Origin of the sequence: Sphingopyxis macrogoltabida, assembly GCF_001307295.1 — a bacterium.
Lineage (GTDB): Bacteria > Pseudomonadota > Alphaproteobacteria > Sphingomonadales > Sphingomonadaceae > Sphingopyxis > Sphingopyxis macrogoltabida_B.
Genome location: NZ_CP012700.1, coordinates 2725974 through 2954680, shown reverse-complemented (window position 1 = coordinate 2954680; position 228707 = coordinate 2725974). Strand labels below are relative to the sequence as shown.

Here is a 228707-nt window from a genome sequence, read left to right as displayed (position 1 = left end):
TCGTCGCGCTCTTTTTCACCGCGTGGTGGCCGCTGTTCATCGGGATATTCCCGCTGGCGTCGAAATTCGGCCTGTTCGCGGTCCACATCGCGGCGGTGCATTTCATCGGGCAATCCCGGCTGCGCCGCCGCGCGGGCGGCGAGCTGCAACCGCTGGCCGCCGAATAGCCTAGTCGGCGTCGAGCCCGTAGGCGGTGTGGAGGACGCGCACCGCGAGTTCGGTTTCGTCTTCGTCGATCAGCACGCTGACCTTGATCTCGCTGGTCGAGATCGCCTGGATGTTGATGCCGCGATCGGCCAGCGCGCGGAACATCGTGCTTGCGACCCCGGCGTGGCTCTTCATGCCGACACCGACGACGCTGATCTTCGCCACCTTGTCGTCGCTGATGATGCGGTTGAAACCGATCTTGTCCTTTGCGCCTTCGAGCAGGTCGATCGAGCGGAGGAGGTCGGTGCCGGGAACGGTGAAGGTCACGTCGGTCTCGCCCTTTTCGCGGCCGACGTTCTGGATGATCATGTCGACGTTGATCCCCGCGGCGGCGAGCGGGCCGAAGATGTTCGCGACCGCGCCCGGCTTGTCGGGGACGCGCGTGACGATGATCTTTGCTTCATTCTTGTCGTGGGCGATGCCGGTGATCAGCTGCCGTTCCATCTGATGTTCCTCTATTTCCTCGTCGCTGACGATCATCGTGCCTTTTGCGGGTGCCTCGTCGCCCTCGACGAAGCTCGAGAGGACCTGCACGCGCACGCCCATCTTCATCGCGAGCCCGACCGAGCGCGTCTGGAGCACCTTGGCGCCGACGCTCGCGAGTTCGAGCATTTCCTCATAGGTCACATAGTCGAGCTTGCGCGCGCGCGCGACGATGCGCGGGTCGGTGGTGTAGACGCCGTCGACGTCGGTGTAGATGTCGCAGCGGTCGGCCTTGACCGCGGCGGCAACGGCAACCGCGCTGGTGTCCGACCCGCCGCGGCCGAGCGTCGAGACGCGGCCATCGTCCATCATGCCCTGGAAGCCGGGAATAACCGCGACCTCGCCCTTGGCCATGGCGGTGGTCAGCGCGCCGGTATCGACGTCGATGATGCGCGCGCGGGCGTGGGCTTCCTCGGTGCGGATCGGCAGCTGCCAGCCGAGCCAGCTGCGCGCGGGAACGCCCATCGCTTGCAGGGTGAGCGCGAGCAGGCCCGACGTTACCTGTTCGCCGGCGGCGACGACGACATCATATTCGGCGGGGTCGTAGCGCGGGTTCGCTTCGCGGCAAAAATTGACGAGCCGGTCGGTCTCGCCCGCCATCGCCGAGACGACGACCGCGACCTCGTTGCCATTGGCAACCTCGCGCGCGACGAGCTTCGCCACGGTGCGAATCCGCTCGGTGCCCGCCATCGACGTGCCCCCGAATTTCATCACGATCCGCGCCATGTCGCCCCGCTTTCCTGTTCTGGTTCCGGCCGCGACTTTTCCATGATTTCCGCAGCGCTCGCGCTGTTAGGCAAGGGGCGCGCCGATGGCAAGCGCGGCGGCGCCCGCACGCGGATAGATTTTCTTGCACGGGCGAAGTCATAGTGCCACATCGCGGGCATGACCGCCGCGACGATCAACCCGCACGAAGCCGCCCATTTCGGGGCGCTCGCCGCCGACTGGTGGGACCCGCACGGCTCGTCGGCGATGCTGCACAAGCTCAACCCCGTGCGCCTGTCGTACATCCGTGACCGGATCGACGCGCATTGGCATGTCGACGCACGCGAGCGCTATCCGCTGGCCGCGCGCACCGCGATCGACGTCGGCTGCGGCGCCGGACTGCTCGCCGAAACGCTCGCCCGGATGGGCGCAAAGGTCACGGGCGTCGATGCGGCGCCCGAAAATATCGCGGCGGCGCGAGAGCATGCGGCGGGGCAGGGGCTGTCGATCAGCTATTTTGCTGGTGAACTAGCCAATCTGGAATCCCTAATTCCGTTCGCATCGAGCGAAGTCGAGATGCCCATCGGTCAGGCACGAACGAGGGGTGTCTCGACTTCGCTCGACACGAACGGGAAGAGAGTGAAACGTCGGTTCGATCTCGTAACCTCGATGGAAGTCGTCGAGCATGTCACCGATCCCGCGGCCTTCATCTGCGAACTGGCGGCGCGGCTCGCGCCCGGCGGATTGATGATCCTGTCGACGCCGAACCGCACGATGCTGTCGAAGCTGCTGCTCGTCGAGGCGGCCGAGCGCGTCGGCGCTGTGCCGCGCGGGACGCACGACTGGGACCAGTTCCTGAAGCCCGAGGAGCTGACCGAGCTGCTCGAAAGTGCGGGGCTGGAGGTTATCGACCGCACCGGCCTGTCGCCGTCGCCGGCCAAAGGCTTCAAGCTCGGCGGTAGCGAGGCGCTCAACTATCTTGTCGCGGCGAGGCACGCGGGGTGAGCCGCGACCCGCGCGTCGACGAATATATCGCGAAGCGGCAAGCTTTCGCACAGCCGATCCTGAACCACCTTCGCGAACTGGTGCACAAGCACGCGCCGGGCGCCGAAGAGACGCTGAAATGGGGCGTGCCGCATTTCGTGCTGAATGGGCAGAATCTGGCCGGTATGGCGGCATTCAAGGAACATGCGACCTTCGGCTTCTGGCGCGACGAAGAGGTAACGGGATCGCCGCGCGATACCGGCGCGATGGGCAGCATGGGGCGGCTGGCGTCGCTCGCCGATCTGCCCGGCGACAAGGTGATGGCGGCGTGGATCGGGAAAGCCGCGGCGCTCTGCGCCGGGGGCAAGCCCAAGCGGCCGGCGCCGAAGCCGAAAGCCGCGCTCGACCTGCCGGAAGATCTGGGCACGGCATTAAAGGCCGATGCCGCGGCGCAAGGGCATTGGGACGCTTTTTCGCCCGGCAAGCGCCGCGACTATATCGAGTGGGTGCTCGAGGCGAAGCGCGAGGAAACGCGCGTCAAACGCATCGAGACGATCGTCGCGCAGGTTGCGGAGGGCAAGGATCGGAACTGGAAATACAAGGGCTGTTGAGTCCGTGTTCCCCGGCGAAAGCCGGGGCCCAGACTGCGCAGCGCTACATGGCATGGACTCCGGCTTTCGCCGGGGAACACCGACTTCCTCGCCGCGTCAAAAATCCACGTCCTCGTAATATTTCGGCGGCGTCACGATCTCCATCCGCTCGGCGAGCAGCGGCCGAAAGCTCGGTCGCGATTTCAGTCCCGAATACCAGCCCTTCGTCTGTTCGTGCCCGGTCCAGTCGATGCCGCCCAGATAGTCGGCGACCGAAATATGCGCCGCCGCGGTCAGGTCGGCGAGCGTCATCGTCGCGCCGGCGAGCCAGGTGCGGTGGTCGATCAGATAGTCGACATAGTCGAGATGGTTGTTCGCCGCCTTCATCGCCTCGCGCAGCGCACCGCCGTCGGGGGGCTGGCGGTGGACGATGCGCTTTTGCATCCGCTCGAACAGCAGCGGGCCGGTGACTTCATAGAAGAAATCCTGGTCGAACCAGGCGACGAGGCGGCGGATCTCGGCACGCTGCGCCGCGGTGCCGTTGATCATCGCCTTGCCTTCGACGGTTTCCTCGAAATATTCGGCGATCGCATTGCTGTCGATCAGCACCTGCCCGCGCCCGCCATCGACCATCACCGGGGTCCGCCCTGCCGGGTTCAGGTCGATGAACTCGTCGCGCCGTTCCCACGGCGATTCGCGCACCAGTTCATAACCGACGCCCTTTTCGCCGAGCAGCAGGCGAACCTTGCGCGAAAAGGGACAGAGCGGGAATTGATAGAGTTGCCACATAAGCTTGGCATAGCGGCAGCGACGCGTTCCGCGCAACGGCTATACGAACAACTCCGTCATCCCGGCGAAGGCCGGGATCTCGCTGGTGCGTTGTTGCGATCGGTCGAGACCCCGGCCTTCGCCGGGGTGACGGAAAATGAATGAAGTTACCGCCGCGCGGCGTCGCGTTCGCGTTCCCACTGCGCTGCCATGTCGCGCGCCATGCTCTTGAGAACGGGCGCATAGGCCGCGAGCGCCGAGGCGGCGTGGCCCGCCATGCGCGTCGTGGCGCGGACATCGTCGCCGAGGCGTTCGGCATAATAGGGATCGTCCTGCCCGGCGACTTCGCCGAGTGTCGCGTCGGGCGGGAGATAGGCCGCATCCGAGGTCGGATCGACGCGCGCGACGGCCTCGGCCAGCGGGCCGACGTTGAGCTTCATCAGCGCGCCGACCAGCGCGGTGACGGTATCGGCCATGCGATCCTGCGCGACCGGGTCGTTCAGCGTCGCGACGGTATCGTTCATCTGTCCGGCGGCGGCCGGCATCGGCGCCGCAAGCGCGAGCAGGGGAAGGGCGGCAAGGGCGATACGAAACGTCGAGCGGGTCATCGGCTTCATCCTTTCGAAGGACGCAGGTTCGAGCAATGCCGCGCCTTCTAGAGACCCGACGCTTTCGCTGCGCTGAACGTTAATCGGCCGTGCGACGAAATGCGGCAAGGCTGCGACAGGCTCCTTCGCAGGGAAGCGGCCGGCCTATTCGGCCGCGACGACCTTTACCTCTTCTTCGTTCAGCGAATGGGTCAGGCGGCTGATCATTTCCTTCGGGCAAACCTGCCAGAAACGACCCTTCCAGCGATCCCAGTCGGCAAGGATCTCGTCCGACCATTTACTGCCGGTGGCCTTGGCATGATCTTCGACCAGCGCCTTGAGCTCACTTTCCCAATGGCTGCTCGCGAGCCGCTGCCAGACGATCGATTCGCCGTTCGCATGCCGCTCGAAGCTGTCGTCGCTGTCGAGCACGAAGGCCATGCCGCCGGTCATTCCGGCGCCGAAGTTCGACCCGACAGGGCCGAGGATCACCGCGGTGCCACCGGTCATATATTCGCAGCCATTGGCGCCGCAGCCCTCGACCACGACGCGCGCGCCCGAGTTGCGCACCGCGAAGCGTTCGCCCGCCTGACCTGCCGCGAGCAGGGTGCCCGCGGTCGCGCCGTACAGCACCGTGTTGCCGACGATGCTGTTGTGCTGGCTGACCAGCGGGCTCGACACGGTCGGGCGCACGACGATGCGGCCGCCTGACAGGCCCTTGCCGACATAGTCGTTGGCATCGCCGAACACCTCGAGCGTGATGCCCTGGCAGAGGAAGGCGCCGAGCGACTGGCCCGCGGTACCGCGCAGGCGGACCTGCACATGGTTGTCGGCAAGCCCCTTCATCCCGAAGCGTGCGGTGACCTCGGCCGACAGGCGGGTGCCGACCGCACGGTGCGTGTTGCGGACATTATAGGTGAGTTGCATGCGCTCGCCGCGCTCGAACAGCGGCTTCGCGTCGTTCAATATCTGCGCGTCGAGGCTGTCGGGCACCGGGTTGCGGAAGCTCGGCCCCTGCGAGCGGCGTTCCTCGTCGGGGGCGTCGACCTTGGCGAGGATCGGGTTCAAATCGAGGTCGTCGAGATGTTCGGCGCCGCGGCTGACCTGACGCAGCAATTCGGTGCGGCCGATCACCTCGTCGAGGCTGCGGCAGCCGAGCTTGGCGAGGATTTCACGCACTTCCTCGGCGATGAAGGTCATCAGGTTGATCACCTTCTCGGGCGAGCCGGTGAACTTCTGGCGCAGCTTTTCGTCCTGCGTGCAGACGCCGACCGGGCAGGTGTTGCTGTGGCACTGGCGCACCATGATGCAGCCCATCGCGACAAGGCTGAGCGTCCCGATGCCATATTCCTCGGCGCCCAAAATGGCCGCGATCACGATGTCGCGCCCAGTCTTGAGCCCGCCGTCGGTGCGCAGCCGGATGCGGTGGCGGAGGCCATTGAGCGTCAGCACCTGATTGACTTCGCTGAGCCCCATTTCCCAAGGCGTGCCGGCATATTTGACGCTCGTTTGCGGCGAAGCGCCGGTGCCGCCGGTGTTGCCCGCGACGAGGATGACGTCGGCGTGCGCTTTGGCGACGCCGGCCGCGACGGTGCCGATGCCTGCGCTGGAAACCAGCTTCACGCAAACGCGCGCTTTCGGGTTGATCTGCTTGAGATCGTAGATGAGCTGTGCGAGATCTTCGATCGAATAGATGTCATGGTGCGGCGGCGGCGAGATCAGCGTCACGCCGGGCGTCGCATGGCGCAGCCGGGCGATGAACTCGGTGACCTTGAAGCCCGGAAGCTGGCCGCCTTCGCCGGGCTTGGCGCCTTGCGCGACCTTGATCTCGATCTCGTCGCACGCGCCGAGATATTCGGCAGTGACGCCGAAGCGGCCGCTTGCGATCTGCTTGATGTTGCTGTTGGCATTGTCGCCATTGGCATAGGGTTGATAGCGCTCGCTCGCTTCCCCGCCTTCGCCCGACACCGCCTTGGCGCCGATGCGGTTCATCGCGATCGCCAGCGTCTCGTGCGCTTCGGGCGATAGCGCGCCCAGCGACATGCCTGGCGTGACGAAACGCTTGCGGATTTCGGTGATCGCCTCGACGCTGTCGAGCGCGACTCCTTGGGTGGGATAGTTGAATTCCACCAGGTCGCGCAGATAGATCGGCGGCAGGTCGGCGACCCCGCGCGAGAATTGCAGATAGGTCGAGTAGCTGTCGGTCGCGACCGCGGTCTGGAGCAGGTGCATCAACTGCGCCGAATAGGCATGCGCCTCCCCGCCGGCGCGCTGGCGGTAGAAACCGCCGATGGGCAGGGTGGTGACGCGCGCATCGAACGCCGCCTCATGCTTCTCGACTGCGTTGATGAACAGCGACTGATAGCCTTCGCCGGAGATTTTCGCCGGCATGCCGGGGAACAGGTCGTTGACCAGCGCGCGCGACAGGCCGACCGCCTCGAAATTATAACCGCCGCGATAGCTGGAGATCACCGCGATCCCCATCTTGGCGAGGATCTTGAGCAGGCCGTCGTCGATCGCCTTGCGGAACCGCAGGAGGCAATCGCCCAGCGACAGTTCGCGGCCGAACAGGCCGCGCGCATGGCGGTCGGCGATCGCCGCTTCGGTCAGATAGGCGTGGACGGTCGTCGCGCCGACGCCGATCAGGACGGCAAAGGCATGGGTGTCGAGCACCTCGGCCGAGCGGACGTTGATCGAGGCATAGCTGCGCAGCCCCTTGCGGACGAGGTGCGTGTGGACCGCGGCGGCGGCGAGTACCATCGCCATGCCGACGCGCTTTTCGCCGATATTCTGGTCGGTCAGGAACAATTCGCTGCGTCCCGCGCGCACCGCATCCTCGGCCTCGCGGCGGACGCGGGCGATCGCTTCGCGGAGCGTCGAGGCGTCGCCGCCGGCCGCGAAAGTACAGTCGATATCGGCGACCGCATCGCCGAAATAGGCACGCAGCCGGTCCCAGTCGTCGCCGACGAGCACCGGCGAATCGATCGCGAGGACGTGATCGCTCTGTCCCTTTTCGTCGAGGATGTTGGCGAGGTTCGCGAAGCGCGTCTTCAGGCTCATCACATGCCGTTCGCGCAGACTGTCGATCGGCGGGTTGGTGACCTGGCTGAAATTCTGGCGGAAGAATTGCGCGACGTGGCGCGGCTTGTCCGAAATGACCGCGAGCGGCGTATCGTCACCCATCGATCCGACGGCTTCCTTGGCATCCTCGACCATGGGCGAGAGGATGAGTTCCATATCTTCCATCGTCAGCCCGGCGGCGACCTGGCGGCGGAGCAGTTCGGCGCGGTCGAAGATGGGCAGGCTCGACTTGCCGCCCTTCGGCAGGTCGGCCATGGTGCGGAAACCCTTGACGCGTGCAGGATAATCCTGCGCGTCGGCGATCAGATCCTTGATCGCGCGGTCTTCGTAAAGTGCGCCGTCGTCGAGGTCGACGGCGATCATCTGGCCGGGGCCAAGGCGGCCCTTCTTGCGGATGCTCGCTTCGGGCAGCAGCACCATCCCGCTTTCGGAGCCGACGACGAGCAGATTGTCGGCGGTCAACGTGTAGCGCAGCGGACGCAGCGCATTGCGGTCCATGCCCGCGACCGCCCAGCGGCCGTCGGTCATCGCGAGCGCGGCGGGGCCGTCCCACGGTTCCATCACGCTGGCGAGATAGGAGTACATCGCGCGGTGGTTGTCGGGGACGTCGCACTCGTTGGTCCACGCCTCGGGGACGAGGATCAGCTTTGCGGTCGGTGCGTCGCGGCCGGCGCGGCACAGCGCCTCGAACACCGCGTCGAGTGCGGCGGTGTCCGACGCGCCCGCCGGGATCACCGGCTTGATGTCTTCCGAGTGCTCGCCGAACGCAAGGCTCGCCATCTTGATCTCGTGGCTCTTCATCCAGTTCTTATTGCCGCGGATCGTGTTGATCTCGCCATTATGGGCGAGGCAGCGGAACGGCTGGGCCAGCCACCATTGCGGGAAGGTGTTGGTCGAATAGCGCTGGTGAAAGATCGCCACCCGGCTCTCGAACAGCTTGTTCATCAGGTCGGGATAGAAATCGCCCAGACTCTCGGCGAGGAACAGGCCCTTGTAGATGATCGAGCGCGCCGACAGGCTGCAGATATAGAAGTCGGCGATTTGCGCCGCGATCACCTTTTTCTCGATCCGGCGGCGGACGAGGTAAAGCTGCTTTTCGAACTCGGCGACCGACTGTTCGTCGGGCAGGGGGCCGGCGATCATGATCTGCTCGATCTCGGGGCGCGTGCGCTGCGCTTTGTCGCCGATCACCGATACGTCGACGGGTACCTGACGCCAGCCATAGATGGTGAAACCCGCGTCGATGATCTCGGCCTCGACGATCGTCCGGCATTCTTCCTGCGCGCCAAGGTCGGTGCGCGGCAGGAACACCATGCCGACGGCGAGGCGGTTCGGACGCACCTTGTGCCCCGACGCCGCGATGGCGTCATCGAAGAAACGCACCGGCAGGTCGACATGGATGCCCGCTCCGTCCCCCGTCTTGCCGTCGGCATCGACCGCGCCGCGGTGCCAGACCGCGCGCAGCGCCTCGATCGCCGCCTCGACGACGCGGCGCGAGGCCTTGCCATCGGTCGCCGCAACGAGTCCGACGCCGCAGGCATCGGATTCCATGTCGGGGCGATACATGCCGGTCTCGGCAAGGCGCGCATGGTCGGGGGTGGGGTAATGGGTCATGTTGCAGTCCTGATTTCGTTCTTACCGTCATCCCGGCGTGCGCCGGATGACGGCAGCGATGCTATTTCTTTTTCTTGCGGGCGTTTTCGACCGCTTCGTCGGCGGCTTGCTGCACCGCGACCGAGGCATTTTCATACGCGGTTTCGAGATCCTCGACGCGCTTCAGGTCGGCCGCCGACCAGTTGCTGCGGTCATAGGCGGGGTCTTCGACCGCGGCGTCAGCCGCCGCTGCGGCTGCGGTCGCCGCATCCGATGCCGCATCCACGGCATAATCGTCCGCGGCGGCGTCGGCGGCCGCATCGACGGCATAATCGTCTGCCGCGACCGCGTCTGTGGCCTCCATCGTGTCGGTCTTCCACATGTCGCGCTGCTCTTCCAGCGTCTTGACGTCGACCTTCATCAGCTTGGCCAGCTTCGACAATTCGGCATCGCTCAGGTCGGCGAGCTGCTTTTCCTTGGGCAGCTCCTTCATGTCCTTTTCGATCTGCGGCGCGCGATCGATGAACTTGCTGATCAGCGGCGGCATCGCCTTGATCACCGCCAGCATCACTTCGGGATCGGCCTGCAGCGCCATCCAGTCATTGCCGTAAGCGGTGCCGGTCGGGGTCGCGAGGAAGGCGTTGAGTTCGGTGAGCTGCGCCGCCGAGAATTTGCGCGCATAGGCCTTGGCCATGCCGGCGCGCATCGGCGGCTCCATGTCGGCGAGGACTTCGCTGATCAGCGGCTTGATCACCTTGTTGATCTGGTCTTCGCGTTCCTGGCGGTTCGGGTCGAAGACGTCGGCGATCTTGCCCTTGGTCGCTTCGTCGAGTGCGGCGATTTTCTCGCTCTCGACCCCGGTCTTGATCGAGATCATCAGGTCGGACTCGCCGCCCATCTCGCCCATGATGGTCTTGAACATCTTGCCGTAGAGATTGTCCATCATCCGCTCGAGACTGCCCGAAGGGATCAGCGCGCCCATCGTCGTCTGCGCGAGCGTCAGGCGTGCGGGTTCGACCGGCGGCAGGTCGCTGGTGTCGAACATTTTTTCGACGATTGCGATCGCCGCGTCCATCTCGCGTTCCATCTTCGCCTTGGATTCGGCGGCATAGGCTTCGCTATCGACGTCAGCGCTGTCCTGGCTTGCATCGACGACCACCTCGGCGGCGGGCGCTTCCTCGGGCGCGGCCTGCACGGCCGTACCCAGCGGCAGCAGCGCGATCGTGCCGGCGAGCAGCATCGTCTTGAACTTCGGCATCATGAATTTCCTTCCCTGTTGGTCATGCTGCCTTCTTTTCGCTTTTCGCTTTCGCTTTCAACCATTTCGACATCTGTTCGCTGACGTCGCGGCCGTCGCGGATGCCCCAGACGACCAGGCTGGCGCCGCGCACGATGTCGCCTGCCGCAAAAACGCCGGGCAGGCTGGTCATCATCGTCTGGTGATCGACGCGCAGCGTGCCCCAGCGGGTGACCGACAGGTCGGGCGAACCGAACAGCTGCGGCAGCTCCTCGGGATCGAAACCCAGCGCCTTGATCACCATGTCGGCGGGCAGGTCGAACTTGCGGCCCGGGTCGACCTCGGGGCTGCGGCGGCCGCTCGCATCGGGCGCGCCGAGGCGCATCCCGGCAACCGCGACTTCCTTGACCTGCTTGTCGGCGGTGAAGCTTTCGGGGGCGGAGAGCCAGACGAACTCGACGCCCTCCTCCTCGGCGTTCGACACTTCGCGCTGCGATCCCGGCATATTCTCGCGGTCGCGGCGATAGAGGCATTTGACCGACCTGGCGCCCTGGCGGACGGCGGTGCGGACACAGTCCATCGCGGTGTCGCCGCCGCCGATGACGACGACATGCTTGCCCTTGGCATCGAGGCTGCCGTCGTCGAACGCCGGCACCGCATCGCCGAAGCCCTTGCGGTTCGAGGCGACGAGATAGTCGAGCGCGGCGATCACGCCGTCGGCGCCATTGCCTGCGACATTGATCTCGCGCGCCTTGTAAACGCCGGTCGCGACGAGGATCGCGTCATGCTTCTGGCGCAGTGCGTCGAGCGTCGCGTCGCTGCCGACGTCGAAGCCGAGGTGGAAGTGGATACCGCCCTGTTCGAGCCGCTCGATGCGGCGCATCACCACGTCCTTCTCCAGCTTGAAGCCGGGGATGCCATAGGTCAGCAGCCCGCCGGCGCGGTCGTGCCGGTCATAGACATGCACTTCGTGCCCTTCGGCGCGCAGATATTCGGCGGCGGTCAGCCCGGCGGGGCCGGCGCCGATGATCCCGACCGACTGGCCGGTCGCGGCGCGGACATGCAGCGGCTCGACCCAGCCTTCGGCCCAGGCGGTGTCGGTGATATATTTCTCGACGCTGCCGATCGTCACCGCGCCATGGCCCGAGAACTCGATGACGCAATTGCCTTCGCAAAGCCGGTCCTGCGGGCAGATGCGGCCGCAGATCTCGGGCATCGTCGAGGTTGCGTTGCTGAGCTCATAGGCTTCGCGCAGCCGGCCTTCTGCGGTCAGGCGCAGCCAGTCGGGGATATGGTTGTGCAGCGGGCAGTGGACCGAGCAATAGGGCACGCCGCACTGCGAGCAGCGCGCCGCCTGCGCGTCGGCGTCGGGCGCGGCATAGCGTTCGGCGATCTCGCGAAAGTCTTGCGCGCGGTCTTCGGCGGAGCGCTTGTCCGGATAGGATTGTTCACGCTCCACAAACCGGAGCATGCGATCGGCAGCCATGCAGTTTCCCCTTCGTTGCGGGGCAAATGCATGGCCGGACCGGGGCTGTCACGATATTTATGCCGATTAGGGCAGTATTACTGACATTAATTCAGGGCTGGGGGAGAGAATTTTGTTCCCCACGCAACTATCTTTCGCAAATAGTAAAATATCGGCCCTATCTCATGGTGAGCCACACCAGCGCGGCGGCCCCGACAATGATTCGATACCAGGCAAAGGGCGCAAAGCCATAGCGGGTCACCACCGCGAGGAAGGCCTTGATCACCACCCACGCGACGACGAACGAGACGAAGGCGCCGAGCCCGATCAGTCCGAGGTCGTTCGAGGTGATCGCATCGCGGTGCCTGAAAAGCTGCAACGCCGTGGCACCGCTCAGCGTCGGCAGCGCGAGGAAAAAGCTGAACTCGGCGGCGGTCTTGCGGTCCACCCCGAACGACATCGCGCCGAGGATCGTTGCGCCCGACCGGCTGACCCCCGGGATCATCGCGATGCACTGGACAAGGCCGACCAGAATCGATTGCCGGGTCGTCACATTGGCCACCCCGCCGACATCCTTCGTCTTGGCAAAGCGCTCGACGAGCAGGATCGCGAAGCCGCCGATGATCAGCGCCCAGGCGACCACCACAGCGTTTTCGAGGAGCAGCTCGATATAGTCGCCGAACGCCAGCCCGAGGATGACGGCCGGGAAAAAGGCGAGGAGCAGGTTGCGGACAAACGCGATGGCGACGGGGTCGCGGCGGAAAAAGCCGGTGAACATGTCCCAGAACAGCTTCCGGTACAGCACGACGATCGCCAGGATCGCGCCCGGCTGGATCGCGATGTTGAAGATCGCCCAGCGCGATGCGTCATAGCCGAGCAATTCGGTGGCGAGGATCAGATGGCCCGTCGACGAGACGGGAAGGAATTCGGTCAGCCCTTCGACGATGCCGAGGATGATCGCGGTCAGCCAGATGCTCATCGTGCGTCACCCCGCAGTTCATGGCGCGCGGCCGGGGCGGGGTGGGGAAGCAGATGGGTGCGGGTCATGGGAATCCTGCGATGGCGATGGTCGGTCATATGCGAAAGGGCGTCCGGCCGATGCCGGGCGCCCTGTCCTGCATCGAGTACGCAGGAGAGGCCGACTTTTCCAGCCGCTATTTTGGGTGGGGGCGAACTTGGTTGGGGAAGCGCACGACGAATAATGGCTGGAAATGGCCGTAACTGGCGTGTGCCCCGGCGAAGGCCGGGGTCCAGGGCGCAAGTGCGCGGCGCCGGCTTTCCAACGCTCTGGACCCCGGCCTTCACCGGGGTACACAAAACGGGCAAACGTCCGCTCCCACCCCAAATCCGACAATGACATCAGACCCGCAATGTCGCTCATTTTCCGGGTCAGTTGACGCCGCGGTGACGCAGCCGCCAGTTGGCGAGATGCGCACCAGCAAGGCCGAGCGCGCCGAATGAGGTGAGCAGCCGGTCGGCTGCCGCGGGATCGGCGACCGCGATCCATCCCTCGTGCGCCGCGAGCCCGGCCGCGAGCAGGCCGAGCCCCATCGCGGCCGCGAGGCCCGGGGCGATGCGCCGGTGCCGTTTCCAGCCGTCGTGCATCGCGACCAGCGCCGCAGGGACGGCGAGCAGCAATATCGCGGCATGCACCCCTTCGGGCAGCGCGATCCAGCGGCTGAGCGCCGGGGCCAGCAGGATGATCAGCGGCAGCGCGAGACAGTGGATCAGGCAGGTCAGCGACAGGAGGATTCCCGTCAGGTCGGCAAAACGCGGGCGCGCGGCGGGGAAGCACATGGGATGTCTTTCGCGGGAGGGGTTCGTGCGCGAGATAATGATACAAAGTATCATTGCAAGGGCGATTGTGAATCCGCCCCCTTGCCGCCCATATCGCATGCTGGCAAAGGGGCGCAGTTTTGGCGCCTTTTCACCGGTGCCGTCCAACCGCCAGAAAGGCCGATTTTTCGATGTCCCAGATGATCCGTGTCACCCTTCCCGATGGCTCTGCCCGAGAAGTCGTGCGCGGGACTACCCCGGCGCAGATTGCGGCGGACATCGGCCCCGGCCTCGCCAAGGCGGCGCTCGCCGCAAAGATCGACGGCGAACTGCGCGATATCATGCGCCCGCTCGAAGAAGATACGAACCTTGCGCTGGTGACGAGCCGCGACGAGGCCGACGCGCTTGAACTCGTGCGCCACGACTATGCGCATGTGTTGGCGGAGGCGGTGCAGAACCTGTTTCCGGGCACGCAGATTACCTTCGGCCCCTCAACGGGCGACGGCTTCTATTACGACTTCGCACCGACTGCCGACCATGGCGCTTTCCGCGACGACGAATTGCCGCTGATCGAGGAGGAGATGCGCCGCATCATCGCCGCCGATCTTCCCTTGACGCGCGAAGTTTGGGAACGCGACGACCTGATCGCCAAATGGCAGGCCGAGGGCGAGAGTTTCAAGGCCGAATGGGCCGCCGAACTGCCGCAGGGCGAGGAACTGACCGTCTATCGTTCGGGTGACGGCTGGATGGACATGTGCCGCGGGCCTCACTTGGCGTCGACGGGCAAGCTCGACCCCGCGGCGTTCAAGCTGACGCGCGTGTCGGGCGCCTATTGGCGCGGCGACCAGAAAAATGCCCAGCTCAGCCGTATCTATGGCACCGGCTGGCTCAACAAGAAGCAGCTCGCCGAGCATCTCGTCCGGCTCGAAGAGGCCGCGAAACGCGACCATCGCAAGATCGGCCGCGAAATGGACCTCTTCCATCTGCAGGAAGAGGCGCACGGCAGCATCTTCTGGCACCCCAAGGGCTATCGCATCTACCGCGAGCTCGAGGCGTTCATGCGCCGCGCGATCGACGGCGGCGGCTATGTCGAAGTCAAGACGCCGCAGGTGATGGACGCGCGCCAGTGGGAGCAGTCGGGTCACTGGGGGAAATATCGCGAGAATATGTTCGTCATCCCCGACGAAATCCCGAACACCGAGGATGACGGTCCGATCATCTCCGACGATGCCGAGTGGATGGCGCTGAAGCCGATGAACTGCCCAGCGCACGTCCTGATCTTCCGCCAGGGGATCAAGTCGTACCGCGACCTGCCGCTGCGCATGGCCGAAATGGGCTGCTGCCACCGCAACGAGCCGCATGGCGCGCTGCACGGCATCCTGCGCGTCCGTCAGTTCACGCAGGACGACGGCCATATCTTCTGCCGCGAGGACCAGATCGTCGAGGAGGTGCGGACCTTCTGCGAACTGCTCGACCGCGTTTACCGCGATCTCGGCTTCGAGAAATATGCGGTGAAGCTGGCGCTGCGGCCCGAAAAGCGCTTCGGCACCGAAGAGATGTGGGACAAGGCCGAGGCCGAACTTCGCGAGGCCGTCGCGCGCGCCGGGATGGCGAACGACGATTATGGCTGGGAAGAACTGCCGGGCGAGGGCGCCTTTTATGCGCCGAAGCTCGAATTCCACCTGACCGACGCAATCGGCCGGACGTGGCAATGCGGGACGATCCAGTCGGACCGCGTGATGCCCGAACGCCTCGACGCCTCTTATGTGGGCGAGGATGGCGAACGCCATCGCCCGGTGATGCTCCACCGCGCGATCCTCGGCACCTATGAGCGCTTCATCGGCATCCTGATCGAGCATTTCGCCGGCCGCTTCCCGACCTGGCTGGCGCCGGTGCAGGCGGTGGTCGCGACGATCGTCAGCGATGCCGACGATTATGCGACGGATGCCGCCGAACAGCTCGCCGCCGCCGGCATCCGCGTCGAAACCGACCTGCGCAACGAGAAGATCAATTACAAGGTGCGCGAGCACAGCCTGCAAAAGGTTCCGTACCTGCTCGTCGTCGGCAAGCGCGAGGCCGAAGAGGGAACGGTCGCAATCCGCACCCTGGGGCAGGACGCCCAGCGGATCATGCCGCTCGCCGAGGCGGTCGCGCTGCTGAAGGGCGAAGCGACCCCGCCCGACCTCAGGGGCTGATGGCCGAGCCGCGCCGGCGCTGGTGGCGCTGGGCAGTGCTGCTCGCACTGCTTGGCGTGGCCTTGCTCGCCAAGGGCTATTGGAACGCGACGCGCGACCCGATCGTCCGCCACGCGACAGTCGCGGTGGGCGATTGGCCCGCCGGGCAGCCACCGCTAAGGCTGCTGCTGCTGTCCGATATTCACGTCGCGGGCCCCGACATGCCGCCCGAACGGCTGGAACGGATCGTCGGCGAACTCAACCGGCTGAAGCCCGACCTCGTGCTGATCGCGGGCGATCTCGTCAGCGAAAAACGTACCGCGACCCATATCTATACGGCGGCCGAAGTCGTCGCGCCGCTCGCCGGCCTGCGCGCGCCGCTCGGCGTCGTCGTCGCGCCGGGCAATCACGATCACTGGTTCAAGCCCGACGCGCTGCGCAGCGAGATGGAGAAGCTTGGGCTTCGCGTGCTCCAGAACGAAGCGATCAGGCGCGGCCCGCTGATCGTCGGCGGGGTCGACGACGATTTTTCGGGGCACGACGATATTGCCGCGACCTTTGCCGCGATGGACCGGCTCGGGCCCGGCGTGCCGTTGCTGCTGACCCACAGCCCCGACATCGTTCCCGACTTGCCGCGGCCGGTCGCCGCCGTCTTCGCCGGGCATACCCACTGCGGCCAGATTCGCTTTCCCGTCGTCGGCGCGATCAGCTATGTCTCGCGCTACGGCGACCGCTTCGCCTGCGGCGACATGGTCGACGGAAAACAGCGCGTCTTCGTCGGCGCGGGGCTGGGAACGAGCATTGTCCCGCTTCGTTATCTGTCTCCGCCCGACATATGGCTCGTCACCTTGGGTCCGGGCGGAAAGGAATGAGCGCTTTGCCCCAACTCGCCGAAATCGCCCGGCATGGGGCGCGGGAACGCCTGCCGCGCCATCGCCACGCCCATGCTTATGTAGCGCTGGTGCTGGGCGGCGGCTATGAGGAAGCCGGCGATCAGGGGCGGGTTGCCGCTGCTGCGGGAACGGTGGTCATCCATGGCGACTGGACCGCGCATCGCGACCTGTTCGGCCTTCGCGGGGCGCGGGTGCTCAACCTGCCGATCGCCCCCGATATGGTCCCGGGCGCCGGGCATATCGACGATCCCGACGCGGCCGCGCGCCTTGCCGAACGCGATGCCGCCGCGGCCGCCGATTATGTGCGCGATCATTTCCGCCCCGGTGCCGCTCTGCATTGCGACTGGCCCGACCTGCTCGCCGCTGCGCTCGCGGACGATCCCGATATCGCGCTTGCGGACTGGGCGGACGGGGTGGGGCTCGACCCGGCGTCGGTCAGCCGCGGCTTCATGCGCGCCTATGGCGTCACGCCGAAGCGTTTCCGGCTCGAGGCGCGGACCCGGCGCGCGCTGCTGGCGCTTACCGGTTGGCGCGGCAGTCTCGCCGCGCTCGCTGCCGACCAGGGCTTCGCCGATCAGGCGCATCTCGCGCGGTCGGTGGCCGCGATGACCGGTATGCCGCCGGTTCGGTTCCGGGCAAAGTCCGTTCAAGCCTAGGTCGCTGCCCTCGGGGTAGGTGGGGGCATGGATCGCCGTCTCTTCCTCGCCGCCGCGCTTGCCGGCCTCGCCGCACCCCCTCTTGCTCCCATTCGCGCCAATGCCGAGAGCCCGCCCTCGCGGACGCGATGGAAGGTCCGCGCCTCGGAAGGCTTCGATGCGCTTGCCTTTCTTGGCCCGCTTGCCGGAGGCGAGCTGTATCTGCGCTATTATGAGGCCGACGCCGATGCCTTTGCGCCGCGCCTGCCTGCGGCGATCCGCGCCGATATCGCGGCGCTGTGGCAGGAGGCAGAGACGGCCGGCTTCGGCCTTTTGGGACCGGTGCTGTCGGTGCTTTATTCGGGCGGCGACGACAGCAGTCTCGCGTCGCTGATCGCGGCATCGGCCGACCCCGAAACGCTGCTGCTGCCGGCCTATCGTGCCAGCAACAATTGGGACGAGAAGGATTGGCGCTGGTTCCTGTCGGCCGCCCCGCGGCTGAAGGCAGTGTTCGAGGCGATGGCGGACGCGGGTTTCGCGGCTTTCCGGGCCGAACGCACCGCCGGCCTCGACGCGCGTATCGCCGAACTCGGCCGCGATCTCGCCGCCTATGACGTGATCAGCTTGCACGAAAAGCTGACCGGCCGCAGCTTCGACCCGCAGATCGAGGTCGTGCTGCTGCAATTCTGCAAACCGCACGGCATCAAGGTGCAGGGCCAGACCTTCCTGCAGGCGGCCGACTGGAACACCGCGATCACCGTGCGCAACGCGGCGCACGAGATGCTCCACCCGCCGGTGCCGATGGATGGCGCGGCCGCCAAGGCTGCGCTCGCGCTGCTCGAAAAGGATGCGCTCGTCATGCGCGTCGTGCGCGAGCATGATCCGAAATGGGGCTACACCACGCTCGACGGCCTGCTCAACGAGGATCTGGCGCAGGCGCTCGACCAGCTTATCGGCGAGGCGCTGGGCGTCGGGCGCAATCCCGCCGATCGTTGGCGGCAATCGGACGACGGCATCCATGTGCTCGCGGGCGCCTTCTACGGCATGCTGCGCGACGATAAATGGATCGAGACCGGGGGTTCGATCGAAAACTGGCTCGCGCGGGCGGTCGACAGCGGCCGGCTGGCACCGGCGCGCCTGCACGCGATTGCGGCGCGCGTCCTCGAACGGCCCGCCGATCGTCTCTGGCCATTGATCGCGCCCTGACGCTCGGCTACGGCCACCCGCTGCAACTGGCGGGGACGAAAAATCGGCGCGATTGCTCTACAAAACCTGATCGGGTTACCTCCGCTGACGATTGCGGGTGCCGCGGCGATGACCTTTGGTGCGGCCTATGTCCGCGGGCTTACCGGCTTCGGCATGGCGATCATCCTCGTGCCGCTGCTCGGCCTGATCATCCCGCCGGGCGAAGCGGTGGTGATGGGCATCCTGCTGCAATTGCTGATCGGGCCGGTGGGGATCGGGCATATCGTCGCCGACGCCGACCGCTCGACCGCCGTGCCGATCGGGCTGGCCGCGATGGCGACGACCCCGGTCGGCATGTTCGTGCTCGACATGACGCCTGCCGACATCGCGCGGCTGCTGATCACCGCAGCGGCGGTTGTCGCCTTTATCGCGGTGCTGCTGCCGAAAAAGCCCGAAGGGCACCGCCCGGGCCGGCTGGCCGTCGCCGGAACCGGGATCGCGTCGGGCATTCTCACCGGCTTTGCCGCGATGCCGGGGCCGCCGGTCGTACCGTTCTATCTCCGCCGCCGCGTCGATCCGAAGGTCGCGCGCGCGTCGATGCTGATGATCTTTTTCATGACCGCCATCGCCGGCACCCTCGCCGCGCTGTGGGTCGGCATCGCGACCTGGCGGCTGTTCCTGCTGTCGGTCATCCTCTTTCCGCCGATGTGGCTCGGCAATTATGTCGGCGCGCGCCATTTCGGTCGCGTGCCGCCGCATGTCTGGCAGGCGATGGTTGCAGTCGTCCTCGGCATCGCCGCGGTGTCGGCAGTGGTGCGCCTGCTGAACTAGAGACTGCGCAGCGCCTGCGCGGGCTTGGCCGAGAGCAGCGGCCAGCTTCCCGCGATCCCGATCAGGAACGACAGCCCCGCGCCGCCGATCAGCGTCGCACCGACGATCAGCGGGTCGGGCGCGAAGCTGAAATCGAAGAGCTGCGTCACGACATACCACGCCCCCGCCAACCCCAGCCCGAGCGCGAGCAGCGCGAGGATCGACGCGAGCACCGCATATTCGAGGCCCTGCGCTCCCAGTATCTGGCCCCTCGTAGCGCCAAGCAGCTTCAGGATGACGCTGTCATAGACGCGCCGCTCGCGGCTCGCGGCGATCGCGCCGATCAGCACCGCAATGCCGGCAAGGATCGCGATGCTCGCCGCCGCGGCGATCGCCTGGCTCATCTGGGTAAGCAGCGTGGTCACCTGCGACACGACATCGCGCACCTGGATCAGCGAGGCTGACGGGAAGGCGCGCGGGATGCTGCGCGCGAGGTCGGTCTCGGCCTGCGGTCCGACCGCGACGGTCGCGACCATATTGTGCGGCGCCGCGTCGAAAGTGCCGGGCGAGAAGACGAGTACATAGTTCAGCCCGAAATTGTCCCATTCGACGGTGCGGAAGGACGCAACTTTGGCTTGCACCTCGACCCCCAGCACATTGACCGACAGCGTGTCGCCGAGCTTGAGGCCGAGCGAGGTTGCGACCTCCTGCTCGACGCTGACCAGCGGCGGGCCCTTGTAATCCTGCGGCCACCATTGTCCGCCGACCAGTTCGCTGCCGTTGGGCAGCGCCGGGCTGTAGGTCAGCCCGCGGTCGCCGCGCAGTACCCACGCGCCTTCGGGCAGCTCGGCGAGTTCATCGACGCGCTGGCCGCGAAATTCGGTGACGCTGCCGCGCAGCGCCGGGATCATGTTGATCTGCGCTTGCCGGTCGGCTCCGGTCACCAGCGAACGAAAACGCTCGACGCCGTCGCGCGGCACATCGAGCACGAAGAAACTCGGCGCGCGCTGCGGCACCGTACGGGCGATTTCGGCGGTGATGCTCGTCTGGATCGCGGCAAGCGTCACGAACAGGGTCAGCCCGAGCCCGAGCGCGACGACGAGCGCGCCGGTCGCAGCGCCAGGCCGATGGAGGTTGGCGAGCGCGAGGCGGAGCAAGGGGCGGCGCGGACGCGGCACGCGGCTCGCGGTGCGGCGGACGAGCCAGCCGAGCCCGACGAGGACGATCAGCAGGCCGACCGCCGCGGCGATGAAGCCCAAGGCGAACAGCGGCTCGCGCGCCGTCGCCACTGCCAGCGTCACGATCGCAGCAAAGGCCGCAGCCACCGCCACCAAAGTCCGCCGGTCGATCCGCCCGGCGCTGTCGACCGTCGCGCGGTAGAGCCCCGCGGCGGGCACATGGCGGGTTGCCGACAGCGGCGGCAGCGCAAAGGCGACGGCGATCAGCAGGCCGTACGCTGCGCTCACCGCCAGCGGCAGCGGATAGAGCGCAAAGCCCGGCCGCACCGGCAGGACATCGCCCGCGATCCAGCCGATCGCCGACGGCATCAGCGCGCCGACCGCCAGCCCGAGGACGATCGATATCGCCGCAACGGCAAGGATTTGCAGGCCATAGATGCGCGCGACGGTGCCGCTGTCGGCGCCGAGCACCTTCAGCGTTGCGAGCCCCGGGCGCTTGCCCGCAAGATAGCTCGCGACGCCGTTGCCGACGCCGATCCCGGCGATGACCAGCGCGGCGAGCCCGACGAGCGACAGGAACTGCCCCATGCGTTCGATGAAGCGCCGCGTGCCAGGCGCGCCGTTGCTGCGATCGGTGACGTCCCAGCCCGCATCGGGAAATTCGGCGGTCAACGCCTTGCCGACCGCTTCGGGATTGGCATCGCCGGCGAGGCGGACGCGATATTTGCTTTCGTAGAGGCTGCCGGGCTGGATGAGCTGGGTCGCCGGCAGATCGGCCAGCCCGATGATCGCCACCGGGCCGAGCGTGAAGCCTTCGCCGAGCCGGTCGGGTTCCTCGGCGATCACGCTGTCGATCAGGAACGCTTTTTCGCCGAACTTCACCCGGTCGCCGACCTTGAGGTCGAGGCGCGAGGAAAGGTCTTTGCCGATCCAGATGCCGCCCGGCGGCGGCGGCCCGCGCCGCGCGCCGCTGTCGAGGCGCATCGTGCCGTAGAGCGGATAGGCGCCGTCGACCGCCTTCAATTCGGACAGCAGCGCGTCGCCGTCGGGATCGTTCGCCATCGCGCGCAGCCGTACCGTCGCCGAAGCGGCGCCGGCGCGGCGGAAGGCCGCCATCTCGGCTTCGGTGGCTTGCCGCTGCGGCAGGCTTAACTCGATGTCACCGCCGAGGATCGTCTGGCCGCGCACCTCGAGTTCGGAGGTGATGCCGCGCGTCAGGCTGCCGATCGCCGCGAGCGTCGCGACGCCGAGGAACAGGCAGACGGCAAGCAGGCGCAGGCCGCGGATGCGCGCCGCAAGGTCGCGCCGGGCGATGCGCCAGAGGGTGGCGAGGGGCAGCACCTAGGCGGCCCGCTCTTCGATCCGCCCGTCGTGCATCACGACGACGCGGTCGCAATGTTCGGCGAGCTCGGGATCGTGGGTGATGATCAGCAGCGTTGCGCCGAGCGCGGCCCGCCGTGCGAAGATCAGGTCGATGATCGCATGGCCTGTCGCGGTGTCGAGATTGCCGGTCGGTTCGTCGGCAAAGATGATCGCGGGCGAACTCGCCATCGCGCGAGCGATGGCTACGCGCTGCTGCTCGCCGCCCGAAAGCTGGGCGGGATAATGCGTCAGCCGGTGGCCGAGACCGACCGCCTCGAGTTCGGCCGCGGCGCGCCCGAACGGATCGGCGATGCCTGCGAGTTCGAGCGGCACCGCGACATTTTCGAGCGCGGTCATCGTCGGCAGCAGGTGAAAGGCCTGCAGCACGATGCCGATCCGCCCGCGCCGCGCGCGCGCCAGATCGTCCTCGTCCATCGTCGCGAAATCGAGCTCCGCGACCCTGACCGTGCCGCCCCCGGCGCGTTCGAGCCCGGCGAGCACTGCCATCAGCGAGCTTTTGCCCGATCCCGAAGGGCCGAGCAGCGCCACCGAGGTGCCGGCGGTGACTTCGAGGTCGACCCCGCGCAAAATTTCGACAGGGGCCTTGTCGCTCCCCAAAGTCAGCGTCACATTATGGGCGGCGATCGCCAGATCAGGCGAAGGTCGGGTGTCGGGCAAGAAAAGGACCCTTTGGAAATGCGAACGGCCGGATGGCGCTCTTACACTCTATATGGTTGCGCGATTTTGCTTTGCCAACCACTCGCCGCATGCGGATCGGCGGAAAAGCCGGCGGCTTCGACGAACGAAGCGGCCGCGGCGAAGGCCACGCCGGCGATCCCCGCCGACGCGCCGCTGGTCATCGCCTTCGGCGACAGCCTCTATGCGGGTTACCAGCTCGGCCCCAGGGAAGGGCTGGCGCCGCAACTGCAAGCGGCGCTCGCCGAGGACGGCGTGGTGGTGCGGGTGCAGAATGCCGGCGTTTCGGGCGATACCACCGCAGCGGGGCGGCAGCGGCTGACCTATGTGCTGGGCAATGCGAAGACGAAACCGGCGCTGGTCCTACTAGGGCTCGGCGGCAACGACATGCTGCGCGGTATCGGTCCCGACCAGACGCGCGCCAATCTCGATGCGATGCTTGCCGAACTTAAGAAGCGCGAGATTCCTGTCCTGCTCACCGGCATGGTTGCCGCGCCCAATCTCGGCAGCGATTATGCGGCGAAGTTCAATCCCATCTATCCCGAACTTGCCGCGAAATATGACGCGAGCTTCTATCCCTTCATTCTCGACAATGTCGTGGGCAAGAAGGAGTTGATGCTCGGCGACAATATCCATCCGAACGCAAAGGGCGTGACGGTCGTCGTCGATGGCCTTGCGCCGCTGGTCGAGGATGCGCTGCCCGACGCGAAATAACCGACGTGCCCGCGGGAGCGTTAACCTGCGTCGTCTCGTTTGCGCTGCCGGTCAACCGAGCAGCTTCGCCGCCCGCGCGCGCCAGGTGGTCGCCAGCACCTCCATCGCGGCGAGCAGGCGGAGCGCCTCGGGCTCGCGCTTTCCGCCACCGCCGATCAGCAGCGCGAACACGCGCTCGACGCTCCACCCGGGCAGCGGCCGCTCGACCAGTGCCAGCGCGTCGCCCGCCGCGACCGCGCCTTCTTCGATCACCCGGTAATACCAGCCGCTCCGCCGCGTTATGACCACCGTCGCGGGCACCGTTGCCACGCCGAAGCGATGGCCCAGCTTCCAGCACGGTTGCCGGCCCTGGCTGATTTCGACCAGCGCGCTACCCAGCCGGTAGCGGTCGCCGATACACGCCTCGGTTTCGATCAGGCCTGCGGTCGAAATATTCTCGCCGAACGCGCCCGGCGCGGCGAGCAGGGCATGGTCGCCAAGTTCGCCCGACCACCAGCCGTAATGATCGCGCGGATAATGGTGGATCGCCTTGTCGACGCCGCCATGCACCGTCAGGTCGGCCTGTTCGTCGCCGTCGATCCCGAGCAAGCCGACGTGCAGGGCGCCGTCGACCGGGCGCTTGGCGATCGCGCTCGCTTCGTCGCCGCGAAAGGCACGCGCCTTGCCGGTCAGCACCGCATCGATCGCATAGCTCATGCCGCGGCACCCCGCGGCCCGAACAGGATGATCGCCGCGCCGCCGAGGCAGATGACGGCACCGATCAGGTCCCATCGATCAGGCTTTGTACCCTCGACCGCCCACAGCCAGAGGAGCGCGGAGACGATATAGACACCGCCATAGGCGGCATAGGTGCGCCCCGCACGGTCGGAATCGACGAGCGTCAGCAGCCACGCGAACAGCGCCAGCGAGGCCATGCCCGGTACGATCCACCACACCGATTTGTCGAGCCGCAGCCACGCCCAGAAGGCGAAGCAACCGGCGATTTCGGCAAGCGCCGCTCCGATATAGGCCAATGCGGTCATGCGGGCACCGTGGCGGCGGCGGGGCGGAAAGAAAAGCGGATTATGCATGATCCGCCGTTCTCGTCCGGAATGAGGGAATGTCTTGAAGCGGCCGGGAGCGGACACGTCCCTCTTCGTCACCCCGGGCTTGACCCGGGGCCTGCCTTTTCTTTGATCCGGCGTCGAAAGAAGGAAGGCGGGTCCCGGGTCAAGCCCGGGATGACGACTTAACAAGCGGCAACTCACCGCCCCAAAAGCCGACAATCGCCGATGGCGATTTACTCCAGGATTACCGACAACAAAAAAGGGCGGCGCCGATGGCTGCCGCCCTTTTCCTTCGGGAAAGCCTCGCGGCGCTCAGACGGCGCAGCCGCCCTGTTCGCGCGAGCGGCGCGGTGCGGCCGCGCTGCGCTTCCACGGTGCGGCGTACTGGATCGCCACCGCGGCGGCGGATGCTTCGGTAACGGCGGTCCAGGCCCGGCCAAGCCAATTGCTTTCGTGATGATGGTTCATGTTTTTTCTCCTGCCGTCCGGGCCGCAGGGGAGGGAGAGAGGCAGCCCGGACGCGGTCCTTTTACGCCGCCCGGAACGGCTATTGGCGCCAAAATTCATCGTGCGGGCGACCAAATTTAGCGCTAAATACGAAATCATGCGAAAAATGATCGATCTCGACCGATTCGACCGGCGTTTGCTGGAAGAGGTGCGGCGCGACAATCTCCAGCCTGCCCGCATTCTTGCCGACAAGGTCGGCCTGTCGGTTTCGGCGGTGCTTCGCCGGCTCCGGCGCCTGCGCGAGGAAAAGGTGATCGTTGCCGACATCGCGGTGGTCAACCCGGCGCTGACCGGATCGGCGCTGACCATGCATGTGCTCGTCCAGATGCAGCAGGCGGGGCCGCAGACGATGGACGGCTTCGCGCGCGAGATCGTCCATCATCCCGAAGTGACCGGCGCGTGGGATGTCACCGGCGACGATGATTTCCTGCTCCGGGTGCAGGTCGGGGCGATGGAGGAATATGACGCGTTCACCCGCCGCGCGCTCGGCGAGGACAAGGGCGTCCATTCGTTCACGACGCTCATCACGATCCGCAACATCATCGAAAACGACGTGGCGCGCCGCCCGCTGCGCGACCGCTGAAGATTCAGGCCCGGATTGCTGCCGCGATCGCTTGCGCGCGCGTATCCAGTTCGGCGACCATCGCCCGGATGTCGTCGGCGGTCGCATCCGGACTGATCGTGCACGCGCGGAGGACGACGGCATCGTCGAGCCGCGTCGTCAGCGGCGCCGCGACATTGTCGTCGATCATGCGCCGCGCGATCGCCGTGTTGAGCGCGTCGAGTTCGCTGCCATCATATCCCGGCGGCTCGTACCGGAAGGTGACGATGCCGAGCTGCGCAGGCGAAACGATCCGCCAGTGCGGGCGCTCCCCCAGCGCTTCCGCCAGCGTCTCGGCGAGCATGAAACCATGGTCGATCGCTTCGCCGACCGCACGCTCGCCCATGACCTGCAGCGTGAACCACAGCTTCATCGCGCGCGCGGGTCGGGTGAGTTCGACGCCATAGTCCCAGAAGTTTGGCGTCTCGTCGCCCGCCGCCGCATCCTGCAGATATTCGGCGCTGGTGGCGAAGCTTTCGAGCAGATGGCGCCGGTCGCGGACCAGCACCATGCCGCAGCAATAGGTCTGGAACAGCCATTTGTGCGCGTCCCAAGACAGGCTGTCGGCGCGGGCGAGCCCGTCGACCAGCGCCCGGTGGCGGCCCGACAATACCACCGATGCACCATAAGCGCCGTCGACATGCAGCCATAGCCGCTCGCGCGCCGCAAGGTCGGCGATGGCGTGCAGATCGTCAATGCTACCGGTGTTCGTCGTGCCGCAGCTTGCCACGACCGCGAACGGCGCCCGGCCGGCCGCGCGATCCGTCGCGATGGCCTCGCCGAGCGCCGCGATGTCGAGCCGCCGCTCGGCATCGACCGCCACCTTGCGGATCTGCTCTGGCAGGAAACCCAGCACGCGCAGCCCCTTCGCCACCGACGAATGCGTCTGCGTCGAGACATAGGCGACGCCGCGATGGCGCTCTTCGGGAGGCAGCATGCGATCGCGCGCCAGCATCAACCCCGTGAGGTTCGCCATCGATCCGCCCGAAACGAACAGTCCGCCCGCGCTGTCCGGCAAGCCGGCGCGTTCGGCCAGCCAGGCGATCAGGCCCTGTTCGATGGCGGCAGGCCCCGAGCTCTGCATCCAGCTTCCGGCATGGGCATTGTAACCGCTGGCAAGGAGTTCGCCGACCAGCGACAGCGGCGAAGCGGGCGAGGGGATAAAGCCGTAGAAGCGCGGATGGTCCATGCGAACGCGGTGCGCAAAGATCCGTTCGGCGTCGCCCACCACTTCGGCAATCGCCCGTCCGGCCCCCGGCGCCGCCAGCGCGCGGAAGGCGGCAGCTTCTTCGGGCGAGGCGATCGACACGATCGTTTCGCGCCGCGCGCGATCGGCCGCGATCCGGTCCAGCGCTCCGCGCGCGGCGCCCCAAATATCGTCGTTCATCATCGAAAACCCTGTATCGTATCCATACACAAGTGTCTGTTACCGCGATATCGGGCTTTCGCGCCACCCCGAAATGAAGCAGGCGTAAAAAAAAGGGGCGGCCCGCAGGCCGCCCCTTCCGTTTCGTATCGCTGTTCCGAAAGATCAGAAAGCGAAGCCGATGCCCGCGGCAAAGCTGTCGAAGTCGCTGAAGTTGCCGATGAACTGGTGGCGATATTCGACCTTGCCGTACAGGTTGGTGCCGAACTTGTGCTGGTAACCGGCACCGATGTACGGATCGTCGATGTCGCTGAAGGTGTAACCGCCGGTGGCATAGAGCTTGCCGGCATCGCCAAGCTTGGCGCCCAGACGGCCGCCAGCCGAGAACTGGACGTCGAAGCCGTCCTTCAGCACCTTGTCGCCAGCGACTTCCGCACCGGCGAAAGCGGTCGAACCCAGGTCGAAGTCATAACCGGCGGCAACGCCGAGCGTGGCGTCGTCGAGGCCGCTGCCGGTCACATAACCGCCGCGCACTTCGACGCGAGCTTCGCCGCCTTCGGCGGCCATGGCGGGAACGGAGACGGCGGCCGAGAGGAGAGCGGCGGCAACTGCGAATTTCTTCATTTTGTTTTCCTTTACTCTGGACTGGACCGCGCCTTTTGGCTCGCGGCCCGCGCCCTAAATGGCGCTCGCGGCTGTCCCGTCAATGAACAGCTCATTCAGAATATGACAATTTTCTTACCTGTGTTATTTTTACAACACGGTACAGAAAGATTGGGGCTGAGGCTTAGCCCAGCGCAGCCTGTTTTTCCTCGGCGATGCGGTCGAGTTCGGCGCGGGTCGGCCTGGTCGCGGCGCTCTTCAATTGCCCACACGCGGCCATGATGTCGCGTCCGCGCGGCGTGCGCACCGGTGCCGAAATCCCCGCCTTGAAGATGAGGTTGCTGAACGCCTTGACCCGTTCGGGCGTCGAGCATTCATAGGGCGCGCCGGGCCAGGGATTGAACGGGATCAGGTTCACCTTCGCGGGCAGTTTGTACTGCTTGATCAGCCGGACGAGTTCGCGCGCGTCGTCGTCGCTGTCGTTCTTGTCCTTCAGCATGACATATTCGAAGGTGATGCGCCGCGCATTGTTCGCGCCGGGATAGTCGGCGCACGCCTGCAGCAGTTCCTCGATGCCATATTTGCGGTTCAGCGGCACGATCTCGTCGCGTACTTCCTTGTTCACCGCGTGGAGCGACACTGCGAGGTTGACGCCGATCTCGTCGCCCGCGCGCGCCATCATCGGCACGACACCGCTCGTCGAAAGGGTGATGCGGCGCTTCGACAGAGCGAGCCCGTCGCCGTCCATGACGATCTTGAGCGCGCCCTTGACCTCGTCAAAATTATAGAGCGGCTCGCCCATGCCCATCATCACGATGTTGGTGAGCATGCGGCCGTCGGCGGTATAGTGGCCGGCGGCATCCTCGTCGGCATCCTCGTCCTCGGGGTCGGCGCCGAAGCCCGCCATCGTCCCCTTCGGCCATTCGCCGAGCGCGTCGCGCGCCAGCAGCACCTGTCCGACGATCTCGCCCGCGCCGAGGTTGCGGACGAGGCGCATCGTTCCCGTGTGACAGAAGCGGCAGTTGAGCGTGCAACCGACCTGGCTCGATACGCACAGGGTTCCCCGATCGGCGTCGGGGATGAACACCATTTCATATTCCTGGCCGTCGGCGGCGGCGAGCAGCCATTTGCGCGTGCCGTCGTTCGACACCTGCGCCTCGCGGACGGTGGGCCGGCCGATGATGAACCGGTCGGTCAGCCAGGGGCGCATCGTCTTGGCGATGTCGGTCATCGCCTCGAAATCGGTGACGCCGCGGTGATAGATCCAGTGCCAAATCTGCTTGGCGCGCAGCTTCGCCGCCTTCGCATCGAGCCCGGCCTCGACCAGCACGCCGCCGATCGCGTCGCGGGTCAGCCCGACGAGGTCGATGCGGTTGCCGCCGCGCAGCGGAACGGTGCCCGTCGTGACGGGGTCGATATGGCCGGGAATCTGCATGATGGCGCGCGATATAGTCGCGATGGTCCGCGAGCGCAATCAGGCGCCGCTGCGGCCCGCCATGATGCGCCGGTCAGGCGCCGTTATAGCCGACGAGCGAATCCTCGAACTGGTCGAGCGGCCCGACGGGCTCCTTGGGCGGCGCACCGTCGACCTGCGGAAAGATCGCGTCGAGCCGCCGCCGCAACGTGTCGTCGAACGTCGTCCGGTTGCCGACCCGGGCATTGCAGACGGTCAGTTCCGAACGGATCGCGCCCTTGATCCGTTCGAGCCCATCGGGGGTCAATATGCCGGCGTTCAGCAATTCCTCGCAGAGCTGGATCAGCCCGACGGTCGTTGCATGCGCGCGCAAGCCGATAAAATCGAGCGTCCGGTGCCGTTCGCGCGCCGCCGCATCGCACTGAGTAATGGCATTCATGCCGGTAAGTCTCCTCTCCCACCAAATATCGGACGGTGCGCCTCTGCGGGCACCCGATAGATCGTCCGAATCCGATCATGCGCCGACGGGCGCGCATGGGCAAGGGCCGATGTAATATTATGTCGGATTTGGTGGGCAGGAGGGATGCAACGTTGCCGGGTCCGGCGGCCGCGCGGCCTATAGCGTTTTCAGCATGGCGAGCACTTGCGGCACATTGCCGTTCGCTTCGGCGTGGCGTAGCGGCAGGACATTCTGGACGAGGATTTCGGCCGGTGTCGGCTGCTGTGCGAACAGCGCCATCACCTCGTCGGCGAAGGCATCGAGCGGCATATAGGTCTCGCGCGTCGCCTGCCCGGGGGTCAGGTCGGTGCGCACTGCCGGCGGCGCCAGTTCGATCACTTCGATCTGGCCTTCGAGCTGGGCGCGTAGCGCGACCGAATAGCTGTGCATCGCCGCCTTGGTCGCCGAATAGGTCGGCGCCTTGGGCAGCGGCACAAAGGCAAGGCCCGAGGTGACGTTGACGATCGCGGCATCGTCCTGCGCCGCCAGATGGTCGACGAGCGCGTCGATCAGCCGGATTGGCCCGAGGATGTTGGTGACCACCGTCGTTTCGGCATCGGCGAGGTCGCGTTTCGCGGTCGCGGCTTCGTACATCATGACCCCGGCGTTGTTCACGACCACGTTGAGCGCCGGAAATTTCGCGGCGATTTCGGCGCCGAAAGCGGCGATCGCCGCCGCATCGGTCATGTCGAGCGCTATCGCGTGCATGCCGGGGCGTCCGGCGATCGCGGCTTCCAGCTTCGCGGCGTTGCGCCCAGTGACGACGACGCTGTTGCCGGCATCGTGCCAGCGCTGCGCCAGTGCCAGCCCGATGCCCGAGCCGCCGCCGGTAACGAGGATGGTGTTGCCCGTGGTCTTCATCGCTTTTTCCTTTCGGGGGGGGGTGATGCACCGGAGATAGCGCTATACTCTCCAAAAGAAAGAAGGCACCTGAAAGTGCCATAGTTACCGAAAAGAAAGAAATGGGTTTTCAGCTTTGGATGCGCCGAAAAAAATCGCCTACGACCCCAACGCGCCGGTCGATCCGCGCGTCGAAACGCTCGTCAACGAACTGATCGGCCGGGTCGCCGACAAATGGACCCTCCTAGTCCTCGAGGAATTGGAGGCTCACGGAACCTGCCGTTTCACCGAATTGTCGCGGCGCGTTCCCGGCATCAGCCAGAAGATGCTGACGCAGACGTTGCGCCAGATGGAACGCGACGGCCTGCTCGTGCGGACGGTCTACCCGGTCGTGCCGCCCAAGGTCGAATATTGCCTGACCGAGCTTGGACATAGCCTCGGCGAAGCCTTTTGCGGCGTCTGGGTCTGGGCCGAGGCGAATCTGGAGAAGGTCGCACGGGCGCGGATGGCATTCGACGCGCGAGGGTAGGGCGGGGAGCGGTGGTGTTTGTTGTCGAGGTCGGGTTTCGGCCGAAGGCCGCCTTTCGTTTCATCGTCACCCCGGACTTGATCCGGGGTCCCTGACTTCGGTGCCGCAGTGGATCCCGGATAAAGTCCGGGATGACGAAAGTGTGCGAAGCAACGGCAGCGCACCACTCCGAAGACGCCATACTTAAAAAAGACGGGGCCGCGTCGTGCCCTGATCGCGGCCCCGGTTCTGGCAAGCCCCGCACCGGCGCGGGCCGTCATTTCTGGATCGAACTGACCTGGATTGCCCGGTCGCGCGCCGCGCCCGCGATCACCAGTTCGGCCTGTGCTGAGGCCAGCACCCGCGTATCCTTGCGGCACTGCCGCACGTCGTTCTTGCCTTCGATATCGAAGTCGGACGCGGTGCCGCAGACGGTCGCGACGGCGTGCCGGATGCGGTGCTGGAGCGTGCGGGCGCCGGCCTCGGTCCGCAGGTCGAGGTCGCTATGCTGAACGACCACCGTCGGGTTCGCGGGCGCGGGCCGAGCGAGGGCGGGCTGGCCGAACGAGGCGGCGGCCAGCGTGGCGAGGATCAGAAGCTTTTTCATCTCATGTCTCCATCGGCCGGCTGAAAAGGAGGGGGAGGAGCCGGTGGAAGACAAATAATCTCTATGAAGCGGCGAAAGGAGCAACGATGTTGCGCGACCATTCTGCAAAATTGCAGAATGAGGCGAAGGCGATTATGGCGCACAAGACGCCATGTACGACTGGAACGATCTCAAGGCGTTTCTCGCGGTCGTGGAGACGGGCAGCACCCTGTCCGCCGCACAGGCGCTGCGTGTCAGCCAGACCACCGTCGCCCGGCGCATCGCCGCGCTCGAGGAAGCGACGGGGCTCAGCCTGTTCGAACGGCGTCAGGCCGGCTACGCGCTGACGCCGGTGGGCGAGGCGATGCTGGCGAGTGCGCTGGCTGTCAAGGAAGCCGCCGAACGCTTCGGCGAAGCGGCGGGCGCGCGTTCGCGCGATGCGGGCGGGACGGTCAGCGTGACGACGATGGAGATTTTCGCGGTAACCGTGCTGCCGCCAATTCTGCGCGACCTGCGAGCTGCGCATCCCGAAATCCACATCCATCTCGACACGGCGGACGAGCCGCGGGACCTTGCCGCCGGCGCCGCCGATATTGCGATCCGCAGCAGCAAGCAACCCGCCGGTGCGGGGCTCGTCGGGCGGCGCATCGCCGACAATCCGTGGACGCTCTATTGCAGCCGCGACTATGCCGACCGTCACGGCATCCCGCACACCCGCGCCGAACTCGCCACCCACCCGTTCATCGGCGGCGGCGGCGGGGTCTGGGAACCCTATCAGGCGTGGCTGCGGCAATATGGGCTCGAGGCATCGGTGGTGATGCAATATGACAGCGGCACCGGCCTGCTCGCCGGGGTCCGCTCGGGGATGGGGCTCACCATCCTGCCGGCCTTCCTCGCCGACCGCGAACCCGACCTCATCCGCTGCCTGCCGCCGAAGGCAGAGGACACCACTGGACTCTGGTTGTTGACCCACGAACGTCTGCGCCATGTTCCGCGGGTGCGCACGGTGCTCGACTTTCTCGCCGCCGAATTGACGAAACTGGCGCGCGGCTAGGGTCTGGTCTCTAGCCGCGTCCGGCAGCATGGCCTCACCGCAGCCGCGCGCACCCAAGCGCCGCCGCGTCGATCGCGGTCGCGGCGCCGCGGAGACGATAGGTATCGGCGATCGCGCGTCCGTTCGGCGTGTCGCTTTCGACGCTCATGCTCGGCGCCGACCGCATCGCGGCGATGATCGCGGCGTCCATCCGTGCGTCGCTCGCCCAGCCGTGCGCGCCGTTGCCGGTCAGGATGAAACGGCGGTTGCCGACCGTCAGCCGCAGTTCGCGTTGCGGGCTGCGGGCTTTCGACAGGCGGACATAGAATTGTCCGCGGATGCGCGATTTCGGCCAGTAACCGATGCTCGCATAGGCTTTGACCTCGGGCCGGCCGATCGTCGCGGCGGGCGCGGCGATCGCATAGCATCGCGGCGCCGCAGGATCGCGGAAGGCCCCCCAGCCGTCGAATATGCCGAGCGCGGTGCGGGCGGCCGCGGGGACCGCCGCCCCGATACCGAAAAGCAGGGGTGCAAAGAGAAAGAGCGCGCGCCGCATCGGCCCTCGTTTGCGCGAAAGTGGATGCTTTGCAAGCATGGCTTGCCTCGCGCCGCGCGTGCGTTAAGGAAGGTGGACATTTTCAGGGGCCGGGAATCGGGGCTGCGAATCGCCTCCGATGCTTGTCCCCTCGGGAAATCTCCCGCGAAACAAGGGATGGCGGAGTTAGAATGAAAGCGACGATCGAACGCGCAGTGTTGTTGAAGAGCCTTGGCCACGTCCAGTCGGTGGTCGAACGGCGCAATACCATCCCCATCCTCTCGAACGTCCTCATCGAAGCCGATGCGTCGGGACAGCTCAAACTGATGGCGACCGACCTCGACCTGCAGGTCGTCGAAACCATCGCGGCGAAGGTCGAAACCCCGGGCACCACGACGGTGTCGGCGCACACATTGTTCGAAATCGCCCGCAAACTGCCCGAAGGCACCGAGGTCAGCCTCGCCGCCGCCGAAGGCAAGATGCAGGTTAAGGCCGGCCGGTCGAACTTCAACCTGCCGACGCTGCCGCGCGACGATTTCCCGGTGATCGCCGAAGGCGACCTGCCGACCAATTTCGAACTGCCGGTCGCCGAGCTGATCCAGATCATCGACAAGACGCGCTTCGCCATCTCGACCGAGGAAACGCGCTACTATCTCAACGGCATCTTCCTGCACGTCGCAGAGGATGCATCGGGTCCGGTGCTGAAGGCCGCGGCGACCGACGGCCACCGTCTCGCCCGCTATACGGTGACGCGCCCCGACGGCGCCTCGTCGATGCCCGACGTCATCGTGCCGCGTAAATGCGTCGGCGAGATCCGCAAGCTGCTCGACGAGGCCGAGGGCAATGTCGAGATCAGCCTGTCGGCGACGAAGATTCGCTTCCAACTCGGCAACGCGGTGCTTACCTCGAAGCTGATCGACGGCACCTTCCCCGATTACAGCCGCGTCATACCGACCGCGAACGACAAGCTCTTGAAGGTCGATCCGAAGAGCCTGTTCCAGGGCGTCGACCGCGTCTCGACGATCGCCAGCGAAAAGACCCGCGCGGTCAAGGTCGGGCTCGACAAGGATCGCATCACGCTCAGCGTCACCAGCCCCGAAAACGGCACCGCGGCCGAAGAACTTGCGGCGGCTTACGACAGCGACGCGATGGAGATCGGTTTCAACGCCCGTTATCTCAGCGACATCCTGGGGCAGGTCGATGGCGACAATGTCGAACTTCACCTCGCCGACGCCAACGCCCCGACGTTGATCCGCGAGAGCGAGAAGAGCCCGGCGCTTTATGTGCTGATGCCGATGCGGGTTTGATGATCGCCTGATCCAAATCGTCGCCCCCGCCTTCGCGGGGGCGACGATTTGTTTATCCGGCCTTCGCCACCCGCCAGATCACATTGCCGGTATCGTCGGCGACCAGCGCGCTGCCGTCCTTGGCGACCTTCACATCGGCGGGGCGGCCGCGCGTCGTCTTGCCGTCCTTGGCGAGGAACTGGTCGAGCAGCGTGACGGGGAGCGCATTGACCGGCTTGCCGTTGGCGCCGAACTTGACGAACACGACGTCATAGCCCGCAACGGGCTCGCGGTTCCACGATCCGTGCCGGGCGATCAGCGCACCGTTCGTCCAGCGATCGCCAAGATCGAGGCCTTGGGTGAAGGTAAAGCCGAGCGGCGCGGTGTGGGCGCCGAGGCCATAGTCGGGACGCTTGACATATTGCCGGCGATCCTCGGCTTCGGGCTCGACGCGCGGATCGATGAAACCGCCCCAATAATACCAGGGCCAGCCATAGAAATCGCCCTCGGTGACGTCGGTCAGATAGTCGGGAACGAGGTCGCTGCCCAGCATGTCGCGTTCGTTGACGACGGTCCACAGCCGGTCGGTGCCGGGGTAGAAGGCGACGCCGACGGGGTTACGGATGCCCGCGGCGAAGGTGCGCATATATTTGTTTTCGGGGCGCACCTCGAGGATGCTGGCGCGGCGGAACTCGCGGTTCATCCCCGCTTCGCCGATATTGCTGTCGGCGCCGACGCCAATATAGAGCCAGCCGTTCGGGGCAGCGGCAAGGCTTTTGGTCCAGTGGCGATTGGTGCCCTTGGCGGGCAGGTCGACCAGCTTCTCTCCCTTGCCGCTCATCTTCGTCTCGCCCTCGACATAGGGGAAGGCAAGCAGCGCGTCGGTGTTGGCGACATAGAGCGTCTTGCCGACCAGCGCCATGCCGTACGGCGAGTTGAGCCCCGTGATATAGGCGGTCTTTATTTCAGCCTTGCCGTCGCCGTCGGCGTCGCGGAGCAAGGTGATGCGATTCGCCGATTGGCCGCCTGCACCGGCCTTGCCCATCAGCGCACCCATGATCTTGCCCTCGACCCCCGAGGTGTCGCGCGGCGGGCTCTGCGATTCCGCGACGAGCACGTCGCCGTTGGGCAGCACGAGCATGTTGCGCGGATGGTCGAGCCCTTCGGCGAAGCGCGCCACCGTCAGCCCCGCCGCGGCGCGCGGCGCCTGCCCGGCGGGCCAGCTTGTCGCATCGGGCACGTTCATCGTCGGGAAGCTCTCGGTCTTCTGCGATGCCATCACCGGCACCCGGCCGCTGAGTTCGGCGGTCGAGAAGCGCGCAACATCGGGGCGCGACATGATGTACAGGGTGATCCCGCCGACGATCACAAGGATGAGCAGGGCGAGGGCGGCATATTTCAGGATCTTGCGCATGGCCCATGTCTACACGGGCGAAGCGCGGCGGCAAAGGTCGAAACGCGGTTCGTCTGCACGGTGCAAAGGTTAACGCCGCGGCCGCCATGATTAACCTTACCTACTTGTTCATCACGGTTGGGAACGGGGCAGTGATCGCCCGGCGCTACGAGAAAGGCGTGACGCAAACGACCGGGAACCCGATGCAACTGCCAGCCCCATTTCTTGCCGATCGCGCCGCGGTCGACGATGCCCATGCGCTGATCGCCCAGCATGGCGAGGAAGCGGGCTATGCGGCCGCGGCGCGCGCCGAGCAATATCGCGTGCTCGGCAACCACATCTATTTCGCGCGCTGGCGCCAGATCGAACGGCTGATCACCTATTTGTCGGTCGAGGATGTGCTCGACACGGTACACTAGGTCCTAGGGTCAGGACCCATTGATTTGCCGTTCGAGGCGTCGAAATGGCGAAGATATCGGGTGCGGGCGGATGCAGCGGGTAGCGTCGCTACCCGCAAGGCCGCGCGGGCCTGAGATCGAAGCCATTTCGGCGTCCCTTCGGGATTTGACCGATTTTGTCCATGGCGTCGTCGAAAAGCCTTGAAATATATCCATATTCCTACGCCTTTTCTCCTCGCCCTGAACAAAATCGCTTCAAACTCGAACGGCAAATTAATGGGTCTTGACCCTAGAGCCGCAGGCCCGCCGTTTCGGGCAACCCCGCCATGATGTTGAGGTTCTGGACGCAGGCGCCGCTGGCGCCCTTGCCGAGATTGTCGAGCCGCGCGACGAGGCGCGCCTGGCTGCCGCCCGAATTGCCGAACACGAACAATTCGATGCGGTCGTCGCCCGCCTGCGACCCGCGAAGCAGCATTTCGCCGTCGGCCGGGGTTTCGCCCATCACCGCGACCGGGCTGCCCGCGTAAAATTCCGCCAGCGCCCTGCGTAACGCGTCGGGCGTTGCGGCGCCGGGCATTGCGGCAAGCGGCAACGGCACTTCGACGACCATGCCGCGATGCGCCGCGATCACGGCGGGCGAAAAGAGCGGCGCGATCGACAGGCCGCAGTTCGACTGCATTTCGGGCAGATGTTTGTGGCCGAGAGCGAGGGCATAGCCGCGCCAGGCGATATCGGTGTCCTGCTCGAAGCGTTCGATCAGCGCCTTGCCGCCGCCCGAATAGCCGCTGACCGCGTTGCAGCTATAGGGCCAGTCGGCGGGAAGCAGGCCGGCGCGGACCAGCGGTGCGACCAGCGCGACGAAGCCGGTCGAATAGCAGCCGGGATTGCTGACACGCGCCGCTGCGGCGACGGCCTTGTGACCGCTGACTTCGGGAAAGCCATAGACCCAGCCGGGCGCGACGCGGTGCGCGGTCGACGCGTCGATCACCCGCGTCGTATCGTTTTCGATCATCGCGACGGATTCGCGCGCGGCATCGTCGGGCAGGCAGAGGATGACGAAATCGGCATCGTTCAAGGCTTCGCGCCGCGCCGATGCATCCTTGCGGCGCGCGTCGTCGAGCGTGACGAGCGTGAATTCGTTCCGCCCGGCCAGCCGCTCGGCGATTTCCAGGCCCGTCGTTCCCGCCGCGCCGTCGATGAAGACCGTCTGTGTCATGATTTTACCGCAATCGTTTATAGCCGGAGACCGGCACATCATTCCCTTTCGCCGCCGAACGCGCGATGACGTCGGCCAGCGGTTCGCTGTTCACCGCCATCCATCGTCGGCTGGCGTGGATGATGTTGGCGTCGTCGGCCATGATCCCGACATGGCCGGGAAAGAAGACGAGGTCGCCGCGCGCCAGCGCCGCGGGGTCGACATCCTTGTCCGCACCCAGCGATGCGAGTTGCAGGTCGCTGTCGCGCGGCAACTGGACACCCGCCATGCTCCATGCGAGCTGGACGAGCCCCGAGCAGTCGATGCCCTTTGCGGTGCGGCCGCCCCAGACATAAGGGGTGCCGGTGAGCGCTTCGGCGATCGCCGCCGGGTCATCGTCGCGGGCATCGACGTCGACCAGCGCCGCCAGCGGCAGGAAGCCGTGCGAGGTCGCGAGCCATTCGCCCTCGGCTTCGCCCATGACGAGCGCGCCGCGCGGCAGGATCGCCGAGCCGCCGGCCGCGGCGTCGGGGGCGCTATGCAGGATCGCCTCGGCGGCATGGACGCGGTGCGTCGGCGCGATCGGCACGCCGAGCGCATCGGCGGCAAGATAACCGACATAATGGTCGGCGAGGCTGTAGCCCCATGCCCAGCCGCCGGTCAGGTCGAGCAGCGCGAAACCCTCGCCGAACAGCAGCTCGCTCGTCTGTTCGGCATCGAGCGAGGGTGCGGCGCGCATCGTCGCGGCGGGTAGCGCCCCGCTGCGCATCATCGGCGCGGCATAATGCGGCGCGAAATGCTGGCCGGCGACGGCGATATCGGCCAGATCGGGACGGATTGCGACGACGCGCGGGTCGAACGTCTGCGACGTGCCGGTCAGGCCGAAGCGGTCACGCCCGGCGCCGACGACGCCGGGGCGTCCCATGCGCACGCGGTTCGCCGCTATACTGTCGCCATTCTTCGCTGTCACATGCCGTCCTGTTGAAGTCGCCGCCCGCCCGCGGCGGACAATCGCGGCGCATTAGACCAGCAGGCCCGCCTTTATCAAGACGCTTCGCCCGCCGGGCTACGCTGGCTCCGGCGGTCGTAGCGCGCCTGCAACATCGCCCATGCGGCGCGCAGTCCGAGCGCGGCACCGCCCTTCGGCCGGCCGGGTTTCGCCGCGGGGCGCCAGGCGAAGGTGTCGAAATGCGCCCAGGCGGTGTTGTCGGGGATGAAGCGTTTGAGAAACAGCGCGGCGGTGATGGTCCCGGCGAAAGCCGAACTCCCGGCATTGCCGATATCCGCGATGTCGGTTTCGAGGAGGTCGGCATAACCGTCCCACAGCGGCATCCGCCACAGCGGATCTTCGCGTTCGCTGCCGCCTTTCAGCAAATCGTCGGCGAGGCTGTCGTCGTTCGCGAACAGGGCCGGCAGGTCGGGACCCAGCGCGACGCGCGCGGCGCCGGTCAGCGTTGCGAAATCGAGGATCAGTTCGGGCTTGTCTTCGCCCGCCCTGGCGAGCGCGTCGCCGAGCACGAGCCGCCCCTCGGCATCGGTGTTACCGATCTCGACCGTCAGCCCGAGCCGGCTCTTGAGCACGTCGCCGGGGCGAAAAGCGTCGGCGGAAATCGCGTTCTCCGCTGCGGCGACGAGGCAGTGCAGGCGTACCGGCAGCCCCGCTGCCATCACCAGTTCGGCGAGCGCCAGCACATGCGCGGCGCCGCCCATATCCTTCTTCATCAGCCGCATGCCCGCCGACGGCTTGATGTCGAGCCCGCCGCTGTCGAAGCTGATGCCCTTGCCGACCAGCGCGACGCGCGGATGATCTTCCTTGCCCCAGACGATCTCGATCAGCCGCGGCGCGTGATGTTTCGCCGCCGCGCGCCCGACCGCGTGGATCATCGGATAGCCCTGTTCGAGCGCTTCGCCCTTGGTGACGCTGAGCTTGCCGCCGTGCGCCTTGGCGATACGCTCGGCCGCCTTCTCGATGCTCGCGGGCCCCATGTCGGCGGCGGGCGTGTTGACGAGGTCGCGGACGAGCGCGGTTGCGCGCGCCTCGGCCACCATCGGCGCGATCGCGCCGACATCGCTGGTCAGCAGCACGCGCGCGCCCTTGGTCTCGACCTTCTTGCGATAGGCATCGAAGCGATATTGCGCGCTCATCCAGCCGAACAGCGCCTTGCCCGGCTGCCGCCCTTCGACGCGATAGCGGCCCTCGGGCAATATCTGCCCCAGCTTGGCGAGGCACCAGGCCGAGAGGTTTTCGACGTCGGCGACGGTCGTCACCACGCCCCAGCGTTCGGGGTCGTCGCCGGGCAGGATCGCGTGGACGAAGGCATCGGGCTTGAACCCGACGGCGGCGAGGTGCGCACGCTCGCGCGCGCTGCGCTCCTTCAGCCAGCCGTCATAGCTTTTCTTGTCGACGAGGTGGATGGCGCGGGCGTCCTGCCCCTGGTCGGGCTGGATCATGTCGGAATAGTCGATCATGCCAGCGTGCTAGGCCCGCAAGGAAACTTTGTCGATTCCCGGCGTTGTTCGGGGATGACGAACCTTCGATACCGTTCCGCCGTCGCGCTGCTCCTGTCGGGCGCGCTCATCCTGACCGCCTGTTCGGAGAAGCCCGATACGCCCGCCGAAAAGGCGGCGGCCGCCGCCGTCCCCGGCGCGCCGCCGGGCGGGCCGGCCGATGTCGCGGCGAAAAATGCGCCGGCATCCGACGTCAAGGAGAAGAACGATCTCGTCGAGTTTGCTTATAGCTATCCCGCCGAAGCGGCCCAGATTCCCGGGCTTGCGGCATGGCTCGACAACGACCGGGCAACGCAGCGTGATGCGCTGGTAAGCGCCGCGCGCCGCGATCAGGAGGCCGCGAAAAAGGAAGGCTTTCCCTATTATGCGCACAGCCACCTCCAGAAATGGCAGCGGATAACCAATACGCCGCGATTCCTCAGCCTGTCGGCGGAGATCGAAACCTATATGGGCGGCGCGCATGGCATGCAGACCTTCGACACGCTGGTCTGGGACCGCAATCGCGCGAAGCGGCTGAAACCCCTCGACATGTTCGCCAGTGGCGAAGCATTCGACAAGGCGGTGAACGACGACCTGTGCGCGGCAATCGAACGCGCGAAGGCGGCGCGCGGCGTCGAATGGGTCCGCGATGGCAGCCCCTTCGGCAAATGCCCGTCCGCCGCGGCGCAGACGATATGGCTCGGCTCGTCCGACGGCCGCTATCTCGACCGGCTGACGATCGCGATCGCCCCTTATGAAATCGGCGCCTATGCGGAGGGCAGCTACAAGATCAACCTGCCGATGTCGCAGGCGATCGTGCACGCGGTGAAGCCCGAATATGCCCGCGATTTCCTGCCGATGAAGTGAAGGAGGCGTAGCAATGGCGAAGCAGCCCAAGGCCGGCAAGGTCGGCGAGACGCCCAAGGAGAAGAAGGGCAAGGTTCGGGCCGCCGCGAAGCTGCGCAAGGCGGTGGGACCCGCCAAATCGATCGCGAAGCCGCCGTCGGACCGTGAGGCCGACCTCGACCGCGCGCCGAAATGGCAGCCGCGCTTTCCGGGATCGGGCCGGCTCGACGGCAAGGTTGCGATCGTCACGGGCGGCGACAGCGGCATCGGCCGTGCGGTGTGCGCCCTGTTCGCGCGCGAGGGTGCCGACATCGCGCTCGTCTATCACAGCAACAAGGACGACGCTGCCGATACGGTGGCGATCGTCAAGGCCGAAGGGCGCCGTGCGATCGCGATCAAGGCCGACATCGGGAAGCCCGATGCCGGCGAACGGATCGTCGCACGCACCATCGAAAAGCTCGGCCAGCTCGATATCGTCGTCAACAACGCCGGCGAGCAGCATCCCGCCGCCGATATCCGCGACATCAGCGCCGAGCAGTTGCACCGCACCTTCGCCACCAACATCTTCGGCATGTTCTATCTGGTGCAGGCGGCGCTGCCGCACCTCGGCAAGGGCGCGGCGATCGTCAATTGCACCAGCGTCACCATGTATCAGGGGTCGGAAGGACTGCTCGATTACAGCGCCACCAAGGGCGCGATCACTGCCTTCACCCGCTCGCTGAGCGAAAATCTGGTGGGCAAGGGCATTCGCGTCAACGCGGTCGCACCGGGACCGATCTGGACCCCGCTCAATCCGCGCGGCGGCGCGCCGGCGAAAAAGGTCGAGCATTTCGGCGAAAGTACGCCGATGAAGCGTCCCGGCGAACCCAATGAGGTTGCGCCCGCCTTCCTGTTCCTCGCCTGCGACGACAGCAGCTATATGTCGGGTCAGGTGCTGCATCCCAACGGCGGCACGATCGTTAATGGGTAGAGGGCGTTAACGGATTGCGGGGGCGGAGAGGAGCATTGTCATGCCAGCCAAATCGAAAGCGCAGCAGAAGGCGGCCGGCGCTGCGCTAAGTGCGAAACGCGGGGATACGCCCAAATCGAAACTCAAGGGCGCGTCGAAGCAGATGGTCGACAGTATGACCGAAAAGCAGCTCGAGGATTTTGCCAAGGGATCGACCAAAGGCAAGCCCGAACACCTCGATTAGCGCAGGGCTGGATTAGCTCCGCAAAATCGGTCATCTCTCCTGCTGGCCATCAGCAGGGGACGGGTGATGGGTTATTTCCGGCACAGCGGTTTCGTGATTTTTGCGACGGCGGCGTTGGGCGGCTGCAGCTTCCAGGCGGCGCTCGACAAGCTGGTGACGCCCGAGCGGCAGAAGGAACTCGTCGCGATCGCCGAGGGCTTCTGCACCGATCCCCCCGGCGCGCGATCGCTGCTGCATCCCGAGATTGCCAATTCGACGATCGAGGCCGCACCGGCGCTGCCGCGCGAATGCCCCGAGGGCAAGGCGACGTGGCAGCTTGCGTCCTACGATTGGAAAACCAACGCCACGCCGGGGCTCAAGGAGCGACAGGAAGAGGTGGTGGTGGTCGGTACCAGCGCCGGCAAATGGACGACCGTTTCACTGCGCTTCTACGCCCAGAATGACGGGCCGATGCAGGTCACCGAATGGAATGTGCTCGGCAGCAAGACCAAGCCGCCCGCGCTCGAATTCATCGACCAATATGAAACAGGGGCGCGGACGATGCGGATCGCCTTGCCCGTCCTGCTCCTGATCGTCGGCGGGCTTGTTTTCTGGCTGGTCCGGCGGCACCGCGCCAAGAAGCGCGGCGCCTGAACGTCATTCCGCCGCTTCGAGGGCCGGCACTGCGGCGCTGGGCGCCACCTCGCCCGCCCGGCTGAACGCGAGCACGCCGTCGGCGATCGCGCCGCTGCGCATGTCGACGCGATCCTGCACATAATTCTGGCTGAGCCGCCACGGCAGTTTGTCTGCATTCTTCGGCATGATGTGCAGCGAGCGCTGGATATAACCCGACGAGAAGTCGAAGATATTCTCCTCGTTCAGCGTCGATGGGTCGGCGAGTACCGGTGTCGCGGCGTCGGTGCCGGTCGCCTGCATATGATTGAGCACGCGGCAGACATATTCGGCGACGATATCGGCACGCAGGGTCCATGAAGCGTTGAGATAGCCGAACACCGCCGAAAAATTCGGGACGTTCGAGAACATGCACGCCTTGTAATAGAAATGCTCGCTCCAATCGACGGGATCGCCGTCGACGCGGACGGGGATCTTGCCCGCGACGGCGAGCTTGAGCCCTGTCGCGGTGACGATGATGTCGGCATCGAGATGCTTGCCCGATTTGAGCTGGACGCCGGTGGCGTCAAAGCGTTCGATATGGTCGGTGACCACCGACGCCTTGTCCGCCTTCATCGCCTCGAAGAAATCGGCGTCGGGGACGAGGCACAGCCGCTGTTCCCACGGGTTATAGGGCGGGGTGAAGGCAGTCGCGTCGTAACGGTCGCCCAGCGCGGCCTTCAGCTTCTTGGTCAGGAAATCCTTGACCTTCTGGGGCTTTTCACGGGCGCGGCGGAAGCTGATGTCCTGCAGCTTCACATTCTTGAAGCGCGTAATCTTGTAGGCGAGTTCCTCGGGCAGCACCTTGCGCAGGAAGTTTGCGAACCCATCCTTTGCGGGACGGATGAAGTACCAGGTCGGCGTGCGCTGGAGCATCGTCACATGCGCCGCCTTGTCGGTCATCGCGGGAACGATCGTCACCGCCGTCGCGCCCGATCCGATCACGACGATCTTCTTGCCGGCGTAGTCGAGATCCTTCGGCCAGAATTGCGGATGCAATATCTGCCCCTGGAAGTCCTCGCGCCCAGTGAACCCGGCGTCGAACGGCTCGTCATAGTCATAATAGCCCGAGCCGAGATAGAGCCAGCGCGCGGTTGTCGTGGTCACCGCGCCTTTGTCGTCCTCCATCGTCACCGTCCAGCGCGCCGCGGCGCTGTCCCAGTCGGCACCGACGACCTTTTTGTTGAAGCGGATGCGTTCGCGGATATGGCGTTCGTCGACGATGCGGTTCAGATATTCGAGGATCGCGGGGCCGTCGGCGATCGTCTTTTCATGCTTCCACGGTTCGAAGACGAAACCCAGCGTGTGCATGTCGCTATCCGACCGGATGCCCGGATAGCGGAACAGGTCCCAGGTGCCGCCAAGGTCGGCGCGGCGCTCGACGAGCGCGAAGCTGCGGTCGGGGCTATGCTGCTGCAGATGCACCGCCATGCCGATGCCCGAAATTCCCGCTCCGACGATCAGCACGTCCTGATCGACCGGTGCAGCCTTCGTCCCCGCGGGACGTTCCATCGTCGCCGTGCCTGCCATCATCCTGTCTCCCGACTATGTTTGAAGGGGAGATTACGCGCCGCGTTTCATTTTGCAATCGAATTGACAGGGGTGAAAGTAGGGGGGTGGGGGGTGTGAAGCATCCTTGTCGCTGTCACATTATTGTCATAGGGGCGTAACGCTTTTGTCACCTGCGCGTCCCGCGCCTTGAATCTTCGCCCGAATCTTTGGAAAGGATCGAGCATATGCGCCAGATTGCCGTCCTTCCCTATCGATTCGGCGGTCCTGCGCAGGACGGGCCGACCGAGATTCTGCTGATCACATCGCGCGAGACAAAGCGCTGGGTGGTGCCGAAGGGCAATCCGCTGACCGGAATGGAACGCCATGCCGCCGCGGCGATCGAGGCCGAGGAGGAAGCGGGCGTGATCGGCGCCGTCTGTCCGACGCCGATCGGCAGTTATGAATATCGCAAGCGCCGGGCGAATGGCGCATCGATCATGTACAACGTCGAAGTTTTTCCGCTCGCCGTGACCAACGAGCTCGACGACTGGAAGGAAATGGACGAACGCGACCGCAAATGGTTCTCGTTCCGCGATGCCGCGTCGGCGGTCGAGGAACCCGATTTGCAGGCGCTGATCCGCTCGTTCGGCGACGGCGGTTTTCGTGCTGTCGCCCAGCCGCGCGGGGTCGTCCAGAATGTAGCCGACAAAACAGGGGTAAGCTGGATGTTCGCTTGGTTTCAGCGTTTGCTGCCGCGACAGGGAAATTTCTTCGAATTGTTCGAAAGCCACGCCGCGACGCTGGTCGCCGGGGCGAACGCCTTGTCGCGGATGCTGCAGGGCGGCGAGGGCATGGCCGACCATGTGCAGGAGATCATCGAGCGCGAGCATGACGCCGACGCGATCACCCGCGAAGTGCTCCAGACGGTCCGCCGCACCTTCCTGACCCCGTTCGACCGCAGCGCGATCACCGACCTGATCGCCTCGATGGACGATGCGATCGACGAGATGCAGAAGACCGCGGGCGCCGTCGACCTGTACGATGTCACCGAATTCGAGCCTGAAATGCGCGACATCGGCGGGATCATCGTCGACGCCGCGCGCCTGACTGCCGAGGCGCTGCCGCTGCTGCGCAACATTTCGGCCAACGCCGTGCGGCTTCACGAGCTGACTGAGCGGCTGGTCCGGATGGAAGGTCACGCCGACGAAATCCACGCCGCGGGCCTCAAGCGCCTGTTCAAGGAACATGGGCAGTCGAACAGCGTCCGCTTCCTGATCGGGCGCGAACTCTACCGTCATCTCGAGCGCGTCACCGACAGTTTCGAGGATGTCGCGAACGAGATCGACGGTCTGGTTATCGACCACGCATAAGCGGGGGCGTCCACCATGCACGAACTCGCTTTCCCGCTCCTCGTCGGCCTTGTCATTCTGGCGTTGGCGTTCGACTTTCTGAACGGGCTGCACGATGCCGCGAACAGCATCGCGACCGTCGTCGCGACGCGCCTGCTGCGGCCCGTGCAGGCAGTGCTGTTCGCCGCCTTCTTCAATTTTGCCGCCTATTTCCTGTCGATCATCTTCCCTGAGCTGCACAAGGTGGCCGAAACGATCGGCAAGGGGATCATCGACAAGGATCTGGTGACCCCGGCGGTGGTGTTCGGGGCGCTCGTCGGCGCGATGTTCTGGAACGTCGTCACCTGGCTCAAGGGCATCCCCTCGTCGTCGAGCCACGCGCTCGTCGGCGGCATCGTCGGCGCCGGCGTCGCGCACGCCGGGTTCGAAGGGATCGAGTGGACGGGGCTCAACAAGACGGTCGTCGCGATTTTCCTGTCGCCCTTGCTCGGCATGCTGCTCGCGATGCTGGTGATGCTGGTCAGTAGCTGGGCGCTGCGCCGCGCGACCGCCAGCTTTGCCGAGAAGACCTTCCGCCATCTCCACCTGCTGTCGTCGGCCGCCTATTCGATCAGCCACGGCCTCAACGATGCGCAGAAGACGATGGGGATCATCACCGTCCTCCTCTATTCGACCGGCTATCTCGGCGGCGAGTTCCACGTCCCGCACTGGGTCGCGTTCAGTTGCTATATCGCGATCGCGCTCGGCACGCTGTCGGGCGGGTGGAAGATCATCGAGACGATGGGCGGCCGGATCACCAAGCTGTCGCACCATCAGGGCTTCGCTGCCTCGACCGGCGGGTCGATCATGGTGTTCACCGCGAGCCTGCTCGGCATCCCCGTGTCGACGACGCACACGATCACCGGCAGCATCATCGGCGCCGGCGTCGCGCGTAGGGCCAGTGCGGTGCGCTGGGGCGTTGCGGGCAATGTCGTCGCGGCGTGGTTCATCACCATTCCGGCAAGCGCGATCGTCGCCGCGATCTTCTACGCGATCACCCGCCTGTTCTGAGCGCAAGGGGATTGCGCCAAAAAGGGGCGGAAAACGGCCTAACTTCACGCGCAATTTGCCGTTCGTTATACCCGTTCCCGTCACCCCGGACTTGATCCGGGGTCCCGCTCATCAACGGTGATATGCGGGACCCCGGATCAAGTCCGGGGTGACGAAATGGGCGAAGCGAGGCTTTCTCCGAAACGGCTAAATACTGCGCGACTTTACACTGAAATCGTCTTTCTGACCAAGCTGCGCGGCCGGTGTAACGATGCGGTGCGGCAGGGCGGGGGGAGCGCGGTCGGGCATCATTCCAAGACGGTAGATCCTCCGGATATTGTAGGACAGGGTGCCGAAGCGCACTCGATCCTATTTTGCCGGCCGATAATCGACGCTCGCGCCCCCGACCATCCGCACCGGCAGATAGAGGCCGTTGCCATAAGCGGTGATTTCGCCCGTCTCGAAGCTGTCGATGCGGGTGCGGATGACGAAGGCGCCCTCGCGCCGCTGGTCGATTGCGCGCCGGATCTTGCCCTGTAATTCCGCGAGGTCGCGGGTGAAATTCTGCGTCAGCGCGTCGGCGATCAGCGGCGCGAAACCCTCGCTCTCGGCGATGCCGAGCAACAGATCGCCCTTCAGGCCGTTGGTGTCGCCATCGACTTTCAGGTCGATGAAGCTCACCTTGGCCGAGCCGGGTGCGTTCACCGGGCGCGCGGTGACCCAGACGCGGCCGCGCGTCGGTTCGCGCTTTGCCCCCTGGACCAGCGCCTCGAGCTCGATCCCGACCGCAATCCGGTTGTCGGGCGCGCCATAGGCGGTCACCTTGCCGAACTTGGCCATCACCGGCCCGATCGCGGGCAGGACGAAGGGGCGGGCCGAGCGTTTGACCAGCGCGCGGTGGATCACCGGCTCGAGCTGGGCATAATCGGCGAGCACCGGCACCCGGACGTCGAAATGCGGCTTGGGCGTTTCGCGCACCAGCCGGGGCAGCGGGGTCGGCACGGGGTCGCGCGGCCGGCCCGACACAAAGGTTTCAGTGATCGCTTCCAGCCCCAGATTGAGGCGCATCTGCTGGCCGTCGAGGCGGTAGCCGCCATAGAGGATGCGCTGCGGCGTTACGCGCATCCACACCGGCGGGTTTTCGCGGTTGAGTTCGAGCGTGGTGAAGCTTTGCCGCCAGACTTCGGCCGCCTGTTTGCGGATATAGATCTTCGCGATCTCGCGGTTCACCTCGCGCTCGACGTCGCGGACGACGGGTTTCAGCTTGGCGTCGGCTTCGTCGGTGAAGGTGATCCGCCGCCCGAGGAAATCGATCCCCGGCGCGTTGGTCCAGCCATAGCTGATCCGCGCCTTGCCCTGCGTGCGCCATTCGGGGGTCAGTTCGATCCGCACCCGAGCATGTGCCATCGCGGCGCCCGTCGCGGTCTCGCCCTTCAATACGCCGCCGACATCGCGGGCGCTGATCGTGGCATGGATCGGCACATCGACGACGATCTCGCTGCCTTCGCCGCGCAGGCGCAGCGGCCCGCGCGTCACCTGACCGACGATCGTACAGGCGATCGGCGGGGTGATCTTGACCTTCTTGCCGAAGACCTTGACCCGCTGCGGTTTCACGCATGCGCGTTCGCGCTGGTTGATCGTCCACAATGTCTTCGGCACCGCGCGTTCGAGCGCGGTTTTCAGCGACGCGGTGCTGGCGTTGATCGGCACCGCGATGAGCGATGTCTGGGTAGGCGAGGGCGCCTTGTCGGTCGCGCGCGGCGGCGGCTCGACCTCGGTCTTGCGTTCGCAGGCGGTGAGCAGCAAGGTGGCGGTCGTCAGTAGGATTAGACGCATATGGTGCCCCTGATGCGGTCTGTATCTCCTATAACAGGAAAGGTGCAAAGCTGTTCCATCGGTGTGGAAGAGGGAAATGATTACTTTCGGCCGGTTGCGGAGCTTTCCCATTCGTCATCCCGGATTTGATCCGGGATCCATGACGACGGTGCAGCTACGGATCCCGGATCAAGTCCGGGATGACGAAAGCGGGGAGATGCAACGACAGCTTTCCACCCCAAAACCGCCATTCGCCCCTCAGGTTTGCAGGCCCTGCTTTACAGCGCCGCTTTACGCGACGACCCCGAACAGATCGTGCTCGTCGGCATCCTCGATCTCTACATCGACGATGTCTCCGGCCTTCAGCGTCGCAGAGACGTCGCGGAGGTAGACGTGGCCGTCGATTTCGGGGGCGTCGGCCTGGCTGCGGCCCGTTGCGCCGATGCTGCCTTCTTCATCCGCCTCGCCGACCTCGTCGATGATCACGGGGAGCGTGCGACCGATCTTGGCCTCCAGCTTGGCGGCGCTGATCGCGGCGGTCTTGGCCATGATGCGCTGGTAGCGCTCTTCCTTGACCTCTTCGGGGACCGGATTGTCGAGCGCGTTGGCCTGCGCCCCCGCGACGGGTTCGAAGCGGAAGGCGCCGACGCGGTCGAGCTGCGCTTCGTCGAGCCAGTCGAGCAGATACTGGAAATCCGCCTCGGTCTCGCCGGGGAAGCCGACGACGAAGCTCGATCGGATCGAAATGTCGGGCGCGATTTCGCGCCAGCTCTTCAGCCGTTCGAGCACTTTCGCTTCGTTCGCGGGGCGCTTCATGCGCTTGAGCACGGCGGGCGCCGCGTGCTGGAAGGGGATGTCGAGATAGGGCGTCAGCAGCCCCTCGGCCATCAGCGGGATGACCGCGTCGACGTGGGGGTAGGGGTAGACATAGTGGAGGCGCACCCACGGGGCGCGGCCTTCGCCGGTCCGGAGCTGGCCGAGTTCGCGCGCGAGGTCGGTCATATGCGCGCGCACCTCGCGGCCGTGCCATTGGCGCGGGTCGTGCCGGATATCGACGCCGTAAGCCGACGTGTCCTGGCTGATCACCAGTAACTCCTTGGTGCCCGCCGCGACGAGCTTTTCCGCCTCGCGCAGCACCGCGTCGATGCGGCGGCTGACCAGTTTGCCGCGCAGATCGGGGATGATGCAGAAGGAGCAGCTGTGATTGCAGCCTTCGCTGATTTTCAGATAGCTGTAGTGGCGCGGCGTCAGCTTGAGCCCACCCTCGGGGACAAGATCGATGAAGGGGCCCTGTGTTGGCGGCGCGGCGTCGTGGACAGCGTCGACGACCTGCTCATACTGATGTGCACCGGTGACCGCGAGGACGTTCGGGAAGCGCGCGCGGATGACCTCGGCTTCATTGCCCATGCAGCCGGTGACGATGACGCGGCCGTTCTCTGCCATCGCCTCGCCGATCGCCTCGAGGCTTTCTTCCTTCGCCGAATCGAGGAAGCCGCAGGTGTTGACGAGCACGACATCGGCGCCCGCATAATCGGGCGACAGGCCATAGCCGTCGGCGCGCAGCTTGGTCAGAATCCGTTCGCTGTCGACGAGCGCCTTCGGGCAGCCGAGCGACACCATGCCGACTTTCGGCTGGGCGGGAAGAGTCTTGGTTGTCATGATTGGCCGCGCCTTTAATCGATTTTGCGGCACTTGTCACGCCCGGCGCGCGGCGGCATGGGTGAGGTCTGGCAGACGAAGAATGGACGCAGGATGATCGGCCTATTTGCAGCAGTTTCGGCGGCGCTTGCCGTTGCGGCCGGGGCGTTCGGCGCGCATGGCGCGGCGGGGCAGCAGGAGGCCGAATGGCTGCGCACCGGCGGGCTGTACCAGTTGATCCACGCGGTCGGCGCGCTCTCGATCATGGGTTTTGCGCGCGGGCCGGCGATCATGCTGCTCGTCGGCGGCGCGATCTTTGCCATCACTCTCTATGCGATGGCGCTCGGCGGACCGCGCTGGCTGGGCGCCGTGACCCCGATCGGCGGCAGCCTGCTGATCATCGGCTGGCTGTGGGCGGGCTGGCTGTTCTGGCGCGGCTAACCGCCCGGAACGCTCGCTTCGCATTCCTCGCAGTTGATCACCTCGACGATCAGGTCGCCGGGTTCGAGGCGCTTCGTTTCCGCTTCCCAAAAGCCATAGGGCTTGCCGCCGCGATAGATGCGCAGGCCGCGGCCGCCGCTGGCGAGCTGGTCGATGCTGCGCCCGATTTCCTCGCCGCTGACGGGGCGTTCGCGGAGCTGGACGCGGCCGCCGACGCTGGCGAGGTCGGCCATATAGTCGGCGACATGCGCGCCCTGCGCCGACCCGGCTAGCAGCAGGCCGGTGAAGCTGACCGGGTTGATGACATTGTTCGCGCCCGCCTGCCGCGCGAGCAGTTCGTTGTCCTGAGCGCGAACGACGACGCTGATCGGGACCTTGGGCGCAAGGTGGCGGACGGTCAGGACCATCAGGATCGACGCGTCGTCGCGCCCCGCCGAGACAAGAACCGACTGTGCCTTTGCGATCTGGACGTCGATCAACGTGTCGTCGTTCGATGCATCGCCCTGTAATACGTTGCAGCCGGCGGCTTCGGCCTCGGCAATCCGCGATCCCGACTGGTCGATCACGACGATGCAGGCGGGATCGGTGCCGCGCGCGATCAGTTCCCTGACCGCTTCGCTGCCGCTGATGCCGTAGCCGAGCACGACGATGTGGTTGGTGAGCTTTGCCTGGATGCGGGCCATACGCCATTTTTCCCATGTGCGCTTGAGGACGAAATTATAGGCGGTGCCGACGAAGATGAAGAGTACCATGATGCGGATCGGCGTCACGATGACCGCTTCGATCAGCCGCGAGCGGTCGGACACCGGCGCGATGTCGCCAAAGCCCGTCGTGGTCACAGAGATCATCGTGAAATAGACGACGTCGAGGAAGCTGATCTGGCCGTCGTGGCTGTCCTTCAATCCCGCGCGGTCGATCCAGTGGACGAGCACGACGAAAGCGATCAGCAGGAAGGCGACGCCAAGCCGCGTGACGACGTCGGCCCAGATCGGCCATTTGCTCATGCGTCGCAGCGGGTTGAACCGGTGCTCGAAAGGAGTGCGGCGGGGCTTTGCCATCGCCCTTATCTTGGCGGCAATTGCTTCAGCGGGTCAATCGGAATGCGATTCTTGCGGAGCTGGAAATGGAGCTGCGGCGACTGGACCTGGCCGCTCGCCCCGGCGCGGCCGATGATGTCGCCGGCCTTGACCGCCTGACCGCGCTGGACGTCGATCCGCCCCGCATGGCCATAGGCGCTGACCCAGCCGCCGCCATGGTTGATCAGGATCAGCCCGCCATAGACGCCGATCTGGTCGCCGGCATAGGCGACGACGCCCGGCGCGGCGGCGTGAATCGGGGTACCGGTCGCGGCGGCGATGTTGATCCCGTCGTTGACCTTGCCCGGCGCGAGCGGACCGAATTTCGCGATGATCTTTCCGGTGAGCGGCCACTGGAACCGCCCCGCGAAGCTGGCGGGCGCGGCGATCGCGGTGGTGACGGGTTTCGTCGGTGCCGCGCTGGCGGCGGTCGGCCGCGCGCTTTCGGCCAGCGCGGGCTGGCTGCCGGTCGCGATATCGTCGATGTCGAGGTTGAAGGCAGCGGCGCGCGCGGCGACGTCGACCGCCTTCGGCGGCAGCGCCTTCGCGTGCGAGGGCAGACGCAGGCGCTGGCCGATGCGCAATATATAGGGCTCGGCGAGTGCGTTGATCGTGATGACCTCGCCCCAGTCGACGCCATAGGCGGCGGCGATGCCGATCCCCGTCTCACCGGTCGCGACGCGGTGGTACAGGCCTGCCGGAACGCGCAGCTGTTGTCCAGGTAACAGCGTGTAGGGCGGCGCGAGATCATTTTCCATCGCCAGCGCTTCGGAGCCGACGCCCGTCATCTCGCCGATCGCGCGCAACGTGTCGCCGCGGCGCACAATATAAAGGTTACCCCCGACCCATCGCGCGTTGGTCGCGACCGGTTTCAGCGTCCAGGTCGGCCGGGCGTCGCCGCCCATGACGTCCTGCCGCACATAGCTGTCGGGTTCGGGTTCGGGACTTGCGCTCGCTGGCGGCGGAGCGGGGCGGCTCGGCGCACTGGCCGCAGGAATACAGCCGGCGAGCAACAGCACGCCCGGCAGCCATAGCGCATTACGGTGTGTGACACCCCCCATGCACCCTCTTTGCCAAAGCCGGGGCGCGATGGCTAGGCTTCTGTTCCGCTATGGCACAGATAATGCGAAAGGATCAGGCGGCGTAGGCGCTTCGCAGCGCGGCGAGCGAGGCGTCGTGGGTCAGGTCGAGCTGGAGCGGGGTGACCGAGATATATTTATCGTCGATCGCCTCGAGGTCGCTGTCGTGGCCGAGGCTATGCTCGATGCCGTGCAGGCCGAACCAGAAATAGGGATAGCCGCGCGGGTCGGTACCCTCGACGATCGAACCGCGGCCATAGTCGTGGAAGCCCTGCCGCGTTACCCGGATGCCCTGCACCTCGGCAGCGGGGATCGCGGGGAAGTTGATGTTGATCAGCGTGCGCGGTGCCATCTCCATGTCGAGCAGCGGGCGCAGCACCCTGGCGCCCCACGCTTCGGCTGCCTCGAACGGCACGCTGTCGCCCATGCCTTCGCGGGCATAGACCTGGCTGAGCGCGATCGAACGGATTCCCGCAAGCGCGCCCTCGATCGCGGCGGAGACCGTACCCGAATAGGTGACGTCGTCGCCGAGGTTGGCGCCGCGGTTGACCCCCGACAGGATCAGGTCGGGCTTTTCGGGCATCAGCTTGCCGATTGCCATCATCACCGAATCGGTCGGGGTGCCGCTGCACGACCAGCGCCGTTCGCCGTGCCGGCGGATACGCACCGGACGCGACAGGGTGAGCGAATGGCCGGCGCCCGACTGTTCCTCCGACGGTGCGCAAACCCAGATGTCGTCCGAAAGCTGGCATGCGATCGCCTCCAGCACCGCCATGCCGGGCGCGTGATAGCCATCGTCGTTGGTGAGGAGGATGCGCACGTTTCGGTCTCTCTTTCTTCGTCATCCCGGACTTGATCCGGGATCCATTCAGCGACGGCGTCGTGGATCCAGGATCAAGTCCGGGATGACGATAGGGGTCAGGCGGCGGGCGTCAGCTTGGTGATCCCGCCCATATAGGGCAGCAGCACCTCAGGAATATCGACGCTGCCGTCGGCCTGCTGGTAATTTTCGAGGATCGCCACCAGCGTCCGCCCGACCGCAAGACCCGATCCGTTCAGCGTATGGACGAACTCGTTACCCTTTGCGCCATCGCGGCGGAAGCGCGTGTTCATGCGGCGCGCCTGGAAATCGCCGCAGTTCGAACAGCTCGAAATCTCGCGATAAGCGTTCTGCCCGGGCAGCCAGACTTCGAGGTCGTAGGTCTTGCGCGCCGAGAAGCCCATGTCGCCGGCGCACAGCAGCATCCGGCGATACGGCAGTTCGAGCGCTTCGAGGATCGCCTCGGCGGCGCGCGTCTTGCGTTCGAGTTCGGCGTCGCTGTCCTCGGGGCGGGTGATCGAGACGAGCTCGACCTTCCAGAACTGGTGCTGGCGGATATAGCCGCGCGTGTCGCGCCCCGCCGACCCGGCCTCGGACCGGAAGCAGGGGGTGAGCGCGGTCATGCGGACCGGCAGCTCGGCTTCGGGAAGGATTTCCTCGCGCACCGCATTGGTCAGGCTCATCTCCGACGTCGAGATCAGCCAGCGGCCGTCGGTGGTCTGGAACAAATCCTCGCGGAACTTGGGGAGCTGGGCGGTGCCATAGGCCGCCTCGTCGCGGACCATCAGCGGGCTCGCGCATTCGGTATAGCCGGCCTCGATCGTCTGGCGGTCGATCATATATTGGCCGAGCGCGCGTTCGAGCCGCGCCATCTGGCCTTTCAGGAAGGCGAAGCGCGCGCCCGACATCTTTGCCGCGGTTTCGAAATCGAGCCCGAGCGCGGGCGCGAAATCGGCATGTTCCTGCGGCGCGAAGTCGAAGCTGCGCGGGGTGCCCCAGCGCGAAATCTCGACATTGCCCTCTTCGTCCTCGCCCTCGGGGACGTCGGCGGCGGGCAGGTTGGGGAGCGCGGCAAGCCTGTCGTGCAGCGCGGCGAGCTGCTCGCGCTCGGCCTCTTCCTTGGCGGGAAGCGCGGTCTTGAGGTCGGCGACCTCGGCCTTCAATGCCTCGGCGCCGTCCTTGTCGCCCTTCGCCATTGCCTGGCCGATCAGCTTCGAGGCTTCGTTGCGGCGCGCGAGCGACGACTGGATATCGGTCTGCAGCGCGCGCAGCGATGCGTCGGCGGCGAGGATTTCGGCAGACAAAGGTTCGAGACCGCGGCGTGCGAGACCGGCGTCGAAAGCTTGCGGGTTATCCCGGATCAGGCGGATATCGTGCATGCGCCGCGCTATGGCGGCGCGGCGCGGGCGGTGCAAGCCCGCTTTATCGCTCGGTCAGCTCTGCCAGTTGGGCGATCGCCGTGCCCCAGCCCTCGTGGAAGCCGAGCTCGAGATGCTTGCTGCTGTCGCCTGGATTCTTGTGGAGGACGCGTGCGGCGTAGAGCGTGCCGCCGTCCTGCGGTTCGAAGGTCAGGATCGCGGTCAGCGCGAGCCATGGATCGGCGGGTTGCCAGCCTTCGGTCAGCACGGTGGTGAAAACGATTTTCTGCTCCGGCACCACGTCGAGAAAGCAGCCATCGACATGCGGCTGGAAATCGGCGGCACCCTCCTCGCGCATGCGCGTGACGAAGCCGCCCCCGGGGCGCAGGTCGAGCGTATCGACCCGGCACTCGATCGGCGCGGGAATCCACCATTTTTCCAGGTTTTCGGGCATGCTCCACGCGTTCCATACAACGGCGGGCGGGGCGGCGATCAGGCGCGATATGGTGAGTTCGCTCGGGTTGGTCATGCTGCTTGCTCCGCTGTCATTTCGTGGGGGGATTTTGCGATTCGACGAAGGCGGCGAGGCGGTTGGTGCGCCCCTGCCAGATCGCCCGCTGTTCCGAGAGCCAGTCCTCGGCCGCGGCCAGCCGGTCCGCGTTGAGGTGGCAGGTCCGGACGCGGCCCGCCTTTTCCGAGCGGATCAGCCCCGATGTTTCGAGCACCGACAAATGCTTCATGAACGCAGGCAGGCCCATCGCAAAGGGCTCGGCCAGCCGCTTCACCGGCGCCGCGCCGCCGAGCAGGCGGCCGATCACCGCGCGCCGGGTCGGGTCGGCAAGCGCGTGGAAGACAGTGTCGAGCGAGGTTTGTTGGTTCGCCATGTGGTGAACTATAAGGATGGTTTTCCGAATGGCAAACTGTTTTGCGGGCGCGTACACCTGCGGTGCCCGCCGTCGACGGATGGCAGCATTGGGTGGGGAGCGGACGTTCGCCCGTCTTTTGCACCCCGGCGAAAGCCGGGGCCCAGAGCGATGGAAAGCCGGCCTTGCGTGAATACGCCCTGGGCCCCGGCTTTCGCCGGGGTGCACGCCGATTATGTCCGCCACCGACCGAAACCGCCCGAAACCATCCGGCCGGGCCACCGCGCACAAAAAAGGGCCGCCCCGCAGGGCGGCCCGAATTTGGTTGCCGATATGCCGGCCGCCAGTGGATGGCTTATGCCGCGTCCTGATCCTCGGCGTTGCGATTCGCCGCGCGGCGGCGCGCGACGAGCGCGGCGGCGGCGGCACCGAACAGGAGCATCATCGGCGGCGCCGGGACGGGGGTCGGGTCGCCCGACGAACCGCCATGGCTGCTGCTGCCGCCTGAGCTCGACGACGAGCTGGACGAGGAGCTGCTGCTCGACGAGGAAGACGACGAACTGCTCGTTGCGCCGAAGCTGCTGCTGCCGCCGGTCGCGCCCGACGAGGTCGCACCGCTCGACGTGCTGCTGCTCGACGACGAGGAGGACGAGGAAGAGCTCGACGAGGAACTGCTCGAACCACCCTTCGACGAGCTGCCCCAGCCCGAGCTGCCGTGCGACGAACCGTGCGAACTGCCGCCCTTCGACGAGCCGCCCGACGAGGACGAGCTCGACGAGGACGAAGAGGACGACGACGAAGACGAGCTCGACGACGAGCTGCTGCTCGACGAGGTCGAAACATTGCCCGAGGATGTACTGACATTCCCCGAGGACGTCGAAACATTGCCCGACGAGGTCGAGACGCCGCCGGTCGAGGTGCTGACGCCGCCCGTCGACGTCGACACGCCGCCGGTCGAGGTGCTGACACCGCCGGTTGAGGTCGAAACACCCGACGAGGTGCTGGTGGTCGAGCTGAGGCCGCCGGTGGTGGTCGAGGTGATGACGACGCTGCCGCTGCTGCCGCCTCCGCTCGAACCGCCGAAGAAACCGCCGAAGAAGCCGCCACCGAAACCGCCGCCAAAGCCGCCGCCGATCACAGTCACGCCGCTGCCGCCGCCGCCGCCTTCAAAACCGCCGCGCTGCGGGAAGGGGGCATAGGGGATCGGGGGGAGCGGGATGGTTTGCGTCACCACCTGCGTTTGCGGGGTCGCGGTGCGGATCACCTTCCTGGTCGTTACGACGCGGCGCACGCGCTTGACCGGCTTGCGTGCCGCATGACGCTTGCGGACGACCTTCTTGGCCGGTCCCGCGCAGGGCGAACAGGACTGGGCTGCACGTGCCTTCGGAACGTCGGCGATCTGCATCGCGCCGGTTCCGATGATCGCGCCGCCGCAGGTGCAGGCGCAAAGCTTGGCGAGGGCCATTCGGACAGACATAGGTTTCTCTCTTCTTTCCCGTTGCAGGTGCGTTGGCGCCTCCGCCCACACCCCCATGCACCTTCTACTGAAGCCAAAAGGCCAAAGCTTTATGAACGCCGCAATTGCGTTAACCGCGTTTGTCTGTCCGCCATCGGGAATTGAGGGGCAGAATCAACCAAAATGACGACTTATGTCCCAAAAAAGTACAAAATATGCGGCAATTCTATGCAGATAGTTAACTTCCGGCCCTATTCGGGCGAGTTCGGGCGCGCAGGAGGGGGCGTCCAGAATCGCCCTTGCCGGCACTGGTTCAGCCGCGCTTCACCGGACGCGGAGCATGGCCATGCTTCGGCGCTTGTGTCGTAACCGGTGGCTGGTTATAGGCGCGGCGCAATCCCTGGATCGTCATCCTCGGCGACCAGGCGACAGGAAAGGACGCGGAAGGCCCTTATGCCAACCCAGATTGCCGACGTTGGTGCCGACGCGCTCCGCGAAGCCAAATCGAACCTCGATTCGGACTATATTCCCCGCGACGACGAAGAGTTCATGAATGAGCGGCAGCAGGAATATTTCCGCGGCCTATTGCTCGCATGGAAGAAGTCGATCCTGACCGAGGCGGAATCGACCCTCGCCCATCTGCAGGACGGCCCGCTCCGCGAACCCGATCTGGCGGATCGCGCGTCGAGCGAGACCGACTGGGCGATCGAGCTCCGCACCCGCGACCGCCAGCGCAAGCTGATCGCCAAGATCGATTCGGCGATCCGCCGCATCGATGAGGGCGAATATGGCTATTGCGCGGTGACCGGCGAACCGATCTCGCTTGCTCGCCTCCAGGCGCGCCCGATCGCGACGATGACGCTCGAGGCGCAGGAACGTCACGAGCGGAACGAGCGGATTTCGCGCGAGGATTGACGCGCGGCTGCGCACTGCCGGATTTCGGTCCGGCGTTTTCCGCACCGTCCCTTTACGTTTCGGCAAGGGCTCCATTTTAGATTCGTCGCCTCACGCTAGCGAGGAACGGGTTGCAGATGGATTCGCGCGGACCAGTCTCTTTGGATGAAGAAGTCGCTGCATTGTCGCGCGGCGCCGATCGCGACAGCCTGTTCATGCAGGCGGCGCTGGCGATTCCGGGACATGCCGGACCGATCCTTGTCCGCGTTCGTAACCTGTCGGCTGGCGGCATGCTGGCCGAAAGCCCGGCGCGGGTCGCCGAGGGCACAACGATCGAAGTCGAACTGCGCAACGTCGGCGCGGTGCCGGGGCGCATCGTCTGGGTCGGTGAAGGCAAGTTCGGCGTTGCGTTCGACCGGGCGGTCAATCCGCAAGCGGTACGTCGTCAGGTGGTTCAGAAACAGGATTTGCCGCCGCATCTTTCCCGGCTCGGCAAGCCTGACAAGGCCATCTACCGCCGACGCTGATCGTGACCAGCGGGCGGTAGCGGCCGGACGATCGATCAGGCGATCGTCACCATCTCTTCCTTGATTCTCAATTTCTGCTTTTTCATCTGCGCCAGCACGGCCATGTCGGGGGCGGGTCGGCGCTCTTCATTCGCAATTTTCTCGTCGAGGTCCGCGTGACGGGACTTCAGGGCGGAAAGGTGCGAGCTGCTCATTGGCCATTCTCCTTTTCGACTCGATTGGCAGGGCCGAGTAAATCACGAATCGCGCCGAATGTCGTGGCGATTCGCCGAGCCGGTCCCCGTTGCGGACGGGCCGTGTTCATGGCAGGAGGGCGGGCGTGAACCCCGAAGAAATCACCCAGCGCCTCGAACTGCTTCGCATCGAACATCGGGACCTCGATGCCGCGATCATCGCGCTCGGCGATGCGACTGTTCCCGATCAACTGCAACTCGCGCGGCTCAAGAAGCGCAAACTGCGCCTGCGCGACGAAATCGCATGGTGCGAGGATCAACTGCTTCCCGACATCATCGCCTGAGGCGGAACCCCGACGGCGGTGATCGAGCGTTCCCGACCGGTTGCGGACATTTCCTTCTTCGTCACCCCGGCCTTGATCCGGGGTCCATGACTTCGACGCCGCAGTGGATCCCGGATCAAGTCCGGGATGACGAAGGTAAGATAGGCAACGTCCGCTCACCGCCGCCAAAGCCGCCATCCGCATGACCATTATGGCACGCCTGCCGGTTAAAGATGGTTAGCGCCATTGCCCCGGGCGGGCGCGGCATGGCATCTCCTGTTCGGCAAGTCGGGGACAAGGGAAGATGATGGCGTTCGGTCTGCCGGTACAGCGTGCCCAGGTTGAAAATCTCTATGTCGAAGCGATGCTGCTCGCCGACGAGGCCCACGCGGCATTCGCGGTGCAGCGCGATCTTGGCCGGATCGAAGGGGGGCAGATCGCGGGCGGACGCGACAGCCTGCACCTCGTCGGCCTTGCGTGCGAATCGCTGAAGACGACGACGCGGTTGATGCACATCATCGCATGGCTGCTCCACCGCCGCGCGATGATCGCGGGCGATCCGGGCGCCGGCCCGAATGACAGCGCGGCGCGGATCGGCGAGCCTGTTGCCGCCGACTGGAGCGTGTGCCTCGGCTTCGACTCCGCGATCCGGCGCATCATCGCGGCGAGCGAGCGGCTGTTCGAGCGCGTCGCGGCGCTGGAGGCGGGGTGGGACACGCCGCAGGCGGTCACCCCGGTGCAGGAACTGCTCGCGCAGCTCGAAGCCCGGCTCTAACCGGCGATAAACCCGCGCCGGGCCAGCCAGGCCGTTAGCACTGCGATATATTCGGGCGAGTCCGCCTGCTCGGTCCCGTCATATTTCGGGTCGAGCGAAATTTTCTCGTCGGCCGAGACCTGCATCGCATGGTCGGCGGCGGCGACGACATGGACCGCCATTTCGGGCATCCGTCCGGCGACGGACCTCAGCCGTTCGACCGACTCGGCGACCGGCACCACCGCATCGTTCGCGCCATAGAGGACGAGCGTCGGCACGGTGACGGCGGTCAAATTGGTCAGCGGATCGTTCTCGATCTCCTTGCGCCAGCCCGAAACCGCGCGGTCGCGAACCGTTTCGCCCATGTAGAGATATTTGAACCATGGCTTTGTCTTCGCGGCGTCGACCCGGCGCTGCGCCGCCTCCCGGCTCGCGGTGCCGCGCATATAGTCGTCGACCGCCTGGCGCGTCGCGACCATCTGGTCGATGTCCGCCTGCGGATAGCCGTTGGCGCGCAGATGATTGGTCGAGGAGAAGATCATCTGGACGTCGGCGGTGACGACGGGAGCCGACACCGAAATTACGAACGCGATATCGCCGCTGCGCGACGCCGCCAACGGGGAGATCCAGCCGCCCTGGCTCAGTCCCCATGTCCCGATCCGTTTGGCGTCGATGCGCGGATCGCTTTTCAGGCTCTGCACCGCAGCGATCGCATCGTCGGCAAGTGTGGTGAAATTGCCGCCCGCATCCTGGGTCCCCGACTGTCCCGAGCCGCGCCGGTCATAGGTGAAGACGGCGATGCCGAGCGCGGGCAGCATTGCTTTCAGATGATCGTAGAGCGATGCATTGCCGAGCGGCGACGAGGCGCTGTGGGTGACGACGATCGCGGCCACGGGCTTGTCGCTGCGCGGTAGATAGAGCGTTCCCGCCAGTTCAGCGTCGCCGCTGGTGAAACGGCGATCCTCGGTTACGACCTGTGTGGTCGCAGCCGCGCTCCACGGTACGTCGGGCGCAGCCTCGGCCGCCGCGACCGGCCGGGCGAGGCAAAGGGCGGCAGCAAGGACAGACAAGCCGGCAACAACACGCATCGGATGACCTCCAGTGCAAGGAGGCGATACCCTATGCGCCGCGAATGGCGCCCGTCAAATTTCCAGCGAACCAATGGCTTGCGGTGCCGAACCGGTTCTCACGGCTTCGCCAGCCACTCGATCCACGCGCCATGCGGATGGGCATGACCCAGCATCTGCGGCGTATCGCCGCCGGGCCAATAACGCAGGATCAGTTCGTGGCGGTGCAGCGTCCGGTTCGCCTCGAGCGCGATCCAGGCGAGCGGCCGGTCCGGGGTGGCGGCGCTGCCGGCCGCCTCCATCGCGGCGGTTACCCGCGCCTGCTGGTCGGCGGGAACATATTGCCAGACGATCGAATGCATCAGCACGCGCGTCGTCCCCGCCGCCTGCGGCTTCGCCAGCTCGGCCTCGACGAAGTCGGCGGCGTTCATGTGGACGAGATCGGGCTTCTTCGCGCGCGCCGCGGCGACCGCGGCCTCCATGCGCGCGAACCGGACGTCATGCTCGGGCCAGATATAGGCCTTGAGCCGTAGCGCCTGCGCCGGATCGGTCAGGTCGACGGGCGCGACGTCGCAGCCCTTGAGGCTCTCGAACGCGATCTTGTGCTGCGGCGGATGCATGCCGCGCCATTCGGGGGTGAAGGCCATCACGCCCGGTTGCGGCCCGACCTGCACCCCGGCAAGATCGTAGTGATAGCGGTCCAGCATCAGGTTGATCCCGGCGCTCGACCCGATCTCCAGACATTGAAAGCGCGGCGGCAGGCCCTGCTCGACCAGCCAGAGCATCGCCGCGACAAAGTTCGACGAGCGCCCCGCCTCGTTGGTCTGCGGCGGGCCGTCGAGCCAGGGCAGCAACGCCGCTTCGTGCCGCCGCACGACCCCCGCGACGATCGCGGCGTCGTTGATGTCTTCGGCATTGGCATAGATTGGTGCGAGCTCGCTCGCCGTGCCCGACAGGTGCAGGGCGTGGATGCCGCCGGCGGCACGCAGCGGCAGCGCGTCGGCGAGCGGCATGCCGTCCCAGTCGGCGATCCGCCGCGCGAAATCGGTCGCAGGCTTGTCGAGCAGCGCGGCGAGCGCCGCGACGACGCGCGCGGTCACCGGGGCGTCGTTGGCGCGGCAATAGGCGACCTGATTGGCAAGGGCGGTGCGCACCGCCGCAGGCCCGGTCTCAGCCATGTCCACCAATTGATAGCGCTCGCTCATTGCCCTTTCTCCCGCCGCCGCTTATGGGCTGGCGCGCTTATGCCCGAACCGATCATCTTTGCCATCCCGAAAGGGAGGATTCTCGACGAGGCGCTGCCGCTGCTGGCAGCGGTCGGCATCGAGCCTGCGGCGGATTTCTTCGACAAGAAAAGCCGCGCGCTGGTGTTCGCGACGAACCAGCCGCACATCTCGCTGATCCGGGTGCGCGCCTTCGACGTCGCGACGTTCGTGGCACATGGCGCGGCGCAGCTCGGCATCGTCGGCTCCGACGTCATCGACGAGTTCGACTATTCCGAGCTTTATGCGCCGGTCGACCTTGGTATCGGCCATTGCCGCCTGTCGCTCGCGGGACCCGAAGGCAGCGCACCGCCCGGACTCGGCGCCAGCCACATTCGCGTCGCGACCAAATATCCCGCGATCACCCGCCGCTGGTTTGAGGGGCATGGCATCCAGGCCGAATGCATAAAATTGAACGGCGCGATGGAGATCGCCCCGAAGCTCGGACTCGCATCGCACATTGTCGACCTTGTTTCGACCGGGCGCACGCTCGTCGAAAATGCGCTCGCCGAGCAGACGGTGATCAGCGAGGTGTCGGCGCGGCTGATCGTCAACCGCGCCGCCTTCAAGCTGCGTTCGACCGAAGTTCCGGCGCTGGTCGAGAAATTCCGGCAGGCGGCGGGCAATGCGGCGGCTTGACGCTTCGACGCCCGGCTTTGCGGCCGCGTTCGACGCGCTAGTGAACGACCGGCGCGAGAGCGCGTCCGACGTATCGGCCGATGTCGCGGCGATCGTCGCGCGGGTGAAGGCCGAGGGCGACGCGGCGCTTGCCGATTACACCGCGAAGTTCGATCGCTTCGATTTGGACGCGAGCGGCTGGAGCATCTCGAAAGACGAATGCGCCGCGGCCTATGATGCGCTGACGCCCGAGCTGCGCGATGCGCTGAACCTCGCTGCTGCGCGCATCCGCGCCTATCATGCCGCGCAGCTTCCCGAAAACCGCGATTATCGCGACGACAGCGGCGCGCGGCTCGGCGCGCGGTGGAACGCCGTCGATGCGGCGGGGGTCTATGTGCCGGGCGGCCGCGCCGCCTATCCCTCGTCGGTGCTGATGAACATCCTGCCCGCCAAGGTCGCGGGGGTCGGCCGTATTGTTATGATGACTCCGACCCCGCGCGGCGAGACCAATCCGGTCGTGATGGCGGCGGCGCATATCGGCGGAGTCGACGAGATATGGCGCGTCGGCGGCGCGCAGGCGGTCGCGGCGCTCGCCTATGGCACCGGCCGGATCGCGCCGGTCGACGTCGTCACCGGCCCCGGCAATGCCTGGGTCGCCGAGGCGAAACGCCAGCTTTACGGCGTCGTCGGCATCGACATGGTCGCGGGGCCGAGCGAGATCGTCGTCGTCGCCGATGCGCAGAACGACGCGCGCCGGATCGCCGCCGACCTTTTGAGTCAGGCCGAGCATGATCCGACCAGCCAGTCGATCCTGTTCACCGACGACGCGGTGTTCGCCGATGCGGTCGCCGCCGCTGTCGATGCGATCATCCCGACCCTGTCGACCGCAGCGACGATGCGCGAAAGCTGGGATGCCAACGGCGCGATCGTCGTCGTCCCGACGCTCGCCGATGCGATCCCGCTCTGCGATCGCCTCGCGCCCGAGCATCTCGAGCTTGCGGTCGACGCCGCCGAAGCCGACGCGCTGTTCGCCAGGGTCCGCCACGCGGGATCGGTCTTCCTCGGCCGCCACACGCCCGAAGCGATCGGCGATTATGTCGCGGGTCCCAACCATGTGCTGCCGACCGGTCGCCGCGCCCGTTTTTCGAGCGGGCTGTCGGTCACTGACTTCATGAAGCGCACCAGCTTCCTCGCGCTCGACGAAGCCAGTCTTGCCGCGATCGGACCGGCCGCGGTCGCGCTGGCCGGGGCCGAGGGGCTTCCCGCGCACGCGCTTTCGGTCAGCCAGCGTCTCAGCTAAGAAAAGAACGATGAATAAACGCGCCCAGTCCCGCTCCGCCGCCCGCCTCGCCGCCGTGCAGGCGCTTTACCAGCACGAGATGGAAGCGACGCCGGTCGCCAAGCTGATCCATGAATTTCACCAGCACCGGATCGGCGCGATCATCGAGGACGCCGAATATGCCGATGCCGACCTGTCCTTCTTTGACGATATCGTGAAGGGCGCGCTCGCGCGGCTGCCCGAAGTCGACGCGGCGATCACCGCCCGACTGGCCAGCGGCTGGACGATGGAGCGGCTCGACCGGACGATGAAGGCGATATTGCGCGCCGGCACCTATGAACTGATCGCGCGCGGCGATGTGCCGATCGGCGCGGTGGTCAGCGAATATGTCGACGTTGCCAAGGCGTTTTTCGACACGCGCGAGGCCGGGTTCGCGAACGGGCTGCTCGATGCGATCGGGAAGTCGGTGCGGGGAACCAGCGCATAAGATATCCGTTCGCATCGAGCGAAGTCGAGATGCCCATCGGCTTGGCGCTAGCTCGATGGGTGTCTCGACTTCGCTCGACACGAACGGACAGATAGACCCGCATCGAAACGAGAGGGTGATATGAGCGAAGCCGATTTCATCGCCCGCCTGCGCGCCATCGCGACCGACCCGGCCGCGCGTGGGCTCGCCGACGATGCGGCGGAGTGGGAGGGGCTGGTCCTCACCCACGACATGATCGTCGAGGGTATCCACTTTCTTCCCGACGACACGCCGCAGGACGTCGCATGGAAACTGGTCGCGGTGAACCTCTCCGATCTCGCCGCGAAGGGCGCGGCGCCGATCGGCGTGCTCATCGGCTACAGCCTCGGCGACGACGCGTGGGATGCGGCTTTTGTCGAGGGACTCGACAGCGTCATGCGCCGTTTCGGGATCATCCTGATCGGCGGCGACACGGTGCGGGCCCCCGCCGGAGCACCGCGCAGCTTCGGCCTCACCGCGATCGGCCGCGCGCCCGCGGGCGGCGCGCCGTCGCGCGCCGGGATGCGGCCGGGCGACCAGCTCTGGGTGACGGGGACGATCGGCAACGCCGGGCTCGGCCTCGCGATGCGGCTGGGGCAGGTCGAACCGAACGAGACCTGTCTTGCCGCCTATCGCCGCCCGCAGCCGCAACTGACCTTCGGTCAGGCGGTCGTGCCCCATGTCCATGCGATGATGGACGTGTCCGACGGCCTGCTGATCGATGCCGAACGCATGGCGGCGGCGAGCGAGTGCCAGCTCACCCTGAGACTCGAATCGCTGCCGCTGTCGGCGGCGCTGCTCGCGGTGCGGCCCGACGTGCTCGACACGCGGCTCGCTGCGGCGACCGCGGGCGACGATTATCAGCTTCTCTTTGCTGCCGACCCGGCCGCGGCAGCGAGCATTCGCGAGATCGCCGCGGCGCTCGACGTTGCCGCGACGCCGATCGGTCATGCTGGGGTGGGCGAGGGAATCATCCTGATCGACCGCGCGCAGCGGATCGCGCTGCCCGAGCGTCTCGGTTTCATGCACTGAGCGCGAAACCTCGGAAAATTGCCGAATAACCGGGGTTGCGTGTCGCATTCTTTCTTCCCATAACTCGGCGTCCAAATTTGGGGCGGTCGCATCAGGGGAGAGAGCGAACCGGCAACAATACGTCGGACGTGCTCGACTGCTAACTTCTGCGTCGCCCTTCTCATGGGGAAGGAACAGTCACGCATGAATCCGGTTTTGATCGCGATAGCGTGCGGCCTTTTGGCCGTGCTCTATGGATTCATTACCTCGCGGCAGGTGCTCAGCGCATCGGCGGGGAATGAAAAGATGCAGGAAATCGCCGGCGCCATCCAGGAAGGCGCCAAGGCCTATCTGGGCCGCCAATATCGTACCATCGCCATCGTCGGCGTCGTCGTCGCCGTGCTGGTCGGGGTCTTCCTCGGCCCGATCTCGGCGACCGGCTTCGTCATCGGTGCCGTCCTGTCGGGGGTTGCCGGCTTCGTCGGCATGAACATCTCGGTGAAGGCGAACGTCCGCACCGCGGCCGCGGCGCAGACGGGCCTGCAGGCGGGCCTGACCATGGCGTTCCGCGCCGGCGCGATCACCGGCATGCTCGTGGCGGGCCTCGCGCTCCTCGCGATCTCGGTCTTCTTCTGGTACCTCGTCGGTCCCGGCGGCTACACCGTCGGCGGTGAGGATCGCACCGTCGTCGACGCGCTCGTCGCGCTGGCGTTCGGCGCTTCGCTCATCTCGATCTTCGCGCGCCTCGGCGGCGGCATTTTCACCAAGGCCGCCGACGTCGGCGCCGACCTCGTCGGCAAGGTCGAGGCCGGAATTCCCGAGGATGATCCGCGCAACCCGGCGGTGATCGCCGATAACGTCGGCGACAATGTCGGCGACTGCGCCGGCATGGCGGCCGATCTTTTCGAAACCTATGTCGTGACCGTCGGCGCCACCATGGTGCTGATCGCGCTGCTGCTGAAGGGGGCCGGCGACATGCTCGTCCCGCTGATGACGCTGCCGCTGCTGATGGGCGGCGTGTGCATCATCACCTCGATCATCGGGACCTATTTCGTCCGTCTCGGCAGCGGGACCAACGTCATGGGCGCGATGTACAAGGGCTTCCTCGTCACCGCCGTCCTGTCGATCCCGGCGATCTGGTTCTCGACCAGCTATGCGCTCGGCGGCGACATGAGCACCAACATCACGGGCACCGAATTCAACGGCAGCGACCTTTTCTATTGCTCGCTGCTCGGGCTCGTCATCACCGGGCTGATCATCTGGATCACCGAATATTACACCGGCACCAACTATCGTCCGGTGCGCAGCATCGCCAAGGCATCGGAAACGGGCCACGGCACCAATGTGATCCAGGGCCTTGCCATCAGCCTTGAATCGACCGCGCTGCCGACACTCGTCATCTGCGTCGGCATCATCGTCGCCTATCAGACCGCCGGCATCATCGGCATCGCCTTCGCGGCCACCGCGATGCTCGCGCTTGCCGGTATGGTCGTCGCGCTCGACGCCTATGGCCCGGTCACCGACAACGCCGGCGGCATCGCCGAAATGGCGGGCCTCGACGATTCGGTTCGTGAAAAGACCGACCTGCTCGACGCAGTGGGCAACACGACCAAGGCGGTGACCAAGGGTTACGCCATCGGTTCGGCGGGCCTCGCGGCGCTGGTGCTGTTTGGCACCTACACCGCCGACATCGCCGAATATTCGGCGAAGCTCGGCATCGACGCGCCGCTGACCTTCTCGCTGTCGTCGCCCTATGTCATCGTCGGGCTGCTGCTCGGCGCGCTCCTGCCGTACCTCTTCGGTGCGATGGGCATGACCGCGGTCGGCCGTGCGGCGGGCGACGTGGTGAAGGACGTTCGCGACCAGTTCGCGAACAACAAGGGCATCATGGACGGCACCAGCCGCCCCGACTACGCCCGCACCGTCGACCTCGTCACCAAGGCGGCGATCAAGGAAATGATCGTTCCGTCGCTGCTCCCGGTGCTCGCGCCGATCGTCGTCTATTTCGTGATCCGCGCGGTTGCCGGTCCGGCTGCGGCGCTCGAAGCGCTCGGCGCGCTGCTGCTCGGCGTGATCGTCGGCGGGCTGTTCGTTGCCATCTCGATGACCTCGGGCGGCGGCGCGTGGGACAATGCGAAGAAATATATCGAAGACGGCAACCACGGCGGCAAGGGCAGCGAGGCCCATAAGGCCGCGGTCACCGGCGACACCGTCGGCGATCCGTACAAGGACACCGCGGGCCCGGCGGTCAACCCGATGATCAAGATCACCAACATCGTGGCGATCCTGCTCCTCGCGGCACTGGCGCACGGCGCGGCATAAGCCGCGCGGCCTTCGCGGGCAAAGAAAAGCCCCGCCGGAGCGATCCGGCGGGGCTTTTTCTTTTCGGCTTTGGGGTGGATTCCTGACCGTCCTCTATTTCCGTTCGTGTCGAGCGAAGTCGAGACACCCGTCGGCCTTACGCCCAGCCTGAGGGGCATCTCGACTTCGCTCGATGCGAACGGGTAAGGTTGGCCCAAACGGCAAAAACCAGCCGCAGGCCGTCCTTCACGACGCCGATGTCGCCTTCATCTGCTGCGCATAGCCCGCCTGCACCATCGCGCTCATCCGGTCGAACAGCGCGTCGGGGTCGCTGCGCCGCAGCGCGGCGGTTGCGGCTTCGGCGCCTTCGGCGACCACCAGCTCGCGTGTGCCTGCCGCGACGGCATCGAGGATCTGCTTCGCCGCGAAATCGGGCGACAGGCCGTTGTCGATCACGGCGTCGCTTTCCCCGCGCACGCTGCCGTCGGCGTTCAGCGCATTGCGGCTGACGTTGGTCGCGACCGATCCCGGCGCGACGACGAGGACCTTCAGTCCGAGGTGCTCATTCTCCGCCCGCACGCTGTCGTGATAGCCGATCAGCCCGTGCTTCGCGGCGCAATAGGCGCTGCGCAGCGGCACACCCGCGATTCCCGCGACACTCGATATCGCGACGATTTGCCCGCCGCCGGCGCCGACCATCCGCGGCAGCAGCGCCTGCGTCAGCGCGATCGGTGCGAGCAGGTCGACCGCGACGATCCGTTCATAGACCGGGAAATCGGTTTCGATCGCCAGGCTGCGCTGTGAAATGCCGGCATTGTTGACCAGCCCGTCGATGCGTCCGCACCAGTTCCACGCCTGCTCGGCAAGCGCGGGAATCGCGGCATAGTCGGTTGCCTCGAACGGCAGGATCATCGTCCCGGCGCCGCAATCCTTCGCCACCGCCTCGAGCGCGGCGACATTGCGCCCCGACAGGATCAGCTTGGCGCCGCGCGCCGCCAGCGCGCGCGCCAGCGCCGCGCCGATTCCCGACGAAGCCCCGGTAATCCACCAGATTTGATCTTTCATGACGGCTCCCTATCTCTGTTTCGTTTCAACCTGAAACGGGTGGGAACGGGCGTCAACCCATCGCCCCGACGCATTTCCGCGCAGGGGTGGCAATTTTGTTGCGAATCTGTTATAATTAATAACAACACGCCGACATTCTGCCTCTTCCCGCCACTTGGGCTGGGGCACATTCGGCGTTCCTATGGAGCCATATCCCTTGCCACTCTGACTGGCTAGCGCCGCCCGAATTGCTGATCGCCCTCAAACCGGAGGGCGGGATGCACCGGTGTTGTCGCAGTTTCCAGCCGCGGTCAAGGCAGCAGAAAGGAATTTGCATGTCGGCGAACACGCTTTTGTTCGAAGTCGGTGATTATGTCGTTTATCCCAAACATGGCGTGGGGCGCGTCATCGAGCTGCAAAAGTCCGAAATCGCGGGAATGCAGCTTGAACTTTATGTCCTCCGCTTCGAAAAGGAAAAGATGACGCTTCGCGTGCCGACGAACAAGGCGGAAGGCGTCGGGATGCGCAAGCTGTCGTCGGACAAGACGCTGAAGGAAGCGCTGCAGGTGCTGACAACCAAGCCGAAGGTCAAGCGCACTATGTGGTCGCGCCGCGCGCAGGAATATGAAGCGAAGATCAACTCGGGCGACCTCGTGTCGATTGCCGAAGTGACCCGCGACCTGTTCCGCGCCGACGACCAGCCCGAACAGAGCTATTCGGAGCGCCAGATCTTCGAAGCGGCGTCGAGCCGCCTCGCGCGCGAACTCGGCGCGATGGAGGAAAGCGACGAAAAGACGGCGCAGGCGAAGATCCTCCAGATCCTCAACGAACATGCGCCGCTTTATTACGCCGAAAAGGCGCTCTGACGCAGGCTTTCCAAAAAGGGGAAAGAGAGGGCGGTCCCGCAAGGGCCGCCCTTTTTTGTTTGCGCATTCCCTTCGTCATGCCGGACTTGATCCGGCATCCATCGCTGCGTCGGAAGTCCTGGACCCCGGATCAAGTCGAACGAGCCACGTGTCTCGTTCGAGGGTGACGAAGTATGAAGTACGGCGTTCAGGGATATTTCGCCTCGACGAAATAGAGCCCGTCGGGCGGCGCGTTCAGCCCCAGCGCGCTGCGGTCGGCGGCCTCGAGCGCGGCTTTGAGATCGCGCGCCGACCATTTTCCTTCGCCGACCATGCTGAGGCAGCCGACCATCGAGCGCACCTGATGGTGAAGGAAGCTCCGCGCCGCGGTTTCGATGATGATCTCGTCGCCGTGGCGGCTGACGCTGATCCTGTCGAGCGTCTTGACCGGGCTGTCGGCCTGGCAATGCACCGAGCGAAAGGTCGTGAAGTCATGCCGCCCGACCAGCGCCTGCGCGGCGCCGTGCATCGCTTCGGCGTCGAGCGGCCTGGCGAACTGCCACGACAGCCCCTTGTCCCAGGTCAGCGGCGCACGGCGGTTGACGATGCGATATTCATAGGCGCGCCCGATGCACGAAAAGCGCGCGTGCCAGTCGCCCGCCACCTCGGCGCAGGCGAGCACCGCGACGGGAGCCGGGCGAAGCTGCGCGTTGAGCGCCTCCATCAACCGGAACGGCTGGATCGGCTTTTCGATATCGACATGCGCGCGCATCGCGATCGCATGGACCCCGGCGTCGGTGCGGCCCGCGCCGTGGACTGCGGCCGCTTCGCCGGTGATGCGCGTGACCGCCTCTTCCAGCGCCTGCTGGACGCTCGGCCCGTGGCTCTGCCGCTGCCAGCCCATGAAGGGGCGGCCGTCGAATTCGATCGTGAGGGCAAATCTTGTCATTGCCGCCCATTAGCCGTTCGTGTCGAGCGAAGTCGAGACACCCCGCGACCTTGCTCGACGCCGATGGGCATCTCGACTTCGCTCGATGCGAACGGGATCAGGTTAGCCGCGCGCCCTTGGCAATCGCGCGGCCGCGCAGCAGTTCGGCGGTGTCCATCGCGGGCTTGCCGGCACGCTGGACGCGTGTCGCGCGGATCGCGCCGGGGTTGCAGGCGATGGTCAGATTGTCGTCCGTGGTCACGCCGGGGACGGCGCCCGCCACGGCTTCCGACGGATGCACGACCTCCGCCGCGAGGATCTTGTACCGCTCGCCCTCCAGCTCGAAAAAGGCGCCGGGCACCGGGTTGAAGGCGCGAATTTGCCGTTCGGCCTGCACCGCGCTCACCAGGAAATCGAGCCGCGCCTCGCTCTTGTCGATCTTGGCCGCATAGGTGACCCCGTCCTCGGGCTGCGGTTCGGGGATGAAGGCATGCAGGTCGCTCAGCACGCGGCGCATCATCAGCGCGCCCATCTCGGCGAGTTCGCCGGTCAGTTCTCCGGCGGTCTTGCCCGCGACCGGCGTCGTCTCGATCAGCCGCATCGCGCCGGTGTCGAGCCCGATGTCCATCTGCATGATCGTCACGCCCGTGGCGCTATCGCCCGACAGAATCGCGCGCTGCACCGGCGCCGCGCCGCGCCAGCGCGGCAGGATCGAGCCATGGACGTTCAGGCACCCCTCGCGCGGGGCAGCGAGCACCGCCTGCGGCAGGATCAGGCCATAGGCGGCGACCACCGCGACATCGAGGTCGAGCGCGGCGAATTCGGCCTGTGCCGTCTCGTCCTTCAGGCTCCGCGGCGTGCGGACGGGCAGGCCATGTTCCTCGGCCCAGACCTGCACCGGGCTCTTCTGCAATTTCTTGCCGCGCTGCGCGGGGCGCGGCGGCTGGGTGTAGACCGCGACGATATCGTGCCCCGCCGCGTGGAGCGCGGCGAGCGTCGGCACCGCAAAGGGCGGCGTTCCCATGAAGGCGATGCGCATGGGCAGGCGCTTTGGCGGAGGATGCGGCGACGTGCAAGGTTAACGCACCACTCTTCGTCATGCCGGACTTGATCCGGCATCCATCATCGCGGCCGTTGGATAGACCCCGGATCAAGTCCGGGGTGACGAGGGAGGGATATTGTGCACCGATTGCACACCCACTACCACAACCCCATGGCCTCCACCGAAATCGAAGCGCTCGTCCAGCAACTCGCCCGTCTCCCGGGCCTAGGCCCCCGGTCGGCGCGCCGCGCGGTGCTGCATCTGATGAAGAAGCGCGAAAGCAGCTTCGCGCCCTTGCTCGCGGCGCTCCAGACTGTGTCCGAACGGCTGGTGACCTGCGGCATCTGCGGCAATGTCGACACGCAGGACCCGTGCGCGATCTGCGCCGACCCGCGCCGCGATGCGCGGTCGCTATGCGTCGTCGAGGAGGTGTCCGACCTCTGGGCGCTCGACAAGTCGCGGCTGTTCCCCGGTAAATATCATGTCCTTGGCGGCCGCCTGTCGGCGCTGGAAGGCGTGCGCCCGCAGGACCTCAGCATCGATACCCTCGTCGCGCGCGTCGCCGCGGGCGGCATCGACGAGGTCGTGCTGGCGATGAACGCGACGCTGGAGGGACAGACCACGGCCCATTATCTCGCCGAGCGGCTCGAGGGCTATCCGGTCCGGCTGACCCAACTCGCGCATGGTCTGCCGGTGGGCGGTGAACTGGATTATCTCGACGAGGGGACGCTGGCGCAGGCGCTGCGCGCAAGAAGGCCGGTGGGCTAGCGGGGAGGAAGAGTTGAGGCGTAAATTTGCCGTAGCGGCGTTTATCGCCTGTTCCGCATGTTCATCCACTGACGGCTTTCAGCCCGACGATGCCGAAATTGCGAAGCTCGAACGCAAGCTTGCCGCCAGCCATTGCGTGGGAAATCTCGACCTGTGGCAGCGAGCCTATGTGCGCAAGCAGGCGATTTCGGAGAATGAGACGGGAATGTTCGACCGCCGGATGATTGAATTCACGTTGCAAAAAGTGGACGGGGAGGCGGTTTCCGGCCGGAAGTCAATGAAGCGCTATGAGGACTGGGCGATTGCCGGCGGTTGTCAGGAACCAGACTGTTTGTTTGGTGGCTATGTCATCCCGACGGACGAATTGATCCTCGAATGCGAGGCGCCACCAGCCCCTTGACCCCGCGCCCCTGCGATCATACCTCGCACCCATGGCCATTCTACCCATCATAGAGACCCCCGATCCGCGGCTGCGCGTCATTTCGAAGCCGGTCGAGACGTTCGACGCCGAATTGAAGACGCTGGTCGCCGACATGTTCGAGACGATGTACGACGCCCCCGGCATCGGGCTCGCCGCGATCCAGGTCGCGGTGCCGAAGCGTATCCTCGTCATCGACCTGCAGGAACTCGACCCCGAAGATGAAGAGGGCAAGCGGATCATCCGCACTCCGCGCGTCTTCATCAATCCCGTCTTTTCGGACGAGAGCGAGGAGCATAGCGTCTATTCGGAAGGCTGCCTGTCGGTGCCCGAGCAATATGCCGATGTGACGCGCCCCGCCGAGGTCACCGTCGATTGGCAGGACGAGGACGGCAATCATCATCAGGAACGGATGACCGGGCTGATGGCGACGTGTATCCAGCACGAGCACGATCATCTGGAGGGCATCCTCTTCATCGACCATCTGTCGCGGCTGAAGCGCGATATGGTGCTGAAGAAATTGGCGAAGATGCGCAAGGCGGCCTGAGGTTACACGCACCCCGGCGAAAGCCGGGGCCCACGGCGTTGACATTCGACGTTTGATCAAGTCGTCATGGACCCCGGCTTTCGCCGGGGCTCACGAGGGGCGGATTACCCCGCCTTCGCCACCCCAACCATCGCCGGGCGCAGCAGGCGGTCCTTCATCATATAGCCCGCCTGCATTTCCTGCACGATCGTGCCGGGTGCCTTGTCGCTCGGGATTTCGAGCATCGCCTGATGCTGGTTGGGGTCGAGCGGCAGGCCGACCGCGGCGATGCGAGTAATGCCGTTGCGTTCGAAGACGCTCAGCAACTCGCGCTCGGTCGCTTCGAGCCCGGTGATCAGCGGCTTGATCGCCTCGTCGGCGCGCTGTTCCTCGCTGAGCGCGGCGAGCGCGCGGCCAAGGTTGTCGGCGACCGAGAGGATGTCGCGCGCGAATTTCGTCGACGCATAGGCGTGCGCGTCGGCGATTTCCTTGTCCTTGCGGCGCGTGACATTCTGCGTCTCGGCGCGGGCATAGAGCAGGTCCTGCTGCAGCGCCGCGACCTGTTCGGCGAGTTTTGCCACTTCGTCGTTTTCGCCCGCGACGGCCTCGGTCGCATCGGCTTCGGCCGCGACATTTTCGGGGGTCAGCGCGTCGTCCTGGACGGGCGTGTCGTTTTCGTTGTTCGTCATAAACCTATCGTATCAGTCTGGAGAGCGATTGAGCGGTGAAATCCACCATGGGAACGATACGCGCATAGTTCAAGCGTGTCGGGCCGATTACCCCCACCACGCCGACCACGCGCCCGTCGCTGCCGCGATAGGGCGCGGCGATAACCGACGATCCCGACAGCGAGAAGAGCTTATTCTCCGACCCGATGAAAATACGCGTCGCGCTGCCCTCGCGCGCGCTGTCGAGCAGCCCGGCGATGTCCTGTTTGGTTTCGAGTTCGTCGAGCAGTTGGCGGACGCGGTCGAGGTCGCCGAGCGCGCTTTCGTCGAGCAGGTTCGCCTGCCCGCGCACGATCAGCACCGGCCGGTCGGCGCCGTCGGACGACCAGATGGCAAGGCCGCGCGACACCAGATCCTGCGCTGCGCGATCGATCGCGATCCGTTCGGCCTCGATCTCGTGCCGCACGCGCGCCTGTGCTTCCGCCAGCGTCAGGCCCGAGAGCATCGCGCTGATATAATTGCCCGCCTCGACGAGCGCCGAGGGGTTGAGCCCCGGCGGGATTTCGATGACGCGATTCTCGACCGCGCCGTCGCCGGCGACAAGGACGACGAGCGACTGGGTCGCCGACAGCGGCACGAACGCCACCTGCTTGAGCACCCGCTCATGCTTGGGAACAAGGACAAGGCCGGCGCACGCCGACAGCCCCGACAATGCCGACGTCGCCTGCGCCAGCGCGCTTTCAATCGGGCCTGCATCGGACAGGCTCGCCTCGATCTGCGCCCGGTCCTCGGCGCTCGGTTCGGCGACCTGCATCATGCCGTCGACGAACAGGCGCAGCCCCTGTTCGGTCGGCAGCCGCCCGGCGCTGGTGTGCGGGCTGGCGAGCAGGCCATATTCCTCGAGATCCTGCATGACGTTGCGGATCGACGCGGGCGACAGGTTGAGCGTCGCGAGCTTTGACAGCGTGCGCGACCCGACCGGCTGCCCCGTTTCCAGATAGGCGTCGACGACCAGCCGGAACACGTCGCGTGCGCGCGTGGTGAGTTCGGTGATCGGCGGTGTGGTCATGGCATGGATTTAGGGACGGGGAGGGCCGGGGGCAAGCTATGCTCTGGCCAACCGCCCTCCGCGCCGCTAAGCGCGCCCCCACACAGGACAGGAGAAACCCCATGCGCCCTTCCGGCCGCGCCCCCGACCAGATGCGTTCCATCGGCATCGAAACCGCCTTTACCATCCATGCCGAGGGCAGCGTGCTCGTCAGCTTCGGCAACACCAAGGTGCTGGTCACCGCGAGCGTCGACGAAAAGGTGCCGCCCTTCCTGCGCGGCAAGGGTTCGGGCTGGGTGACCGCCGAATATGGCATGCTGCCCCGCGCGACGCACACGCGCGGCAGCCGCGAGGCGGCGAAGGGCAAGCAGTCGGGGCGGACGCAGGAAATCCAGCGGCTTATCGGCCGCAGCTTGCGCGCCGTCGTCGACATGAAGAAGCTCGGCGAGCGCCAGATCGTCATCGATTGCGACGTTTTGCAGGCCGATGGCGGCACGCGCACCGCGTCGATTTCGGGCGCCTGGGTCGCGCTGCGCCTTGCGGTCGACAAGCTGCTCGCCGACAAGGTGATCGCCGAGGATCCGATCGAGGACAAGGTCGGCGCGATTTCGTGCGGCATCTACAAGGGCACGCCGGTGCTCGACCTCGACTATGACGAGGATTCGGTTGCGGAGGCCGATGGCAATTTCGTGCTGACCGGCCGCGGCCGGATCGTCGAGGTGCAGGCGAGTGCCGAAGGCGCCACCTATGACGAGGAAGGGCTGCTGCGCCTGCTCCGCCTCGCGCGCATCGGCTGCGGCGAAATTTTCGCGGCGCAGGACGGGGCGGTCGGGCGCTGACTTTCTTTTCGTCACCCCGGACTTGATCCGGGGTCCACGACTTCGCCGCAGGAATGGATGCCGGATCAAGTCCGGCATGACGAAGGTTTGGAGACGCTTGTGACTCACCGCAAACTCGAACCCGGAAAGCTCGTCATCGCCAGCCATAACGCCGGCAAGGTGCGCGAAATCCGGGCACTGCTCGAACCCTTCGGGATCGATCCGGTGTCGGCGGGCGACCTCGGGCTCCCCGAGCCAGAGGAGACGGGCAAGACGTTCCGCGACAATGCGCTGCTCAAGGCGCATGCCAGTGCGTCGGCGGCGGGATTGCCGGCGCTGGCCGACGACAGCGGGCTCGAGGTCGCAGCGCTGGGCGGGCGGCCCGGCGTCTACACCGCCGACTGGGCCGAGCGCCAATGGTTCGAAGGCAATCCGGGCCGCGACTGGTATATGGCGATGGGCAAGGTCGAGGGCCTGCTCGCCGAACAGGGGCCCGATGTCGACCGCAGCGCGGCCTTCATCTGCACCCTCGCGCTCGCCTGGCCCGACGGCCATGCCGAGGTTTTCGAGGGCCGGGCCGACGGCCATCTCACCTGGCCGCCGCGCGGCAAGCTGGGCTTCGGTTACGATCCGGTGTTCGTTCCGGTCGGCAACATTCTGACTTTTGCAGAGATCGACCCGGCGGAGAAGCATCGGATCAGCCACCGCGCCGATGCCTTTGCGAAGCTGGTCGCGGGGGCGTTTCAGATCGCATAGTGGTTAGGGCCGATCGCTTCGCAATCGAAAGATGCTCCGTCCATGAGGATTTTATCAACCGCCCTTCTTATAGTGATCGCGATAACGGCTTCTGCCGATGCGACACCGCTAGAGGACCGTTTTCCGGTGGAGATCAGGCTTACGGGCGACGATGCTCTATCGCAAAATCTTGATGCCGCATTGGGTGCGGCGCTGGATTCGGATTCCGGACTTCGTCCGGCAATGGAGGGCGACGACAAACGTCTTTCCATAATAAGCGATAGTAATGTCGGCTGGGACAAGCTCGGCGGTCGTAAGGTAGCAATTTATACGGTTTATCTGGCAGGCGGGACATATCGGAGCGGCCCGATGACCGGTGTTTGTTATGTTGTCAGCCTCTCGAAATGCGCGAAGGATATTCTTCGGCGCATGCGTAAAGTCATGTCGCTTGGAGCGTTCGACGAACGATAATTCGGCTCGTGCCTGACTTTCGCATTCCAGCCACTATATCCCCTCGCATGACCGAACCGCTCGCCCTTTATGTTCACTGGCCGTTTTGCGTGTCGAAATGCCCCTATTGCGACTTCAACAGCCATGTCCGCGAGACGGTTGATCAGGCGGTCTGGCGCGACGCGCTGCTGGCCGACCTGCGGCACGAAGCGGCGCTGTTGCCGGGGCGTCGGGTCGGGTCGATCTTCTTCGGCGGCGGCACGTCCAGTCTGATGCCGCCCGCAACGGTCGCCGCCGTGATCGCGGCGGCGGATCGCACGTGGGGGCTCGCGGACGATGTCGAAATCACGCTGGAAGCCAATCCCAATTCGGTCGAGGTCGCCAACTTCGCCGATCTTGCCGCGGCGGGGGTCAATCGCGTTTCGATTGGCGTCCAGAGCTTCGATACCGAAGTGCTTGAATTTCTTGGCCGCGCCCACAGCGGCGACGAAGCCCGGCGCGCGATCGCCGCGGCGCAGGCGCAGTTTGATCGGGTCAGCTTCGACCTCATTTACGCACGGCCGGGGCAATCGCTCGCCGCTTGGGAGGCCGAGTTGCAAGGGGCGCTGGCGTTCGGCACCGGCCATCTGTCGCTCTATCAGCTCACCATCGAACCCGGCACGCGTTTCGCGACCCTCGTCGCGAAAGGCGCGCTCGTCATCCCCGACGGCGATACAGCCGCCGACCTGTTCGACGCGACGCAGGCGATGACCCGCGGCGCGGGTCTGCCGCGTTACGAGGTGTCGAACCATGCGCGTCCGGGCGAGGAGAGCCGCCACAATCTCGCTTACTGGCACTACGCCGATTATGCGGGCATCGGGCCGGGCGCGCACGGGCGGCGGCGGGGGCAGGCAACCGAGCGGCACAAGAAGCCCGAGAATTTCATCGCGGCGATCGAGCGGAACGGCCACGGCCTCAAGCACGAAAGCGACCTGCCATCGCACGAGCGCGCCACCGAGGCGTTGCTGATGGGGCTGCGCCTCACCGAGGGCGTCGACCTGACGCGGATCGAAGCACGAAGCGGTTTGCCGCGCGTGGCATTCGTCGATTCGGAGGCAGCGGCGCGGCTCATGAAACAAGGGTTGATGCGGCAGACCGGCGACCGCCTATCGGTCACCGACGACGGAATATTGCTTCTCGACAGCATTCTTTCCGAGGTGGTGCGAACCGGGTAAACCCTCCCGACCCGTTCGCATCGAGCGGAGCGAGAGAGACGGATTTGACGCAAGACCTCATCCGCGACTGGGATGCCCATCTGGCGCATGAAAAGCGCCGGTCGGAGCATACGCGCCGCGCCTATGTCGCGACGGCCGAACGGTTCTGCGCCTTTCTTGCCGTGCATCGCGGCGGCGGGGTCGATGCGCCTATGCTGGCATCGCTGACCGCGAACGATTTGCGCGCTTATCTCGCGGAACGGCGGGCGGAAGGGCTGGGCAACAGCTCGGCGGCGCGCGAATTGTCGGCGCTGCGCGGCTTCCTGCGCTTTACCGGCGGCTCACAGGCCTCGGTGCCGCAACTGCGCGGCCCGCGCGTCAAAAAAGGCCTGCCGCGCCCGGTCGCGCCCGCCGAAGCGCTCCAACTCGCGCAGGACGTAGAGGATAACGCCCGGCAAGGCTGGACTGGCGCGCGCGATTTTGCGCTGCTGCTGTTGCTCTACGGCGCCGGGCTGCGCATTGGCGAGGCGCTGTCACTCACGGGTGGAGTGCTGCCATTGGGCGACACGCTGCGCGTCACCGGCAAGCGGAACAAGACGCGGATCGTGCCGATCCTGCCTTCTGTGGCGGGCGCAGTGGCGCGTTATGTCGCCGCCTGTCCGTGGCCGATCGGCAAGGATGACGCGCTGTTCCTCGGCGCGCGCGGCGGACCGCTGCAGCCCGGCGTGGTGCGGGCGAATGTGCGCGCCGCGCGCCGCGCGCTGGGGTTGCCCGAACGCACGACGCCGCACGCGCTGCGCCACAGCTTCGCAACGCACCTGCTGGCGGGAGGCGCCGATCTGCGCAGTCTACAGGAATTGCTCGGCCATGCGAGCCTCGCTTCGACGCAGGTCTATACTGCGGTCGATGCGGCGCATCTGCTCGATATCTATCGCAGCGCGCACCCGCGCGCCTGATCCTAGTCGCTGCGCGCCTTCGGCTTCCAGTTGATGATCCGCCAGATATAGATCAGCACCAGCGATCCGATCGCGATCAGTGCCACCGGGCCGATAAACGCGTCGAGATTGGCGAACTGCTTGCCGAACCAGTTGCCCGCCCCGGCGAGCGCGCTGATCCAGATCGTCGATCCGGCGGCGGTCCACAGCAGGAACTTGGCCTGATTCATCTTCACCATGCCGGCGGGCAGCGATACCATCGTGCGGGCGACGGGCATGAAACGCGCGAAAAAGATGATCGCGGGGCCATATTTCAGGAAAAAGGCGTGCAGCCGTTCGACCTCGTCCCAGTCGAGCGTCAGCCAGCGGCCGTGGCGGTCGATGAAGGGCTTCAGCCGTTCATAGCCGATCCAGCGCCCAATCCCGTACCAGACCCAGTTTCCGGCGGTCGTGCCCGCGACCGCGACCGCGACGAGGGTCCAGAAATCGAAGCGTCCCTGCGAAACGGCGATGCCGCCGAGCCCCATGATCACTTCCGACGGGATCGGCGGAAAGACGTTTTCGAGGAACATGAGGATGAAAATCCCCACATAGCCCCAGCCCTGGATCAGATCGAGAATGAAGCCGGTCATGTTCTAAAAGAGCCTCGTCATTGCGAGCGGAGCGAAGCAATCCAGGGGCGGCCTTACACCGCTCTGGATTGCTTCGTCGCTTCGCTCCTCGCAATGACGCTTATCATGGCCTAACCGATCCGTCGCAGGATCGCGTCCCAGATCATTCCCGCCGTATCGCTGTTGTTGAAGCGGTCGATCGCGACGATTCCCGTGGGCGAGGTGACGTTGATTTCGGTGAGCCATTCGCCGCCGATCACGTCGATGCCGACGAAGACCAGCCCCCGCTCACGCAGTTGCGGTCCCAGCACGTCGCAGATTTCCTGCTCGCGCGGCGTCAATTCGGCGGCCTCGGCATAGCCGCCAACCGCGAGGTTCGACCGGAATTCGCCCTCGCCGGGTTTGCGGTTGATCGCGCCCGCGACCTCGCCGTCGACGAGGACGATGCGCTTGTCGCCCTTGCTGACGCTCGGCAGGAATTGCTGGACCATGAAGGGTTCGGGCCACACCTGTCCGAAGAGTTCGACCAGCGCGCCGAGATTGCTGCCGTCGGCGTCGATGCGGAACACCGCCTTGCCGCCGTTGCCGTGCAGCGGCTTGACCACGACGGCGCCGTGGCGCGCCTGAAAATCCTTCACCGCGTCGAGATCGCGCGTGACCATCGTCGGCGGCATATACTCGGGAAAGTCGAGCACGAAGACTTTTTCCGGCGCATTGCGGACGGATACCGGGTCGTTGACGACCAGCGTCTCGCCCGCGATTCGCTCGAGCAGCCAGGTGCCGGTGAGGTAACCAAGATCGAAGGGCGGATCCTGCCGCATCAGCACGACGTCGATATCGCGGCCAAGGTCGAGCGTCACCGGATCGCCGAACCGGTAGTGATCGCCAGCTTCGCGCTTTGCCTCGACGATGCGGTGCGCCCTGGTGGTCAGCCGCCCGGCCTCCCAGGTCAGGCCGCGAACGTCGTAGTGATAGAGTTCGTACCCGCGCTCAAGCGCTTTCAGGATCAGGTGGAAACTGCTGTCGCCATTGATGTTGATGCCGGCCATCGGGTCCATTTGCACGGCTGCGCGCAGGGTCATCTTCTTCTCCTTGGGCGCCGTCAGGGCTGCCAGACGTGGACCAGATGGCGAGGCAATCGCTTCGGCGCAAGCAGCATCACGTCGATCCGTATGTCATCATCGGGTCGGGCGAGGCGATGGCGGAGGATTTCGGCGGCCGCGGCGACGCGGCGCAGGCGATATTCGTCGATCGCGAAATCGAGATCCTCGGCGCGGTCGCGCCACTTCACCTCGATGAAGGCAAGGATGCGGCCGCGCCGCGCGACGAGGTCGACCTCGCCCACCGGAACGCGCAGCCGTTCGCCGACGATGCGCCAGCCATGCAGTCGCAGCCACCATGCGGCGCGGCGTTCGGCCTTGCGGCCGCGCGCTTCGGCGGCGGCGCGGTTCAAGTCTGCTCTCGAAGCGCCAGCGCGCGGGCATAAACGTCGTGCCGGTCGAGTCCGAAGCGCTTCGCCACCGCCTTTGCCGCTTGCGCGACAGGCCTGTCGGCCATTGCTTCGACGAGCGCGGCGTCGAGCGTCGCGTCGTCGGCTTCCTCGGCTGCCTGTTCGCCCGGCGGGCCGACGACGACGACGATCTCGCCCTTTGGCGGCGCATCGGCATAGCGCGCGGCGAGCTCGGTCAGCGTCCCGGTGACGCATTGCTCGTAGAGCTTGCTGATCTCGCGCGCGACGGCGGCCTCGCGGTCGCCGAGTGCTGCGGCCATTGCGGCGAGCGACGCGGCAAGGCGAGGCCCGCTTTCGTAAAAGACGAGGGTTGCGCGCAGTCCGACAAATTCGGCGAGCGTATCGGCGCGCGCCTTTGCCTTGTTCGGCAGGAAACCCGCGAACAGGAAGCGGTCGCTTGGCAGGCCCGACAGGGTAATTGCGGCGATCGCGGCGCAGGGGCCGGGCAGGGTGGTGACATGTCGCCCCGCCGCGCGCGCATCGCGAACGAGCTTGTAGCCCGGGTCCGAAATCAGCGGGGTGCCGGCATCGGACACCAAAACGACGACTTCATGCCCCATCCGCGCAACCAGCGCTGCGCGGGTGCGTTCGTCGCTATGATCATGATAGGGGGTCATCGGCACACGCAAACCCAGATGGGCGAGAAGCTTCGCGGTCACGCGCGTATCCTCGGCCGCGATCACGTCGGCGGCGGCGAGGGTCGCCGCCGCCCGCGCGCCGATGTCGCCGAGGTTGCCGATGGGCGTCGCCACGATATAGAGTCCGGGCAAGGGAGAATCTGAGATGGTCGAATCCGGCATGACGCCGAAAATGGCAGAAACTGCAATCGAGCGCCAAGCCAATGCGGCATCGCGGCGAAAAATGCTTCGCACGATGACGACGCTGGCGATGGCAGGGCTGCTTGCGGCATGTCAGGTCGTCCCCAAATCCAATGGTCCGGCGACCCCGCCGCCGCCCGACCGCCCGGCCGACGACATCGGTCCCGGTCTGCCGACCGACACCGATCGTCACCGTGTCGCGCTGCTGGTCCCCGAGACCGGCCCCAATGCCGACGTCGGCACCGCGATCGCCAATGCGACGACGATGGCGCTGCTCGATTCGCGCACCGAAAAGGTCCGCATCACCACCTATGACACCGCGCTCGGCGCTGCTGCGGCGGCACGGCAGGCGGTCGCCGACGGCAACAAGCTGATCCTCGGCCCGCTGCTCAGCGAGGATGTCGCGGCGGTCGCGCCGATCGCGCGCGCCGCGAAGGTGCCGGTATTGAGCTTCTCGAACGACAGCAGCGTCGCGGGCAACGGCGTCTTCATCATGGGCTTCGTCCCCGGCCAGTCGGTCGAACGCGTCGTCGCCTATGCGCGCGGCAAGGGCCATGCGCGTTTCGGGGCGCTGGTGCCCAAGAATGTCTATGGCGACCGTTCGGCTGCCGCCTTCCGCACTGCGGTGACCGAAGCCGGCGGGACGCTGGTCGCAGTCGAAAGCTATGACCGCAGCGCCACCGCGCTGTCGGGTGCGGCGCGGCGGCTCGCCAGCGGCGGCGCGATGGATGCGGTGCTGATCGCCGACAGCGGCGGTACCGCGATCCGCGCCGTGCCGCTGATCAAGAGCAGCGGCAACAAGCAGATCCTCGGCACCGAACTCTGGAACACCGAGGCGTCGCTCGGCAGCAATGCCGCGATGCGCGGCGCGTGGTTCGCCAGCGTGTCGGATGGGCTCTATGGCCAGCTCGCGGGTAAATATCGCACCCGGTTCGGCAAGGCGCCGTACCGGCTCGCCAGCCTCGGTTACGACTCGGTGCTGCTGACCGTCCGCATCGCGCGCGACTGGAAACCGGGGACGAGCTTCCCGGCAAGCCGGCTGCTCGCCACGGACGGGTTCGGCGGTATCGACGGCATTTTCCGGTTCAACAACCGCGGCATAGCGCTCCGCGCGCTCGAGGTCAGCGAAGTGGGCGCCGGCGGTTTCCGCGTCGTCGATCCTGCGCCGACGAAATGGTGACGCGGGTTCGGGCGCTTGCAGGGCGTGGCATAGTCGCCACAGTGCGGTAAAAAAGCGGCGGGCGCCCCTGCGGCGCAGCCTTTACGACGGCCGCGCGTTCACTATATGGACAGTGCGCGCGCCTCGTGCCGATTCCGCGCGCCCCGACAACGACCAGGAGATACAGCTATACCACCGCCCATGACTCGCCGCCCGATGGACCGAATGCCGCCCAAGAATGGCCCGCGATACAATGAATTCATCGCTTCCCCCAAGGTCCGCGTGATCGACGAGGAAGGCGAAAATCTGGGCGTCATGCTGACCGCCGAAGCGATCGAACAGGCGGCCTCCGTCGGTCTGGACCTTGTCGAAGTGTCCCCGAATGCCGATCCGCCGGTGTGCAAGTTCCTCGACGTGGGCAAGTTCAAATACGAAGCCCAGAAAAAGGCGAACCTCGCGCGCAAGAGCCAGAAGACGCAGGAAATCAAAGAGATCAAGATGCGTCCGAATATCGACGATCATGATTTCGACGTGAAGATGCGCAAGGTCTTCGACTTCCTCGAGGAAGGCGACAAGGTCAAGATGACCATGCGCTTCCGCGGCCGCGAGATGAGCCACACCCAGCTCGGCCTCAACGTGCTCCAGCGCGTCGCCGAGATGACGGCGGAAGTCGCGAAGGTCGAGGCGCACCCGCGCACCGAAGGCCGCCAGATGCTGATGGTACTGGCGCCGAAATAAGCTTTCCTCGGCTCAGCCGATGCGAAATTCGAGGGCGGTCGTTCCGATGGAGCGGCCGCCCGCTTCATATCGGCGTTCGGTCATGCGCACGCTGCCGTCGGTCGCGATCAGCACGAGCGTCGAGGCGCGGGTGCCATAGACGTCGCCGCGCAGGAACAGTGCCGGGTCGTCTTCCGCAGTCAGCGTATCGAGCAGGCCTTCGGGATCGCTCCCCTCGCGGGCGACCTCTTCCAGCGCCAGCCGCAGCCGCTCGGCGCGCGGGCAGGGCGCGTCGACCGGTTCGTTCGCGAGCGCATGCACGCCAACATCCAGCGGCATGATCAGCGGCACCGGCCGATTGGTGAGCAGCCGCGTCGCGTCGCCAGCGACGGCGAACAGGTTGAAGGCATTGAAGCGCGGCAGATCTTCGGCCGCCGGATCGGCAAAACGTCCGTCGCCGCGCAACAGATCGGTCACCTGCGCGCCGCGCGACTCCTTGGCAGGATCGGGCATCGCGCCGCGGACATTGGTCACCACGACGACGCGTCCGCTTGGCCGGTGTACCCCCAGCCAGGTACCGCCCGCCTGCAGGTCGCGCCCGGCGACGATCCCGCTGCCGTCGTCCCACGCGTGGAGCGGCGCGGCGGGACGCGCGTGAAATTCATCGCGGTTCCCGATCAGGATCAGCGGCCAATCGCGATGGACTTGCCGGGCGAGAGCAACGACACACATCGCGCGCCTATCGCGCGGCGCGGCGCGCTTGCCAAGGGACTTGACAATTTGCTTGGTTGAATGTTCAATCAACTTATCGGGACGAAGGAGGTGGCGATGGCCGACGAATTCGAAAAGATGGGCGAGAATCTCCGTGCCAAGACCGGCAAGGGGCTCGACGAATGGGTTGCGACCGCGCGCGCCGCCGGGATCGCCGGACATATGGCGCTGGTGAGTTACCTGAAATCCGAGCACGGGCTGGGGCACGGCTATGCGAACATGATTGTCCATGCGGCGAACGCATCGGCGGCGGTGTCGCAGGACGGCGACGATCTGGTCACAGCGGCATTCGACGGGACGAAGGCGCATTGGCGGCCGCTCTACGACCGGCTCGTCGGGCTGGTGCAGGGTTTCGGCGGCGATGTCGAGTTCGCGCCGAAGAAGGGCTATGTCAGCCTGCGCCGCAAGAAACAGTTCGCGCTGCTCCAGCCGTCGACAAAGGATCGCTTCGATATCGGCCTTGCGCTAAAGGGCGTGGAACCGGCGGGCCGGCTGGAGCCGGCGGGAAGCTGGAATGCGATGGTCTCGCACCGCGTCAGGATTGCGGCGGACGAGGAGGCGGGCGACGATGTCGCGGACTGGCTGCGCGCCGCCTATGACCGGGCCGGTTGAAGGGCAGGCCGATGAACGCCGTCGATACCCGTCACCGTATCCTGATGACCGCGATGGAGCTGTTCTGGGAGAAGGGCTATGGCTCGACCTCGATCGCCGACATATTGTCGCGCAGCCAGGTCCATTCGGGTAGCCTCTATCATTTCTTCCCCGGCAAGCAGGACGTTCTCGTCGGGGTGCTCGAAATGTATCGCGACGGCATCGGCGAGATGCTGCTGGCGCCGAACTGGGAGGGCGTCGACGATCCGATCGACCGGATTTTCGCGCTGCTCGCCGGTTACCGCACCCATTTGATCGTCACCGACTGCACCTATGGCTGCCCGATCGGCAGCCTCGCGCTCGAGATTCACGAGCCCGATCCGGTGGTGCGCGAGCTGATGGCGGCGAACTTCACCAATTGGTCGACGGCGATCGCGGGCTGCTTCGATGCCGCGGCGCATCGCCTGCCGCCCGGCAGCGACGCGAATGCGCTCGGCGAGTTCGTGCTGACGGTGATGGAGGGCGCGGTGATGCAGGCGCGCACCTATCGCGACATCGGCTATTTTGACCGCAACATCGCTGTATTGCGCGACTATGTCACCACATTGCTGCAAGCGGCAAAGCGTGATAGCTTCGCCTGATCTTTCTGGAGGGGGAGATGAATATGACTACAGTCGGAAAAACGCCGGTGCACCTGTGGGTCGTCGGGGGCGTGTCGCTGCTGTGGAATGCTTTCGGGGCGTTCGATTACACGATGACCAAGATGGCGAATGCGGACTATCTGGCGGGCTTCACGCCCGAACAGCAGGCGTGGTTCGCCAGCTTCCCGGTCTGGGCGAATATCGGCTGGGCTCTCGGCGTCTGGGGTTCTGTGCTTGGTTCGATCCTGCTGCTGGCGCGGAGCCGCCATGCGGTGACGGCGTTCGCGGTGTCGCTGGTTGGCCTCGCGATCAGTTGCCTCTACCAGTTCGGTATGCACTATGCCGATCTGACGCGCATGTTCGGCAGCTTCCCGGCGGTGTTCACGCTGGTGATCTGGGCGATCCTGATCGCGCTGTTCGTTTATACGCGGCGGCAGGCGGCGGCGGGCGTGCTGCGCTGATATCGTGATGTCGGCTCTGGGGTGGATTCCTGACCGTCCGTTATTTCCGTTCGTGTCGAGCGAAGTCGAGACACCCGTCGGCCTTGCGCCCAGCCTGAGGGGCATCTCGACTTCGCTCGATGCGAACGGGTAAGGTTGGCCCAAACGGCAAAAACCAGCCGAAACCGAACGATGGTGGAGTTAGTCAGCGCCCGCGAATGAAGGCGCGGATGTCCGCCGACAATTTATGGCGGTCCTCGTCGCGGATATACATCATGTGGCCCGCGCCATAATATTGATATTCGACGCGGTCCTGCGGGATGCCGGTGCGTGACAGCGCATATTCGGCAGCGAAGAAGGGCGTCGCGAAATCATAATAGCCCTGGCCGACGAACACGCGCAGCCCCGAATTCTCGCGCAGCGCCTGCCCGATATAGGGCGCGACGTTGAGGTAAGCGTTGCTGTCGCGGCCGCCGATCCGCCAGTCCCACTGACCGCCGATGCGGCCGATCGATTGATATTCGCGATCCGTTTTGAACCCCAGCGTATCGCGGCTCCAGCTGTTGATCGCGGCGGTGTAGCTCGCGTCGATGCCATAGAAGCTGGGGTCGTTGTCGGGCCCCTCGCCGGCACTGTCATAATCCTTGCCGGTGTAGCGGCTGTCGAGGCGGCCGACGGTCAGCCCGCGATCGCGCAGCAATTCCTTGTAGAAGCGATTCGGGGTGACGCGCAGGTCGGCGCTTTCGAGATAGGTTTCCGAAAGCCCGGTAAAGCGCGCGAGGTCGCGGCGGATCGCGGCGCGTTCTTCGCCCTGCAATTTCTGGCCCTTGAGCAGCGCCGAGGCATAGGGGCCGATCGCCCATTGCCGCGCTTCCTCGACGAAGGCTTCGACCGACGCGCCGCCGCCGGCCTTGCCGTGGAATTGCGCCGTCGCCGCCATCGAGGGCAGGTTGGTGATATAGCTGAGCTCGTTGCCCGGCGTGTCGGCGCCTGCGGCGAAGTCGAGCACGGTCGAAATCAGGATGATGCCGTTGAGCGCGACGTCATTGTACGTCTCGTTCATCAACTGGTTCGCGACCGCGGCCGAGCGCGTCGTGCCATAGCTTTCGCCGCCGAGGAACTTGGGGCTGTTCCAGCGGCCATTGTCATTGAGCCAGCGGCGGATCACTTCGGCGACCGCCTTCGCATCCTGCGTGACGCCGTAATAATCCTCGGGGTTCGCCTTGCCGATCAGGTGCGAGAAACCGGTGCCCGGCGGGTCGATGAAGACGACATCGGTGACGTCGAGCAAGGCGTCGGGATTGTCGACGATCGGGTAAGGCGGGGCGCCGTCGTCGCGTGCGTCGCTGGGGATCGCGACCCGCTTCGGCCCGAACGCCCCCATCATCAGCCAGACGGTGCCCGACCCCGGGCCGCCGTTGAACAGGAAGGTCACCGGGCGGCTTGGGTCGCGCGGTTCCTTGACATAGGCGGTGGTGACGATCGCCGCCTCGGCGACGCCATCCTTGTTCTTGAGGATCGTCTCGCCGATCGTCGCAGCATAGTTGACGCGCTGGCCGCCGAACGTGCCGCTGAGCTTCGTCGTGTGTACCTGCGGCTCGTAATCGGCCGCGGGCTTCTCTGCTTTCGCCTTGTCGTCCGGCTTGTCCTGCGCGTGCAGGGCGGCAGGGGTGGCGGCGGCAAGCGCCAGGGCGATCAGCGACAGACCCGATTTCATGGATATTTCTCCCCGTTGAGGGCGCGGACCCTAAGCAGGCTAAGGGAAAGCGGCAAGGCCGCTCGTCGGCGTAGGGTAAGCGTTTGTCGAAGCACAAACGCTCGTCCCCCCGGACTTGATCCGGGGTCCCCCTTGACGACGTTGCTGAGCGGCACCCCGGATCAAGTCCGGGGTGACGAAGATATAGGAAGGAGGACTATCGCCCCCACTTGGTCTTGCTCTGCTTGCCGAACCGCCCCTTGCGCGTCCCCGGCTTGCCTTCGTTCGAGCGGCCGACGCGCGGGGCGACCTGTTCATCGGCGGGGAGGCCGAGCTCGTCGGCTTCCAATCGGCGGATCTCGTCACGCAGGCGCCCGGCTTCCTCGAACTCCAGGTCGGCGGCGGCGTCGCGCATCTTCTTTTCGAGGTCCTGGATATAGGCGCGGAGGTTGTGGCCGACCATATGCGCCGGCTTGTCCTCGCCGATGTCGATCGTCACCTGATCCTTCGACGCGACATGCGCGATGATGTCGCCGATATTGCGCTTGATCGTCGTCGGGGTGATGCCGTGTTCGGCGTTATAGGCCTCCTGCTTTTCGCGGCGGCGGTCGGTCTCGCGCATCGCGCGTTCCATGCTGCCGGTGATGCGGTCGGCATAGAGGATGACGCGCCCGTCGACATTGCGCGCGGCGCGGCCGATCGTCTGCACCAGCGACGTCTCGCTGCGCAGAAAGCCTTCCTTGTCGGCATCGAGGATCGCGACGAGTCCGCACTCGGGGATATCGAGCCCTTCGCGCAGCAGGTTGATCCCGACGAGCACGTCGAACACCCCGAGGCGGAGGTCGCGGATGATCTCGATACGCTCCAGCGTCTCGACGTCCGAGTGCATGTAACGGACCTTGAGCCCCGCCTCGTGGAGGAATTCGGTAAGGTCTTCGGCCATGCGCTTGGTCAGCGTCGTGACGAGGGTGCGATAGCCGTTTGCCGCGGTCGCCTTGGCCTCCATGATCAGGTCGTCGACCTGTTCCTCGACCGGACGGATGATCACCGGCGGGTCGATGAGCCCCGTCGGGCGGATCACCTGTTCGGCGAAGACGCCCTGCGTGCGGTCCATCTCCCACGTGCCGGGCGTCGCCGAGACGCTGACCGTCTGCGGCCGCATGACGTCCCATTCTGCAAAACGCAGCGGCCGGTTGTCGATGCACGACGGCAGGCGGAAGCCATATTCGGCCAGCGTGATCTTGCGGCGGTGATCGCCCTTCGACATCGCGCCGATCTGCGGGATCGTCTGGTGGCTCTCGTCGACGAACAGCAGGGCGTTGTCGGGGAGATATTCGAACAAAGTCGGCGGCGGCTCGCCGGGCAGGCGGCCGGTCAGGAAGCGGCTGTAATTCTCGATCCCCGCGCAGCTGCCCGTCGCGGCGATCATTTCGAGGTCGAAATTGGTGCGCTGTTCGAGCCGCTGTGCCTCGAGCAGCCGGCCCTCGGCCTCGAGTTCCTTGAGGCGCTCGGCAAGCTCGTGGCGGATCGCCTCGGTCGCCTGTTTGAGCGTCGGCCCCGGGGTGACATAGTGGCTGTTCGCATAGATGCGGACATAGTTGAGGCTGGCGATCTTCTTGCCGGTCAGCGGATCGAATTCGGTGATCTCCTCGATCTCGTCGCCGAAGAAGCTGACGCGCCACGCCATGTCCTCGTAGTGCGAGGGGAAGATTTCGAGGCTGTCGCCGCGCACGCGGAAATTGCCGCGCGCAAAGGCCTGATCGTTGCGCTTGTACTGGAGCGCGACGAGCTTGCGGATGATCTCGCGATTGTCGGCGACCTGACCCTTTTTGAGGTCGAAGATCATCGCCGAGTAAGTCTCGACCGACCCGATGCCGTAGAGGCACGACACCGACGCGACGATGATCACGTCGTCGCGTTCGAGCAGCGCGCGCGTCGCCGAATGGCGCATCCGGTCGATCGCTTCGTTTACCGAGCTTTCCTTCTCGATATAGGTGTCCGAGCGCGGCACATAGGCCTCGGGCTGGTAATAGTCGTAATAGCTGACGAAATATTCGACCGCATTGTTCGGAAAGAAGCTCTTGAACTCGCCATAGAGCTGCGCCGCGAGGATCTTGTTCGGGGCGAGGATCAGCGCCGGGCGCTGCAATTCCTCGATGACCTTGGCCATGGTGAAGGTCTTGCCCGAGCCGGTGACGCCGAGCAGCACCTGATCGCGCTCACCGTCGAGGGCGGTCGACACCAGTTCGCGGATCGCGGTCGGCTGGTCGCCCGCCGGCTCATAGTCGCTGACCAGTTCGAATCTTTTGCCGCCTTCGACCTTGTCGGGGCGGGCAGGGCGGTGCGGGACATAGTCCGCGGCCGTATCGATTTCATCGAGCGATGTACGAATCTGAATTGCCATCAACGCCAATATGGTATCGATGGTGCGGGTCCACAATCGCAATCCATCACAAGAGAGCGCGGCAAGCGAGTCACAGGAGACAGGGTATGAAACAGATTATGACGATTGCGGCCCTCGGTGTCGCATTGGCGGTGTCGGGCTGCGGCAAGAGCGAAAACGCCGGCGGCACGGTGAAGCGCGAAGCGGGCAACTGGAAAACCGATATCAAGCTGGTGAAGTTCGACGTTCCCGGCATGCCCGAGGAAATGAAGGCGGGCATGAAGCAGATGATGGAAGGTGCCAGCGGCATGGACCAGTGCTTCACGCAGGAACAGGTCGATAAGGAAGACATCGCGGCCGAACTCGCCAAGGGACCCGGCAACGGCGGCGAATGCACCTGGTCGAAGAAGGAAGTCGGCGGCGGCAAGATCGACGTCGCGGGCACCTGTAAGGCCAATGGCCAAACCGTCGACATGGCGATGAACGGCACGATCGAAGCGAAGAAGAACGACGTGACGATCACCACCAAGGGCAAGGTCCCCACCGGCGGCGACATGGAAATGGTGCTGCAGATGACGAGCGTCCACACCGGTCCGTGCAAGCCGGCCGGCGCCTCGGCGACCTGATCCGGTCTTCGGTATGACAAGCGGGGCGTCGGCCAAGGCTGGCGCCCTTTGTCGTTTTGGCGCTGGAATTCAAGCAACCATTTGGCGCCGAAGGGGTTTTTGCCTTGCCTGACAGGAGGAGGAACTCATGAAAAAGTTTATTACGGTGGCGCTGCTCGGCGCATCGCTCGCGGTCGCCGGCTGCGGCAAGTCGGACAATTCGGCCGACGCCGGCGCGGAAAAGGCCAGCGGCGCCAGCACCGCATCGTCGTCCGCTCCGGTCAAGCGCGAAGCCGGCAACTGGAAGACCGACATCAAGCTGGTCAAATTCGACATGCCGGGCGTGCCCGACAATATGAAGGACCAGATGGCGAAGCAGTTCGCATCGGCCAGCGGCACCGAACAGTGCGTGACGCAGGAACAGGTCGATCAGGAAAACCCCGCCGACGCGCTGTCGAAGGGCTTCGGCGAAGGCTGCACCTGGTCGAAGAAAGAGATCGGCGGCAGCACGGTCGACGTCGCCGGCACCTGTACCTCGAACGGCCAGAAGGTCGAACTCGCGATGAACGGCACGATGGCGGCCAAGAAGACCGACGTGCTCGTCACATCCAAGGGGCCCGCTCCGGCCGGCGGCCAGATGGAAATGCAGATGCAGGTGACCAGCACCAACGTCGGTCCCTGCAAGGCCTGACACGCCCAGGATCCGGGCAATACCCGAAAGAGCGCGCGGCCGATGGTCGCGCGCTCTTTTTTGTGGGGATGTAGGCGGAACGGCGGGGCTGGTGACGGCGGAAACGCGACGCTGGCGTAAACCATCCGTCACCCCGGGCTTGACCCGGGGCCTGCCTTTTCGTTGATCCGGGGTCGAAAGAAGAAAGGCGGGTCCCGGGTCAAGCCCGGGATGACGACGTAACAAGCGACAACTCCCACCCCCCAAGCTGACATCAGCGCAACCGCGCCATTGCCTTTCTCGACGTGCAAAGGTCCGGCCAGCGATCCGGCCGAAAAACGAGATCGATAGCAAGCAAAGTAAGCTTTGTGCTTTCCGTATCGACATAGCGTGATACAAGCTGCCTGTAAGAAAGGTCGCAGGGTCAGTTGTCGGAGACGGACAGGGCGGACTCGCCGGGTAGAAAGCAGGTGGGGCTGCGTCCCACCCGGCGAAGTCTCAGTGCATGAAGCCGGTAGATATTCCGAACGGTGCCAGGGACCAGCTCGCACCTTTCGACCCACCGGCTTCAATCCGTCTAACTGAGAACATGTCTCAGACCAGACCGCGGCGCTGTGGGGGGACACCGCGACGATTGGAAATTCGCAGAAACCGGTAACAGATTGCAGTTACATGGGGTCACGTAGCGGGGTGTAGCAAGATGATAAGAAGCCATTAACCTTGTTTGGCGGTTTTCCGGGGCGTTTGACGCGATTGTTATTTTTCGTCGGGAATAAAAGGCCGCCTGTTACCGTTACAAGCGAGTAACAATGGCTGGCCGCGACTTCGGAATGCCGTATCAACCGCCCCGTCAGCTGGGGTTTGAGGGATAGCATGGATCACGCGAAAGCGACGGATACACAGACGGCGGCCGAAACCGACCGGATCATCGAGCAGGAATGCGAGCGGCTGCTCGAATCGCCGATGTTCGTTCGCTCGCCGGTGCTGTCGCGCCTGCTTCAATTCCTCGTCGAACATCGTCTTCGCGGCGGCCGCAGCGCGCCCAAGGCCTATGCGATCGCGACCGAGGCGCTTGGCCGCAGCGCCGATTTCGATCCCGCGGTCGACAGCTATCCGCGCGTGATGGTCGGGCGCCTTCGCAGCCTGCTCGACCGCTATTATGCCGACACGCCGTGGGTTCATCGCCTCCGCGTTCCGCAGGGCAGTTATGAAGTGGTCATCCAGCATCGCAATGCGCCGCCGGGCCGTTCGCCGGCGGAGCCGGACGGTGCTGCATCGGCGCCTGCCGCCGATATGCCGGAGGCCGACAGGCCGCGCTCGCCGGCGACGCCCGGCACCTCTATTGCGCCCCGCCGGCCCCGCTGGGGCCTGGCCTTCGTTTTTGTGGCGCTCGCGCTGCTGGCGAGCTGGTGGTTCACCGCCGGCCAAGGCAAGCTGCTCGCGGCCACGCCCGCGCCGATGCCGCTGCTCGAGGTCAGCGCACCGATCGCCGGGGATAGCGGTCCCTCGCGGGCGCTGGCCCGTGCCCTCGATGGCAAGCTGCGCGACGGGCTGCGGCGCTTCGATCTGGTCGACCTGCGTAGCGCCGGTGCACCGGGCAGTGCCGCTGCGGCCGGCCGCATCGACTACCGCCTCGACACATCGCTCGTGCGCACGCTCGAGGGCAATGTCGACGTTACCCTCGTGCTCAACCGCGTCGCCGATCAGCGCACGATCTGGTCGCAGCAACTCCGGCTGACCGCCGACGAGGTGCCCGAATTTACCGCGGTAGAGCCCGCCATCGCGCAGGTCGCGGGCGATTTCGGGATTATCGTGCGCGACCAGGTCCAGCGCCAGCCCGACAATTTCAACCCCGGCTTTCCCTGCCTCGCCCAGTTCAACCGCATGCGCCAGATGCGCAACCGGGCCAGCGTGCGGCAGATCGACGCCTGCCTGCGCGCCGGGCTCAAGACCAGTCCGAACGACCCGGTAACGCTGACCGCGCTGTCGCTGCTCCGTTTCGGAGACTGGCAGCCGCGGCGGACGACGAAGGAAGGGCAGGCGGCGTTCGCCGAGGCGCGGCTGCTCGCCGAACAATCCTATCAAAATGGTCCGAACAGCTCGGCGGGGCTGTTCGCCATGGCTCGCGCCAGCTTTTATGCGGGCAATTGCCCGGCGGGCAACGCGATGGGCGACGCTGCGATCAAGCTCAACCCCTATGACTCCGACTTGTCGGGTTTCCTCGGCCTGTTCAAGACGACCTGCGGCCAGATGGACGAGGGCGAGGCGCTGCTCCGGCGTTCGCTCGCGCTCGATTCGTCCTATCCCGGCGTGCCCGCGGTGACGCTGGCCTTCCTGCTCTCGCAACGCGGCAATCAGGACGAAGCCCTGTCGATACTCGATCAGATGCCGTCGCCGAGCAATATGGAGCCGCAATATTTGATGGTGCGTTCGGTCGTGCTCGCGCGCTCGGGCAACCTGCCCGAGGCGCGCCGGCAGTGGCAGCGCCTGCTTGCCTACACCCGGCAGCCGGCGGGAACCCCGCCCGAACGGGTGCTGCAACAATTCGTCATCACCCCGGCGGTGATCGCGCGAGCCTCGGCGGCGCTGCGCGAGGCGGGCGTCGTTTCGGTGACGAAGACCCTGCCATGATGCGGGTGCTACGAAACGAAGAAATCGAACGGCGCCAACCATCCGGCGCCAGCCCTCTTGCCAGCCCCGCTGCTGCGCACTAGGGCAAACCCCAACATTCACGGCTTAGTCAGAAAAGGAATAGCGCATGAGCGATTCGGCCGAAAAGGTTAAGAAGATCGTCGTCGAACATCTGGGCGTCGAAGCCGACAAGGTCACCGAGGAAGCGAGCTTCATCGACGATCTGGGCGCCGACAGCCTCGACATCGTCGAGCTGGTGATGGCGTTCGAAGAAGAATTCGGCGTCGAAATCCCCGACGATGCGGCGGAAAAGATCGCCACCGTCAAGGATGCGATCGACTATATCGAAGCGAACAAGGGCTAAAGCCCTGCGATCCGGCCTGGCCGGATGCGGCGGCAAGCCGCCCACGCATTTCCGGCTTCCCGGTCACGAGCGCATGCGCGCAGCGGCCGGGAAGCTTTTTTTATGCGCGCGGCTCCTCTAGAAGCGCGCCGGACAAAGTGATGCGGGTTCCCGCGGGGGCGGGGGCCGACGAAAGGAATGATTATGCGCCGGGTTGTGGTGACGGGTCTGGGTTTGGTGACGCCGCTCGGCGGCGACGTCGAAACCAGCTGGAAAAATCTGATCGCAGGCAAATCGGGCGCCGGTCCGATCACCCATTTCGACGCGTCGGACCAGAAATGCACGATCGCGTGCGAGGTCAAGGGACCCGATCATGAATATGGCTTCGACCCCGGCAAGCGCGTCGACCACAAGGTCCAGCGCCAGGTTGATCCTTTCATCATCTTCGGCATCGACGCTGCGGGGCAGGCGCTCGAAGACGCCGGCCTCACCGAAATGACCGAGGAGCAGAAGGTGCGCGCCGGTTGCTCGATCGGTTCGGGCATCGGCGGCCTGCCGGGGATCGAAAGCGAAAGCCTGCTGCTCGCCGAAAAAGGCCCCGGCCGCGTTTCGCCGCACTTCGTCCACGGCCGCCTGATCAACCTCATCTCGGGTCAGGTCAGCATCAAATATGGCCTCAAGGGTCCGAATCATGCCGTCGTTACCGCGTGTTCGACCGGCGCGCATTCGATTGGCGATGCGGCGCGGATGATCCGCGACGACGATGCCGACGTCATGCTCGCGGGCGGCGCCGAGGCGACGATCTGTCCGATCGGCATCGCGGGCTTCGCACAGGCGCGCGCGCTCAACATGAGCTACAACGACCGCCCCGAGCAGGCGAGCCGCCCCTATGACAAGGACCGCGACGGCTTCGTGATGGGCGAAGGCGCGGGCGTCGTCGTGCTCGAGGAATATGAGCATGCCAAGGCGCGCGGCGCCAAGATTTATGCCGAGGTCGTCGGTTATGGCCTCTCGGGCGACGCGTACCACGTCACCGCGCCCGACCCCGAAATGGACGGCGCCTTTCGCTCGATGAGCGCGGCGCTCAAGAAGGCGGGCATGACCCCTGCCGACATCGACTATATCAACGCCCACGGCACTTCGACGATGGCCGACACGATCGAACTCGGTGCGGTGAAGCGGCTGTTCGGGGACGCCATGGCGAACGTGTCGATGAGCTCGACCAAGTCGGCGATCGGCCACCTGCTCGGCGGCGCGGGCGCGGTCGAGACGATCTTCTGCATTCTCGCGATCCGTGATCAGGTCGTTCCCCCGACACTCAACCTCGACAATCCCGACGAGGGTACCGAAGGCGCCGACCTGGTTCCCAAGGTCGCGAAGAAGCGCAAGGTCAAGGCGGCGCTCAACAACAGCTTCGGCTTCGGCGGCACCAACGCCAGCCTGATCGTCAAGGCGGTCGAGGACTAAGCCAAAACACAACTTCGTCATTCCCGCGAAAGCGGGAACCCAGCGAGCCAGCGTTGCGGGCTGGGTTCCCGCTTTCGCGGGAATGACGACGGTGGCTTTGATCGCGAAACGCTCTTTCCTACATTGCGTGGCCATGCTCTAGCAGCGATGGCTTGGCCCGGGTTGGACTTAAAGCCACAAAGGACACAAAATGACGCTGCGCATGCGGGGTCTTTTGTGGCTTTAGCGTTAGATTCGACTGACGGGAGAATAGGATGCCTTCGTTCCGCTGGTTGACGATAGCGATCTTTGCATTGTTGCTCGCCGCCTGCTCGGGCGGCGCGCCGCATGATGCCGAGGTTGTCGTCCCGCCGGGCGCGAGCATCGCGAAGGCAGGGCGGATCCTCGAGGAAAAGGGCCTCGTCTCGGCCTCCGACTTTCGCAATCAGGCGCGCTTCTTCGGCTCGGACGACCCGATCAAACCCGGCGAATACAAGATCGAGAAGGGGATGGACGCGGGCGACATCCTCGCACTTTTCCAGTCGGGCAAGACGATCCAGCGCCTCGTCATGATCCCGCAGGGCATGCCCTCGATCATGGTGTGGGAACGGCTGATGGCCGAAAAGCGCCTGACTGGCGAAATCCCGGTGCCCGCCGAGGGCAGCATCCTTCCCGACAGCTATGCCTTCACCACCGGCGAAAGCCGCGCCGCGGTCGTCAAGCGGATGCAGGGCGCGATGGACAAGGCATTCGCCGAACTCTGGGCAAAGCGTTCGCCGCGCACCGCGGTCAAGGACCGGAACGAGGCGATGGCGCTCGCGTCGATCGTCGAAAAGGAAACGTCGGTCCCCGCCGAACGCCGCACCGTCGCGGGCGTCTATACCAACCGTCTCGCGGTCGGCATGAAGCTGCAGGCCGATCCGACGATCATCTATCCGGTCACCAGGGGCAAACCGCTTGGCCGCCGCATCCTGCGCTCCGAAATTCTGGCGGTAAACGACTATAACACCTATTCGATGATCGGCCTGCCCAAGGGACCGATTGCCAATCCCGGCAAGGCGTCGATCGCCGCGGTGCTCGATCCCGAGGCGAACGACTATCTCTTCTTCGTCGCCAAGGGCGACGGCAGCCATATATTCGCGCGGACGCTGTCGGAGCATAATGCGAACGTCCAGAAATGGTATGCGCTGCGCCGCGAGCGCGGGGAGATGGAATAGACACACATGTCGCCCCCGCCTTCGCGGAGGCGACGAATGGGGAGGGATCATGACCACGGCAAAGCTCTTCATCCACGGCGTCCCCGACAGCCCCGCCATCTGGCGTCCGCTGCTCGCCGCGCTCGATCTTGGCGACGCGCCCGTCGCGGTTCCCGCGCTCCCGGGCTTCACCGGTCCGCTCCCCGCCGGTTTCCCGGCGACAAAGGAAGCCTATGCCGACTGGGCCGTGAAAGAAGCGGAGGCCCTGTTCGCCGCGCACGGTCCGATCGATATCGTCGGCCACGACTGGGGGGCGCTGATAGCACAGCGTGTCGCGATGCTGCGACCCGACCTGATCCGCAGTTGGGCGGTCTCGAACGCGGTGATCGACCCCGATTATCGCGGTCACCGGCTGGCCCGGATCTGGAACACCCCGATCCTCGGCGAACTTTTCATGGCGCTGAGCAAGCCGGAAAAGCTCGCCGAGGGCCTCGCCGCGCAGGGCATGCCGGCCGACATCGCGGCAGATGAGGCCGCGCAATGGGCCAACAAGGACAAGCGGCGTGCGATCCTGAAACTTTATCGCTCGGCAAAAGGGCTCAGCTTCGAACATGACTGGGCGCGCGACATCGGCCGGCTCCCCGCAAACGGTGCGCTGATCTGGGGGGAGGGCGATCCCTATGTCGAACTGTCGGTGGCGCGGCGCTTTTCGTCGAACACCGGCACGCCGCTGACCGTGATCGAGGGGGCGGGGCATTGGGCAATTGCCGAACGGCCGCGCGAGGTGGCGGCCGCGCTCTCGGCATTCTGGAGCGGGCTTTGATCGGTGCAATCGATCACTATGACTGGCACGCTCGATTTGACCCCGGTGTCAATCCCTGCTTGAGCGACCCCGCGCGGACTTTCCGTAGAGGCGCGCAATAGCCGGCCCGGACATCCCCCCTCCCGTCCCGGCCGCTGGCGCCGTGCCCATCATCGTGACTGCGACGATGGGTGCGGCGGACCAGCATTATTTCGACGCGCTGCGCGCCGCCCATTTTCCCCCGGAACGTAACCATCTCGCGGCGCACATCACGCTCTTCCACCAACTGCCGCCGTCGTGCCTCGACGAACTGACGCGGCTGATCCGCGCCATCGCCGCCGACACGCCGCCTCCGGCTGCGGCGCTGCGCGAAGTCTATTCGCTGGGTGGCGGTGTGGCCTTCCGTATCGACAGTGCCGCCCTGCTGGCGATCCGCGACCGCATCGCCGATCACTTCTTCGGCGCGCTGACCGCGCAGGATCGGGGAACGCCGCGTCTCCATATCACCGTCCAGAACAAGGTGACGGCCAGCGAGGCCAAGGCGCTGCTCGCCCGCCTTGCCGAAGATTTCCGTCCCCGGCCGCTGGCGATCACCGGACTAGCCGCGCACCATTATCGCGGCGGCCCGTGGGAGACCGCCTTCGCGGCTAATTTCCGCGGACCGCGTACATGATATTGACCGCCGCAATCGCGATGCCTATAGGCGCGGCTCGCCCGATGCGGCGACCCTTCGGGGCGGAGTAGCTCAGCCGGTTAGAGCAGCGGAATCATAATCCGCGTGTCGGGGGTTCGAGTCCCTCCTCCGCTACCATTCTCGAATCCTCATGGGTTCGCATTCTTCCGTATAAATCCGAAAAAAATAATGAAATCAAAGCGGTGTAGCTGATTCGCGTCCGCTTGCGTTCGCTTGCATGCGCTTGCAGCCGGATTTGGAGTGGGGGTATTTTGGGGGTACTTTCGGGGGGTGCCGAAAAGGAGCGATACCCCCAATGGCTTTGAGTGAGATTCAGATCAAGAATGCGAAGGCGGCAGAACGACCCTACAAGCTTGCCGACGGTGAAGGGCTATTCCTCTTCGTAAAAGGCAACGGTACGAAGCTTTGGCGCTTGAAATACCGCTATCGCGGGAAGGAGAAGCTGCTTTCCTTTGGTGCTTATCCTGACGTTGGAATCGCGGCTGCGCGTGAGTTGAAGACGCTTGCAAAGGCTGCCTTGGCCGAAGGCAAGGATCCGATGGTCCACAAGCCCGGTCGAGATTTCGAGCCAGAGAGAACCTTCAAAGCTGTTGCTGAGATGTGGCACAAGAATCGAAAGAGCAGCCTCAATCCAGCTCATGCGAAGCGTGTCTGGTCTCGAATGGAACGGGACGTGTTTCCGGTATTGGGCGAAAGGATGATGCACGAGATCACTCCGCCTGAAGTTTTAGGCGTGATCCGCAATATTGAAGAACGGGGCGCTTTGGATATCAGTCGGCGTGCTAAGCAGAGCATTGGCCAAGTTTTTCAGTTCGCCATCGCGAGTGGGCTTTGCGATGCGGACCCCACGGCTCATCTTCGCGGCGCTCTGAAGCCGCGCCCTCGAGTAAAGCATATGGCCAAACTGCCGCTCGCTCAGTTGCCAGAGCTCATAAACAAGCTGGATCAATACAATGAAGAAGGGGAGCGACGCTCCGAGATTACTCGCGCAGCGCTCACCTTCGCGCTTCTGACATGGGTCAGAACGAAGGAACTCCGTTTCGCCAAGAAGCACGAGTTTGAGGATCTAGACGGCAACTCTCCGCTTTGGCGCATCGGTCCTGATCGAATGAAGATGCACCGTGAGCATATCGTACCCCTGTCAATGCAAGCCGCTTCGCTCGCCAAGGAGATGATCGCATGTTCTCAAAGTGACTATGTGTTTCCCGGCCAGAGTTAGCGTCCGCGCTCGTGGTGTAATTTCCGGTGTAGGCGATGGTGTATTCCGGGGTGGGGCATGCCCCACCCCGGAATGCGGCGTCGCTGGTGGCCACCGGGTTCATCGTTATGGTGGAGTTTGCACACTTCAACCGTGACGAAGAGGAGTTCCCGATGACCGAGGACAGATTACTGATCGAAGAGCTGGCTGCAAAGGGCGGCCAACCGGATTTTTTGCGCACCATCGCCGAGAACGTGCTGCAGCTGATCATGGAGGCCGACGTTGATGGCCTGATCGGCGCGGGTCGCCACGAACGCAGCAGCGAGCGCGCGACCTGGCGCAACGGCTATCGCGACCGTTCGCTGGATACCCGGGTAGGCACGCTGAACCTGAAAATCCCCAAGCTGCGTGCTGGGTCCTATTTTCCGGGCTTCCTTGAGCCCCGCAAGATGGTCGAGAAAGCGCTGGTTGCGGTGATCCAGGAAGCGTGGATCGGCGGGGTCAGCACCCGGCGGGTCGATGAACTCGTCCAGGCCATGGGCATGACCGGCATCTCCAAGTCCACCGTCTCCAAGCTTTGCAAGGACATTGACGAGCGCGTCCATGCCTTTCTGAAACGCCCGCTCACCGGCGAATGGCCGTATCTCTGGCTCGATGCCACCTATCTCAAGGTACGCGAAGGCGGGCGGATCATCAGCGTTGCCGCAATAATCGCCATGGCCGTCAACACCGAGGGCCGGCGCGAGATCGTCGGCCTGCATATCGGCCCCTCGGAAGCGGAGGTCTTCTGGTCCGACTTCCTGAAGGACCTTGTTCGGCGCGGTCTTACCGGCGTGAAGCTGGTCATCTCCGATGCTCACGAGGGCCTCAAGGGCGCGATCACCCGCGTCATGGGCGCCACCTGGCAGCGCTGCCGGGTGCACTTCATGCGCAATGCCCTGTCCTATGTGCCCAAGGGCCAGAACACTGTCGTCGCCGCCGCGATCCGCCAGGTCTTCCTGCAGCCCGATCAGAAAAGCGCAACGCAGGTCTGGCGACAGGTCGCCGACCAGTTGCGCACCCGTTGGCCCAAGCTCGGCGCCTGCATGGACGAGGCCGAAACCGACGTGCTCGCCTACACCGGCTTCCCCACCCAGCACCGCACGAAGTTACACTCAACCAATCCGCTCGAGCGGCTCAACAAGGAGGTCAAGCGCCGCGCCGACGTCGTCGGAATCTTCCCGAACGAAGACAGCATCATCCGCCTCGTCGGGGCTGTGCTGATGGAGCAGAACGACGAGTGGCAGCTCCAGCACCGATACATGCAGATCGAAGGCATGGCCGAACTCAACCAACCCATGATCGAGGAGGAAAATCAGCCCCTACACATCACCGCCAAAGCCGCCTGACGATGGCCCACGGCCACAGCCGAAATTACACCACCTTGACGGACGCGACCCGGCCAGAAGCGTGGAGTGCCGCTATCCGAAAACACCATGATCTATGGTTTGTATCGTCTCGGCTATCACGGTCGGCAGACTGTTCATGGCTTCAGAGGTCTTGCGAGCACATGGGCCAATGAACAGCTGGTCGAAGTCGGCCAGCCGCCAATGTGGATCCGAAAGTACCATGAAGACTGGGTCGAGCTTCAGCTGGCTCATAGCGAGGAGAACGAAGTTCGCGGGGCATACAATGCCGCAGAGTATTTGGCGCCACGTCGCGCCATGCTTCAAGATTGGGCGAACTTCCTCGATGCGATGCGCGGAAAAACAGACAATGTCGCGATCTTGAGAGCTGCGTGATATTGTGCGCTACGCCGGCACTTGGCCCAGCCACTCAACTCGAAGGCGGTCGAAGCCCACAACGATACCCTCGGCAGTGACCTCGAAACCGAAGTCATCGTTCGATGGTTCGCAGCCTTCCAGAACCCAGTGGTCGCCTGCATCTGTCACGATCGCTGCCCCGCGCGGGAGATGCTCGAGCCGTCCGCTGATCCTTTTCCTATTCGTGTTCATAGCTCTCCGTATGCCATCCATCTTTGGATAACGCTCCTCACATATCCCGGCGTTTCCCGATTTCTTGGAATTCCCCCTGCACGCGATACGGCGCCGGGCCCCGCATTGTAGGCTGCCAGTGCGAGATGGATCGCACCAAACCGGTCGAGCATCTGCCTTAGATACCGCGCGCCACCGTCGATATTCTGGGCTGGATCGTGCCGATTGGTAACACCTAGTTCTCGTGCTGTTGCAGGCATAAGTTGCGCAAGACCGGCTGCACCAGCCGGACTGATCGCCATCGGATTGAAACGGGATTCCTGCCAGACCAATGCCTGGAGCAAGCGAGGCGGCAATCGATACCTTGCTTCAGCTTGGCGTATGAGGGGTTCGTAGAGCGTCTCTTTGAAACTTCGACGAGCGGGGGATGATATCTCTTTTTCGGTCCCAATGACCGCCAATGAAGGGGCATACGTGACTTCTTTGTCCGCCCGCTTTTCGACTTTGCTCAGCCGGTGATCAAAGACCTGGAACTCCTGCGCCTGAGCGATGGTGGGGATCGCAATCGCAAGCCCGCAACACACAGCAGTTACCCATTCTCGTCTCATCGCGCTCTCTCCTAGCTTGCCTGAATGCGCAATAGAACATAAATAGAACATTGGGGTGTAGGAAAGCGCCAAACGCGTCCGGCAAGAGGAAAGGGGGCAGTCTGCAGGGGCAATTGTGCGGCGATGGAGCCAGTATGTCCGTTTCGAACTCAACCCTATCCCGTCCTTCGCTTGAGGAAACCGCTCGCAAGCTCTGCGAGAGCCGCGGCGGGAAGTGGTCTGGCACCAAGGGCATGGCCCGGTGTCCAGCGCACGATGACCGCACGCCTTCGCTCGGTGTCACGCTTGGCCGAAAGGCTATCCTCCTGCATTGTTTCGCAGGCTGTGATCAGGCCAGCGTGCTTGCTGCCCTCGCTCGCGAAGGGATCGAGACCTCAGCGCTGTTTTCCGGCTCATCCGACGAATTTCCGATCCAGCCGAGCTATTCCAACAAGCCATCAGCTGCAGCGCTCCGTATCTGGCGCGATGCCCGGCCGCTGCAGCGAAGTCCTGCCAAGGCATATCTCGAAGAGCGCGGCATCCTCGCAACGTCCCATGCACTGAGGTTTCACCCGCGCACACCGCTTGGTCCGAAGGGGCGCGCCCGCTTCCTGCCAGCGATGATCGCTGCGGTCAGCCTCGACGAGGGACCGATTGCCATTCACCGGACTTTCCTGTCGCATTCCGGCCATACCCAGGCTTCGTTTGCCAAGCCGAAACGCGCACTGGGGTCACTCGGCGAGGCGGCAGTACGTCTGTTCGCACCCGCCGAGGGAAGGCTCGGTCTCGCCGAAGGCATTGAGAGCGCGATGTCGGCCTATGCGCTCACCGGCATCCCGACGTGGGCAACGCTGGGCAATGAACGCTTCGGGCTGGTTGCCATTCCGGAGAGCGTGAGCGACCTTCATCTCTTCGTCGATCACGATTCTGGCGGCGACCTTGCAGCTGAACGTGGGCGCGATTCTTATCTCCGTGAAGGGCGGCACATCCAAGTCCGACAGCCCAATTCGCGCGGGACAGACTGGAACGACGAACTCCAGTCATGGCTGCGCCACAAGGCGTGTCGATAAGAGGAGAGAGAGCTTCTCGAATTCCTGACCCGGCAGAGGGCGCATGTCCCGATGCCTCAATCAGGAGGACGACAAGCCATGTTTCAGTCAGACTTTTTCCCAGACCGCGAGATATCGACCAAAATTCCGCTCGCTTTCGCAATCGGTGAACAAATTTCCCGGCGACTTGCGGATGGATGCCACCTTACGCGATCTAACGTTGCCGGGTTATTCGCCGCTCAAACCGGCGTGCAGGACTGGGGCAATGCCTGGACCGTCGACGACTACAACAACGCGGTCGAGATTGGGGCCTTGCTCTGGCTTCGCGAGTTCTCACGCGTCGACCTCGATACAGGTTTCCACGAGGCTGCAGCACGGTTCGATTGGCTCGATGCAGCCTTGCCGCCCCGCCACGTGCGCAGCGAGAGCCAGGTCGAGCTGCAGCAATTCTCGACGCCGCCGATCCTTGGATGGCTGATGGCCAAGGCCGCGTCCCTTGGCACGCGCGATCACATTCTCGAACCGTCAGCCGGGAATGGCGCGCTTGCTCTTTGGGGTGACGTCCGAGATTGCTCGTTGACGCTGAACGAGATTGATCGCGTGCGCCGCGATGCGCTCGCGCATCTCTTCCCTCGTGCCCGTCTATTCGGACATGATGGCGAGCTGATCGCCGAACTCACCAATGGTCCAAGCCCCAGCGTTATCCTGATGAACCCTCCCTTCGCCCGAAGCAGCGAGCGGGGCGTGGATGGCCGCACGGCGACGCGTCACTTGCGCAGTGCGCTGCGTATTTGCGCTGTGGGAGGTCGCCTCCTCGCCATTCTCCCGGACGGCTTTGATGCCGTGGCCTTTGTCGAAGACCAGGAACAGGCCTCGCTGCTGATCAACGTCCGGCTGTCGGGCGCATTCTCACGAAGCGGAACCGGGATCGCTGTCAGAATGGTCGTGATCGAGAAAGCGAATCTTCAGGGTAATTCCACGATGTCGCGAGAGTTCGCCGATCTCACCGAACTGAATTCCTGCCTGGCGCATTTGCCCGATCGTGCGCCCTTGCAAGCTAAGATCCATCGCCTTCCGGTACGTTCGGTTGCGACCTTGGTAAGCGGCACTTCCGCGCGCAAGCCGGACGCTCCATTCGTGTCCAGGGCCGCCGAAAAGAGCGCGGCAGTCGCGCTTGACTATCAAGCCCTGGACGAGCCCGCGCCCGTTCCCGAGCAGGCGGGTATCTACCTGCCTTACCGGCCGAGCCGCGTCATCATGGAGGATGCACCTGTTCACCCGACGCCGCTCGTAGAATCGGTCGCGATGGGCTCGGTCGCGGCACCAGTAGCGAAAGCACGCCCTTTGCTTCCCGTGAACTGGCAGGAGGGCAAACTGCTCTCGGCGGCACAGTGCGAAACACTGGTCTACGCCTGCGAGGCTTTCGCACGGGACCTTCCGGGGCAATTTCGACCGAGCCAACAAGGAACGACGGTCGAACTCGCGGAAGACGGTCACTCCTATCGCCAGGGTTTCTTCCTCGGTGACGGCACGGGCGCAGGCAAGGGTCGCCAAATCGCGGGTGTCATGATGGACCGCTGGCTCTCTGGAGAACGCCGTCACATCTGGATCACCAAGAACGAGGCTTTGCTCGAAGATGCGCGCCGCGACTGGGAAGCGCTTGGCGGCCTCACGCTCGACATCCAGCCGCTCTCCCGATGGAAGCTCGGAACTCCAGTAACGATGCCCGAGGGTATCCTGTTCGTAACCTATCCGACGCTGCGTTCGGGACGCGCCGAGGACACGAGGCTCGAGCAGATCCTCGACTGGGCCACAGAGGAGTTCGAGGGCGTGATCGCCTTCGACGAAGCGCACGCCATGGCGAACGCGCTCGGCTCTTCCTCAACCCGCGGCAAGGTCAAAGGCTCGGAGCAGGGCATGGCGGGCCTGAGGCTACAAAACCACTTGCCGCGCGCTCGCGTGCTCTACGCATCGGCAACCGGCGCATCGGACATTGCCAATCTCGGCTACACAGCCCGGCTTGGACTGTGGGGTCCCGAGACCGCATTTCCGACGCATGAGGCGTTCATGACCGAAATCCGCGCTGGCGGCGTGGCAGCGATGGAACTGGTTGCCCGCGATCTCAAGGCACAGGGGCTCTATCTTGCCCGCGCGTTGTCCTTTGCGGGGGTCGAATACGAGATCCTCGAACATCAGCTCACAGAAGCGCAGGTGAGGATCTACGATGCCTATGCCGAGGCCTGGGGTATCTTATGCGCAGCTCGCCATAAGACGGCTTATCGCGAGGAAGCGGTAATGCGGAGGAACGCGGCGTAGTCCTGCAAAGCTGCGGAACATTTCGCCACGTCCTTCACATTATTCTATAGGGTGTCGAGCCATCCCATCAGATTGGCATCTCGCTTCCACGAAGGTGGCACGTTGCTCGCCGCCGGGGCGCCAACCTGTTCCAGCGCCTTTCGTTTGGTCTCCAGATTGGCCTGAGCATAGTGATTGGTCGTATCGAGACTGACGTGCCCGAGCCAACTGCGGATGACGGTGATATCGACTCCGGCGGCAACGAGGTGGACGGCGGTCGCGTGCCGGAAGCTGTGAGGCGTAACGTGTTTTGACTGGAGGGTCAGCGTCGATTTCGCGGCTTGTTCCACGTAGGCGTTGAGCTTGAACCGCACCCCTGACGCCCCTAGCGGTTCACCGTATCGATTGACGAAGATCCGCTCATCGGGCGCACGCGGCTGTCGCTCCAGTAGCTTCCTGAGCAATGCCACGGTTTCTGGCCAGAGCGGGCAGATGCGTTCCTTGCGCCCCTTGCCGTAAAGACGCACGAAGTTCGGTGCATCGAACCGGATTGCTTCGGGACAGAGGTCAAGCGCCTCTTGGATTCGCGCGCCACTGTTATAGAGGAACGAGAGCAGTACATGGTCGCGCAGCCCTTCGAGTGTCGATCGGTTGGGCTGGGCGAGGATGGCCTCGACCTCCTCGGGCTCGAGGTAGCACGGCGCGGAGGTGGGCTCCCGCTTCAACGGAACAGCCAGGACCTCTGAGCACTGCGCGATGTATTCCGGATTCTTGTCCGCCACGAAGCTGAAGAAGCTGCGGATGGCGGCCAGTCGGCAGTTCCGCGTGCCGATCGTGGTCTTGCGGCCATGCTCGGTATGATGAAGGAACGCGCGCACCTCGCCGGCCGAGACGTCGGTGAGCGTCAGCCGCGCGACCCCGCAGCCTTTTCGCTCCGCGACGAACCGAAGCAGCAGCCGCCAGGTGTCGCGATAAGAGCGGATCGTGTGGATTGACGCGCTGCGCTGCTCGGCCAGCCACTCCTGGAAGAACGCCCGCAACAACGCGGGCAATGGATTGCCTTTCCTCATGGCCGCGCCTCCGTGACAAGGCACGGGGCGCCGAGCGCGCGGAACCGTTCACTGGCTTCCTGCAACAGATCCTGCGTGACGGTGATGTAGACCAGCGTGGAGTGGAGATCCCGGTGCCCCATGTAGGTCGAGAGGAAGTGCAGTTTTTCCTGAGGGTTAATGCCGGACCGGTACCACTGGAGGATGCGGTTCACCACCATCGAGTGACGAAGGTCATGGACCCGCGGCCCGGTCCGGCCCGAAGCGGGCTTGAGCCCAGCACGGCGCATGACGTTGGTAATCATTGTCGTAACCGCCTCGGGCCTGTAGCGGTCATTTAAGTGGGCATGCCAGAACAGCCCTGATTTCGGGTTCTGTGGGCCGCCAGCGCGCCGCCTCGCATCGATGTACGCGCGCAGTTCGACCGCGACACTGTCGGATAGAGGCAAGATCCTGGTCTTGTAGAACTTCGTTTCCCGGATCGTGATCGTGCTTGATTGCAGGTCCACGTCACCAAGATCGAGCCATGCCAGCTCGCTTCGCCGTAGCCCGGCACAATAGGCCAGCATGATCATGGTGTAGAGGGTCAACGGCCGCAGCGGAGCGTCCGGCGACGGATAAGTCCGTGCGGTATCGAGCATACGCCGAACGTCAGCCGGGCTGAAGATATGCGGTTGCCGATGCTCCCGCGCTACTTCCCGCTCTGGCCGGGGATTGAAGCGCTTTGGCGGGATAGTCGGATCGAGGCGGAACCGCGCCTTGGTCAGGATGCGCGCCAGCTTCTGGCATTCAGCCGCGTGGTTGCGGGTCGGCTTGGCAGCCGCCCAGCTCGCAATCATTGCCTCAAGTGGTTGCTCCGCGAGGTCGGGACGGGCCTGAAGGAACCGATCGAACCGCAGCAGCCAGTGAGCCTGCGCTTCATATTGATATCCCCGGCTGCGCATCAGCATGACATGGTCTTGCATGAAGTCACCCAGCACGCTGCCGAAGGGCGCAGGCCGTCGTAACGCGGCCAAGGATTCGTCGGGATTCGGGGAAGCCAAGGCCCGCCAGATCGGCTTGCTTTGCTTGACGTTGTACCGACGGCGAAGTGCAGCAACAGGGTTGTCGGCGATCAGCCCGATTTCGACGAGGTGGTCGAGGAAGCGGTCGACAATGCAGACCTGATTGAGCAGCGTCGACAATCGCCAACGTTTTTGCATCTCCTTCAGCCAGGCGTCGAGCATCTGCCGGTCCACCGCCGGATGCCGGCGGGCAACATCTTCGAAGGTGCAAAGGAACCAGCGATATGTCGGTACGCTTCCCGGCCGGAACTGCGATTTTACCAGGAAGGCGTCGACGACGGTGCGATCGGGATCGTGCCAGGCGCTCATGACAGCACCTCCATTCCAGGCACCTCGAGTGCCACGGCTCGGAGATCATCTGTTGCCAGTTTGAGATAAGTATTGGTGGATTCGGTGGATCGATGCCCGAGCACGTCGCCGATGATCTTTTGCGGGACCGATGCCCGCAGCATTTCGACCGCACGTGCGTGGCGGAAGACATGCGGCCCCCGCTTTCCTGCTGGCACTACGCCTGCGGCGGCCAACCGACCGCGGATCATGCCGTACAGGTTCGTCATTGCGATATAGGGTGCGCAGGATCGGACGAAGATTTCCCGCACTTCAACCTGGGGCCGCCCAAGGCGCAGATAATCCAGCAGCGCTTCACCAACAGTCACCATTAGCGGCATGTACGAGTACGCGTTGGTCTTGGTGTGGCAGATCCGGAGGGATTCTGCGCGCCAGTCCACGTCATCGAGCCGAAGGCGGCATATCTCACCTTCGCGCAGCCCATACGTGGCAAGCAGCTGAAGTATCGCATAATCGCGTAGTCCGCGTGGCGATCTGTCCTCCTGCGTTGTCGCCAGAACCGCGGCGATTTGGCTCCTTTCCAGCGTCGACGGCACATCTTCGTAGGCATAGAGCATGGGGCCGATGATGTGTGGCGTCAGATCGGTCGGGATGCAACCCGTCCGATGCAGATGGCGAACCACCGAACGGAGACGCTCAGCGACATCGGCCAATGATTTGCGCCGTAAACCAGGCGCGCGCATGTCCATGTAGAGATCGATGTCCACGATGCTCAACGTTTCGAGGCTGGCGGCACCGGCCCGGTCGAACTGCCATCGCAGGAAGTTTCGCGCCTCCCACATCAGCGCCGCAATGGACGCGCTTGCCAAACCGCGCTCCTCGCGCAGCCATGCCTCGTATTCGCGGCAAATTTCATGTCGATGCTCGTCATCGGGACCGATCATTTCTGCGTCCGGGGGCCAATTGCCTTGAGCAAGCCGGAGGAGCTTGGCGATCGCGGTGCGGGGCAACATGTGCCAACGCGCACTGGGAGGCCGACCGTACTGGATCTCAAAATCCTGAACCGCATAGCCAAAATACTGATCGACCTGCTGCGGCGTCACAGTCTCGACCTGTATATCGCACTCGGCCAGATAATCGAGAAACGCGCGGGCGTAGAGACGGTGGTTCGCCACGACCACGGGATTGTAATTCTGTGTGGTGAGCGAATTCGAGAGTTCGGTGATCAACTCGTCATGCAACTTCAACATGATTGCCTCCTCAGCTGGTCCAGGGACCGCCGAGGTTCGCAACCAATATAATGCGCAGCAACTGCGCACACTATCATGGGAATTCGCCGGTTACGCCGCGCTCCTCCGCATTACCGCTTCCTCGCGATAAGCCATCATCCACCGCAATCTCGACCAAGCGCTCGAAGCCACAAGGGTGGTCGACGAGGACAGCGGCGATACGCTCAATCGCAACGCCAAGGCTGCGGCGCTCTCAATATTTGAAGGCACCAAGCAGCGTTTCTTTGCGCAGCTTCTGCTCTCGATGAAACTGCCGAGCCTGATCCCCGCCATGGAAGCTTCGCTTGGCGAGGACAATTCGGTTGTCGTGCAGCTGGTCTCAACCGCCGAGGCCATGCTCGACCGGCGCCTGGCCGATCTCTCGGACGAGGAGCGAGAAGCGCTCGATATCGATCTCTCTCCGCGCGAATACGTGTAATGTGGAGCTCCACATTACACGTATTCTTTGCAGTCGCAGTTTATGTCGAGCGTGGCGGCGAGAGACGCAGGTTTCCTTCGGTTTTCCATGATTTCACTCCAGATAATTACGGTTCCCTCGACCTGAACAAGTCGAAGGAACCAACATGCGATCAAGATCATTATTGTCGTTTCGAGCGGCCCGGCTCCGGGTCGAAGACCCGCCCAGTCACGACGCTCTACTCACCGCATTCCTCTCCTCTCTGTCGCTCGACGAGAGGTCAGGCAGTGCGATTCTGTTTGGCGCTGCGGCCCGTCATTTCCTGCATTGGATGGAACTGCATGGGATCGCGATCCGCACGATCGACGATCGGACCGTTCGGCGGTTCGAGAAGCATCGGTGCCGTTGCCACCGGTATTCGGCGCAGCAGCCAGTCTATAAGGCGGACATTGCAGCGCGAGTCAGGCGCTTCGTCCGCTTCCTGGAGGATCAAGGCTACGTCGGTGTCGACGACGGGATCGACGATCTGCCACGGCACCTCGCCGACTATTTCGATGGGATCGATCGCTTGCAACTCGCGCAAGGACCGGCCCAGTCCTATCGATCCGAGGCCGAGCATTTCGCGGCCTGGCTTCGCATTGCGCGACGACAATGGGCCGATATCGATGACACGATCATCGACCAGTACGGCGCGCATGATTGTCGATGTCCGGTCTGGCGCAAGCGAGGCAAGCTTGTTGCCTCGGGCGCGAAGCGGCGGCGGCGAGGCGCTCGGCACTTCGTCGAGTTCTTGCGCGACCGCGGTGTCATCCCTTCAGTCGAACTGGTGTCGGATGACGACCCGCACATGGCGGCATATCTGGCATGGCTCAAGCAACACCGCGGCGCGACCGATGAGACGATCCGGCGCTACCGGGCCGATATCAGGCGGCTCGCGCCTATGCTCGGCGAGCCTTCACAATGGGATGCAGCCGTCCTCAGACGGGCGTTTCAACAACGAAGCAAGGAGACGCCGGGTTCGGCATCACTGCTCGTCACGATAATACGGAGCTATATTCGGTTCCTGGTCGTGCAGGGTATTTGCCGTCCAGCTTTGTTGCACGCGATCCCATCAGTGCAACGCTACCGTCTTTCGACGCTGCCCCGGCACGTTAACCCGGCAACGATCGAGCAGATCATCGGCGCATGTCCGACTGATCGCCCGGTGGAAGTTCGGGACAAGGCCATCATTCTCCTGCTCGCCCGGCTTGGCCTGCGTGCCGGTGATATTCGGGATATGCACCTCGACGATATCGACTGGCGCTCGGGCCACCTGACGGTCAAGGGCAAGACGCGTCGGCCTGATCGCCTGCCATTGCCTCAGGACGTCGGTGACGCGATCCTGGACTACATTGCCACGGCGCGTCCCAAGACCGCCGATCCGCATCTGTTCGTGCGCGCGCAAGCCCCGTTCCGTTCGTTCCGCTCATCGGCGGAGATCGCCGGCATCGTTGCACGCACGCATGAGCGCGGCGGGATCGAAGGCGTGCCGACCGGATCGCACATTTTCCGGCATTCGCTTGCCACCAACTTGCTGCGCGCGGGCGCAGGGCTGGAGTCCGTTGGAACGATCCTGCGCCACAGCTCGCCCGAGACCACCGCCATCTACGCCAAGGTCGACCTGCCGATGCTCATGAAAATCGCGCAGCCATGGCCGGGAGAACCGTCATGCTGAGCACGCAGATTGCCAGATACGTCTCGCTGTATCGCAGCTTGGGGCGGAAGTTCTCGGAACAGGAACGACTGCTGCGCCAATACGCCGCTTTCGCTGAACGCTTCGGTGACCGGCACACCCGAGTGCAGCGCATCTACGACTGGTGCCACACGGCAAGCTCGCAAAACGTGGCTCGCCATAGGTACGACGCTGCTCGTAACTTCAGCCTTTTCGCTCATGCCGAGAACCCAGACAACGAAGTCCCGCCTGTCGGCGTTTTCGGCCGGGGGAAGCGGCCACGTCCCACTCCGACCATAATCGAAGCGGACCAGGTGCGGGCGATCATGGCGGCGGCATTGAACGTTCCGCCCCATGGCACGATTAGCCCATACACGTACCATTACCTGTTCGGCCTGCTCGCGGCGACAGGTCTCCGGATTTCCGAGGCTCTCGCGCTACAGTGCAACGATCTGGTCGAGGATGGGCTGGTCGTCCGCAACGGCAAGTTCGGCAAGCAGCGACTGATCGCCTTGCAGCCATCGACGCGCCAAGCACTCGAAGCCTACATTGCGATCCGCGCGAAGCACCCGGCCAAGTGTAATGACCTGTTCGTCACTATCCGGGGGCGGGCGCCGCACAAGGTGCGCGCCCACGTCGTGTTCGTCAGGTTGGCCCGGCTTCTCGGATATCGTGGAGCAACCGGTACGGCAGGCATGCGACTCCACGATCTGCGACATACGTTCGCTGTTCGCTCGCTTGAGTCCTGCCCGCGTGACAGGGAGGCCATTGCCCACCACATGGCCGGTCTCAGTGTCTACCTGGGGCACGCGTCGATCGCCAACACGTACTGGTATCTCGAAGCCACGCCAGTGCTGCTGCGCGACATTGCGGCTGCAAGCGAGCAACTTTTTCAAGGAGAAGCGGCATGACGGCGCTTGCTCCCCATCTCTCGGCATATCTGCGGGAACATCTGCCGCGCGAACGCGCCGTCAGCCCGCACACGGTGAAGACCTATGCCAACTGCTTCGTCCTCCTCGTCCAGTTCGCTGCCGATCGGCTGAAGCGCCGACCGACCGATCTCGAGGTTGAGGATCTCGGCACAGACATGATCATGGCCTTCCTCGATCATGTGGAGATCGGCCGCGGCAGCTGCGTGCGGACCCGCAATGGCAGGCTCGCCGCGATCCGATCCTTCTTCCGATACATCGAGTACCGGATTCCAGCCTGCCTCGATCAGGCACTCCGTGTCAGAGCAATCCCGACCAAGAAGACAGACAAGGCGCTGATCGATTACCTCGACCGGGCCGAGATCAAGGCTTTGCTCGATACACCCGATCCCCGGACACGCCTCGGCACCCGTGATCGCGCGATGCTGCATCTTACCTATGCTGGCGGACTGAGGGTGTCGGAACTCGTAACGCTGCAACTGGGCGATTTCCCGGACCGCTCCCTGTCCACCATGCACATCATGGGCAAAGGGCGACGTGAACGGGTCCTGCCGCTGTGGAAGGAGACCCAGATCGCATTGCGCGCATGGCTTGCGATCCGGCCTCAAGTTGAGGTCACCGAGATTTTCCTCAATGCCAACGGGCAGCCGATGACCCGCGACGGATTTGCGTTCCGATTGGCCGAGCACGTCAAGACGGCAGCGACGAAGCAGCCGTCGATCCTTGGGAAGCGCGTCACACCCCACGTGCTTCGTCATTCTTGCGCGATGCACACGCTCGCGGCGACGGGGGACATTCGCAAGGTCGCATTATGGCTCGGCCACGCCAGTATCCAGAGCACCGAGACCTACTTGCGCGCCGATCCCGAAGAGAAGCTGCAGATTCTCGCAGCCCACGGTGCCCCTGCGATCAAGCCGGGGCGCTTCAAGCCGCCTTCCGACGCCTTGATCACAATGCTCACCGACGTTCGAAGGCGGGCCTGACCCGTCTTCGAACACTCCCTCTAACCCGCATATTATCTGGAGTGAAATCATGGAAAACCGAAGGAAACCTGCGTCTCTCGCCGCCACGCTCGACATAAACTGCGACTGCAAAGAATATGTCATCGATTATCTGGCGAAGAGCTTTCCGGTGCGCCTGATGCAGGTCTTCACTGACGAGGAGGGCAACCTGCGTTCCGAAGCGATGAGCGACGAGCACGGCAATCCCGTTCTCTGCTCGCGTGCCATCGCCGCACGCGACGCACTGATCGAGCAACTCTGTGCATTGCCCCCTATCGCGACTGCACTCGATGCCCTCATTGAGCATTTCGGGACCAATGCCGTGGCGGAAGTGACAGGCCGCACGCGCAGGTTGGTCTTGGGACGCGACGGTCAGCAGCGGCTTGAACGTCGAAGCGCAAGCGCCAACGTCGCTGAAGCACAATGCTTCATGGACGGAGCGAAACGTATCCTGGTTTTCTCGGACGCAGGGGGTACGGGACGATCCTATCACGCCGACCTCGATGCGCAGAACCAGCAGCGCCGCGTTCATTTCCTCCTCGAACCGGGGTGGCGCGCCGACAATGCGATCCAGGGTCTCGGCCGGACCAACCGCACCAACCAGGCTTCTGCGCCGCTGTTCCGCCCGGTCACTACCGATGTGAAGGGCGAACGCCGCTTCATCTCGACCATTGCGCGAAGGCTCGACGCATTGGGCGCTCTCACACGCGGCCAGCGTCAGACCGGAGGTCAGAACCTGTTCGACCCTGCCGACAATCTCGAAAGCGATTATGCGAAGGACGCGCTCTCGCGCTGGTTCCACCTGCTTTACGATGGCAAACTCGAGGCGGCCCGTTTCGGGGACTTCGTCGAGAGGACGGGACTCAAGCTCGAGAACCCCGATGGCGGCCTGAGCGACAACCTTCCCACGATCCAACGCTGGCTCAATCGCATACTTGCGCTCCCGATCGCACTGCAAAACAGCATCTTCGAGGAATATCTCGGACTTGTGGAAGCGCGGATCGAGGCCGCACGAGAGGCTGGCACGCTCGATTTGGGGCTGGAAACGGTCCGTGTCGACAGCTTCTCGGTGCTATCCGATGATGTGCTCCGCACCGATCCTGTTTCGGGGGCCGAAACCCGCCTCGTTTCGCTCGAAGTGAAACGCCAATTGCGTCCGCTGCGCTTCAAACGTCTCGTGAGGATGCACGAGATCGGATCACCCCAGGCCATTCCCCTGCGCAATGCGCGCTCGGGCAAGGTGGCCCTGTCAGTTCCGGCGCGGCGCCTCATTGCCGATGATGGCGCGGTGATCGAACGTCGCCGCCTTCTTCGCCCGCTTAAATCCGCCAACTGGACGCTCGACGCGCTTGGAGAAAGCTTGTGGGAAGAGGTCGGCGTGACCGAGTTCTCTCAGCTGTGGACACAAGAAGAGAGCGCCGCAGCGGCCTCGCCGGTCACCGAACGAGTGCATCTGGCCACGGGACTGCTGCTCTCGGTCTGGAAGCGGCTGCCTGGCGACCATGTCCGGGTGACGCGGCTTGCCGCCGAGGACGGCAGCTCGATCATCGGACGCGAAGTCCTCGATATCGACCTTGCCAAGATCACTGAGACGTTCGGCTTGAAGGGTGTGTCCGGCCCGGCTCCAGCCGAACTCGGGAAACTGGTCCTGGCAAGCGGGACGCCCCAGCCGCTTGCCAGTCATGACGCACTGACCATCAAGCGCTCTCTGGTCGGCGGCGAGCAACGCCTCGAACTCACCGGTTACGCGCCTGAGCGACTCGACTGGTACAAGACCAAGGGCTGTTTCACCGAGATCATTCGTTACCGCACGCGCCTTTTCGTCCCGGTGTCGAAGGCATCCTCTATTCTCCCGGCCATTGCGGCCTGACGGGCAAATCCACGACCAAGCGTGAGAGAGGGGAGGGAGCCGGTGGCTTGTCGGGCCATGCATCTTCGCGTGGCTCTCCAATCCATCAGGAGACAATCCATGATCCAGTCTATTCACTTGAAGAAGCTCGTTCAAAGCCCGCGCAATGTGCGCAAGTCGAGCGACGTCCTTGCCGATCTGCAATTGCGTGCGGACATCGCCGCCCGAGGCCTGTTGCAGAACCTCGTCGTGCGAAAGGCCAAGCGCGGCAAGTTCGAAGTCGAGGCCGGTGGTCGCCGTCTGGCTCAGCTACAGGCGCTGGTCGAAGAGGGCACGCTTCCCAAGAACCACGAGGTCACTTGCCTTGTCATCGAAGGCGAGGAAAGCGAAGTGCGCGAAGCGAGCCTCGCCGAGAACTTCCAGCGCCTCGCAATGAACCCGGCCGACGAGGCACAGGCTTTCGCCGCTATCATCGAGGCGGGAGCCAGCACTGAAGACGTGGCCCGCCGGTTCGGTCTTACAGTGCGCTTCGTCGAGGGTCGCCTTCGACTGGCAGGTCTCGCACCTTGTGTCTTCGAAGCGCTCGCCGAAGGCGCGATCACGCTCGACATGGCCAAGGCCTATGGGGCAATCTCGGACATCGACCGCCAGGCACACGTCTATGCCGAGCTGCAGGATGCCTGGTATCAGGTCACGCCCGACACCATCCGCCGCATGGTGCTCGATGCCACTGTTCGTGGCTCCGATCCGCGCGCGGTTCTGGTCGGGCGCGACGCCTACCTTGCTGCAGGTGGCCGCATCGAACGCGAACTGTTCGACGACGAAGCCAGCGAGAGCTGGATCGATGTCGCGCTGCTCGAAGACCTGGCCCAGAAAGCGATGGATGACGCTGCGAAGAAGGTCGCGGAAGAACATGGACTTGCTTGGGTGCGACCCACGCTTGGCAACTATGTCAGCCACGATCTCGTCGAGGGCCTCAATCGGCTCCCATGCGAGCCGGCTCCGCTCACCGAAGAGGAGGCCCGCGAGCTTAGCGACCTTGAAGCCGACTACGACCGGACGGCGGCCATCCTCGAGGATGAGGACAGCGACGAAAGCGAGATCGCCAAGGCGGAAGAGGAACTGGTCTCGATCGACCGCGCGATGCGCGATCTCAACGACCGACCGCCGGTGCTTGCCGATGAGCTGAAGTCGGAGGCTGGAGCGTTCCTCGTGCTCTCTCGCAATGGCGAACCGGCATTGGTGCCGCAATTCTACACCGAAGTTGAAGTCATCGACGCTGATGACGGAGCTGTCGAACCGGTGGATGCAGGTGCTGATACCAAGCGCAAGAGCGGGGCGCTGTCGCAGCGTCTGCTCGACGAGCTCGCGATGCAGCGGCGCGATATCCTGGCGATCCATCTCGCCAACGATCCCGCACTTGCGCTGGACTTCATGGTCTTCACGCTCGCCGATGCCGATGGGCATGACTGGCGCGCGAAGAAGGCATCGACTCTGGTCGGTTCGGTTGCATCGGGACCGGTGGCCGGATTCGAGGCGAAGGACGCCCCGGCAAGCGCTGCGCTCGCCGAGTTCGCCGCTTCGCTCGACGAAAGCTGGCGCTCCGGTGAGACCGATGTCGAGCGGTTCGAACGCTTCCGCGCATTGAGCGATGAAGCACGTTCGGCCTGGCTCGGCCATGTCGTATCGCGCACGCTGGTCGCGAGCCTTGCCTGCGAAGGTGATCGCTCGGCGCCGCTGCACGAGATCCTCGGGTCGCTGCTCGAGATCGAAACCGCGCATTGGTGGCGGCCGACTGCGGCGAACTTCTTCGATCGTGTGGCCAAGGCTCGCACACTCGAAGCGCTCGATGCAGCAGGCGGCCCCGAACTCGTCAGTCGCTATGCAGGTTCGAAGAAGGCAGAGCTGGCGAGCGCCGCCGAGCGTATCTTCTCCGGCAATTTCATCGGCGAGGCGGATGTGAAAACGCGAGCGGAAGCGTGGGTGCCTGAGTTCATGCGGTTCGGTTCACCTGAGGAACCGGTCGAGGATGAAGCCGCGGACCCGGCCGATGACGAGGTTGCGCACGAGATTGCCGAGCAGGCTGCCTGACCCCTCCTGACAGGTCCAGGTCACTCGGCGGGCGGTCCGTCCCTATCGGGACGGGCCGCCTTTTCACGTTTCCTTCCGAAGGTCGCCTACGATGGTGAGACTCAGAGGGGAGGGCGCTTTGTTCATCCTGAACCCGGACATGTCCGTTCCGGCGATCAGGAGACGATCCATGACCAAGTCCCGCCGCACCGCTTCAGTTTCTCCAGCCGGGCGCATTACTGCCGCCATCATTGAAAAACTCGAAGAGGGCACCAAGCCCTGGGTCAAGCCGTGGCGTGGCTTGCCGGTTTCTCGTCCGCTACGATCCTGCGGAACGCCGTATCGCGGCATGAATACCTTCTGGCTCTGGATGGTGGCCGATGCCTGCGGATACGCCTCTCCGTACTGGATGACATACCGCCAATGCCAGAAGCTTGGTGGTCAGGTCCGCAAGGGCGAGAAGTCGACCATCGCGATCTTCTATAAGAGGTACACCAAGGAGGTCGAGAACGCTGAAGGCGAGCAGGACACGGAGAGCCGGCGAGTGCTGAAGGCCTATTCGGTCTTCAATGCCGACCAATGCGATGGGCTTCCCGAGTTCTACCATCCCAAGCCGCTGGTTGCCGCGCTGGAGCCCGAAGGCCGCGAAGAGCGACTCGATGCATTCTTCGGCCAAGTAGGCGCCAACCTGCGCCATCATGGCGCACAGGCCTATTACGAGCCGTTGCGCGACCGCGTCACCATGCCGCCCGCCGAACTCTTCGAAGCCTATGACCACTACTATGCGACACTCGCGCACGAGCTGTCGCACTGGACCGGTCATTCTTCGCGCCTCGATCGCGATCTCAAGAACCGCTTCGGTAGCGACGCCTATGCTGCCGAAGAACTGATCGCCGAGCTATCGTCAGCCATTTTGGGTGCCGAACTAGGTCTGCCGGTCACGCATCTTGATCATCACGCCAGCTACATCGCGTCCTGGCTCAAGATCCTCAAATCGGACGAGCGCGCGATCCTAACCGCCGCGGCAAAGGCCGAGGAGGCAGCCACCTTGCTGCTAGAACTGGGTGGATACCAATCATATGAAGGCGAGACCGATGTCGATCTTGCTAGTGCAGCCTGAGGAGCGGTGAGATGGGACGTTCCGTCAGCTATCCGACCGGCTCGGTGGCAGCCTTTCGCCTGCTCGATGACGGCGAAGAGGACGATGTCGACTGGGCCTATGAGTGCCTTGTCGACGAGATCATCGATACCACAAGGGCAGCCTTTCCTTCCTTCGAGACCTTCGATGGATGGCGCGGTCGCGAGGACCGTATCCTCCTGCGCAACGCCTTCGCCGATTGCGGGATATCGACCTATTGCGGGCTTGCCGCGATCTGGCTCGCCCCTCGCGATGACGCTCGCTTTTGGGAAGCCGACTTCTATCACCCGCGCGCGGCCCTTGCGCGCCACTGGCTCGCCCAAGTGGCGCCGCGTTTCGAACGAATGTTCGGCGAACTCAAAATGGTCGGGCGTTTCTCGAACGGAGAGGCGGTCTTCGAACGTCAGAAATCTTGCATTTGAGGGATAAGAGTGTATATCTTGCATATGAAAGGATAGGCTATGGCGACGAAGCCACTCGAATTGCAGCCCGATGATGGCAAGGTGCTCACCTCTGCTATCGCCCGCATCGCCGAGTTCTGGGGCCTCACCAACCCCAAACTTGGTGCAATCCTGGGCGTATCAGAATCGACCGCCTCGCGCCTGCGCTCGGGCAAGGCGGAGCTCGACCCTGCATCGAAGTCATTCGAAGCCGCTCAGTTCCTCCTGCGGCTGTTCCGTTCGCTCGACGCTCTGCTCGGAAGCGATGACATGTCTGCGCGCGCGTGGCTGACGACCGCCAATCTCGATCTCGATGCGCGCCCGATCGATCTCGTCGACAGCTTCAAGGGTCTCATCACCGTTTGCGACTATGTGGACGCCCACCGCGCTCGCGTCTGAGTTCCGCCGCTACCGCCGAACGGTGTGGCGTGTGGTCGAAGCACAGCATCGCATCTCGACCAATCGTTTGACCTCCGACCTTGGCGAGCAACAGCGGCTTGAAGAACTGGCAGATAGCGCAAAGCCGGACCTGCCGAAATCCGCGCATGGGTTGCATTACCTCCTCGCTTCACCCTTTCGCTATGGCCACACGGTTGCCAGCCGTTTTCGCCGGGCCAACGAGCGACCCGGGATCTTCTATGCAAGCGAAGCCGAGGGAACTGCGATCACCGAGACCGCCTACTGGCGGCTCAAATTCTACAGCCGCTCGCCGGGGTTCGTTCCGGGCAACCGGACAAGCGAGCATCTGAGCTTTTCCGTACCCGTATCGGTCACGCGGTTGACCGATACGACCAGGCCGCCGCTTGAGGGCGATGCTAAGCGATGGCTTGACCCTGACGACTATTCGCATTGCCAGGACCTTGCTGTGTCGGTGCGCGAGGCGGGCGGTCAGGCCATCCGGGCGCGCTCCGCGCGTGACCCGGACGGTATCAACCTGGCACTGCTCGATCCGGCCGGTTTCACGAAATCGGAACCGGACCATGGTCGCGGGTGGCATCTGCGCCACGAAGGCGATCGACTAACCGCGATCGCAGCTTTCCCCCACGCAGAGGTGCTTGCCTTCACGCCGGAACAGTTCGGCCTCCCGGAGCGCCCCTGAACCGATCCGGGATTCCTCCCAGACAAATCCTGCGCCACGCCGACATTATCCCGCGCAGGCCTGTTCGCTGGTCCTTGTGCCCTGGACCGGTCAGGTCCCACCGCAACCCGCGCAAGGCTGCGGCCCGTGTGGCCCGCGCCAGCCTTGCCTTGCGGGGTTTCCCGCTGCCGCGGTGCGGCGTTCCCTTGTCCCGGTCCTTCTTGGGCACGGCGAACAGGCCCGCGCGGAAATTCTTCTGCCGGCATTCGCCGGTCTCAGGAGGACTACCGATATGTATGACAGTTTCGCCAGCCAGCTTGCCGGTCTCGATCTATCCGGCTTCTCGATCACGCCTGCCCCTTTCAACGAATCCGACTTTCCTTGCGAGGACGCCATGGCTCACACGCTCGGAGCAGTCTGGTCCGATCTCTTCGCGCTGTTTCACGACACCGCGCTCGAAGCCGACGCCGAGGATCTCGCCTGGGGCTTCGTCAATCTCTTCCACCGCGCTGCCAGCCGCAAGTCGGTTCAGGTGGACCGGGCCTCGGATGAAATCCGCGCCCTTCTGGCATCCGCCGACGGCTCCGAAGTGCATTCGTCGAACCTCGAGGAACAAATGCTGCGCGCCCAGTCGGCTGAAGCCAGCATGTTTGCGTTCGAGCAGATGCGAGAGGTTGCGGCAGGTCTCTATCGCGACGAAACCGGTTCCTCCTGGAAGCCCGTATCGGGATCGCGTGCGCGCCATTCGAAGACCATGACTTCCGCAGTGATCGATGCCCGCGATTTCCTGCGCGTGCGCAACGAACGTCGTCAGGCTGCACATTCACCCGAGGGTACGCCGGTGGTCTTCGCCGGCGGCCGCAACCGCTTCGAAAGCGAGGCCGACGCCAAGACCTACGCTGCCAACATCTGGGCTACGCTCGACAAGGTGCGCGATGTCGTTCCAGATCTCTTTCTCGTCCACGGAGGCGACGGCAAAGGAGCCGACAGACTGGCCGCATCCTGGGCCGAGCGTCACGAAGTTCAGCAATTGACCTTCGGGCTAGAACGTCGTCTCGGGGCTCGCGCCGGGTTCAAGCGCAACGAGCAAATGCTCGCTCTTAACCCTCGCTACGTCGTGGCATTTCCGGGCAATGGCGTGACCGAGCGCCTGGTGATCGAGGCCAAGAAGCAGCGTATCACGGTTGTTGATCGTCGCGGGCCATTAGGCAGCTGTCCCGGGTGAGCGTGCAAGGCCCGCTCGGCGTTTTCGCGATTGCTTCCGGTCACCAGAAAAAAGGGCGGCCCCATTCGAAGCCGCCCATAAGGAGAGAACTCATTGCATTTCTGCTCCGAGCCCTTCGGGTCGCGAAGCTGACATAGCACTTAATGTCTTTGAGTCGATTGTAGAGTAACGACAGGCCCGAATAGATACGCTTTCGAACAACCCTGTTGATCATCCCGGTTACCTGAGCGCCTCTGAAGCCACTTCCTCGTGGATGGATACGCTTGTTATTGCAGCGGTGCGGCACTTATCGTTCCCGCATCTGATTTGCCACGCTACAAGATTTCCAATGCAACTCGATGATCTTCTCCTTCGCTACTTTGCCTCGACCAATATGGCTGAGATATCACCCGACACTTTAGCAGCCGGGATTGAGCATTGCCGGGTCGACCTTGGCCTCGAAGAGGACAGGGGCAAGCGCTTTGCACTGTGGTCGTTCCTGCACATGTTCGGGTCCGCCCCCGACCTCGATGTGGCGTTCGAGAACGAGGAAGACCGGGAAGCAGCCCGCAACTTCATGGATCTCCTGGCAGCATCGGAAAGCGACGGCGAAAGCTGATTGCAGCGGGATCATGCGACCCTTCAGACCCGTACCCGATACCCATCCGGCTTTCTTCGCGAACAGTCCTGAACCAGGTCAGCTGAGGAGCCGCAACCCGTTCCTTTGACGGCCGTGTTGTCGCGCTTCGCGCGCCTGCCCGCACCATCCGTCATGAACAGGTTTCCCTTCGGCCCTTCAGGCCTGCGGTGCAGTCCTCCCATGCCCTGCTTCTTCTGGATGTTCGCAAGCCGGAGATGGTCTCCGGTTTGAGGAACTGAAGGACTAGTATCATGACCAATATCGCAATCCTCACCGGCCGCATCGCTCGCGATCCCGACACCCGCGAGACCAAGGGCGGCACCAATGTCACCGGGATTACCGTCGTCACCGATCGCCCAGCGCGGGACAAGGACGGCAAGACCTACAAGGATGAGAACGGCTACACTGCCAAGGAAAGCGAGTTCCACCGGGTGACCTGCTTCAACGGCCTCGCCAAGACCGTCGGGCAGTACTGCACCAAGGGCCAGCTGGTCAGCGTCCAGGGCCGCATCCACTACACCCAGTGGGAAGACAAGGACGGGGTCACGCGCTACGGCACCGAGATCCTCGCCGACAAGGTCGACTTCCTCTCGCGCGGCAACGGCTCCGGCGAGAACGACGACAACAAGGATGCTCCCGAGATCGACTGAACTCTCCCGTTGATCTCTCTCCCGAAGGGGTCCTGTCCAAGCCGGACAGGACCCCTTTCATCGTTCTACTTCACAGGCGTTTGTTGAGAGCGAGGAGAAGATATAGAAGCACCCAGCCGCTTCAACGCCTCATCCTCCCCCAGCTTTGCGAGCTCCACGGCCGCTTTAGCCAGGCCCTTCTTCGAGAACGTTTCGAGGCCCGTTCCGAGGACTACGCTGCCCAGTTCAAGTGCAGCCTGTCGCTCAAGTTCTTTCTGACGCTCGTCGAGTGCCAGCCGGTCGGCCTCCAGCTTCTGGAGTGCGGCTACAGCGCTTCGTTTCGATGGCATTGGAGTTCGTCCTTACTCCCCTTTCGCGTTCCTCCCGCGGGTTCCAATGGACCAGGCAAGACCCTGTAGGAAAGTCCTTTTGCAGATGATTGGCACGGGCGCTCTTCATCGGGCGGGGGAGGGGCCTGGCCCACGGACTTTCAAGGGTGACGGGCCCGGCACCGGCGCGTCAAGGACGGCGGGGCCCCACCATTTTGCCTCCCCTACGCTTGCACTTCGGTACGACAAAATCGTTGCCCCCACCGCCGCTTCGCGGTCGCCCATGCGGGCGATCCCTGACCCGCCGGCACCGCGCCCATCCGCCTTCCTCCTGTCGTCTCACCGAAAGATATCAGGAGGAAATCATGACTACACTTGGCAATCTTGAATCGAACTCGAACAGCTACTTCGAAGCACTCGCCACTGCCGAACGGCGGGCCTTGCACAGTTTCTTCGACCAGCACGTCGTCGAGGATGACGACCTTGGATACTTCGCTCTCGACGAAGGTGACTACAACGCCTTGCCAGCACATCTGGCCAGCCGTGTGGTGCATACGGTGCATGGCGGCATGCTCGACGAGTTCTGACCATCAAACATGGCGGGAGCCGGTGACGGTTCCCGCCCTTTTTTCGTGTTCGCAGGTGGAGGGCCTAGGCGTGATGTGGAGCGGGGCTGGTGACGCGCTCGGTCCCGCACCACCTGCGGCGGTGCTCCTGCGGGCGCGGTGTCTTTGTTCCGGGCCCCGCACGCGCTTGCGCACCGCGACCAGGTCGGACCAGCGCGCGCGGCAGGACCGACAGGTCCCGTTCCTGCCGCTTCACACATGGTCCTTTGAAGGTCCCTCTTGCGCAGGTGCGGTCCCTTGTTGAGGGTGTAGCTTCGACATGACCGCTTGCAGGCATTGGCCAATGCAAATGGTTGCTCACGCTCGTACAGCAAGGTTTGGGAATGACCATTGAGAAAGAACGGTCAGGATCACTGGTCACCACCCGCGCAATTGGAGACGGAGGCACACCGTACGCGACCTTGTCGCAGCAATAGAAAATAAACCATTGGATTGCCGTGAATTAGTTCCTTCTATGAAGGAGCAAGATCGATGTCAACGAATGGCCCTGTGGTAACGCCAAATCCGGTCGAAATTCTCAAGACGACTCGGCACTACCAAAGCAATCGAACCAGCGAGAAAGTCAGGCTCGACGGCAACATCGCCCGGCGCAAGATCAGGGGCAGAGAGTTCTTCTGGTGGGACACCGAGCTGCCGGGCTTCGGCCTGAGGGTCTTTGCCGGCGGATCGCGCAGCTGGTTCGTCCAGTTTCGCCAGCGCGGCAAACAGATGCGGATCACGCTCGGCCGCCCGCCGGAGGTTCGCGCGGAGGAGGCGCGCACTCTGGCGCGCGCACAGCTTGCCAAGGTCATGCTCGATGGGCTGCCGGTGTCGCAGAAGGCGAGGCGGGATAATCCAGGTGCGACGCTGTTTCGTGATTTCGCGCTGCGCTTCTGGGCGGACTATTCGCGGCATTGGAAGCCCTCGACCCGCAAGGGCAATCGCGCCCGCATCTTCAAGGACCTGACCGACATCTTCGGCCACCTGCGGGTCGATGCGATCCGCAAGGCCGATGTGCTGCGCTGGCGCGATAGCTGGGCAGATCGCTCGGGCGCGTTCAACCGGACGATCCCGATCATGTCGGTGATGATGGGCTATGCCGAGCAATTGGGCATGCGCCCGCGCGGCTCGAACCCGTGCCGGGGAACGCCGCGGTACAAGCGCAAGCTAGTCGATAGATTTCTGAGCGCCCGCGAGTTCAATCGGCTCGCTGGGAGCTTGCGCAACTTCGAGGAAAGCAACCCGATCGCGGTCCAGGCGATCCGCCTGCTGATCTACACCGGCGCGCGCCACGGCGAAGTGGTTGGGCTTCGCTGGGAATGGGTGCAGCCGCCGCGCCTCATGCTGCCCGACAGCAAGACCGGTGCAAAGATCGTCTATCTCAACCGGCAAGCGCAGGCGGTTCTCGATGCCATGCCGAACAAGGCGGATACCGGATTGGTCTTTTCCTCGCTGCGCGGGGACAAGCCGATCGCGCTAAGCCCGATCTGGCATGAAATCAGACGGCACGCGGCCTTGCCCGATGTCCGGCTTCACGACCTGCGCCACAGCTTCGCATCGATCGCCATTGCCGATGGGATTTCGCTTGTCGTGATCGGCAAGCTCCTCGGCCACGCACTTGCCGAAACCACCGAGCGCTATGCGCACCTCGCGGACGAAGCGATTGCCGACGCCGCCAAACGCATCTCGGGTTCGCTCGCCCGGCACTTGGGGCTCGCGGCATGACCCGGGTCTCCCTCGCTCGCATCATTGCGGATGAGCTCGCGACCCTGCGCCGCTTCGATCCGGGCAGACGCCCGACCGGCAAAGCACGCCGGGTGGAATGGTCGGAGAAGCTGCCGGGCTTTGGCATCCGCTATTATGGTGAGGATCAGCGTGCAATAGGCACCCCCTTCGTGGGGTGATCGGCGTGCAAAAAGGACCCCTTCATCCCGGGGATTTAGTCGGCCGACTGGTTTTGATCAGTTGGCGAGAACGGGATGTTGATCGTGGAGACAGTGGTTCGGATTCGGCGTGAGCATGCAGCGGGTAAGGCGATCAAGGCGATCGCTCGTGACCTTCGTTTGTCGCGGAAGGTCGTCCGCAAAGCGATCCGGTCGCCGGAGGCGGCGTTCAACTATCAGCGCAAAGTCCAGCCGCTGCCGCGGATCGGTCCTTATCAGGATCGTCTCGATGCGCTGCTTGAGGAGAACGAAGGTCGCGGCCGCCGCGATCGGCTACGGATGACGCGTATCCATGACCTGCTGGTGCGCGAGGGGTTCGATGGATCCTATGATGCGGTGCGCCGCTATGCGGCGCGCTGGCGTGCTGCGCGGCGGAAGGATGCTGGCGAAGGCGCACCGGCGTTCATCCCGATGACCTTCCAGCCGGGTGAGGCCTACCAGTTCGACTGGAGCCACGAGGATGTGGAGATCGCCGGCAAGCCGATGCGGGTGAAGGTGGCGCATATGCGTCTCTGCGACTCGCGCGCACCCTATGTCCGGGCCTATCCGCGCGAGGGCCAGGAGATGCTGTTCGATGCCCATGCCCGGGCGTTCGCGTTCTTCGGCGGTGTGCCGCGACGCGGTATCTACGATAATATGAAGACGGCGGTGACGGCCGTGTTCACCGGCAAGGAGCGTGTGTTCAACCGCCGCTTCCTGATCATGACCGATCATTACATGGTCGAGCCGACCGCCTGCTCGCCGGCGGCGGGATGGGAGAAGGGCCAGGTCGAGCAGCAGGTCCAGACGATCCGAGGCCGCTTCTTCCAGCCGCGACTCCGGTTCGCCAGCCTGGCCGAGCTCAACGGGTGGCTGGAGGCCGAGTGCCGGCGCTGGGCCGAGCATCATGCCCATCCCGAACGCGGGGATATTACCGTCGCCGAGGCGCTGGATATGGAGCGACCGGCCCTGCAGCCGATCCTGGCACCGTTCGACGGCTTCCATGAGAGCGAGCATGCCGTCACCGGCACCTGCCTCATCAGCTTCGATCGCAACCGCTACTCGGTCATGTCGACGGCCGCACGCCGGACCGTTCAGGTGCGCTCCTATGCCGATCGCATCGTCATACGCTGCGGCGATGCGATCGTCGGGGAGCATGAGCGCCACTTCGGTCGGAACCGCACGATATACGATCCCTGGCATTATCTGCCGGTCCTCGCGCACAAGCCCGGCGCGCTGCGTAACGGCGCACCGTTCCAGGACTGGGATCTGCCGCCCGCCCTGCACCGATTACGGCGAAGGCTCGGCACCGGGGACGAGGCCGATCGCAGGTTCGTGCGGGTCCTCTCGGCGGTGCTCACCGATGGCCTGGAGCCGGTAGAGGCTGCCGTGCGCGAAGCGTTGGCGAACGGAACGGCCAGCGACGAGCTGATCCTCAACATCCTCTCCCGGCGCCGCGAGCCGGCGACACCCCACAGCATCGTCACTTCGGAAGACCGGATGCTGCAGCATCCTCCGCTCGCCGACTGTGCCCGCTATGATCTGCTGCGAGGCTATGATGCAGCGGCATGATATGATCGACACGATGCGCGGCCTCGGACTCAAGGGCATGGCGGCGGCGTTCGACGAGGCGGTCACCACCGGCCTCCAGCGCAAGCGCACCACCATGGAGATACTGACCGACCTGCTCCGTGCTGAGGCGACCCACCGGGATGCAGCCTCCATCCGCTATCGGATGACGGCTGCGAGGCTGCCCGTGGTGAAGGACCTGGAGCGGTTCAGCTTCGAGGGCACACCGATCAATGAGGAGATGATCCGCTCCCTTCACGATGGCTCCTTCCTCCCGCCTCGCCGCAATATCGTGCTGGTCGGCGGCACGGGGACAGGCAAGACCCACCTCGCCATCGCGATCACCGCCAATGTCGTGCGAAGGGGCGCTCGCGCCCGCTACTTCAACACCGTCGATCTGGTGACACGCCTCGAAGAGGAGACCCGGATCGGCAAAGGCGGGACCCTGGCGGCGCAGCTGTCGCGGCTCGACCTGATCGTGCTCGACGAGCTCGGTTATCTGCCGTTCGCCCGCTCGGGAGGGCAGTTGCTGTTCCACCTCATCAGCAAGCTTTATGAGCGGACCAGCGTCATCATCACCACGAACCTCGCCTTCGGCGAATGGCCGACCGTGTTCGGCGATCCCAAGATGACCACGGCGCTGCTCGACCGCGTCACCCACCACTGCGATATCGTCGAGACGGGCAACGACAGCTGGCGCTTCAAAAACCGCAGCTGACAGCCACCTTCGGCGCCTTCAAAAATCTATCTTGCGCTGCGCGCGCCTCCGGTCGGGCTACGCCCGCCCTCCGCCGCACGCAGCGCAAGGCCATCTTCAACAAACCAGCATCATATTATCCGAAAAGGGGGTCCCTCTTCGACGCCGATCGGGGGTCCCTTTTGAACGCCGTTTGACAGACAGGAGCTGATAAACGTGCCAATCGGCCTTCTCCATCGTATCGAAAACTCTATCGACGTATTCGAACGGAACTGACTTGTGCCATAGGTCTGACATCGAGTTGACGAAGATCATTCGGGGACGTCGCCAGCCAAGTGGCTGTTCTAACCGAGCAGGTCTAAGTGTAAGGTCGAAACCGCTTTCGAACGGATGGCCCGGAACTCCACGGAACCGCTCAGAAAATCTTTCAGCGTAGCAGTTGTCACAGCCTCGACTAATCTTCGTGCAGCCCGTCACCGGGTTCCAAGTGGCGTCGGTCCATTCGATTGCGCTGTTGTCAGACATGATCTGCCTCCGAGAACATTCGTGGAACACTAGTGGCTAAGTAGTTCAAAGGCAAGGTGAGGCTTTGAGTCGCAGTGGCGTCTTCTGCTTATGGAGACGATCTAAACTTCCCTTTCGATTTCAATCTTTTCGACTAGCGGTCCTAGAGATATGGATTTGATCTCGCGGAGACCGCTTGGCGCCTGGATTTTTCAAAAGCGGTCCTTCTGTTAGCGGCCCACTTTCCGACATTTCACATAATGGCGGTTATCCGTCATTTTTCGCATGGGACCGCACCCGAAGTTGACTGACTGGCCGCACCAAACTGACAATTATTGAAGCAATTCGTCAAAGACTCTCATGGTAGTTTGGGTAGAGTGATAAGTGCAGAGATTTCAATATTTGGCCATTTTTCAATATTCTTAGGTGTAGGCAACAAAGCCCGAAACCCCAGCAGTCGAATGCCAATCAGGTTTTCACAATTTGTAATGCGCGAGGATGACGAAAGAATGAAACCGCAAAAAGGACACTTTCCTACGCCACCGCTTCCTTGGCACACGCGCGTCTTTTACGGGATGGGCGCTATGGCCTTTGGTATCAAATCCAACGGCTTCGATTATTACCTCTTGGCGTTTTACAGCCAGGTTGTGGGCCTGGATCCCCGATTGGTTGGGCTGGCTCTGTTTATATCGCTGCTTTTTGATGCGGTAAGCGATCCATTGGTGGGTTATTGGTCGGATAATCTGCGCTCCAGATGGGGGCGCCGGCATCCTTTCATGTATGGAGCTGCGATTCCGGTTGCGCTGTGTTTTTTCTTAGTTTGGATGCCCCCCGAAAGCTTCTCTGACACAGAGACTTTTTGGTATCTGTTGTGTTTATCCGTCTTGATACGGACCGGCATCACATTTTTTGAAACGCCCAATATAGCTTTGGCGCCTGAATTGACTCAGGATTACAACGATAGAAGCAGGCTCATCAGCTACGCTCATTTCTTTGCCTGGTCGGGCGGCAATTTCATGAACATCGCCATGTTCTTCATTGTCTTTCCACTTTTCGTAACCGGCTCCATGTCCGAGGCAGTAAGCTCGCGGGCGCCTTACACTGCCTATGGCGTTATCGCTTCGGTGTTGATTTTTATCTCTATTATGGTGTCATCGGCGGGCACGCATTCAAGAATTCCAACGCTTTATAGCCCGCCCCAACAACGCAAACTTACAGTGCCCAAAATCTTCAAAGAGATTTTTGAAACGCTTGCCAATCGCTCGTTCGTATCGATTTTTGCCGCTTCGATGCTCGGCGCTATGGGTTTGGGTCTCAAAGCCTCTTTGCATCTGTATTTTGTTTCCTATTTCTGGGAATTCACGCCCGCGGAAACCGGCTATCTTTCTATCGGGATTTTCCTGTCGGCCTTTATCGGCTTTAAGATTGCGCCATTCGTTTCTGAGCGTATGGGCAAAAAGAACGGCGCGATCATTGTGGGGCTTGTGGCGTTTGTGGCGGCGCCAATTCCTATTTGTATGCGCCTGTTTGATATGCTCCCGGCTAACGGCGATCCGATCATATTCTGGTTTAACCTGATTTTTGGGATCGTTGATCTTGGCCTAATAATTTGTTTCAATATTTTGGTCGCCTCGATGCTTGCCGATTTGGCAGAGCAATCAGAACTGGAAACCGGGCGGCGCTCTGAAGGGATATTGGCCGCGGCCATAACTTTTGCGAAAAAGAGCGTTCAGGGCTTGGGTGTGTTGATGGCATCCTTCGTACTGACGCTTGCACAATTCCCAAAAGGGGTGAGCGTTGATGATGTCTCGGACCAGGCGATTTGGGATCTTGGCGCGTATTTCGTTCCAATCGTGACCGCGATCTATCTTGTTATGATTGGCGCCTTGACTAGTTACAAATTGAGCAAAGAGGACTTCGAAGAAAATTTGCGCAGACTTCAAGACAGAACAATAACCGAGCACCGACAATAGGCAGCATATTGTGCAGCCATAATAACTGGGTGCCATACGCCTCATTATCGCAGAAAGGTTTAGTGCGCTGTCAAGTGCAATAGAGTATGGTGCCAGATTTCCGCTTTCGTGTTGAGAGCTCTGGTATTGTCCTAAGTCTTTTTGGTATCCAATTCGAGAACATGCTCTTTCTGGATCGATTTCTTGTCGATTTTTCCAGATGCAATTCTGGCCAGAGGGGTCTCCGAAATCCGGACATATTTCGGGATCTTGAAATTGGCGAGCTTGCTTTTCAAACTTTCTTGCAATGCCGCAACATCTACCTGATTGTCAGCGTATATCGTGGCCGCAACTTCTTCGCCGAGCCTCTCATCAGGCACACCATAAACACACGCTTCAATGATAGACGGATAACCTGCCAAAGCTGACTCTACTTCGCTACAACCAATGTTTTCGCCACCGCGAATTATGATCTGTTTCAGTCGGTCGACGACATACAAGAAGCCCTCTTTATCAATATATGCGATATCTCCAGTTCGGAACCAACCATCTTCTAGAAAATCATCAATGGAGTCTGGGCGTTCCCAATATTTGTGAATAACTGAAGTGCCTCGGATCAATAATTCTCCGCGCTCTCCTGATGGAAGAAAATTTCCGCCATCATCAACCACCCCCAATTCAAGAACCGCGCTGACGCGACCGGAACTCGATGGCCTGCTCAGATAATCATCGCCTACGATAGATGTGCCGATGGAATTGGTCTCGGTCATACCCCAGGCGGTACCAGGCTTAGCATTTTTGAATGTGTCATCAAGGCCCTTGACCTGCGATTCAGCGCGCGCAGCACCGCCCCCGCCAACGGCCAACAAACTTCCGACATCATGACCAGTGTCTTGGGCAGCCAGCATGATATCTCCCGTCATGGCCGGAGTGCCGACAAAGCTGATTATTTTCTCGCGTTCAACCAGCTCAACCGCGCGCATGGGATCCCATTTGTACATGGCAACCACTTTTCGCTGTTTACGGTAACTGGCTAGTAAGACTGCCAATAAACCATTCACATGAAATAGCGGCATCCCTAATAGCGTCGAATCGGTATACGCTTTGCTGCCATTTTTTTTAGATTTCGTCCTGCCTTTCAAAACCGCCATGCAAGTTAAATCAAGTTCCCATGACAGTAATGAGGCGAGGATATTTCGATGGGTGGACACCGTACGCAGCGGGGCCGCCAATGTTCCATCAATGTTCTCAATCAGTTGCTGCGCAAATTTGGCGTGTGCACCGACCGATTTGACCGCAAATCGCGAATTGGATTCGCAAATAGGAGACAAATCACCTTAACCTAAGATATTGGAATAAATAGGGAACTTTTTGTTTTCCTACACCCCTACCGTGAATTACTGTGATCCTCACCTTCCGCAGGTCGAACCAGGCTTCTTCAGCACAAGGAGCTTGGAAAGATGCAACGTTACAGGGTCCTCCAGACCTACGTCCCGCCGCTGATCGCGGACTGGATTCTGGAGCAGTCTAACCTCCGCGAGACCAGCGTGAGCGTGGTCATTCGCGACCATCTGGTCGCCGCCTGGAACCGCGACAACGATCATGCCGACCGTCCCGGCGGGACCGATCCGGCCCGCCAGTTGGTGTTCCTCACCACCGCGCTCGATGCACTGCTTGCGAGCCATTCCGACGACACTCTGCGCAAGCGAACTCATGCCGCTTACCATCGCCGCCTCGCACAGCTCGGCTTCATTCCTTCGCGCGAAAAGGAGACGAGCAATGAAGAATAGCATCGTCAATTTCACGCGCGGCACCCAGCTTCTCGGGCACTTCGGTTTCATGTTCGCTGCGGGTTTCAAGCTCCCGCTTGTCGTCTCTGTTCTGGTCGTTCTGGCGACCGTCTGGTGGCGGGTCAGCAGTATGCTTACCGACTACCAGGCCTACCTCTTGTGGATGCATGTCTATGCCTCTGCCTATGGCTTCATGGAGTTCGATCCGGACAAGCTGGTGAACCTGCGGCTGCCCGATGGCGAGTTGGTTGCCTTTCCCATGGCAGTGGTGAGGGACTTCCCGCCGATGCGCGAGGCCTGGACTCTGTTCTTCGCCACCGCAAAACAGGCCATGCTGCTATCTGCGCTCTGGCTCGCCCCGCTCCTTGCAGCCTTCTGGTGGGTCGCCGAGCACTTCGGCGAGCGTTCGAAACGCAAGCGTCACCTGCGCGGTGCGCAGCTCGTTTCCCTGAGCGAACTTGAGACCGATATAGCCCGGTACAACCGCCGCGCCCGCGCCCGCGAGTACGGCCGCGAAATGGGCTGGAAATGGCGCCTTGCAGGCGAAACGGCCCTGCGCGCTGCGGGTCTCTATACGCCCGCGCATATCGCCGGTGTCAGCTACCCGTGGCGGCAGGAGCAGGGTCACGCCATGCTCGTCGGAACCACCGGTATGGGCAAGACCGTGGCGCTCTTCGAGCTTGTCGATGAGATCCGCATGAGGGGAGAGCGCGCGGTCATTTTCGATCTCACGGGCGCCTTTATCGAGGGCTTCTACGAGCCCGATCGCGATGTCATCCTCAACCCGCTCGATACCCGCTGTCCGGCATGGAGCGTCTTCAATGATTGCACCACCAGCGCCGAGTTCCATGCCGCTGCGGAATCGCTTGTGCCGCATGATGGCGGCGGGGCGGAGCAGTTCTGGGTGCTCGGCGCTCGGACGCTCTTCGTCGAGACCTGTCTCAAGCTGCTCGAGAAGGGGAAGGGCACCAACGCGGCGCTCGCAAGCGACCTCATGAACGCCAATCTTCCTGACCTGCACAAGCTGCTCGAAGACACGATGGCGGGCCCAATGACCGATCCCCAGGCTGCGAAGATGGCTGAATCGGTGCGTGCGGTGTTCAACGTGAACGCCAAGGCGCTGCAATTGCTGCCCACCGAGGGCGAACCTTTTTCGATCCGAAATTGGGTCAAAGGCGAGGGCAAGGAAGGATCGTTCCTGTTCCTTTCAGCGCGCTACGCAGATCTTACCGTGCTCTCGCAGATGCTCACATTGTGGCTCGACACGGCGATCAACACGCTGATGACAGGGCGGACCACGCCCGACCTCAAATTGTGGTTCCTGATCGACGAATTGGGCGCGCTGCACCGGCTTCCCTCGCTCGAAAAGGGCCTGCAGACAGCGCGCAATTACGGCGGTGCGATCGTCACAGGTGTGCACGCCTTTGCCAAGCTCAAGGAGGTCTATGGAGAGAACATGGCGATGACCTTGTCGTCGCTCGCCAAGACCAAGCTCATGCTCGGTACGGCCGACCGCGAGACCGCTACCTGGTGTTCGGACTCGGTCGGCCACCGCGAGGTCCGCGAGGTCGAAGAGAACCAGAGCTATGGTCACAACAGCGCCCGCGATGCGGTGAGCCTGACAGCCCGCCGCGAAATCGCTCCCTTGTTGCTTCCCGATGAGTTCATGGGGCTCAAGAGCCTTGAAGGCTACATCAAGTTTCCCGAAGGACTTCCGACCGCACCGGTCACTCTAGAGCCCCGGCATTGGCCTCGCATTGCCGAAGGGTTCATCCCTCGCGCGATCCAACGACCCGCGAAAACGGTGGCCAAGCCGGTGAAAGTCGGACCGGACGAAGGGGAAGTATCCGGACAACGCGGCTGCGACGGCGACGATTCCGGTGAACGCCGTCGCCGCGACGACAAGCATCCCGGCCGGGATGCCGATGGCGACCAGCGGAAACGTCCCAATCGCAGATCACAAGGTCGCCACGCGAAGGGCAAATCGCAGGAGGTGACGCCGGACGACCAGATGTGTGCAGCACAGGACAGACAAGCTGCTGCAGAAGCCGCCAACAAGGGGCACCTGCCAGTTGATCAATCGACCGGTCGACAGAGCGAACTGCCACTCGAACCCGGCAGCCGCAAAGCGCCCAATGATCACGCCGCCGAGCGGTCAGAAAGGCCCGGCGTCAGTCCTCATCCGCATCCAGTCAAGGAAAGCAAAGAGCAACGCACTCTCGCCGATCACGAGCGACGACAGCGCGATCTTCTTGGAGGCGCGGCCCACGACAAGGAGAGGGATGTACCTGACCGTGACGAACCCGATGTGGGCGATATCGAGCCGGATATTTGATGCCCAAGCCAGTGCAATCAGTGCGTCTAATCGAGGGTTAGGGCCATGCTCTCGATCGCCAATGTCCGATCGCCTTCTGCTGCCGCCAGCTACTTTGCCGACGACAACTACTACGCCCGGGCCGATGCCGATCGTTCCGGGCAGTGGGTCGGCGAAGGCGCGAAATCACTTGGCCTATCAGGGCGCGTTGAGACCAGGCAATTCGATGCCTTGTTGCGCGGCGAACTTCCCGATGGCTCGAGCGTCGGCAATCCTGGACAGGCACATCGGCCGGGCACCGATCTGACCTTTTCGCTCCCCAAAAGCTGGTCTCTGTTGGCCCTGGTCGGAAAGGATGAGCGGATCGTTGCTGCCTATCGCGAGGCGGTAACAGAGGCGCTCACATGGGCCGAGAAGAATGCCGCTGAAACCCGCCTTGTCGACAGAGGCCAGATCAAGACCGTTGCGACTGGCAATCTCGCGGTCGGCCTTTTCCAGCATGATACCAATCGCAACCAGGAGCCCAATCTGCACTTCCATGCCGTCGTTGCCAATGTGACCCAGGGCAAGGACGGCAAGTGGCGAACGCTCAAGAACGACAGGCTCTTTGCGCTTGGCACTCTGCTCAACTCGATCGCCATGGCGCGCTTCCGGATCGCAGTCGAGAAGCTTGGCTACGAGACTGGCCCGGTTGGCAAGCACGGCAATTTCGAGGCTTGCGGGATCTCGCGCGATCAGGTGATGGCCTTCTCCTCGCGGCGGAAGGAAGTGCTCGAAGCACGCCGAGGTCCGGGGCTCGAAGCGGGCAAGATCGCGGCGCTCGCCACCCGATCGCCCAAGCAGCCGATCGAGGATCGCACGGTCCTGGGCGAGCAATGGCAAGCGGCTGCGAAGACTGTCGGCCTCGACCTGCCAAGACTGGTCGATACCGCCAAGACGAGAGCCAGCGAGCGCACCGCTGCCGACGCAAAGGGGCCCTGCCTGGCTGAGCGCGGCCTGGCGCTGCTCAAGGACTTTGCCGCGCGCATCAAGGGCAAGGAGCACGATCCTCTCGTCTCGGAGCATGTTCTCAAAAGGGGGCCGCAAGAGATTGCAGCGTCCCAGGCCGTGGCTTCGGCAGTGCGCCACCTAGCGCAGCGCGAGGCAGGCTTTGCACGGGAGGACCTGTACAAGGCAGCGCTCGATTTTGGCCTGCCAACCACCATTGCTGATGTCGAGAAAGCAGTGCGCTCGCTGGTGCGTTCAGGGCATCTGCTGCGGGGCAAGGGCGAGCACAAGGGGTGGCTGGCAAGCCGAGAAGAGGTCGAGCGCGAGGCTCGGATTCTTGCATGGGCCAATGAAGGAAAGGGCGCTGTCGAACCCATTCTTGCCGAGCGGCGAGCCGACGCCAGTGTCCAGGCTTCCGCTCTCGTCAATCAGGGTTTCAAGCTCAATGAGGGCCAGCTGGGCGCAGCTCGACTTATCCTGACATCACGTGATCGGACCATTGCCGTGCAGGGTGTTGCCGGCGCTGGCAAATCGAGCGTCTTGAAGCCGGTCGCCGATGTGCTGCGCCATGAGGGTCACAAGCTGCTTGGCCTGTCGGTGCAGAACACGCTGGTTCAGATGCTCGAACGCGACACGGGTATCGAGGCGCAGACGCTCGCGAGTTTCCTCAAGCGTTGGAAACCGATCAGCGAGGCAGAGGGGCGGTCCAGCCTCGATCGCGAGGCACGCAGGGAACTTGGCGGCAGTGTCCTTATCCTCGACGAAGCCTCGATGGTCTCCAATGCGGACAAGGAGCAGCTCATCCGCATCGCCAATCGCGCCGGTGCCCACCGCCTGGTGCTCATGGGCGACCGTAAGCAACTAGGCGCGGTCGATGCCGGCAAGCCATTCGATCTCCTGCAGCAGGGAGGAATTGCTCAGGCGCAGATGAACACCAACCTGCGTGGGCGCGATCCCATCCTGCGCGAGGCACAGGCGGCAGCGCAGGCCGGGCTGGTCCGCACGGCGCTTGACCACCTCAAGCACAATACGGTCGAAGCCAAGGGGGATGGAGCGATTGTTGCTGCCGAGCGCTGGCTGTCGCTTCCGGCAGAAGAGCGGGAGCGGACCGCGATCTATGCTTCGGGTCGCAAGATCCGCGCCGCCGTCAACGAAGCCGTCCAGACTGGTCTTGCCGCAAACCGCGAGATTGGCCCCGAAAAGCTCGAACTTGAAGTTCTCGACCGCGCCAATCTTACGCGGGAAGAACTGCGATACCTCGCCGCCTACCGGCCTGGCATGGTGCTCGAGGTCGCCAAACTCGAACGCGCGCTTGGCCTCAAGCGCGGAGACTATTTGGTGCGCAAGGTCGACGACCGGAAAGGCATTGTCGAGCTTGAGGACAAGCATGGCAGGCTAAGCAAGCTCAACCCCTCTCGTATCGGGCACGCGGGGAAGGACGACAATCTTGCGCTATTCGACAGGCGCCATCTTGAGGTCCACCAAGGCGATCGCATCCGCTGGACTAGGAACGACCACCGGCGCGGGCTGTTCAACGCCGACCGGGCCCGGGTCACTCGTATCGAAGGCGATCAGGTCACTGTTGAGACGTCCAAGGGCATCGAAAAGAAGCTCGGGAAAGACGATCCGATGCTCAAACGCCTTGATCTGGCCTATGCACTCAATGCTCACATGGCGCAGGGCCTGACCTCCGATCGAGGAATTGCGGTGATGGATAGCCGCGAGCGCAATCTTGCCAACCAGAAGACCTTCCTGGTCACGGTGACCCGGCTTCGCGATCATCTCACACTTGTGGTCGACAGCGCTGCAAGGCTCGGTGCCGCTGTTTCCAAGAACAGAGGCGAGAAATCATCGGCGTTGGAAGTCACGGAGCGATTGAAAGCTGCTGCGCAGGTGGGGACCGGAAAAGCCATAGCTGAGAAGAGTCCCAAGGTTTTTGAACCCGAGCTCGCCAAAGAGCGCAACCGCTCGATGGACTTTGGGATTTGACGAGATGGTGGCCCAAGAATGGCCGCCTTGCGCCTCAGTTTCGGACATTCCAAGGCCAATTGGCTCCGCCTGAAAGCAGCCACCAAACAAATTTGCGCGATGAGCATTCGAGCTGCCTACCAGCTATAGGATCTACTGCGACAAACTGTGCGAAGTGGGCAACGCCAGGATTGGGATCGCGTCAGTTCTGCACTGCGTTTTCAAGCTTCTCGGTTCGACGGACGGTTACGCCAGGGCGTGGCTTTCTTTGTTGGCCCGTTAGGCCGTCAAACTCGATCAGCCCCTCATTCTTCATATCCACCAGCAGGTCTTTCAACTCCGGAAGGGTAACAGAGAAGCGCTGTTGGATGCGCCTTGCCAGCACCTCAAAAAGAACCACAGCTTCCCCGCCAATAAATTGCTCGCTCCACATGCGCGCCTTTCGCACTTCCTCGTGCCAATGAACCTTTGCAGTCTCTTCTGCATTGTGCGGCAAATCTTCGAAGAGTCCTTGTTGCCCAGTCGCGGAGATTGCGCGGTCCTTCGCTTCAATTCGGAAGAACTCCTCTGCGCTAAGGGCTGTGCGTTCAACTTGCCTGAATACTTCCAAGCCCTTCTGGTGCCGCGTGCCGTAGACGAGATAAAAATGCGACTTGTCCAGTTTGCGATGACGAATGCGGGCGCTAGCGACGTAGTCGAAACCGCATACCTCTTTCACTGCGGTTTTGAAGACCTCCAGAATGGCCTCTTCCTTAGAAAGGCCGTTGGACATCTCTTCGTCAATCATCTTGCGCCAAGGCAAGCCGCCGAAGGGCTTGTCATACGAAGCGCGTATTTCGGGACGTTCGTCCTCCACAAACCTTTTGAAATGCTCGTACATGAAGTTGATGAGCACCTCCCCCCGTTGTCTTAGGAGTGGAGCGATGCGGCTGAGGTCGATGCTCCACCCGGTTGGGTCTACAAACGTCAGTGCAAATGAGGAGCCAACGTAACGACGGACTTCCGGGATATTGTCCTCAAACGTGCCGTGGATGGCGCGGGCGTGAAGGTCCGCTGCGCCTCCAGCGGCGCCATTGAGGCGTTCGAAGGGCTCCGCCTCCTTCTCCACGAATACACAGCGCAAACACTTCGTTTTTCCGCGAAGGCGGAAGGACTCCCGAACCTCTCGGAGCTCCCTGATCGCTATGCCGAATGATGTGTCAGCAAACTCTTCTGACCTCGCCTCCCAAGGACCTGAAAAACCGTCAACGAATGTGAAGTCGTCCCACGCCGAGAGGATATTATAAGCGACTTTTTGCAAATAGCCTCGCAAGATAATGTGCTTGACGAACGTTTGCTCGCGATCGTGGTACTCTCGCGGCAGCACCGGAGGCTGAGCCATTAGTCAGCATTCTCCACCGCAGCCTTGAATTTTTGGGGGAAGTCGTTCCATTCTCGCCCGTCGAGTTTCCTTCCACCGTCCTTGGGCCTGAACCCACCCCATTGCTTGAAGAAGAAGGCGACGTCTTGCTCTATGCATTGGTCTCGCACCTCTCGAACCCAACGGGGATCGATTGGCCTTGCCCGCGGACCGCTTTCTCCGCCCACAATCACCCAGTCAATATTAAAGAGGTCCAATTCTCCCACCGGGCCGATCAATGGCTCAATCGACAGGAAACGCGCGCCCGCTTGCGAGCCTTGGAGGTGCAAAATTCGACTTTTAGCTTGGGCATCCTCGACTGAAACCCCGCACCAAATATGTTGAGGGCAGGGCCGATCTCGATACCGCTTTCGGAGGTACTTCGACATGAGAGAGCTGCGCTTCGACAGGAGCTGATAAACGTGCCAATCGGCCTTCTCCATCGTATCGAAAACTCTATCGACGTATTCGAACGGAACTGACTTGTGCCATAGGTCTGACATCGAGTTGACGAAGATCATTCGGGGACGTCGCCAGCCAAGTGGCTGTTCTAACCGAGCAGGTCTAAGTGTAAGGTCGAAACCGCTTTCGAACGGATGGCCCGGAACTCCACGGAACCGCTCAGAAAATCTTTCAGCGTAGCAGTTGTCACAGCCTCGACTAATCTTCGTGCAGCCCGTCACCGGGTTCCAAGTGGCGTCGGTCCATTCGATTGCGCTGTTGTCAGACATGATCTGCCTCCGAGAACATTCGTGGAACACTAGTGGCTAAGTAGTTCAAAGGCAAGGTGAGGCTTTGAGTCGCAGTGGCGTCTTCTGCTTATGGAGACGATCTAAACTTCCCTTTCGATTTCAATCTTTTCGACTAGCGGTCCTAGAGATATGGATTTGATCTCGCGGAGACCGCTTGGCGCCTGGATTTTTCAAAAGCGGTCCTTCTGTTAGCGGCCCACTTTCCGACATTTCACATAATGGCGGTTATCCGTCATTTTTCGCATGGGACCGCACCCGAAGTTGACTGACTGGCCGCACCAAACTGACAATTATTGAAGCAATTCGTCAAAGACTCTCATGGTAGTTTGGGTAGAGTGATAAGTGCAGAGATTTCAATATTTGGCCATTTTTCAATATTCTTAGGTGTAGGCAACAAAGCCCGAAACCCCAGCAGTCGAATGCCAATCAGGTTTTCACAATTTGTAATGCGCGAGGATGACGAAAGAATGAAACCGCAAAAAGGACACTTAACAAACGTTGGGTGCTTTGACACGCGAGCCAAAATCAAGGAATATTGAGTTGCGCCTTAGAGACTGTCATAATTTTGAAGATTTCCGCCGATTAGCGAAAAAACGTCTCCCTAGTCCCATCTTCCATTACATTGATGGCGCTGCTGATGATGAAGTGACATACCGCAGAAATAGCGCAGCATTTGAAGACGTGGACTTGGTTCCGAATGTACTAAGAGGCGTCGAACAAATTGATATGGGCGTCGAGGTGATGGGGCAAAAACTAGCCATGCCCTTCTATTGTGCTCCAACCGCGCTGCAGCGCTTGTTCCATCATGAGGGAGAGCGTGCTGTTGCAAGAGCCGCGACAAGATATGGCACTATGTTTGGGATCTCATCGTTAGCAACGGTTTCAGCGGAAGAAATCGCCCCGATCGCATCGGGCCCCAAAATGTTTCAGTTTTATTTCCACAAGGATCGCGACCTTAACGATACACTTTTGGAGCGTGCACGGGATGCAAATTTTGAGGTCATGGCTTTAACCGTGGATACAATAACGGGAGGAAATCGTGAACGAGACTTGCGCACCGGCTTCAAGTCTCCTCCAAAGCTGACTCTATCTTCCTTGGCTAGTTTTGCCTCCCACCCGATGTGGGCTTGGAATTTCTTGACGAAAGAGAAATTCGACATGCCCCATTTATCTGGTCACGTGGGACAGGGCACAAATTTGGCAGTATCCGTTGGAGACTATTTCTCCACTATGCTGGACCAATCGATGGGTTGGGACGACGCTGAAAAACTCTGCTCCCAATGGGGAGGGCAATTCGCTTTGAAGGGCATCATGAGTGTTGAGGATGCGCTACGAGCTGTCGAAATTGGTTGCACAGGAATTATGGTTTCCAATCATGGTGGACGTCAACTTGACGGCGCTCGTGCGCCTTTTGATCAGCTGGCAGAAATTTGTGATGCGGTTGGAGACAAGATTGATGTGATCTGTGAAGGAGGAGTGCAGCGCGGCACTCATGTCCTAAAAGCGCTTTCCGTGGGGGCAAAAGCGGTATCAGGAGGACGATTCTATCTGTATGCATTGGCTGCCTCAGGCCAAGCTGGAGTTGAACGCGCCCTTGGAAACATGAGGACAGAAATAGAACGAGATATGAAACTGATGGGAATAAGAAGTCTTGATGAGCTCGGTCCTCATAATTTGCGAACAAGAAGCTCGATAAATGCCGGTCATTAGCAAGCTATCGAGTGATTAAAGGGGCTTTGACCGGGACTCATAAGTACATTGTGGGTGGCATCTCAACAACGCCTGACCAAACCGCCCACGCGCAACCTAGATGGAATATCCGGAAAATAATACCTTTGAGACAGCAATAACTTTAGACGAATGCAGAGCTGCTCGCGAGGATATCGCCAACTATGCTGAAGACATTGCAAGCTTTCTCTTGGCCGATTTCTAGCTGTTTGCAGGGCTTTACGGCGGCACCAATATCTCAATTTAAGCCGATTGAAGGTGTGAATCTGTTGAAGTACGCGCAATGGGGCGAAGCCACGAAGGCATTGTGTTAGGTTTTCCAACTGGAATGTGTGGCAGATCGAATTTGTCGAAAATTGATCATTATGATCATACCTCCGTGAACGTGCTCTGATAGCTATAGAAATAAGCAAAATTATTTTGCGGCACCTGAGGAGGGTATCTTGAGCAACAACGATCACAACAAACTAAACTTGGGCGATCAATCTGATTTTTGGGGCAAAACCTCAAGATTTGCTTTGATCCCACATTCTCCAAGTAAGTCGCTGATTTCGCTGTCGTAATCGTGATATTTCGCATATAAATCATGGCGTTGACGGCTGCGAGGGGCGCGTTTCATGGATCACCTGGAGGGTGCGGGCTTGGCGCGGGGAGATCGGGTTGATTTCGACCGCCGTGTGCGTCTGGAGTTCCGTGGTGCGCAGATCAGTTCAGACGGTGGCCTGCTGGTGATGCGCGAGCTTGATGACGTGCTCGGCCTGTCCAATCTGGCGTCGGAGGCGCTGCGAGACAGCCGCACCGGGAAGAACACGCTCCATCGGCTTGACGGATTGTTCCGGCAATCGGTGTTCGGACGACTGGCCGGATACGAGGATGTGAACGATGCCGACCGCTTGGCCCTCGATCCCGTGATGCGTCAGGTCGTTGGCGGCAGGGCCGTCGAGGCGCAAGCTGCTTCGGCATCGCAGATGGGACGGTTCGAGACCGAGACGCTGGCTCTGGCCGCGAACCGGGCGGCGCTGGCCGATCTGAACGGCCAATGGATCGACCGGTTTCATGACCGCAACGGGTTGAAATACATCGTGCTGGACATGGACAGCTCGGTCAGCCCCACCCACGGCGATCAGGAAGGTGCTGCCTGGAACGGGCATTTCGACTGCACCTGCTATCACCCCATCTTCTTGTTCAACCAGTTTGGCATGCTGGAGCGCTGCGCCCTGCGTAACGGCAATGTCCACAGCGCCGATGGCTGGCGGGATGTCCTTGATCCCGTCATTGCCCGATATGCTGGCCGCGACCTTGGTGGACGCTTCTTCCGGGCCGACGCTGCCTACGCGATCCCCGCGATCTATATGCGGCTGGAAGAAGCCAGGTTCTTCTACGCCATCCGTCTGCCCGCCAACGCCGTCTTGCGCGAGAAGATCGCGCATCGGCTGACACGGCCCGTGGGACGGCCTTCGCTGACCAAGGTCAAACGGTTCTTCGAGGACTTCGAGTATCAGGCGGCGTCCTGGGACAAGCCGCGCCGCGTCATCGCCAAGATCGAATGGCATCCGGGCGAGCTGTTCCCCAAAGTCGGCTTCATCGTCACCAACCTGCCGATGGAGCCAGACTGGGTGGTGAGGTTCTACAACCAGCGCGGCACCGCAGAGCAGCACATCAAGGAAGGCAAATATGCCTTTCGCTGGACGCGGCTGTCATGCCGGAAGTTCCGGCACAACGAGGTGCGGCTGCAACTGCACGCGCTGGCCTACAACCTGGCAACCTTCCTGCGCTGCATCGAACTGCCCGAGGCCATGGCGGACTGGTCGTTGACCAGCCTGCAACTCAAGCTGATCAAGATCGGCGCCCGCGTCGTCCGCCACGCCCGCGCCATTACCTTCCAGTTGGCCGAGGTCGCCGTCACCGGCCCGATGGTGCGGGCCGTCCTTGCCGCCATCCGCCGTCTTCGAACGCCTCCGTCATGCGCATGACCACGATCCATGCCCAAGCTGAACGAAAGCGGCAGGACAGGTCCGTCTGCCGCGCGGAAAAGCGGCTCTGCCGGGCCAGAATGCTGCGGGTTCGAGGCTTGATCCACCCGACTTCGGCCGTTTGCGCGACGACAGACACCGCTCGGGGCGAAAAACGCTTGCCCAGCGAGCAAAATCAGGCGATCTTGAAGTCAAGCGGCAGGCCACTTGGGGAATGTCGGTTGATTGCATCCGCCCTTGGCTATATGGGCGCGCCTGGGATTGCATCGGCAAATGATGATATTCAGCAGGAGGCCCCTTCTGCGCAAGCGCAGAGCGAACCAGAGAGCGACCGAAATCTAATAATCGTCACCGCTACAAAGCGCGAACAGTCCATTGTTGAGACGCCGATTGCCGTTACAGTCGTAGATGCCGAAATGTTGGTGCGTACCGGCGTTTCAGACATTACAAATTTGGAGCGGGCCGCCGCTAGCTACCAGATGAACTCCTCGGAGAGTACGACTGGCGGGCTGACGCTTCGTTTGCGCGGGATTGGAACCACCGGTAACAATATTGGTATTGAAAGTTCGGTCGGCGCATTTGTGGATGGGTTTTACATCCCGCGCCCAGGTGCGGTCCTTGGTGAATTGAATGATGTTCAGCAAGTTGAGGTCCTAAGGGGCCCGCAGGGTACGCTTTTTGGTCGCAACACTTCGGCAGGCGCTTTGGTCATAAAGACCAACAAGCCAAACCTTGATGATACAGAAGCATTCTTCGATGTTTCCGCCGGCAATTACGATCTGTTCAAGGTTCGCGGCGGGTTTAATGTTCCGGTTTCTGAAGGAAAAGTAGCTCTTCGGGTCTCTGGCTCGCATGCTGTGCGTGATGGATATGTTATTGGCCCGGACGGATATGATTCTAGCTCGATAGACCGATCTTCCGTTCGCGGACAGTTGCTATTTGACTTAGAAGATGCAGGCGTTTTGCGTCTATTTGCTGGTTATTCTCGAGGGGATGATCAATGTTGTTCGGCGGTGTGGTTGAATCACTCACCCTTTATTCAGGCTAACTCGGCACCATTTTCTGCATTTGGCGGAACAGCAGGGGCTGACTTTGTTGGTCGCCGAGCCCTAAAAGAAGGGTTGGCGAACGACAGCAACTATACCAACCCTTATAACGGTTGGAATGTTGGCGCCACGTATGATGTGGAATTGCCTTTCGCAAACCTCTCTTATCTAGGTTATTATGGCGAATCGAATGCTGATTCTTGTCGCGGCGATTACACTTCGCTTGAAATATACGCTGTTGGTCCCTGCCCCGAAGCTGAAGCTATCTTACCAAATGTGGACTTGGATGCGCTAAACGGCACCACGATTAAGTCGACATCGCATGAGCTCAGGCTTCAAGGGAATGCCTTTGAAGACAGTTTGGATTGGTTAATTGGGGCATACTATTCGCATGAGAAGATCGATCAACGTTATGCTTTGGTATTTTTGCGGGATATGCAGGCGGGCGTTAGCGTCGGTTCGTTTGGTTTTGCAGATTTCAATGAGCTAAATTTTGCTTCTAACGGCGTAGATGCAGCTGGCGACTATGCCGCGCCAAGGGCACAGCAAGATGGCAGTTCTTTTTCGGTCTTCACTCACAATGTGCTGGAGCTTACTGACGGGCTAAATCTGACGCTTGGTGCTCGATACATCACTGAAAAGAAAGATGCCCAAGTCGGCCACCAAGTTCCCGGACAGCACAACGCCTGCGAGGCAACATTCAACAATTTGACAAGCTTAACTTCACCTAATTTTGGTCTGTACAATGGGACGAATGGTTTCTTTGGCGCAGGGGGACCCGCACGACTGGCATCAGTTGTTCAATCGAACTGTTGGATATTCAATTCCGGTCTATATGATCCTAGCGACCCAAATAATTTCTTCACCCAATTTGCAAATACGAACGCGGCAAATACATTTGTGACTTCATACTTGAATCTAATCCCACAACCATTTGACAGAGATTTCAAGGATGACCAGCTCACCTATACTGCAAATTTAAGCTACGAAGTTGCAGATCAAACCTTCGTCTATGGTGGATTTACGCATGGATTTAAGTCCGGTGGATTTAACCTTGATGTTTCCGCTGCGGTTGGCGGTGCAGATCCGCGATTCCGCTCAGAGAAAATTGATGCCTTTGAATTGGGTTTCAAATCCGTATTCCTGAACAACCGGGCCTGGGCAAATATTGCCTTGTTCTATTCTGATCTTTCGGATTTTCAGGTGCTGGAATTTGATGGCACAAGGTTTAGCACATTCAATGTCGATAAAGCGCGCTCCAAGGGTGTGGAATTTGAATCAGCCTATGCGTTGTCTGACGCATTATCCCTAAACCTGGCTGCCACTTATACAGACGCCAAATATCCCGATGATTGCACCACATTTGATCCGACAGATGCGAATTTCAACGGCTCTGTCACTGCATTGTGCGGTCAGCAATTCACGAATGCGCCAAAATTGGTTGTGATTGGTGGTGCCAATGTTGATACCGAGATTAACACAAGCGGCGCCTCGATGTTCGCAGGTTTCTCGGTTCGTTATGAATCAAAAAGGCGCACCAGTACTTTGCCTACTGAAAGACCTGCGACCTTTGGTCTGACGACCGAAGCTCAAGTACGGGACGCGGTGGCAGCCGCCATTGCGGCACCATTTGATATCCAGAAATCGAACGCGAAGTTGGATCTTCGCCTTGGTTTTAGAACTGCAAATGAGAAGTTCACCATTGAGGCTTGGGCTCGCAACTTTTTTGATGTGCGGACAAGGTTTTTGACATTCCATATTCCGCTTAGAGGATTCTCTGGCCAGCGAGCACGTGGTGCATTTGTCCAAGAGCCACGGACCTATGGACTGACCCTGCGCGGCAAGTTTTAGTAGAACTCTCCGCTCTACCAGATGCTGGGAATTTGGTGAGCAAAGACTAGCGATCAGGCGAAAGTCTGATCGCAACTTTTTTGACTGAGCAAGCAGCACATAGAAGAGGCATATCAAATGAAAATACACAGCAAACTGTATATCGGCGGCGAATGGGTTGATCCATTGAATCCGTCAATATTTGAGGTTGTGAATCCCCTCACCGAAACAGTTTGTGCAACCGTTGCTGGCGGTGGAGAAGATGATGTCGCTCGTGCGGTGGCAGCAGCCAGGGAGGCGTTCAAGGAGTTTTCCCAATCTAGCGTTGAAGATCGCAGGGCCATGTTGGAACGGATTGCGGCTGGAATCAAAGCTCGAGCTGACGAGTTTTCAGAAGCAATTAGCATGGAAATGGGAGCACCAACTTGGTGGTCAAGCAGGGCGCAAGTCCCGGCCGGCATTGCCCATTATTCAACCGCGGCCAAAGTTCTGGAGAGTTTTGAGTTTCAGAAGATTCAAGGCACTACAGCCATACGACGCGAACCCATTGGCGTTTGCGGGTTGATCACTCCGTGGAATTGGCCGTTGAACCAGGTTGCGTGCAAAGTTGCGCCGGCATTGGCAACAGGCTGTACGATCGTTCTGAAGCCGGCTGAACAAACATCCCTGGATTCACTGTTGCTGGCTGAGGTTATCCACGAAGCTGGTGTGCCTCCTGGTGTGTTCAATCTTGTCAATGGACCTGGTAGAGTAGTGGGTGCGTCCATAGCTGAGCATCCAGATGTTGATATGGTCAGCTTTACTGGGTCTACGATGGCCGGAGCCAACGTCTCAAAGGCAGCGGCGGATACGATCAAAAGAGTATCGCTCGAGCTTGGCGGCAAGTCAGCCAATATTGTTTTGCCAAGTGCCGATTTGAAGGATGCTGTTGGCAGGGCTGTTCAAGGGATTATGAGTAATGTGGGCCAGACTTGTACAGCGGGCACGCGCCTCCTGGTTCCGTCAGACAAAGTGGCAGAGGCCACTAGAATTGCAGTTGAGGTCGCCGAATCCATCCCGCTGGCGACAAGTTGGGATGCGCCGGCGCCGGCTATCGGCCCGATTGCGACGAAACGTCAGCATGCAGAAATTGTGCGGCTGATTTCAGAAGGTGTCAAAGAAGGCGCCAAGCTGGAAACCGGCGGCGCAGACAGGCCCGATGGTGTTAGGAGCGGCTATTTTATTGCGCCAACGATCTTTTCAAATGTCAGCAATGATATGACAATTGCACGAGAAGAGATATTCGGACCTGTGCTGAGCATCATTGCATACGACACGGTTGATAACGCGATCGAGATCGCCAATGATTCGCCCTATGGCTTGTCCGGCTATGTTCAGGGCGAACATCAAGAAGCTGTCGAAGTGGCTCGAAAGATGCGCACGGGCCAAGTTTTCGTGAACGCGGCCCATGCGGATTTCAACGCACCATTTGGCGGCTATAAGCAGTCAGGCAATGGCCGTGAATGGGGCGAGATTGGATTTGATGAATTTCTGGAATACAAATCTGTCCTCGGCTCAGAAATCAAAAATTAGATTGGCATGGCGATCGTTAATCCACCGTTAGAACCAATCTCGCAATCGCCAATTCCTACGCCACCGCTTCCTTGGCACACGCGCGTCTTTTACGGGATGGGCGCTATGGCCTTTGGTATCAAATCCAACGGCTTCGATTATTACCTCTTGGCGTTTTACAGCCAGGTTGTGGGCCTGGATCCCCGATTGGTTGGGCTGGCTCTGTTTATATCGCTGCTTTTTGATGCGGTAAGCGATCCATTGGTGGGTTATTGGTCGGATAATCTGCGCTCCAGATGGGGGCGCCGGCATCCTTTCATGTATGGAGCTGCGATTCCGGTTGCGCTGTGTTTTTTCTTAGTTTGGATGCCCCCCGAAAGCTTCTCTGACACAGAGACTTTTTGGTATCTGTTGTGTTTATCCGTCTTGATACGGACCGGCATCACATTTTTTGAAACGCCCAATATAGCTTTGGCGCCTGAATTGACTCAGGATTACAACGATAGAAGCAGGCTCATCAGCTACGCTCATTTCTTTGCCTGGTCGGGCGGCAATTTCATGAACATCGCCATGTTCTTCATTGTCTTTCCACTTTTCGTAACCGGCTCCATGTCCGAGGCAGTAAGCTCGCGGGCGCCTTACACTGCCTATGGCGTTATCGCTTCGGTGTTGATTTTTATCTCTATTATGGTGTCATCGGCGGGCACGCATTCAAGAATTCCAACGCTTTATAGCCCGCCCCAACAACGCAAACTTACAGTGCCCAAAATCTTCAAAGAGATTTTTGAAACGCTTGCCAATCGCTCGTTCGTATCGATTTTTGCCGCTTCGATGCTCGGCGCTATGGGTTTGGGTCTCAAAGCCTCTTTGCATCTGTATTTTGTTTCCTATTTCTGGGAATTCACGCCCGCGGAAACCGGCTATCTTTCTATCGGGATTTTCCTGTCGGCCTTTATCGGCTTTAAGATTGCGCCATTCGTTTCTGAGCGTATGGGCAAAAAGAACGGCGCGATCATTGTGGGGCTTGTGGCGTTTGTGGCGGCGCCAATTCCTATTTGTATGCGCCTGTTTGATATGCTCCCGGCTAACGGCGATCCGATCATATTCTGGTTTAACCTGATTTTTGGGATCGTTGATCTTGGCCTAATAATTTGTTTCAATATTTTGGTCGCCTCGATGCTTGCCGATTTGGCAGAGCAATCAGAACTGGAAACCGGGCGGCGCTCTGAAGGGATATTGGCCGCGGCCATAACTTTTGCGAAAAAGAGCGTTCAGGGCTTGGGTGTGTTGATGGCATCCTTCGTACTGACGCTTGCACAATTCCCAAAAGGGGTGAGCGTTGATGATGTCTCGGACCAGGCGATTTGGGATCTTGGCGCGTATTTCGTTCCAATCGTGACCGCGATCTATCTTGTTATGATTGGCGCCTTGACTAGTTACAAATTGAGCAAAGAGGACTTCGAAGAAAATTTGCGCAGACTTCAAGACAGAACAATAACCGAGCACCGACAATAGGCAGCATATTGTGCAGCCATAATAACTGGGTGCCATACGCCTCATTATCGCAGAAAGGTTTAGTGCGCTGTCAAGTGCAATAGAGTATGGTGCCAGATTTCCGCTTTCGTGTTGAGAGCTCTGGTATTGTCCTAAGTCTTTTTGGTATCCAATTCGAGAACATGCTCTTTCTGGATCGATTTCTTGTCGATTTTTCCAGATGCAATTCTGGCCAGAGGGGTCTCCGAAATCCGGACATATTTCGGGATCTTGAAATTGGCGAGCTTGCTTTTCAAACTTTCTTGCAATGCCGCAACATCTACCTGATTGTCAGCGTATATCGTGGCCGCAACTTCTTCGCCGAGCCTCTCATCAGGCACACCATAAACACACGCTTCAATGATAGACGGATAACCTGCCAAAGCTGACTCTACTTCGCTACAACCAATGTTTTCGCCACCGCGAATTATGATCTGTTTCAACCGATCTACGATGTAGAGATATCCATCTTCGTCGAGATAAGCGATATCTCCCGTCCTGAACCAACCACCTTCCAGAAAATCGCCGCTCGAATCTGGTCGGTCCCAATATTTGTGAATCACCGAGGTTCCTCGAACAAGCAATTCTCCGCGCTCTCCGGCCTTTACAAAGTTATCGTCGCTGTCAACAATTCCGAGCTCAAGAACCGCGCTCACCCTGCCCGAACTGGATGGTCGCATTAGATATTCTTCGCCACCGATCGACGTGCCGATCGAGTTGGTTTCAGTCATCCCCCATCCGGTGTGCGGCTTTGCATTCTTGAATGTCTCGTCAATGCCCTTCACTTGAGATTCAGCGCGCGCCGATCCGCCGCCACCCACGGCGAGCAAGCTGCTCACATCTTTATCCTGCTTTTGCGCCGCCAGCATAAGGTCTCCCGTCATTGCGGGCGTTCCAACAAAGCTGACAATTTTTTCTGCCTCAACCAACTCGACAGCGACATTCGGGTCCCATTTGTACATCGCAACAGTCTTCCGCTTTCTGCGGAAACTGGTCAGCAATACAGCAAGAAGTCCGTTGACGTGAAAAAGCGGCATGCCAAGCAAGGCTGCGTCCGGATAATGCGGCTTCGATTGCCCTTTGGGCGCGCCACCGTGGATTGTTGCCAAAACTGCCAGATCAAGCTCCCAGGACAAGAGCGCCGCAATGATGTTGCGGTGCGTCGAGACGGACCCTTTGGGGTGGCCAGTCGATCCCGATGTAAACAAGATGACCGCATCATCATCGGGTTCGATTTGGATATCGGGAAGCTCGCCGTGCTGACGCAGAAGCTGATCGATGGGTGTGGCACGGTCACATGGCTCTGAACGGACCGAAATAAGAGTCAGAAAATCAAGACCACTTTGGAGTTTGACTCTGTCAAGCCGTTCCTGGTCGACTATGGCCACCTTTGCCCCGATATGCCTAATGCCATACTCAAGCTCGTCCGATTCCCACCATGCATTGAGCCCCGCGACGATCCCTCCGATAGAAGTTATCGCCGCAAATGCGAGCGCCCATTCAGGGTAGTTGCGAAGGCCAATTGCGACCCGGTCGCCAGGTTTGACTCCATAGTCATCGATCAGGCGTCTGCCCAGATTTGACGCACGCTGATAGAATTCCTCAAACGTGTAGCGCTCATCATTATAGACAAAAAATGTCTTCTCGCAGCGCGCTTCGCTAATCAGCTGTCTGAGCGAGGTGGGTGCGTTTACGAACCACTTTACCTCGTTTCCATTCACACAGACATTTTGCAGTTCATACTTTCTTCCGGGTGCCGTAAGTTTTGCAATAGCTCTTGCCCTATCCACGATCCCAACCTTTCTAATCCTTCGCTGCAACTTTTGCTCAAATCGGCACAAGACTAATACGCTAACCTGGTGTCTGTGATTGCGCCCACACGATCACGACCTTCCAGCGTTGAACTCCACACCCGGCGTCTGCACATTGTCCTCAAGCCTGATCTGCGGCGCGCATTGCACACCGGGGCGTTCCTTCAGCTTGCATCAATTCTGGATGGACGCCTGGTTGATCGATTGCGCTAGGTGTAAGATTCGGCTTCATCGAGTATCATTTGCGCCCCTTTTTCGCCGATCATGATGGTAGGCGCATTTGTGTTTCCCGATACAATAGAAGGCATGATCGAGGCATCGATAACGCGTAGGTTCCTGATGCCCCTCACCCTAAGTGATGAATCGACAACCGCCATCGGATCACTGTCCGGACCCATCTTGCAGGTGCCAACCGGATGATAGATCGTATCGGCACGGTTTCGAATGTCCTCGATCAATTCATCATCATTATTGCTGGCGGTCGCATATACCGGCTTGCCTCTAATCTCATCGAATGCAGGAGCCTGTAAGATTTGTTGCGCGCGTTTGACTCCGGCAAGCAACGTTGCGACGTCACGCTCATCCTTTAGAAATGCTGGATCGATGAGCGGCGGCGTTGCCGGGTTTGCGTCGGCTAAAGTCAAATTACCATGACTCTTGGGTCTGAGGACACAAACGTGGCAGCTAAATCCGCCGCGGCCGTGCCGTTTTAGTCCGTGTTGATCGACCAATGTGAAGGCAAAATGCAGCTGAATATCCGGCGAACGCTCATCCGGATTGGTGAAATAGAAGGCACCAGATTCATTGAAGTTCGTCGTCAAAATACCGCGCCTTCCGGCAAAATATTTGAATTGGTTCCACGCAACACGAAACACCGAGCGCGCATTTTTGCCCAGAACATGCTCGCTGTCAGATTGGTACATTAAGCAGAAATCTACATGGTCGTAGAGGTTCTCTCCGACACCAGGAAGTTCATGAACCACCTTGATTTTATGCGGATCCAACTTGTCCTTGGCGCCAATGCCCGAAAGCAACAGCAACTGTGGGCTTTGGAACGCGCCGCAAGAAAGAATGACCTCCCGCCTGGCTTTGATTAGCTGCAAGTTGCCGTTTAACTTGACCATCACGCCGGTCGCCTGACCGTTTTCAACCAGAACCTTCTCGACAAATGCTTGTTTGAAGATGGTTAGATTCTTGCGCTTTTCAGCTGGCGTAACATAGGCGAGCGCGGCTGAGCAGCGCTTGCCGCGATCCTGCGTCAACTCATAATAGCCAATGCCTTCCTGAGTTTCGCCGTTGAAATCCTCATTGTAAGGCAGCTGGCAATCCATGCCAGCCTTAATGAACATGTCGTTGAGCGGGTTGGGGCTGCGCGGAGGGGACACGGTTAGGGGGCCGCCCTGCGCGTGATATTCGTTCGCACCCTTAACCCTGTTTTGCGCCTTCTTAAAGAATGGCAGCACCTCTTCGTATGACCAACCCTCATTCCCCAATGCCGCCCAGTGCTCATAATCTTCCTTGGCGCCGCGTATGTATACCATCGCATTTATTGAAGAAGAACCACCCAACACCTTGCCGCGCGGTTGATATCCGCGCCGACCATTCAGCCCCTCCTGTGGCACGGTTTCGAAGCTCCAGTTATGCGGGCCTTTGGGGACCGTGAAGGCGAAGTTGAATGGAATCGAAATCAGCGGATTATTATGAGATCCTCCAGCTTCGAGGAGAGCAACTTGATACTTTCCATTCTCTGACAATCTACTGGCAACTGTGCATCCCGCAGATCCAGCTCCCACCACGACAAAGTCGAATTTGCGCATCCCTCGGTTCCTTACCCATATTGGTGTGCAGCGATACAAAGTCACTAGGCACACTTGCGCAGCAGTCCAAAATCCCAATGTTGGGGCTAATCTGGCACTTCATTTTGACAACTCAAAATAGTCGCAGGTGAGCTAGATGGTCACTGACATTCTTTTTCGAATTATGTGCAATTTCGCTCAAGCGCGATGAAATGATTGAGAAGTGCACGGATCAGTGTTGCCACTTTCCCGGCACCTCGACAGCCGGTAGGTAAACGGATCCACCACGGTTACACACTTGCTATTGCGGACGTTGGGCGGCAGTTCACAAGGACTGTAACTGATATAAATCCAGCCCTCGTCTCGTATCACGCTTCGCAACGCCTGGGCTTGAGAAACGACCCGTCGAACCTGCCAATCAAGTTGCGGCCAGTTCGCTAGTCTTGGCAGAACCGTGTGGTCATAACTTGGCCGCTCAAGCGCCAGTCACTTTCCTGCGGCTGCACCCTTGCCATCACTGCCAGCATCTGGATGAGCGTCGTACTTCGGCGATTCAGGGCTACTTGCAGCGGCTCTCATTTTCAGTTCTCGCAAATTTTCCTCGTGGGATTCCCTACTGATATTGTAGTTCATCAGCACAGCAAGCATGACGAGATAAATACCCGTCACTATGGGCACATAATACGCACCCAAACTCCAGATGGCTTCGTCGGGGACTGCGCTCGCGTCGACCTGTCTTGGAAAGCTCGCCAGATAGAGCACAAAAGACGCGATCAAGATCCCAAGCCCCTGAACACTCTTTTTTGCAAAGGTGATGGACGCAGCCAAAACCCCTTCTGACCGACGCCCAGTTTCCAGCTCGCTTTGTTCAGCGAGATCGGCAAGCATTGAAGCGACAAGGATGTTGAAGCAGATGATGAGGCCGAGATCGACAATTCCAAATATCAGGTTGAACCAGAAAATGAACGGATCGCCATTTGGCGGCAATAGATCAAGCAGCCTGAGACAGATGGGTATCGGGTGCGCCAGAAGCGCCACCATACCCAAGATGATGGCAGCCCTCTTCTTGCCAAGATGTCTTGTCGCTACGGGGGCAAGCGCAAAACCAATCGCTGCCGATACAAATATTCCCAGGGACAGATAGCCTGTCTCGGACGCTGTGAATTCCCAGAAATAGGAAACGAAATAGAGGTGCAAGGAAGCCTTCAGCCCCAATGCAACCGCTCCCAAAATCGCCGCCAGAAACACTGCAAGGAAGGCGCGGTTGGACAGGGTTTCGAAAATCTCCTTGAATATCAATCGCAGCGTGATGTTGCGCTTCGGCGGCGCCTGATTGAGGTAGGGAATTCGCGATTGAGTGCCGAACGCGGCTATCAAGATGGCAACCAGAATCAGTGCCGAAGCGAGCATCCCATAGATCTCATAAGGTTTTCGCAGGCTAACAGCCTCGGACATGGCTGCTGATGCAAACATCGGAAATACGACAAAGAACATTGCGACATTCATGAGATTGCCGCCCGACCAGGCGAAGAAGTGCCCTAGGCTAATGAGCTTGCTTCTTTCTGTGTAGTCTTCTGTCAGTTCCGGAGCCAAGGCGACGTTCGGCGTTTCAAAAAAGGATATTGCAGTGCGGATAATGATTGACAGGACCAACAAGTAACCGACCATTGCCAATTCCGACCAACCTTCTGGGGGCGACCAGACCAAAAGAAAGCTCAATGAGACAGGGATTGCAGAGGCAAAAAGAAATGGGTGGCGCCGCCCCCAGCGAGATTCGGTGTTATCTGACCAATAACCCACGATCGGATCGCTGACGGCATCAAACACTAGTGAGATTAGCAAGGCCATGCCGACCAGCCTTGCATCCAGACCTAGAACTTGACTGTAATACGCAAGCAAATAGTAATCAAAGCCATTGGATTTGATCCCAAATGCCATGTGCCCGATACCGTAAGAGATACGGGTGCCAAACGGTAATTTTGGTTTGCCTACAACGCTGCCCCCAAGCGAGGGATTGTCATTTCTCGATGGCAATTCCTGCGCCCCAGCTTCAGGCACCAACTTCTGCACCCAGAACTGCCTTGTACTCCAAGAATTCGTCAAAACCAACTTCGCCCCATTCTCGCCCGTTGCCCGACTGCTTGAAGCCGCCAAATGGAGCATTGAAATCAGCGTGTGCGTTGTTGATGAAAACCTGCCCCGTTCTGATCCTGGATGCGACCTCAACCGCCTGCTCATGCGGCCCCTGGACGTAGCCGGAAAGACCATATGGTGAGTCATTTGCTATCTGAACAGCTTGATCGACATCTTCATAGGCGATGATGACTAGAACCGGGCCAAAGATCTCCTCTTGAGCGATAGCCATAGCATTGTTTACATTGGCAAAGATTGTAGGCTTAACAAAAAAGCCCTTGGTTGCGCCCGAAGGGCTCTCGACGCCGCCAGTTACGAGCGTCGCTCCTTCGTCAATGCCAACGCCAATAAGCTTCTTGACTTGCTCATATTGCCGCTGAGTGGAAATAGGCCCAATTGCCGGAGCGTCTGCATCAGCAGATAATGCGACCGGTATTGACTCTGCCGTTTGCTTGGCGATCGCAATCGCTTCTTCTTGCCTGTCTGCTGGCACAAGCAACCTTGATCCGGCACTGCAGGTCTGCCCAGCATTTGACATCAAACTGCGCACTGCCCGCACGACTGATTCTTGCAAGTCAGCGTCGGGCAAGACCAGATTGACTGATTTTCCGCCGAGCTCTTGCGAAACGCGCTTGATCGAATCTGCGGCTGCCTTGGCGACCATTGCCCCAGCCCGCGTCGATCCGGTGAAGCTGACCATGTCGACTTCGGGATGGTCCGAAAGCGCCGAACCAACGACTGATCCTGAACCCGTGACAAGATTGAAAACGCCGGGGGGGGCACCAGCGGCATCAATGACCTCAGCCAGCAAAATAGAATCGAGCGGTGTTTGCTCGGCAGGCTTAAGTACAACCGTGCATCCCACTGCCAATGCCGCGGCAATCTTGCATGCGACCTGGTTGAGCGGCCAGTTCCAAGGTGTAATCATGCCGCAAACACCGATGGCCTCACGTCTGAGGTGAGTGGTGCCCTTCGCTTCCACAAATTTGAATTTTTCCAGAACATCAGCCGCTGTGGCGAAATGGGCAATTCCAGCTGGAACCTGAGCCTGCTGCGCCCACCATAAGGGTGCGCCCATCTCCTGATTGATTGCCTCAGCAAATTCGTCAGCGCGGCTCTGAATGCCCGCTACAACATCTCGCAACAGCTTGACGCGCGATTCCCTGCTTGATTGCGAAAATGAATCGAATGCCTCCCGCGCAGCCCTAACCGCAGCATCTACATCGGCTTTATCACCGCTGGCGATCTTCGCACAAACTTCTTCCGTCGACGGATTTATGACAGTCGACATATTGTCGGAATGCGGCGACACCCATTGTCCACCAATGTAGAGGTTTGGATACTCTTTCACGTAATATTCCAGTTGTTCTTGAGCAAACTCGATTGAGCCAGCAGTTGTAATAAAGCGAGAGCCAGACAGATATTGCCCAATATCAACTGGCTCTCGTTCCTCTTCATTAATGGATCGGCTAGAATTTCGCGCGGGCCGTTACGCCATAGGTGCGCGGTTCTTGAACAAACGCACCACGAGCTCGCGAGCCGCCAAATCCTCTTAGCGGGATATTGAACGTGACAAACCGGGTGCGCGTGTCAAAAACGTTCCTCGCCCAAGCTTCGATTGTGAACTGCCCGTCGGCAGCGCCGAAACCGAATCTGAGATCGACTTTCGTGTTACCGGGCTGAATGTCCTGCGGCAAAGGCAGTGCTGCTGCTACCGCAGCGCGCACATCATCCTCTGTCAACGCCCCTGCCGTGGCCGGCAATTCGGTCGGGCGGGTGCTGGTACGACGCTTGGACTCGTACCGCACCGTTGCGCCGCCAAACACTGACATACCTGCATTGCCAATCTCGGTGTTGAAATCAAGTCCTCCGATCAGCACCAGTTCAGGCGCATTGGTCAACCTGGTCCCGCACAGCGAAGTCGCCGCCGGTGTGAAATTGGGATCCGTGGGGTCAAAACTTGCGCAATCGCTTGGATAGCGCGCGTCCGTATAGGAACCTGCGAGGTTCAAGGTCACTGCGTCTGAAAGGTCAAAGCCAGATTCAATTTCCACCCCCGTGCTTAACGCCTTGTCGGTGTTGAATGTATTGAACCGAGTCCCATCAAATTCTAACACCTGAAAATCTTTCAGATTGGTATGGAACAACGCAATATTTGCCCAGGCCCTGCCACCCAGGAACCTTGACTTCAAGCCAAGCTCAAACGCGTCAACTTTCTCAGACCGGAACGTCGGGTCAGCTCCGCCAGATGCTGAAGATACATCAAGATTGAAACCGCCTGATTTGAAGCCTTGAGAGTAGCCACCATAAAGAAACGTCCGATCGGCAACTTCATACCTGACATTTAGAGTATAGGTTAGACGGTCATCACCGAACTTCTGGTCAAATGGTTGCGGGATGAATTGAAGAAACGGACTAGTGACCGGATCGCCAACGAATTGCTGGAAGAAACTATTTGGATCACTTGGATCAAAGAATGGTGAAGTGAAAATCCAGCAATTGGTCTGCACAGCCGCTGCCAGCCGACCCGGGCCACCAGCACCAAAGAAACCATCAGTTGGGTGATATGCCCCGCCTGGCGCCAGATAGCCTGCCAGACTGTTGAAGGTCCCGAAACATGCATTGTGTTGACCGGGCACTTGCTCTGAAAGTTTAGCATTCTTGGATTCATCCACGTATCGAGCGCCAACAATAAGGCTTAGCCTATCGCTCAATTCGATGACATTGTGGGTAAAAATCGAAAACGATTCGCCCTTCTGCTGCGCACGCGGCGCAGCGTAATCGAGCACGGAATTCGCTCCGCCCGCAGCGAAATTCAGTTCATTGAATACAGGCTGACCTAAAGCCCCAACGCTAACCGCTTCCTGCATCTGATCTAAGAAAAACGACGTGTATTTCTGGTCGATTTTTTCATGCGAGTAGTAGGCGCCAATGATCCAATCCAAAGCGCCGTCAAATGACTCGCCTTGCAATCGCAATTCGTGTGACGTCGACTTGATGCTGGTCCCGTTAAGTGGATCCAAATCTATTCCAGGATTGAGGGCTCTGATTTCAGGGCAGTCGCCGACCGCATAGACATTCAATGCGGTATAGTCACCGCGACAACTGTCGGCAAATGAGTCCCCGTAATAGCCAAGATAAGACAGCTCACCAAATGGCAATGAAACATCATAGTGAGCCGGGTGCTGTCAGGCAAACGCTAACTGTTCTCCAAACTTGAGATATTTGGAGCTAAGTTGGCAGTTATGCAGCCTCTTTCATTCAAGCGTCATCGCTTTCACCCCGACATCATCCGCCAGGCAGTGTGGTTGTATTTCAGATTCACGCTGAGCCTGCGTGATGTTGAAGACTTGATGGCTGAACGCGGTATCGACGTGACTTACGAGACCATCCGCTGCTGGGTGGATAAGTTTGGTCCAGCCATTGCTGCCAACATTCGCAAGAGACGCCATCGGTTAGCGTCCGCGCTCGTGGTGTAATTTCCGGTGTAGGCGATGGTGTATTCCGGGGTGGGGCATGCCCCACCCCGGAATGCGGCGTCGCTGGTGGCCACCGGGTTCATCGTTATGGTGGAGTTTGCACACTTCAACCGTGACGAAGAGGAGTTCCCGATGACCGAGGACAGATTACTGATCGAAGAGCTGGCTGCAAAGGGCGGCCAACCGGATTTTTTGCGCACCATCGCCGAGAACGTGCTGCAGCTGATCATGGAGGCCGACGTTGATGGCCTGATCGGCGCGGGTCGCCACGAACGCAGCAGCGAGCGCGCGACCTGGCGCAACGGCTATCGCGACCGTTCGCTGGATACCCGGGTAGGCACGCTGAACCTGAAAATCCCCAAGCTGCGTGCTGGGTCCTATTTTCCGGGCTTCCTTGAGCCCCGCAAGATGGTCGAGAAAGCGCTGGTTGCGGTGATCCAGGAAGCGTGGATCGGCGGGGTCAGCACCCGGCGGGTCGATGAACTCGTCCAGGCCATGGGCATGACCGGCATCTCCAAGTCCACCGTCTCCAAGCTTTGCAAGGACATTGACGAGCGCGTCCATGCCTTTCTGAAACGCCCGCTCACCGGCGAATGGCCGTATCTCTGGCTCGATGCCACCTATCTCAAGGTACGCGAAGGCGGGCGGATCATCAGCGTTGCCGCAATAATCGCCATGGCCGTCAACACCGAGGGCCGGCGCGAGATCGTCGGCCTGCATATCGGCCCCTCGGAAGCGGAGGTCTTCTGGTCCGACTTCCTGAAGGACCTTGTTCGGCGCGGTCTTACCGGCGTGAAGCTGGTCATCTCCGATGCTCACGAGGGCCTCAAGGGCGCGATCACCCGCGTCATGGGCGCCACCTGGCAGCGCTGCCGGGTGCACTTCATGCGCAATGCCCTGTCCTATGTGCCCAAGGGCCAGAACACTGTCGTCGCCGCCGCGATCCGCCAGGTCTTCCTGCAGCCCGATCAGAAAAGCGCAACGCAGGTCTGGCGACAGGTCGCCGACCAGTTGCGCACCCGTTGGCCCAAGCTCGGCGCCTGCATGGACGAGGCCGAAACCGACGTGCTCGCCTACACCGGCTTCCCCACCCAGCACCGCACGAAGTTACACTCAACCAATCCGCTCGAGCGGCTCAACAAGGAGGTCAAGCGCCGCGCCGACGTCGTCGGAATCTTCCCGAACGAAGACAGCATCATCCGCCTCGTCGGGGCTGTGCTGATGGAGCAGAACGACGAGTGGCAGCTCCAGCACCGATACATGCAGATCGAAGGCATGGCCGAACTCAACCAACCCATGATCGAGGAGGAAAATCAGCCCCTACACATCACCGCCAAAGCCGCCTGACGATGGCCCACGGCCACAGCCGAAATTACACCACCTTGACGGACGCGACCCGCCATCGAGCTGATTGCGTGTGGCATTTGGATGAGATGGTTGTCCGGATTAGCGGCAAAAGAATGTTCATGTGGCGGGCTGTGGACAAGGAGGGCGAGGTCCTCGATGTCCTGGTTCAGAAGCGTCGCAACAAGGCAGCAGCGCTGAAATTGCTACGAAAATTACTCAAGCATCAGGGCTTCGTTCCCGACGCTATCGTCACAGATGGCCTGGCTTCCTACGGAGCAGCGCTCCGCGACCTTGGCGCTTTGAAGCGTCATCAACCTGGTCAACTCAAGCATAACAACCGCGCGGAAAACTCACACCTTCCCGTGCGAAGACGGGAGCGAAAGATGCAACTGTTCAAGTCCCAGGGCCAAGCGCAGCGTTTCACCTCAACCCACTCAGCAATCTACAACACATTCAATATCGAGCGTCACCTCGTCTCCCGAAACACAATGCGAAAATACCGAGATCGTGCTTTCGCCGAGTGGCACGCCGTGTCCGCTCCAAATGGGTGAAATTTCAGCAGCGCACTTTAGCTCGCCCCGCGTCGCTTAACCTGACAACGCCGTCGCGCGATTGAATGAGAATGCGAGCTCTGTCTTCATCGGTGTTCAGCAGAGCGGGCCGCTAACAGTTGACAGAGACAGGGCGGTAGAATGGCTACGTGCACCGACCAATCCGAATGGAGTGCCCAACTCGGCCATTCTTTCGGCTTATGTCGCAACAGATGATATTGTTGGCCGCCCGTCTGAGAACTTTCTTATCGATTTTCCCAGCGGACTTGGTGAAGCCGAAGCGAGCGCTTTCGAGCTTCCGTTCGAACACCTTCGCGCTGCGAAATATGATCCACATCGCGACGGTGAGCTTGTTAACTATGTTGACTATCGGACAGATACTGACAGCCAAAACTCTTCGTGGTGGGAGCCGCATCGGGCTAGGCCTGCACTCCGCAATCGACTTGTGAATGCTGGTGATTATCTTGCCACAGCCGAAACAACCGAGCATCGTGTCTTTAGATTTCTTCCAGCAGGGACGGTGCCTGACAAAAGCCTCTACGCTTTTCCTGGCGTTGGATTGGAAGGTTTTGGAGTGTTGCAAAGTCGGTTTCACGAGAATTGGTGTACGTACTTTGGCAATCGAATTGGGGCAGGCAATCAGAGGCGCTACAACGCATCTTATGTGTACCTGACCTTCCCCTTTCCCGAAGGTCTGACCCCCGACATCCCCACTGCCGACTACGCCGATGATCCACGCGCGCAGGCTATTGCGGCAGCGGCGGCGCGGCTCAACGAGTTGCGCGAGAACTGGCTCAACCCGCCTGAGCTTATCGAGCGAGTGCCCGAAGTGGTCGAAGGCTATCCCGACCGCATCCTGCCCAAGGACGAGGCTGCCGCGAAGGAACTGAAAAAACGCACTCTCACCAATCTCTACAACACCCGCCCCGCTTGGCTCGACCATGCCCATCGCGCGCTCGATGAAGCCGTTGCCGAAGCCTACGGCTGGGGCGACGACTATCGCGCTGGAACCCTAACTGACGACGAAATCCTCGCGCGCCTTTTCCGCCTTAATCAGGAAAGGGTATCGGCGTGAGCCGGATAGACCTGCTGACAGCAATGAAAGCTTTGGGCCTATCGGGCGCGATGGCCCTTGAGGACAATCTTCAAGCGATCGAAGACCTTGTTGAGTTTCACTACGACGACGCAGAGAGACTTAATTCGGTTCGAAGTGAGTTTGAAAAGTTTCATCATCCATGGGCGCGATCGATAGTCGAAAGAATCGACGGGCATTTAACCCACATTTCCCAAGTAAGGCGCTGATTTCGCTGTCCTGACCATTATATTTCCTATATAAAACATGGTGTTGAAGGCTGCGAGGGGCGCGTTTCATGGATCACCCAGAGGGTGCGGGCTTGCAACGGGCAGATCGGGTGGATTTCGACCCTCGCGTGCGGCTGGAATTTCGCGGCACGCAGCTCAGTTCCGACGGCGGCCTTCTGGTGATGCGCGAGCTTGATGACGCGCTCGGGTTGTCCGATTTGGCGTCAGCGGCGCTGCGCGATACTCGCTCTGGCAAGAACACGGTCCATCGGCTCGACGGCCTGTTCCGGCAATCAGTCTTTGGGCGGCTGGCCGGATACGAGGATGTCAACGACGCCAACCGTCTCGCCTGCGATCCGGTCATGCGCCAAGTTGTCGGCGGCAGAGCGGTCGATGCACAAGCGGCCTCGGCATCGCAGATGGGACGGTTCGAGACCGAGACGCTGGCTCTGGCCGGGAACCGTGCCGCGCTGGCCGACCTGAACGGGCAATGGATCGACCGGTTCCATGACCGTAACGGGCTGAAGTACATCGTTCTGGACATGGACAGCTCGGTCAGCCCGACCCATGGCGACCAGGAAGGGTCCGCCTGGAATGGCCATTTCGACTGTAGCTGCTATCACCCCAACTTTCTGTTCAACCAGTTCGGGATGCTGGAACGCTGCGCCCTGCGCCATGGCAACGTCCACAGCGCCGATGGCTGGCGTGATGTTCTCGACCCCGTCATTGCGCGCTACGCGGAGCGCGACCTTGGTGGCAGGTTCTTCCGGGCCGATGCTGCCTACGCGATCCCGGCGATCTATGAGCGATTGGAAGAAGCGCGGTTCTTCTACGCCATCCGGCTGCCCGCAAACGCGGTCCTCAAGGACAAGATCGCGCATCGGCTAACGCGCCCTGTCGGGCGGCCGTCACTGACCAAGGTCAAGCGGTTCTTCGAGGAATTCGAGTATCAGGCGGCGTCCTGGGACAAGGAACGCCGGGTGATCGCCAAGATCGAATGGCATCCGGGCGAACTGTTCCCGCGTGTCGGCTTCATCGTCACCAACCTGCCGATGGAGCCGGACTGGGTGGTGCGGTTCTACAACCAGCGCGGCACCGCCGAGCAGCACATCAAAGAGGGCAAATACGCCTTTCGCTGGACGCGGCTGTCGTGCCGGAAGTTCCGCGACAATGAGGTGCGGCTGCAACTGCACGCCCTGGCGTACAACCTGGCCACCTTCTTGCGCTGCATCGAGCTGCCCGAGGCCATGGCCGACTGGTCGTTGACCAGCCTGCAACTGAAGCTGATCAAGATCGGGGCACGTGTGGTCCGTCACGCCCGCACCATCACCTTCCAGCTGGCCGAGGTCGCTGTCACCGGCACGATGGTACGCGCCATCCTCGCCGCTATCCGCCGATTGCGAGCGCCACCGCTATGCGCATGATCGCGATCCACGCTCAAACTGAACGAAAGCGGCTGGACAGATCTGTCCGCTGCGCTGAAAAACGCCGCCCCTGGGCAAGGAAACAGCGGCTTCGCGGTCTGATCCGTCCAGATCCAGCAGTCTGCGCGACCGCAGGTGCCGCTTGCGGCAGAAAATCCTTGTCTAGCGCTCGGATACAGGCGATCTTCACCTCAAACGCCACGCCACTTGGGGAATGCAGGTTTAAACAATATTCGTGATTTTCCGATAGATGAGGAGGATGATCCGAATTTCGACATGGACCCCTTGCTGCCAAGTACTGAAGAGTCGCCTCGATTGACAGCAGAGCAAGAACGCCTTCTTAACCTGATCGACTACGTCGAGGCCACCGAGCGCGATAAGTTGAAAACGGTTCTGGATTATCAGGATCACAAGGCCTTCCGCAAAACCGGGGCGGAGCTTCAAGGATTTCCTGGTGTCGCACTCGATGTCGGGCGCGATGACGATCCGATATGGTTGCGTGTCGACCGGCTGCCGAGGAAGGCACCGCCAGCACCAGAGGACGTAGAGCTATCCGTCTGGCTGACCTATCGCGACGATCCCAAAAGCGAGCCGCGACTTAAGTCCGAAATCTCAGGGGCTGTCCTTGTAGAGGCTGGCCTGATCCCCGCCGAAGATGCACCCGAGCATGTTTCCTTGGAACATTTTGCCGAGCGTGAGATGGTCGAGCTTTTGTTCGAGTACTGGCTTAAGAATGCCTGGTCGAATTGGGTCGAGACCGAAACCCCGCGCCGTGAGACAATTGCGCTCTACAATGCGTTGTTCATGCTGCGCCAACAGCTCGAAGGTGTCAGCGATATCCCGCTTGAGCTGACCTGCGGCATCGGTTTTGCCACGCTGTTTCGAGACGGGAAGCGGTTGCGGTATCCGCTGCTTACGGTCTCGCAGGAAATCAGTCTGAACGAGTTGACCCACGCGATTGAGGTGCGACCGCGTATGGAAGCGGACCCCGGTCTCGAATTGGACGCGCTGGATAAGATGGGGCTGGGCGTGCTGGACCAATGGCGCTCCGCGACTGAGAAATTCCTTGGTGAACTTGAGGAAGAAAGCCTGTCTCCATTTGCCCCGGAGACGTTCGCGCCACCGCTACGCCAGGCCGCCGCTTTGCTTGATCCTGATGCTGTGTACTTACCCGACCAAGATCCAGCGCAGCCCGGGATTATCCCTTCGATTGAAACGCAGTTCAGGATCGGCGATGCGTTTGCATTCTTTCAGCGAGAGCGTCGTGCCACTCAATTGATGGAAGATTTGCGTCAGTTCCGCGCGCTTCTCGAAGATGGAGAAGAGACAACAGAACTGCCGAAGGCAGTGGCCTCCTTGCTTGTTGAGCCTGCTAATGCGGTGAGCGAAGAAGAGTATCCCGAGTTCCGCGGCATCTCCAGCATTCCGGGCGTCACCACTTCTAGCGGGGAGGGGAAGGATCTGTTCTTTCCATTGCCGTTCAACCGTGAGCAGGTCGAAGTGGTGCAGCGACTGGAAGTGCGCCCGGGAGTAGTTGTTCAGGGGCCGCCGGGTACCGGCAAGACGCACACGATCGCAAATATAATCAGTCACTACCTCGCCCTTGGCAAGCGGGTGCTCGTGACATCTCAGAAAGCGCCCGCACTGAGGGTTCTTCGCGACAAGCTACCAGAAGCGGTGCGTCCTCTTGCAGTGAGCCTCCTTGAAAGCGATCGCGACGGCCTTAAGCAGTTTCAGGAATCCGTCGATATCATCGGCGAAAAACTGCAACGGCTGCGGCGGCATGAGTTGCAGGACGAGATTGATGATCTGGACGAGCAGATTGACAGGCTGCACCGGCAATTGGCGCTAATCGATACAGAAGTCGACAAGATCGGACGCGCGGCAATTTCGCCAATCACGCTGGATGGCGACACTTACGAGCCAATGCGCGCCGCTAGAATGGTCGCAGCCTCGCCGGAACTAACAGCTTGGATGCCTGATGATCTGGAGGTTTCATCAACCTGCGATCCAGCATTTTCCGATGCTGACATTGCCGAACTCAGGACGGCTCGGAAGGCAGTTGGTGACGACCTCGCCTATCTGAATGCGTGCCTTCCGGACCTTGAGCGCCTTCCCACAGTCGAAACGCTCCTCAATGCCCACAAGGATCTGTCTAAAGCCGAGCAGATAAGGGAGAGGATAAGCAAGGGCGAACTTCCGGCTTTGCGAGAGGACCGGGATGACACTGTTTCGCGCCTGCGAGACCTGACGGCAAAACTGAAGTCACTATCTGCAGAGGAGCAACGGGTATCAGGGGCACCCTTTGCATGGACTGATGAGCTGCTTCTTTGTCTTGGGCAAACCGGACCGGACGACCGTCTAACCGCGTTGGAGAGCTTGCGCGAAGAGGCTTTAAGGCTTGGAGCCGAGTATCAATACTTCCTGACCAGACCGGTTTTCGTGCCGGAAGAAGCGCTTAGCGATCCGAAGTTTCTTGTTGCGATTGAGAAAGAGGCCGAAGGTAAACCGGCAGTCGGGCTCGTTGGCGGGTTATTCGCTTCCAAACTCAAGGCTCAGCTGGGTGAGGTCACTGTATTGGGCGAACCAGCTTCAACTGCCGACGAATGGAGCGACGTTCAACGATTTGTTACAGCACGGGCTTCAATTCGGCGATTTCAGACAGCGTGGAACAACGTGGTGGCTGGCGGGATCGGTGATCGTCTGGAAGGACAAGAGTTGGGCGTGGCGCAACTCGCAAGACGCCAGTTCGATCATATTGACGCTGCTAATACATTGATCGCAAGTCGTCGAGAGATCCATGCTGCGGTCGATGCTACTTTTGTTTCGTCCCCTGCGTTGCGGGATGGTGATCAGCAGGCAATTCGCGGTCTGCTTGAAGCCGTCGATGCTCATCTTCTGCGATATCGATTGGCTGATGCTGAAGGTTTGCGGACCTCTCTCCTCTCCGAGCTAGAGCCCTGTGAATACGAAATCAGCGCGGAGCTTCGTGCCCTGGCGGCTACGCGTTTGGGCAGCCCGGAAGTATCAATTGATGCACTGGCAGAAGCGTGGAATTCGTTCATTACGCGTCTGAGAGAAGTAAAAGGGAAACACGACGCTTTCGCGAAGATTGCGGAGGTGACAGACCTCATTGAGATGTCAGGTGCGCCAAAATGGGCTCGGCGCTTGAGGTCCAATCCGGTCAATGGTGTTGAGGACGAACTTCTACCCGGTGATTGGGAAAACCGTTGGCGTCTTCGTCGCCTAGAGGGGTGGCTGGATACGAACGACAAGCATCACCGCCTTAGGGAACTCGGCACTGATCGCAGCGAGAAGGAGGTTCTCCTCAAACGAGCATACGAACGCTCGATTGAACTGCGAACCTGGTTGGAGCTCAGCAAGAAGGCTAGTGATGGGGTCAAGGCGGCACTTGCCGCCTATGCAGATGCAGTTCGAAGAATTGGACGAGGTACTGGGAAACGTGCTGGCCGATACAGGCGCCAGGCGCGTGAGGCATCCGATCGCGCCAAGGGCGCTTTGCCATGCTGGATTATGCCGCATTACCGGGTCTCAGAGTCCCTTCCAGCAGATTTGGGACTCTTCGATCTCGTGATCGTTGACGAAGCATCGCAATCGACGGTAGCGGCATTACCCGCCCTACTACGGGCCAAGACAATCCTCATCGTTGGCGATGATAAGCAGGTCAGTCCGGACCTTGTCGGACGCGACCAGACGCGTGCAGATGAACTCGCGGTACGACACCTTTCTGGGCAAGTCCCCGATTATCGGGCTTCGCTACGCGAGGAACAATCGCTGTACGATCTTGGCAAGGTGGTCTTCGCCGGTGGGGCGATCATGCTTACCGAACATTTCCGTTGTGTCGCGCCCATCATCGAATTTTCCAAGGCGCAGTTCTACAATCACAGGCTGAATCCTCTGCGGCTACCGACTGCTTCGGAACGGCTTGATCCTCCCTTGATCGACGTTCGAATTGAAGACGGATATCGTTAGCGTCCGCGCTCGTGGTGTAATTTCCGGTGTAGGCGATGGTGTATTCCGGGGTGGGGCATGCCCCACCCCGGAATGCGGCGTCGCTGGTGGCCACCGGGTTCATCGTTATGGTGGAGTTTGCACACTTCAACCGTGACGAAGAGGAGTTCCCGATGACCGAGGACAGATTACTGATCGAAGAGCTGGCTGCAAAGGGCGGCCAACCGGATTTTTTGCGCACCATCGCCGAGAACGTGCTGCAGCTGATCATGGAGGCCGACGTTGATGGCCTGATCGGCGCGGGTCGCCACGAACGCAGCAGCGAGCGCGCGACCTGGCGCAACGGCTATCGCGACCGTTCGCTGGATACCCGGGTAGGCACGCTGAACCTGAAAATCCCCAAGCTGCGTGCTGGGTCCTATTTTCCGGGCTTCCTTGAGCCCCGCAAGATGGTCGAGAAAGCGCTGGTTGCGGTGATCCAGGAAGCGTGGATCGGCGGGGTCAGCACCCGGCGGGTCGATGAACTCGTCCAGGCCATGGGCATGACCGGCATCTCCAAGTCCACCGTCTCCAAGCTTTGCAAGGACATTGACGAGCGCGTCCATGCCTTTCTGAAACGCCCGCTCACCGGCGAATGGCCGTATCTCTGGCTCGATGCCACCTATCTCAAGGTACGCGAAGGCGGGCGGATCATCAGCGTTGCCGCAATAATCGCCATGGCCGTCAACACCGAGGGCCGGCGCGAGATCGTCGGCCTGCATATCGGCCCCTCGGAAGCGGAGGTCTTCTGGTCCGACTTCCTGAAGGACCTTGTTCGGCGCGGTCTTACCGGCGTGAAGCTGGTCATCTCCGATGCTCACGAGGGCCTCAAGGGCGCGATCACCCGCGTCATGGGCGCCACCTGGCAGCGCTGCCGGGTGCACTTCATGCGCAATGCCCTGTCCTATGTGCCCAAGGGCCAGAACACTGTCGTCGCCGCCGCGATCCGCCAGGTCTTCCTGCAGCCCGATCAGAAAAGCGCAACGCAGGTCTGGCGACAGGTCGCCGACCAGTTGCGCACCCGTTGGCCCAAGCTCGGCGCCTGCATGGACGAGGCCGAAACCGACGTGCTCGCCTACACCGGCTTCCCCACCCAGCACCGCACGAAGTTACACTCAACCAATCCGCTCGAGCGGCTCAACAAGGAGGTCAAGCGCCGCGCCGACGTCGTCGGAATCTTCCCGAACGAAGACAGCATCATCCGCCTCGTCGGGGCTGTGCTGATGGAGCAGAACGACGAGTGGCAGCTCCAGCACCGATACATGCAGATCGAAGGCATGGCCGAACTCAACCAACCCATGATCGAGGAGGAAAATCAGCCCCTACACATCACCGCCAAAGCCGCCTGACGATGGCCCACGGCCACAGCCGAAATTACACCACCTTGACGGACGCGACCCGGATATCGACAGGGAGACATTAATCCTCCGGAAGCGGCATATATCGTCGAAGAGATTGAGAGAATCGCATCCGACCCAAAGATGGCAACGCGGACAATCGGCGTAACAACCCTATTGGGTCAAAAGCAGGCAGCTCACATTTATGGCCTGATCGAGCAAAAACTCGGACCAGAGGTGATCGAACAGCACCACCTGCGCGTGGGCGATCCCACAGCTTTTCAGGGTGACGAGCGAGACATCATGTTCATATCGTTGGTTGCTCAAGCGGGTGGTAGCGCTCTGTCGGGAGTCCGATTTGAGCAACGCTTCAACGTCGCCCTTTCGCGAGCATGTGATCGAACGTATTTGGTTCGCTCAGTAGACGTTGAAGCCCTTGGACATGCCGATCAGCTTCGCCGCGCGCTGCTGGACCATTTCCGGATGCCCTTCCCGTCTGATGGTCAAGAGGCCAAGGACCGGCGGGAAAAGTGCGAGTCCGATTTTGAGCGCGAGATGTACGATCTGTTGGTTGAGCGAGGCTATAGAGTCGACACCCAAGTCAAAGTAGGCGATTTTAGGATCGACCTCGTGGTCGAAGGTGAGAATGACCGCCGCGTCGCAATCGAATGCGATGGCGACCGATATCACGGACCTGATCGTTGGGCCTCCGACATGAACCGGCAGCGCATCTTGGAAAGGGCTGGTTGGACAGTTTGGAGGTGCTTCGCATCTCGTTTCGTCAGGGATCAAAGACAGGTGATGGAGGAACTGGTCGGGTTCCTATCCGAGCGTGGTATCCAGCCAGTTGGCGGTTCAGATGAGTGGACCAGTCGACATGTAGAACTAAGAGCTTGGCGTTCCTCTGACTCGACTGAGGATGACGCGCAAGACGAAGTCGATCTACCTACTGAACCCGTTGAGAATTGTGAGGGCCAAGCAGACCATTCGAGCGAAGAACTTGCTACCGTTGTGCCTTCTGACGATGAGGAGCAGGACTCCGCTCGGGTTACTGAAGCTCAGGTTCAAGAGCAGATCTTGCAGCTGATGTCAGATGGACAAGTCTGGAGTAATTCCCAGTTGAAGAAAGCGTTGCCTGACCACCTCCCGCTGTCGTCAGCAGACCGCGCACCTGCGGCTTTCAGGCCGCATGAGGAGAGGTGGGAGGAGCTTGTAAACAACGCGCTCTCCCCATCCCGGAGCAACTCTTTGCATTCGCGCGGTTTGGTCGAAAGTCGAGGCAGGGGGCTGCACCAGCTTACATCCTCATGCGGTAAAGATGAGACGCACATTTCGAGTGATCAATCACGGCAACCGCATGAAACGGTTTATCGTTTGCCTCCTCACGAGGTGGGCCAAGAGTACCAATTTTCCGAACTTTCAGTGCCTGAAGGTGATGGCGATCTGCTTTATGAAGATGCATATCAGCGACGTCTCGAAACAATCGTCGAGGAGGTCATCGAACGTGAGGGGCCCGTCTATCTCGACCTTGTCGTCGAACGGGTCGCCCGTGCGCATGGGAAGCAAAAGGCGGGACGGATTATTCAGGAGAGAGTTGTTTCGGCGATCCCAGCTGAGTGCCGTCGGGCGTATGACGGAAATCGCCTTGTCCTTTTTCCCAAGCATTCGAGCCCACATATGATCGTACCCTTGAGGCCCTCACGATCCGACTGGAGATCGCATCGGGATATCCCATTGATCGAGTTGGCCAGCTTGGCGCTGCCCGGAATCCGATCAAAGAAATCAACCGAAGACATACTCGCGCACTACTCCAAAGCATTCAAACTGGCGCGGCTTCGCCAGCCGACAAGAGTAAGATTTGAAGAGGCCATTGCGATTGCACGATCGTCAGTCGAGGCTGAGACTTAGTGCTACCCAGAATGAGGGATCCTTCGCCGCGAGGGCGCGGAGATCCGTTGGAAAGACGTTGGAAAAGCCCTTCAGAACGAACCGGCGAAATAACTGGTCACGTGGGGGAATATGGGAAATGGGAGGGCACACCGAACGCAGTAGCTGCTGCTGGTGAAGCTGAGTTAGATTAGCGAGTAACGGCCGATTTTGGCGAGTGGCAGTTTCTTGCTGCCTAATCTCAGCGCGACCTTGCCATGGCTCTGTCAATCGGAGACGAGCTGTAGCAAGTCTGACAGCACCCAATTGGGTCCAATTTTCAATCAGGTACAGTTAGTCTGACAGCTCCGCAACGAGTTTTCCGGCGAACCCCCAATCTTCAAATTCAACTTCTTGAATCACGACATGGACGTGCTCGGGCCTCTTACCGAGGTGCTCCACCATTAAATCTGTGACACCTTTTACGATCTCTCGCTTGGCTTCCTTGGTAGCGCCCTTGGTAAACTGGACATTGATATAAGGCATCGCGGCAAATCCTGTTCAAAAATATGATGTGAAATCATGGGCTTCTGTCCGAATGCCGATGAATCATCAATGTCGCCGTGACCGGCAACTTTGCCTGCTTCACAATCCCGAACTCGTCGGTGGGGCGATTCTCGGGCAATTCATTGCAGGCATTGCAAGCCCGACCGATCAATCTGACTTTTTCTCCGAGCCGGAGAACATCGATTTCCATTCCTTGGAACCGGGCTTAGCTTGCCATTTCATCTTGTCGGACAGAACACTCAGGCCCTCAGAGACAGACGGGCGAACCTTGATCTGGTCATACCAACGTTTCACATTTGGATAATCTTCAAGGTCCTGGCCCTGCATTTTTCGGGGCCTGACCCATGTGAACGTAGCTATATCGGCTATCGAAAATTCGTCCGCCAGATATTCATGATCCGCCAGCCGGTTATCGAGCACTTTGTAAAGGCGAGCGGCCTCTTGTGTGTAGCGGTCTACCGCATATTCGATCTTCTCGGGCGCGTATGTTCTAAAATGGTGTGCCTGCCCGAGCATCGGCCCCATGCTACTCACCTGGAAGAAAAGCCATTGCAGGGCTTCCAGCCTTTTCACTTCAGACTTGGGAAGAAGCTTTCCGGTCTTTTCAGCCAGGTAGAGCAATATGGCGCCAGATTCGAATATCGCAACCGGCTCGCCATTTGGACCATCGTGATCGATGATGGCGGGAACCTTGTTGTTTGGACTGATCTTAAGAAATGCCGGATCGAACTGTTCACCGGCCAGAATATTGATTGGCGTAACTTTGCCAAGCAATCCCAATTCCGCCAAAGCAATCGTCGCCTTGTATCCGTTGGGAGTAGGCCAGAAAAACAGTTCGATCATAGCGTGCGACCTGCTCCCCTTATCCGACGATCTTGAGATGATTCGAACGGTCGAGAAGCATTCCCGGGTTCATAATCCAATCTGGATCAACAGCATTCTTTGCGCCAGCCAACATATCCCGGAAAAGCGGGTCCACTTCCTTGTCGTACCACGGACGGAAGCTGCGTCCGACCGCATGGTGGTGCGTGATTGTCGCGCCAAGCTCCGATATCGCATCAGAAGCCACGTCGGAAAGCGCCTGGTAATGTTCAAGGCTCGTCTCGTGCGTGGAAGGCGCAACGACGGAATAATAGGGCGCCGGCCCATCGGGATAGAGGAAGGAGAATCTGCGGCAAACAATGCCACCGCCGGTCAGCGCTTTTTGCGCCTCGCTGACCCGGCGAATAATTTCCGTGTCCACGGCTTCGAATTTGTCCCAGGTATAGGCCGTTTCAAAGGTAAAGCTGACCACGCCCATCGCAGCGCGCGTATGCATCAATCGCGGCAGGTAACGGAATTGCTCGCGCCAATTCCCCTGCGCGCCGCTGCGGCTTGACTTCAAGGCATCGCCGCCCGATCCGGTCTTGGTCACGACTTCACCGCCGTGGTCCTGGCAAATTTCAACGCCGCGCTCCAGCCAGACATCCACGGGATGATCCGCAGATTCAAAGCCAAGCAGCAGCACAGATTTTGTGCCATCACCAGCGCCATAAAACTGGGCATCTTGCGCGTCCAGATAACGACAATTCGCAGGAAACAGGCCTGCCTGTGTGATCTGCCGAATGGCTGCGGCACCTTGATAGAACGTGTCAAAGGTGATGGTCGCATTCGCCCGGAAGACCACTCGCCCCTGAAGCTTCATCCATGCCTGTGTGATAATCCCGAGCGAGCCTTCAGAACCGATAAAGAGGCGGTCGGGATCCGGGCCGGCACCTGATCCCGGCAATCTGCGATTTTCTATCGTTCCGCGCGGCGTTACGACCCTGAGGCTCTGCACCATATCGTCAATATGGGTAAGGTGGGTAGCATAGTGGCCCGAAGAACGCGTCGCAATCCAGCCGCCAAGCGATGAAAACTCCCAGGATTGCGGAATATGTCTCAATGTGAGGCCGTGCGGCTTTAGCTGATCTTCAAGCGAAGGCCCAAGCGTACCTGCCTGGATAAGTGCGCAGCGGGAGACCGGGTCAACCTCCAGCACCTGGTTCATGTTCCCCAAATCGATAATTACCGAACCGTCGCAATCCTCCGGGGCAGTAAAGCCGTCCGTGACACTTGATCCGCCGCCATATGGAATTGCCGCATAGCCATTATCACCGCACCAATCCAAAACTGCGGCAACCTCGGCCTCGTTGCGAGGATAGGCAATCACATCAGGCGGATTGGTAAAATCTCGCCGAAAAATGCGCGTCAGGTCCTTGAAGCTCTTGCCGTAGGAATGAGAAACGCGATCCCATTTGTCTGAATTACAAAAAGACGACAAGGAAGCAGGGATGGAGATCCGCGATTCCCTCAACTCGATTTCCTCGAGCGTTGGATCAGACAAGACCACCGGCTCATCAATGCCCAGGCGTTTGCCAACGCGAACGGCCATTTCCTTGACCTCAGCCTGGGAAATGACCTCGTCTTCGTATCCCCAGCTATGCCATTTGCGCCTCTTACCATAGTAGCCAGCTTGCTCAGTCATGATTCAATGCCCTCAGAAATCAGTTTGAGCACCAGAAGTTAACGGGTCGACGAACCTATTCTATTGCCATTGAAGTCAGTTTTTTGACAGATTCATTCAACTTCGTGCGCGGCCGGGATCTCCCTTGGATTGGAAAATTCAGACAAGAACCTCGGCTATTGCGGGCTGCTACAGGCCTCATGTTCAGGCGCGAGAAGCCCATCAGCCAATTCAACTGCTCGCGGTCGCTGCCTGCGAAGTGATTCGTTGTTAGGAACCGTTGCATGTCTGGCTCCAGCGTCGATCCCGAGACACTTCCCAGCCAGGGTCAGGTCTCATAAGTTGATTCAGAGGGCGCAGGAAGATGCCCGACAGACCAAGCTCATCCACGAGGCACGGGAAGAGTGGCAGGGTGTACGGCAACCGCATCTGCATGATGTTCTGCTTGATCAGGGTGAGCAGAGCTGTCCCAACCGTGTGGCTCGCCTTGCATGGCAAGCCGGGATCAAAGCTCAAGTTGGCTATAAGCGGCGTCCAGACAGCTATTGTGGCACGCCATCAGTTGTGATCGACAATACGTTGGATCGCCAGTTTGCAGTGTCAGCGTCCGACGCAGCATGGGTAACAGACACCACCTTCATCAGAACGCATGAGGGCTTCGCTTACCTCTCAGTGGTGATCGATCTCTATTCACGGCGGTGGTTGGTTGGCAGATACAAAGTCGGCAGACCGCTGATCTGGTCTGCCAGGCACTGCTGATAGCGGTGTGGCGCAGAAAGCCGAAGAACGTAGTTCTGATCCACTCCATCAGGGCTCACAGTTTATCTCCCGCGAATGAACCTGGCTCCTCCATGCCCACAATCTCAAGCACTCAATGGGCAGGCGCGGGAACTGCCATGATAATGCGTTCGCTGAGAGCTTCCTTAACCTGCTCAAACGCGAACGGATCCGAAGGCGGACATAAAAAACCCGCGCAGAAGCTCGGCAGGATGAGTTCGACTACATCGAAATTCTATAACCCCGTGCGAAAGCACGCCACAAACCCCATGTTGTCACCTGTGAACTTCGAACGACAGCAAAAAACAAACAATGAAGGCGTCTAGATCACTAGGCGCTATTCACTTCAATGTCTTCAATCTCAATGTTCCCCGTCAGCGCCTATGGCCCAGTTCATCGATCCGAAGTCAGGTGAAGTCTTGTCATTGCCGCTCCAATCGGAGACAAGTGGTCTCAACTTTGGTGACGCGAAAATGACCCACATCTCATACAAAAAAGAATTTTCAGATATTCGACAAGTTACATCGTTGAGACTCCTTGTTGATTTCGCGCGCGAACACGACATTCCAGCCCTCGAAATCCTGAAAGGAACGGAATTAGATCTGGATGATATTGAAGACCCATATTGCGAAATTCAGGTCTGGCAAGAACTCCGAGCAATTCAAAACTTGCTGGAGATAGACGATGATCCTGCCAACGGCGTGATTTTGGGAATGCGCCAACACCTGACCTGTTATGGAACACTAGGTTTCGCCATGATGGCTAGCCGCACGCTGGAACAAGCGCTAACGATTGGCGCCAAATTCTACAAGATATCTTTGTGGATCAACGAAGTTTCCGTTGTCCGAGATCCTGACACCATCAAATTCGTGATTCTTGGGCACAAGCTGCCACCATTCAGTCAACACTTTCTAGCTACAAGAGGCATGGCTGCCCTGGTTACCTGGGTCCAAGAGTTAACCAATTCCGAAGTATATCCATGCCAAACTTCATTCAAGAACGATAGACCGGACAATATGGATGAGGTTGGAAAGGCGTTTGGAACAGAAACGCTATTTGGGCAGAAAAACTATTCAATTTCATTCAATCGCAGCTTGTTTCGTATGCAATTGAAATTCGATGACCGTTGGTCACGCATGAGATTAGAGGACAAGCTGAGCAACACCCTTGAAAGGCGCCACTCAAGTACAAAAAACAGAGTCAAGGAAATGCTTGGTCGCGTCCGTCAAGGTGGTGTAATTTCGGCTGTGGCCGTGGGCCATCGTCAGGCGGCTTTGGCGGTGATGTGTAGGGGCTGATTTTCCTCCTCGATCATGGGTTGGTTGAGTTCGGCCATGCCTTCGATCTGCATGTATCGGTGCTGGAGCTGCCACTCGTCGTTCTGCTCCATCAGCACAGCCCCGACGAGGCGGATGATGCTGTCTTCGTTCGGGAAGATTCCGACGACGTCGGCGCGGCGCTTGACCTCCTTGTTGAGCCGCTCGAGCGGATTGGTTGAGTGTAACTTCGTGCGGTGCTGGGTGGGGAAGCCGGTGTAGGCGAGCACGTCGGTTTCGGCCTCGTCCATGCAGGCGCCGAGCTTGGGCCAACGGGTGCGCAACTGGTCGGCGACCTGTCGCCAGACCTGCGTTGCGCTTTTCTGATCGGGCTGCAGGAAGACCTGGCGGATCGCGGCGGCGACGACAGTGTTCTGGCCCTTGGGCACATAGGACAGGGCATTGCGCATGAAGTGCACCCGGCAGCGCTGCCAGGTGGCGCCCATGACGCGGGTGATCGCGCCCTTGAGGCCCTCGTGAGCATCGGAGATGACCAGCTTCACGCCGGTAAGACCGCGCCGAACAAGGTCCTTCAGGAAGTCGGACCAGAAGACCTCCGCTTCCGAGGGGCCGATATGCAGGCCGACGATCTCGCGCCGGCCCTCGGTGTTGACGGCCATGGCGATTATTGCGGCAACGCTGATGATCCGCCCGCCTTCGCGTACCTTGAGATAGGTGGCATCGAGCCAGAGATACGGCCATTCGCCGGTGAGCGGGCGTTTCAGAAAGGCATGGACGCGCTCGTCAATGTCCTTGCAAAGCTTGGAGACGGTGGACTTGGAGATGCCGGTCATGCCCATGGCCTGGACGAGTTCATCGACCCGCCGGGTGCTGACCCCGCCGATCCACGCTTCCTGGATCACCGCAACCAGCGCTTTCTCGACCATCTTGCGGGGCTCAAGGAAGCCCGGAAAATAGGACCCAGCACGCAGCTTGGGGATTTTCAGGTTCAGCGTGCCTACCCGGGTATCCAGCGAACGGTCGCGATAGCCGTTGCGCCAGGTCGCGCGCTCGCTGCTGCGTTCGTGGCGACCCGCGCCGATCAGGCCATCAACGTCGGCCTCCATGATCAGCTGCAGCACGTTCTCGGCGATGGTGCGCAAAAAATCCGGTTGGCCGCCCTTTGCAGCCAGCTCTTCGATCAGTAATCTGTCCTCGGTCATCGGGAACTCCTCTTCGTCACGGTTGAAGTGTGCAAACTCCACCATAACGATGAACCCGGTGGCCACCAGCGACGCCGCATTCCGGGGTGGGGCATGCCCCACCCCGGAATACACCATCGCCTACACCGGAAATTACACCACGAGCGCGGACGCTAACAAATGCTTCTGCAGATGTCAAATGAAAAGCTGTCCACTGAGCCAGAAATTTGTCGAGCTTTAGGGTGCTCAATGAGTACTCTGAGGCGTCGTTTGCATACAGAAGAAACAAATTTTCGACAAATCCAGTCCGAAGTTATTTTTGAACGTGCTTGCCAGCTCTTATTATCATCAACCATGACATTAGAGCAGATCGCTTACACGCTTGGATACTCTGAAGCAGGTAGTTTTTGTCGAGCTTTTAAACGGGTCGGTGGAATGGCACCCGGTCGTTGGCGCAAAGCGAATACATCCTAGCGATTCCACTGCTCAAGCTACAACCTACTCGGCAGGGCGCTTCGACCTCGACTTTTGGTTCTCATGTTCGTTCCTTCGTCACTACGACGAGAACCAAAACCCTCCTAAACTTCAACCGCTAATCTGTCTCATGAACGCTGACGGGGAACAGTCGCAGCTCTCATAAGCCTCTCTGTTGCGCCATCGCGTGATTTCATACTCGGCCGCGCCGTCAAAATAATCGAACACTGGAAATGGAATTCGACGCTGGGCGAGACGATGAAAATCAGTCACATTGTGACAGCCTGGAATATTCATCTGCGTCACTCCAAATCTAGGAGTTTTTGATGATCTTTTTGGATCGTCTTCTTATCAATCTTACCGGACGCGATACGAACCAATGGCTCGGTTGTGACCCGGATGTGCTTTGGGATTTTGAAACCGGCAATCTTGAGCTTCAGATTTGATCTTATGGCGTCGACGTCTACTTCCCGATCAACATATATTGTCGCCGCAACATCCTCGCCCAGCCTTTGGTCGGCTACGCCGTAAACGCTGACCTCAATAATTGCCGGATCGTTTAACATTGCCGATTCCACCTCGGCGCAACCGATATTTTCACCACCCCGAATGATGATCTGTTTCAGTCGGTCGACGACATACAAGAAGCCCTCTTTATCAATATATGCGATATCTCCAGTTCGGAACCAACCATCTTCTAGAAAATCATCAATGGAGTCTGGGCGTTCCCAATATTTGTGAATAACTGAAGTGCCTCGGATCAATAATTCTCCGCGCTCTCCTGATGGAAGAAAATTTCCGCCATCATCAACCACCCCCAATTCAAGAACCGCGCTGACGCGACCGGAACTCGATGGCCTGCTCAGATAATCATCGCCTACGATAGATGTGCCGATGGAATTGGTCTCGGTCATACCCCAGGCGGTACCAGGCTTAGCATTTTTGAATGTGTCATCAAGGCCCTTGACCTGCGATTCAGCGCGCGCAGCACCGCCCCCGCCAACGGCCAACAAACTTCCGACATCATGACCAGTGTCTTGGGCAGCCAGCATGATATCTCCCGTCATGGCCGGAGTGCCGACAAAGCTGATTATTTTCTCGCGTTCAACCAGCTCAACCGCGCGCATGGGATCCCATTTGTACATGGCAACCACTTTTCGCTGTTTACGGTAACTGGCTAGTAAGACTGCCAATAAACCATTCACATGAAATAGCGGCATCCCTAATAGCGTCGAATCGGTATACGCTTTGCTGCCATTTTTTTTAGATTTCGTCCTGCCTTTCAAAACCGCCATGCAAGTTAAATCAAGTTCCCATGACAGTAATGAGGCGAGGATATTTCGATGGGTGGACACTGAACCTTTAGGATGACCTGTTGATCCAGATGTAAACAGAATTACGGCATCATCGTCCGGTCCCAGCTCAACCTCTGGCATATCGACTTTGCGACTTAGCAGAGGTTCGATCGGTTGGGCTCTCTCTTCAGGTTCGGATCGAACCGAGATGAGGTGCATTTCATTCAAGCGGTCATTTCCAATTATACGGTCAAGCCGCTCTTGATCAACAATTGCAACTTTTGTTCCGGTGTGATTCAGTCCGTATTCGAGCTCATCGGATTCCCACCAGGCGTTCAGCGCGACTACGATGCCCCCGATTGATGTGATCGCTGTAAATGCGATTGGCCATTCTGGATAATTGCGCATGCCAATGGCGACCCTATCTCCAGGCGAAATACCATATTTTTCGATCAATTCGGCAGCCAAGCTCGAGGCCCGCTGATACATTTCATTGAATGTGTATCGTTCTGTTTTATAAACGTAAAAAGTTTGGTCGCTGATCGATTCTTTGATCATTTGCGGCAAAGTGCTCGGGGCGTTTACAAACCATTTGCACACATTCCCATTGATCGTAATATCCTGAAGCTCGAATTGCTCACCTCGAGCAGTCAATTTCGAAATCGCATCAGTCCGATCCATCTCGGTTTCCTTCCAAAAATCCTATCGCTTTGGACATCGACTTTGCACAAATTCGGCACTTGATAGACAGAGCCGAATGAAACAAATCTTCGACCAATTCATCCAAGATTCGCATTGAGGGTCACAAACCTGTTCGGATCAGAAATAATCAATTCCAATATGCGGCTCGAAAAATGTTGCGCCATCCTACGAAAAACCAACGAAATATTTCGAAATAGAGCGTTTTCGTTCAACTGCGTTTTGCAAATAGAGAAGAGTCTTGTCCCGAATGGATCAAGCATCTTCCAAGATCATATGGGCGCCTTTTTCGCCAATCATGATCGATGGGGCATTTGTATTTCCGGAAACTATTTTTGGCATGATCGAGGCATCAATAACTCGCAAACTCTTGATTCCTCGCACCCTTAGCCTCTGATCGACAACAGCATTCGGATCGCTATCTGGGCCCATTTTACATGTACCAACGGGGTGATAAATCGTGTCGGCTCGGTTGCGGATGTCTTCTTTTAGCTCCTCGTCATCGTTGCTTGCGCCAGCGTAGAGCGCCTTTCCTCTATGTGCATCAAATGACGGAGCTTGCATGATTTGTTGAGCCTGTTTCACCCCAGCTAACATTGTATCAAGATCGCGCTCATCCTTTAAAAATGCCGGGTCAATCAAAGGTGGAGAATTCGGATTCGCATCTGCCAGTTTTACACTGCCAACGCTCTTCGGACGCAGGACACAAATGTGACAGGTGAAGCCGCCACGCCCATGTTTCTTCAGACCATGCTGGTCGACCATGCTAAAGGCAAAGTGCAGTTGAATGTCAGGAGAGGGTTCTTCAGGATTAGTGTAGTAAAAGGCCCCAGATTCGTTAAAATTTGTGGTCATCACACCGCGCTTGAAAATCAGATATTGAAGTTGATTCATAGCAACACGAAATACTGAGCGGGCATTTCTTCCTAAGCAATATTCGCTATCTGATTCATAGATTAAACTGTAGTCTAAATGATCAGTCAGATTTTCACCGACTCCAGGAAGTTCGAGGACCTGATCGATTTTGTGCTCTTCCAGTTTGGATTTTGGACCAATACCAGAAAGCAGTAATAATTGCGGGCTCTGAAACGCACCGCAAGATAGGATAACCTCTTTGTTCGCCCTGATTATCTGAGCCCGCCCATCGATTTTTGCTCTAACCGCTATTGCGCGTCCATTTTCGATCATTACTTTTTCCGCAATGGAGCGTTTGAAAATGGTGAGATTTTCTCGATTTTTCGCTGGCGTTAAGTAAGCATGAGCGGTTGAGCAACGCCGCCCATTGTCCTGAGTCAATTCATAAAATCCAATACCTTCTTGCGTCGCACCATTGAAGTCGTCATTGCGTGGGATCTGGCACTCCACGCCTGCTTGGATAAAGGTATCGTTCAGTGGATTGGGACTGCGAGGTGGAGATACGCTTAGCGGTCCACCAATGCCGTGAAATTCATTAGCGCCTTTTTGCCTGTTTTGTGCTTTTCTAAAAAAGGGCAGTACGTCTTCATAGGACCAACCCCTGTTCCCTAATGCTTGCCAGTTATCGTAGTCCTCTTTGGCCCCTCTGATATAGACCATAGCGTTGATGGACGAGGAGCCGCCCAAAACTTTTCCTCTAGGTTGGTAGCCAATTCGCCCATTCAATCCAGGTTGCGGTACCGTTTCAAAACTCCAATTGTGAGAGCCCTTGGGAACGGTAAAAGCAAAATTGAATGGAATCGAAATGAGTGGATTATTATGAGTTCCGCCTGCCTCAAGGAGTGCAACTGAGTACTCTCCATTTTCCGAGAGTCGGCTTGCTACTGTGCAGCCCGCTGAACCCCCGCCTACCACAACATAGTCAAACCTCTTCATTCCAAGTTTCCTATTTTAGCGCGAGGGCAAGGCCATCAGTCCAACAAAGAACATGGCATCTGCCACTATATAAAGCAGCTGAACTGGCTATCACTTAAAAATAGGCTAGAATGTCTGTGTAGATTTGGTCATTGACATTTTGCGGGTTTCTGTCGTCATTTTCGCTCAAATTTGTACCGATAACACTGTCGATCGAAGCGACTAGACAAAGTCAAATTGTTCGAATGAATTAGCTAAATTTACGCGTGTGTTTCTTACGCCATGCTCCAGGAGAGCACCCAGCCTGACGCTTAAATGCGCGACCAAAGCTGCCCGATTCTGAATAGCCCAGCGCATATGCTATCTGATCAATTGTCATGGTTGATGACAGCAGCATTTGACTGGCGCGTTCATGTATCACTTCCGACTGTATCTGCCGAAATGTGCAATCTTCCTCGTGCAACCTGCGGCGCAGCGTGCTGGTCGAATGTCCAAGGGCAGCACAGACAGCTGGTTCAGTGGACAATTTCTGATCCGACAGATTTAACAATAAGTCTCTGACCTTGTTGCTTACGGTGGAACGTCTTTTTTCCAACGTTGTTTCAAGTTCATTTTCCAACCGCATTCGCGTCCATCTATTCCTAAATTTCAATGGCTCGGCAAACACCGATCTTTCGAAAGATATCGAATATTGCTTGGCCCCAAACTGAATTCCCTGCCCAAAACATTTTTCAAATTCCTGAGCATCGACAGGCTTGGGTATCTTGAATGTGCAAGTGACAGGCATGACCGCCCGTCCAATCAATTCGTTCACCCATACCACCAATGCTGCCATGCCTCTGGTTGCAAGAAAATTCTGCGAATACTCGGGCAATCTATGGCCCAGAATAAGAAATTTTATCGTGTCACCGTGCCTGGCTACATCCACGTCATTTATCCAAAGAGAGATATTGTTGAATTTCCCTGCAATCTCCAACGCATGCAGAAGGTTTCGACAAGACATCATGGCAAAACCAAGAATGCCATAGCATGTTAGATGCTGCTGCAATCCAGACATTATACCAAGGGATGCGTCACCATCTCTCTCTACCAGATTCTGAATTGCCACTAGCTCTTGCCAGGCCTCGATTTCAAAATAGGGGTCGCTCAGGTCAGCTTCAGTCACTTGAGTGCCTTCAAGAATATGTGGTGTCGAAACCCCTCGTTTGTCGGCGACGTCAAGCAATAGCCTCAAGGCGGTGGCTTCTCTTTTTCTAGAAAAATGCTTAATTATCAAATTGTTATTGGTCTTCTGCATGGTTCCTGACTAACAAATTGATCGAAAATGTCAATAATTGAAGGCTGGCGGCAATGGGAGAATGCTGACGGATCGTCAATACTGCTTCGGAGTTTGGATCACCTAATCAAGGGAAAACGCAATGAGCGGCGAATCAGGTTACTACGGAAAGCGACGGAAATGGCACAGCTGGGGCTATGAGGATGAAGGTATTACGCCTGCAGAAGTCAAAGAGATGGCGGAAAGGGTGGCTCAACGGCTCAATATCGATGAGCCGGTTATTCTTCCAGATCCTACACTAGAAGAGCTTGTGCTCCGTGAGCCGCGGATCAAAATTCCGGCTTCTTTGCAGCCATTTTGTACAACCGACAAATGGGATCGCGTTTTCCATACCTATGGCAAGAGCTTTAAAGATCTAACCAAGATTTACCGCCGCGATTTTGACAATGCTCCTGACGTTGTGGCCTATCCAAAAGATGAGGCAGACATTGCTGCTGTGTTGGATTGGTGCGGCGACAAGGGCTACGCCGCTATTCCTTTTGGTGGCGGCTCTAGTGTGACCGACGGATTTGGTTGTCCAGAAGACTATCCGGGCGCAGTGATTATTGATCTAGGCAATCTCAACAAGATTCTTGAAGTTGATGATGTTTCTAGATGCGCCTTGATTCAAGCCGGCATATTAGGCCCAGCGCTGGAAGAACAATTAAAGCCTAAGGGGCTTACCTTGCGGCATATTCCGCAATCGTGGGAATTCTCGTCTCTTGGTGGTTGGATTGCAACACGCTCTTCTGGACATTATGCCACACACCTGACCCATATTGACGAATCGGTTGAAAGTCTGCGTGTAGTCACGCCAAAGGGTACAATTGAAAATCGTCGCCTGCCTGGTTCTGGTGCTGGACCAGATCCAGACCGCCTGTTTATAGGGTCTGAGGGCTCTTTGGGAATTATTACAGAGGCTTGGATGCGCCTTCAGGGGCGGGTCAAATTCCGCGCCAATGCAACCATTACTTTTGACAGTTTCTATCAAGGTGCTGGTGCCGTTCGTGAAATCACTCAGGCTGGCCTCTTTCCTGCCAATGCGCGCTATCTTGATGAACAGGATGCCAAATTTTATGGCGCCGGCGATGGCTCTAAATCGGTGTTGCTGTTGGGCTTTGAATCGGCCGATCATCCGGTCGACGCATGGTTGGAGCGCGGCATTGAAATTTGTAAGGACCATGGCGGCAGCGTTGAAACCAAAACTGGCTCGGGCGGCGATGCGCTTCAATCCAGCCGTTCCGGGGCTCAAGGCAACTGGCGCAAGCAGTTTCGCTATTTGCCGCGAATGATGCATACGCGTGCAGCGATGGGCGTGGTTAGCTTTACCTTCGAAACCGCGTACACTTGGGATAAGTTCGAATCCATCGATACCGAAGTTATTCGCCGCCTCAAAAAGGCACAGGAAGAGATCACAGGCGGCGGTATTGTTTGTCGGCGCTTCTCATTCCTCTACCCGGATGGCCCGGCGCCATATTATACAGTTGTTGCGCCTTCAGATCACAGCAGGAGTTTGGAAGATTATCAGGCACTTTCAGATGTAGCTTCTGACGCGCTTACCGAGCTTGGCGGAACGATTACGCATCACCATGCGGTGGGTAGGAGCTTCCGTCCTTGGTACGACAAAGAAGTGGATCCGTTGTACCGCGCAATGCTCGCAGGTGCGAAGAACACGATCGATCCAAATTGGATTATGAATCCTGGCATGATTCTTGACCGACCAGCGCACTTCAAGATGGTCGGCTGATTAGAGTATTGGAAAGTTACAATGATTGAACTGTTCTTCTGGCCGACACCAAATGGCTACAAAGCAACTATTACTCTGGCCGAGCTGGGGTTGTTGGACAAAGTTACGCCAATTGATATTCTGTCTGGAGAACAGTTTGATCCTGCATATCTTGAACTCAACCCCAATAATAAGGTGCCTACGATCATTGATCACGATGGTCCGGGCGGAAAGCCAGTTACGATATTCGAAAGTGGAGCAATATTGCTCTATCTAGCGGAAAAAACAGGGAAATTACTACCCAAATCTGAATTCAAGCGCTTAGAAGCTATCCAGTGGTTGTTTTTTCAGGTGAGCAGTATGGGGCCGATGCTGGGCCAGACCCATCATTTCAGAACCTATGCGCCAGAAAAAATTGAATATGCGATCAATCGCTACACCAAAGAAGCAGAACGCCTGTACAAAATCCTAGACAATCGATTGTCTGACCATGATTTTTTGGCCGACGAGTATTCGATTGCAGATATTGCTACATTTACCTGGGTCCGACCGCGCAAGATGCAGGGGCAAAACCTTGATGACTACCCCAATGTGAAACGGTGGTACGATACAATCAAAGTGCGACCGGCAATTTCTGAAGGCCTAAGCGTGCTCTCGGACAATATGAAATGGAATGCCAAGCCGGGTTCCAAAGAATGGGAAAACATGTTTTCGGCCTCTAAGAAGTAGTCAGCCAGGCTGAGCTCCAGCAGCACGTTTTCCAAGCTGACACCCTTTTTGCGGCACGGATCCTGAGAATTGAATAGATATCGTGGAATAATTTGATGGCTATAGCAGTAACACCTTCGGGTGCCTCTTGTGGGGCAACTGTCCGAGGTCTTGATTTAAGCAAGTCGTTGGCGGCTGATGAAATTGATCAAGTACGCAAGGCTTGGCTCACTCATCATGTATTGGCATTTCCGGATCAGAAGTTGGATATTGACCAGCTAGAAGCATTTTGCCGCCAATTCGGCGAACTCAGTGAAGACCCATTCTTTAACCCTCTGCCGGCGCGAAAATATACTGCGGCCGTCAAACGCGAAGCGACTGATACTAACCGCATATTTGCGGAAGGCTGGCATTCAGATTGGAGCTTTCTGGAGAGCCCACCAATAGGTACCGTTCTGTATGGTGTCGATATCCCTCCAGTCGGTGGGGACACTCATTTTTCTAACCAGCAAATTTCGTTTGAATCGCTTCCCGATGAGGCAAAGATACGTTTGCAAGGAATGAAGTCTATACATTCTTCCGCCGCCACTTATTCGGCTCAAGGAATTTATGGCGACACAAGCAGCCATGGAGCAATGGACATCAGAAGTCCGAACGAGGGCGGTGTTTTGCAGCACACTCACCCTTTGATACTCGAACATCCTGAAACAGGACGGCTCGGAATCTTTGGCGGAGGCGCGTACATTATCGGCTTGGAAGGGGTAGCCAAATCCGAAGCCTTGCGCACTCTTGCTGAGCTGAATGCCTGGCAATCAACAGAGGTATTTGTCCATAAACAGAAATGGGAAAAGAACATGTTGGTGATGTGGGACAATCGCAGTGTCGTTCACAAGGCGACAGGTGGTTATGAGGGGTATAGGCGAGAGCTCCACAGAGTAACTGTTTACTGACAGGCGGAGTGTGCGATGCTAGTTGATATCACGCTCGCCAAGGCAATGGCATCGGCAATCGCAGAACAATCACAACTGCCCGTATTCGATCGAGAATTGGATTTGCCTCAGGCCTATCGGCTTCAACACGAAGTATCGAGGTTCAGAGCAAATGCCGAAATCGGAGGCATCAAGGCTGGCGTTACCAACCGCAAATCACAGGAATATTTTCAGATAGATCACGCCCTGATTGGGAGCCTTTATGCTGATGCAAAGCTGCCCAATAATTGCAAACTGCCTTACGTTGAAGGCAGGCTTATTGAATGCGAGGCGGCGCTTCTCGTCAACGAGGAGGGCGCTCCGGTTTCGATTGCCCCGGCGATTGAGTTTGTCCTTCCCAAATTTGCCCGGCAATCTGAAATGACGGCCTCTGGTCTGATTGCCTGCAATCTATGCGCCGAGAGTTATATTGTTGGCGCCTGGCAGCCATGGAGCGCAAGTTTCAACACAGCTTGGGTGACGCTTGTTTGCAATGGCGCGCGCGCCAATCATGCGGCTTTGGAAGAAGCGTTGAATGGGCCTGAGGAGGCTGCGCGGTGGATGTGGCAGGAGGCTGGGATGCGAGGTTTCCCACTTGGCGATCAAACCTTGTTTTTAACCGGGGCTTGCGGGCGTGCTGTCCCTGCGGAAATTGGCGAATACACAGCGGATTATGGCGCTCTGGGCTCGCTCAGTTTCGTAGTGGTATAGGGCGGGCTGATGCTGGCGATACAACCCCGCGCCGTTCATTTATCAAAAGGATTTGCAGCTGAATAACAGAAAGAAACACACTGATCAGAGCAGATTGCCTGGGTCAATCTGACGAAAAAGAAGGCGCAATTCTTCGATCTGGAGATTGTTCGATCGGACCCCAATAGCAAGATTGGTAGGAAATTATGCAATCGACAATTCAAATTGTAGCCAAGTTTACGCCATTGATTTTTGGCTTCGCTTTCTTGTCGCCCCTTTTGATCCAAATTCTGGAAGCCTTGACTTTTACGCCGCCATTTGGACTGTCAAAAACAACTCTTGGATTGATGATCGGCGGTTCGTGGGGAATTTTTGCGCAAATTAGAGGGCGCTGGATATGAACAAATTTTCAAACGTCACCGTGCCAAATGATCTTGGCGCATTTAGCAACGCTGAGCTGCGTAAATTGGAAAATCAAATTGCGCGCAAGCATAGCGGCAATGTGCCTTGGGAAATAGTGATTTGGGGCTTTGGCAATTTGTTTGCATGGATTGCGCTATGGCCAATGGTCATTTTTGATGTGATTCCTTTGTGGCTGGGTTTCATTCTTGCAAGCATCTGCCTTTCGCTGGTGTTCTTGCCTACTCATGAAGCCCAGCACGATATTATCGGACAAAAAGGCTCAAAATACCGCTGGCTCAATGAATTGTTGGGCCACGCAACCAGCTGGATGATTGTCTATCCATTTCAGGTTTTTCGCATAACGCATCTGGATCATCATCGATTCACCAATGATTCCGAAAGAGATCCTGATATTTCCACCAAGGCGCCGGGTCCTTTTTCGGCCATTTGGGCCAGCATTCAGGGCCGCCAACCAAAGGGGTCGCATGGGCAAAACTATTTGAAATCTTTGGCCAATGCTGGCCGCACTGACCTGATTACATTGACCGTTCTTTATCGGTTTGGTTTCCTGGCAATATTGAGCATATTGGCCTGGAATGGCTATGCCTTGGAGGCGGCTTTATTGTGGTGGTTGCCCTTTCACCTAGCACTTTCCTACCTGCATTTTTTCTTATCATGGGTTCCCCATCACCCCGGTAAGGATCAAAGCCGTTATGGCAATACCCGCAACTGGAGGTCAATGGTTGGCAATATCGGAACAATGGGCATGCAATATCACATTGTGCATCACCTTCACCCCTATATCCCATTAACCCGCACTCCGGCTGCCTATCGAGAAATGTTGCCCATACTAAAAGCGCGAGGCTGTAGCCTGGAGATGGTTTGACAGGCGCAAGAGATGCGGCATGGGATCGTGTGGCGTGCCTCCTCGCAAAACCAAGGAATTACCGAAGTGCCTTCAGGGGTATTGTCAGACTAACGTGGCAGGAGAGTGCAGTGGTTGCTAACTTGCCGTCATGAAACGCAAATCTCGAGCTAAACCGCCCAGCCCGTTCAAGCGCTTCAACTCGTCGCCTGGGTACTGTCAAAAGGATGGCCGCTGATCGGCTCGCTTGCTAGCCGGAACGGATGACTGCGACCAAGAACCCGTTTCGGGTGCTGTCAGACTAACGTGGCAGCAGCAGGCGAGGGCTGCTAGCTGGCTCGGATGAGCCGCAAGCCGAGAGCCAAACCGCCCAGTCCATTCAAACGCTTCAACTCGTCACCAGAAGTCATTCGGCTTGTGGTGATGATGTATGTCCGATTTCCGTTGAGCTTGCGGAACGTTGAAGATCTTCTGGCCGAACGCGGCATTGATATTTGCCACGAGACGGTTCGGTTCTGGTGGAACAGGTTTGGGCCGATGTTTGCGGCTGACATCAAGCGGCAACGGATCAGCCGAATGCGTGGGTTTCGCAACTGGCGCTGGCACGTCGATGAAGTCTTTGTGAAGATCAACGGAGAGACCCACTATCTGTGGCGCGCAGTGGATCACGAAGGCGAAGTGCTCGAGAGCTACGTTACAAAGAAGCGCGACAAATCAGCCGCTCTTCGCTTCTTCAAGAAGACGCTGAAGCGTCACGGGAAGGCCGAAGCGATCGTCACGGATGGTCTTCAATCTTACCCAGCAGCGATGCGCGAGCTCGGCAACCTGGAACGAAGAGAAGTGGGCAGGTGGCTGAACAACAGAGCGGAGAACTCCCACTTGCCGTTTCGAAGACGAGAGCGAGCCATGCTCAGGTTCAGGCAAATGAAGTCGCTACAGAAGTTCGCTTCAGTTCACGCCAACGTCCACAATCACTTCAACTCAGACCGCCACCTCATCGATAGACAGACTTACAAAGAAGGCCGCTCAGCCGCCCTGGCTGAGTGGCAAAACCTTATCGCCTGATCGAGAACGCGGGTGGGGACCATTCTGCTAGGCGGAGACGAGTTAGCGTTAGACTGACAGCACCCTCTTGATTGCACGAAGTTCATTGGCTCTGGTCGAGAAATGCCGCCAATCTTTAGATTTTCAGCATGATCTATGGTCTTCCTGCGTTGCTCGAGCATATGCGGCGTTCGAAGATACTGAAGCAGAAAGAACCTAGAGATATCGCCTGTGTAGATTTGTCCATTGCCCTCTAGCGCTTCAATCGCAATTCCGTAACGGCCCTCAAAGTGTTGAACGAAGTCCTCAAAGATTTCATCGGAGCCGTAGAACTTGTTCTTGGAGCACTGATCGCTAATCGAGGCCCCGTCGATAAATCTCTCGTGATCAATCAAATATGCGTTGATGCGGCGACGGTCAGCACCCGGCGGATCACAGCTGAAACGCCTAAGATATGCTTTGGGTACAAAATGCTGGTTCTTATTGTTTGCCACCACTCAACAAGTTGGGAGCAAACATGTGAGATTCAATTACTTCAGTTGATCAAGGGGACTGGGCTGCTTTGAACAGCGCAGGACCTGCAAGCAGACATTCCGCTACCGGCCCAAGCTTTGCCTCTACAAAGCTCGGCCAAACCAGATGACCCGGCCCACAACGTGCACCTCAGACCGGTCCATGTCGCGCCACGTCGGGTAGGCCGGATTGTCGCTGGCAATGGTGATCTGCCTGCCGCCCGGCTTGATCGCGATGCGCTTCACAACGAGCGAATCATCAGAGCGAAGGACGTAGATCCCATCGCGCAATCGTGAACCATGATCTGATGCATCGACCAAAACTTCATCGCCATCGCTCAACGTTGGCTCCATTGAGTCACCCTTAACGCCGACGATCGACAGGCTGGCGCTCTTCGCCGAAGTTAGGTGTCGCAGCCAGCGTTCGTCGAACCCAAACCGGGTATGTGCAGTCTCGCTGGCGGCGACCGCGCCGAAGCCAGCTGAAGCTTCGACATCGAGAACGGGAATTTCGACCATGCCGTCGGTGACCGGATTGGCCGGACCGCCGAGCACTTGCTCATCGACGCCGAAGAAGCAGGCGAGCGTCTTTCGATCCTCGTCATCAAGCTTCCTGGGCGAACCGCGCTTGATGAATTGCTGGACGTAGGCGGGGTTACGACCAAGCAGTCGCGAGATCGACGCGTAGCCATAACCGCGCTGCGTGATCAGCCGATCAAGTTCTTCCCTGACATGTTCCATTTACGTGGCCCTTCGATTTCAATCGTAGGAATTTTCCTAGACTCACGGATACGATCCTAGTAGGAACAGAACAAGAACGCAAGGGATTTGCGAGTCGGAGCGAAAAGGACATGACCTTGCTTGAACGGATTGAAAAGCATCTGAAAGATAATCATATTTCCGCGACTCGTTTTGGCAGGCGCGCGGTCGGCGATCCGCGATTCGTGCTCGACTTGCGATTGGGCCGCCGGCCGCGCCGGAGAACAATCGAACGGCTGGAGGCCTATATCGCGTCTGTCGAAAGCTCGGACGGCAGAGATGCAATCAAGATTGGGAAGTGCGCTCGCCAAGCTGCTCCAAGCGACGCGCAACTTCCTCCCAAAGTCTTACGCCGTCCATCTCGGTCGCAAGGACTAGCTCCTCGATCTTCGCATCGATGAAATCATGTCCACCATCGCCGTGATGCTTCTCGACCCAGAGCGCCATTCCCCAAATTTCCTGGTCGCGAGTGAGTGTCAAAACAGCGACCAGATGGCTGCGGCGATACAGAGGATGATCGGAATGCCGAGAAGCCAGGCTTCAAGCTTCAGCTTCCACTCGTTCTTGCCGCTCACCAGCGGTTCGTCGCTATCCGGCCAGACACGCATCAGCACCATGGCTCCCGGCGTCCGGTCCAGGTCCTGGCAAGACCTTCGGCAACCAGTTGATCGCCCAAAGAGCGTCCGTCGCGCTTTAGCACACGCAGCTTGCGGCCATACTGGTCTTCGTCCCGGTTGCCGATCGGAACCGCGGAGAATTCGCCTTGGTTGAGCAAGGTAACCAACCGGTCGCGAGCCTTGATGCCGAGTTCGTATTCGTAGTCGCACCTGGGTTGCGAGATTTCCGGCGTATCGATGTCTGCCACGCGGATCTTTACGCCCTCGAGCCAGATTGTATCGCCATCGACAACGCAGGTTTTCCTCACCATCCCGCATACGCCAAAGGTATGGGTGGTTCGCGCCTCGGCGCTGGCGGAACCGAAGGGCCAATTGATCCCGATCACGCCCCCGAGAACCCCGGCGAACAATCCGCCCACGACGAGAAGCAAGAGTTTGCGCCTCTTGTCCCGCTTCTGTCGGGCAGCTGCGCCGCGAAAATCGACGACGTTTGGTTCTGATGGCTCGTTCGTGCTCATGATCCGCTCTTCAGTATCGCGTGTTCTTTCACTTTCCGTGAACATGGCCAAGCCTTGCGAACTCGCTTTCCCGATAGTTTTGAGCTACTTTCGTGCAATCGATCAGTTGGAAGAGTGGAGAAGAGGGGGGCTCCTATTCTCGCGAAGGAGAAAAAGCGATGAGCGGACCTCAAAACACACCACCCAAGGACAACAAGGACTGGGAAGGCTTTCGCGAAATTGATCGCGCGATCGCTGAGAACAGACGAGCAGAGTATCGTTGGAAGAAGGCCTGGGCCGACCCATGGGAGCGTCGCGCCCTTTTATTTACTGCTTTCGCAGTGACCGCATTTATCGTTTATGTCGTCGTCTACGATGGCTTGATCTAGCTTACCATTTCTTCACATCATCGGCTGCCTCAGCGGATGCTCCTCGTGCATCCCGTGTGGTCCGATCAAGACTTCCACGTCTCCGCTCGATGCTTCGAGAGCCTTCGTTTTGCTTCCGACTAACATCGCCTGCGATCTCTTGCCTTCCATCTGACGGATCCCCGAGAGAGCTTGGTGTTCCGCCAAGACGAACAGAGCCGCCCACGCCGCTCGCGCTTCCTACATTAGGGCGAGTCACAGGCGCTGCATCAGGCAACTCAAGTTCGCTCGCGATCTCATCATTGAGGCCTTCAGCGTAGCTCTCGACAAATCGTGCTTGCAGCTGCTGTCCTTGCGCGCTCATCTGGAAGTCGATGTCATCGAAGCGGGCTCGACCATAGTAATCGCGGTTGGCTTCTATCTCCGCCATGCCCCATTCGCGATAGGCTTGGCTGAGGTTAAGCGTACCCGCAGCATTGGCGCTTTCATACCAGCTAGCCTGGCTCTCAAGCCGATTGGCTAATTCTTCCGCGCGGCGTGCCTCGACTGTGTAGCTATTCGCTTCTGTAAGCGAAGTTGTGACACCCGCTGCACTACTCGAAACAAGCGCTTCTGAGCTTGAGCTGGTCTCGCGGAAGAAGCCCTCTCTGGAACTTGACCAGTTATAGCTTTCGGAAATTTGGCTGAGCGCACTCTCGATACGCGAGCGATCTTCCGAGGCGATCCCTATATCGCTGTCGGTCCAGCTCTGATTTCTCCCGCCCTTAATTCCGCCAGAACCACTGAAAACGTCTCCTTCTGCTTTCGCCCCCACTCCCGCATCACCGTTCAGGAACCATGAGACCGAGATGTCGTCCGATGCCCGGCGAGACAGGCCAAACTGCTGCTGCAAGGTGTTGGACGCGTTGTCGAGCTCACTGAATGTTCTTCCAATGCTGTCATTGGTCGACGTTCCGCTGACCGTCTCGTTCGAGCGAGAACGGGTGTAGGCATCGCGCAGTTCGCTGAACCGTGTGACCGCCGAACTGGTCGATTGCTGAGCAAGGTTGGAGAAGGTCTCGCTCTGGCTGCGGCTTTCGCTCGCCATGGTTGAAAGCCTGCTTGAGAAATCTTGGCCGAGCGTCGGGGTGAAGGGATAGCTGGAGGTCGGCACGGTCGCGAATTCCGCCTGCGGAAAGCCGGTTGTCTGAGTGCCGCTCTCGCCAATTCCTCTTGTCTGCGCCGCGCCATAAGCGATGTTTGGTGCGAGACTGCCTTGAGCGAACTGCCGCGAGAACACGCTTGAATTGTCGAGATTGGTGTTGCCGAGCGACACATTGCCCGTGCTTGCCTCGCGTGCGGCTTCTTCGGCGGCATTCTGGCTCGGATTGAGATAGCTCGTGGCCTGGCCCGAGATCGCCATCGCGCCGCGCGCAACGCCTCCTGCAAGAAACGGGATCGAGGCAACGAGATAGCCAGCGAGAATACCGATATCGTTGTTGACGTCGGTCATCCCCGAGAAGGTCGCGAGCGTAAGGCCGCTCGCGCCGCCGGCTGCCGCAACATCGCCGGCGCCTTTGAGCATCAGGATCATGTGGAGGATGACGAAGAGCGGTCCCCAGGCGGCGAGGTAGAAGAACCCAGTGACATAACCTCTCAGCGCGATCGGTCCGGTCGTGGGCATCAGGAACAGCGGGAAAAGCACCGGAAAGAGCGCGTAAAAGACGACCGTCAACACCACGTTGAGGATCGGCACCCATTTCATCGCATTGTGCGCGATCGAGGAATAGGTCCGCTCGGTCTGGATATCAGCACGGGTCTGCGCGAACACATCGACGCTCGAGGCGCCGCTTGCTCCGGCGAACCCATGCATCGCCTGGTTCATCGCGTTGATAGTCAGGACCTGGCGAAAGATGCTGCTCGCGTCCTTCGAGATGCCGGTGAGATACTGGTAAGCCACCGGCAGGTCGGCGATGAGCTTGGCCTTGGCAAGCGCTTCGGTCTGCTTGGGATAGAGCTGGCGGCCGGCAACGAGCGTCATGTCGTCGATCATCCCTGCCCACTGGTTCGAGAGCGCGGTGTAGGCTTCGCGGCAAGTAACGATGGAGGCCGTGACACTGTCATCGGCCTCCCGGGTGAGGAGTTTCTGCGCACGCGCCGCGCTCCCGGGCGCGATGGTCGCCCAGATATCGTTGCTCTCCGACAATTCCTTCATCGAGTAGCGGCCGAGCAGCAAGTCGTAGAACACGCATTGGCGGACATGCTCGTCGAAATTGGCGGCGAATTCGGGATCGGCAATGCGCAGGGACCGCGTCGCTTCGAGCAGCCGCGCGCCGTATATCATCCCGTTCTTCGAATAGTTGAGATCATCGGGAAGCCCGAACACCGTCTCGGCCGAACGCGTCAAATAGTCCCCCGCCTGGCTGGTGAAGCTTGCCATCAGCGCGAGCCCGAGCGGGACATTGGCAACGGTCGCCGGAGCGAGGCTCGGATTGACCCGGTCGGTGACCTGCACATCCATCCGCGGCACCATCAGGCACATGTAGATCAGCGTCGCGCCGAGGAACCAATTGAGCCATGCGCGCCAGTTCTGGTTGAACGCCACCACGATCACCGCGAGCGCGAACCCCATGACAAGGGCAACCTGGATCAGGCTCTTGTATCCGCCTGCACCTGTCCATGCGGCGACCGCGTTCAGGACATTGACGATGTATTCGCCGCCGCCGGTGGTGAAGATCTCGACCATGGTGCTCGCCTCAAGGAATGATCGAGCGCGACTGGAGCCCGCGCGACCAGTCGAGCGCGGCGGACATCGAGGGTGACATCGAGGCGGCAAGCGCGTTCTCGATCATCGCAGTCTTCTCGATGATTTGCATGATCGCCGAGACCTTGGCCTGTCCGGTCGCCTGCCGCTGGACGAGGCCCGAACGCACCTCGGTGACCTGGCCGCGCCATATCGCGAGCTTTGCTTCGTCGGCGGCGATGAAGCTTGCCATCGAGCGCCCGGCTTCCGACACAATCCGGTCGAGGATCGCATAGAGCAGATCGATGCTGGCGATTTCGGCGAGCGTGTCGCGGTCGTCGGTCGGCATGCCGCGACCATAGGCGGCCTGCACCGTGAGAATCTTGTACAAGGGGACCGAGGCCACCTGCAGCAGTTCCTTCTCAGCATTGCCGATTGCGGTGTCGGTGCGGATTGCATCGACCATGTTGCCGATGAGGAGTGCGACGCGGGGGCGGATTGCCTTGGCATTGGAAAGGCTCATCTGCTCGAATGTCGGATTGAGGCAGAGATCGGGTTCGTCGCAGCGAAACACGCGCACCGTCTGGCCCTGCGTCCCGTCGAGCAGCGCGCTCACGAGCGTCGAGGACGCATCGCCTGCGAAAGGCACGAACTTGCCTGGCTCATCGTCCTTGGGCGGCACATAGATCACCGTGCCGATAAGCGTCATGGCGTATTCGGCAAGCTCGCGGTCGAAAGTGCCGCCGGGATTGAAAAAGGCGCTCTTTTTCAGGACGTGCCAGGTGTAGTTGCGCGGCACGCCAGGATTGACGTCGGCATAGTCAGTGCCAGCGCCTTCATTGGTCGAGGCGCGCTGCCCCCGCGTGCCGCAGCCATGCTTCGCTGCGGCATAATCGGTGAAGATGCCTTCGGAATTGCCGATCGCTTCGCAGATCGCCTTGTCGGCGAGATCGCCCTTGGGCCACAGGCCGCCGACCAGACCCTGCGCCATTTCGCAGGAGTTGATCGAGAGATTATTCATGAGCTGCGCCTTCTGCGAAAACTCCTGCATGATCTTGTTGCACTCGGGGCAAACGGTATCGATCGCCAAGCTGAAGGCGAACCCGACCGCGTTGTTCGCCACGGCCTTCAGGAGCGCGACCATCTCGCTCGCATTGATGAAGGAGAAGGAGCCCGCGAAGATGTCGATACCGCCACAACCCGCGCGGGCGCGGGGCAGCTGGAGATTGGCGATGTTCGTCGTCTTTTGCGGGAAGCGCGTCCAGACATTGCCGAGGCTGTAATAGCCCGCCGATTGGCCCTCGAAGGCGGTCGGGCCGGTGACATTGGCCGCCGCGCCCATATCATCCATGAACCTGTCCATGCTGTCGCCGACGTTGGCGGCGACCGGTGATGCGACCAGGCTGGCAGCGGCGAGGGTCAGCGCTGCATTGCGAATGCTAGAAATCATGTCCGGCTTCCTTCGAGGTGAGGAGGTAGATGCGGTTCTGGAGCTCGTCGGCCGAGAGCACGCCGTAACCGATCGGGATCGGTCGCTTGGTCACGCTGTCCCACAGCACAAGCGCCGGAGTGGCCTTGCCTTCAAGACCGAGTCTGGCGCGCTGGTTGGTCTCGACCTTGTAGTCCGGGAAATGGCGCGAAGGCCCGCCGTCGGTCGAGATGGCGCGCACAGTGATGCGCCAGCGGTCGGCGACTCCCTTGACGATGGGGCTCATCACTTCGCATGGGCCGCAGGTGGCGCTGAAAAAATAGAACAGGCCGTAGCGCTCGGAGAGCGTCGCCATGACGCTGTCCCGTTCGGCGCTGCGGGCATCCTGCCACTGCTTCTTCGCGACCGCTCCGACGGGCCGCTCGAGCGTGTAATCGAGTTCGGGGTCCTGCCAGATCGCGCGTTGCCAGACGTCGGAGAAGAGAGAGGCGCGGTCGAGCTGCGCGCGCTGGAAACGAATATAGGCCGCGACATTCGCCTCGGTCGGATAGAGGATCGCTCGCGCCTTCAACTCGCGCAGCTCGGACGTGATCGCGTCGAGTTCTTGGCTGGCCGGGACCGGTTCGGCTTCGGGTTGTTGCGGCTCTTCTTGGGGAACGGGCTTCACGCAGTAGAACCAATAGCCGAGCTTGCGCTCTTCGCAGTAGAGCGTATCGGCCGAGTTGGTTGACGAGGTGGCTTGCCGATCCTGGCTGTAGGCTGAGGTCACGGGAAGAGCAGTCATGCCCAGGGCCAGCGCCGCCATGCGATAGAGATGGGTCATTGGCCGCCCCTTGCGTAGTAGTCGTCAATCTTCTGCTGGATGAGGATGCTGGTTTCGAGTTCGTCGGGCAGCCGCGCGGCTTCGGTGAACTCGGCGTAGACTTCGCTGAAATCCATCCGGGAAAGATCGAGCTGCGCGAACTCGTCGAGGGTGAAGCCCTCGCACTGCTCTTCCTTGGGCTTGTCCCACGGTTTGGGGAGCTGCTTGCGGCCCTGTTCCTGGAGGATGCGCGAGAGCTTGCTCTCAAAGCAGCAATAAGCCTTCTTCTTGGTCAGGCAGACGCCAAGGAACTTCTTCGAACAATAGGTCCCGACATAGGCGCACAGCCCCTGCGCATCGCGCTGGTGGAGCAGCACTTCCTCGCGGTCGCAGCCGAGCGCGACCAGCAGGCTGATCCCCGGAATGAGCGGGAAACCCTTGCCCTTGCAGCAATTGAGCACGCCGAAGACCTTGGATGAGCAGGTGTTTCGGGTGCCGCGGAACAGCGTCAGCGTATTGGGATCGAACTGCCCGCGCGCTTCGTCCATCGCATGGAGCGCGGTGACCGCATGTTTGAACTCGTCATTGGCCGTGCGCTCGATCGTCTCGCAGCTGCCGTCGATGCAATAGACATCGCCATCGCACACATATTGCGTGGTGTTGTCGGTATCGGGCAGCGGGCATTCGTAAATGCGCTCCCAGGTCTCGCAAGGCGTTTCTTCGGTGAGACATTCGTCGCGGACAAACCGACAGGCTCCCTGGCTCTCGATATCCGAGCAGTCGGTTGCCGCTTCGCGCGACGTGCACGTGTAGCTGCGCTGCCATTCCCAGCACGGCCGGGTGACCGAGACGCCATCGATCATGCGGGTCTGCGGGTCGGCATCGGTGCAGATCTCTGCATCGAGCGTGCAATCGCCATTGTCTGCAAAGCCCGTGCACTGGCTCTCGTCGGGAATGGTATCGACCGTGCTGTCGGTGGTCACAGCATAGGGCGTGAAGCGCGCATCGGGCGCATCGCAGGAAATCTCGGCGACGGGATCGCCCGGCTCGGAGCAGAATCGGTTGAACCCGTTGTCCCACCACTGGAGGCAGAGACCGGGGCGATAGCCGGTGATGCGGCACGAGCCGCCATCGAAGGCCGAGCACCACGGAAGACCTTGGTAGATGCCGGTGTCGTTGCAGAGGTAATGCCATTGCTGGCGCTGAGTCACGTTGGCGACGAGCGGCACCGCGCATTGGCCCGCCGACTGGTCGATCCGCGTGCCGGTGTTGCAGGTCGCGGTGTAGGTCCCCGCCGAGCCAGAGCCGGGCGGCAGCGGGACGCAGGAGCCCTGGCCGCCGGAGATGTCCATGCCGCTGGTATAGTCGAGCGGCGTCTCGTTGATCGCGAGACTTCGCGCGATCACGTTTTCAATGTCCTGCGGGTCGAAGCGTGCACGGTTGGCGATGCTGTCGCGCATGGCGCGATAGCCTTGGTGTCCGGTGGCCGCTGACGCCGCATTGCTCTCGATCCGGTCGGGATCGTCGGCGAGCGTCTCGAGGTCGCGCACGGCATTGCGGTCGTAGTTGGGGAGGGTGGATGGGTCGGGCTGCGATCTGGCGGCTGCCTGCGCTTCGCCGCGCAGGCTTTCGCCAAAGGCCTTTCCGTCCGCCCGCGCATCCTGCTGCTGCGCGGAAAGGGGCGCGGCGACGGCGAGAAGGGCGAGCAATGCCAAGCGAAGGGAGTGTGTGAACTTCATGGCCGCTCTCCTTCGAGGCGGCGGAGATGCATGCCTGCGAGCTGCGCGCCCGGACCGCCTCCCGAAGCGAAGGTGTCGAGCACTTCGGCAACGCTGATATTGCCTGCGATGCGGTCGTGCGGCGGCAGGATGTCGCTGCAGTCGAACCCGTCGCAGGGGGCAAAATCGCTCGCGATCATCACGAAGCTCGGAGCGACCTCGATATCGAAGGCGCGGAAGAGGCGCGGGTCTATCCCGCGCGCACCGGCTTCGCTGCCATCGTTCCAGATGGCAGCGATGCGATTCTTGAAGCGCACGCTGTCGCCTTGCGGAAATCCGCGCAGCACGGTGACGCCGCCCGCTCTCGAGACATCGCGAACCAGCGCCTTGAGCGAACGTTCCGGCATTCCCAGCGAGGCAAAGGCAATGAACCGGGGCGTCTCGCCCATCGCCGCCACTTCCGCATCGGCCTGGGCGCGGATCATGCCATCGAGATCGAGCGGGCCGGTGTCGGGAGTCGTCTCTGCCGTTTCTGCATAGGCAGCGCGGTTCGCGTGGGCCGTTTGCTGTGCTGCGCGCGCGTCTTCTGCCAGCGCATCGGCTTTCGTCCTCACCGATGTGGCGAGCGCTTCGGCATCGGCAGTATGCTCACTGGCGCGTGCGCGGATCTCGGCAAGATCGAGCTCGGGCGAACTCTCCTGCGCCGAAGCGGCGGCAAAGGCGGCGGCGGTCGCCAGGCTGATAACGACAAGCAGGGGGAAGGCGTTTCTCATAATGCGCAGCAATTCCTCTTGCGCCAGACGAGGTATCCCATGTCTTCGCCGATGGCGGGGATGACCTGTCCGGGGGACTGGAAGGTGGTGGAAGCACCGATGGGCGGGCAGGCGAAGCGGCCCTTGGTCGCGGGGTTGGGGTTGGTGGCCTGGAATCGGTATTGCTGCTTGCGCATCACCGGCATCAGGTACTTGCCGCACAGGCCCTTCGATCCCATCGTCCCCCACGAGACGAGTTCGCGGTGAAGCTTGTAGGCGAAGCGCGAGAGCACGAGCCGCGAGGCCTGGACGTGGCCGATCGAGGCCGAAACATTGCCGTTCATGGGGTACATCGAACCCTGGCAACCCGCGCACCAGAACATCTCGTCGAGTGGCAGGTTGGCGGTCGATGCCGCGCAATCCGCAGCGCAGGCGGCCAGTGCCAGCGGGTTGGCGAAGAGCACCGCTTCGGGGTTGATGATCGCGGTGAGCTCGCTGTCCTGCCACAGCGGATCGATCTCGGAGATGTAGAGGATGTCGATCGAGCCGGGCTCAAGGCACAGGAAATCGGCGACGATCTCCATCCAATAGATCAGCGGATAGGCATACCAGTGGACGTGCCAGCTCGAATAATACTGGCTTGCTCCGCCCACCGCCGAAGGACCCGAGATCGAGCGAAAGCCGATGTCGAAGCCGGGATCAAGCTTCATCCCGCCGAGGTTCACGAAGCACCACGGCTTCATGCTGACATCGGCAAGCCGCACCGGCTCCCAGAACCCCATCGCGATGCCGGGCCGGAGCCCGCACAGACACACGGGCAGGTCGGGATTGTCCGGATCGGGACGATTGCTCGGCCAGATCTCGAGCCCGCCGACAGATATCGGGAACAGGCACGACCAGCAGATGTCGGTGATCGGATTGACGAACTGCCCGGTGCATTTGCCCGGACCGGCATCGGCCGAGGCCGGTGAGGAAAGAGCGAGCGACAATGCCGCTGTAACGAGGATCAGGAAGGCGCGGATGCTGCTCATGGCTGGGCCTTTCGGGGCGGCAGCGCGATTTCGCTTATCTCGAGCATTCGCCCGCTTTGGCGCACCCGCGCGGGGACGGCCTTAATGCCAAACTTTTGTGTGAGCTTGCCGCCCTGGTCGAAATAGAAGCGGCGCTGGCGTGCCTTCATTAGCTCGAGCGGCGCGCCTTTCACGAGAATCAGCTTGGCATTGGCGTCCTGCCTCAGCGCCCAACGGATCTGCGCCGGATCATCGCCGTCGAGGAACAGGAGGTCGGAACGCAGCTTGACGCTGTCGAGCGGATTGACCCGCGTTCCGGCAGCATGGATCAGCTCGCCTTTGGCGCCGCGGATATCGGCGGCAAGCGTGATCGTCGGATCGAACGGCCAGCTGCGATTTTCGCTCGCGCGGATCAGGCCGCCGACTGGGTCAGGCCGGTTGACCCGCGCGATGGTGCGTCGCTTCAATTCCTGGTTGAGACGGGCAGTCTCGCCCGACTTTTCCATTGCGGTGAGGCGCGAATGGATCTGTTCCAAGAGGTCGCGCTCGATGACAGGGAAGACCGCGCCGCGCTGGCCGTAGTCGCGCGCTTGCAGGCTGGCCGGGAGTGCAGCGAGTAGAAGTGCGCCGAGCGGAAGGAGGGAACGCATCACAGGATCGCCCTCCCGCTGCCGAGGATTTGCCCGCGGCAGACGAAGCCGATCTCTGCGTAGCGGCTGTCGAGCCCGCGCGGATGGCCCGTTCCGGTGTAGTAGCAATTGTCCGGTATCGCGCCTTCGGGACCGCGCGTGAGCGGAATGCCAAGGCGAGTGACCTCAAGCCGCGTCGCGACCTTCTTGCCATTGATGAACACTCCATCGTCCTCGTGGCGCACCACATCGCCGGGCATGCCAAGCACGCGCTTGCCGAACATTTGCGGTGCTTGACCGAAATGTGTGTCGACGAGCTCGCTTTGCGGCGGTTCGAAGAAGATCAGGCTGCCGCGCGCGATGGGCGCGTCACGATCGAGCCAGAACGCCCAGTTGGGGAGGCTCGGGCTGGCATTGATGAGGAAGGCGTGGTCCTTGCTGAAAGCATCGAGCGGTGCCCATGCAAAAGGCAGCAGGACGAGGCCGGACAGGAGCAAGGGGCGACGCAGGCGGAGCGGCAGTCTCATGGCTGCTCTCCACCTTCGAGTGGCTTGCGTTCGAGCTTCTCGGCGATGCGGCGTTCGAGTTCGGGAGTGGCGTCCTCGGCGGCCCCGGCAAGTACCGCTTCGGCCATCAGCACCACGCGGCCATCGTTCCCCATCTCGCCAACCGCGTTTTCCGCAGCCTGGAGGTAGGCAAGGCTTGCGGCCTGGACGGCCGCCGGATCGGCATCGGCGCGCGCAGCCTCTTCGACAAAAGTTCCGATCGTTTCGGCAAGGCGGACGGTGACGATGCGCTGCTCAGGAGAGCTGGCGATCTCGCGCGTCACCCAGGCGCCCCAGAGCAGCGCCGCAACCAGGGCTGCGGTGGCTACCAGTTTGAGAGCGAGCGAATGCGAAGTGTGGACCTGATCAGACATGGGCAGGGTCTCCTTCATTGAGGCGGCGATCGAGACGGCGCAGGAAGGCGGGCATGCGCAGCAAGGCAAGGCCTCCGGCGGCAATGAGGAATGCGATCTGGAGGTCCTGCGCAAAGAAGCGGCGCGCGATCGGTTCGGCGGTGTGGTAATGGTCGGCGAGGTTGCCGAGCTGAGCGAAAAGCAATCCCAGGTCCCAGCCTGCTACAGCCAAAAACACGAACAGCGGCAGGCCGAGGACCAGAAGAAGCGTGGTAACTGCGAAGCCTGTAGTTTCGATCAGAACGAGACAGGTGCCCTGAAACAGCTCCAGCCAGTCGATGGGTTGACGATCAGGCCTTGCCGTCATTGGTGTCGGGAGCGGGACGCGGTCTACGAGCGTGGTGGTTTCGAGCGTCATTATGCAGCTCCTTCCACACCTGCGACCAGCGCGACCGCGCGCTCCAGTGGCATCCCGCTTTCGACATGGCGGTGGATCTCGGCATAGGTGTCGGGATCGGAGGAGAAGATGGTTGCCGAGAGCGGATCGAGCACGAGCCGTCCGACGGCCTCCATCTCCGGACCTTTCAGATAGATCTCGCTGTATTCGGTGCCCGACCGCTTGAGGCTGCGGATCAGCGTCTCGGTCCGGTCGTCCATGTCGAGCCGCGCTTCTTTGCGGAAATCGGCAATGGTCTCGGGCTTTTGCTGGAGCACCAGCATCCAGTCGCTGTTTTCGAGTGCGGCGCGCGCGCCATCGGACTTGTAGTAGTCGTTGAGGGACTGGGTGGCGGTCGCAAGCGCGCCGCCATATTTGCGTGCAGTGCGGGCGTAGGTCTCGACGAACTCGCCCATCGACCCGCCCTTGAGCATCGCCCAGGCCTCATCGATCAGCAGCAGTTTCTTGGTCGCGCGCGAGCTGCGCGTCATCGCCTGGCCGGTCATGAACATGATCGCCGAAAGGACGACGCTTCTGAGTTCCTCGCGGCTCGCAAGGTCGCTCATCTCGAACACGGTAAAATCGTCCTCGAGCGCGAAACTCGCTTTGCCGGAGAAGAACCCGGCATAGCTGCCACCGCGGCAGAAGGGCGCGATCGCGGTCGCCAAATCCTTGCCCGCCTCGTTCTCGCTTGAGTGCAGTGCGTGCGCGACATCGTCGATCGCCCCGCCGCTGCCGAGCGCTTCCCAGACCTGCGTCACCGCGCGGTCGATGAGGCCGCGTTCGGTGTCGGAGGGTGCCGCGCTCGGCCGGGCCATCTGGCCCACGATCGCCTTGATCATCGCAAAGCAATCGAGCCGGTAGTCCTCGTCTTCATGCGCGCGGGCATCGTCGACCATCGAGAAGGGGTTCAACGAGAAGCCCGAGGCGAGTGTGAACTCGACAAAGCGGCCGCCCTGCAATTTGACCGAGTGCTCGAAGCTGCGCCCGTCATCGATCACGACGACCTTGGCGCCGGCACCGCGCAAGGCAGTGCACAGCTCCTGCAGCAGCACCGATTTGCCCGAGCCCGACTTCCCGCAGATCGCGATGTTGTGGTTGCCTGCTGTGTTCTCGAAGGGAGACCAGAAGAAGGGCTGGCCGCGCCGTCCAAGCAGCAGCAGGTGCGGTATCTCGCCCCCGAGATACTCGCCCTGCATCGGTGCGATGTTCGCCGCCGTTGTCGAAAGCATCGTCCGGAAGCGCTTGAGACGCGCCATGTCGTGGACGAGCCCGTCGGCAAGGCTCAGGGGGAAGGCGGCGACGAGACCCTGCAATTGCAGAAAACGCTCGTCGGCAAGATCCCATCCGGCCGCCTTGTAGATCGCCTTGACCGTGCGCTCATGCGCATCGCCATCGCCGAGCGGCGAAATGGTGGTGAGGCCGTAGAAGAGCTTGACCAGCTTCTTGCCTGCCTGGAGTTCGGCCTGGACGTGTTTCCACTCCGCCGACTGCTCGGAGAGCCTGGGCAGGAAACGCGCGCTCTTGGTCTCGGAAAGACTGGTGGTGCGCATGAACTTGTAGCCCGCGCGCGCAGATGCCGTTTCCTGGTCGGGATAGTGCAGGCACAGCATGGTGGCGGCAGGGCAAGGGAAGCGCAGCTTGTCGGTGAACATGTCGCCGATGAGCCGCGCGCACTCCCACGGCGCCCAGCGTTCGGGGGTCGATCGCACGCCGTAATGGCGCACATCGAAGCGGTCGGGATAGCATTCTCCCATCTTCGGAATGCCATCGCGGGTGCGCCCCGTCTCGCGGAAGCGTTCGGTGCGCAGGATCAGCCGGTCGTCCTCGACCTCGAGTTCGATGTCGCGCCGGATGGCCTGAACGTCGAGCGTGTCCTCGCGATTCCAGTGCGTGCGTTCCGGTTCTCGCGCCGTTGTTGGCGAGGTCAGTTCATCGACGAGTTCGAGCAGGCCCGCCGGCTCGAGCGCGTTCGACGCGAGCCCTAGAGAATTGAGCATTCCCATGAGCCCGTTGCTGCATTCGGTTAGCTCTGCGTCGGTGACATGGCCCGGAACCGGGACACCTAGCGAGACAATCAGGCGTACATGGCGCGCGTGGAACGGTGCATGCGCCGAGCCCGATTGCCACACAAGATCGTAGAGCCGGTTTGTACGCGCTTTTGCGATGGCTTCGTAGATGCCGCCCTGCTCGTAGCGCGGTCCAAACCACGGGGCCACGATCGCCCCGATCCTGGGCGACGCAAAGTTCAGGACTTGGAGGCAGGCCCCCTGCGGCAGGCTCTCGGAAAAGAACTGGCCAAGGATCTCGCCGGTGCGCTCGTCCGCCCCGATCAGCGGGGTGACTTCGAGCACGAAGCCCTTCGAATGCGCGTTGCGATAGAGGCCGGATCCTTCGTCGAAGACGCGGTAGGGCAGCCAGTCTGACAACATGTCGAGCGAGAAATGCGCCTGCGGATGGTCGGCGCGCTTGGCTTCGCCGAATAGCCCGGAAAGCAGCGCATCGCGCGCGGACGCAAGCGAAAGGTTCATCGCGTCTCTCCTTCAGGCGAAACAGGGTGGGGCACCCGGCCGGGGGAGGGGGAACGGCCAGGTGCCCCTTGGTCCGGCGCCGAAGCGCCGGGCAGCTCCGGCGCGCCCTGGGAGGGGATAACCAGGAGGTCCGGAAGCTGCTGGGGGAGGGAAGAGGGAACGGTGGCGGCGCCTTCTACGTCGCCGGTGTCGGTAGCGGTGGCCGGGTTCTGACTGGCGCGGCCGAGCGCGCGCAGGACATCGCCGGTCGAAAGTGGGGCGCGCCAGTCCGATACAGGCTTCTCTGTAAGCGGCACGTGCACAACGCGCGCTTCGTGCTCGCGGCCGTTTGCGTCGCGCCAGGCCGCGAGGACGACACGCAAAGTGCGACCATTCGCTGGTGACAAAGAAGGTGCGTTCGCGCCCTGCGGTTGCATCGCATTCGTTGCCTGCTCATCAATCGCGGAGGTGGGCGCACAGCTGCTTGTCGGAGCGCGGCAGGCGAAATCGCCTTTGACATTGCCGCCGAGCGTTGTGCAGCCGCCGATTGTCAAAGCAAGGCTTGCCAGCGTGCCGAGTTTCATGAGCCGCGCGCTCATTTGCGGCCTCCCGGCTTGGCATTCGCGAACTTCCGCAGCGTTGCCGCATCGCGGTAGCCGTGGAGGACCGCGCCGTCGCTTGCGCGCACAATCACCGGGGTTCCGGCAAAGCCATTGGCACGCGCGAAGGCTTCGTTGGTATCGAGCGCCTCGCCGACGTCGCAATTGGCCGGGGCCGAAGGCGCGCGTCCGGCATAAGCAGCATGGAGCGCCTTTGCCTTGTCTTTGGCGCAGAGCACGCCTTCAGACATGCGGCGGCTCGATGCACCGAAGATCGAGATCGGGCGTTCTTCGACCAGCACGGCGGCCGCTTCGAGCTCGCCCGTCAGCCGCTGGCAGTAGCCGCACTGGAAATCGGAGAAAACAACGAGCCGTGGACCCCTGCGGTTGCCCCAGAGGACCGCGCCATCCTTGGGCAGGCCTGAAAGGTCCACCATGGTCTTGGCGGGCGCGGTTCGCGCTTCCGGAGAATGCGTTTCCGCACGGCCTGCCGCCCGTGCCGCTCCGGCAGCGAGCAGGTCCGGATTGAGCTCGAGCAGCCGCGCTGCCGTCACATCGCGGCGTTCTTCGAGGTCGTAGAGACGCCCGACGAAGAGATAGCGGGCGGCTTCGTCGATATAGAACAGGCTCTCGCCCGAGACGACCTCGCACCACGGCGCGAACGTCGTGCAGTCGAGCGCGTCGATCGGCGTTTTGGGCAGGCGCAGCTTCAATGCCTGTGCGACATCGCGCGCAATAGCGGCCTGAGCCGGCATGGCGGTAACCACCGCAACTCCGCTGGTAAGCAGCGCCGCTGCGCTGGCCGCGGCAAGCGAGAGGTGGGCGACGCGGGCCTTCAGACCCGGCCGGAATTCATTGAAATTCATTGGGAAGTGCTCCTGACATGGACGCCGTCGAGGAAGACGATCTCGACTGCGATGCCGGTCGGCATCTCGACGACGGGTTGGTATTGTTCTGCGCGTTCGATGAGATATTTGCTGACCGTGTCGGCCGCTTCGCCCGCGCCCTGCCCGAAGCCGCCTGCAAGGATGTCGGTGGGGGACAGTGCCTGGCGCGCGCCGTCTTCGCCGACACGCCCTGCAAAGACGCCGTTGGCGTTGGCCGAGAAACCGCGTCCGAAGCCGCCGACGATCCCGGCGAGCAGCGCCTGGCTGACAAGGCTGCCTTCGCGGCTGACAACGCGTCCGCGCACGCCGGACTTTCCAGCAAAAGCGATAAACCCTTTCACCTCGCTGACCGCGTAGCGACCGCCCGGCTGCGCGCAGGTCATGCGCACAAGCTTCACGTAGACCTTCTCGGCCGAGAGATCGCCGCGCGCCGCACCGTTGACGAGACAGCCGGTGAGATCGGTTGTGAGCAGGCGATTGCCCTTGAGCACCGAGCGGGCTGGTCCTGTGATGCGCAGCACCACGGGCAAGGGATCGCTCTGGCTGGTAACACCGGTCGATGCGTCGACGCCGACGATAACTGTCGCGGGTGCATAGCTGTTAGGCGGCAGGTAGTCGCGGCTCGCCTCGAGCAGCAGCGGCGGCGAGCCATCGCTCGATCTCGCAGGTGAAGCCTTTGCTTTCTCGCCATCGAAACTCAGCAAGCTGGCTTTGGGCTCGGCCAACGCTGTGGGATCGAGCGCAGCTGGCGAACCGCCTCCCTGGCGCGGGTCGGCAGGAGCAACCGGTGTGGCGGGAGGATTGGCCCGGACGGTTTCGAGCTCGCTGCGCAGCGCCGCATTCTCCGCCGAGATCGCATCGATCGCGGCCTGTCCATCGCTCAGCATCCGCGCGTTCTCGCCGCGCAGCGTTTCGAGCTCCTGCTCGATCGCGCTCTTGGGAAGCTGGCTTTCCTGGAGGTCCTTGATCGCCTTGCCCTGCGCGTCGAGACGGTTGCCATAGGTGGCAACGAACTCGCGCTGCGACAGGTTGCGATTGACGAGGCCGCCGGTGTCGATGGTGGTTGCACCTCCCTCTTCGCCGGTCTGGGCATCGTCGCCGCCGAAGATGAACATCGATCCGGCGATCAGGGCGGCCGCACCAATCCCGCCGAGCAGCAGCTTCTGGCGCTGCGCGATCGCAGAATTGAGATTCGAGCGCTTTGCCCCGCCTTGATCTTTGGCGTGGGAGCTTCCTGATGTCGGGGAAGTATTGTCGGCCATCACTCGAGCCCTCCCTTGGCGAAGACAAGGAAGGCTTGCGCCGTCTCGCCGGGAGCAAGCGCATCGCGGCCATAGGCAAAGGCAAGTGCACCCGCAGGCGCTTCGCGCTCGCTGGAAAGATCGATGGGTTCGGAACCAAGGTTGCGCAGGGTGAAGGCCTGGCCGGTCAGCTCGGCGCCTTCATATTCGGCGACTTGCTGGACCTCGAGGCTGCCCGTCCGGCGCGGTCGCGAAAGCGCAGCCCTTGCGCGAAACCCGGGCAGCACCGCGTCATTCGCCATTGCCTCGATCAGGCGAAGTGTGGCGTCGTCGCGGCTCGGTGAGCCTTCTTCCCAGTCGGCGGCCTCGGACTTGGCGAGCGCCGGATTGGTGACGAAGAGCTGGCTCGCGTCCTCACCCTCGACCCGGCAGGCGAACTTGTAGACATGGCCCGCGCTGCTGGTGGCGAAGAAGCTGACTCGGGCGCTCGCATATTGGAGCGGCACCGAGACATAGATGTCGCCGCGCACCGGCTCGTGCGTCACTTCGAAATCGTTGTAGGGAAAGCCGCTCGCCATCTTGGAGACATTGGCAAAGCCGTCTTCGACGAGCGCGATGCGAGTGAGCGCACCGCGCGCCAGCACGCAGTCGATGGTCGCGCCGTCGGCGGCTTCGACGAACTGGTCCGCCTGGGCTGGCGCAGCAAAAGCGCAGGTCAGGGCAGCAAGCGCGACGCTGGTCAATGCGGTCGGGAAGGGTCGGGCAAGGAGACTCATAGGTCTTCCTCCTCGTTGGCGTTGGGAAGCTGACGGAAACCCGAGAGGCCGAGGCTGAGACCGCGGCGGTTCCAGGTGAATTCGAAGCTGCGCTCCTGGCTCGCGATGACCTGCGCTCCGACGAAGGTCTTGAGCGTGCCGGTCACAGTAGAGGTCAGCGCCTCGGTATCGACGCGCATCGAGGCGATGACGAAGGCCTGGCTGATGTCCGAGCCCCGCTGCTCGTCGACGATCTTGACCAGTTCGGCCTTGAGCTGTCCGCGCGCTGCCGGATCGGCGACCTCCAGGATCTGCCCCATCCAGTAGTCGAGGCTTTCGGGCGCGCGGTTGAGGAGCATCAGCGCGGTGTCGCGCGTAACGAGTTCCAGATACTGCGCTTCGATACCGCCGCTGCTGAGCGCGACCCGTTCTGACGTGATCGGCACGAGCACGAGCGTGTCGTCGCGCGTCGCTGCCGCGCCGACTGCGAGCACGGTGGTGAGACCGAGCAATCCGGCAAGCGCCGCAAAGCGATTGCGCTGCTTCAGATGGCGCTGCGCTTCCTCGTAGGCGAATTCGTGTTTCATCGATGTCCTCCCTCAGCCTGCGAGCAGGCGGCAATGGGAGGGCGGCGTGGCTTTCAGCCCGAGAAAACTCCCCGGAAGGTACCAGTAGGCAGCGTGCACCAGTTTCGAGCCTGCGCCTGAAGCTTTCGCCTTCCGCAAGGCGAACCAGGTTATGACCGATAGGCCAGTGCCGATGATGATGTGCTGCGCGAGAATGCCCCAGGCGAACGGGACGAGCAGTCCCGCGAACTCGTCGATTGTCCAGAAGCCGATTAGCTCCGGATCGTCGAGCCGCCGTGGAACAAGGTACGTGTCGGCCATGCCGCCCTCCCGTCGAGACCTGCGATCAGATGGTCGCGGTCACGACCGAAGTGACGATCGGAACGCCGGTGCCGACACCGATGCCGACGCCCACTGGCACTGCGACCTGTCCGAGCGCGAAACGGCCTGAAGCAAGCGCGATAAGGCCGCCGGCAAGGCTGAGGACGGTGATGATCTTGCCGCCTGAGCCTTCGAGGAAGTCGGTAAATTTCTGCAGCGCAGGGTCGAAGGTCGTATCCGCGCCGGCATAGGCTGCGCTGGCGCAGGCAAGAGCTATGGCAGCGGGAAGAAAGTAGTCGCGGGCGCGAACGCTGTTCTTGTGGTGTTGCGGAAGGGTGCTTGCTTTGGTCATCGAGGAACTCCGTTTCAAACATTGGCAGCGATGCGTTCGCTGTATGTTCTTTCCTCGATCCAAAGGGAGGGTGTAGGAAACTCCGATCGTGACTGGGCCGATCAATGACCAGGCGAAAAGCGACAATTTTCCGCGATCGGCTGCGAATTGCGCTCTCAGGTCGTGGTCCTGCATCTCGATGACCGAGATATGCGCCGCGGGTGACGGGTATTGCGCTTTGACGACCGGCTTCTGCGCGAATCAAGATTCGGCGACGATCCGCCTCATCCTATAAGTTCTATCTTTGTTCTTTTCACTTTCCTACAGTCTTCCTGCTCGGTTAGCGCGACTCTTTAGTTGAGCAATCCTTAGGAAGGTCCATTGGTCAGTCCCGACAAGTCCGCAGGCAAACAACTGCATGAAGGTCTCGCCAGCTTACTGGCTGCCACTGTCTCGAACAGCGGCAAGACTCGCATCGAGATTGCCCGTCAAACATCAATCCATAAGGATGCGCTCCGCCGCATCCTGACCGGCGAACGGGCAGCCTCACTTGCTGAAGCATCGCACATATTGAACGCCTGCGGGGTCGATCCGAAGCTGTCGCTTGCGCTTTTCATACTGACCGACGCGGACCAGGCGATCCAGTGGATCGATACCGAGGTCGGCGACTTCCTCGGCGCATTCTTTACCGGACTACCCGTCGCCTTGACCTGCGAACTCGGCTCAAGGCTGCAGGAAGTGCGGCCACGCTGGGCGAAGGGAACAGCGCAAAGGCTCGCACGCCTCCTCTCCGATCACATTGATGATCTCGAACGAAGAGACGCACTCTATATCGAAAACGTCAACGGGAGCGTCGATGACTAAACCGGAAACTCCACTCTCGGGCGGTCCGGCGAACGCCGTTGACTATGTTGCGGAGCCATCAGAGCGGCTGTTGCGCCTTCCTGAAGTCATGGAGCGCGTAGGCCTCAGGCGCACAGCTATCTACCAGAGAATGAGGGAAGGGCGGTTTCCGCAATCGAGGTCGCTCGGGTCTCGCTGCACCGTCTGGGTGGAGTCCGAAGTCAACGACTGGATCGCTCGTATCAAAAGGTCTTGAAAGCGTCTGGACTGGGCTTGCTCCTCTATCGAGCTGACGCATCAAGCCATGGCTAAGTTTAGCCTCGTATAACGCGCACATTATCCGGATAATTCCGGTTTCACAAAAATCAGGCAACATGTGCGATTGCCATATCGAGCCGCGATACGGATCTTATTTCGATCGGAATTGCGACAATCTATCCCAAACAAGCACCCTTGGCCGAGCCAGTGGTTGGTCGGCCAAGGGTGACGCTTTTCTTGTGCGAAAAGTTTCGCAGGCTTACTGCTTCGTGATCGCGGTGATCGTGTTGCCTTCATCGGTCGCCTCGACCGTGAATTTGATCGCATCGCCAACCGAGATGTCGCCGCGCACTTCCTCGCTGGCATCAAATGCCATGACCATCTGCGGCCAGCCCAGTTCTGCAACGGGTTCATGATCGACGGTGATGGTGCCTGCCTCGGCATCGATGGCGGTGACGGTTCCTACAGCGCTGGCCGTTTTTGCGCCATCAACCGCATCCATCGCCGACATGTCGTGTCCTTCCATCGCCATCCCGTCCATCGGCATGTCTTCCATGGTCTCTGTTTCCTGCGCGCTATCGCAAGCAGCGAGGGCCAGGGGCGCAGCAAGCAGCATCATAAGGGTTGAGGTACGCATTCAGTTTCTCCTTCAGATTGTGGTGACCGCTCGGGCCGGGGGCGCCGCATCAAGAGGTATGCGGCGGGAATAACGAACATGGACAGCAGCGGGGCGGTGATCATGCCGCCGACCATCGGCGCGGCTATGCGGCTCATGACCTCCGATCCCGCTCCGGTTCCAATCAGGATCGGGAAGAGACCGGCGAGTATGACGGCCACCGTCATCGCCTTGGGGCGGACGCGTAGCAGCGCGCCTTCCCTGATGGCTTCGCCCACGTCTTCCGCATCGAGTTCGCCTCGGCGCTTGGCAAGCGCAGACTTGAGATAGATCAGCATGATAACGCCGAACTCGGCCGACACGCCGGCGAGGGCAATGAAACCCACCGACGTGGCGACCGACTGGTTGTAGCCCATCAGGTAGAGCAGCCAGAACCCGCCGGTAAGGGCGAAGGGCAGCGTGCCCATGACAAGCAGCGCTTCGTCGAACCGTCGGAAGATCAAATAGAGCAGGACGAAAATGATGCCGAGCGTTGCGGGAATGACGACCTGCAACCGTTCATTGGCGCGAGTGAGATACTCAAACTGCCCCGCATAAGAGATGCTTACGCCCGCAGGCAGATCGACGCCCTCCGACACCGCTGCCTGAAGGTCGCTTACGACAGAACTGAGGTCACGTCCCCGTGTGTCGACATAGACCACGCTGATCAGACGTCCTTGCTCGTTCTTGAGCATCGGTGGGCCATCGCTGACGCTCACCTGCGCAACTGTACCCAGAGTAATCTGCTGCCCGGACGGAGTAAGCAAAGGAAGCGCGCGCAGTTCACCGATGCTGTCGCGGATCTCGCGCGGATAGCGCACATTGATCGGATATCGCGCCAGCCCTTCGACGGTCCGCCCGATATTCGCGCCGCCAATCGCACCCGACACGATCTGCTGAACATCGGCGATATTCAGCCCGAAACGCGCTGCGGCGACCCGGTCGATGTCCACATCGACATAGCGGCCTCCCGAAAGACGCTCTGCCAAGGCGGAACTGACGCCGGGAACCTGTTTCGCGACGTTCTCGACCTGCAACGCCACGCGCTCGATCTCGGCGAGGTCTTCACCGGACACTTTTACCCCGATCGGGCTCTTGATACCGGTCGCCAGCATATCGATGCGGTTACGGATCGGCGGAACCCACACATTGGCGAGGCCTGGCACCTGCACAGCCTGGTCCAGCTCTTCGACGAGCTTCTCCGGCGTCATTCCGGGCCGCCACTCTTCGCGAGGTTTGAAACGGATAGTCGTCTCGAACATCGTGAGCGGCGCCGGATCGGTCGCGGTGTCCGCACGCCCTGCCTTCCCGAACACGGTCTCGACTTCGGGAACGGATTTGATCAACCGATCGGTCCGCTGAAGCAAGGCCGAGGCCTCACCCGGTGACAGGCCGGGCAGCGCGCTCGGCATGTAGAGCAAGTCGCCCTCGTCGAGCGGTGGCAGGAATTCACCGCCAAGACGGGTGAACGGGACCAGCGTTGTAAGGAACACGAGCCCTGCCACGACCAGAGTGGTCTTGGGCCGGCTGAGCACCCAATCGAGACCCGGCCGATAGACCTTGGTCAGAGCACGGTTGAGGAGATTGGTATCCTCCTTGGGGATTTTCCCGCGAATGAGCCAGCCCATCAGGACGGGCACGAGGGTTACCGACAGGATCGCCGCCGCTGCCATGGCATAGGTCTTGGTGAACGCCAGCGGCGAAAAGAGGCGCCCCTCCTGAGCCTGCAGTGTGAACACCGGCAGGAACGAGAGGGTTATGATCAGAAGGCTGAAGAAGAGCGCTGGCCCCACCTCTTTCGAGGCTTCGGCGATCAGCTTCCAGCGCTCGTTATCGGACAGCTCTTCATCCGGGTGATCCTCTTCCCAATGCTCGATATGCTTGTGCGCGTTCTCAATCATGACGATGGCCGCATCGACCATCGCGCCAATGGCGATGGCAATCCCGCCAAGGGACATGATGTTGGCATCCACGCCTTGGAAACGCATTACAATGAAGGCGGCCAAAACCCCTAGCGGGAGCGTTACGATGGCGACAAACGCGGATCTGACGTGCCACAGGAACAGAGCGCAGACGATCGCGACGATTATGAATTCGGCGATGAGTTTGCCGGTCAAATTGTCGATCGAGGCGTCGATGAGCTTCGATCGATCATAGGTCGTGACAATCTCGACCCCTTCGGGAAGACTGGGCTTGAGTACTTCCAGCCTCTCTTCAACTGCTGCGATGGTAGCGCGTGCATCCTCGCCTTGCCTGAGGACGACGATGCCGCCTGCGACCTCGCCTTCACCGTTGAGTTCGGCAATGCCGCGCCGCATTTCTGGGCCAAGCTGGATCGTGGCGACATCGGATAAGGTGACAGGGATACCGTTCCCGACCTATTTGAGCGGGATTTGCCTGAAGTCTTCGAGGGACGTGAGATAGCCCGAGGCGCGGACCATGAATTCCGCCTCACCCATTTCGACAACCGAGCCGCCGGCCTCCTGATTGGACGCCTGGATCGCGCGCACGACATCGCTGTGGGTGACGCCGAGCGAAGCCATCCGATAGGGTTCCAGCACGACCTGGTATTGCTTGACCATACCGCCGACGCTGGCGACCTCAGCGATGCCGGGAATGGTCTGGAGCTCATAGCGAAGGAACCAGTCCTGAAGGCTGCGAAGGTCAGCCAGATCGCTGTTCCCCGTTCGGTCGACGAGAGCATATTCGTATATCCAGCCCACGCCCGTTGCGTCCGGCCCCAGCGAGCTGGTCACACCTTCAGGCAGCTCATTTTGCACCTGGTTGAGATATTCGAGCACGCGCGAGCGTGCCCAGTAGAGGTCAGTCCCGTCCTCGAAAATCACATAGACGAAGCTGTCGCCGAACATCGAATAGCCGCGCACTGTCTCAGCGCCCGGCACCGAGAGCATCGTGGTTGCTAGAGGGTACGTGACCTGATCCTCGACGATGCGCGGAGCCTGACCCGGATAATTCGAGCGCACCACGACCTGCACGTCGGACAGATCGGGGATCGCATCGACAGGCGTTGCGCGGACCGCCCAGAAACCGCCGAGTGTGACCGCGATAGCCGCCAGAACGATGAAGAACCGGTTGGCAATCGATGCATCGATTATCCGCGCGATCATTGATCGACCTTCCGGATGGATTCGATCCGCGGACCGGTGTCATGCTGCGAGAAGGTGAATTGGACATCATCGCCCGGTTCGAGACCCTCGACCAGAGAGGCGTCGGCTAGGGCAAAGGGCATCACCATGCTTGGCCATTCGAGCTCGAGAACCGGCGCGTGATTGAGAGTGATCGAAGCGCCCGCGATCTTCGTGACGCTTCCCGTGGCGGTGTAGGTTTTCATCTTTGCCGGGCCGTCGGCCGCCATGCTCATGGTTCCGTCGATCGACCGGATATCAATCCCTGCGAGGCTTGCTTCAGAATCGATCAGGAACTGCCCCGAGGTGACAACCTGCTCGCCTTCGGTGAGCCCTTTCAGAATCTCGGTCCTGCCATTCGCCTCGCGTCCGATTTCTACCTCGGCGGGAAGGAAGGCACCTTCATCCTGCTTGAGCATCACGAGATTGCGGCGGCCAGTCCGGATGACGGCCTCGGACGGGACCAGCAAGGCTCGCCGTGTGTCGGGTGAAAGCGACACTTGCGCAAACATGCCCGGTTTCAATCTTCCGCGCGGGTTCGAGAGCTCGGCCCTGACGGTGATCGTTCGGCTCGCAGCATCGGCGCTCGGAAGGATCGCGACAATCAGGCCTGCAAACCGCTCATCCGGAAACGCTGCCAGCGCCGCACTGATCGACTGACCCTGCCGAACACTTGCGGCCTGGGTTTCAGGAACCGAAGCTTCAAGCCAGATTGGCGAGAAGCCTGTGATCTCTGCAAGTGTCTGACCTTCCATCACCGTCATGCCTGGGCGCACGCCGAGCATGGTTACAGCGCCGCCCGCAGGCGCGGTGACAGTGAACGTGTTCTGGACGCGGCGCGTGCGTTCGACGGACGCGATCATCGCGTTTGTCATTCCGAGCAATCGCATGCGCTGCCGCATGGCATCGCCGAGCGTCTGATCTCCGGTATCGAGTACGGCGAGGTACTCGCGCTGCGCGCCGCCCCAGTCAGGGACCAGAATATCGACGATCGGGGCGCCGCGTCCGACGACATCGTCCTGCGCAAGGCCATAGGTCCGTTGAACATAGCCCCCCGCTCGCGGCTGAACGATGGCAACATTGCGGCTGTTGTAGGCCAACACACCTGTTACGGTGATTTCAGGCTCGAGGACTCCGAATTCGGCTGCCGATGTGCGAATGCCGAAGTTCTGGACCAGCCCCGGGTCAATCTGGACTCCGGCTTCCGCAGCTTCTCCGGCGCATTTGGGCACCAGCATCATATCCATGAAGGGGGATTTGCCGGGTTCGTCAAAGCGCTGGCCAGGCACCATCGGATCGTACCAATAGAGCACGTCCTCGCACTCTGCCTCAGCGGAACCAGACATCCCACCCTCGCTGTCACCGACTACGAGCGAAAGCGCATATCCCGCACCGAGGCTGACAAGCGCGACGGCTGCGATGATTGCGTAGGTCCGTTTCGAGAGACCCGAGCTGTTGACCGCATCGCTCATGGCTGTTGCTCCCCATAGGTCAAGCGAAGCATCTCGGCCCATTCCACCGTGGCGGCCTCGCGTTCGAAAATTTCAAGATCGAGCAAGGCCAGGTCCGCCTTTGCCGCAATCACATCGATCAGGTCTGCGTTACCGGCAGCAAAACTTGCCGTTTCCAGTTCGACCCGTTGCCGGGCCAGCGGAAGCAATTCATCGCGCGCACGTTCCCATTGGCGCTTTGCACTGCGCCACGATGCGAGATCGGATTCGAATTGCACCCGCAGAGCCCGCAAACGATCATCGCGCTCTGCCTGCGCTGCAGCGGCTTCTGCTTCGGCGGCACGAATGCGCGGCTTTTGACGTCGATCGGTGAAGATGGGCAGAGTAACCGATCCCATGACAGAGAAGGCGTCACCGAAGGCTGGATCGCGTCGCCCATAATTCACGCTCACTCCAAAGTCGGGGCGCAAGTCAGCGCGCGCCATGTCCGCGTTTGCTTGCGCGCGTCCGGTGGCGGCATCGGCAAGACGAATGACTGGGTTGAGATCCAGTGCTTGCTCGAGGCTTTCTTGGTCGACATCAGCCGCTGGTGCATTTCCCGAGATAGTGGGATCGTCTGTGTGAATGTAGCTCGAGAGCATGGCACGTGCGGCATCTCTCTCGGCTTCAATTCTTGTGATCGCATCTTCGATGACCAGAAGCTCTCGGCGAATGGCGAGGCTTTCGGCCGGACGAGCCGATCCCGAAGCGACGGCGCTGTTCGCCACCGGCTGAAGCCTGCGCAGATCGCTGAGAGCCGTATGCGCGAAGGCGAGTTTTTCCTCCGCATAATACAGGTCGATCCAGGCAGTTGACGTGGCGATATCGATCCGCTGCTGCGCAACCCCAAATCGCATTTGCGCGAGCGCTACATCTGACTCCGCTACGTCTCGACGGGCTCTGCGCCGGGCCAGGTTCGGGATTGGTTGCTCAATGCCAACAGCAATCTGCGTTGGAAGCTGGCGATCAAACTCGAACGCTACTGGCCCTGTAATTGGCAAGTTTGCAATCCCGCCACGCAGCACAGGATCGGGCAGTTCATCTGCGGCTTCCGAGGCATCTCGCGTGCCGTCGATACGCAATTGCGCGGCCTGGAGCAGCGGCTGATCTTCGCGCGCTGCTCGCAAGGCTTCTTCATAGCCAATTGGCTGCGCAAGCACCACCTGCGCTGGCATCAGGGCGGCGGCAAGGATACCGCCTATGGACCGTTTCATGGAAAAATCTCACTTGATGTGCGTGCCGAGGTCCGGCGGCAATGACGGTGCATTGCAGCGCTGAGACCGCGCAATCAGAAGGGGCAATTCGCCTTCAGGTTATTCAATCAAGTCAGATTCGTGGAGGGGGGTAATCGGGCGCAGAAGCGCGACTGAGCAGAGGTGAGGTAATGTTCGACAAATACACAGGGCCGTCGGAAAATGGCTTAACAACATGCGAAGGCGCATCGCTCCCCACCCAAACAGCAGAAACCGCATTCATGGCCAGCAAGCAATCAACCGACATGTTCTCACACGGGGCGTCAGTATCATCGCCATGGTGATGAGCGGCCTCACCTTTTTCCGAGTGGTGCATCATCTGAGCGCAATCAGAAGCCAGCATCGGCTCTGTCTGAGGCATCGCAGCTGCTGTCGCTGACCCTTGGAAGATCAAGCCAAAACAGAGGAACAACGTCAGAAAGGTTCGATACAAAGCCATGCTTGGTCTTTACGCTAAATGCTAAGCTCTGGTTTCACAAGCCGCCCTGTCTCTTCTCTGCAAGAAAGGAGGCAGGGACCGCCTTCAGCGATCTCATGAGAGCCTGTCGCTAACGCGACATCAGGCCGCGCGATCATGATCAGCGCTCGCGGTTTCATGCACCTTCCGTCCCGCAAGTAGTATAGCCCCAGAAACCAAACTCATCAGAAGCACGAGGCGCGACGACGATCATTTCCTGCATACGGAGCCCAGCTGTGCCTTCATCATCCAGCAAGCGGGTGGTCACCCGAAGCTCGCCATTCGAATAGTTCCCTTGTTCATCTCTGGAGACCGGGATGAGCCGACCGTTGATCTTCATCGCTCCTTGCCCTTCGCTGTCATACACGAATGAGGGATAGGCGACCTCGGTGAGCCGGAATTGGCAATCGCCTTCTGCATCGAGGGCTGCCAGATCGGCATCAGTCATGGTTTCAGGAAGCATCAGCCCAGGGCTGAGATTGGCAAGCGCGGTGCTTGCATCTTCAATGGGAGCTGCTTGCACGGGCGGATCGAGATGTGCCTCGCGGTCGTTGCCGGGGGCGGTGTTTGTGTTGCACGCAGCGAGGCCAAGGGTCGCCAGGGTTAGGATAGCGGCGCTTCTCATTGCTGGATCTCCTCAGGCAAACGTTCTTCGGTCCGCGGACCGTTTTGTTCGATGTCGTCGATAAGGTATTTCATCTCAGCGATCTCCCGGCGCTGCGCGACGATGATCGCTTTCGCGAGTTCGCGCACACGGGGATCTTTGAGGCTTGCTCGCTCGCTGGTCATGATCGCGGTCGATGTCGCGACCATGGCCATGAAACGCCAGTAATTGCCTCCTCCACCCTCGTGAGAGGAGTGCGATTTATCGGTCATTGTGTTTCTCCTTGTGTCATCATCTTCCAGAACAATTGGGCCGAGCAGCTAATCAAAGCGAAGCCTGTCAGGGCCTCGATTCCAGCGATCACCCTCAGGTGATCGGTGGGATAAATGTCTCCCAATCCGAGCGTGGTCACGTTGATGAGGGAGAAATAGAAGTAGTCCATCCAGGTCATGGCGTCCGGTGTGTCGAAGCTACCCAGCCCCCACGCGGTGCCGAACCAGAACCCAAAACCGAACAAGGCCGCAACCAGGAGGTGCGAGAACAGCACCATGAGCGAAACCGCCATCTTCGCAGAGAGATCGGTTCGCCTATCGACAAGTCTGTGCGCGGCACCAAGCGTCGTTAAGTGTGAGGCAATCGCCAACAAGAAGAGGGCAACCGAGAGAAGCAGGGCGCCAATCATGCAAAGGCCTTGAAGCCCATCCAAAGGCCCATACCAATCATGAACAGGTTCTCGGTCAGCGAGACGAAACCGAGCGGCACGTTGCTCCCGCCACCAACACAGGCACATTTCAATTCACGTTTATCGATATAGACAGCCTTGAAGACACTCACTGCGCCGACCGTCCCGATGAAGAGCGCGAGCGGTGCCGAAAGCCACGTCAAGGCGCCCGCAGTCATCAAAATTCCGGCGGCTGCCTCGCCGAAGGGATAGATAAAGGAATAGGGCACCCACCTTTGGGCGAGCAGGTCGTAGTTCAGGAACATCGTGGAGAAGCTGCGAACATCCTGCAGCTTTTGAAGCGCGAGCAGCGTCATAGAAAGGCTGACGAACCACTCGGCTGCACGGACAGTGAAAGGCGTTTCGAAGAACGACCAGCTTAGGCCAAGCCCCAGCAGCAGTGCGACCGCAAAAATCGCCACTACAGGCTGATAACTTGTCTCGCCTTCTTCGGGCTGCGAGCGGCTTTTCCCGAAGTGTTCGCGCACGTCGTCATAGCCGCCGATCCGATCTCCGTTGATGAAGGTTTGCGGTGTGGTTTCGACCTGATGCTTTTCCTTGAAAGCATCGGTCTCGTCCCTGCTCGTCAAGTGATGGTCTTCGACTTCGAAGCCCTGGCGCTTGAGAAGATCGACCGTCTTGATTCCATAGGGACAGGTGTGATCGTCCATCACCATCCGGTAAACTTTTGCAGTTTTCGTGGTCATTTAGGCCTCGTTTCATTCATTCCGACGTTGTGGATTCTTACCCAAACCGTCCGAAGAAGTTTCAAAATTGATGAAACTTTCCTCATGGTCTCGGCCGCGGTTGAGTGGCCGCCACCTTTCCTCAACAGAGATCTTGGGTTAGGAATCTTGCGCCTGCGACGATCTACGCGCGAGGTAGAACCACTCGGCGATGAACACAGCGCCAATTCCAAGAACGGCATAGAGGACGATCGCCGGATCGCTTTTCAGTTTGACCCATGTGAATGCGCTTAAAACCACCGCGTCTGCTGCGAGCGCGGCCAACAGAATGGATGCGCGCGCGCCGATTTCCTCACGCAGGTTTCGAAACACCCCCCAGTGCACGAGCATGTCCATTACAAGGTAGAAGAAGGCGCCCAAGGCGGCGATGCGAGAGAGGTCGAAGAGCACCGCAAGAGCGCCTGCAACGACCACCGTATAGACAAGCATATGGCTGCGTATGCCGCCACTCATTCCGAAATGGCTATGCGGGATCATCTCCATCTCGGTCAACATGGTCAGCATTCGTGACACGGCGAAAACGCTGGCGATGACACCAGAAGCCGTAGCGGTGATCGCGATTGCGACGGTGAAGTAAAAGCCGAGGTCTCCCAACGCGGGTTCTGCAGCAGCAGCGAGCGAATAGTCACGCGCCTCCACGATCTGGGCGATCGAGAGACTTGAGCCTACAGCAACCGCGACCAGCAAATAGACAACGACGCAAACCGCGATCGAAATCATTATCGTGCGGCCGACATTGCGGTGGGGATCGACAATCTCGCCCCCGCTATTGGTTATCGTGGTGAACCCCTTAAACGCCAGGATCGAGAACGCTACCGAAGCTAACAGAGCCTCGCCGCTAGACGTCGTGGCAGGTTCGCTGAACGCGCCCGAGGCAAAGCCGCTGACCCAGATTGCAGCTATAGCAAACACGGCGATCCCGCCGATCTTGATAGCTGACATGACCAAGGAGAACCCGCTGACGGATCGATTTCCAGCGGCGTTCACAAGGTAGGCGAAGACGATCAGCCCCAGCGCCAGGACTGAAACCAGCAAACCGTTTTGTTCCAACTCGAACGGCCGCAGAGCATAAGTGGCGAAAGTGCGAGCGACGAGGCTTTCGTTGATAACCATCGACAGCGCCATTAGGAGCGAGGCCGATGCGGCAACAACGCCGGGGCCGTACGCCTTTTGGAGGATCATCGCGATGCCGCCGGATGAAGGCCAGCGGTTCGACATCTTGATGTAGCTGTATGCGGCAAGCGACGTGACAAGCGCGCCGGCGATGAATGATAGAGGGAAGAGCGGCCCGGCCAGTTCCGCGATCTGGCCCGTCAGGGCAAAGATACCGGCGCCAATCATCACGCCCGTGCCCATCGCGACACCGCCAAGAAGGCTTATTGAGCGAGTGCCGCTCGTCTGGTCGTCGTGCTCGTGCGTTTGCAAAACAGTCCCCGTGATTCGCCTCAAGGCGGGCGAAGGTTTCAAGACTCGGTACGAATATTTCGATCGCATCCCTCAAGAAATTTTCGAGCAATCAATATCTTCTGGATAAAGACTCGCTTATCAGGGCTGGATATTCACCACATTGGCCACAGGTGTGACTGCGCAATGCTGCCCCATGCTGGTCAGAGCTTTGCGCCGCGCAGGCGAAGCGAATTGACCACCACTGAGATCGAGGATGCGCTCATCGCAAAGGCCGCGAACATCGGGCTGATCAGGATGCCAAAGAAAGGATAGAGCAAACCTGCGGCGATCGGCACGCCTAAAGCATTATAAATCAATGCAAAGAACAGGTTTTGGCGAATGTTCCGCATCGTAACCTGCGCGAGCCTGCGCGCGCGCACAATGCCGTCGAGATTGCCCCTCACCAGGGTAATACCCGCACTCTCGATCGCAACATCGGCTCCGGTGCCCATCGCGATGCCGACATCGGCTTGCGCAAGCGCCGGCGCGTCGTTGACCCCGTCTCCTGCCATCGCAACCTTGGTGCCTTTCATTTGCAAATCGCGGATGAGCTTGGCCTTATCCTCGGGCAATACGCCTGCTCTTACCTCATCGATACCGAGACGGGCCGCGACCGCTTGTGCGGTGCGTTCATTGTCGCCTGTAGCCATGATGATCGTGAGACCGAGTTCATGAAGCGAACGGATCGCATCCGGGGTTGATTCCTTGATCGGATCGGCAACGGCAACGAGCCCTGCGATCTGGCCGCCAACGACCACGAACATCACGGTTTCACCGTCATCGCGCCGGACATTGGCTTGTTCGCTCAGCGATCTGCCATCAAGGCCCATATCGGTGATGAGTGCGAGGTTGCCGAGCGCAACCGATTTGTCGGCCACGCGGCCAATCACGCCCTTGCCGGTAATCGCTTCGAAATCCTCCGCGCTTGCAAGCTCGAGACCGCGCTCTTCGGCTCCGCGGACGATCGCTTCTGCAAGCGGATGCTCGGACCCGCGTTCGAGCGAGGCCGCCAAGCGCAACAGCTCCGTTTGTTCAAACCCTGGCTCGGCGGTGACAGCAACCAGTCTGGGCTTTCCTTCGGTGAGCGTGCCGGTCTTGTCGACAATCAGCGTGTCGATGGTTTCGAAGCGCTCGAGCGCTTCGGCGTTCTTGATGAGCACTCCGACCTGAGCGCCTCGGCCGGTTGCAGTCATGATCGACATCGGTGTTGCAAGACCAAGAGCGCACGGGCAGGCAATGATCAGAACGGCAACAGCTGCTACCAGCGCGTAGGCCAAGGCAGGCTGCGGTCCCCAGACAGCCCAAGCGATGAAGGCGAGGTTGGCAATCGCAATGACTGCCGGAACGAACAGTCCAGCGACCTTATCGGCGTATTTCTGAATTGGTGCGCGCGAGCGCTGAGCGGCGGCGACCATATCGACGATCTGTGCAAGCATCGTATCGGAGCCGACGCGCTTAGCCTCGATCACGAGACTGCCCGTACCATTGATTGTTGCACCTGTGACGCCGTCCCCTTCGACTTTCTCCACCGGAACGGGCTCGCCGGTAATCATGCTTTCATCGATTGATGAGCGCCCCTTGAGAACCACGCCATCGACCGGGACTTTGTCGCCCGGTCTCACTCTGATCCTGTCGCCGACAACGACCTCTTCGAGCGGGATTTCATCCTCGGTGCCATTGTCCCTGATCACACGGGCTGTCTTAGCAGCGAGATCGAGCAGCGCACGAATGGCTTTGCCGGTGCCTTCACGGGCACGCAGCTCCATCACCTGGCCTAGCAGGACCAGAGTTACGATGACCGCTGCCGCTTCGAAATAGACACCCACGTGGCCTTCGGCATCGCGAAAGCCGTCGGGAAAAATATCGGGAGCAACAATCGCTGCAACACTGAATATCCAAGCCGCGCTGACGCCCATCGCGATGAGCGAGAACATGTTGAGGTTCCAAGTCCTGAACGAGTTCCAACCCCGTTCAAGAAACGGCCATCCGCACCACAGAACAACAGGGGTTCCCAAGACGAATTCGGTCCACAAGGTGGCGCGCTCGCCCAGAATGTCGCGCACTCCTGGCCAGCCCAGAAATGGCCCCATTGTGAGCACCAGCAGTGGGAGTGTGAGCACCGCGCCGATCCAGAACCTTCTGGTAAAGTCGACGAGTTCGGGGTTGGGGCCCTCTTCGACCATAGCGGCCGATTCAAGTTCGAGCCCCATGCCGCAAAGCGGACACGAACCCATTTTGGGTTGGCGAACCTGGGGGTGCATCGGGCAGGTGTAAACCGGGCCTTCATAGTCCGCTGGAACGGCGTCGTATCGTCCGTCGTCAGCTGCCGCGGTGTCACCATGTTGATGCGCGCAATGAGCGTGGTCCATTATCGGCTCCGTTCGTTCATATGATGCTACCGAGCTTGCGGATAGCGAGATGCAATCAGTGCTATCGGTTGCGAGCTCGGAAGAAGCGGTAGAGCGGCACGGCCAGCCCCGCGATGTACCAACCGTAAAGAAAGCTGCCGATCGCCCCGGCGATGAAACCGGTCAGCGTGAGCCATTCAAACCCAGGGAGCCACGGCGCCCAGGCCTCGTGCATGCGGAATTGCGCAGGGGCGAGCAACCCAAAACCAATGCAGATGAGGTAGCTGGCGAGAAGGAAGACGCTCAGCGTCCATCCCCAAGTCATGATCGAGGCTCTCAAAGGCGTATCAGACATTATAAGCTCCAATTGAAATATACTATAGGGGGGTATAGTATTTGCGATGCAGGATTGCAAGCGTCTAGGATTTGGGGGATTGGTCTCGGCCAACGGAGAAACGACCATGAGCGACAAAAAAAGCAGCAAATTTGCGAACACCATAACCCGCATGCGACGTGTCGAAGGGCAGGCTCGCGGTATTGTCAAAATGATGGAGGAAGACCGCTATTGTGTGGATATTCTCCAGCAGATCATCGCGCTCGAAGCGGCGGCGCGGCAGGCGCGTATCAAGGTCCTCGACATTCACGCCCGACATTGCATCGAAGAAGCGATCGCTTCGGACGATAAGGCCGATCAGTCGGAGAAAGTCGCCGAACTTGTCGCATTGGTCGAAAAGATGGCCAAATAGATATCGGTTACGCCGCCAAGGCATGGGGATTTGGAGGGGAAGGACCCTGGCGGCGTTTCGCATCAGTGATGATCGTGACCCGCTCGCGGCTTGTCCTCCTCCGCCGTCTCTCGTGCTCGTCATTTTTATCGCCGTAAGATATCTCGTCGTGTTTCTCCGATAGGGTTTGAGTTTCAGGGGTAGGATGCGAACACGCTTTGGCCGCTAGGTCCAAAGGCGATCACATCGAATGGCTGAATCCGGTTTTCGAATTCCATGCCGGGCGAGCCGACGGGCATGCCGGGAACGGCCAGCCCGGTGACGCCCTCCGGCCGTTCGCGCAGCAATCGTTCGATCGCATCTGCCGGTACATGGCCCTCGATCATGTAGCCCTCGATTTCCATCGTGTGGCACGACCAGAGCTCTTGCGGCACGCCGCGCTCGGTTTTGATCCGTGCCATTTCGGTCGTATCGACCGAGGTCACCTCGGCATCCGTTTTGTGCTCGACGTGATCAGCCCATTTCAGGCAACAACCGCAATTGGGATCGCGGAACATCGTGTAGGTCGCAGCCTGGGCAGCGTTTGAGCAGGCTGCCAGCAACAACAATGCGGATGCCACAAGCGACCTTTTAGGTAGGACCAAAAACCGGATTTTCATGAGTCGGGGACCTTCTTGGTGTATCCGCGCCAAAGCGAAATCGCCCCGGTTGCGGTGGGAAAAACTCGCAGGCGTTCAGCGTCCTCGAAGATTTCTTGCAGATGTTCTTCGATGAGCCCGTCCGCATTGGGCTGGGTATCCTCGATCCCGTCGAGCTGTTGGACGGTCATTCTGAAAAGCCGACGCATCAGCGGCGGTTCCTGACGCATATAGTCGGCGATCAACACCATGCCGCCAGGCGTTAGCAACGCCGAGATTTGTTCGAGGATTGCGCGCTTCTGCTCAGGGGAGACTTGGTGAAGAACGAGGCTGCTTATGATCTTGTTCGGTTGCCAACCCCGACCGAGGTCGAGGGTGTCAAGAAAGCCATTGTGCCACTGGATCATGTGAGAGACGCTGCCGCATTTGCGCTCGGCGATTGCTAAGACGTCAGGGTCTGGTTCGACACCGAGGTATTCAGCAGGCGGGCAGCTCGACATCATCTGACGCAGAAGGGTGCCGGTTCCGCTGCCGACATCGATCACCTTGTCGAAGGGCTTGAGGTCGGCGGCGCGGACCGCGGCGTCGCGCCAGACATGCTCGCGGGTCAACAGCGCGATCGCTGCATCGTATACCGGCGTGAGCCAAACCTTGCCCAGGGCCGGAGTGAAACTGCGATCTCCCCTTGGCAGGCTCGTATCACGCATCACATGACCCCCATATGGTTGGGGCCATGAACCATTTCGCCGCCGTAATAGCCTTGGACGATGAGCGCGCCGGCGATGATGGCCAGCACCAGTCTGAGCCACCAACGGTTTTTGCCCGGTGAACTCAGCCACCAGGCTAACAGACCGGCGGCCGCAATCGCAGTGCCATTCCAACGATGGATGGCCAACGTCTCGGATCGGTCAGAAAGTCGCCAGCCCGCTGCGAACCAGCCAAAAGCGGCGGTGCCAAGTCCGCCAATTGCACCTGCGGCCACCAGAAAACGAACCGTGGTTTGAAGGCCCAGGCTGGGCCTGAGGATCAGGCCGAACTCCGTGAGCGCAGCGACCAGAAAGAGCGCGATCGGGAAATGGGCTGCAATCGGATGCAGTCTGGCCAATAGATCACTGAACGAGGTAAGGCGGTTCTCCTCGATCTTTTGTTGCATCATCTGGTCGGCCGACATGCTGTGTTCGGCGCTCGCACTATGGCTGTGTGCAATTGCTCCACCAGTGCCGTGATTGGTTTTTGCATCAATGGAGCTGGCTTCCATCATCACCATCTCTTCATCGGACATGTTTGATTTATGACCTTCGTGCGCGCCGAGAGGCGCTGCCAAAAAGGTCGCGATCAGAAGAGCAAGGAAGGTCAGATGTCGCCGGGTTTGCATAACCTTGATACGCAGTCGCTGAGCCTAGCCCTCAAATTTCTTTAAGGGCTTGCGCGAAGTTCAGCGTATAGCTGTGTGTATCGCTACAAAGAGTATAACATGACCAAGCACCCTTCTTTCGATGCCGCGCTGGCATCGCTGGCTCAGCAAACCGGTTCGAGCGACCCCCATCAGCTCATGGATGGGGTGTGGCACCGGGCTGGAGAGTTGGGCGTAATCGCTGAGAGGCGCCGGCGCGCAGCGCTTTTCTCCGGATTGTTCGTCGTCGGTCTGGGCGCAGGGTTCGGAGCGAGTGAGGTCCCGCGCAACCTCGATGCTTCGGCAAAGCTTGCTGTCGCCAGTTTTGATTCCGGCGAAAGGCTGTCTCCGGCAGCCCTTCTGGAAGGCGGGCGCTAGAATTGAAGACGCAGCATATACTCTTCGCCATCCTGCTTGCAGCGCTCGCTGGTTGCCTCGGTGCCTTTGCATCGGATTATTGGCGCGACGGGGAACCAAGCGGCGGATTGCACCAGTTCGTTCATGATGAGCTAGAGCTCAGCCCCGAGCAAAACTCACGGCTTGAAGCCTTGGAAAGCCGCTATGCCGTAGAAAAATCAGAACTGGAAGCCTCGCTGCGCGCGGCCAATGCCCGGCTCGCAAGGGCAATGGAGGCCGAACACGAATACGGCCCCGAAGTGAGCGCCGCGATCGATGACGTCCACGAGAAGATGGGCGCACTCCAGAAAGCGACCGTGCGCCATGTCTTCGATATGCGCGAACTGCTCGACCCGGACCAAAAGCTTTTGTTCGACCGTCAGGTCTCCGATGCTCTGACCAACGCTCCGCGCGACTGATCGACCGTGTCTTCGCACGGAAGCGACCACGAGCAGGAGTTGGTCCGGCAGTCTGTCGAGGGAAGCAGAGCCGCGTTCACTGCGCTGGTTGAGCCACATATTGGCCGACTGCTGACCCTCGCGACGCGTATGCTTGGAAGCCAACCACAGGGCGAAGACGCTGTCCAGGACGGCCTGGCATCGGTTTGGGTCGCGAGGCATCGCCTCGACCCTGAAAGACCAGTCGGCCCCTATCTGACTACGGTGGTCCTCAATAAGTGCCGCGACCGGCTCAGAACCAGAAAAGCGAAACGTTACTTTGGACTGGTGTCGGCAGACGATGCAGCTCTCGTCGCGGATGAAAGTCCCGATCCGGAAAACCGCGCGGCGGCCCGTCAGGAACTGAGCTTGCTTAGAGCCGAAATCGAACGGCTCCCGGTCCGGCTGCGCGAAGCCCTTGTGCTGGTGAGTATCGATGGGCGCAGCCAGGCAGAAGCCGCAAGTTTGCTAGGCGTGAGCGAGAAAGCGATCGAGACCCGCGTCTACCGGGCAAGGCAGCGCCTGCGCGAAAAATTCGAGAAGTTCTGAGGGATTAGGTCCTTCCGTTCGTAACGGAAGGAAACCCCTCAGGAGCCTTTTTAGTGCATCTTGCCCGGCACGGTCGAAGCGTAAGGCAGACCCGTCGTCTCAAGGATCGGCAGCGCGTCCATGTCGGCGCGCAGGCCGATCCGCTTGTTGCTGTTGTGGTTGCCGCGCAGTTCGCCGACGACGCCGGTGCCGCCGACGCCGCGATGCACGGTGATGCCCCAGGTCTCCAGCAGGTCGGCGACGATGGCGCTGGTGCGGGTTTCCTCGAAGCCGATTTCCGGATGCGCATGAATATCGCGGCGGATCGCCACGAGATCGTTCTGGAAATCCTTGATCCGGTCGATGACAGGCATGGCTCGCGCGCTCCGCTTGATCGCGGCACGTTATGCCACATCGCAAAGGCGAGTCACGCGGATTTCAGCCCGGCGCTTCGCCGGGCCGCGCATTCACCAGCTGGCCGGAAGCTCCTTGAGGCCGCGCAGCACGAAGGTCGGCCGCCACTTCGGATTTTCCACGTCGTCGATGCGCAGATTCGGAATCCGGCGCAGCAGCGTCGTGAGCGCGACCTCGGCTTCGAGCCGCGCGAGCTGCGCGCCGAGGCAGAAGTGAATACCACCGCCGAACGACAGCGGCCGCACGTTCGGCCGCGTGATGTCGAGCCGATCCGGATGATCGGGATAGACAGCCGGATCGTGATTGGCCGAGCCGAGCAGACACATCACGTTGTCGCCCTGCGGAATTTTCACGCCGCCGATCTCGACATCCTCCATCGCGACGTGGTAGGTGAGCTGCACCGAGGAGTCGTAGCGCAGGAATTCCTCGATCGCGTTCGGCATCAGCGACAGGTTGGACTTCAGCAGTTCGAGCTGGTCCGGATTGCGATGCAGCGCCAGCAGCGCATTGCCGATCAGGTTCACCGTGGTCTCGTGACCCGCGCCGAACAGCAGGATGATGTTCGCGGTCAGCTCTTCGTTGCTGAGCTTGCTGCCGGCCTCTTCCGCCTGAACCAGTTGAGTCGTCAGGTCGTCGCCCGGCTCGCGGCGGCGCAGATCGAACAGCCGCTGGAAATAGGCTTCGGAATTGGCGTGCGCGGCATTGGCCTCGTCGATCTCGGCGCGCGACAGCGGCACCGGATCGAGCAGACGGCCGCCGGTGCGCTCGCGCTTGAAGAAGATTTCGCGATCCGTCTCCGGAATGCCGAGCATGTCGCAGATGACGATGACTGGCAGGCGGAACGCGAAGTCCGAGATCAGGTCCATGCGGCCCTGCCCGATCACCCGGTCGATCGAGTCGTCGACGATCGCCTGGATCTTCGGACGCATGTCCTCGACGCGGCGCGCCGTGAACGCCTTGACGACAAGGCCGCGCAGGCGGGTGTGGTCGGGCGGATCCTGCGTCAGCATCCAGCGGCCCATCGCGCGATAAACAGGCTCGTTCAGCGCTTCCGGCCCGAAGCGGCGCGTGATGCGGGTGACGTAATCCTTGCCGAACCGCTTGTCGCGCAGCACCAGCGCCGCGTCGGCATTGCGGCTGACGAGATAGCCGTTCAGCGCCGGCAGATGCAGCACCGGCGCGTGCGTGCGCAGCTTGTCGTAGGAGGGATAGGGATCGCGGATGAAGTCCGGAGACAGCGGGTTGAACAGCGGCTGGGCGCTTGCCGTCTGGGTTGTAGCCCCTTGCAACTGCTCGTTCATGAATGTCTCCCTGAAAATAGTTAATGCGATCACGCCGCGTTTGGCTGCCGTTTTACGCGATCCCGGACCGGAAGCACAAGACAATTATACCTGCATTCCCCAAGTGGCGTGGCGTTTGAGGTGAAGATCGCCTGTATCCGAGCGCTAGACAAGGATTTTCTGCCGCAAGCGGCACCTGCGGTCGCGCAGACTGCTGGATCTGGACGGATCAGACCGCGAAGCCGCTGTTTCCTTGCCCAGGGGCGGCGTTTTTCAGCGCAGCGGACAGATCTGTCCAGCCGCTTTCGTTCAGTTTGAGCGTGGATCGCGATCATGCGCATAGCGGTGGCGCTCGCAATCGGCGGATAGCGGCGAGGATGGCGCGTACCATCGTGCCGGTGACAGCGACCTCGGCCAGCTGGAAGGTGATGGTGCGGGCGTGACGGACCACACGTGCCCCGATCTTGATCAGCTTCAGTTGCAGGCTGGTCAACGACCAGTC

At 61.1% G+C, this 228707-nt stretch carries 217 protein-coding genes, 1 tRNA gene and 5 pseudogenes (2 of these 223 cut by a window edge); 112 read left to right on the top strand and 111 right to left on the bottom strand.

Annotated elements, in window-relative coordinates; all coding sequences use genetic code 11:
- A protein-coding gene (locus AN936_RS13815; RefSeq protein WP_054588644.1) for an inner membrane-spanning protein YciB crosses the window boundary here: on the top strand, positions 1–167 show its 3' portion. Its footprint begins 418 nt before the window's first position; the window shows 167 of its 585 coding nt (coding positions 419–585); the start codon falls outside the window, past its left edge; it ends in the stop codon at positions 165–167.
- Between the two features lies 1 nt (position 168).
- Here the strand turns inward: AN936_RS13815 and AN936_RS13810 are convergent, their stop codons facing one another.
- Positions 169–1416: an aspartate kinase gene (locus AN936_RS13810; RefSeq protein WP_054588643.1), complete on the bottom strand. Its 1248-nt coding sequence runs from the start codon at positions 1414–1416 to the stop codon at positions 169–171.
- A 159-nt stretch (positions 1417–1575) separates the two neighbouring features.
- On the opposite strand from AN936_RS13810, the gene ubiG reads away from it, so the two are divergent.
- Complete coding sequence (gene ubiG, locus AN936_RS13805) at positions 1576–2400, top strand: bifunctional 2-polyprenyl-6-hydroxyphenol methylase/3-demethylubiquinol 3-O-methyltransferase UbiG (RefSeq protein WP_054588642.1); 825 nt, start codon at positions 1576–1578, stop codon at positions 2398–2400.
- Positions 2397–2990 carry a YdeI/OmpD-associated family protein gene (locus tag AN936_RS13800; RefSeq protein ID WP_054588641.1) on the top strand — a complete coding sequence of 198 codons (594 nt, stop codon included), beginning with the start codon at positions 2397–2399 and terminating at the stop codon, positions 2988–2990. Before ubiG ends, AN936_RS13800 begins: the two co-directional genes overlap by 4 nt.
- Positions 2991–3086: 96 nt before the next feature.
- On the opposite strand, the gene AN936_RS13795 is transcribed toward AN936_RS13800, so the two are convergent.
- The 7 genes from AN936_RS13795 to AN936_RS13765 all read right to left on the bottom strand — a co-directional run bounded on the left by AN936_RS13795 (position 3087) and on the right by AN936_RS13765 (position 13497).
- Positions 3087–3758: a glutathione S-transferase family protein gene (locus tag AN936_RS13795; RefSeq protein ID WP_054588640.1), complete on the bottom strand. Its 672-nt coding sequence runs from the start codon at positions 3756–3758 to the stop codon at positions 3087–3089.
- A gap of 146 nt (positions 3759–3904) precedes the next feature.
- The gene (locus tag AN936_RS13790) at positions 3905–4345 is read right to left on the bottom strand and encodes a hypothetical protein (protein WP_054590296.1); all 441 of its coding nucleotides are present in this window, start codon (positions 4343–4345) and stop codon (positions 3905–3907) included.
- 144 nt (positions 4346–4489) lie between these two features.
- Complete coding sequence (gltB, locus tag AN936_RS13785) at positions 4490–9019, bottom strand: glutamate synthase large subunit (RefSeq protein ID WP_054588639.1); 4530 nt, start codon at positions 9017–9019, stop codon at positions 4490–4492.
- Between the two features lie 61 nt (positions 9020–9080).
- Positions 9081–10256 carry a DUF2059 domain-containing protein gene (locus AN936_RS13780; protein WP_234715573.1) on the bottom strand — a complete coding sequence of 392 codons (1176 nt, stop codon included), beginning with the start codon at positions 10254–10256 and terminating at the stop codon, positions 9081–9083.
- Positions 10257–10278: 22 nt separating this feature from the next.
- The gene (locus AN936_RS13775; protein ID WP_054588637.1) at positions 10279–11721 is read right to left on the bottom strand and encodes an NAD(P)-dependent oxidoreductase; all 1443 of its coding nucleotides are present in this window, start codon (positions 11719–11721) and stop codon (positions 10279–10281) included.
- Positions 11722–11878: 157 nt separating this feature from the next.
- The gene (locus tag AN936_RS13770; protein WP_054588636.1) at positions 11879–12679 is read right to left on the bottom strand and encodes an undecaprenyl-diphosphate phosphatase; all 801 of its coding nucleotides are present in this window, start codon (positions 12677–12679) and stop codon (positions 11879–11881) included.
- A gap of 410 nt (positions 12680–13089) precedes the next feature.
- Complete coding sequence (locus AN936_RS13765) at positions 13090–13497, bottom strand: MerC domain-containing protein (protein WP_054588635.1); 408 nt, start codon at positions 13495–13497, stop codon at positions 13090–13092.
- A 170-nt stretch (positions 13498–13667) separates the two neighbouring features.
- On the opposite strand from AN936_RS13765, the gene thrS reads away from it, so the two are divergent.
- The 5 genes from thrS to AN936_RS13740 all read left to right on the top strand — a co-directional run bounded on the left by thrS (position 13668) and on the right by AN936_RS13740 (position 19194).
- Entirely contained in the window at positions 13668–15671 is a 2004-nt protein-coding gene (gene thrS, locus AN936_RS13760; RefSeq protein ID WP_054588634.1) for a threonine--tRNA ligase, read from the top strand.
- Positions 15671–16522 (top strand): metallophosphoesterase, encoded by an 852-nt coding sequence (locus AN936_RS13755; RefSeq protein WP_054588633.1) that lies wholly within the window; start codon positions 15671–15673, stop codon positions 16520–16522. Before thrS ends, AN936_RS13755 begins: the two co-directional genes overlap by 1 nt.
- Positions 16519–17199 carry an AraC family transcriptional regulator gene (locus AN936_RS13750; protein WP_054588632.1) on the top strand — a complete coding sequence of 227 codons (681 nt, stop codon included), beginning with the start codon at positions 16519–16521 and terminating at the stop codon, positions 17197–17199. The genes AN936_RS13755 and AN936_RS13750 overlap by 4 nt, the downstream gene beginning before the upstream one ends.
- A gap of 27 nt (positions 17200–17226) precedes the next feature.
- Positions 17227–18384 carry a hypothetical protein gene (locus AN936_RS13745; protein ID WP_054588631.1) on the top strand — a complete coding sequence of 386 codons (1158 nt, stop codon included), beginning with the start codon at positions 17227–17229 and terminating at the stop codon, positions 18382–18384.
- A gap of 108 nt (positions 18385–18492) precedes the next feature.
- Complete coding sequence (locus tag AN936_RS13740; protein ID WP_054588630.1) at positions 18493–19194, top strand: sulfite exporter TauE/SafE family protein; 702 nt, start codon at positions 18493–18495, stop codon at positions 19192–19194.
- Here AN936_RS13740 and AN936_RS13735 read toward each other — a convergent pair.
- Positions 19191–21692 (bottom strand): ABC transporter permease, encoded by a 2502-nt coding sequence (locus AN936_RS13735; RefSeq protein WP_054588629.1) that lies wholly within the window; start codon positions 21690–21692, stop codon positions 19191–19193. The two genes, AN936_RS13740 and AN936_RS13735, sit on opposite strands and share 4 nt — an antisense overlap.
- Complete coding sequence (locus tag AN936_RS13730) at positions 21693–22391, bottom strand: ABC transporter ATP-binding protein (RefSeq protein ID WP_054588628.1); 699 nt, start codon at positions 22389–22391, stop codon at positions 21693–21695.
- Positions 22392–22409: 18 nt separating this feature from the next.
- On the opposite strand from AN936_RS13730, the gene AN936_RS13725 reads away from it, so the two are divergent.
- On the top strand, positions 22410–23123 hold the full coding sequence (locus tag AN936_RS13725; protein WP_054590295.1) for an arylesterase: 714 nt from the start codon (positions 22410–22412) through the stop codon (positions 23121–23123).
- A gap of 51 nt (positions 23124–23174) precedes the next feature.
- Here AN936_RS13725 and AN936_RS13720 read toward each other — a convergent pair whose 3' ends face one another.
- The 3 genes from AN936_RS13720 to AN936_RS25085 all read right to left on the bottom strand — a co-directional run bounded on the left by AN936_RS13720 (position 23175) and on the right by AN936_RS25085 (position 24637).
- The gene (locus AN936_RS13720) at positions 23175–23819 is read right to left on the bottom strand and encodes an MOSC domain-containing protein (RefSeq protein ID WP_054588627.1); all 645 of its coding nucleotides are present in this window, start codon (positions 23817–23819) and stop codon (positions 23175–23177) included.
- Positions 23816–24145 carry a YnfA family protein gene (locus AN936_RS13715; RefSeq protein WP_054590294.1) on the bottom strand — a complete coding sequence of 110 codons (330 nt, stop codon included), beginning with the start codon at positions 24143–24145 and terminating at the stop codon, positions 23816–23818. The genes AN936_RS13720 and AN936_RS13715 overlap by 4 nt, the downstream gene beginning before the upstream one ends.
- Positions 24146–24481: 336 nt before the next feature.
- The gene (locus tag AN936_RS25085; RefSeq protein ID WP_158500094.1) at positions 24482–24637 is read right to left on the bottom strand and encodes a hypothetical protein; all 156 of its coding nucleotides are present in this window, start codon (positions 24635–24637) and stop codon (positions 24482–24484) included.
- Positions 24638–24773: 136 nt separating this feature from the next.
- Between AN936_RS25085 and AN936_RS13710 the strand changes: the two genes are divergently transcribed.
- Positions 24774–25259, top strand: coding sequence for an Lrp/AsnC family transcriptional regulator (locus tag AN936_RS13710; protein ID WP_054588626.1), 486 nt, complete (start codon positions 24774–24776; stop codon positions 25257–25259).
- Positions 25260–25263: 4 nt separating this feature from the next.
- Here the strand turns inward: AN936_RS13710 and AN936_RS13705 are convergent, their stop codons facing one another.
- From AN936_RS13705 to AN936_RS13685, 5 genes are all read right to left on the bottom strand, one after another.
- A complete protein-coding gene (locus AN936_RS13705) occupies positions 25264–26664 on the bottom strand; it encodes a pyridoxal phosphate-dependent decarboxylase family protein (RefSeq protein ID WP_158500093.1) in 1401 nt (466 codons plus the stop codon).
- A gap of 144 nt (positions 26665–26808) precedes the next feature.
- Entirely contained in the window at positions 26809–27267 is a 459-nt protein-coding gene (locus AN936_RS13700) for an outer membrane protein (protein ID WP_054588624.1), read from the bottom strand.
- Positions 27268–27430: 163 nt separating this feature from the next.
- Positions 27431–28681, bottom strand: a complete 1251-nt coding sequence (gene rlmN, locus AN936_RS13695) for a 23S rRNA (adenine(2503)-C(2))-methyltransferase RlmN (protein ID WP_054590293.1) — start codon at positions 28679–28681, stop codon at positions 27431–27433.
- A gap of 73 nt (positions 28682–28754) precedes the next feature.
- Positions 28755–29099, bottom strand: a complete 345-nt coding sequence (locus AN936_RS13690) for a hypothetical protein (protein ID WP_054588623.1) — start codon at positions 29097–29099, stop codon at positions 28755–28757.
- Positions 29100–29276: 177 nt separating this feature from the next.
- Complete coding sequence (locus AN936_RS13685) at positions 29277–30020, bottom strand: SDR family oxidoreductase (protein WP_054588622.1); 744 nt, start codon at positions 30018–30020, stop codon at positions 29277–29279.
- Between the two features lie 115 nt (positions 30021–30135).
- On the opposite strand from AN936_RS13685, the gene AN936_RS13680 reads away from it, so the two are divergent.
- Entirely contained in the window at positions 30136–30528 is a 393-nt protein-coding gene (locus tag AN936_RS13680) for a winged helix-turn-helix transcriptional regulator (protein WP_054588621.1), read from the top strand.
- Positions 30529–30784: 256 nt separating this feature from the next.
- Here the strand turns inward: AN936_RS13680 and AN936_RS13675 are convergent, their stop codons facing one another.
- Entirely contained in the window at positions 30785–31114 is a 330-nt protein-coding gene (locus tag AN936_RS13675; RefSeq protein WP_054588620.1) for a UrcA family protein, read from the bottom strand.
- 151 nt (positions 31115–31265) lie between these two features.
- On the opposite strand from AN936_RS13675, the gene AN936_RS13670 reads away from it, so the two are divergent.
- Positions 31266–32147 (top strand): LysR family transcriptional regulator, encoded by an 882-nt coding sequence (locus tag AN936_RS13670; RefSeq protein ID WP_054588619.1) that lies wholly within the window; start codon positions 31266–31268, stop codon positions 32145–32147.
- A gap of 34 nt (positions 32148–32181) precedes the next feature.
- Here AN936_RS13670 and AN936_RS13665 read toward each other — a convergent pair whose 3' ends face one another.
- Positions 32182–32682: a hypothetical protein gene (locus AN936_RS13665; protein WP_054588618.1), complete on the bottom strand. Its 501-nt coding sequence runs from the start codon at positions 32680–32682 to the stop codon at positions 32182–32184.
- Between the two features lie 170 nt (positions 32683–32852).
- Here AN936_RS13665 and dnaN point away from each other — a divergent pair, with 170 nt between their 5' ends.
- Complete coding sequence (gene dnaN, locus AN936_RS13660) at positions 32853–33968, top strand: DNA polymerase III subunit beta (protein WP_054588617.1); 1116 nt, start codon at positions 32853–32855, stop codon at positions 33966–33968.
- 52 nt (positions 33969–34020) lie between these two features.
- On the opposite strand, the gene AN936_RS13655 is transcribed toward dnaN, so the two are convergent.
- Positions 34021–35361, bottom strand: a complete 1341-nt coding sequence (locus AN936_RS13655) for a PQQ-dependent sugar dehydrogenase (RefSeq protein ID WP_054588616.1) — start codon at positions 35359–35361, stop codon at positions 34021–34023.
- An 86-nt stretch (positions 35362–35447) separates the two neighbouring features.
- Between AN936_RS13655 and AN936_RS13650 the strand changes: the two genes are divergently transcribed.
- Entirely contained in the window at positions 35448–35759 is a 312-nt protein-coding gene (locus AN936_RS13650) for a hypothetical protein (protein WP_420496810.1), read from the top strand.
- Positions 35760–36027: 268 nt separating this feature from the next.
- Here AN936_RS13650 and argC read toward each other — a convergent pair whose 3' ends face one another.
- The 3 genes from argC to AN936_RS13635 form a co-directional block, all read right to left on the bottom strand.
- The gene (gene argC, locus AN936_RS13645; RefSeq protein WP_054588615.1) at positions 36028–36954 is read right to left on the bottom strand and encodes an N-acetyl-gamma-glutamyl-phosphate reductase; all 927 of its coding nucleotides are present in this window, start codon (positions 36952–36954) and stop codon (positions 36028–36030) included.
- A 4-nt stretch (positions 36955–36958) separates the two neighbouring features.
- Positions 36959–37903, bottom strand: coding sequence for a C40 family peptidase (locus AN936_RS13640; protein ID WP_234715572.1), 945 nt, complete (start codon positions 37901–37903; stop codon positions 36959–36961).
- Between the two features lie 74 nt (positions 37904–37977).
- A complete protein-coding gene (locus tag AN936_RS13635) occupies positions 37978–39402 on the bottom strand; it encodes a leucyl aminopeptidase family protein (protein ID WP_054588613.1) in 1425 nt (474 codons plus the stop codon).
- 54 nt (positions 39403–39456) lie between these two features.
- Here AN936_RS13635 and AN936_RS13630 point away from each other — a divergent pair, with 54 nt between their 5' ends.
- The 4 genes from AN936_RS13630 to AN936_RS13615 all read left to right on the top strand — a co-directional run bounded on the left by AN936_RS13630 (position 39457) and on the right by AN936_RS13615 (position 42092).
- A complete protein-coding gene (locus AN936_RS13630) occupies positions 39457–40287 on the top strand; it encodes a DUF4163 domain-containing protein (protein WP_054588612.1) in 831 nt (276 codons plus the stop codon).
- A 13-nt stretch (positions 40288–40300) separates the two neighbouring features.
- Positions 40301–41236: an SDR family oxidoreductase gene (locus AN936_RS13625; protein ID WP_084758360.1), complete on the top strand. Its 936-nt coding sequence runs from the start codon at positions 40301–40303 to the stop codon at positions 41234–41236.
- A gap of 40 nt (positions 41237–41276) precedes the next feature.
- Positions 41277–41459, top strand: a complete 183-nt coding sequence (locus tag AN936_RS13620) for a DUF3008 family protein (RefSeq protein WP_054588611.1) — start codon at positions 41277–41279, stop codon at positions 41457–41459.
- A gap of 66 nt (positions 41460–41525) precedes the next feature.
- Positions 41526–42092, top strand: a complete 567-nt coding sequence (locus AN936_RS13615) for a hypothetical protein (RefSeq protein WP_054588610.1) — start codon at positions 41526–41528, stop codon at positions 42090–42092.
- A 3-nt stretch (positions 42093–42095) separates the two neighbouring features.
- Here AN936_RS13615 and AN936_RS13610 read toward each other — a convergent pair whose 3' ends face one another.
- Positions 42096–43640, bottom strand: coding sequence for a flavin-containing monooxygenase (locus tag AN936_RS13610; RefSeq protein WP_234715839.1), 1545 nt, complete (start codon positions 43638–43640; stop codon positions 42096–42098).
- Between the two features lie 206 nt (positions 43641–43846).
- Here AN936_RS13610 and AN936_RS13605 point away from each other — a divergent pair, with 206 nt between their 5' ends.
- A complete protein-coding gene (locus AN936_RS13605) occupies positions 43847–44971 on the top strand; it encodes a DUF47 family protein (RefSeq protein ID WP_158500092.1) in 1125 nt (374 codons plus the stop codon).
- 15 nt (positions 44972–44986) lie between these two features.
- On the top strand, positions 44987–46000 hold the full coding sequence (locus AN936_RS13600) for an inorganic phosphate transporter (RefSeq protein WP_054588609.1): 1014 nt from the start codon (positions 44987–44989) through the stop codon (positions 45998–46000).
- Positions 46001–46348: 348 nt separating this feature from the next.
- Here the strand turns inward: AN936_RS13600 and AN936_RS13595 are convergent, their stop codons facing one another.
- Together AN936_RS13595 and rimO are read right to left on the bottom strand one after the other, a co-directional pair.
- Entirely contained in the window at positions 46349–47815 is a 1467-nt protein-coding gene (locus AN936_RS13595) for a DUF4403 family protein (protein WP_054588608.1), read from the bottom strand.
- Between the two features lie 270 nt (positions 47816–48085).
- A complete protein-coding gene (gene rimO / locus AN936_RS13590) occupies positions 48086–49453 on the bottom strand; it encodes a 30S ribosomal protein S12 methylthiotransferase RimO (RefSeq protein WP_054588607.1) in 1368 nt (455 codons plus the stop codon).
- A 93-nt stretch (positions 49454–49546) separates the two neighbouring features.
- Here rimO and AN936_RS13585 point away from each other — a divergent pair, with 93 nt between their 5' ends.
- Positions 49547–49873 carry a DUF423 domain-containing protein gene (locus tag AN936_RS13585; protein WP_054588606.1) on the top strand — a complete coding sequence of 109 codons (327 nt, stop codon included), beginning with the start codon at positions 49547–49549 and terminating at the stop codon, positions 49871–49873.
- Here the strand turns inward: AN936_RS13585 and AN936_RS13580 are convergent.
- The 6 genes from AN936_RS13580 to AN936_RS13555 all read right to left on the bottom strand — a co-directional run bounded on the left by AN936_RS13580 (position 49870) and on the right by AN936_RS13555 (position 55090).
- Positions 49870–50931: a potassium channel family protein gene (locus tag AN936_RS13580; RefSeq protein WP_054588605.1), complete on the bottom strand. Its 1062-nt coding sequence runs from the start codon at positions 50929–50931 to the stop codon at positions 49870–49872. The two genes, AN936_RS13585 and AN936_RS13580, sit on opposite strands and share 4 nt — an antisense overlap.
- Before the next feature lie 5 nt (positions 50932–50936).
- Positions 50937–52010, bottom strand: a complete 1074-nt coding sequence (locus AN936_RS13575; protein ID WP_054588604.1) for a LysM peptidoglycan-binding domain-containing M23 family metallopeptidase — start codon at positions 52008–52010, stop codon at positions 50937–50939.
- 73 nt (positions 52011–52083) lie between these two features.
- Positions 52084–52848 (bottom strand): 5'/3'-nucleotidase SurE, encoded by a 765-nt coding sequence (gene surE / locus AN936_RS13570; protein WP_054588603.1) that lies wholly within the window; start codon positions 52846–52848, stop codon positions 52084–52086.
- Between the two features lie 98 nt (positions 52849–52946).
- Positions 52947–54227: a serine--tRNA ligase gene (serS, locus tag AN936_RS13565; protein ID WP_054590288.1), complete on the bottom strand. Its 1281-nt coding sequence runs from the start codon at positions 54225–54227 to the stop codon at positions 52947–52949.
- A 43-nt stretch (positions 54228–54270) separates the two neighbouring features.
- Positions 54271–54735, bottom strand: a complete 465-nt coding sequence (locus AN936_RS13560; protein WP_054588602.1) for an SRPBCC domain-containing protein — start codon at positions 54733–54735, stop codon at positions 54271–54273.
- 16 nt (positions 54736–54751) lie between these two features.
- On the bottom strand, positions 54752–55090 hold the full coding sequence (locus AN936_RS13555) for an ArsR/SmtB family transcription factor (protein WP_054588601.1): 339 nt from the start codon (positions 55088–55090) through the stop codon (positions 54752–54754).
- A 359-nt stretch (positions 55091–55449) separates the two neighbouring features.
- On the opposite strand from AN936_RS13555, the gene AN936_RS13545 reads away from it, so the two are divergent.
- From AN936_RS13545 to AN936_RS13535, 3 genes are all read left to right on the top strand, one after another.
- Positions 55450–56268 carry a hypothetical protein gene (locus AN936_RS13545; protein ID WP_201782917.1) on the top strand — a complete coding sequence of 273 codons (819 nt, stop codon included), beginning with the start codon at positions 55450–55452 and terminating at the stop codon, positions 56266–56268.
- 710 nt (positions 56269–56978) lie between these two features.
- Positions 56979–57440: an RNA polymerase-binding protein DksA gene (dksA, locus tag AN936_RS13540; RefSeq protein ID WP_054588600.1), complete on the top strand. Its 462-nt coding sequence runs from the start codon at positions 56979–56981 to the stop codon at positions 57438–57440.
- A gap of 140 nt (positions 57441–57580) precedes the next feature.
- Positions 57581–57946 (top strand): PilZ domain-containing protein, encoded by a 366-nt coding sequence (locus AN936_RS13535; RefSeq protein WP_234715571.1) that lies wholly within the window; start codon positions 57581–57583, stop codon positions 57944–57946.
- 35 nt (positions 57947–57981) lie between these two features.
- Here AN936_RS13535 and AN936_RS24190 read toward each other — a convergent pair whose 3' ends face one another.
- Positions 57982–58140: a YdcH family protein gene (locus tag AN936_RS24190; protein ID WP_082395422.1), complete on the bottom strand. Its 159-nt coding sequence runs from the start codon at positions 58138–58140 to the stop codon at positions 57982–57984.
- A 125-nt stretch (positions 58141–58265) separates the two neighbouring features.
- Between AN936_RS24190 and AN936_RS13530 the strand changes: the two genes are divergently transcribed.
- A complete protein-coding gene (locus tag AN936_RS13530; RefSeq protein ID WP_054588598.1) occupies positions 58266–58463 on the top strand; it encodes a YdcH family protein in 198 nt (65 codons plus the stop codon).
- A 283-nt stretch (positions 58464–58746) separates the two neighbouring features.
- On the top strand, positions 58747–59217 hold the full coding sequence (locus tag AN936_RS13525; RefSeq protein WP_234715570.1) for a DUF1465 family protein: 471 nt from the start codon (positions 58747–58749) through the stop codon (positions 59215–59217).
- Here AN936_RS13525 and AN936_RS13520 read toward each other — a convergent pair.
- Both AN936_RS13520 and AN936_RS13515 read right to left on the bottom strand, forming a co-directional pair.
- Positions 59214–60284, bottom strand: a complete 1071-nt coding sequence (locus AN936_RS13520; RefSeq protein WP_054588596.1) for an alpha/beta hydrolase family protein — start codon at positions 60282–60284, stop codon at positions 59214–59216. The genes AN936_RS13525 and AN936_RS13520 overlap by 4 nt on opposite strands.
- Positions 60285–60382: 98 nt before the next feature.
- Complete coding sequence (locus tag AN936_RS13515; protein WP_054588595.1) at positions 60383–61468, bottom strand: DUF2332 domain-containing protein; 1086 nt, start codon at positions 61466–61468, stop codon at positions 60383–60385.
- Positions 61469–61507: 39 nt separating this feature from the next.
- Between AN936_RS13515 and hisG the strand changes: the two genes are divergently transcribed.
- The 5 genes from hisG to AN936_RS13490 all read left to right on the top strand — a co-directional run bounded on the left by hisG (position 61508) and on the right by AN936_RS13490 (position 67260).
- Positions 61508–62164, top strand: coding sequence for an ATP phosphoribosyltransferase (gene hisG, locus AN936_RS13510; RefSeq protein WP_054588594.1), 657 nt, complete (start codon positions 61508–61510; stop codon positions 62162–62164).
- On the top strand, positions 62151–63443 hold the full coding sequence (hisD, locus tag AN936_RS13505) for a histidinol dehydrogenase (RefSeq protein ID WP_054588593.1): 1293 nt from the start codon (positions 62151–62153) through the stop codon (positions 63441–63443). Before hisG ends, hisD begins: the two co-directional genes overlap by 14 nt.
- A 10-nt stretch (positions 63444–63453) precedes the next feature.
- Positions 63454–63909: a transcription antitermination factor NusB gene (gene nusB, locus AN936_RS13500; RefSeq protein WP_054588592.1), complete on the top strand. Its 456-nt coding sequence runs from the start codon at positions 63454–63456 to the stop codon at positions 63907–63909.
- 120 nt (positions 63910–64029) lie between these two features.
- Positions 64030–64959, top strand: a complete 930-nt coding sequence (gene thiL, locus AN936_RS13495) for a thiamine-phosphate kinase (protein WP_054588591.1) — start codon at positions 64030–64032, stop codon at positions 64957–64959.
- A 183-nt stretch (positions 64960–65142) separates the two neighbouring features.
- Positions 65143–67260: a sodium-translocating pyrophosphatase gene (locus AN936_RS13490; RefSeq protein ID WP_054588590.1), complete on the top strand. Its 2118-nt coding sequence runs from the start codon at positions 65143–65145 to the stop codon at positions 67258–67260.
- Between the two features lie 225 nt (positions 67261–67485).
- On the opposite strand, the gene AN936_RS13485 is transcribed toward AN936_RS13490, so the two are convergent.
- Positions 67486–68304, bottom strand: coding sequence for an SDR family NAD(P)-dependent oxidoreductase (locus AN936_RS13485; RefSeq protein WP_054588589.1), 819 nt, complete (start codon positions 68302–68304; stop codon positions 67486–67488).
- Positions 68305–68618: 314 nt separating this feature from the next.
- Between AN936_RS13485 and AN936_RS13480 the strand changes: the two genes are divergently transcribed.
- Positions 68619–69149, top strand: a complete 531-nt coding sequence (locus tag AN936_RS13480; RefSeq protein ID WP_054588588.1) for a CarD family transcriptional regulator — start codon at positions 68619–68621, stop codon at positions 69147–69149.
- Positions 69150–69336: 187 nt separating this feature from the next.
- Here the strand turns inward: AN936_RS13480 and truA are convergent, their stop codons facing one another.
- Entirely contained in the window at positions 69337–70077 is a 741-nt protein-coding gene (gene truA / locus AN936_RS13475) for a tRNA pseudouridine(38-40) synthase TruA (protein ID WP_054588587.1), read from the bottom strand.
- 97 nt (positions 70078–70174) lie between these two features.
- Positions 70175–71095, bottom strand: a complete 921-nt coding sequence (gene fmt / locus AN936_RS13470; protein WP_054588586.1) for a methionyl-tRNA formyltransferase — start codon at positions 71093–71095, stop codon at positions 70175–70177.
- A 174-nt stretch (positions 71096–71269) separates the two neighbouring features.
- Between fmt and recR the strand changes: the two genes are divergently transcribed.
- The 3 genes from recR to def are packed head-to-tail and all read left to right on the top strand — an operon-like array spanning position 71270 to position 72831.
- Entirely contained in the window at positions 71270–71866 is a 597-nt protein-coding gene (gene recR, locus AN936_RS13465) for a recombination mediator RecR (RefSeq protein ID WP_054588585.1), read from the top strand.
- Positions 71867–71879: 13 nt separating this feature from the next.
- Positions 71880–72266, top strand: a complete 387-nt coding sequence (locus AN936_RS13460) for a hypothetical protein (RefSeq protein ID WP_054588584.1) — start codon at positions 71880–71882, stop codon at positions 72264–72266.
- 31 nt (positions 72267–72297) lie between these two features.
- The gene (gene def, locus AN936_RS13455; protein ID WP_054588583.1) at positions 72298–72831 is read left to right on the top strand and encodes a peptide deformylase; all 534 of its coding nucleotides are present in this window, start codon (positions 72298–72300) and stop codon (positions 72829–72831) included.
- Positions 72832–72935: 104 nt separating this feature from the next.
- Here the strand turns inward: def and grpE are convergent, their stop codons facing one another.
- Positions 72936–73499: a nucleotide exchange factor GrpE gene (gene grpE, locus AN936_RS13450; RefSeq protein WP_054588582.1), complete on the bottom strand. Its 564-nt coding sequence runs from the start codon at positions 73497–73499 to the stop codon at positions 72936–72938.
- A 4-nt stretch (positions 73500–73503) separates the two neighbouring features.
- Entirely contained in the window at positions 73504–74547 is a 1044-nt protein-coding gene (gene hrcA, locus AN936_RS13445) for a heat-inducible transcriptional repressor HrcA (RefSeq protein ID WP_054588581.1), read from the bottom strand.
- Between the two features lie 101 nt (positions 74548–74648).
- Here hrcA and rph point away from each other — a divergent pair, with 101 nt between their 5' ends.
- Genes rph through AN936_RS13420 form a run of 5 tightly spaced genes read left to right on the top strand, consistent with a single transcriptional unit; the run spans position 74649 to position 78678 of the window.
- The gene (gene rph / locus AN936_RS13440) at positions 74649–75365 is read left to right on the top strand and encodes a ribonuclease PH (protein WP_054588580.1); all 717 of its coding nucleotides are present in this window, start codon (positions 74649–74651) and stop codon (positions 75363–75365) included.
- A 57-nt stretch (positions 75366–75422) separates the two neighbouring features.
- Positions 75423–76100 (top strand): RdgB/HAM1 family non-canonical purine NTP pyrophosphatase, encoded by a 678-nt coding sequence (gene rdgB, locus AN936_RS13435; protein ID WP_054588579.1) that lies wholly within the window; start codon positions 75423–75425, stop codon positions 76098–76100.
- 42 nt (positions 76101–76142) lie between these two features.
- Positions 76143–76550 (top strand): hypothetical protein, encoded by a 408-nt coding sequence (locus AN936_RS13430; RefSeq protein ID WP_054588578.1) that lies wholly within the window; start codon positions 76143–76145, stop codon positions 76548–76550.
- A gap of 47 nt (positions 76551–76597) precedes the next feature.
- Positions 76598–77743, top strand: coding sequence for a radical SAM family heme chaperone HemW (gene hemW / locus AN936_RS13425; RefSeq protein WP_173585662.1), 1146 nt, complete (start codon positions 76598–76600; stop codon positions 77741–77743).
- A 44-nt stretch (positions 77744–77787) separates the two neighbouring features.
- Positions 77788–78678: a tyrosine recombinase XerC gene (locus tag AN936_RS13420; RefSeq protein WP_054588577.1), complete on the top strand. Its 891-nt coding sequence runs from the start codon at positions 77788–77790 to the stop codon at positions 78676–78678.
- Between the two features lie 2 nt (positions 78679–78680).
- Here AN936_RS13420 and AN936_RS13415 read toward each other — a convergent pair whose 3' ends face one another.
- The 4 genes from AN936_RS13415 to rsmI form a co-directional block, all read right to left on the bottom strand.
- Entirely contained in the window at positions 78681–79289 is a 609-nt protein-coding gene (locus tag AN936_RS13415; protein WP_054588576.1) for a DedA family protein, read from the bottom strand.
- A gap of 110 nt (positions 79290–79399) precedes the next feature.
- Positions 79400–80350 carry a glutathione synthase gene (gene gshB / locus AN936_RS13410; protein ID WP_054588575.1) on the bottom strand — a complete coding sequence of 317 codons (951 nt, stop codon included), beginning with the start codon at positions 80348–80350 and terminating at the stop codon, positions 79400–79402.
- Between the two features lie 20 nt (positions 80351–80370).
- Entirely contained in the window at positions 80371–80721 is a 351-nt protein-coding gene (locus AN936_RS13405; RefSeq protein ID WP_054588574.1) for a YraN family protein, read from the bottom strand.
- Positions 80718–81578: a 16S rRNA (cytidine(1402)-2'-O)-methyltransferase gene (gene rsmI, locus AN936_RS13400; protein ID WP_054588573.1), complete on the bottom strand. Its 861-nt coding sequence runs from the start codon at positions 81576–81578 to the stop codon at positions 80718–80720. Before rsmI ends, AN936_RS13405 begins: the two co-directional genes overlap by 4 nt.
- A 10-nt stretch (positions 81579–81588) precedes the next feature.
- Here rsmI and AN936_RS13395 point away from each other — a divergent pair, with 10 nt between their 5' ends.
- Positions 81589–82776, top strand: coding sequence for a penicillin-binding protein activator (locus tag AN936_RS13395; RefSeq protein WP_054590286.1), 1188 nt, complete (start codon positions 81589–81591; stop codon positions 82774–82776).
- 180 nt (positions 82777–82956) lie between these two features.
- Positions 82957–83493 (top strand): translation initiation factor IF-3, encoded by a 537-nt coding sequence (infC, locus tag AN936_RS13390; protein ID WP_054588572.1) that lies wholly within the window; start codon positions 82957–82959, stop codon positions 83491–83493.
- A 12-nt stretch (positions 83494–83505) separates the two neighbouring features.
- Here the strand turns inward: infC and AN936_RS13385 are convergent, their stop codons facing one another.
- On the bottom strand, positions 83506–84204 hold the full coding sequence (locus AN936_RS13385; RefSeq protein ID WP_054588571.1) for an NRDE family protein: 699 nt from the start codon (positions 84202–84204) through the stop codon (positions 83506–83508).
- A 96-nt stretch (positions 84205–84300) separates the two neighbouring features.
- On the opposite strand from AN936_RS13385, the gene AN936_RS13380 reads away from it, so the two are divergent.
- Genes AN936_RS13380 through AN936_RS13370 form a run of 3 tightly spaced genes read left to right on the top strand, consistent with a single transcriptional unit; the run spans position 84301 to position 85936 of the window.
- Entirely contained in the window at positions 84301–84855 is a 555-nt protein-coding gene (locus AN936_RS13380) for a DUF4287 domain-containing protein (protein WP_054590285.1), read from the top strand.
- Positions 84856–84866: 11 nt separating this feature from the next.
- Positions 84867–85475 carry a TetR/AcrR family transcriptional regulator gene (locus AN936_RS13375; protein WP_054588570.1) on the top strand — a complete coding sequence of 203 codons (609 nt, stop codon included), beginning with the start codon at positions 84867–84869 and terminating at the stop codon, positions 85473–85475.
- A 23-nt stretch (positions 85476–85498) separates the two neighbouring features.
- On the top strand, positions 85499–85936 hold the full coding sequence (locus AN936_RS13370; RefSeq protein ID WP_054588569.1) for a hypothetical protein: 438 nt from the start codon (positions 85499–85501) through the stop codon (positions 85934–85936).
- A 184-nt stretch (positions 85937–86120) separates the two neighbouring features.
- Here the strand turns inward: AN936_RS13370 and AN936_RS13365 are convergent, their stop codons facing one another.
- Positions 86121–87632 (bottom strand): S10 family peptidase, encoded by a 1512-nt coding sequence (locus AN936_RS13365; protein ID WP_054588568.1) that lies wholly within the window; start codon positions 87630–87632, stop codon positions 86121–86123.
- A 196-nt stretch (positions 87633–87828) separates the two neighbouring features.
- Positions 87829–90015: an excinuclease ABC subunit UvrB gene (gene uvrB / locus AN936_RS13360; protein WP_054590284.1), complete on the bottom strand. Its 2187-nt coding sequence runs from the start codon at positions 90013–90015 to the stop codon at positions 87829–87831.
- 86 nt (positions 90016–90101) lie between these two features.
- On the opposite strand from uvrB, the gene AN936_RS13355 reads away from it, so the two are divergent.
- From AN936_RS13355 to AN936_RS13300, 12 genes and pseudogenes are all read left to right on the top strand, one after another.
- Entirely contained in the window at positions 90102–90620 is a 519-nt protein-coding gene (locus AN936_RS13355; protein ID WP_054588567.1) for a DUF3617 domain-containing protein, read from the top strand.
- Positions 90621–90747: 127 nt separating this feature from the next.
- Positions 90748–91290, top strand: a complete 543-nt coding sequence (locus AN936_RS13350) for a DUF3617 domain-containing protein (protein ID WP_054588566.1) — start codon at positions 90748–90750, stop codon at positions 91288–91290.
- A gap of 852 nt (positions 91291–92142) precedes the next feature.
- Positions 92143–93900: a tetratricopeptide repeat protein gene (locus AN936_RS13345; protein ID WP_054588565.1), complete on the top strand. Its 1758-nt coding sequence runs from the start codon at positions 92143–92145 to the stop codon at positions 93898–93900.
- Positions 93901–94027: 127 nt separating this feature from the next.
- A complete protein-coding gene (locus tag AN936_RS13340; RefSeq protein ID WP_003039428.1) occupies positions 94028–94264 on the top strand; it encodes an acyl carrier protein in 237 nt (78 codons plus the stop codon).
- Positions 94265–94447: 183 nt separating this feature from the next.
- Positions 94448–95710 carry a beta-ketoacyl-ACP synthase II gene (gene fabF / locus AN936_RS13335; protein WP_054590283.1) on the top strand — a complete coding sequence of 421 codons (1263 nt, stop codon included), beginning with the start codon at positions 94448–94450 and terminating at the stop codon, positions 95708–95710.
- Positions 95711–95964: 254 nt separating this feature from the next.
- On the top strand, positions 95965–96906 hold the full coding sequence (gene mltG, locus AN936_RS13330; protein ID WP_054588564.1) for an endolytic transglycosylase MltG: 942 nt from the start codon (positions 95965–95967) through the stop codon (positions 96904–96906).
- 49 nt (positions 96907–96955) lie between these two features.
- Positions 96956–97708, top strand: a complete 753-nt coding sequence (locus AN936_RS13325) for an alpha/beta fold hydrolase (protein WP_054588563.1) — start codon at positions 96956–96958, stop codon at positions 97706–97708.
- A 166-nt stretch (positions 97709–97874) separates the two neighbouring features.
- Entirely contained in the window at positions 97875–98360 is a 486-nt protein-coding gene (locus AN936_RS13320; RefSeq protein ID WP_054590282.1) for a 2'-5' RNA ligase family protein, read from the top strand.
- A gap of 61 nt (positions 98361–98421) precedes the next feature.
- Positions 98422–98498: transfer RNA gene (locus AN936_RS13315), tRNA-Met, on the top strand.
- Between the two features lie 178 nt (positions 98499–98676).
- Positions 98677–99600, top strand: coding sequence for a tyrosine-type recombinase/integrase (locus AN936_RS13310; protein WP_234715568.1), 924 nt, complete (start codon positions 98677–98679; stop codon positions 99598–99600).
- A gap of 152 nt (positions 99601–99752) precedes the next feature.
- Positions 99753–100967: an IS256-like element ISSpma2 family transposase gene (locus AN936_RS13305; RefSeq protein ID WP_006954973.1), complete on the top strand. Its 1215-nt coding sequence runs from the start codon at positions 99753–99755 to the stop codon at positions 100965–100967.
- Between the two features lie 48 nt (positions 100968–101015).
- Positions 101016–101360 (top strand): annotated as a pseudogene (locus AN936_RS13300) (tyrosine-type recombinase/integrase); the annotation flags it as partial.
- Between the two features lie 9 nt (positions 101361–101369).
- On the opposite strand, the gene AN936_RS25520 reads toward AN936_RS13300, so the two are convergent.
- Together AN936_RS25520 and AN936_RS24185 are read right to left on the bottom strand one after the other, a co-directional pair.
- The gene (locus AN936_RS25520) at positions 101370–101573 is read right to left on the bottom strand and encodes a DUF5818 domain-containing protein (protein WP_084758353.1); all 204 of its coding nucleotides are present in this window, start codon (positions 101571–101573) and stop codon (positions 101370–101372) included.
- The gene (locus tag AN936_RS24185) at positions 101570–102211 is read right to left on the bottom strand and encodes a lytic transglycosylase domain-containing protein (protein WP_420496809.1); all 642 of its coding nucleotides are present in this window, start codon (positions 102209–102211) and stop codon (positions 101570–101572) included. Before AN936_RS24185 ends, AN936_RS25520 begins: the two co-directional genes overlap by 4 nt.
- A gap of 83 nt (positions 102212–102294) precedes the next feature.
- Between AN936_RS24185 and AN936_RS13290 the strand changes: the two genes are divergently transcribed.
- Both AN936_RS13290 and AN936_RS13285 read left to right on the top strand, forming a co-directional pair.
- Positions 102295–103209 carry a DUF7146 domain-containing protein gene (locus AN936_RS13290; protein WP_054588560.1) on the top strand — a complete coding sequence of 305 codons (915 nt, stop codon included), beginning with the start codon at positions 102295–102297 and terminating at the stop codon, positions 103207–103209.
- 78 nt (positions 103210–103287) lie between these two features.
- Positions 103288–105504, top strand: a complete 2217-nt coding sequence (locus AN936_RS13285) for a strawberry notch-like NTP hydrolase domain-containing protein (protein WP_084758347.1) — start codon at positions 103288–103290, stop codon at positions 105502–105504.
- Between the two features lie 44 nt (positions 105505–105548).
- Here the strand turns inward: AN936_RS13285 and AN936_RS13280 are convergent, their stop codons facing one another.
- Genes AN936_RS13280 through AN936_RS13270 form a run of 3 tightly spaced genes read right to left on the bottom strand, consistent with a single transcriptional unit; the run spans position 105549 to position 109134 of the window.
- Positions 105549–106553: a site-specific integrase gene (locus AN936_RS13280; RefSeq protein ID WP_009823939.1), complete on the bottom strand. Its 1005-nt coding sequence runs from the start codon at positions 106551–106553 to the stop codon at positions 105549–105551.
- Positions 106550–107905: a tyrosine-type recombinase/integrase gene (locus tag AN936_RS13275; RefSeq protein ID WP_009823940.1), complete on the bottom strand. Its 1356-nt coding sequence runs from the start codon at positions 107903–107905 to the stop codon at positions 106550–106552. The genes AN936_RS13280 and AN936_RS13275 overlap by 4 nt, the downstream gene beginning before the upstream one ends.
- Positions 107902–109134 (bottom strand): site-specific integrase, encoded by a 1233-nt coding sequence (locus AN936_RS13270; protein ID WP_015449381.1) that lies wholly within the window; start codon positions 109132–109134, stop codon positions 107902–107904. Before AN936_RS13270 ends, AN936_RS13275 begins: the two co-directional genes overlap by 4 nt.
- A gap of 130 nt (positions 109135–109264) precedes the next feature.
- On the opposite strand from AN936_RS13270, the pseudogene AN936_RS13265 reads away from it, so the two are divergent.
- The 13 genes and pseudogenes from AN936_RS13265 to AN936_RS13205 form a co-directional block, all read left to right on the top strand.
- A pseudogene (locus AN936_RS13265) lies at positions 109265–109591 on the top strand (methylase); the annotation flags it as partial.
- A gap of 145 nt (positions 109592–109736) precedes the next feature.
- A complete protein-coding gene (locus AN936_RS13260) occupies positions 109737–111284 on the top strand; it encodes a tyrosine-type recombinase/integrase (RefSeq protein ID WP_011540750.1) in 1548 nt (515 codons plus the stop codon).
- On the top strand, positions 111278–112192 hold the full coding sequence (locus AN936_RS13255; protein ID WP_054587156.1) for a tyrosine-type recombinase/integrase: 915 nt from the start codon (positions 111278–111280) through the stop codon (positions 112190–112192). Before AN936_RS13260 ends, AN936_RS13255 begins: the two co-directional genes overlap by 7 nt.
- Positions 112189–113193: a tyrosine-type recombinase/integrase gene (locus AN936_RS13250; protein ID WP_024310637.1), complete on the top strand. Its 1005-nt coding sequence runs from the start codon at positions 112189–112191 to the stop codon at positions 113191–113193. Before AN936_RS13255 ends, AN936_RS13250 begins: the two co-directional genes overlap by 4 nt.
- A 148-nt stretch (positions 113194–113341) precedes the next feature.
- Positions 113342–115081: a strawberry notch C-terminal domain-containing protein gene (locus AN936_RS13245; RefSeq protein WP_420496808.1), complete on the top strand. Its 1740-nt coding sequence runs from the start codon at positions 113342–113344 to the stop codon at positions 115079–115081.
- 99 nt (positions 115082–115180) lie between these two features.
- Positions 115181–117151 carry a ParB/RepB/Spo0J family partition protein gene (locus AN936_RS13240; RefSeq protein WP_054588557.1) on the top strand — a complete coding sequence of 657 codons (1971 nt, stop codon included), beginning with the start codon at positions 115181–115183 and terminating at the stop codon, positions 117149–117151.
- A gap of 169 nt (positions 117152–117320) precedes the next feature.
- Positions 117321–118250: an ArdC family protein gene (locus AN936_RS13235; RefSeq protein ID WP_054588556.1), complete on the top strand. Its 930-nt coding sequence runs from the start codon at positions 117321–117323 to the stop codon at positions 118248–118250.
- Positions 118251–118261: 11 nt separating this feature from the next.
- The gene (locus tag AN936_RS13230) at positions 118262–118690 is read left to right on the top strand and encodes a hypothetical protein (protein ID WP_054588555.1); all 429 of its coding nucleotides are present in this window, start codon (positions 118262–118264) and stop codon (positions 118688–118690) included.
- 39 nt (positions 118691–118729) lie between these two features.
- Positions 118730–119107: an MbcA/ParS/Xre antitoxin family protein gene (locus AN936_RS13225; protein ID WP_054588554.1), complete on the top strand. Its 378-nt coding sequence runs from the start codon at positions 118730–118732 to the stop codon at positions 119105–119107.
- Positions 119079–119807 (top strand): RES family NAD+ phosphorylase, encoded by a 729-nt coding sequence (locus tag AN936_RS13220; protein ID WP_054588553.1) that lies wholly within the window; start codon positions 119079–119081, stop codon positions 119805–119807. The genes AN936_RS13225 and AN936_RS13220 overlap by 29 nt, the downstream gene beginning before the upstream one ends.
- A gap of 271 nt (positions 119808–120078) precedes the next feature.
- Entirely contained in the window at positions 120079–121011 is a 933-nt protein-coding gene (locus tag AN936_RS13215) for a DUF2493 domain-containing protein (protein ID WP_054588552.1), read from the top strand.
- 328 nt (positions 121012–121339) lie between these two features.
- The gene (locus AN936_RS13210; RefSeq protein ID WP_054588551.1) at positions 121340–121609 is read left to right on the top strand and encodes a hypothetical protein; all 270 of its coding nucleotides are present in this window, start codon (positions 121340–121342) and stop codon (positions 121607–121609) included.
- Between the two features lie 272 nt (positions 121610–121881).
- Positions 121882–122280 (top strand): single-stranded DNA-binding protein, encoded by a 399-nt coding sequence (locus AN936_RS13205; RefSeq protein WP_054588550.1) that lies wholly within the window; start codon positions 121882–121884, stop codon positions 122278–122280.
- Between the two features lie 65 nt (positions 122281–122345).
- On the opposite strand, the gene AN936_RS13200 is transcribed toward AN936_RS13205, so the two are convergent.
- Positions 122346–122609, bottom strand: coding sequence for a DUF6437 family protein (locus AN936_RS13200; RefSeq protein ID WP_054588549.1), 264 nt, complete (start codon positions 122607–122609; stop codon positions 122346–122348).
- A 344-nt stretch (positions 122610–122953) separates the two neighbouring features.
- On the opposite strand from AN936_RS13200, the gene AN936_RS13195 reads away from it, so the two are divergent.
- The 5 genes from AN936_RS13195 to istB all read left to right on the top strand — a co-directional run bounded on the left by AN936_RS13195 (position 122954) and on the right by istB (position 127402).
- Positions 122954–123175: a hypothetical protein gene (locus tag AN936_RS13195; protein ID WP_054588548.1), complete on the top strand. Its 222-nt coding sequence runs from the start codon at positions 122954–122956 to the stop codon at positions 123173–123175.
- Positions 123176–123685: 510 nt separating this feature from the next.
- Positions 123686–124918, top strand: coding sequence for a tyrosine-type recombinase/integrase (locus AN936_RS13190; protein ID WP_084758344.1), 1233 nt, complete (start codon positions 123686–123688; stop codon positions 124916–124918).
- Positions 124915–125097: a hypothetical protein gene (locus AN936_RS13185; RefSeq protein ID WP_054588547.1), complete on the top strand. Its 183-nt coding sequence runs from the start codon at positions 124915–124917 to the stop codon at positions 125095–125097. Before AN936_RS13190 ends, AN936_RS13185 begins: the two co-directional genes overlap by 4 nt.
- A 75-nt stretch (positions 125098–125172) precedes the next feature.
- Positions 125173–126687: an IS21 family transposase gene (gene istA, locus AN936_RS13180; protein WP_021238707.1), complete on the top strand. Its 1515-nt coding sequence runs from the start codon at positions 125173–125175 to the stop codon at positions 126685–126687.
- Positions 126674–127402 carry an IS21-like element helper ATPase IstB gene (gene istB, locus AN936_RS13175; protein ID WP_031304487.1) on the top strand — a complete coding sequence of 243 codons (729 nt, stop codon included), beginning with the start codon at positions 126674–126676 and terminating at the stop codon, positions 127400–127402. The genes istA and istB overlap by 14 nt, the downstream gene beginning before the upstream one ends.
- 96 nt (positions 127403–127498) lie before the next feature.
- On the opposite strand, the gene AN936_RS24180 is transcribed toward istB, so the two are convergent.
- Complete coding sequence (locus tag AN936_RS24180) at positions 127499–127906, bottom strand: DUF5131 family protein (RefSeq protein WP_084758342.1); 408 nt, start codon at positions 127904–127906, stop codon at positions 127499–127501.
- Positions 127907–128373: 467 nt separating this feature from the next.
- Between AN936_RS24180 and AN936_RS13170 the strand changes: the two genes are divergently transcribed.
- Positions 128374–129858 carry an MFS transporter gene (locus AN936_RS13170; protein ID WP_234715567.1) on the top strand — a complete coding sequence of 495 codons (1485 nt, stop codon included), beginning with the start codon at positions 128374–128376 and terminating at the stop codon, positions 129856–129858.
- A 131-nt stretch (positions 129859–129989) separates the two neighbouring features.
- On the opposite strand, the gene AN936_RS13165 is transcribed toward AN936_RS13170, so the two are convergent.
- Positions 129990–131048 carry a class I adenylate-forming enzyme family protein gene (locus tag AN936_RS13165; RefSeq protein ID WP_257719807.1) on the bottom strand — a complete coding sequence of 353 codons (1059 nt, stop codon included), beginning with the start codon at positions 131046–131048 and terminating at the stop codon, positions 129990–129992.
- Positions 131049–131297: 249 nt separating this feature from the next.
- Between AN936_RS13165 and AN936_RS13160 the strand changes: the two genes are divergently transcribed.
- Genes AN936_RS13160 through mobF form a run of 3 tightly spaced genes read left to right on the top strand, consistent with a single transcriptional unit; the run spans position 131298 to position 136917 of the window.
- On the top strand, positions 131298–131627 hold the full coding sequence (locus tag AN936_RS13160) for a hypothetical protein (protein ID WP_054588545.1): 330 nt from the start codon (positions 131298–131300) through the stop codon (positions 131625–131627).
- Positions 131617–133962, top strand: a complete 2346-nt coding sequence (locus AN936_RS13155; RefSeq protein WP_054588544.1) for a type IV secretion system DNA-binding domain-containing protein — start codon at positions 131617–131619, stop codon at positions 133960–133962. Before AN936_RS13160 ends, AN936_RS13155 begins: the two co-directional genes overlap by 11 nt.
- 45 nt (positions 133963–134007) lie before the next feature.
- Positions 134008–136917 (top strand): MobF family relaxase, encoded by a 2910-nt coding sequence (gene mobF, locus AN936_RS13150; RefSeq protein WP_054588543.1) that lies wholly within the window; start codon positions 134008–134010, stop codon positions 136915–136917.
- A 181-nt stretch (positions 136918–137098) separates the two neighbouring features.
- Here the strand turns inward: mobF and tcmP are convergent, their stop codons facing one another.
- Both tcmP and AN936_RS13140 read right to left on the bottom strand, forming a co-directional pair.
- Positions 137099–138277 (bottom strand): three-Cys-motif partner protein TcmP, encoded by a 1179-nt coding sequence (gene tcmP, locus AN936_RS13145; protein ID WP_054588542.1) that lies wholly within the window; start codon positions 138275–138277, stop codon positions 137099–137101.
- Positions 138277–139026, bottom strand: coding sequence for a DUF5131 family protein (locus AN936_RS13140; protein ID WP_054588541.1), 750 nt, complete (start codon positions 139024–139026; stop codon positions 138277–138279). Before AN936_RS13140 ends, tcmP begins: the two co-directional genes overlap by 1 nt.
- 519 nt (positions 139027–139545) lie before the next feature.
- Here AN936_RS13140 and AN936_RS24175 point away from each other — a divergent pair.
- Positions 139546–140757, top strand: coding sequence for an alpha-hydroxy acid oxidase (locus AN936_RS24175; protein WP_322787085.1), 1212 nt, complete (start codon positions 139546–139548; stop codon positions 140755–140757).
- A gap of 499 nt (positions 140758–141256) precedes the next feature.
- Here AN936_RS24175 and AN936_RS25080 read toward each other — a convergent pair whose 3' ends face one another.
- Complete coding sequence (locus tag AN936_RS25080; RefSeq protein WP_158500090.1) at positions 141257–141394, bottom strand: hypothetical protein; 138 nt, start codon at positions 141392–141394, stop codon at positions 141257–141259.
- Here AN936_RS25080 and AN936_RS13135 point away from each other — a divergent pair.
- The 4 genes from AN936_RS13135 to AN936_RS13125 all read left to right on the top strand — a co-directional run bounded on the left by AN936_RS13135 (position 141393) and on the right by AN936_RS13125 (position 148690).
- Positions 141393–142748, top strand: a complete 1356-nt coding sequence (locus AN936_RS13135) for an IS1380-like element ISPme1 family transposase (RefSeq protein ID WP_012112698.1) — start codon at positions 141393–141395, stop codon at positions 142746–142748. The genes AN936_RS25080 and AN936_RS13135 overlap by 2 nt on opposite strands.
- The gene (locus AN936_RS24170) at positions 142739–145645 is read left to right on the top strand and encodes a TonB-dependent receptor (protein WP_084758339.1); all 2907 of its coding nucleotides are present in this window, start codon (positions 142739–142741) and stop codon (positions 145643–145645) included. Before AN936_RS13135 ends, AN936_RS24170 begins: the two co-directional genes overlap by 10 nt.
- 117 nt (positions 145646–145762) lie before the next feature.
- A complete protein-coding gene (locus AN936_RS13130) occupies positions 145763–147196 on the top strand; it encodes an aldehyde dehydrogenase family protein (RefSeq protein ID WP_054588540.1) in 1434 nt (477 codons plus the stop codon).
- A 6-nt stretch (positions 147197–147202) separates the two neighbouring features.
- Positions 147203–148690: an MFS transporter gene (locus AN936_RS13125; protein WP_054588539.1), complete on the top strand. Its 1488-nt coding sequence runs from the start codon at positions 147203–147205 to the stop codon at positions 148688–148690.
- A 131-nt stretch (positions 148691–148821) separates the two neighbouring features.
- Here the strand turns inward: AN936_RS13125 and AN936_RS13120 are convergent, their stop codons facing one another.
- The 5 genes from AN936_RS13120 to AN936_RS24165 form a co-directional block, all read right to left on the bottom strand.
- Complete coding sequence (locus tag AN936_RS13120) at positions 148822–150498, bottom strand: class I adenylate-forming enzyme family protein (RefSeq protein ID WP_158500088.1); 1677 nt, start codon at positions 150496–150498, stop codon at positions 148822–148824.
- 230 nt (positions 150499–150728) lie between these two features.
- Positions 150729–152336 (bottom strand): GMC family oxidoreductase, encoded by a 1608-nt coding sequence (locus tag AN936_RS13115; RefSeq protein ID WP_054588537.1) that lies wholly within the window; start codon positions 152334–152336, stop codon positions 150729–150731.
- A gap of 465 nt (positions 152337–152801) precedes the next feature.
- Positions 152802–154385 carry an MFS transporter gene (locus tag AN936_RS13110; RefSeq protein ID WP_234715566.1) on the bottom strand — a complete coding sequence of 528 codons (1584 nt, stop codon included), beginning with the start codon at positions 154383–154385 and terminating at the stop codon, positions 152802–152804.
- A complete protein-coding gene (locus tag AN936_RS13105; RefSeq protein WP_054588536.1) occupies positions 154366–155799 on the bottom strand; it encodes an aldehyde dehydrogenase family protein in 1434 nt (477 codons plus the stop codon). Before AN936_RS13105 ends, AN936_RS13110 begins: the two co-directional genes overlap by 20 nt.
- Positions 155800–155917: 118 nt before the next feature.
- Positions 155918–157609, bottom strand: coding sequence for a TonB-dependent receptor domain-containing protein (locus tag AN936_RS24165; RefSeq protein ID WP_149037666.1), 1692 nt, complete (start codon positions 157607–157609; stop codon positions 155918–155920).
- A gap of 84 nt (positions 157610–157693) precedes the next feature.
- On the opposite strand from AN936_RS24165, the pseudogene AN936_RS13095 reads away from it, so the two are divergent.
- The 9 genes and pseudogenes from AN936_RS13095 to AN936_RS25515 all read left to right on the top strand — a co-directional run.
- Positions 157694–157897: pseudogene (locus AN936_RS13095) on the top strand (IS6 family transposase); the annotation flags it as partial.
- A gap of 162 nt (positions 157898–158059) precedes the next feature.
- The gene (locus AN936_RS13090) at positions 158060–159274 is read left to right on the top strand and encodes an IS256-like element ISSpma2 family transposase (RefSeq protein ID WP_006954973.1); all 1215 of its coding nucleotides are present in this window, start codon (positions 158060–158062) and stop codon (positions 159272–159274) included.
- 35 nt (positions 159275–159309) lie between these two features.
- Positions 159310–159825 carry an IS6 family transposase gene (locus tag AN936_RS13085; RefSeq protein ID WP_158500087.1) on the top strand — a complete coding sequence of 172 codons (516 nt, stop codon included), beginning with the start codon at positions 159310–159312 and terminating at the stop codon, positions 159823–159825.
- 61 nt (positions 159826–159886) lie between these two features.
- Positions 159887–160900: a type IIL restriction-modification enzyme MmeI gene (locus AN936_RS24715; RefSeq protein WP_149037665.1), complete on the top strand. Its 1014-nt coding sequence runs from the start codon at positions 159887–159889 to the stop codon at positions 160898–160900.
- Positions 160897–161127: a hypothetical protein gene (locus tag AN936_RS24710; protein ID WP_149037664.1), complete on the top strand. Its 231-nt coding sequence runs from the start codon at positions 160897–160899 to the stop codon at positions 161125–161127. Before AN936_RS24715 ends, AN936_RS24710 begins: the two co-directional genes overlap by 4 nt.
- 68 nt (positions 161128–161195) lie before the next feature.
- Positions 161196–162551 (top strand): IS1380-like element IS1247 family transposase, encoded by a 1356-nt coding sequence (locus tag AN936_RS13070; protein WP_006473457.1) that lies wholly within the window; start codon positions 161196–161198, stop codon positions 162549–162551.
- Between the two features lie 207 nt (positions 162552–162758).
- Positions 162759–166544, top strand: coding sequence for an AAA domain-containing protein (locus tag AN936_RS13065; RefSeq protein ID WP_149037663.1), 3786 nt, complete (start codon positions 162759–162761; stop codon positions 166542–166544).
- Between the two features lie 152 nt (positions 166545–166696).
- Positions 166697–167911 (top strand): IS256-like element ISSpma2 family transposase, encoded by a 1215-nt coding sequence (locus AN936_RS13060; RefSeq protein ID WP_006954973.1) that lies wholly within the window; start codon positions 166697–166699, stop codon positions 167909–167911.
- Positions 167912–167980: 69 nt separating this feature from the next.
- Positions 167981–169807, top strand: a complete 1827-nt coding sequence (locus AN936_RS25515) for a DUF3320 domain-containing protein (RefSeq protein ID WP_257719806.1) — start codon at positions 167981–167983, stop codon at positions 169805–169807.
- Positions 169808–170119: 312 nt separating this feature from the next.
- Here AN936_RS25515 and AN936_RS13040 read toward each other — a convergent pair whose 3' ends face one another.
- From AN936_RS13040 to AN936_RS13030, 3 genes are all read right to left on the bottom strand, one after another.
- Positions 170120–170311, bottom strand: a complete 192-nt coding sequence (locus AN936_RS13040; RefSeq protein WP_054588526.1) for a tautomerase family protein — start codon at positions 170309–170311, stop codon at positions 170120–170122.
- Between the two features lie 168 nt (positions 170312–170479).
- Positions 170480–171175: a glutathione binding-like protein gene (locus AN936_RS13035; protein ID WP_054588525.1), complete on the bottom strand. Its 696-nt coding sequence runs from the start codon at positions 171173–171175 to the stop codon at positions 170480–170482.
- Positions 171176–171194: 19 nt separating this feature from the next.
- A complete protein-coding gene (locus tag AN936_RS13030) occupies positions 171195–172838 on the bottom strand; it encodes an FAD-binding oxidoreductase (protein WP_054588524.1) in 1644 nt (547 codons plus the stop codon).
- A gap of 321 nt (positions 172839–173159) precedes the next feature.
- Between AN936_RS13030 and AN936_RS25510 the strand changes: the two are divergent.
- Both AN936_RS25510 and AN936_RS24155 read left to right on the top strand, forming a co-directional pair.
- A pseudogene (locus AN936_RS25510) lies at positions 173160–173920 on the top strand (IS3 family transposase); the annotation flags it as partial.
- Positions 173921–173977: 57 nt separating this feature from the next.
- On the top strand, positions 173978–174892 hold the full coding sequence (locus AN936_RS24155) for an AraC family transcriptional regulator ligand-binding domain-containing protein (RefSeq protein ID WP_084758328.1): 915 nt from the start codon (positions 173978–173980) through the stop codon (positions 174890–174892).
- Here the strand turns inward: AN936_RS24155 and AN936_RS13025 are convergent.
- Complete coding sequence (locus AN936_RS13025; protein WP_006954973.1) at positions 174859–176073, bottom strand: IS256-like element ISSpma2 family transposase; 1215 nt, start codon at positions 176071–176073, stop codon at positions 174859–174861. The two genes, AN936_RS24155 and AN936_RS13025, sit on opposite strands and share 34 nt — an antisense overlap.
- Before the next feature lie 159 nt (positions 176074–176232).
- Here AN936_RS13025 and AN936_RS25910 point away from each other — a divergent pair, with 159 nt between their 5' ends.
- The gene (locus tag AN936_RS25910; RefSeq protein ID WP_084758325.1) at positions 176233–176526 is read left to right on the top strand and encodes a helix-turn-helix domain-containing protein; all 294 of its coding nucleotides are present in this window, start codon (positions 176233–176235) and stop codon (positions 176524–176526) included.
- Positions 176527–176828: 302 nt separating this feature from the next.
- Here the strand turns inward: AN936_RS25910 and AN936_RS24145 are convergent, their stop codons facing one another.
- The 3 genes from AN936_RS24145 to AN936_RS24135 all read right to left on the bottom strand — a co-directional run bounded on the left by AN936_RS24145 (position 176829) and on the right by AN936_RS24135 (position 181647).
- On the bottom strand, positions 176829–178502 hold the full coding sequence (locus tag AN936_RS24145; protein WP_084758324.1) for a class I adenylate-forming enzyme family protein: 1674 nt from the start codon (positions 178500–178502) through the stop codon (positions 176829–176831).
- A 273-nt stretch (positions 178503–178775) separates the two neighbouring features.
- Positions 178776–180371: a GMC family oxidoreductase gene (locus tag AN936_RS24140; protein ID WP_082820006.1), complete on the bottom strand. Its 1596-nt coding sequence runs from the start codon at positions 180369–180371 to the stop codon at positions 178776–178778.
- A gap of 229 nt (positions 180372–180600) precedes the next feature.
- A complete protein-coding gene (locus AN936_RS24135) occupies positions 180601–181647 on the bottom strand; it encodes an AraC family transcriptional regulator (protein WP_084758322.1) in 1047 nt (348 codons plus the stop codon).
- Between the two features lie 121 nt (positions 181648–181768).
- Between AN936_RS24135 and AN936_RS13015 the strand changes: the two genes are divergently transcribed.
- From AN936_RS13015 to AN936_RS13000, 7 genes are all read left to right on the top strand, one after another.
- A complete protein-coding gene (locus tag AN936_RS13015) occupies positions 181769–183412 on the top strand; it encodes an FAD-binding oxidoreductase (RefSeq protein WP_054588522.1) in 1644 nt (547 codons plus the stop codon).
- A gap of 21 nt (positions 183413–183433) precedes the next feature.
- On the top strand, positions 183434–184120 hold the full coding sequence (locus AN936_RS13010; protein WP_054588521.1) for a glutathione S-transferase family protein: 687 nt from the start codon (positions 183434–183436) through the stop codon (positions 184118–184120).
- Positions 184121–184215: 95 nt separating this feature from the next.
- Complete coding sequence (locus AN936_RS24130; protein WP_062902880.1) at positions 184216–185049, top strand: TauD/TfdA dioxygenase family protein; 834 nt, start codon at positions 184216–184218, stop codon at positions 185047–185049.
- Positions 185050–185064: 15 nt separating this feature from the next.
- Positions 185065–185778, top strand: coding sequence for a hypothetical protein (locus AN936_RS24705; protein ID WP_145923454.1), 714 nt, complete (start codon positions 185065–185067; stop codon positions 185776–185778).
- Between the two features lie 185 nt (positions 185779–185963).
- Entirely contained in the window at positions 185964–186158 is a 195-nt protein-coding gene (locus AN936_RS24125; protein ID WP_082831461.1) for a hypothetical protein, read from the top strand.
- Positions 186155–187045 (top strand): fatty acid desaturase, encoded by an 891-nt coding sequence (locus AN936_RS24120; RefSeq protein ID WP_084758321.1) that lies wholly within the window; start codon positions 186155–186157, stop codon positions 187043–187045. The genes AN936_RS24125 and AN936_RS24120 overlap by 4 nt, the downstream gene beginning before the upstream one ends.
- 321 nt (positions 187046–187366) lie before the next feature.
- Entirely contained in the window at positions 187367–188089 is a 723-nt protein-coding gene (locus AN936_RS13000) for an IS6 family transposase (protein ID WP_054588519.1), read from the top strand.
- On the opposite strand, the gene AN936_RS25905 is transcribed toward AN936_RS13000, so the two are convergent.
- The 5 genes from AN936_RS25905 to AN936_RS25500 all read right to left on the bottom strand — a co-directional run bounded on the left by AN936_RS25905 (position 188035) and on the right by AN936_RS25500 (position 190474).
- A complete protein-coding gene (locus tag AN936_RS25905; RefSeq protein ID WP_158500086.1) occupies positions 188035–188562 on the bottom strand; it encodes a DUF4238 domain-containing protein in 528 nt (175 codons plus the stop codon). The genes AN936_RS13000 and AN936_RS25905 overlap by 55 nt on opposite strands.
- A gap of 123 nt (positions 188563–188685) precedes the next feature.
- A complete protein-coding gene (locus AN936_RS12995) occupies positions 188686–189321 on the bottom strand; it encodes a S24 family peptidase (RefSeq protein WP_054588518.1) in 636 nt (211 codons plus the stop codon).
- 303 nt (positions 189322–189624) lie between these two features.
- On the bottom strand, positions 189625–189819 hold the full coding sequence (locus AN936_RS25255; RefSeq protein ID WP_173585660.1) for a DUF6961 family protein: 195 nt from the start codon (positions 189817–189819) through the stop codon (positions 189625–189627).
- Positions 189816–189947, bottom strand: a complete 132-nt coding sequence (locus AN936_RS25770) for a hypothetical protein (RefSeq protein WP_257719780.1) — start codon at positions 189945–189947, stop codon at positions 189816–189818. Before AN936_RS25770 ends, AN936_RS25255 begins: the two co-directional genes overlap by 4 nt.
- The gene (locus AN936_RS25500) at positions 189947–190474 is read right to left on the bottom strand and encodes a thermonuclease family protein (RefSeq protein WP_234782496.1); all 528 of its coding nucleotides are present in this window, start codon (positions 190472–190474) and stop codon (positions 189947–189949) included. Before AN936_RS25500 ends, AN936_RS25770 begins: the two co-directional genes overlap by 1 nt.
- 158 nt (positions 190475–190632) lie before the next feature.
- On the opposite strand from AN936_RS25500, the gene AN936_RS12985 reads away from it, so the two are divergent.
- Positions 190633–190842 carry a hypothetical protein gene (locus AN936_RS12985; protein ID WP_054588517.1) on the top strand — a complete coding sequence of 70 codons (210 nt, stop codon included), beginning with the start codon at positions 190633–190635 and terminating at the stop codon, positions 190840–190842.
- 1 nt (position 190843) lies between these two features.
- On the opposite strand, the gene AN936_RS12980 is transcribed toward AN936_RS12985, so the two are convergent.
- Genes AN936_RS12980 through AN936_RS12895 form a run of 18 tightly spaced genes read right to left on the bottom strand, consistent with a single transcriptional unit; the run spans position 190844 to position 208448 of the window.
- Positions 190844–193546 carry a conjugal transfer protein TraG N-terminal domain-containing protein gene (locus AN936_RS12980; protein ID WP_054588516.1) on the bottom strand — a complete coding sequence of 901 codons (2703 nt, stop codon included), beginning with the start codon at positions 193544–193546 and terminating at the stop codon, positions 190844–190846.
- Between the two features lie 10 nt (positions 193547–193556).
- Positions 193557–194993, bottom strand: coding sequence for a conjugal transfer protein TraH (locus AN936_RS12975; RefSeq protein ID WP_054588515.1), 1437 nt, complete (start codon positions 194991–194993; stop codon positions 193557–193559).
- Positions 194983–195795: a conjugal transfer protein TraF gene (locus AN936_RS12970; protein ID WP_054588514.1), complete on the bottom strand. Its 813-nt coding sequence runs from the start codon at positions 195793–195795 to the stop codon at positions 194983–194985. The genes AN936_RS12975 and AN936_RS12970 overlap by 11 nt, the downstream gene beginning before the upstream one ends.
- Positions 195792–197513, bottom strand: a complete 1722-nt coding sequence (locus tag AN936_RS12965; protein ID WP_054588513.1) for a conjugal transfer protein TraN — start codon at positions 197511–197513, stop codon at positions 195792–195794. The genes AN936_RS12970 and AN936_RS12965 overlap by 4 nt, the downstream gene beginning before the upstream one ends.
- Positions 197510–198265, bottom strand: coding sequence for a type-F conjugative transfer system pilin assembly protein TrbC (gene trbC / locus AN936_RS12960; RefSeq protein ID WP_054588512.1), 756 nt, complete (start codon positions 198263–198265; stop codon positions 197510–197512). The genes AN936_RS12965 and trbC overlap by 4 nt, the downstream gene beginning before the upstream one ends.
- Entirely contained in the window at positions 198262–199275 is a 1014-nt protein-coding gene (gene traU, locus AN936_RS12955) for a conjugal transfer pilus assembly protein TraU (protein ID WP_054588511.1), read from the bottom strand. The genes trbC and traU overlap by 4 nt, the downstream gene beginning before the upstream one ends.
- On the bottom strand, positions 199272–199904 hold the full coding sequence (traW, locus tag AN936_RS12950) for a type-F conjugative transfer system protein TraW (RefSeq protein WP_054588510.1): 633 nt from the start codon (positions 199902–199904) through the stop codon (positions 199272–199274). The genes traU and traW overlap by 4 nt, the downstream gene beginning before the upstream one ends.
- Positions 199904–200410 (bottom strand): S26 family signal peptidase, encoded by a 507-nt coding sequence (locus AN936_RS12945; RefSeq protein ID WP_054588509.1) that lies wholly within the window; start codon positions 200408–200410, stop codon positions 199904–199906. Before AN936_RS12945 ends, traW begins: the two co-directional genes overlap by 1 nt.
- Positions 200407–200802 carry a TrbI F-type domain-containing protein gene (locus tag AN936_RS12940; protein ID WP_054588508.1) on the bottom strand — a complete coding sequence of 132 codons (396 nt, stop codon included), beginning with the start codon at positions 200800–200802 and terminating at the stop codon, positions 200407–200409. Before AN936_RS12940 ends, AN936_RS12945 begins: the two co-directional genes overlap by 4 nt.
- Entirely contained in the window at positions 200795–201199 is a 405-nt protein-coding gene (locus AN936_RS12935) for a hypothetical protein (RefSeq protein WP_034953502.1), read from the bottom strand. The genes AN936_RS12940 and AN936_RS12935 overlap by 8 nt, the downstream gene beginning before the upstream one ends.
- Positions 201199–203748 (bottom strand): type IV secretion system protein TraC, encoded by a 2550-nt coding sequence (gene traC, locus AN936_RS12930; RefSeq protein WP_054588507.1) that lies wholly within the window; start codon positions 203746–203748, stop codon positions 201199–201201. Before traC ends, AN936_RS12935 begins: the two co-directional genes overlap by 1 nt.
- Positions 203745–204326: a hypothetical protein gene (locus AN936_RS24105; RefSeq protein ID WP_173585659.1), complete on the bottom strand. Its 582-nt coding sequence runs from the start codon at positions 204324–204326 to the stop codon at positions 203745–203747. Before AN936_RS24105 ends, traC begins: the two co-directional genes overlap by 4 nt.
- Entirely contained in the window at positions 204323–205192 is an 870-nt protein-coding gene (locus AN936_RS12920; RefSeq protein WP_054588505.1) for a DsbC family protein, read from the bottom strand. Before AN936_RS12920 ends, AN936_RS24105 begins: the two co-directional genes overlap by 4 nt.
- Positions 205189–206475 carry a TraB/VirB10 family protein gene (locus AN936_RS12915; RefSeq protein WP_054588504.1) on the bottom strand — a complete coding sequence of 429 codons (1287 nt, stop codon included), beginning with the start codon at positions 206473–206475 and terminating at the stop codon, positions 205189–205191. The genes AN936_RS12920 and AN936_RS12915 overlap by 4 nt, the downstream gene beginning before the upstream one ends.
- Positions 206475–207230, bottom strand: coding sequence for a type-F conjugative transfer system secretin TraK (locus tag AN936_RS12910; protein ID WP_054588503.1), 756 nt, complete (start codon positions 207228–207230; stop codon positions 206475–206477). Before AN936_RS12910 ends, AN936_RS12915 begins: the two co-directional genes overlap by 1 nt.
- A complete protein-coding gene (locus AN936_RS12905; protein WP_054588502.1) occupies positions 207227–207796 on the bottom strand; it encodes a type IV conjugative transfer system protein TraE in 570 nt (189 codons plus the stop codon). Before AN936_RS12905 ends, AN936_RS12910 begins: the two co-directional genes overlap by 4 nt.
- Positions 207797–207808: 12 nt before the next feature.
- On the bottom strand, positions 207809–208096 hold the full coding sequence (gene traL, locus AN936_RS12900; RefSeq protein WP_054588501.1) for a type IV conjugative transfer system protein TraL: 288 nt from the start codon (positions 208094–208096) through the stop codon (positions 207809–207811).
- A gap of 25 nt (positions 208097–208121) precedes the next feature.
- Positions 208122–208448 carry a TrbC/VirB2 family protein gene (locus AN936_RS12895; RefSeq protein WP_034953512.1) on the bottom strand — a complete coding sequence of 109 codons (327 nt, stop codon included), beginning with the start codon at positions 208446–208448 and terminating at the stop codon, positions 208122–208124.
- 360 nt (positions 208449–208808) lie between these two features.
- Here AN936_RS12895 and AN936_RS12890 point away from each other — a divergent pair, with 360 nt between their 5' ends.
- Together AN936_RS12890 and AN936_RS25765 are read left to right on the top strand one after the other, a co-directional pair.
- Complete coding sequence (locus AN936_RS12890) at positions 208809–209291, top strand: helix-turn-helix domain-containing protein (RefSeq protein WP_054588500.1); 483 nt, start codon at positions 208809–208811, stop codon at positions 209289–209291.
- Positions 209284–209526, top strand: coding sequence for a helix-turn-helix transcriptional regulator (locus tag AN936_RS25765; RefSeq protein WP_082831456.1), 243 nt, complete (start codon positions 209284–209286; stop codon positions 209524–209526). Before AN936_RS12890 ends, AN936_RS25765 begins: the two co-directional genes overlap by 8 nt.
- Before the next feature lie 261 nt (positions 209527–209787).
- Here AN936_RS25765 and AN936_RS12885 read toward each other — a convergent pair whose 3' ends face one another.
- The 11 genes and pseudogenes from AN936_RS12885 to AN936_RS12835 form a co-directional block, all read right to left on the bottom strand.
- On the bottom strand, positions 209788–210165 hold the full coding sequence (locus AN936_RS12885) for a copper-binding protein (RefSeq protein ID WP_234715563.1): 378 nt from the start codon (positions 210163–210165) through the stop codon (positions 209788–209790).
- Positions 210144–213311 (bottom strand): annotated as a pseudogene (locus tag AN936_RS12880) (efflux RND transporter permease subunit). The gene AN936_RS12885 and the pseudogene AN936_RS12880 overlap by 22 nt, the downstream one beginning before the upstream one ends.
- A complete protein-coding gene (locus tag AN936_RS12875; protein ID WP_054588498.1) occupies positions 213308–214801 on the bottom strand; it encodes an efflux RND transporter periplasmic adaptor subunit in 1494 nt (497 codons plus the stop codon). The pseudogene AN936_RS12880 and the gene AN936_RS12875 overlap by 4 nt, the downstream one beginning before the upstream one ends.
- Positions 214798–216033: a TolC family protein gene (locus AN936_RS12870; RefSeq protein ID WP_054588497.1), complete on the bottom strand. Its 1236-nt coding sequence runs from the start codon at positions 216031–216033 to the stop codon at positions 214798–214800. The genes AN936_RS12875 and AN936_RS12870 overlap by 4 nt, the downstream gene beginning before the upstream one ends.
- Positions 216034–216665: 632 nt before the next feature.
- Complete coding sequence (locus AN936_RS12865; protein ID WP_054588496.1) at positions 216666–217154, bottom strand: DUF6692 family protein; 489 nt, start codon at positions 217152–217154, stop codon at positions 216666–216668.
- Entirely contained in the window at positions 217151–217405 is a 255-nt protein-coding gene (locus AN936_RS12860) for a DUF305 domain-containing protein (RefSeq protein ID WP_082831455.1), read from the bottom strand. The genes AN936_RS12865 and AN936_RS12860 overlap by 4 nt, the downstream gene beginning before the upstream one ends.
- Entirely contained in the window at positions 217402–217815 is a 414-nt protein-coding gene (locus AN936_RS12855; RefSeq protein WP_034953527.1) for a potassium channel family protein, read from the bottom strand. Before AN936_RS12855 ends, AN936_RS12860 begins: the two co-directional genes overlap by 4 nt.
- The gene (locus AN936_RS12850; protein WP_034953530.1) at positions 217812–218561 is read right to left on the bottom strand and encodes a glutaredoxin family protein; all 750 of its coding nucleotides are present in this window, start codon (positions 218559–218561) and stop codon (positions 217812–217814) included. The genes AN936_RS12855 and AN936_RS12850 overlap by 4 nt, the downstream gene beginning before the upstream one ends.
- 138 nt (positions 218562–218699) lie before the next feature.
- The gene (locus AN936_RS12845) at positions 218700–220025 is read right to left on the bottom strand and encodes an APC family permease (protein WP_054588495.1); all 1326 of its coding nucleotides are present in this window, start codon (positions 220023–220025) and stop codon (positions 218700–218702) included.
- A 182-nt stretch (positions 220026–220207) separates the two neighbouring features.
- The gene (locus AN936_RS12840; RefSeq protein ID WP_082831454.1) at positions 220208–222415 is read right to left on the bottom strand and encodes a copper-transporting P-type ATPase; all 2208 of its coding nucleotides are present in this window, start codon (positions 222413–222415) and stop codon (positions 220208–220210) included.
- 61 nt (positions 222416–222476) lie between these two features.
- Positions 222477–222749: a hypothetical protein gene (locus AN936_RS12835; protein ID WP_034953538.1), complete on the bottom strand. Its 273-nt coding sequence runs from the start codon at positions 222747–222749 to the stop codon at positions 222477–222479.
- 106 nt (positions 222750–222855) lie between these two features.
- Between AN936_RS12835 and AN936_RS12830 the strand changes: the two genes are divergently transcribed.
- Positions 222856–223140, top strand: coding sequence for a metal-sensitive transcriptional regulator (locus AN936_RS12830; protein WP_051699719.1), 285 nt, complete (start codon positions 222856–222858; stop codon positions 223138–223140).
- Between the two features lie 173 nt (positions 223141–223313).
- Here AN936_RS12830 and AN936_RS12825 read toward each other — a convergent pair whose 3' ends face one another.
- From AN936_RS12825 to AN936_RS12815, 3 genes are read right to left on the bottom strand one after another with little or no spacing between them, the layout of a single operon-like run.
- A complete protein-coding gene (locus AN936_RS12825; protein WP_034953541.1) occupies positions 223314–223778 on the bottom strand; it encodes a DUF411 domain-containing protein in 465 nt (154 codons plus the stop codon).
- Entirely contained in the window at positions 223775–224464 is a 690-nt protein-coding gene (locus AN936_RS12820; RefSeq protein ID WP_034953543.1) for a class I SAM-dependent methyltransferase, read from the bottom strand. The genes AN936_RS12825 and AN936_RS12820 overlap by 4 nt, the downstream gene beginning before the upstream one ends.
- Positions 224464–225132, bottom strand: a complete 669-nt coding sequence (locus AN936_RS12815) for a DUF2231 domain-containing protein (protein WP_149037662.1) — start codon at positions 225130–225132, stop codon at positions 224464–224466. The genes AN936_RS12820 and AN936_RS12815 overlap by 1 nt, the downstream gene beginning before the upstream one ends.
- Before the next feature lie 99 nt (positions 225133–225231).
- On the opposite strand from AN936_RS12815, the gene AN936_RS12810 reads away from it, so the two are divergent.
- Genes AN936_RS12810 through AN936_RS12800 form a run of 3 tightly spaced genes read left to right on the top strand, consistent with a single transcriptional unit; the run spans position 225232 to position 226532 of the window.
- On the top strand, positions 225232–225528 hold the full coding sequence (locus AN936_RS12810; RefSeq protein WP_034953544.1) for a hypothetical protein: 297 nt from the start codon (positions 225232–225234) through the stop codon (positions 225526–225528).
- Between the two features lie 2 nt (positions 225529–225530).
- The gene (locus tag AN936_RS12805) at positions 225531–225965 is read left to right on the top strand and encodes a periplasmic heavy metal sensor (protein WP_034953545.1); all 435 of its coding nucleotides are present in this window, start codon (positions 225531–225533) and stop codon (positions 225963–225965) included.
- A 6-nt stretch (positions 225966–225971) separates the two neighbouring features.
- A complete protein-coding gene (locus AN936_RS12800) occupies positions 225972–226532 on the top strand; it encodes an RNA polymerase sigma factor (RefSeq protein ID WP_034953546.1) in 561 nt (186 codons plus the stop codon).
- A gap of 50 nt (positions 226533–226582) precedes the next feature.
- Here the strand turns inward: AN936_RS12800 and AN936_RS12795 are convergent, their stop codons facing one another.
- The 3 genes from AN936_RS12795 to AN936_RS12785 form a co-directional block, all read right to left on the bottom strand.
- A complete protein-coding gene (locus tag AN936_RS12795; protein WP_054588492.1) occupies positions 226583–226885 on the bottom strand; it encodes a hypothetical protein in 303 nt (100 codons plus the stop codon).
- A gap of 93 nt (positions 226886–226978) precedes the next feature.
- On the bottom strand, positions 226979–228226 hold the full coding sequence (locus tag AN936_RS12790) for a cytochrome P450 (protein WP_054588491.1): 1248 nt from the start codon (positions 228224–228226) through the stop codon (positions 226979–226981).
- A gap of 310 nt (positions 228227–228536) precedes the next feature.
- On the bottom strand, positions 228537–228707 hold the end of the coding sequence (locus AN936_RS12785; RefSeq protein WP_006473457.1) for an IS1380-like element IS1247 family transposase. The gene runs 1185 nt beyond the window's last position; 171 of the gene's 1356 nt are visible here — the last part of the coding sequence; its start codon lies beyond the right edge, outside the window — the gene reads right to left on this strand; its stop codon occupies positions 228537–228539.

Bases quoted from the DNA above. Each gene is read 5' to 3' on its own strand.
- AN936_RS13810 (WP_054588643.1), bottom strand. From the start codon at position 1,416: ATGGCGCGGATCGTGATGAAATTCGGGGGCACGTCGATGGCGGGCACC.
- ubiG (WP_054588642.1), top strand. From the start codon at position 1,576: ATGACCGCCGCGACGATCAACCCGCACGAAGCCGCCCATTTCGGGGCG.
- AN936_RS13795 (WP_054588640.1), bottom strand. From the start codon at position 3,758: ATGTGGCAACTCTATCAATTCCCGCTCTGTCCCTTTTCGCGCAAGGTT.
- AN936_RS13790 (WP_054590296.1), bottom strand. From the start codon at position 4,345: ATGACCCGCTCGACGTTTCGTATCGCCCTTGCCGCCCTTCCCCTGCTC.
- gltB (WP_054588639.1), bottom strand. From the start codon at position 9,019: ATGACCCATTACCCCACCCCCGACCATGCGCGCCTTGCCGAGACCGGC.
- AN936_RS13780 (WP_234715573.1), bottom strand. From the start codon at position 10,256: ATGCCGAAGTTCAAGACGATGCTGCTCGCCGGCACGATCGCGCTGCTG.
- AN936_RS13775 (WP_054588637.1), bottom strand. From the start codon at position 11,721: ATGGCTGCCGATCGCATGCTCCGGTTTGTGGAGCGTGAACAATCCTAT.
- AN936_RS13770 (WP_054588636.1), bottom strand. From the start codon at position 12,679: ATGAGCATCTGGCTGACCGCGATCATCCTCGGCATCGTCGAAGGGCTG.
- AN936_RS13765 (WP_054588635.1), bottom strand. From the start codon at position 13,497: ATGTGCTTCCCCGCCGCGCGCCCGCGTTTTGCCGACCTGACGGGAATC.
- thrS (WP_054588634.1), top strand. From the start codon at position 13,668: ATGTCCCAGATGATCCGTGTCACCCTTCCCGATGGCTCTGCCCGAGAA.
- AN936_RS13755 (WP_054588633.1), top strand. From the start codon at position 15,671: ATGGCCGAGCCGCGCCGGCGCTGGTGGCGCTGGGCAGTGCTGCTCGCA.
- AN936_RS13750 (WP_054588632.1), top strand. From the start codon at position 16,519: ATGAGCGCTTTGCCCCAACTCGCCGAAATCGCCCGGCATGGGGCGCGG.
- AN936_RS13745 (WP_054588631.1), top strand. From the start codon at position 17,227: ATGGATCGCCGTCTCTTCCTCGCCGCCGCGCTTGCCGGCCTCGCCGCA.
- AN936_RS13740 (WP_054588630.1), top strand. From the start codon at position 18,493: ATGACCTTTGGTGCGGCCTATGTCCGCGGGCTTACCGGCTTCGGCATG.
- AN936_RS13725 (WP_054590295.1), top strand. From the start codon at position 22,410: ATGCGAACGGCCGGATGGCGCTCTTACACTCTATATGGTTGCGCGATT.
- AN936_RS13720 (WP_054588627.1), bottom strand. From the start codon at position 23,819: ATGAGCTATGCGATCGATGCGGTGCTGACCGGCAAGGCGCGTGCCTTT.
- AN936_RS13715 (WP_054590294.1), bottom strand. From the start codon at position 24,145: ATGACCGCATTGGCCTATATCGGAGCGGCGCTTGCCGAAATCGCCGGT.
- AN936_RS25085 (WP_158500094.1), bottom strand. From the start codon at position 24,637: ATGAACCATCATCACGAAAGCAATTGGCTTGGCCGGGCCTGGACCGCC.
- AN936_RS13710 (WP_054588626.1), top strand. From the start codon at position 24,774: ATGCGAAAAATGATCGATCTCGACCGATTCGACCGGCGTTTGCTGGAA.
- AN936_RS13705 (WP_158500093.1), bottom strand. From the start codon at position 26,664: ATGAACGACGATATTTGGGGCGCCGCGCGCGGAGCGCTGGACCGGATC.
- AN936_RS13700 (WP_054588624.1), bottom strand. From the start codon at position 27,267: ATGAAGAAATTCGCAGTTGCCGCCGCTCTCCTCTCGGCCGCCGTCTCC.
- rlmN (WP_054590293.1), bottom strand. From the start codon at position 28,681: ATGCAGATTCCCGGCCATATCGACCCCGTCACGACGGGCACCGTTCCG.
- AN936_RS13690 (WP_054588623.1), bottom strand. From the start codon at position 29,099: ATGAATGCCATTACTCAGTGCGATGCGGCGGCGCGCGAACGGCACCGG.
- AN936_RS13685 (WP_054588622.1), bottom strand. From the start codon at position 30,020: ATGAAGACCACGGGCAACACCATCCTCGTTACCGGCGGCGGCTCGGGC.
- AN936_RS13675 (WP_054588620.1), bottom strand. From the start codon at position 31,114: ATGAAAAAGCTTCTGATCCTCGCCACGCTGGCCGCCGCCTCGTTCGGC.
- AN936_RS13670 (WP_054588619.1), top strand. From the start codon at position 31,266: ATGTACGACTGGAACGATCTCAAGGCGTTTCTCGCGGTCGTGGAGACG.
- AN936_RS13665 (WP_054588618.1), bottom strand. From the start codon at position 32,682: ATGCGGCGCGCGCTCTTTCTCTTTGCACCCCTGCTTTTCGGTATCGGG.
- dnaN (WP_054588617.1), top strand. From the start codon at position 32,853: ATGAAAGCGACGATCGAACGCGCAGTGTTGTTGAAGAGCCTTGGCCAC.
- AN936_RS13655 (WP_054588616.1), bottom strand. From the start codon at position 35,361: ATGCGCAAGATCCTGAAATATGCCGCCCTCGCCCTGCTCATCCTTGTG.
- AN936_RS13650 (WP_420496810.1), top strand. From the start codon at position 35,448: ATGATTAACCTTACCTACTTGTTCATCACGGTTGGGAACGGGGCAGTG.
- argC (WP_054588615.1), bottom strand. From the start codon at position 36,954: ATGACACAGACGGTCTTCATCGACGGCGCGGCGGGAACGACGGGCCTG.
- AN936_RS13635 (WP_054588613.1), bottom strand. From the start codon at position 39,402: ATGATCGACTATTCCGACATGATCCAGCCCGACCAGGGGCAGGACGCC.
- AN936_RS13630 (WP_054588612.1), top strand. From the start codon at position 39,457: ATGACGAACCTTCGATACCGTTCCGCCGTCGCGCTGCTCCTGTCGGGC.
- AN936_RS13625 (WP_084758360.1), top strand. From the start codon at position 40,301: ATGGCGAAGCAGCCCAAGGCCGGCAAGGTCGGCGAGACGCCCAAGGAG.
- AN936_RS13620 (WP_054588611.1), top strand. From the start codon at position 41,277: ATGCCAGCCAAATCGAAAGCGCAGCAGAAGGCGGCCGGCGCTGCGCTA.
- AN936_RS13615 (WP_054588610.1), top strand. From the start codon at position 41,526: ATGGGTTATTTCCGGCACAGCGGTTTCGTGATTTTTGCGACGGCGGCG.
- AN936_RS13610 (WP_234715839.1), bottom strand. From the start codon at position 43,640: ATGGCAGGCACGGCGACGATGGAACGTCCCGCGGGGACGAAGGCTGCA.
- AN936_RS13605 (WP_158500092.1), top strand. From the start codon at position 43,847: ATGCGCCAGATTGCCGTCCTTCCCTATCGATTCGGCGGTCCTGCGCAG.
- AN936_RS13600 (WP_054588609.1), top strand. From the start codon at position 44,987: ATGCACGAACTCGCTTTCCCGCTCCTCGTCGGCCTTGTCATTCTGGCG.
- AN936_RS13595 (WP_054588608.1), bottom strand. From the start codon at position 47,815: ATGCGTCTAATCCTACTGACGACCGCCACCTTGCTGCTCACCGCCTGC.
- rimO (WP_054588607.1), bottom strand. From the start codon at position 49,453: ATGACAACCAAGACTCTTCCCGCCCAGCCGAAAGTCGGCATGGTGTCG.
- AN936_RS13585 (WP_054588606.1), top strand. From the start codon at position 49,547: ATGATCGGCCTATTTGCAGCAGTTTCGGCGGCGCTTGCCGTTGCGGCC.
- AN936_RS13580 (WP_054588605.1), bottom strand. From the start codon at position 50,931: ATGGCAAAGCCCCGCCGCACTCCTTTCGAGCACCGGTTCAACCCGCTG.
- AN936_RS13575 (WP_054588604.1), bottom strand. From the start codon at position 52,010: ATGGGGGGTGTCACACACCGTAATGCGCTATGGCTGCCGGGCGTGCTG.
- serS (WP_054590288.1), bottom strand. From the start codon at position 54,227: ATGCACGATATCCGCCTGATCCGGGATAACCCGCAAGCTTTCGACGCC.
- AN936_RS13560 (WP_054588602.1), bottom strand. From the start codon at position 54,735: ATGACCAACCCGAGCGAACTCACCATATCGCGCCTGATCGCCGCCCCG.
- AN936_RS13555 (WP_054588601.1), bottom strand. From the start codon at position 55,090: ATGGCGAACCAACAAACCTCGCTCGACACTGTCTTCCACGCGCTTGCC.
- dksA (WP_054588600.1), top strand. From the start codon at position 56,979: ATGCCAACCCAGATTGCCGACGTTGGTGCCGACGCGCTCCGCGAAGCC.
- AN936_RS24190 (WP_082395422.1), bottom strand. From the start codon at position 58,140: ATGAGCAGCTCGCACCTTTCCGCCCTGAAGTCCCGTCACGCGGACCTC.
- AN936_RS13525 (WP_234715570.1), top strand. From the start codon at position 58,747: ATGATGGCGTTCGGTCTGCCGGTACAGCGTGCCCAGGTTGAAAATCTC.
- AN936_RS13520 (WP_054588596.1), bottom strand. From the start codon at position 60,284: ATGCGTGTTGTTGCCGGCTTGTCTGTCCTTGCTGCCGCCCTTTGCCTC.
- AN936_RS13515 (WP_054588595.1), bottom strand. From the start codon at position 61,468: ATGAGCGAGCGCTATCAATTGGTGGACATGGCTGAGACCGGGCCTGCG.
- hisG (WP_054588594.1), top strand. From the start codon at position 61,508: ATGCCCGAACCGATCATCTTTGCCATCCCGAAAGGGAGGATTCTCGAC.
- hisD (WP_054588593.1), top strand. From the start codon at position 62,151: ATGCGGCGGCTTGACGCTTCGACGCCCGGCTTTGCGGCCGCGTTCGAC.
- nusB (WP_054588592.1), top strand. From the start codon at position 63,454: ATGAATAAACGCGCCCAGTCCCGCTCCGCCGCCCGCCTCGCCGCCGTG.
- thiL (WP_054588591.1), top strand. From the start codon at position 64,030: ATGAGCGAAGCCGATTTCATCGCCCGCCTGCGCGCCATCGCGACCGAC.
- AN936_RS13490 (WP_054588590.1), top strand. From the start codon at position 65,143: ATGAATCCGGTTTTGATCGCGATAGCGTGCGGCCTTTTGGCCGTGCTC.
- AN936_RS13485 (WP_054588589.1), bottom strand. From the start codon at position 68,304: ATGAAAGATCAAATCTGGTGGATTACCGGGGCTTCGTCGGGAATCGGC.
- AN936_RS13480 (WP_054588588.1), top strand. From the start codon at position 68,619: ATGTCGGCGAACACGCTTTTGTTCGAAGTCGGTGATTATGTCGTTTAT.
- truA (WP_054588587.1), bottom strand. From the start codon at position 70,077: ATGACAAGATTTGCCCTCACGATCGAATTCGACGGCCGCCCCTTCATG.
- fmt (WP_054588586.1), bottom strand. From the start codon at position 71,095: ATGCGCATCGCCTTCATGGGAACGCCGCCCTTTGCGGTGCCGACGCTC.
- recR (WP_054588585.1), top strand. From the start codon at position 71,270: ATGGCCTCCACCGAAATCGAAGCGCTCGTCCAGCAACTCGCCCGTCTC.
- def (WP_054588583.1), top strand. From the start codon at position 72,298: ATGGCCATTCTACCCATCATAGAGACCCCCGATCCGCGGCTGCGCGTC.
- grpE (WP_054588582.1), bottom strand. From the start codon at position 73,499: ATGACGAACAACGAAAACGACACGCCCGTCCAGGACGACGCGCTGACC.
- hrcA (WP_054588581.1), bottom strand. From the start codon at position 74,547: ATGACCACACCGCCGATCACCGAACTCACCACGCGCGCACGCGACGTG.
- rph (WP_054588580.1), top strand. From the start codon at position 74,649: ATGCGCCCTTCCGGCCGCGCCCCCGACCAGATGCGTTCCATCGGCATC.
- rdgB (WP_054588579.1), top strand. From the start codon at position 75,423: ATGCCGGATCAAGTCCGGCATGACGAAGGTTTGGAGACGCTTGTGACT.
- AN936_RS13430 (WP_054588578.1), top strand. From the start codon at position 76,143: ATGAGGATTTTATCAACCGCCCTTCTTATAGTGATCGCGATAACGGCT.
- hemW (WP_173585662.1), top strand. From the start codon at position 76,598: ATGACCGAACCGCTCGCCCTTTATGTTCACTGGCCGTTTTGCGTGTCG.
- AN936_RS13415 (WP_054588576.1), bottom strand. From the start codon at position 79,289: ATGACCGGCTTCATTCTCGATCTGATCCAGGGCTGGGGCTATGTGGGG.
- gshB (WP_054588575.1), bottom strand. From the start codon at position 80,350: ATGACCCTGCGCGCAGCCGTGCAAATGGACCCGATGGCCGGCATCAAC.
- rsmI (WP_054588573.1), bottom strand. From the start codon at position 81,578: ATGCCGGATTCGACCATCTCAGATTCTCCCTTGCCCGGACTCTATATC.
- AN936_RS13395 (WP_054590286.1), top strand. From the start codon at position 81,589: ATGGCAGAAACTGCAATCGAGCGCCAAGCCAATGCGGCATCGCGGCGA.
- infC (WP_054588572.1), top strand. From the start codon at position 82,957: ATGACTCGCCGCCCGATGGACCGAATGCCGCCCAAGAATGGCCCGCGA.
- AN936_RS13385 (WP_054588571.1), bottom strand. From the start codon at position 84,204: ATGTGTGTCGTTGCTCTCGCCCGGCAAGTCCATCGCGATTGGCCGCTG.
- AN936_RS13380 (WP_054590285.1), top strand. From the start codon at position 84,301: ATGGCCGACGAATTCGAAAAGATGGGCGAGAATCTCCGTGCCAAGACC.
- AN936_RS13375 (WP_054588570.1), top strand. From the start codon at position 84,867: ATGAACGCCGTCGATACCCGTCACCGTATCCTGATGACCGCGATGGAG.
- AN936_RS13370 (WP_054588569.1), top strand. From the start codon at position 85,499: ATGACTACAGTCGGAAAAACGCCGGTGCACCTGTGGGTCGTCGGGGGC.
- AN936_RS13365 (WP_054588568.1), bottom strand. From the start codon at position 87,632: ATGAAATCGGGTCTGTCGCTGATCGCCCTGGCGCTTGCCGCCGCCACC.
- uvrB (WP_054590284.1), bottom strand. From the start codon at position 90,015: ATGGCAATTCAGATTCGTACATCGCTCGATGAAATCGATACGGCCGCG.
- AN936_RS13355 (WP_054588567.1), top strand. From the start codon at position 90,102: ATGAAACAGATTATGACGATTGCGGCCCTCGGTGTCGCATTGGCGGTG.
- AN936_RS13350 (WP_054588566.1), top strand. From the start codon at position 90,748: ATGAAAAAGTTTATTACGGTGGCGCTGCTCGGCGCATCGCTCGCGGTC.
- AN936_RS13345 (WP_054588565.1), top strand. From the start codon at position 92,143: ATGGATCACGCGAAAGCGACGGATACACAGACGGCGGCCGAAACCGAC.
- AN936_RS13340 (WP_003039428.1), top strand. From the start codon at position 94,028: ATGAGCGATTCGGCCGAAAAGGTTAAGAAGATCGTCGTCGAACATCTG.
- fabF (WP_054590283.1), top strand. From the start codon at position 94,448: ATGCGCCGGGTTGTGGTGACGGGTCTGGGTTTGGTGACGCCGCTCGGC.
- mltG (WP_054588564.1), top strand. From the start codon at position 95,965: ATGCCTTCGTTCCGCTGGTTGACGATAGCGATCTTTGCATTGTTGCTC.
- AN936_RS13325 (WP_054588563.1), top strand. From the start codon at position 96,956: ATGACCACGGCAAAGCTCTTCATCCACGGCGTCCCCGACAGCCCCGCC.
- AN936_RS13320 (WP_054590282.1), top strand. From the start codon at position 97,875: ATGGGTGCGGCGGACCAGCATTATTTCGACGCGCTGCGCGCCGCCCAT.
- AN936_RS13310 (WP_234715568.1), top strand. From the start codon at position 98,677: ATGGCTTTGAGTGAGATTCAGATCAAGAATGCGAAGGCGGCAGAACGA.
- AN936_RS13305 (WP_006954973.1), top strand. From the start codon at position 99,753: ATGACCGAGGACAGATTACTGATCGAAGAGCTGGCTGCAAAGGGCGGC.
- AN936_RS25520 (WP_084758353.1), bottom strand. From the start codon at position 101,573: ATGAACACGAATAGGAAAAGGATCAGCGGACGGCTCGAGCATCTCCCG.
- AN936_RS24185 (WP_420496809.1), bottom strand. From the start codon at position 102,211: ATGTTCTATTTATGTTCTATTGCGCATTCAGGCAAGCTAGGAGAGAGC.
- AN936_RS13290 (WP_054588560.1), top strand. From the start codon at position 102,295: ATGTCCGTTTCGAACTCAACCCTATCCCGTCCTTCGCTTGAGGAAACC.
- AN936_RS13285 (WP_084758347.1), top strand. From the start codon at position 103,288: ATGTTTCAGTCAGACTTTTTCCCAGACCGCGAGATATCGACCAAAATT.
- AN936_RS13280 (WP_009823939.1), bottom strand. From the start codon at position 106,553: ATGAGGAAAGGCAATCCATTGCCCGCGTTGTTGCGGGCGTTCTTCCAG.
- AN936_RS13275 (WP_009823940.1), bottom strand. From the start codon at position 107,905: ATGAGCGCCTGGCACGATCCCGATCGCACCGTCGTCGACGCCTTCCTG.
- AN936_RS13270 (WP_015449381.1), bottom strand. From the start codon at position 109,134: ATGTTGAAGTTGCATGACGAGTTGATCACCGAACTCTCGAATTCGCTC.
- AN936_RS13260 (WP_011540750.1), top strand. From the start codon at position 109,737: ATGCGATCAAGATCATTATTGTCGTTTCGAGCGGCCCGGCTCCGGGTC.
- AN936_RS13255 (WP_054587156.1), top strand. From the start codon at position 111,278: ATGCTGAGCACGCAGATTGCCAGATACGTCTCGCTGTATCGCAGCTTG.
- AN936_RS13250 (WP_024310637.1), top strand. From the start codon at position 112,189: ATGACGGCGCTTGCTCCCCATCTCTCGGCATATCTGCGGGAACATCTG.
- AN936_RS13240 (WP_054588557.1), top strand. From the start codon at position 115,181: ATGATCCAGTCTATTCACTTGAAGAAGCTCGTTCAAAGCCCGCGCAAT.
- AN936_RS13235 (WP_054588556.1), top strand. From the start codon at position 117,321: ATGACCAAGTCCCGCCGCACCGCTTCAGTTTCTCCAGCCGGGCGCATT.
- AN936_RS13230 (WP_054588555.1), top strand. From the start codon at position 118,262: ATGGGACGTTCCGTCAGCTATCCGACCGGCTCGGTGGCAGCCTTTCGC.
- AN936_RS13225 (WP_054588554.1), top strand. From the start codon at position 118,730: ATGGCGACGAAGCCACTCGAATTGCAGCCCGATGATGGCAAGGTGCTC.
- AN936_RS13220 (WP_054588553.1), top strand. From the start codon at position 119,079: ATGTGGACGCCCACCGCGCTCGCGTCTGAGTTCCGCCGCTACCGCCGA.
- AN936_RS13215 (WP_054588552.1), top strand. From the start codon at position 120,079: ATGTATGACAGTTTCGCCAGCCAGCTTGCCGGTCTCGATCTATCCGGC.
- AN936_RS13210 (WP_054588551.1), top strand. From the start codon at position 121,340: ATGCAACTCGATGATCTTCTCCTTCGCTACTTTGCCTCGACCAATATG.
- AN936_RS13205 (WP_054588550.1), top strand. From the start codon at position 121,882: ATGACCAATATCGCAATCCTCACCGGCCGCATCGCTCGCGATCCCGAC.
- AN936_RS13200 (WP_054588549.1), bottom strand. From the start codon at position 122,609: ATGCCATCGAAACGAAGCGCTGTAGCCGCACTCCAGAAGCTGGAGGCC.
- AN936_RS13195 (WP_054588548.1), top strand. From the start codon at position 122,954: ATGACTACACTTGGCAATCTTGAATCGAACTCGAACAGCTACTTCGAA.
- AN936_RS13190 (WP_084758344.1), top strand. From the start codon at position 123,686: ATGTCAACGAATGGCCCTGTGGTAACGCCAAATCCGGTCGAAATTCTC.
- AN936_RS13185 (WP_054588547.1), top strand. From the start codon at position 124,915: ATGACCCGGGTCTCCCTCGCTCGCATCATTGCGGATGAGCTCGCGACC.
- istA (WP_021238707.1), top strand. From the start codon at position 125,173: ATGTTGATCGTGGAGACAGTGGTTCGGATTCGGCGTGAGCATGCAGCG.
- istB (WP_031304487.1), top strand. From the start codon at position 126,674: ATGCAGCGGCATGATATGATCGACACGATGCGCGGCCTCGGACTCAAG.
- AN936_RS24180 (WP_084758342.1), bottom strand. From the start codon at position 127,906: ATGTCTGACAACAGCGCAATCGAATGGACCGACGCCACTTGGAACCCG.
- AN936_RS13170 (WP_234715567.1), top strand. From the start codon at position 128,374: ATGCGCGAGGATGACGAAAGAATGAAACCGCAAAAAGGACACTTTCCT.
- AN936_RS13160 (WP_054588545.1), top strand. From the start codon at position 131,298: ATGCAACGTTACAGGGTCCTCCAGACCTACGTCCCGCCGCTGATCGCG.
- AN936_RS13155 (WP_054588544.1), top strand. From the start codon at position 131,617: ATGAAGAATAGCATCGTCAATTTCACGCGCGGCACCCAGCTTCTCGGG.
- mobF (WP_054588543.1), top strand. From the start codon at position 134,008: ATGCTCTCGATCGCCAATGTCCGATCGCCTTCTGCTGCCGCCAGCTAC.
- tcmP (WP_054588542.1), bottom strand. From the start codon at position 138,277: ATGGCTCAGCCTCCGGTGCTGCCGCGAGAGTACCACGATCGCGAGCAA.
- AN936_RS13140 (WP_054588541.1), bottom strand. From the start codon at position 139,026: ATGTCTGACAACAGCGCAATCGAATGGACCGACGCCACTTGGAACCCG.
- AN936_RS13135 (WP_012112698.1), top strand. From the start codon at position 141,393: ATGGATCACCTGGAGGGTGCGGGCTTGGCGCGGGGAGATCGGGTTGAT.
- AN936_RS25080 (WP_158500090.1), bottom strand. From the start codon at position 141,394: ATGAAACGCGCCCCTCGCAGCCGTCAACGCCATGATTTATATGCGAAA.
- AN936_RS24170 (WP_084758339.1), top strand. From the start codon at position 142,739: ATGCGCATGACCACGATCCATGCCCAAGCTGAACGAAAGCGGCAGGAC.
- AN936_RS13130 (WP_054588540.1), top strand. From the start codon at position 145,763: ATGAAAATACACAGCAAACTGTATATCGGCGGCGAATGGGTTGATCCA.
- AN936_RS13125 (WP_054588539.1), top strand. From the start codon at position 147,203: ATGGCGATCGTTAATCCACCGTTAGAACCAATCTCGCAATCGCCAATT.
- AN936_RS13115 (WP_054588537.1), bottom strand. From the start codon at position 152,336: ATGCGCAAATTCGACTTTGTCGTGGTGGGAGCTGGATCTGCGGGATGC.
- AN936_RS13090 (WP_006954973.1), top strand. From the start codon at position 158,060: ATGACCGAGGACAGATTACTGATCGAAGAGCTGGCTGCAAAGGGCGGC.
- AN936_RS13070 (WP_006473457.1), top strand. From the start codon at position 161,196: ATGGATCACCCAGAGGGTGCGGGCTTGCAACGGGCAGATCGGGTGGAT.
- AN936_RS13060 (WP_006954973.1), top strand. From the start codon at position 166,697: ATGACCGAGGACAGATTACTGATCGAAGAGCTGGCTGCAAAGGGCGGC.
- AN936_RS13040 (WP_054588526.1), bottom strand. From the start codon at position 170,311: ATGCCTTATATCAATGTCCAGTTTACCAAGGGCGCTACCAAGGAAGCC.
- AN936_RS13035 (WP_054588525.1), bottom strand. From the start codon at position 171,175: ATGATCGAACTGTTTTTCTGGCCTACTCCCAACGGATACAAGGCGACG.
- AN936_RS13030 (WP_054588524.1), bottom strand. From the start codon at position 172,838: ATGACTGAGCAAGCTGGCTACTATGGTAAGAGGCGCAAATGGCATAGC.
- AN936_RS24155 (WP_084758328.1), top strand. From the start codon at position 173,978: ATGGCCCAGTTCATCGATCCGAAGTCAGGTGAAGTCTTGTCATTGCCG.
- AN936_RS13025 (WP_006954973.1), bottom strand. From the start codon at position 176,073: ATGACCGAGGACAGATTACTGATCGAAGAGCTGGCTGCAAAGGGCGGC.
- AN936_RS25910 (WP_084758325.1), top strand. From the start codon at position 176,233: ATGCTTCTGCAGATGTCAAATGAAAAGCTGTCCACTGAGCCAGAAATT.
- AN936_RS24145 (WP_084758324.1), bottom strand. From the start codon at position 178,502: ATGGATCGGACTGATGCGATTTCGAAATTGACTGCTCGAGGTGAGCAA.
- AN936_RS24140 (WP_082820006.1), bottom strand. From the start codon at position 180,371: ATGAAGAGGTTTGACTATGTTGTGGTAGGCGGGGGTTCAGCGGGCTGC.
- AN936_RS24135 (WP_084758322.1), bottom strand. From the start codon at position 181,647: ATGCAGAAGACCAATAACAATTTGATAATTAAGCATTTTTCTAGAAAA.
- AN936_RS13015 (WP_054588522.1), top strand. From the start codon at position 181,769: ATGAGCGGCGAATCAGGTTACTACGGAAAGCGACGGAAATGGCACAGC.
- AN936_RS13010 (WP_054588521.1), top strand. From the start codon at position 183,434: ATGATTGAACTGTTCTTCTGGCCGACACCAAATGGCTACAAAGCAACT.
- AN936_RS24130 (WP_062902880.1), top strand. From the start codon at position 184,216: ATGGCTATAGCAGTAACACCTTCGGGTGCCTCTTGTGGGGCAACTGTC.
- AN936_RS24705 (WP_145923454.1), top strand. From the start codon at position 185,065: ATGCTAGTTGATATCACGCTCGCCAAGGCAATGGCATCGGCAATCGCA.
- AN936_RS24125 (WP_082831461.1), top strand. From the start codon at position 185,964: ATGCAATCGACAATTCAAATTGTAGCCAAGTTTACGCCATTGATTTTT.
- AN936_RS24120 (WP_084758321.1), top strand. From the start codon at position 186,155: ATGAACAAATTTTCAAACGTCACCGTGCCAAATGATCTTGGCGCATTT.
- AN936_RS13000 (WP_054588519.1), top strand. From the start codon at position 187,367: ATGAGCCGCAAGCCGAGAGCCAAACCGCCCAGTCCATTCAAACGCTTC.
- AN936_RS12995 (WP_054588518.1), bottom strand. From the start codon at position 189,321: ATGGAACATGTCAGGGAAGAACTTGATCGGCTGATCACGCAGCGCGGT.
- AN936_RS25770 (WP_257719780.1), bottom strand. From the start codon at position 189,947: ATGCGTGTCTGGCCGGATAGCGACGAACCGCTGGTGAGCGGCAAGAAC.
- AN936_RS25500 (WP_234782496.1), bottom strand. From the start codon at position 190,474: ATGAGCACGAACGAGCCATCAGAACCAAACGTCGTCGATTTTCGCGGC.
- AN936_RS12985 (WP_054588517.1), top strand. From the start codon at position 190,633: ATGAGCGGACCTCAAAACACACCACCCAAGGACAACAAGGACTGGGAA.
- AN936_RS12980 (WP_054588516.1), bottom strand. From the start codon at position 193,546: ATGGTCGAGATCTTCACCACCGGCGGCGGCGAATACATCGTCAATGTC.
- AN936_RS12975 (WP_054588515.1), bottom strand. From the start codon at position 194,993: ATGATTTCTAGCATTCGCAATGCAGCGCTGACCCTCGCCGCTGCCAGC.
- AN936_RS12970 (WP_054588514.1), bottom strand. From the start codon at position 195,795: ATGACCCATCTCTATCGCATGGCGGCGCTGGCCCTGGGCATGACTGCT.
- AN936_RS12965 (WP_054588513.1), bottom strand. From the start codon at position 197,513: ATGAAGTTCACACACTCCCTTCGCTTGGCATTGCTCGCCCTTCTCGCC.
- trbC (WP_054588512.1), bottom strand. From the start codon at position 198,265: ATGAGAAACGCCTTCCCCCTGCTTGTCGTTATCAGCCTGGCGACCGCC.
- traU (WP_054588511.1), bottom strand. From the start codon at position 199,275: ATGAGCAGCATCCGCGCCTTCCTGATCCTCGTTACAGCGGCATTGTCG.
- traW (WP_054588510.1), bottom strand. From the start codon at position 199,904: ATGCGTTCCCTCCTTCCGCTCGGCGCACTTCTACTCGCTGCACTCCCG.
- AN936_RS12945 (WP_054588509.1), bottom strand. From the start codon at position 200,410: ATGAGACTGCCGCTCCGCCTGCGTCGCCCCTTGCTCCTGTCCGGCCTC.
- AN936_RS12940 (WP_054588508.1), bottom strand. From the start codon at position 200,802: ATGTCTGATCAGGTCCACACTTCGCATTCGCTCGCTCTCAAACTGGTA.
- AN936_RS12935 (WP_034953502.1), bottom strand. From the start codon at position 201,199: ATGACGCTCGAAACCACCACGCTCGTAGACCGCGTCCCGCTCCCGACA.
- traC (WP_054588507.1), bottom strand. From the start codon at position 203,748: ATGAACCTTTCGCTTGCGTCCGCGCGCGATGCGCTGCTTTCCGGGCTA.
- AN936_RS24105 (WP_173585659.1), bottom strand. From the start codon at position 204,326: ATGAGCGCGCGGCTCATGAAACTCGGCACGCTGGCAAGCCTTGCTTTG.
- AN936_RS12920 (WP_054588505.1), bottom strand. From the start codon at position 205,192: ATGAATTTCAATGAATTCCGGCCGGGTCTGAAGGCCCGCGTCGCCCAC.
- AN936_RS12915 (WP_054588504.1), bottom strand. From the start codon at position 206,475: ATGGCCGACAATACTTCCCCGACATCAGGAAGCTCCCACGCCAAAGAT.
- AN936_RS12910 (WP_054588503.1), bottom strand. From the start codon at position 207,230: ATGAGTCTCCTTGCCCGACCCTTCCCGACCGCATTGACCAGCGTCGCG.
- AN936_RS12905 (WP_054588502.1), bottom strand. From the start codon at position 207,796: ATGAAACACGAATTCGCCTACGAGGAAGCGCAGCGCCATCTGAAGCAG.
- traL (WP_054588501.1), bottom strand. From the start codon at position 208,096: ATGGCCGACACGTACCTTGTTCCACGGCGGCTCGACGATCCGGAGCTA.
- AN936_RS12895 (WP_034953512.1), bottom strand. From the start codon at position 208,448: ATGACCAAAGCAAGCACCCTTCCGCAACACCACAAGAACAGCGTTCGC.
- AN936_RS25765 (WP_082831456.1), top strand. From the start codon at position 209,284: ATGACTAAACCGGAAACTCCACTCTCGGGCGGTCCGGCGAACGCCGTT.
- AN936_RS12885 (WP_234715563.1), bottom strand. From the start codon at position 210,165: ATGCGTACCTCAACCCTTATGATGCTGCTTGCTGCGCCCCTGGCCCTC.
- AN936_RS12875 (WP_054588498.1), bottom strand. From the start codon at position 214,801: ATGAGCGATGCGGTCAACAGCTCGGGTCTCTCGAAACGGACCTACGCA.
- AN936_RS12870 (WP_054588497.1), bottom strand. From the start codon at position 216,033: ATGAAACGGTCCATAGGCGGTATCCTTGCCGCCGCCCTGATGCCAGCG.
- AN936_RS12865 (WP_054588496.1), bottom strand. From the start codon at position 217,154: ATGAGAAGCGCCGCTATCCTAACCCTGGCGACCCTTGGCCTCGCTGCG.
- AN936_RS12860 (WP_082831455.1), bottom strand. From the start codon at position 217,405: ATGACCGATAAATCGCACTCCTCTCACGAGGGTGGAGGAGGCAATTAC.
- AN936_RS12855 (WP_034953527.1), bottom strand. From the start codon at position 217,815: ATGATTGGCGCCCTGCTTCTCTCGGTTGCCCTCTTCTTGTTGGCGATT.
- AN936_RS12850 (WP_034953530.1), bottom strand. From the start codon at position 218,561: ATGACCACGAAAACTGCAAAAGTTTACCGGATGGTGATGGACGATCAC.
- AN936_RS12840 (WP_082831454.1), bottom strand. From the start codon at position 222,415: ATGGACCACGCTCATTGCGCGCATCAACATGGTGACACCGCGGCAGCT.
- AN936_RS12835 (WP_034953538.1), bottom strand. From the start codon at position 222,749: ATGTCTGATACGCCTTTGAGAGCCTCGATCATGACTTGGGGATGGACG.
- AN936_RS12830 (WP_051699719.1), top strand. From the start codon at position 222,856: ATGAGCGACAAAAAAAGCAGCAAATTTGCGAACACCATAACCCGCATG.
- AN936_RS12825 (WP_034953541.1), bottom strand. From the start codon at position 223,778: ATGAAAATCCGGTTTTTGGTCCTACCTAAAAGGTCGCTTGTGGCATCC.
- AN936_RS12820 (WP_034953543.1), bottom strand. From the start codon at position 224,464: ATGCGTGATACGAGCCTGCCAAGGGGAGATCGCAGTTTCACTCCGGCC.
- AN936_RS12815 (WP_149037662.1), bottom strand. From the start codon at position 225,132: ATGCAAACCCGGCGACATCTGACCTTCCTTGCTCTTCTGATCGCGACC.
- AN936_RS12810 (WP_034953544.1), top strand. From the start codon at position 225,232: ATGACCAAGCACCCTTCTTTCGATGCCGCGCTGGCATCGCTGGCTCAG.
- AN936_RS12795 (WP_054588492.1), bottom strand. From the start codon at position 226,885: ATGCCTGTCATCGACCGGATCAAGGATTTCCAGAACGATCTCGTGGCG.
- AN936_RS12790 (WP_054588491.1), bottom strand. From the start codon at position 228,226: ATGAACGAGCAGTTGCAAGGGGCTACAACCCAGACGGCAAGCGCCCAG.